This is a genomic window from Mycobacterium vicinigordonae, from assembly GCF_013466425.1.
Taxonomy (GTDB): Bacteria; Actinomycetota; Actinomycetes; order Mycobacteriales; family Mycobacteriaceae; genus Mycobacterium; species Mycobacterium vicinigordonae.
On the sequence record NZ_CP059165.1, the window covers coordinates 2,868,005 to 3,098,690 of the forward strand.

Genomic DNA, 230,686 nt, shown 5'->3' on the forward strand with positions numbered 1-230,686 from the left:
CAGTTCCTCACAGTCGATGTCATTGGGCAGGTGATGGGTGGCGACCACCACGGTCCGGGTGGCAGGCATCAGGGCGGTGTCGGCGGCTAACAATTCGCGCAGTATTCGCTCGGCGTCGCTGCGGTCGAGATGCTCGGTGGGTTCGTCGAGCAGCACGATCCGCGTGGGGGAGAGCAACACCCGCGCCAGCAGCAGCCGCCTGCGCTGGCCCGCCGAAATGGCTTGCGCGCCGGCAACCAACACCGTTGACAGCCCGTCCGGCAGACCGGCCAGCCAATCGCCGAGGCCGACGGCCGTTACGGCTGCGGTTAGCTCGTCGTCTGTGCAGTCACCGCGCGCCACCAGAAGGTTGTCCCGGACCGTGGTAGCGAAAAGGTGCGCATCCTCGGCGAAAAACCCTACTGCACTACGCAGTTCGGGTTCGTGGATGTGCTCTACATCGACGCCGTCGAGAGTCACTGATCCCTGCAGCGGCGGCAGCAGACCGGCCAGCGTCATCAGCAGCGTGGTCTTGCCCGAGCCGCTGGCGCCGGTGACCGCTAGCCGTGCCCCGCGCTCCAGGTCAACCGCGGACCAAATTCCCGGCGTTCCCGGGTGACCGGAGCGCACGTCCGCTGAGAGCCGGCCCGGCGATTGCGGCAGCACGACCATCGACGTCTCGAGCGTGTTGTCGCGGCTGGGCGCCAAATCCAGCAGCCGACGCGCCGCGATCCGCGAACGGGTCAGCTGCACCGCGGCCGCCGGCAAGGCGGTGGTCGCTTCGAACGCCGACAGCGGCAACAGCATCAAGACCGCCAAGGTCGTCGGGGCCAAACTCGGCGCCATTCCGATCGCGGCCAGCACCGCGCCGAGCACGCTGACCCCGACTGCCGCGGTCGGCAGCGCCTCGGCGATCGCCGCCGGGCGGGCTGCCGCATCCAAAGCCTCACCCCAGCGCTGTTGGCGCTCTTGCGATTCGGCGATCAGCACCGGCAGCGCACCGGCAACCCGGAGTTCAGGCGCATGTTCCAGCGCGAGCATGGCCGAAGTATCGCGCTCGGAATGATGCTCGCGGGCAACGGCTTCCTGTCGCCGCGCGGCCCGGCCCGCCAGCGCGGGCGCGACTACCCCCGCTATCAGCAGACAGAGGGCCAGTACGAGCGCCGCCGACAGTGAAATCAAGGCGACGACGGCGACCGCCGTCACCGACAGCACCGCTGCGACCCCGATCGGGACCAGCGCACGCACCAACACCTCGGCCAGCACGTCGACGTCCGCGCCGACCCGGGCCACCAGTTCGCCGCTGTGCAACCTGACTGCCAGGGCGGCAGGCCCGGTCGCCAACCGGTGGTAGAGCTCAACGCGAGCGGTACCGGCAGCACGCAGGGCGGCGTCGTGGCTGGCAAGACGCTCGCAATAACGCAGCACACCACGCGAAATCGCAAAGGTCCTTACCAGTACCACCGCTATCGACAGATCGAGCACCGGCGGCATCTGGGAGGCTCGGGTGATCAGCCACGCCGACACCCCAGCCAGCGCCAGCGCACTGCCCAGCGCCAGCACCCCGAGCGTCACGGCCCCCAAAACCCTCGGCAGCCGCGGCTGCAACAGCCGCAGCGCGTCCACGAGAGGATCAGACCGGCGCATAACGCGCCTTACTTGCGGCGACCACCTCGATGACCCGATCACCGATCGCAAGGACCCGCTCGCGATGCCCGACCACCACCACGGTCGCACCGGCGCGGGCGCACGCGGTGACGGCGCGCAATACCCGCTCCTCGGTGGACGCGTCCAAATGGGCCGTGGGTTCATCCAGCAACAGCACCGGGGCCGCAGATCCGAGCACACGGGTCAAGCCCAGCCGTTGCCGTTGTCCGAGGGACAAACCCACACCGTCGCGACCCAGCACGGTGTCCAGCCCGTCGGGCAACTCGCGTAGTACCGCGTCGAATCCCGACGCCGCATAGGCACCCACGGGGTCGGTCAGCGGGCCAAACAGCGCTAGGTTGTCGCCTACGGTCCCCGGCACCAACACCGGGCGTTGCGGTAACCAGGACAGCTGAGCCCACCACAGCTCGGCCGCCAGCTCGGTGATATCGGTTCCGTCGACCGTGACGCGGCCCGAGGTGGGCGCGGTGAGCCCGGCGATAACCTGCAGCGTGGTGCTTTTTCCCGCGCCGTTGAGGCCGGTGAACACCGTCACCGTGCCCGGCTCGATGACCGCGGTTAGGTCAGCCGGGGCGTCACCCGCCCGGGATGCAACACTGAGGTGCTCGAGGCGGATCTGCGCGCCGTGCGCGGTGACGGTTCGGTGGCCAGGGACCGCGACCGACACGGGGGCATCGATGAGAGTAAACGCCTTGTCGGCCGCGGCTTTTCCGTCTTGCGCGGCGTGGAATTCGACCCCGATGCGGCGCAGCGGCCAATATACGTCCGGTGCCAGCAGCAGCACGGTCAGACCGACGGTGAGGCTCATCTCACCGAACACCAGCCGAAGGCCGATGCTGACCGCCACCAGCGCCACGCCCAGCGTGGCCAGCAATTCCAGGACGAGCGCCGACAGGAACGCGATCCGCAGCGTCGCTATTGTCGAACGGCGATGGGCCGCAGTGAGTTTCGCGATACGCTGTTCAGGTCCCGACGCCCTGCCCAGCGCTCTTAGGGTCGGAATACCGGCGATCAGATCGAGCAATCGCGCCTGCAAAGTGGTCACGGACTGCAGTGCGGCGGCAGCGCGGTCGGCGGTGGCCAATCCGATCAACACCATGAATACCGGTATCAGCGGCAGCGTGATCACCACTATCGCCATCGACTTCAGGTCGTAGCAGGCGATGACCGCCACGGTGGCCGGGGTGAGGATCGCGGCTAGCATCAACGTCGGGAGGTAGCCGGTGAAGTAGGGGCGCAGGCCGTCGAGGCCGCGGGTAACCACCGCCGCGGCGGAGTCCCGCTCTGCGGCAAGCTGATCGGGTTGCCGGGCCGTCACCGCCGTCAACACTTGCCCGCTCAGGTCGGCGATCACCGCGCTGGCCCCCCGCTGTCCCAGCCGGGACTGCAGCCAGTGCGTCAGCGTGCGGACACCCCACAGCGCCAACAGGATCGACAGCGATCTCCACCAATCGTGTAGCTCCCGCGCACTGGGGTCGGTCGCGACCCGCGCGACGACCCCGGCCAGCACGATGGCCGCGGCGATGGCGCAGCCCGAGATCACTACGCCGCAGGCCACACTGGCGATCAGGTAGCGGCGCAACGCGCCGGACGCGCGCCATAACCGGGGGTCCAGCGGACCCCGTGAACTCCGACCGCTCAGGATGCGTGCCTGGTCAGGCCGATCGACGGCGGTATCCGGTCAGCCGAGATGCGTTGCCGGAAAACCCAGTACGTCCAGGCTTGGTATACCACCGTCAGTGGCGTCATGATCGCGGTGACCCAGGTCATGATCTTGAGCGTGTAATCGGTGGACGACGCGTTGTAGATCGTCAGGTTCCATTGACTGTTCAGCGTGGACGGAACCAGGTTCGGGTACAGCGAGCCGAACAGCAGCACCACCACGCTGGCGACCACCAGCAGGGTGCACACGAACGCCCAACCGTCGGAGGCTCGTCGCCAAACCAGCAGCACCGCCGTCAACTGGGCGAGCACCGCGATTCCCAAGACCGCCCAGGTCCAGTCTTTGCCATGCGCCAACTGTGTCCAAAAACCAAATACCGCAACCAATACCGTCACCGGCAGCGCCAAGATCCGGCCGAATCGGTGCGCGTCATCACGGATGTCGTCAGCCGTCTTCAGGGAGACGAACACCGAACCGTAGAACAGGAACAACCCGGCAGTGGCCAGACCTCCCAGCAGGGTGTAGGCGTTGAGGACGTCACCGATCGACAGGTTCACCTGCCCGTCAGCGTTCACCGGAAGCCCGCGCACCAGAATGGAAAACGCTGTGCCCCAAAGGATTGCAGGCAGCCAGGAACCTGCGGCAATGCCGAAGTCGGCCCAGCCCCGCCATTTCGAGTCGTCGACCTTGCCGCGCCACTCGATGGACACCACGCGCACGATCATGCCGAATAAAATCGCCAGTAGCGGCAGGTAAAGCGTGGAGAACACGGTGGCGTACCAGCCGGGGAATGCCGCGAACATCGCTGCGCCGGCGGTGATCAGCCAAACCTCGTTGGCGTCCCATACCGGGCCGATGGTATTCAGTGCCGCGCGGCGGTGCGCCTCACGGTCGCCCTTGCTGACCCGCGCGAACGGTTCCATCAGCATGCCGACGCCGAAGTCGAAGCCCTCCAGGATGAAGAAACCGAGGAACAGCGTCGCGATGAGTCCGAACCACAACTCTTGAAGTTTCACGGTCAGTTCCTTCCAGCGTCTAGTAGGCGAACGACAGGGGTTCCACTTCGCCTTCCGCCGCGGCGGCAGGTGCGGCCGGTTCGGCGTCGTGGTCCTGTGGGCCTTCCACGATGTAGCGCTTGAGCAGCCAGAACCAGACCACGGCGAGCACGGCGTAGATCAGCGTGAACGTCACCAGTGAAGTCAGCACCACACCGGACCCGTGGTGGGAGACTCCCGCGGCGACGGTGAGGTGGACATTCGGGTCGCCGGTTGGGTTGGGCGCCACGATCCACGGCTGGCGGCCCATCTCGGTGAAGACCCAGCCGGCGCTGTTGGCCAGGAACGGTGCCGGGATCGTCAGCAGCGCGAACCAGGCGAACCAGCGCTGGTTCGGGATCCGTCCGCCGCGGGTCAGCCACAGCGCGGTCAAGGCGAACAACACCGGGATGGCCAGCAGCCCGATCATCGCGCGGAAGGACCAGTAGGTGACAAACAGGTTGGGGCGGTAGTCATTCGGGCCGAATCGCTGGTTGTAGTCCCGCTGGATGTCGCGCACCCCTTGCAACTTGACGCCGTCGAACTTGCCTTCGGCTAGGAACGGCAGCACGTAGGGCACCTCGATGACGCGGGTGAGTGCGTCGCAGTTGTTCTGTCGTCCGACGGTCAGGATGGAGAAGTCCGGGTCGATTTGGGTGTCGCACAACGACTCTGCCGAGGCCATCTTCATCGGCTGCTGCTGGAACATCAGCTTGCCCTGGTGGTCGCCGCTGAAGAACAGCCCGACCGTGGCCAGCAGCACCACCCAACAGCCCAGTGCGGTCGCCGGGCGGTACATCGCCCGGGTGCCTGGGTCGACGGTGCTGGTCTGCGACCGCACCAGCCACCAGGCGCTGACGGCGGCGACGAAGGTACCCGCGGTCAGCAGCGCGCCGGTGACCGTGTGGCTGAACGCCGTTAATCCGGTGTTGTTGGTGAGCAACGCCAGGATGTCGTTGAGCTCGGCGCGGCGGGTCTGCGGGTTGTAGTGCACACCGACCGGGTGTTGCATGAACGAGTTCGCGGTGATGATGAAGTACGCCGAGACGTTCACCGAGATCGCGACGACCCAGATGCACGCCAGGTGCACCAATTTCGGCAGTCGGCTCCAGCCGAAGATCCACAGTCCGATGAAGGTGGATTCGAAGAAGAAGGCGAGCAGGCCCTCCATTGCCAGCGGCGCACCAAACACGTCGCCGACGAATTTCGAATATTCACTCCAGTTCATGCCGAACTGGAACTCCTGCACGATCCCGGTGGCCACGCCGATGGCGAAGTTGATCAGGAACAGCTTCCCGAAGAACTTTGTCAGGCGGTACCAGGCAACGTTGTCGGTGACCACCCAGGCCGTCTGCATGATGGCGAGCAGGGGAGCCAGGCCGATGGTGAGTGGCACGAAAATGAAGTGGTAGACGGTGGTGATACCGAACTGCCAGCGCGATATGTCAACGACGTTCATCTGTCATTCTCCCGGGGCTGCGGGGACAATCACATAACTACTACGGACTGTAGTAGCCGGGTCTGGCCAGCGCCAGCGTCAATTATTCGGTTGTCAGCGGGTTAGCCGGTGAGGTTCTTGGATGCCTTGCGAATGCCGAACGACGACACGATCTCGAAGACACCAATCACGATGAGCCAGATACCGACGACATACGCCAGGGTGATGATCGATTCGAAGGGTGAAGCCATCACGACGATCCCCGCCAACAGGCTGATGACGCCGATGAAGATCGCCCAGCCGCGGCCCGGAAGCGCGGGATCGCTGATGGCCGAAACGGTGGTGGCCACACCGCGGAAGATGAATCCGATACCGATCCAGATGGCCAGCAGCAGCACGGCGTTGCCGAAGTGGCGGAACGCCAACACGGCGAGGATCAGCGATGCGGCACCGCTGATGAACAGCAGAATCCGGCTGCCCGCCGACACGTGCAGGCTGAACGCGAAGACGACCTGGGCCGCGCCGGTAACCAGCAGGTAGGCGCCGAAGAAGATGGCGGCCACCAGGACGGTCTGTCCCGGCCACGCCGCGACGGCGGCACCGAGAGCGAGCGAGAGGATCCCAGATACCAGGGTGGATTTCCAGAGGTGGGGGAGAAGACTAGGCGGCGACAGTGTTGCGGGACTAGATTCCATGTAGCCAGTGTGACGCATGTGATGGACCCGGGGTAGGGGTCTTTTGTCCTCAGACGTGCGCGGCGCGGCGGTCCTCGACAGACAGACCCTCAGGTTCATCGAGCGCCCTGCGGCTCACCAGGTACCAGGTGCGCATCACGCCCTTACCTTTGACGTCGATGTAGCCGCGTTCGCGCAGTTCAAAATCGTCTTTCAGGAGCTCGTAGACCTCGTCGGGCACCTGGATCTGGCCGACCGAGTCGGTGGACTCCATCCGGGACGCGACGTTGACCGCGTCGCCCCATACGTCGTAGAAGAACCGGCGGGAGCCCACCACGCCGGCCACAACGGGACCGGTGGCCAGGCCGACCCGGAGCGGAACCGCGCGTCCGTGCGGATCTTTGAGCGCAGCGGCGACGTCGGCCATGTCCAGCGCGAAGTCGGCCAGCGCGTGCACGTGGTCAGGACGCGGCCGCGGGACGCCGCTGACCACCATGTAGGAGTCGCCACTGACCTTGATCTTTTCCAGTTCGTACTTGTCCACCAGGGTGTCGAACGCACTGTAGAGGCGGTCGAGGAAGCGGACCAGGTCGGCGGGCGGGGTGCTGCTCGCCCGCTCGGTGAACCCGACGATGTCAGCGAACAGCACCGAGGCTTCGTCGTACTTATCGGCGATGACGTGGCGTTCGGGCTCCTTGAGGCGTTCGGCGATGCTGGCCGGCAGCATGTTGGCCAGCAGTGCCTCGGAGCGCTCGTACTGTTCCTCCATGACTGCCTCGGCCTGGGCGGTGTCGCGCAACGCGAAATAGACCGTCGCGACCACCATCACGCACGCCGAGACGGTGGTGACGACGAACCCGGTGGACTGCGCCCACTGCGGTTGCAGTCCGGTGTTGCGCGGGATCACGAACTCGGTCAGGATCACCAGGCCGGCGCCGACCGCCGCCAGGAAACTGGCGAGCACGATGTGCTCGATGCCCAGTAGCAATACGGCCAGACACGATCCGACGATGAAGAACAGCTGAGCGCCCGAACCGGTCCCGATGTCCCAACAGCTGGCCAGCACCGTGGCGTAGGCCGCACCGATGAAGGTCAGCGGTGCTACCAGTTCGCCGAACCGGTGCAGCATCGGGACGAACGCGAAGACCAGTGCCGAGACGATATTGATCGAGATGACCTGCCACAGCCACGACCCCGTGACCAGTTGCATCGCAACGAAGCTCGCACTGACCAGGACGGCCATCCACGCAGTGACGTCGAGTATGCGGGCCCGGCGAGCGGCCGCGTCGGCGTAGTGCTGACGCAAGTCTTTGGTTTGGGCCCGGACAGCGGCCACACAGTCCGGCCGGCGAGCTGGGTCGTCGTTGCCAGCTTTGAGGGCAGCGCACGTTTTTGCGCCCATAGGGAAAAGCCTAACCGTTGGCCGAGATTAGCGAGCGATGTTGCCGCATACCTCGGTCGTAACGATCAGGGGTGACGCCGGTATTCCACCGGGACGATGCACGGCCGCGGGGATCAGGCGAGGTACTTCTTCTCGCCGATGAACACCCACATGCCCCGATACAAGCACTAACGGCTTGATGTCGATAGCGGTGGAGGTTTGTGGTGCCCTCGGTGAGATTCGAACTCACACTGTACGGGTTTTGAATCCGTTTCCTCTGCCAGTTGGGATACGAGGGCGGGTCGCTGTCGCAGTCCGGAGTACACGATAGAGGAACCCCCCAGGTTCCCCGCCACAGGCGTCACGACAGAATGTCCGTCATGACGGGCCCCACCTCCGATGCCGCCGCCGCCCCGAGGCGGCGGGTCCTGATCGCCGAAGACGAAGCGCTGATCCGCATGGACTTGGCTGAGATGCTGCGAGAGGAGGGCTACGAGATCGTCGGCGAGGCCGGCGACGGGCAGGAAGCTGTCGAACTGGCCGAGCAGCACAAGCCCGACCTGGTGATCATGGACGTGAAGATGCCGCGCCGCGACGGGATCGACGCGGCCTCCGAGATCGCAAGTAAGCGCATCGCGCCGATCGTGGTGCTGACCGCCTTCAGCCAGCGCGACCTTGTCGAGCGGGCACGGGACGCCGGTGCAATGGCTTACCTGGTCAAGCCCTTCACGGCCAGCGATCTGATCCCTGCGATCGAGCTGGCGATGAGCCGGTTCAGTGAGCTTTCTGCGCTGGAAAAAGAAGTGGCGACGCTGTCCGACCGGCTGGAGACTCGCAAGCTGATCGAACGCGCCAAGGGCCTACTGCAGGTTAAGCAGGGCATGAGCGAGCCCGAGGCGTTCAAGTGGATTCAGCGCGCCGCGATGGACCGCCGGACCTCGATGAAGCGCGTGGCCGAGGTGGTGCTGGAAACCCTGGATACCCCGAAGGACGCTTGAGCCCCAGCAAGCGAGAGTACTAACTCGCGAGAGTCCTCGTATGTACGGTAATTCAGCCTTGCGACCGTACTTTTGGGGGCGCTCGCGGGCAGGGTGGCAGCTTGAGGGCCTCGCGGCCCGGGTGGCAGCTTCTTGGCCCGCGGGCAGAAGCTAAGCGGCCTTAGCGGGCGACGACTACCGACGACCCATGCCCGAACAGGCCCTGATTCGCGGTTACGCCCACCTTCGCGCCCTCTACCTGTCGACCGGTCGCCTGACCCCGCAGTTGCCAGGTCAACTCGCAGACCTGCGCGATCGCCTGTGCGGGTATCGCCTCGCCGAAGCACGCCAGCCCGCCCGACGGGTTCACCGGAACGCGGCCACCGATCGTCGTCGCCCCGGACCGCAGCAGCTGCTCGGCCTCGCCCCTACCGCACAGCCCGAGGTGCTCGTACCAGTCGAGTTCCAACGCGGTGGACAGGTCGTAGACCTCAGCCAGGTTGACGTCCTGGGGTCCGATGCCAGCTTCGGCGTAGGCGGCGTCGAGGATCTGGTCCTTGAAGACCCGCTCGGGTCCAGGCACCACCGCAGTGGAATCCGTTGCAATATCCGGCAATTCGGGCAGATGCTGCGGGTAGCGCGGTGTCACAGTGCTGACTGCCCGCACCGACGGAACACCGTCCAGCGAGCCGAGGTGCTTGCGGGCAAACTCGGCGCTGGCCACGATCAGGGCAGCCGCGCCATCGGAGGTGGCGCAGATGTCGAGCTGACGCAACGGGTCGGACACCACCGGGCTGGCCAGCACGTCCTCCACCGAGGACTCCTTGCGATAGCGGGCGTTGGGGTTCTGCAACCCGTGCCGGGAGTTTTTCACCTTCACCTGCGCGAAGTCCTCCGACGTCGCGCCGTAGAGGTCCATCCGGCGCCGTGCCAGCAGTGCGAAGTAGACCGGGTTCATCGCGCCGATGAGATGGAAGCGTTGCCAGTCGGGGTCATTCTTGCGCTCACCGCCGACCGGGGCGAACGCACCCTTTGGCGTGGTGTCGGCGCCGATCACCAGGGCGACGTCGCAGAAGCCGGCCAGGATCTGGGCCCGCGCGCTCTGCAAGGCCTGTGAGCCGCTGGCGCAGGCGGCGTACGACGACGACACCGGCACGCCGTTCCAGCCGAGCTTCTGCGCGAAGGTCGACCCGGCAATAAAGCCCGGGTAGCCGTTGCGGATCGTGTCGGCGCCGGCGACCAGCTGAATCTGCCGCCAGTCCAGCCCAGCTTCGGCCAGGGCGGCTCGCGCGGCCACCACACCGTATTCGGTAAAGTCGCGGCCCCATTTGCCCCACGGGTGCATGCCGGCGCCGAGGATGTAGAGCGGTTCGGGTGTGCTCATGATGCGATCCTCCAGGCGTGCACGATGCGCTTGACACCGTCGTCGCCGGTGAACAGCGGCATCGTCGTCAGCTCCATCTCCATGCCGACCTTTAGGTCGGCTGCCAGCGTGCCCTCCACCACCTTGCCGAGCACGATGATGCCCTCGTGGGCCAGTTCCACCGCGGCGATCGCGAACGGCTCGAAATCAGCCGGCGCTGGATAGGGGGCCGGCGGGGGGTATCGATTCTCGGTGTAGCTCCACAGCTTTCCGCGATTGGACAGGGCGACGGCTTCGAGCGTGTCGCTGTCGCAGGCCGGATTCGGGCAGTTGTTCTCCCGCGGCGGGAACACGTATGTGCCACACTGCGGGCATTTGCTGCCGATCAGGTGAGTGGTTCCGTTGTCGTCGGTGGCGAACCATCCGTCGATCGCAGGTTGCTGGCTGGTGACTTCGGGCACCGGGCAAGACTACCAAGCGCTTGTTTGGGTACACCAGGGCGCGTCGGACCCGATGCCTAGAGTGAATCTCGTGACTGCCACCTCCCAGGATCAAACCAAGCCGACCCTGATGCTCCTGGACGGCAATTCGCTGGCGTTCCGGGCCTTTTACGCTCTGCCTGCGGAGAACTTCAAGACGCGCGGCGGGCTGACCACCAACGCGGTCTACGGCTTCACCGCCATGTTGATCAACCTGCTGCGCGATGAGACTCCAACTCATATCGCCGCGGCCTTCGACGTCTCACGCCAGACATTCCGCTCCGAGCGCTACCCCGAATACAAGGCCAACCGGTCCTCGACGCCCGACGAGTTTCACGGCCAGATCGACATCACCAAGGAGGTGCTCAACGCACTGGGCATCACCGTGCTGGCCGAACCGGGGTTCGAGGCCGACGACATCATCGCCACGCTGGCCACCCAGGCCGAGGGCGAGGGCTACCGGGTGCTGGTGGTCACCGGCGACCGCGACTCCCTGCAATTGGTCAGCGACGACGTCACCGTGCTCTACCCACGCAAGGGCGTCAGCGAACTCACCCGCTTCACCCCCGACGCCGTCGTCGAGAAATACGGACTCACCCCGAAGCAGTACCCGGACTTCGCCGCACTGCGCGGCGACCCCAGCGACAACCTGCCCGGCATTCCGGGAGTGGGGGAGAAGACCGCCTCGAAGTGGATCATCGAATACGGCTCACTGCAGTCGCTGGTCGACAACGTCGACTCGGTGCGCGGCAAAGTCGGCGACGCTTTACGGGCGCACGTGGCCAACGTTGTCCTCAACAGGGACCTGACCGAACTCGTGAAGGACGTGCCGCTGGCGCAGACGCCCGACACGCTGCGGTTGCAACCGTGGGACCGCGACCACATCCACCGGCTCTTCGACGACCTCGAGTTCCGCGTCTTGCGGGACCGCCTGTTCGACACGCTCGCTGCCGTCGAGCCCGAGGTCGACGAAGGGTTCGATGTGCGCGGCGGTGCCCTCGAGCCCGGATCCGTGCGGCAGTGGCTGGACGCGCATGTCGGCGACGGGCGCCGCGCTGGCCTGACGGTGGTCGGCACCCACCTGCCGCACGGCGGTGACGCGACGGCGCTGGCCATTGCTGCCGCCGACGGTGACGGCGCCTACCTGGACACGGCCACGCTGACACCCGAGGATGACGCCGCACTGGCAGAGTGGCTGGCCGACACCGACAAGCCCAAGGCGCTGCACGAGGCGAAGTTGGCCATCCACGACCTTGCCGGCCGTGGCTGGACGCTGGCCGGCGTCACCTCCGATACCGCGCTGGCTGCCTACCTGGTGCGGCCGGGGCAGCGCAGCTTCACCCTCGACGATCTCTCGCTGCGCTATCTGCGCCGCGAGTTACGGGCGGAAACTGCTGAGCAACAACAACTTTCGTTGCTCGATGACGACGATGGCACCGACGAGCAGGCCGTCCAAACCGCAATCTTGCGGGCCCGCGCCGTCATCGACCTGGCCAACGCCCTGGACGCCGAACTGGACCGCATCGACTCCACGGCGCTGCTAGGGGAGATGGAGCTCCCGGTGCAGCAGGTGCTGGCCGACTTGGAAGCTGCCGGCATCGCCGTCGACCTCGGCCTGCTAACCGACCTGCAGAACCAGTTCGCCGACCAGATCCGCGACGCCGCTGAAGCCGCCTTTGCAGTGATCGGCAAGCAGATCAACCTGGGCTCGCCCAAGCAGCTGCAAGTGGTGCTGTTCGACGAGCTGGGCATGCCCAAGACCAAACGCACCAAGACCGGCTACACCACGGATGCGGACGCCCTGCAGTCGCTGTTCGACAAGACAGGCCACCCGTTCCTGCAGCATCTGCTCACCCACCGCGACGTCACCCGGCTCAAGGTCACCGTCGACGGGCTGCTGAACTCGGTGGCTAGTGACGGCCGCATCCACACCACGTTCAACCAGACCGTCGCCGCCACTGGACGGCTCTCATCCACCGAACCCAACCTGCAGAACATCCCGATCCGCACCGACGCCGGCCGCCAGATCCGTAATGCGTTCGTGGTGGGACGCGGCTACCACGAGCTGATGACAGCCGACTACAGCCAGATCGAGATGCGAATCATGGCCCACCTATCCCGCGATGAGGGGCTGATCGAAGCCTTCAACACCGGCGAGGACTTGCACTCGTTCGTGGCTGCACGGGCGTTCGGTGTGCCGATCGACGAGGTCACTGCCGAACTGCGGCGCCGGGTCAAGGCGATGTCGTACGGTCTGGCCTACGGACTGAGCGCCTACGGCTTATCGGCCCAGCTCAAGATCTCCACCGAAGAGGCCAAGGAACAGATGGACCAGTACTTCGCCCGGTTTGGCGGGGTACGCGACTACCTGATGGCCGTGGTGGAACAGGCCCGCAAGGACGGCTACACCTCGACCGTGCTGGGCCGGCGGCGCTACCTGCCAGAACTGGACAGCAGCAACCGCCAGGTCCGCGAGGCCGCCGAACGCGCCGCACTCAACGCGCCCATCCAGGGCAGCGCCGCGGACATCATCAAGGTGGCGATGATTGAGGTCGACAAGGCGATCAAGGACGCCAAGCTGGCGTCGCGCATGTTGCTGCAGGTGCACGACGAGTTGTTGCTGGAGATCGCCCCGGGCGAGCGCGAGCAAGTGGAAGCACTGGTACGCGACAAGATGGGCGGCGCGTACCCGCTGGACGTGCCGTTGGAGGTGTCGGTCGGCTACGGCCACAGCTGGGATTCGGCGGCGCACTGAGCTGTTCCGGGCCGCAGCAGTCACCTACGCACAGTGGGACCGGGTTTGGCCAGCATGTAGGCGGTCGAGTAGCCTCGACGGGTAAACCCAAATTGTCCCTGCGATCAATCCTGTCCGGAGCAACCCAACAATATGCCGAGTCCCACCGTCACCTCGCCGCAAGTAGCCATCAACGACATTGGCACCAGCGAGGATTTTCTTGCCGCAATAGACAAAACGATCAAGTACTTCAACGATGGCGACATCGTGGAGGGAACCATCGTCAAAGTGGACCGGGACGAGGTGCTCCTCGACATCGGCTACAAGACCGAAGGGGTAATCCCCGCCCGCGAGCTCTCCATCAAACACGACGTCGATCCCAATGAGGTCGTTTCCGTCGGTGACGAGGTCGAGGCCCTGGTTCTCACCAAAGAGGACAAAGAGGGCCGGCTGATCCTGTCCAAGAAGCGCGCCCAGTACGAGCGCGCCTGGGGCACCATCGAGGAGCTCAAGGAGAAGGACGAGGCCGTCAAGGGCACCGTCATTGAGGTCGTCAAGGGCGGCCTGATCCTCGACATCGGGCTGCGTGGCTTCCTGCCCGCCTCGCTTGTCGAGATGCGCCGGGTGCGTGACCTGCAGCCGTACATCGGCAAGGAGATCGAAGCCAAGATCATCGAGCTGGACAAGAACCGCAACAACGTGGTGCTGTCCCGCCGCGCCTGGCTGGAGCAGACCCAGTCCGAGGTACGTAGCGAATTCCTCAACCAGCTGCAGAAGGGCACCATCCGCAAGGGTGTGGTCTCTTCCATCGTCAACTTCGGCGCTTTCGTCGACCTCGGTGGGGTGGACGGCCTGGTACACGTCTCGGAGCTGTCCTGGAAGCACATCGACCACCCGTCCGAGGTGGTGACGGTGGGCGATGAGGTCACCGTCGAGGTTCTCGACGTCGACATGGACCGCGAGCGGGTTTCGTTGTCGCTGAAGGCGACTCAGGAAGACCCGTGGCGCCACTTCGCCCGCACCCACGCCATCGGCCAGATCGTGCCGGGCAAGGTCACCAAGCTGGTGCCGTTCGGTGCGTTCGTGCGCGTCGAGGAGGGCATCGAGGGCCTGGTGCACATCTCCGAGCTGGCCGAGCGCCACGTCGAGGTCCCCGACCAAGTGGTCGCCGTCGGCGACGACGCGATGGTCAAGGTCATCGACATCGACCTGGAACGGCGCCGAATTTCGTTGTCGCTCAAGCAGGCCAACGAGGACTACACCGATGAGTTCGACCCCGCCAAGTACGGCATGGCGGACAGCTACGACGAGCAGGGCAACTACATCTTCCCCGAAGGCTTCGATGCCGAAACCAACGAGTGGATCGAAGGTTTCGACGCGCAGCGCAACGAGTGGGAGGCCCGCTACGCCGAGGCCGAGCGTCGGCACAAGATGCACACCGCGCAGATGGAGAAGTTCGCTGCCGCTGAGGCCGCCGAACACAGCAGCGGTGGCAGCAGCTCGTCGAGCAGCAGCTCTTCGGAGAAGTCCGCGGGCGGGTCGCTGGCCAGCGACGCGCAGCTGGCTGCTCTGCGCGAAAAGCTCGCCGGCAACGCGTAATACGCACGGATGCTGCGCATCGGGCTGACCGGCGGAATCGGCGCCGGCAAGTCGGCGCTGTCCAAGACGTTCTCGGAGTGCGGCGGCATCATCGTCGACGGTGATGTCATCGCGCGCGAGGTCGTCGAGCGGGGCACCGAGGGGCTAGCGGCACTGGTCGACGCTTTCGGCGAGGAAATTCTGCTGCCTGACGGTGCGCTGGATCGACCGGCGTTGGCGGCCAAGGCTTTTGCCGATGACGATGAGCGCAAGAAGCTCAACGGCATTGTGCACCCCTTGGTCGCCAAGCGCCGCGCCGCGATCATCGCTGCGGTATCGCAGGATTCCGTTGTGGTGGAGGACATTCCGCTGCTGGTGGAATCGGGGATGGCGCCACTGTTCCCGCTGGTGGTCATTGTGCACGCGGACGTCGAACTGCGCGTGCGACGGCTGGTCGAGCAGCGGGGTATGACCGAAGACGACGCCCGGGCTCGTATCGCCGCGCAGGCAACCGACGAGCAGCGCCGCGCCGTCGCTGACATCTGGCTGGACAACTCGGGAAGTCAAGGGGAGTTAGTCGAGCGGGCGAAAGACGTATGGCACAACCGGATCCTGCCGTTTGCGCATAATCTCACGGAGCGCCAGCCTGCGTGGGCGCAGGCACGGCTGGTCCCTGCCGACCCGACCTGGCCGGACCAGGCCCGGCGCATCGTCAACCGGCTCAAGACCACGTGTGGGCACCGGGCGGTTCGCGTCGACCACATCGGCTCAACGGCAGTGCCCGACCTTGACGCCAAAGACGTCATCGACATTCAGGTGACGGTCGGATCGCTGGACGTGGCCGACGAACTCGTTGAACCGTTGCTGGCTGCGGGCTACCCTCGCCTCGAGCACATCACCCAAGACTCCGCCAAGTCCGATGCCCGCAGCACCGTCGCCAGCTTCGACCATAGTGACGACCCAGCATTGTGGCACAAACGTATTCACGCCTCCGCCGATCCCGGACGCCGGACCAACGTGCACATCCGGATAGACGGGCGGCCCAATCAGCAGTTCGCGCTGTTGTTCGTGGACTGGCTCAAGGCCAACCCCGGCGCCCGCAAGGACTACCTGGAAGTCAAGCGGGCAGCCGACGCGAGTGGCGGCGGTGACATCATCCGCTACGTCACCGCCAAGGAGCCCTGGTTCCTCGATGCCTACCGCCGCGCGTGGGAGTGGGCCGACACCACCGGCTGGAAGCCCTGAGGGGCCGAGTACCTTTTTTTCATGCCGTTCGTCACCGACATCCTTGGACCACGACGGCCCGTCACGGATTTGGCGCCGTCCCTTGACCCCGGTCGGCTGCGCCGCACCAGCACCATCGACACCCATCCGGGTGTGCCGGGTGAATCCATTGCCGACCTGCGGGGGCGCGATGCGGTAGGCACCGAGGATGGGATCGCGGTGCTCGGGGAAGTCCGGATTGGTGCGCGGCTGGTGGATTTCGTCGTCGACGAGATCGAGTCAACACCGCCGGACGATCGGCTGGACATGCTGCGCGGTCACCGGGTCAGCCGGGGTTTCCGGGCCAAACTGACCGAGTTGCTTCGCGACGAAGTGTGCAAATCCAGCCTGATTCACCTGCTGCTCGACGACTGGGTTGGTGCGGCGCTGGTGTCGGGCTATGCCCTTGCGCACGCGGCGATCGTCCTGGGTGTCGAGCAGACGATGCCGCCAGGTGTGGCTGATCGGATGGCCGGGATCTGTGCGGGTTTCGCGCCGGAGGCGTCCCTGGTCGACTATGCCCGCCGACACGATGTCATCCCGACCGGCCGCGGCCCGCTGGCTCCGCCGCTGGACGGACTGCACGCCGTCGCGCCGCTGCGACAGCGGGGAATGCGACGATTCCGCCGGCTCGACGCATGGCCGGTGGACGACGGGTTGGTGGAATTCGATGCGCACTTTCGCGATTCCCACCTGGACGACGACCTGGTGGAGACGATCTTGCACGAGTACACGGTGACCGGCAGGGTCGACGAGAGGACCCGCACCGTCACATCCGCGCACGCCGATGTGCGGGTGCTGCCGTGGCAGGAATGCCCGGGTGCCATCGGAAGCGCGGCGCGTATCGCGGGCATGACCCTGACCGAGCTGCGGGACCGCGTCCGGGGCGAATTCGTCGGAACCAGTACCTGCACGCATCTCAACGACACGCTTCGCACGATCGCCGACCTGGATGCGCTGCTGAATCTGTCCACCCGCTAGCAGCCGTCAGGGTCGCCGCGCTAGTGCTCGATGCGGTGCTGGTCGGGGGTTAATCCGTTCTTCGAACGCCCGCTCGCAGTCTGATCACCCGGCTGCGGGGCAGCGAGATATCCGGTCAGCATCAGGACGATCTCGTCCTCGGCGTCATCGAAGTCGACATCTTCCCCGGAAGCGACCAGCCTATGGACCAGTGACTCGATGGTGGCCACCACGATTTGGGCGGTGAGTTTGCCGGGCCGTATTCCGGGGAATCGCGCCAGCAGCTGGGCGGCCGCAGCCACGCTGAACCGCTCCAGCTCGCGCAACCGGTCGAGAAACTCTGGCGCCCGCGGAGCCTCCTCGAACAGCACGCGGTGCAGGCGCGGATTGTGCCGGTGGTTGTCGATGGTCGCGCGCACGAACAGCCGCACCGTCTCTTCCAGTCCCGCGGGCAGCCCCCCGGACAACCGCTCTGCCAGCAGCGCGGCCCCGGCCTCCACATGCTCGTCCATCAGAGCGCGCAGCACCGCGTCCTTGTTGGGGAAGTACTGGTACAACGAACCGATCGAAACTCCTGCCCGCTCGGCGATGCGGTTGGTGGTGCCGGCGGCGTACCCGTATTCGGCGAAAATCTGAGCCGAGGCCTCAAGGATGCGTTGCCGGGTCTGGGTGGCCCGCATCTGTTGAGGCTGCTTGCGCTGCCGAAACCGGTCAGTCGGGGTGATCCTGGGCCTCCCGGTGCTGGCGGGTCAAAAGCGAGTAGTCATTGGACGGTCCTACCAGGAAAATTAGGGTTACCTAACCATGCTTGAGGAGTCCGAAATGCGTACCGTCCACATTGAAACTATCCTGCCCAGCTGCGCCGAGCGGGTGTGGCCGGCGATGCTCTCCCCGGCCACCTTTCTCTACGTCTGCAAGGGGCTGTTCGGATTCCCGGCGCTGGCGGGCCGCACCGAGGAGTTGCGGCTGGGGGAAAAGGGCACTGGATGGCTGATGGCGTTTCACGTCGTCCCCGCCTACCGGCACACCATCGAAATCGTCGAGGTCGACGCGGCGACCGGAACGATTCGGACCCACGAACATGGCGGCGTCCTCAAAACCTGGAACCACACCCTGCATGTCGAACCCCTCGGCGCCAATTCATGCCGCTACAGCGACACCGTCGATATCGATGCCGGCGTCCTCACCGATGTCGTCGTTGCGGTGGCCAACGGGATCTACCGCTACCGGCAGCGGCGCTGGCGCAAGCTAGCCCGGCGGCACCTGAGCTAAGTGCCGAGCCAGCTGAGCTGGATGCCATCGGCCACCAGCCACGCCATCAGGTCGTACCCGTGACCGGCCAGCCCGTCAATGGCCGCCACGGCCCGGCGCACCGCCCGCTCGGCCACGTCGGGAGTCAACAGACCTTGGCGTAGGGCTTCGAGCAGTTCGTCCACGTCGGCCAGTTCCGCGCTGCGACCGGTGCGCACTTCGATGTCGAGGTAGTGGTCCTCCGAACGCCACACCGTGTCGCCTGGCGTGTACTCGCCGACATCGAGGTAGTAGTCGTGGTCGCGTTCGTGGCCGGGGTTGAAGTGAAACACCGTGGCGCGCAAGCCCATCGACGGCAATAGCCAGGACTCGAGGTAGTGGAACTGAGCGCGGCCGGGAGTGGGCCGGGCCAGATACAGCCCCCACGGATGCACCGCGTACTCGTCCACAGCCCGCACCATGCCCTTCGGGTCGGTGTTGGTGCGGGCGGTCAGGTCGAATGTCTCATGCTTGGGAGGATGGATGCGGTCAGCCTACCGGCGCAGCCGGATCTTCCATCGCACAAAGCAGGCGTAGAACACGGACAACGCGACGAGCATGCCCATATCGAGCAGCCAGATCTTCGATGTGTGCTGCCAGAACCGGTCCTTGGGGATCAGCGAACCCGGGACAAGATTCCGCACGTCCACCGTGGCGGCGGCAGCCGCGTACCCCCAGCGTGCTGGCACCACCGTGGAGACCTGCTCCAGCACTATCCGGTTGGTCACCGGGACCATGCCGCCGCACAGCACCAGCTGCGCCATGATCGACACCACGAACAAGGGCATGATCTGCTCGTTGGAGCGCACCAGCGCCGAGATCGCAAGACCCAGAATCGCCGATGCCACGCAGGTCGCCGCAACTGTGAGGAATAACTCGAAGGTGGCCGCCACGTTCCCGTGTCCCAGCACCAGCCCGCCGCGGGTCGGTCCGCCCTTACCCACGATGACGATGGTGGTGGCGACCGCCGCCTGCAGCACCGCGAACACGCAGAACACCGCGGTTTTAGCCAGCAGATAAGCCGTCGTCGACAAACCCACCGCCTGCTCGCGCTGGAAAATTGCCCGCTCGCCAACCAGGTCGCGGATGGTCAGCGCGGTGCCCATGAAAGCCGCCGCCAGCAGCAGCAGGTTGAGGATCTGCGCCGACTCGTCGGGTGTCCCGGCATGCTCGGCGACCGTGCGAAATCCGTTGGAGCCAGGCACGGTCAGGGACAACGTGCCCAACACGAACGGCAGCAGGGCAAGAAACACGAAGTAGGCGCGGTCGGAGACCACCAGGCGCACCTGGCGCCGCGCGATCGTCGAGATCTGCCGCCGCAAACTCGTGTGCACCGGCTTGCCCAACTCGGCGGGCTCGGCATCCTCGGCAGGACGCTTGACCGCCTGACTCTGTGCCAGGAAGCGGCGGTTGGCCTCGTCTGGATCGGCGCCCACCTGCGTAAAGATCTTGGCCCAGTTGGTGGTGCCCATCGCCGAGCCGATCTGGTCGGGTGGACCGCAGTACGCGGTCTTACCGCCTGGCGCCACCAGCAGCAACTGGTCGCAGATGTCCAGGTAAGACAGCATGTGCGTCACCACGATCACCACCCGGCCGGCGTCGGCGAGCGCCCGCAGCATGGTCATCACCTGGTGGTCCAGGGCGGGGTCCAGACCGGAGGTCGGCTCATCCAGGATCAGCAGCGACGGTCCGGTGAGCAGCTCGAGGGCCACGGAGGCCCGTTTGCGCTGGCCGCCGGAGAGCTTGTCCACCCGGGTGTCAGCGTGCTTGGTGAGATCGAGCTCTTTGAGTACCTGGTTCACCACGCGGGCACGGTCGGATTTGCTGGTGTCGGGCGGCAGCCGGAGTTCGGCAGCGTAGCCCAGGGCCTGATTGACGGTGAGCTGACGGTGCACCACGTCGTCCTGCGGGACCATCCCGATTCTGCTGCGCAGCGACGCATACTCGCCGTGGATGTCGTGGCCCTCGAACGTCACCGAGCCGGACGTCGGGCGGGCGTAGCCCGCGATGAGCCTGGCCAAGGTGCTCTTTCCGGCCCCGGACCCGCCGATTACGGCGGTCAGCGTGCCCGGCCGCGCGACCAGTGAGATGCCGTCCAGCAATTGCTTGCCGTTGTCCACGGTGTAGTCGACGTTGCGCACCTCCAGCCCGCCGGTACGAGTGGCGGTTTCGCTGCGGGGGACCAGCGTGCCGTCGCTGAACACCAGGTCGACGTTGCCGATGGTGACCACGTCGCCCTCGGCGAGGATCGCCGACCCTACCCGGGTGCCGTTGACGAACGTCCCGTTGACGCTGCGGTCTTGGACCTCGGTGCCCAGCGGGGTAAGCCGCAGGGTGGCGTGCTGGCGACTTGCCAGCACGTCGGAGACGACGATGTCGTTGTCGTTGGCGCGGCCGATGGAGATGACACCAGTGGATCTCGCCGGTTCCGAACCCCGCTGCGATCGCGGGGCCAGGATTTTCACCATCCGGGTGGCCAGGCCGGACATGTCCGCCGACTTGGCGTCGATGCGGGTGACCTCGGCGGCCGGCCGGTCCAGGTTCACGGTGGTGATCTGTTCCTGGGGCGGCGGGGCGGCGCGTGGCCGCGGTGGTGTGGGACGCCCGTTACGGCGGGCGGGGGGTGGGGCCGGTTGCGGCGGTCGCGGCGCCGGCGCGGCTGGCGGGGGCGGCGGGGTGACCGACCAGGACAGCGTGGGTGGCCCGCTGTCGTGCACCGGGCCGGCGCTGGCGAAGCCATTGCGCGGGCGCACGGGGTGGGTGCGTTGCGCCCCGAGCTCGAACGTCAGGCGTGGCCCGGCTGGATTGCCGATATTGATGCTCTGGCCGTCGTGCACGTCCACTACCGGCATCCGGTAGCCGTTGACGTAGGTTCCGTTCAGCGAGCCATTGTCGATCGCCAGCCAACGCCCCTGCTCGAAGCGCAGGATCAGATGTGCCCGGGAAATCCGCGGATCGGGGATGCGCAGGTCGGCGTGTAAGTCGCGGCCGACGACAATCTCGTAGCCCGGGGCGAAAGAGCGTTGGGAGCCGTCATATCGGATGGTCAGGGCTGGCGGGACGGGTCGGTTCACCACACCAGTATCGGCGCGCTAGCGGGGTTGCTCGATGAGAGTCAGCTGTGCGGTTGCTATGTCTGCGATTGCGCCTCTCATAGCAACTGCACAGCTCGGATCGGGCCCTGCGGCACCTTATCTCGGGCATCATTCGAAGGGGGAAGGAGGGACCAAACGGCATGGAAGATCGGTCTGGGGGCACGCGGCGCCTCAACGCCGGACGGCGAATTCTGGGCAACTCGCGTCAGGCATTACGCGCGGGTGTCCAGTCGCTGCCGGCCACCACCGTCAAGCTGCTGCGCCGCGTTCCGCCCCCCGTCCCGGCACCGAACCCGCCTCCCGCCGAGCACCTCACACCCGCTTCGCGGACGGCGATGGACCGCGGCGCGCAATTCGCCGGCTACACCATTCTGCGGCAGCTGGGCGCCGGCGGGATGGCCGAGGTCTACCTGGCGCTGCACCCCCGGCTGCCGCGTCGTGACGTGATCAAGGTGCTGGCCGAGGCGATCACCGCGGACAGCGAGTTCCGCGAAAGGTTCAACAGGGAAGCCGATCTGGCCGCCACATTGTGGCATCCGCATGTCGTCGGTGTACACGACCGCGGCGAGTTCAACGGGCAGCTCTGGATTTCGATGGACTACGTCGAAGGCACCGATGCCGCCCGACTGGTGCGAGAGTCCCACCCGGATGGCCTTGGAGCCCAAGACGTATGCGCCATCCTCACTGCCGTCGCGGGAGCACTCGACTACGCTCACGACCGCGGGCTGTTGCACCGCGACGTCAAACCCGCCAACATTTTGCTCACCCATCCCGAAGGCGATGAGCGTCGAATCCTGCTGGCGGACTTCGGCGTTGCCCGCCACCTCGCCGATATCAGCGGAATCACCCAGACCAACGTCGCGGTGGGCACAGTCGCGTACGCCGCTCCCGAGCAGTTGGCAGGCACCAACATCGACCGTCGGGCAGACCAATATGCATTGGCCGCCACGGCTTTTCACCTGCTCACCGGCACCCCGCCGTTCCGCAATCCCAACCCGGTCGCGGTGATCAGCCAGCACTTGCACGATGATCCACCCCGGATCAGCGACTACCGGCCCGACTTGGCTTGTCTAGACGACATATTCGACAAGGCGCTGGCCAAAGCACCGGAGGACCGGTTCGATCGGTGTCGGTCTTTCGCCGCAGCGGTGTCAACTGCGGTGGGCGACCCGGCTCCCGACGGCGCAGCCGGCGGCGACGACGCGCCCAAGCGTACCCACCGAATCTCGCCGCGCATCCGGATGACGGCCGCGCTGGTGTGCGCGGTGCTGATCGCCATCGCGGCCACCTGGTCGGCGCTGTACAGCTTCCAGCCCGACCTGATCGATCCCACGTTGGCGGCTCGGCCCGCCGCCCAAGCGCCCGCGCCCGTTGCCCCGGTGGCGGCGCCCTCCGGCAAAATCCTGGACGGCACCTACCGGCTGGATTTCGATCGCTCCAAGCGCACCACCAACGGCACGCCGATGCGCCACAACGGACTCACCACCACCTGGTGGGCCTTCCATTCCGTCTGCACTCCCAACGGGTGTGCGGCAACCGGCGTCCAGCTCGACCAGGCCACCCACCAGGTGGCGGACACCACCGACGGCGGCTCGAGCGACACGCTGCGGTTCGTCGCCGGCTACTGGCAGGGCGCCCCGGAGCAACAGCAGGTTCCCTGTCATGAGCCGAACGCACCGGCGCCGGCCACCCAGCAGGAGACCGTCGCGTTTTCTCTGGCACCACAGGCCGACGGGACGTTGCGCGGTGTGCAAACCGAGAGCGTCGGCAGCAACGAGTGCGGCGCGCAGGGGGCGGTGACTCGGGTGCCGGTGGTGGCCACCCGCGTGGGGGACGTGCCGCCGGAACTGACGCTGAGCGACCCCGCGCAGGCGGTCAGCGCGGCCCTCGCGCCGGCGTCCCGGCCGACGCCGCCCGTGCTCGGTGGCGCGTGCACTGACGCGGACAAGCTGGCCTACGACCAGACCAGCAACGAACAGGTTGTCTGCGAAGGCAACACCTGGGACAAGGCGCCGATCACCACCGGAGTGCACTCCGCGGGCAGCACCTGCGATAGGCCGGACATCCCAGTGTTCGCGATGTCGGCCTCCAACGACGGTTACCTGATCGAGTGCGATCCGGTGAGCCGGATGTGGACGCGGCATCGCTGACGCTTTCTCGCGTCAAACCTCGGTTCTCGCGTCAAACTCCGGCCGGGACTCGCCTGGTCTCGGTGCGCATCTCGTGGCGCAGCGCCGTGAACTCCGAAATGGTTCTGGTGGCCACCGATGCGACCGGGCGGTTGTTGCGGCCGGTGGCCTCGGTCTTGGACACCATCACCACGCTGTCAATGTAGGGCTGGATGGTGGTGGCGTTCTGCACCGTCGCGACGATCACCAGCTGGAAACCGAACTTGCGGAATGCCTGCAATGCCTGCTGAGCGAATTGCGGGTCGGACTTGGAGAACGCCTCGTCGAGCATCAGCTGGGCGAAAACCGGTCTGTTGTCGGTGCTTTCGGGACTGGCCAGGTTGAAGCTCAGCGCGCCGGCCAGGCAGAACGCCATCAGTTTTTCTTGCTCCCCGCCCGAGTTGTCGCCGGCGTTGCTGTGCGTGCGGATGAGTTCGTCGGTGCTGACGTCCCATTCGGCGCAGTCGAATGTGAACCGGTTCCGGACATCCAGTGCGTCGCGGGTCCATGCCCTGTCCTCGGGTGCGTTGGAGGCCAGCCGATTACGCAGCCGCAGAATGTCGGCGTACTGGTCGAGGATGGCCTGCTTGTCGCCGAGTCCGACCTCGGCGATGCGTCGCGATATGGCGCGCACGATTTCGGTGAGTTCATCGACGGCTTGCAGCTGTCGCGGCGTCGCCCGCAAAGTCAACCGGGTGCCGCGGTTGAACTCCACCGCGCCCAGACCGGTGTTTACCCGGTCGATCTGCTCGCTGATGCGCCGCGTCTCCTGCTGCGCGACCCGGTGCAGCGTCAGGATCGCATCTGGTGCCTGCTCGGTAACAAGTCGCAGCATCCGTTCGTAGGCTTCGGGCAGTTCGCGCTCGTCGATGTGCTGGCACAGCGCGACGTAGTCGAACACCCGCTCGTCGAAGTTCTCACTGTCATTCGGAATCGCGTCGGGGAACGAGGTGTCGAACGTGTTGAGGATGCGGGCCAATTCGTCGTAGGAGCGGCGCCGGCTCTCGCGCAGTTGTTCACGGTCCTTCTTGATTGCCGCGAACAAGGCTTCCCGGTGCGGCTCGGGGTCGAGCAATTCCAATACGACCGGAATCGACGCTGCGTAGCGGTGCAGCAATTCGGTCAGCGGTTCGGAGACGAACGGCGGCGCCAGCCGATCCTGCAGATCGAGCAGCCGGGTGCGCCGCTCATCCAGGCTGTCGCGCCGCGTCTGGATGGCACCGCGCCGCGTCATCAATTTCTGTATCTGCGACCAACATTCGTCGGCGCGGGCATTGAGGGCGTCGAGATCGGGGTGATCAGACAGCAGCAACTCGTATTGTTCGCGGAGGCGCTCGGCGTGCCCGTCGGCGGTGTCGGTGTCGATGTGGCTCCACTGCGGGAACTGCTCACAGATCGCCTTGCAGGCCACCGCGCGGTCCCGCCACCGCTGGCGTTGGGCGGCGATCGCGTCGGCGGTGTGGCGGGCCTGCCGGTAGACTTCCTCGGCAGCTGCGAGCTCCAGCGTCAGCGCATTGATCTTGGCCGAAACATCGCCCTGGTAAAGGTATTCGGACGGTTTGATCGGCCGCCGGTCGTCCTTGATCGCCAGCCGGTCGGAGTCCTTGTACAGGCCGGTATCGGTGACTGCGCGGCGGTAGCGGGCGAAAACGTCTGGGGTGTCCACGCAGACGTGGTCGCCGGCGGCGGCGATTACGTCGACGGCCTCTGCCGCGCAGGGGTGGTGGGGGTCGACGGTAAATAGCTTGCCCGCTAACGTCTTCGGATCCAGATCGGCCGGCGCGGCGCCTTGCAGCTTCGTTCGGACATGATGCAGTTGCAGTCGGCCACGCAGGTCGGTCTCGTTGACGAACCGCAGCACCGCTGCCCAATGCTGGTCGGGCACCAGCAGTCGAAGTCCGGTGCCGCGCAGCACCTTCTCGACCGCGAGTCGCCACCGAGTTTGCTCGGGCTGCAGGTCCAGCAGCTCGGCGATGTAGGGCAGGTCATTCGGGTCGGCTGCCACTGCGGCGCAAATCTGGTCGCGCATCGCCAGCGCGAACTCCGGTAGCGCGGAGACGACGTGTTCCACACGGCGCAGTTCCTTGGCGGCTTCGTCGCGGGCGATGCGAGCGGATTTCTGGGCGTATTCGGCGTCGGTGGACGCCTCCCGGTTCCGTTCCACCTTCGCCAGCATCTCGGTGGCCTCGGCCAGCAGCTCCTCGCGGAGGTTCCAGAATTCGTCGGCGGTTTCGGGGATTTCGACGTCTTGTGCGGTCAGCAGGTCTTCGTAGGCGGCGCGCCGGCGGGTAACCTGCTCGGCTTCGGTTTCAGCGGCGGTGACCTGCGACTGTAGTGGGGCGACGTTTGCGCTGGACCCACTGATCTGGGCGTTGAGCGAATCCGCTTCAGCTTTGGCCAGATTCAGCGACCGGGTGACATCCTCGTACTCGTTCTCCAACTGATCGATGGTGCTGTCCAGAGTGGCGATCTGCGCCGGGCACTGCGCGAGCCGGACGTGGTCAGTGAAGGCGCGCACCATCGGTGCATCGACAAGGTCGATGATCCCCAGATCCGAGGACTCTGAGGCGTAGCGCTGCTGGACCTGCTCGATGTCGCCCAGGATGCGCCGCTTGCGCTGGGCGACCGCGAGTAGCTCCCTGGCCTCCACCAGTGGATCGATCTGCTTGAGTGCCTCGGGAAGCCGGGCCAGGCTGTCGGGTTCGTCGAGCATGAAATCGCGGACAAATTGTTCAAGTCCACCGACGCTTTTGAGCGATTTCGCCTTGCCGAGCAGCTGCTGCGCCGCATCGGAGGCGCGAATGCCGATGGTGGCGTACAGCTGCGCTAGATACTGCGACTCGACTTTGGTGGAGAACCGCCAGGCCTGCTTGAACACGCCGGCGTCGAAGCGGCTGGCTGCCCAGCGGTTGCAGATGTCCTCGATGTCGAGGTCACCGTCGCCCAGCACGAATCGACTCGACGAGTCGTTGCGTGAGTCGCCGGTGAGCCACTTGAGCACCAGGCCGGTGACGGTGCGGCCAGAGTCGCCGGTGTAGGTGACCGCGACCGCCGACCATGCGGTTCCGTCGCCCCGCAGGTACATCACCCGGCTGGTGCCGCCGTCGCTGCGTTGCCCCCAGGCGCCGCGCACGTACTTGTCGACGGTTCGTCTTCCTGCGCTTGACCCGGCTGCGGTGTGGTCTCCCGAGGCGTTGAAGTTGCGGCGGTTGAATGGCAGGAAGGCGAGCGAAATCGCGTCCAGCAGTGAGGATTTCCCGCTTCCCGATGCTCCAGCAATCAGCGCACCACCACTGCTGAACGGGATGGTGTGATAACCGTCGAAGACGCCCCAATTGATGACCTGCAACCGGGACAGGTGAAACTGCTCAGTCACCGTCTTCCTCCCGTTGTTCGCCGCGGTCGAGGTCGGCCGCGCCGCCCCTGAGCAGCTGTTCGAACTGCTGCTGTAACTCGGTGATGACGGAGGCGGTCATGATGGCGGTGATGACGGGGCTGATCGTGTAACTGTCGTCGTCGTCGCGGCTTCGGCGCAGGATCTCCAGACCGGCCAATCGGGCGATGGCGCCGTCAATCCGGGCGCTGAACGTGACCGCATCGCGGTCGGTGTCGTTGAGCACTCCAGCGAACAAGCCGTGCATCTCGTCGCGGCTGATTAGGACGGCTTGCCCGCCGGCCGCGCGCATTATCTGGGCCAAATGCAGCGCCAGGATCGAGTCGTAGGTGCCCAGTGGTTCGCGGCGCAACAGCTTGATGCCCCGGGCGGATTCGTAGCGGGCCTGTTCGATGAACGCGATGTCAGTGCCGTCGATGATGCGCAGTTGGAGGTCGAGTTCGGACAGCCGGACCGACAGCTGGGCGCGATACTCGACGACCCAGCTGTAGATGTCGGCGTCGGCTTCCGCGCTGATGTAGCGGCGGGTCAGCAGGTGCTGCAGCGCCCAACATGCCCGGTCCGGGAGCTCGGAGATGTCGCCCTCGAACCGCGGCCTGCGCCCGACCGGCGGAGCTGCCGCCTGGTCGACCTGCGGCAGCGACGAGAAGTCGATATCGGAGTCAGCGCTCACGTGCGGGCTCCCGCGAGAGTGGTGATGGGTTCTGTGAAAGTCAAACGGGGAAGCGCGATTTCACGGTCAGGGCCGTCCAGGGAGCGAAACCGGACGGTGGTCGAACCGACCACGCCGTCCTGCGGTTGTTTTAGCGCCCAGGACCACAACACGATGACGTGACCGAGGTATGCGGTGTCGAGCATTGCGACCGCGTCCGGAAGGCTGACCGGGCCCTTGCGCAGAGTGTCGTTAAGGGCGTCAGCCATGGCGGGGGCGTCGACCTGCGTGGTGAGGGCGGCGAAGCTGCTCAGATCGACCTCTCCGTCGGCAGGCTGGGCGGGTTTCGGTGTGGACAGGTCACCGATCTTGAAGCTGAGCGCGCCGACGGAACTGATGTTGTGGCGGGCCAGCGGGACGTCGATGTCAAGGCGGGAATCGGTTAGCGAGTTCTTGAGGAGCGCGCGTGCCGCCCCGATGGCCTGATTGAGCTGGCGGGCCACGCCGCGTCGTTGTTCCATGGTGCCGAATGCGGTGAACCGTTTGACGCGCTGTGCGCAACGCTGCTGAATGCGTTCGACCTCGTCGATCTGGTGGCCGACAAGTTCGAAGAAGCCGGCCATGATCTTGCGCAGATCCGGGTCGAGGGCGGGCAGTGCGTCGGCAACGGCGGCGACGTCGGCCTCGAATTCGGCGCGTTGGTCGGGGTCGTTGACCATGCGTAGGAAGGCGCGGTGCGAGTCACGGCCTTGGGAGTCCCACGCGGTCTGGTAATCGGAGTACATCTGGCGCTGGCGGTCGCGGTATTCGAGGTTGCTGCCAATCGGTTCGTCGAGGGCGGCGGTCGCCTGCTCGATCATGCTGCCGTACTGGCCGATGTCGGTGATCAGGCGTTCCATCTGCAAAGCGATCGCACGGGCCTCGTCGTAACAGTCGGTGACGTCGGGTGGGGGTCGTTGGCCGGCGTCGAGCTGGTCGAGCTGCTGGTGCAGGGCGTCGATCTCGGCCTCGATCTGCTTGCGGATACGGGCGGGATCTGCGTCCACCCGCAGCGCGACCTGCTTGAGCCGGGCGGCTATGCCGGTAATCGAGCCCCCGGTGGCGATGGTGTCCTGACGCCGCATGCCGCGCAGGAAATCCAGCGCGCGGCGGGTGTCCTGGGTGAGATAGCAGAGGTTCTGCTCGTGGCCGGTGCGGCCGTCTACGACGCGGTGCAACCAGCCCTGGCTGGCCCAGGATTTGATCAGCGCTAGCCCGGACTGGACCTCGCCGATCTCGGCGAGATCGCGTTCGAGCCGCACCACCAGTTCGGTCTCGGGGACGGCGATGTCGCTGAGGTGCCGTTCCATCAGCGTCGCGTAGAGCCCCAGGTTGAGGGTGGCCAGGAGCCGGACTGCCCGTGATCCCTGCAGGTCGCAGTTGAGCGCCAGGAGGTCTGTCACCGGCAGGCCCGCTTTGTCGTCCACCGCCATCCTCTGCTCTCGTCGATGCCCTTGTTCGTCCGGACGCCCAACATAGGCCACCGGAGTGACAAGTCTGGAGCGCCACGAGGTCGTGTCGGATGAAAATGACGCTCTGCCAGCGCCTTTCCGTTACCTGGGAGGTGCATGTTGCTAGTGTGTCCGCAGGGGCCAATGGGGCGGCGCGACCGCGGGCGGCGCCGTTGCCCGCGCGTCCTAGGCGGGGTCGCGATGCTATTTCGACGGCATTTGGCAGACTTCGGTGCTGAGACTCCGCCCGGATGGCGCCTGCGTTACGGCGGCGTGTCGGTGGCGCCGACTACCCTGGCCGACATGGCTTTCGCCACCGAGCATCCAGTTGTCGCCCACTCCGAATATCGCGCCGTCGACGAGATTGTCCGTACCGGTTCCCGGTTCGAAGTGGTCAGCCCGCACGACCCGGCCGGCGACCAGCCGACCGCCATCGAAGATCTGGAACGGCGGATTAAGGCAGGGGAGCGCGACGTCGTCTTGCTGGGTGCCACCGGCACCGGCAAGTCGGCGACTACCGCCTGGCTGATCGAACGCCTGCAACGTCCCACCCTGGTGATGGCGCCGAACAAGACGCTGGCCGCACAGCTTGCCAATGAACTGCGGGAGATGTTGCCGCACAACGCGGTCGAGTACTTCGTCTCGTACTACGACTACTACCAGCCGGAGGCCTATATCGCGCAGACGGACACCTACATCGAGAAAGACAGCTCCATCAACGACGACGTGGAGCGGCTCCGGCATTCCGCGACTTCGTCGCTGTTGTCCCGGCGCGACGTGGTGGTGGTTGCATCGGTGTCGTGCATCTACGGCCTGGGCACGCCGCAGTCCTATCTGGACCGCTCGGTAGAACTGCAGGTCGGCAACGAAGTGCCACGGGACGCGCTGCTGCGGCTTTTGGTCGACGTGCAGTACACGCGCAACGACCTGTCGTTCACCCGCGGCTCCTTCCGGGTCCGCGGCGATACTGTGGAGATCATCCCGTCCTACGAAGAGCTGGCCGTGCGGATCGAGTTCTTCGGCGACGAGATCGAGGCTTTGTACTACCTGCACCCGCTCACCGGGGACGTGGTCCGGCAGGTCGACTCGCTGCGCATCTTCCCCGCCACCCACTACGTCGCCGGGCCAGAGCGGATGGCCCAGGCGATCTCCACGATCGAGCAGGAACTCGCCGAACGCTTAGCCGAACTGGAAGGTCAGGGCAAGTTACTGGAGGCGCAGCGGCTGCGGATGCGCACCAACTACGACATCGAGATGATGCGACAGGTCGGGTTCTGCTCAGGCATCGAGAACTATTCGCGCCACATCGACGGTCGGCCGGCGGGCTCGGCGCCGGCAACCCTGCTGGACTACTTCCCGGACGATTTTCTGCTGGTCATCGACGAGTCGCACGTCACCGTCCCGCAGATCGGCGGCATGTACGAGGGCGACATGTCGCGCAAGCGCAACCTGGTCGAATACGGGTTCCGGCTGCCGTCGGCGGTCGACAACCGGCCGCTGACCTGGGAGGAGTTCGCCGACCGGATCGGGCAGACGGTATATCTGTCTGCCACTCCGGGACCGTACGAACTCAGTCAGACCGGCGGCGAGTTCGTCGAGCAGGTCATCCGCCCGACCGGGCTGGTGGATCCGAAAGTGGTGGTCAAGCCCACCAAGGGGCAGATCGACGACCTGATCGGCGAGATCCGCAAACGCGCCGCAGCCGACGAGCGTGTCCTGGTGACCACACTGACCAAGAAAATGGCCGAAGACCTCACCGACTACCTCCTGGAGATGGGCATCCGGGTGCGTTACCTGCACTCCGAGGTCGACACGCTGCGCCGGGTCGAGCTGCTGCGACAGCTCCGGCTCGGGGACTACGACGTGCTGGTGGGTATCAACCTGCTGCGCGAGGGCCTCGACCTGCCCGAGGTGTCGTTGGTGGCCATACTCGACGCCGACAAGGAAGGCTTCCTAAGGTCCACCCGCAGCCTGATCCAGACCATCGGCCGGGCCGCGCGCAACGTCTCCGGCGAAGTCCACATGTATGCCGATAAGCTCACCGACTCGATGAACGAAGCGATCGACGAGACCGAGCGGCGGCGGGCCAAACAGATTGCCTACAACGAAGCGCACGGCATCGACCCGCAGCCGCTGCGCAAGAAGATCGCCGATATCCTCGACCAGGTTTACCGAGAGGCCGACGACACCGAAGCCGTCGGTGGGTCGGGCCGTAACGCGTCCCGCGGTCGACGCGCCCAGGGGGAGCCGGGCCGGGCAGTCAGTGCCGGGGTGTTCGAGGGCCGTGACACCTCCTCGATGCCGCGCGCCGAACTGGCCGACCTGATCAAGGACCTCACCGCGCAGATGATGGCGGCCGCGCGGGACCTGCAGTTCGAACTCGCTGCCCGGTTCCGTGACGAGATCGCGGACCTCAAAAAGGAGTTGCGGGGTATGGACGCCGCCGGCCTCAAGTGACTCAGACAGCGCGCGAGACCGGGAGCTGGCGTGAATTGCTGGGCCACCATCTGGGCACCTGCACCGTGCTGGCGGGTGGTGTCGGGATGTACGCCACCAACGAGTTCCTGACCGTCAGCCTGCTGCCCAGCGCGATTGCTGAAATCGGCGGTAGCCGCCTGTACGCCTGGGTGGTTACGTTGTATCTGGTTGGATCCGTGGTGGCCGCGACCACGGTCAATGCGACACTGCGGCAGTTCGGGGCCCGCGTGTCATTTCTGTTGGGACTCTCCGTGTTCGGGGTAGCTAGCCTGGTCTGCGCGATCGCCCCGACGATGCAGGTGCTGATCGCGGGCCGCACCTTGCAGGGCGTCGCGGGCGGCCTGCTGGCCGGGCTCGGTTACGCACTGATCAATGCCGAACTGCCGCGTGAGCTGTGGACGCGCGGGTCCGCGCTGGTATCGGCGATGTGGGGCGTCGCGACCGTGGTGGGACCCGCGATCGGGGGGATCTTCGCGCAGTTCGGTTTATGGAGATGGGCGTTCGGCACGATGGCGGTCTTAACGGCGTTGATGGCCGCTCTGGTGACCGGAGTCCTGGGCGCCGAGCGCGCCGTCGCAGCGGGGGAGAGCACCACGCGCAAGGTGCCGGTGCGGTCGCTGCTGGTGATCGGGGCCGCCGCGCTGGCGGTCAGCGTCGCGCAACTGCCGCACAACGCCGCTGCGATTGCCGGCCTGGTATTGCTCGGGTTGCTGCTGGTCGCGGCCTTTGTGGCGGTTGATCGCCGGAGCCGGGCAAAGGTGTTGCCGCCCAGCGTGTTCGGTTCCGGACCCTTGAAGTGGATCTATTTGACCATGGCCGTACTCATGATGGCCGTGATGGTCGACACCTACGTGCCGCTGTTCGGTCAGCGACTGGGACACCTGTCACCGGTGGGGGCCGGCTTCCTCGGCGCCTCGCTGGCTGTCGGCTGGACAGTCAGCGAGGTGGTCAGCGCATCGCTGCACAACCGGCGTGTCATCGGGTACGTCGTGCTGGCTGCGCCTCCGTTGATGGGAACCGGTCTGGGGGTGGGTGCCCTCACTCAGAGCGCCGACGCGTCGCCGAGCCTGGTCGGGCTGTGGGCGCTGGCGTTGGTGATTGCGGGAATCGGTATCGGGATGGCCTGGCCGCACATGTCGGTGCGTGCCATGGAGTCTGTCGACGACCCGGCCGAGAGCAGCGCGGCCGCCGCCGCGATCAACACCGTTCAGCTCATCTCTGGAGCATTCGGCGCCGGGATTGCCGGTGTCGTCGTGAACACCGCGCCGGGCGACGCAGTGATCCAGGCCCGTTGGCTATACGCGGTGTTCACCGCGTTGGCCGCGGTCGGTGTGCTGACCGCGTTCCAGGCGACTCGCCGCGATCGCCGACCACTTCCCTAACGTCGACACCTCTTACGGTGGGAGGGTGGTGAAGACGGTCGGCGAGACCGGCAGTTGGCGAGAGCTGTTCGGCCGACATCTCGGCATCTGCACAGTGCTGGCGGGAGGCGTCGGACTGTATGCCACCAACGAATTCCTCACCGTCAGCATGCTCCCCAGCATCGTCTCGGACATCGGCGGCGAACGTCTGTTCGCCTGGGCGACGACGCTCTACCTCGTCGGATCGGTGGTCGCGGCCACCACGGTGAATCCGATGTTGGTGCGCGTGGGAGCGCGATCGTCGTACCTGATGGGACTCACCGTATTCGGGCTGTCGAGCCTGGTGTCGGCATTGGCGCCGAACATGCAGACTTTGGTCGCCGGACGCATGCTGCAAGGAGCGGCCGGGGGACTGCTGGCCGGCCTTGGATATGCGCTGATCAACTCGGCGTTGCCGCGCCACTTGTGGACCCGCGGCTCGGCGCTGGTTTCGACGATGTGGGGGGTCGCGACGCTGATCGGGCCCACAACGGGAGGGATCTACGCCCAGCTGGACTTGTGGCAGTGGGCGTTCGTGTCGATCGCGGTCGTCGCGGCGTTGATGGCTCTGCTAGTGCGAAAGGTGCTGCCGCCCGGGCACATTGGCGAGGCGAACCCCCTCACCCACCCGGTGCCGGTTTGGTCGCTGCTGCTGATCGGTGCGGCCGCACTGGTCGTCAGCATCGCGGAACTGCCGGAATACCGAATCCAGACCTTCGGGTTGCTGGCTGCCGCGGCGGTGCTGGTCGTGGTCTTTCTAATCGTGGACTGGCGCATGCACGTCGCGGTGTTGCCGCGCAGCGTGTTCGGTTCGGGACCGCTCAAATGGATCTACCTGACCATGTCGGTCCAGATGGTGGCCGCGATGGCCAACACTTATGTGCCGATGTTCGGACAGAAGCTGGCCGACCTGAGTCCGGTGGAGTCTGGGTTCCTGGGGGCTGCACTTGCGACGGGGTGGACTTTGGCCGAGGTCGTCAGCGCTTCGCTCACGGATCGACAACTGATTGGACGGGTTGTGGCCGTGGCCCCGCTGGTGATGGCGTCCGGCCTCGCGCTAGGTGCGATAACGCAACGTCCGTACGCTTCGTTGTCCTATGTGATGCTGTGGGCGCTGGCGTTGCTGATCACCGGGGCGGGTATCGGGATAGCGTGGCCGCATCTGGCGGTGTGGGCCATGACCGCCGTCGACGACCCGGCCGAAAGCAGTGTGGCGGCCGCGGCGATCAACATCGTCCAGCTGAGTTCGGGGGCTTTCGGTGCCGGGCTGGCGGGTGTCGTCGTCAACACCGCGCCCGGTGGCGAGGTGACGTCAGCGCGCTGGCTGTTTGCCGTGTTCACCGCGCTGGCCGCCCTCGGATTCCTCAGCTCCTACCGGGCAACACACCTTTGACCGACGCTCAACGCGTCGACTTGACGACCTGTGAATAGTGGAACTGCCAACGCTCGACGATATGAAAACCCAGGTAGGCCGGAAACCGGTAGGCTGGTGAACGCCCAAACTTTCCAGGCGAAAGTGACTGTCCTGCTTGATGATCGGGCTGCGATGAGTCGCGGTTGGTGATCGTCCAGAGGACGGTGCATTTGTTGATCTTGGCGGTGGTGAGCCAGACCGCGACGTGACCGTCCCACAACGTGCCGACCTTAGGCCCGTAGGCACCCCGTTCGATGTCGATCAAGGAGTGGAATGCGGCCGGTCGAGTGGCGACCAGGGCGCGGATCGGCCCGGGCAGCCAGGGCACCGTGTTGTCCACCAGCAGACAATCACCGGGTGCGGCGTGGGCACTGATGACGTCGGCCACCTGGCTGTAATCCCACCCCTCCTTGGCGTATGGCCCACGCTGAATAAAGTAATAGCCCGGAAATGCCGCCACGGCCAGGGCCACCAGCAGGGCGACCACCTGCCACCGCGTACGGGCGATGGCGACGATGCAGATCGCCAGGATGACTGCTGCCGCCGGTGCGGTGAAGATCAGATAGCGCGGGTAATAGATCGGTTCGCTGACCGCCGAGTAGATCAGCACCGTGGCGGTCGGTATGACCACCCACAGAACGCTGATTAGCAATAACCTGCCGGTACCGACCTCTGCCCGGGCCCGCCCGGTAAACCTGGTGACGGCCGCGACGACCACCATCACACCGGACAGGATCGCGAACGCGATGCTGTGGTCGAAGAATTGCCGGTGCACGACATCGAGGAACAGGTTGCGGTGCAGCCCCGCGATCCAGCCGACCTGGAAGACCTGATTGTGGGCGAACAACAGGAACGGCGTCATCACCCCGAGCGCGACGGCCGATGTCACCCCTAACCAGATGGCTGGCCACTTCCGTGGCCTCTCCGGCGCCACGACGGGAAAAATCGCCGCGTACACCGGCACCAACAGCACTGTGTTGATGCTCACCAGGATCGTCACCATCAGCGCCAACGCGTAGGCAACCCATAGCCCGGTCCGATTACGCCGCACCGCGGTGACGAACAGCACCGTCAGCCAGACGGCCGCCGCCACCGACAGCGCGTAGGAGCGGGCTTCGATTCCCGCCCACGTCACTCGGGGCAGGATCGCGAATACGACACCCGCGCACAGCGCCGTGGTGCGCCCCGAGAACAACTTCGCGAACACCACCACACCGGCGGCGGCGGCGCCCACCGCCAAGGCGCTGGGGGCGCGCGACCAGAACTCGGTCGGGGGGAAAATCGCGAACCAGCCGTGCATCAGCAGGTAGTAGAAGCCGTGGACTGCGTCGATATGGGTTAGCAACTTCCACAACTCGGGCAGCGTGCGGCTGGCTGAGGCCGAAATCGTCGCGCCCTCGTCGAACCACAACGATGGCCGCGCGGCCCACGCGCCGCTGACGACAGCGGTCAGTGCGGCGATCGCCCACGGGTCCAGCAATCTGCCGCGCGAAGTTGCCGACGGCGCCGGTTGGGCGTCGTCGGCCAAGGGATCTTCGACTACGGAGGTGGACATGATCGCCTATCACCTTATGTGGAGGTTTGCCGAACAGCGCAGTTGAGCAGCCCGGCGACGTGACCTGCGCGATGCGGCGGCGCGACCGTGAGCGCTGCCACGCCGCAAATCTCTCCCATCTCAGTCCAGCAACGCGATACTGTCTTGGGTTGGCTGAGAAACCGACACCCTGGGAGGGTAAATGAGCGCCTATCAAACCGTTGTCGTAGGTACTGACGGCTCGGATTCGTCGCTGCGCGCGGTCGAAAGGGCGGCCAGGATCGCCGGAGGCGACGCCAAACTAATCATTGCCTCGGCGTTTTTGCCCCAGCAGGAGGACGCCCGCGCGGTTGACGCCCTGAAGGGCGAGAGCTACAAGGTGACGGGCACCGGTCCCATCTACGACATCCTGCACACGGCCAAGGAGCGGGCGCACATCGCCGGTGCGAAGAACGTCGAGGAGCGCGCCATCGAAGGCGCCCCGGTGGACGCCCTGGTGCAGCTGGCCGAGTCGGAGAAGGCGGACCTGCTGGTGGTCGGCAATGTCGGCTTGAGCACGATCGCAGGACGGCTGCTGGGCTCGGTGCCGGCCAACGTCTCGCGTAAGGCGAAGGTCGACGTTCTGATCGTGCACACCACGTAGGGCCGTAAGCGGCCTACCAGCCGCGGTCACGCCATTCGGCCAGGTGCGGGCGTTCGGCGCCGAGCACTGTGTCGTCGCCGTGGCCGGGGTAGATCACGGTGGCATCGTCGTATACGTCGAACACCCGCGTGGACACGTCGTCGAGCAGCTGCTCAAAGTCGCCGGGTTGCCAGGTCTTGCCCACCCCACCCGGGAACAGGCAGTCGCCGGTGAAGAGCTGGGTGACGCCACCGGTAGCGGGCCCGTCTAAAGCCAGCGCCACCGACCCGGGGGTGTGGCCGCGCAGGTGGATGACCTCGAAGGTAAGTCCTCCGATCTGCACCGTGTCGCCGTTGGCTAGCAAACGATCCGGTTTGACCGGTAGCGGCTCGGCATCGATCGCGTGCGCGGCCGTCGGCGCCGCGGTGGCCTCGGCAACGGCCTCCAGAGCCTGCCAGTGGTCGAAATGCTGGTGGCTGGTCACGATCAATGCCACCTTCGGCGCGTGCCGCCGAATCAGGTCGATTAACGCGTCGGCGTCGTTGGCGGCGTCGATGAGCAATGTTTCTCCAGTCGCGGAACAGGTCACCAGGTAGGCGTTGTTGTCCATGGGGCCGACCGAGGCCTTCAAGATCGTAGCCCCAGGCAGTGTGCGCTGGGCGGCCGTGCCTGGGTCTACGTGTCCGGTGTAGGTGTCGGAGACAGTGATCATGCTGGTCACGCTACTTGGTCCGCGGTGGGCGTTCAGTGGCTGGCCGCGGCTTGTCGGTGCCTGCACCTAGCATGGATTGCGGCCTGCGCTGTGGACTGTTCGTCATGGCAGGGCTCTACGAGTTTGAGCTGAAAGGGACAGCGTGGCCGACCGCCTCATCGTCAAGGGCGCGCGGGAGCACAACCTGCGCAGCGTCGACCTTGACCTACCCCGTGACGCCCTGATCGTGTTCACCGGGCTGTCCGGGTCGGGCAAGTCGTCGCTGGCCTTCGACACGATCTTCGCCGAGGGGCAGCGCCGCTATGTGGAATCGCTGTCGGCATATGCACGCCAGTTCCTCGGGCAGATGGACAAGCCGGACGTCGACTTCATCGAGGGCTTGTCGCCGGCGGTGTCGATCGACCAGAAGTCGACGAACCGCAATCCGCGTTCGACGGTCGGCACCATCACCGAGGTCTACGACTACCTCCGGCTGCTCTATGCCCGCGCGGGCACGCCGCACTGCCCGATGTGCGGTGAGCGGATCGCGCGCCAGACGCCCCAGCAAATCGTGGACCAGGTGCTCGCGATGGACGATGGCATCCGGTTCCTAGTCCTGGCCCCGGTGGTGCGTACCCGTAAAGGCGAGTTCGCCGATCTCTTCGACAAACTCAATGCGCAGGGCTACAGCCGGGTTCGCGTGGACGGCGTGGTGCACTCCCTAACCGATCCGCCCAAGCTCAAGAAACAGGAGAAGCACGACATCGAGGTGGTGGTGGACCGCCTCACTGTCAAAGCCAGCGCGAAGCAGCGGCTCACCGACTCGGTAGAAACGGCGCTTAACCTCGCCGACGGCATCGTCGTATTGGAGTTCCCGGACGACCGTGACGAGCATGACCACCCCCGTGAGCAGCGGTTCTCCGAAAAGCTCGCCTGCCCGAACGGGCACGCGCTAGCCGTCGACGACTTGGAGCCGCGGTCGTTCTCGTTCAACTCGCCCTACGGCGCCTGCCCCGAATGCGTAGGCCTAGGCATCCGCAAGGAAGTCGACCCCGACCTGGTGGTGCCCGACCCGGAGCTCACCCTGGCCGAGGGCGCGGTGGCGCCGTGGTCTTCCGGTCATACCGCCGAGTACTTCACCCGGATGATGGCCGGCCTCGGTGACGCGCTGGGCTTCGATGTCGATACTCCGTGGCGCAAGCTGCCGGCCAAGGCTCGCAAAGCGATCCTCGAAGGCGCCGACGAGCAGGTGCATGTGCGCTACCGCAACAGGTACGGGCGCACCCGGTCCTACTACGCCGAATTCGAGGGCGTGCTGGCGTTCCTGCAGCGCAAGATGGCCCAGACCGAGTCCGAGCAGATGAAAGAACGCTACGAGGGCTTTATGCGGGACATCCCGTGCCCGGTGTGTGAGGGCACCCGGCTCAAGCCCGAGATCCTCGCGGTGACGCTTGCGGCGGGGGAGTACGGCCCGAAGTCCATCGCCGAGGTCTGCGAGCTGTCCATCGCGGACTGCTCCGATTTCCTCAATGCGCTGACCCTGGGCCCCCGCGAGCGGGCCATCGCCGGGCAGGTGCTCAAGGAGATCCAGTCTCGGCTGGGCTTCCTGCTCGACGTCGGACTGGACTACCTGTCGCTGTCCCGCGCCGCGGCCACCTTGTCCGGCGGTGAAGCCCAACGCATCCGGCTGGCCACTCAGATCGGCTCCGGTCTGGTCGGTGTGCTCTACGTGCTTGACGAGCCGTCCATCGGGCTGCACCAGCGCGACAACCGTAGGCTGATCGAAACCCTCACGCGCCTAAGGGATTTAGGAAACACACTGATCGTCGTGGAGCACGACGAGGACACCATCGAGCACGCCGACTGGATTGTTGACATCGGGCCCGGGGCCGGCGAGCACGGCGGGCACATCGTGCACAGCGGACCGTACAGCGAGCTGCTGCGCAACAAGCAATCGATCACCGGCGCTTACCTTTCGGGCCGGGAGAGTATCGAGATGCCGGCGATGCGCCGACCTGTCGACCCTAAACGGCGACTGACCGTCGTCGGTGCCCGCGAACACAACCTGCGCGGCATCGACGTGGCATTTCCTTTGGGCGTGCTGACCTCGGTGACCGGGGTGTCGGGTTCGGGCAAGTCGACGCTGGTCAACGACATCCTGGCCGCCGTGCTGGCCAACCGGCTCAACGGCGCCCGCCAGGTTCCGGGACGGCATACCAGAGTCACCGGCCTGGATCACCTGGACAAGCTGGTGCGCGTGGACCAGTCGCCAATCGGGCGCACACCCCGGTCTAACCCGGCCACCTACACCGGTGTGTTCGACAAGATCCGCACCCTGTTCGCCGCCACCACCGAGGCCAAGGTCCGTGGCTACCAACCCGGCCGGTTCTCCTTCAATGTCAAGGGCGGCCGATGCGAGGCGTGCACCGGCGACGGCACCATCAAGATCGAGATGAACTTCCTGCCCGACGTGTACGTGCCGTGCGAGGTGTGCCAGGGCGCACGCTACAACCGGGAAACCCTCGAGGTGCACTACAAGGGCAAGACCATCTCCGAGGTCTTGGACATGTCGATCGAGGAGGCCGCCGGATTCTTCGAGCCGATCAGCGGCATTCATCGCTATCTGCGCACCCTGGTCGACGTCGGCCTGGGCTACGTGCGGCTCGGTCAGCCCGCGCCGACGCTGTCCGGCGGTGAGGCACAACGGGTCAAGCTGGCCTCCGAACTGCAGAAGCGATCCACTGGGCGCACCATCTACGTTCTCGACGAACCGACCACCGGACTGCACTTCGACGACATCCGCAAACTGCTCAACGTCATTAATGGCCTGGTCGACAAGGGCAACACCGTGATCGTCATCGAGCACAATCTGGACGTGATCAAAACCTCCGACTGGATTGTCGACATGGGTCCGGAGGGCGGTGCCGGCGGTGGAACCGTTGTCGCGCAAGGCACTCCGGAAGATATCGCGGCGGTGACGGAAAGTTACACCGGGAAGTTCCTCGCCGAGGTTCTCGGCCCGGCTACCGCGACCCCCAAGCGTTCAGCTAGCAAGCGGCGCAAAGTCAGTGCGTAACCACGTTGCTGCTCAAAATTATTGGGCGTGTAGCCGGGCGGCTTCCTCAGTCTGTGCGCCTTCTCCACGGCCCATTGCGACGGTCGCAGCTGCCATCGCGCCAATAGCGGCCGGCAGGAGCAGCGCTCCCACACCATGGGCCGTCAGGTGCTCGCCGAGGACCACAATGCCGAGCGCAACCGCCACGACTGGTTCGCCCACCAGCATGACTGGCACCGACGCCTGCAGGGCTCCCGCCTGAAAAGCCCACTGCTGCAGACCGGTGACGCCAATAGCGAGCAATACCACCAGGTATGGGGCGGGAACGGAGAGCAGAGCGTGCCAGCCGCCGACCCCGAACAAGCGCGTACACGTCTTGGTCAACAGGGCGATCATTCCGAGTCCGATGGCTACCGCCACCCCCAGTGACGTCGCACGCACTCTGCCGGTGGTACGACGTGCCAGCCCCACGCAGATCACCAGCACCGGTACCGTCGCGGCGCAGGCAAACAACAAAGCCGGAGCCGTCAAGTGGTAATGCCCTTCCTTCGGTCGTCCAACCAGCACGAAGACCGCCAGCGCGGCGGTTAGCAGTGTCGCCCAAGCCCATTCGGATCCAGTCACCCGCTTACCGGTACGCCAAGCACTCAGCGGCAGCACGAACAGCAGTGAGGACACCAGCAGCGGTTGCACCAGCATCAGCGACCCATGGGCAAGTGCGAGAGCCTGAAACGCGTACCCAGCCACGGCTGACAACGTCCCCGCCCACCACAGTCCGTCGCGAAGCACGGCCACGACGGCCGCCGGCATGGGTTTGTCGCTGACGGCGGGACGCTGCAGAGCGGCCTGCCGTACCACAATTCCCAATGCCACGAACAACGATGCCGCTGTAGCAGCTCCGATCGCCGCGAGGTGCGAACCCAGCCAATGCATCCCCCGCACATACCCCTTGCTCTAGTAACTGACTCAGGCCAGGCCTGACGGCCCGCGATCGGATTTGGACAGGGGCGACGGAAAGCGGGGGCTGATCCGCACCCCGTCCAGCCATGCGGTGAGCTCATCGGCCCGCTGTTGCAGCGCTCGGCGCCCCTGCTCGCCTGGATCTTCCAGTAACTGCAGTCGGACACGGCCCTTTTGCCCGGTGCTCGTCTCCTGACACCAGCCGCCGACCACCCGCCCGTTCCACCACGCGGTCGGACCGGCGTTTCCGTTGCGGTCGAAGATTTGTTCGCGATGATCGCCGATGTACCAATCGCGTTGCAACCAGCCCATGACGGTGGGGTCCAGTGCCGGCAGCAGCGCAGCCCACGGCGCCACGTCGGGTTCGGTAGCCAGGTCTTCGGCCAGGGCGTAGCCGGGGTTGCCGTGCACGTCCACCTCCACCGCCCCGATCGCGGCCAGCGCGACCCGGGTCGCGGTGAGCGTGGTGCCGAACCACCATTTGATGTCGGCGACGGTGGCCGGCCCGAACGTCCGAAGCCAACGCCGGACCAGATCGGCGCGGGCCGCCGCCTCGGTCGCTTGCCCGCCGCTCTCGCTCAGCCAGTCGCGGGTAATGACCCACCGCGGCCGAGACGAGGTCCAAGAACCGTCATTGGGGCCGCGCACCACCTCGCCCCGCGCGGACAGCACTGTCAACACCCGCGGCGCCACCGGAGTCGAACCACCCCAACGCTTTCCCGGGGCCGGATCATAGGTTCCAGCCAGCTCGGGCAGTGCGGCTCGCAGCTCGGGCGTATTCGCCGGACCGTGCTGCGCGAGGTGACGCAGCACGGCCGCGCCGGCTTGGTCCAGCCATTCGTCACCGTCCTCGGCGACCCCGGCCTTGTGCAGGTCGGCGACAAGGCGGCGCCGCTCGTTGTCGGCGATGGCGGTGCTGGCTGCCGCCTGAACCAGCGGCAGGTCATCGGAGTTCACCAGCCACAACGTCCGTCGCATCGCCAGATGCTTGACTGCGGAACGTCTTTGATAGAGCAGCCGGTCCAGGCCGGCGACCGTGAAGTCGGGGCAACGGGCCCACAGCGACAGGTACGGCGTGGCGGGATCGGTGGCGTGCAAGCCGAGCAGCCCGGCCGTGACGCGCGTCGCTGAGCCCCGCGCCGCCAGAAAGTGCCTGCGCGCCAGGCGGTTTCGTCGTTCCACGACGCTGAATCGTCGCACGGCTCAATAATTCCCGCGGGTCACTTGGGTAGCTTGGCGGCCATTTGATTGGCGACCAGCCTGGCCTGGTTGACGGTCCCGGGTGCGCAGACGTTGACGTCGAACACCACATTCGAAACCGCACTCAGCACGTGCTGGCAGGCGACCGGGTTGTCGGCCAACGTTCGCGACAGCGCGATATTGGGCGGGTTGCCGCTGAGCGGACCGAATGTCCACTCGGAAGTCTTGCCGCTGTTGACCTGGGTCACCGACTTACCGGCGCAGTACTGCCAAGACTCCGACTGCGCTGTCACGAAGTCGGCGGCCTGCTGGGCTGACGCGAACACCACTGAGCCCTGGACCACCACGTAGCCGGGGTTACTGTTCGGCTTCTGCAACAGCTGTGCGGACATCCCGGTGTAGCCGCTGCTCTTGTAGGTCCGCGTCTGAAAACCGATGAGCGCCCCCAGACAACGCTCGTCGGACAACGTGTTCTCCGGACCCGGGTCCTTCATCTCCGAGACGTTGTGATCCACGACGATTCCGGTAGTGCCGACGATGGTGGCGATCTGCTGCTCGCTAAGTAGCAGTGAGTCCAATTGCGCCGCAGTCACCAACGGTGCCGCTGTAGGCGAAGCGGTTGTCACGGCTGCGCTGCTCGCTGTTGCCGAGGTAGTCGTGCCCGGCGCCGTTCGCTCAGCATCGCGGCTGCCGGTCATCAACCAGATGCCGACACCGGCCACGATCAGCACAACCACCAGCGCCGCGGCGGGCAACAGCCACCTGTTGCGGCGTGGTGGCGGCGCCGCCCGCCACTGTGGCGGCGGATGTGCCGGCCCCTGCGGTGGGGGTGCCGCATACGTCGGATGCGACACCGGCGGCGTCCAGTGCGGTTGGGTGACCGGGCCGCTGGGCGGCGGCGCGTGATGCTGGGTGTGCTCGATGATGGTGGCCGCCCGGTCCCGGTCGGGAGCGCTCAGGGCCTCTTTGGCCGCACGCGCCAGCTCGCCAGCCGTCGGGAATCGGTCTGCCGGATTCTTCGCCATGCCACGATCGATCACCCTGTCGAACGCCGTCGGGACGTCCTGGCGGCTATGGCTGGGCCGCGGGACGGGCTGCATCATGTGCGCCGCCATGAGCGCGCTGAGGTTCTGCGTCTGGTAGGGGGGCGCCCCGGTGAGGCACTCGTACAGCACGCACGCCAGCCCGTAAATGTCGGAGCGGTAGGTGGTCTCGTCGTCGGCGAACCGCTCGGGCGCCATGTATCGCCAGCTGCCCACCGCGGTGCCGGTCTTGGTGAGCTGCTGATCCGTTGCTGCCGCGGCAATGCCGAAGTCGACCAGATAGGCGAAGTCGTCGCCGGTGATCAGGATGTTCTCCGGCTTGATGTCGCGGTGGATGACGCCGGCACGGTGGGCGGCGTCCAGCGCGGCCGCCACCTGGGTGATGATCGCGACCGCGCGCGCCGGCGGCAGCGCACCGCTGCGCTCCAGCAGCGAGCTGAGGTCTTCGCCCTCAATGAAGCGCATGTCGATGTAGAGCTGACCGTCGATTTCCCCGAAGTCGTGAATCGGCACGATGTGGGGTTCCTGCAGACGCCCCGCGGTGTGGGCTTCCCGCTGCATGCGGCGCCGGAATGTGTCGTCGGAGTTGAGTTCCTGAGACATCAACTTCAGTGCGACGGTACGGTCCTTGACCGTGTCGTGGGCTTCGTAGACCTCACCCATCCCGCCACGGCCTAATAGGCGGCCCAGCTGGTACGGCCCGAACCGACGGCCGGTCCGCGAGGTCGGCAATGTGTCACTCATCGGCGTGCATTGACTCCCGGATCTGCGCCAGGCGCTCAGCGGCGGCCCGCTGACGCTCCTGGTAATCCTCCTCGATCGACTGGCCTTCGGCCGTCTCGCCCGCCAGCTCCTCGGCCCCCACTGCGGCACCGTAGCGCGATTCGATCTTCTCGCGCACTGATTCGAACGTGGGCACCCCCGCACTGTCGTAGCCGGGATCGGGAGCGGTCGGCTGCTCGGGCATGCCCGTCAGGTTACTTGGGCTGCCGACCGTCGAAATAACGCACCATCAGGTCCCAATACACCAGCGTCAGTACCATCTGGGCTGCTCGCCCAGCGCGTCCATGCGCTGCACGGATGGCAGTGCCACGCGAATATCGCCCGGCGGACCCGGGCGACTTACCCAGGCGGTGGAAGCGTCGAGGCGGACACCCGCGCCGGCTAGTGCGGCTTGGCCAACGGGAAGGGCAGCGTCTCGCGGATGCTACGTCCGGTGATCAGCATCACCACCCGGTCCACGCCCATGCCCAGCCCGCCTGTCGGCGGCATCGCATATTCCATCGCCTGCAGGAAGTCTTCGTCGAGTTCCATCGCCTCTGGGTCGCCGCCGGCGGCCAGCAGCGACTGCTCCTCGAGTCGGCGCCGCTGTTCCACCGGATCGGTGAGCTCGCTGTAGGCGGTACCCAGTTCGACGCCCCACGCGACCAGGTCCCAGCGCTCCGCGACACCGCGTTTGCTGCGGTGCGGCCTGGTCAGCGGCGAAACCGACGTCGGGAAGTCGATGTAGAAGGTGGGCTGCTCGGTGCGCGACTCGACCAGGTGCTCATAGAGCTCCAGCACCACCGCGCCCGCATCCCAGTAGGCGCGGTAGGGGATACGGGCGGCGTCGGCGAGCTTGCGCAGCCGGGCCAGCCCGGTGTCGGGGTCGATCTGCTCACCCAGAGCTTCCGACACCGCATCGTGGACGGTCTTCACCGGCCAGATGCCGGAGATGTCGACCGGTTCCAGCCGGCTGCCGGAATCGTCCTGAGCCCTGGGCCGCATCGCGGTCTGCGCGCCGTTGGCGGCCTGGGCGGCGTTCTGGATCAATTCGCGACAGCCCTCGATCCACACCTTGTAGTCGGCGTGCGCCTGATAGGCCTCCAGCAGGGTGAATTCGGGGTTGTGGCTGAAGTCGACGCCTTCATTGCGAAAGGCGCGACCGACCTCGAAAACCCGCTCCACGCCACCGACGCACAATCGCTTGAGGTAAAGCTCCGGGGCGATGCGCAGGAACAGGTCCATGGAGTAGGCGTTAATGTGGGTGATGAACGGCCGGGCGGTTGCGCCTCCGTGCACCTGCTGCAGCATCGGGGTCTCCACCTCGATGAATCCCTTGGCGGACAACGTTTCTCGGATAGAGCGCAATACGGCGCTGCGGGCAGTGATCAGTTCGCGGGACTCGACGTTGACGGCCAGGTCGACATAGCGGGTGCGTACCCGGGCCTCCGGGTCGGTGAGCCCCTTCCACTTGTTCGGCAGCGGCCGCAGGCACTTGCCGATCAGACGCCAGCGGCTCACGATCAGCGACCGGGTGCCCTTGTCGCTGAATCCCATGTGCCCGGTCATCTCGACCAGGTCGCCGAGGTCGATCGCGGCGTTAAAGTCAGCGGCCCGACCCTGCTGCAAACGCGAATTGTCCAGGAGCACTTGCATTTCGCCGGACCAATCCCGCAGATGGGCGAACAGTACGCCGCCGTAATTGCGCACGCGAAGAATGCGCCCCGACACCACGACGTCGGAGTCGTCGTCGGCGCCCAGCGCTTCGGTCACGGTGTGGGTGGGCGGCTGGCCCACCGGATAGGCGTCAATGCCGCTGTCGCGCAACTTCTTCAGCTTCGCCAGCCGCACGCGCACCTGCTCGGGCTGACGGCGGTGCGGCTCGTCGGATTCGGGGATCTCGGCCTCTTGCAGCCCGCTGATGTCCGGAGCCGTGCCGTCGTGATGCAACAGGCCGGTTGCCACCAGCGGCTCCGGCACTGCGGGATGGTGACCGGTGTGAACCTTGTCGCGCCTACTGAACGGCAGCACCAGGAAACCCTCGGCGATCACCGAGGCGACACCGACCCGCGGGATCATGCGGGCATCCTCATAGCAGGCGTAGCGGGGTACCCATTCGGGTTGGTACTTCGCGTTGGAGCGGTAGAGCGTCTCCAGCTGCCACCACCGGGAAAAGAACACGAGCAGCCCCCGCCACAACCGCGCGACCGGTCCCGCGCCGAGCTGCTCGCCCTGCTCGAACGCGGAGCGGAAGACCGCGAAGTTCAACGAGATTCGGCTGATGCCGAGACTTTCGGCATGCAGCGTCAATTCGCTGACCATCAGCTCGATGGTGCCGTTGGGCGATTCCCGGGCACGGCGCATCACGTCCAACGAGACCCCGGTGGTACCCCAGGGCACCAGGGACAGCATCGCGACCACCTCGCCGCCGCGATCTACCGCTTCCACCAGCAGACAGTCAGCGTCGGCCGGATCGCCCAACCGACCCAGCGCCATGGAGAATCCACGCTCGGTTTCGGTGTCGCGCCAGGCATCCGCACGCTCGACGGTTTTTGCCATCTCGTCGGGGGAGATGTCGCGGTGCCGTCGGATGCGCACCGTCAACCCGGCGCGCCGGGCCCGGGTGACCGCCTGGCGCACGCCCCGCATCTCCGGGCCGGACAACTTGTATTCGGCGGGCCGCAGGATGGCCTCGTCACCGAGTACCAGCGCGTTGAGGCCGGCCTCGCGGAACACCTGCGCGCCGTGGGAACTCGCCCCCATGACCCCCGGCGCCCAGCCGTACGTCTGGCACAGCTGCAACCACGCGTCGATGGCCTGGGGCCACGCCTTGGGGTCACCGACGGGGTCGCCGCTGGCCAAGCAGACGCCGACTTCGACTCGGTAGGTGATGGCGGCACGCCCGCTCGGCGCGAAGATCACCGACTTGTCGCGCCGCGTCGCGAAGTAGGCCAGCGAGTCGTTCTTGCCGAACAACTCGACCAGGCCGCGGATCGCAGATTCGTCCTCGCCGGTCAGCGCATTGTCCGCCCGCTGGGACAAAAACAGCACGATCGCGGCGGCGATCAGGGCAAACGCGCCGAAGAGGCCGAATATCGCGTTCAGGAAAACGTGCGGGCGCCCGGTGAACAGATCCGAATCGGCCAAGCCGAACCCGATCACCCGGTTGGCGACGTAGGGCAGCCGGTCGTGCGGCGCAAGCGTGCCGGGGAACATCTCGACCAGCGCCCACGACGCCAAAATCCCGATTGCGCCCCCAACCACCAGCACCGCGGCAGCCCTGAACAGAGCGCCGCGGCGCACCTTTGCCCAGAATTCTCGGTAGCCCAGCACCAGCAGGACGGTGGCCACGATGTGGAATGCAAAGCCGAGGTTCTCGCCGAACGCCTCGGCCGGCGTGTTGCCACCTGCGGCGATGTCGGCGGCGTTGATACTCGCGGATACCACCATGTTGCCCAGCAGCACCACCCACGCGATGCGCTTGCGCGCGGTGAGCGCGGCCGCCAGCAACGCCAGCACGAACGACCACGCGAAGCTGGTATCGGGGAAGTTGAACAGGTAGCGATTGATGAATTCCCGTGGTTCGTGGATGAGCCAGCGGATCAGCGGCGAGAGACTGGCCAGTAGCGACACGGTCGCGATGACGCCGACGGTCCAGCCGGCCACGGCGGGTAGCCAGTGGTACCGGGATGACGGCCGGCGCACTGAGCGAGGCTTGATGAGTGTCACAGACCGCGAGGATATGCCCTAAAACTTCGAAATACTTGCCGTTGCGGCCCGCCCGCTAACTGGCGCGTTGCCGACCCGGCGCGTTAGTGCTGTTAGACTGACCGCTGCGACCACCCCGGCGAAGGCCAGGGAACGTTAAGTGGAGTCCCACTCCCACCGGTAGCCGTCCAGGCTATTCGGTCCGGTCACAGGCATCCGAAAGGTGCCTGTTCTGCGCTTGGCGCAGGCGGCTGGCGTTGTGCAAGCCGTGATCGGTCGGCATTGGGCCCTGCTGCTGCGGGGCTTTTTTGCTGATGGTTTGGTGTGTCCCCACCGCTGTTTCCGACCGTCCAGGACTGGACCGCACCGGAATATAAGCCAACGAGGGAGGCCCCATCAGCACTGAGACCCGCGTCAACGAGCGCATTCGCGTACCTGAAGTTCGATTGATCGGCCCTGGGGGAGAGCAGGTAGGCATCGTGCGTATCGAAGACGCACTCCGCGTCGCCGCGGACGCCGATCTCGACCTTGTCGAAGTTGCTCCCAACGCCCGACCGCCAGTCTGCAAGATCATGGACTACGGCAAGTACAAGTACGAGGCGGCCCAGAAGGCGCGCGAATCCCGCAGGAACCAGCAGCAGACCGTCGTCAAGGAACAAAAGCTGCGCCCCAAGATCGACGACCACGATTACGAGACGAAGAAGGGCCACGTGGTCCGCTTCCTCGAAGCCGGGTCCAAGGTCAAGGTCACGATTATGTTCCGCGGACGCGAGCAGTCCCGGCCCGAGCTGGGCTACCGCCTTCTGCAGCGTCTGGGCGCCGACGTCGCGGAGTACGGCTTCGTCGAAACGTCGGCCAAGCAGGACGGGCGCAACATGACGATGGTGCTGGCACCGCACCGTGGCGCGAAGACTCGCGCCAAGGCGCGGCACGAGGGTGAACCCGGAGCCAAACCTGCCGACGAGGACTCCGCCGCGAACTGACAGCCAGCAACAACCACGAACCACGAACCTGAGGAAATTGAGGGAAGATGCCCAAGGCCAAGACTCACAGTGGGGCCTCGAAGCGGTTCCGACGCACCGGAACCGGCAAGATTGTCCGGCAGAAGGCCAATCGCCGGCACTTGCTCGAGCACAAGGCGACCAAGCGCACCCGGCGGCTGGACGGTCGTACGGTCGTCTCGGCCAACGACACCAAGCGGGTTAAGTCGCTGCTTGACGGCTGAGCGACGCACAGCACCCCAACCCCTTGACCAATTCCGGGCTGCCCCAGCCCCAACCCAAGTTTGAACGAGAGTAGGAACACCCATGGCACGCGTGAAGCGGGCGGTCAACGCCCACAAGAAGCGGCGCAGCGTCCTGAAGGCATCGAAGGGCTACCGCGGCCAGCGGTCCCGGCTTTACCGCAAAGCCAAAGAGCAGCAGCTGCATTCGCTGAACTACGCCTACCGCGACCGTCGCGCCCGCAAGGGAGAATTCCGCAAGTTGTGGATCTCGCGGATCAACGCCGCGGCGCGTGCCAACGACATCACCTACAACCGGCTGATCCAGGGCCTAAAGGCCGCAGGGGTCGAGGTGGACCGCAAGAACCTCGCCGACATCGCGATCAGCGATCCGGCGGCGTTCACCGCGCTCGTCGACGTGGCCCGCGCCGCGCTGCCAGAGGATGTCAACGCTCCTTCGGGAGAGGCGGCCTGACCGGCCGGTAGCTTGCCACGCAGGCTGTGCTCACCGAACGCTCGACCCGGGTGGCTGCGGCGGTAAAGCTGCACCGTCACGTAGGCCGTCGCCGCGCGGGTCAATTCCTGGCCGAAGGGCCCAACCTTGTCCAGGCAGCTGCCGGGCGCGGAATGGTCCGCGAGGTCTTCGCCACCGAGGACGCCGCCGGACGCCATGACGCGCTGCTGGCAGGGCAGCGCGCCCCGGTGTATTTGGTGACCGAACGCGCGGCCAAGGCATTGTCGGACACTGTCACCCCGTCGGGATTGGTGGCCGTCTGCGATCTCCCTAGAACCGGGCTCGGGGAGGTGCTCGAGGGCTCGCCGAGACTGGTCGCAGTTGCCGTCGGGATCGGTGAACCGGGCAATGCCGGCACCCTTATTCGGATCGCCGACGCCATGGGCGCCGCGGCGGTGGTGCTGGCCGGAAACAGCGTCGATCCCTACAACGGCAAGTGTCTGCGTGCCTCCGCCGGCAGCATCTTCGCGGTTCCGGTTGTCGTCGCGGCCGATGCTTCGGATGCGCTGGGCCGGTTGCGCGCGGCGGGGCTGCAGCTACTCGCCACCGCGGTGGACGGCGAGACGTCCCTGGATGACGCCGACGCGTTGCTGGGCGCTCCTACGGCATGGTTGTTCGGACCCGAATCCCACGGTCTGCCACCCGAAATCGCCAAGCAGGCCGACCGTCGCCTGCGCATCCCGATGGTCGGGGCAGCGGAAAGCCTCAATGTGGCCGCCGCCGCGGCGGTCTGCCTGTATCAGAGTTCGCGTGTCTTGCAACTCGGGCCGCGAGCCTGAGCGCGCAGCTCACTGACTCCTCACGCCGCCCGGCTACGTCCCCGCGCGGGCCGCAGGCCGGCGATCGACAACGTGCTGTGCACCAACGACCCTGCTCGTTCCATCAACGCCTTGGCCGGATCCAGAGGTGAGCGAGCGCGCGGCGGAAAATAGTGCATGGGCAGGCCGCGCCGATCGCGCGGCGGCGCCATGAACGGGGGCGCCTCCACCAGCGGTGCGTCGTTGCGGATCCGGCCCTCCGCGCGCCGGTAGGCGGCCAGCGCTCGGGGGTGCAGGCGGATCTCGTCGGGCACCGCCAAGAAGGCCACCTCGACCAGCTTGCCGAACACCCGCAGCAGGATCTCGTCGCCTGGCGTCCAGTGCATTCCGGCCTTCTCCCGAACGGCGGGCTCGAACAGACCGGCCGCAATCCAGCGTTGACCGGCGAGCAGCGGCTTGAAGATTTGGTCCCAGATTGGCGTGGGCATCAGCACAAACTTGGGTTTGGGGATGCGCATGTTGAAGATGTCCAGGGTCGCCTGGTTGATCTCTAGTTCGTCGCGGCCGACGCGCTCCCAGTACTCCTGGAACTCCTCCCACGACTTGGGTACCGGTCGCATGCTCATCCCGTACATCCGATACCACTGCACGTGTTCGTCGAACAATTGTCGCTTCTCGGCCTCGGTCAAGCCGCCACAGAAGTATTCGGCCACCTTGACGATGAGCATGAAGAACGTCGCGTGCGCCCAGTAGAACGTCTCGGGGTTGAGGGCGTGATAACGGCGGCCTGCGCCGTCCACCCCTTTGATCGTCGAGTGGTAACCCTTGATCTGCTGTCCGGTCTCGGCCGCGCGGTCGCCGTCGTAGACCACGCCCATGATCGGGTAGACCGAGCGGGCCACCCGCTGTAGGGGTTCGCGGAGCAGGATGGAGTGCTCCTCGACACCGGCACCTAGTTCCGGGTACATATTCTGGATCGCGCCGATCCAGACGCCCATCATTCCGGTGCGCAGATCTCCGAAGTATTTCCAGGTCAGCGAGTCGGGCCCGAGTGGGTCAGCCGGCGTCGTTGCCGATGTGACAGTCATGACGGCCTCCAAAGCGCCTCTACTGCGCTCACGATAAGCGGTGACAACACGCGTTGTCCACGATTTGGGAATGCGCGTCGCACCGGCGTTACCCACTCTCCATAGCGCCGCCGCAGCGACGTGATCAGCACGTTTGCAGCGCCGTGTGACATGGGTGGCGCAGGCCTCGTTGCCGGGGTCTGCAAGGACCAAATAACCTGACCGGGTGGAGGTTGTGCCAGACGCATCAGAGTCCGGCTCCGCCGACGAAACCGCAACAGTGGTGACCGAAGACGCCTCGCGGCGGCGATCCCCCACCAAGTGGCTGCGCAGCACCAACCACAGTCCAGGGGTGGTGGATTTCGTCAAGCGGGCGCGACGGCTGTTGCCCGGTGACCCCGAGTTCGGTGACCCGTTGTCTACCGCCGGTGAGGGTGGTCCCCGCGCCGCGGCCCGTGCCGCCGACCGGCTGCTGGGAGATCGCGATGCAGCATCGCGCGAGGTGAGCCTCGGTGTGTTGCAGGTGTGGCAAGCGATGACCGAAGCGGTTTCCCGCAAGCCGGCAAACCCCGAAGTCACGTTGGTGTTCACCGACCTGGTGGGTTACTCCACGTGGTCGCTGCAGGCCGGCGACGACGCGGCCCTGTCTCTGCTGCGGCAGGTGGCGCGCTCGGTCGAGTCGCCGCTCTTGGATGCCGGCGGTCATATCGTCAAGCGGATGGGCGACGGCATCATGGCGGTCTTCCGGCGCCCGGCCGTAGCGGTCAAGGCTGTCATCGCCGCCGAGGAAGCCATCAAATCTGTTGAGGTGGAAGGTTATACACCCCGAATGCGGGTTGGCATCCACACCGGGCGGCCGCAGCGCCTGGGTTCGGACTGGCTTGGCGTCGACGTCAACATTGCGGCTCGAGTGATGGAACGCGCCACCAAGGGCGGCGTCATGATCTCGAGTCCGACACTGGATCTGATCCCGCAGAGTGAGCTGGACGCGATGGGCGTCACTGCCCGGCGGGCGCGCCGGCCGATGTTCTCCAGCAAACTAACCGGCATCCCACCCGACTTAGCGATATATCGCCTCAAGGTTGGTAGGCAGTTGCCAGCTGGTGATAACACGGATGAGACAAATGTCCGTGCATAGTGGATGGTGATGCTTTCCGAGATTTTCACCCGGCTCTTTCGGGTTCGCTTCACCGTGGCCTACATGGCCACGTTATTCGGCGTCAGCACCACCATGCTCGTGCTGAGTCCCCAGGCACACGACCGGCTGATCCGGCACGCCAGCACGAATCTGCACAACCTGTCGCACGGCCGGCTGGGCACCCTGCTCGGTAGCGCATTTGTCGTCGAGGCGGGTCCGCTCTATTTCTGGATGCCGTTTCTGACTTGTCTGCTGGTGCTCGCCGAACTGCATCTGCACACCCTGCGACTGATCGTGGCGTTCCTGGTCGGCCATATCGGGGCGACGTTGGTGGTGGCAGCCGCACTGGCGATGTCGGTCGAGATGGGCTGGATGCCGTGGTCGATCACCCGCGCCAGCGACGTCGGGATGAGCTACGGGGCGCTGGCGGCGCTGGGAGCGTTAACAGCCACCATCCCGCGGGCGTGGCGGCCGACGTGGGTCGCCTGGTGGATCTCGCTGAGCGTGACTGCCGCGGTCGTTGGGGGTGACTTCACCAACGCCGGCCACGCGGTGGCTGTGCTTCTGGGGGTGCTGGTCTCAACTCGCTTCCGCGCGCAAATCCACTGGACACCGCTGCGCTGCTTCATGCTGCTGAACTCGGCGGGTTTCGGGTTCCTGATCCTGGCGCACAGCACCATCTCGATGGTGGCCGGAACGGTTGTCGCAGCGCTCGCGGGCCTGGCCGCCCATCTGGCGGCACGCCCGCTCGTGTCGGCACGAGACGCTGCCGAGACGACAGCGACGCGCCCGCTACCCGCGGTAAGCGCCAACGGATAACGCTCACGGCGAACGTCGGCAACAGCGACGTGCCTCCCCGCCGTCCGCGGCAACGCAACCTTGACTAGGATCGGCACTTGCGTCATACCGTGCCGTGAACCCGCCCGGCGACGATGCGGGCCCATCGAAGGCCCCTCGCGCGGGACCAGCCCCGTCAGCAAGGAGAGTGCCGCCGCGTGGGTGATCAACCCGTCGATCTGTCGCCGGAGGCGCTGGCGCAAGCGGTCCAGGCCGCCCAGCAGGCCATTGGCCGCGCTGACAGCCTGGACGCCCTCGCGCACGCCAAGACCGAGCATCTCGGCGACCGGTCACCGCTGGCACTTGCCCGGCAAGCGCTCGGCAGTCTGCCCAAGGATCAGCGCGCCGACGCCGGCAAGCGGGTCAACGTCGCACGCAGCGAGGCCCAGCGCAGCTACGACGATCGGTTGGTGACGCTGCGCGCCGAGCGCGACGCCGCGGTGCTGGTCGCCGAGCGTATCGATGTCACGCTGCCGTCGACGCGGCAGCCCACCGGTGCCCGACATCCGATCACCATCCTGGCCGAGCACGTCGCCGACACATTCGTGGCGATGGGCTGGGAGGTGGCCGAGGGGCCGGAGGTCGAGACCGAGCAGTTCAACTTCGACGCCCTTAACTTTCCGCCGGACCACCCGGCGCGCAGCGAGCAGGACACCTTCTACATCGCGCCGGACAATTCCCGGCAGGTGCTGCGCACCCACACCTCGCCCGTGCAAGTGCGGACCCTGCTCGAACGCGAATTACCGGTCTACATCATCTCGATCGGTCGTACGTTCCGCACTGACGAACTCGACGCCACCCACACACCGGTCTTCCACCAGGTCGAGGGGCTGGCCGTGGATCGCGGCCTCACCATGGCTCATCTGCGCGGCACCCTCGACGCGTTCGCGCGGTCGGAGTTCGGCGCGCAGGCCCGGACCCGGATGCGCCCGCACTTCTTTCCGTTTACTGAACCCTCGGCCGAGGTCGATGTCTGGTTTGAGGGCAAGAAGGGTGGCGCGGACTGGGTGGAGTGGGGCGGCTGCGGCATGGTGCACCCCAACGTCTTGCGGGCCGCGGGCATTGACGCGCAGGTGTACTCCGGCTTCGCCTTCGGCATGGGCTTAGAGCGAACCCTGCAGTTCCGCAACGGCATTCCCGATATGCGCGACATGGTGGAGGGCGATGTGCGGTTCTCGCTGCCGTTCGGGGTGGGCGCCTGATGCGCGTCCCGTATAGCTGGCTACGCGAAGTGGTCCGCGCCGGTGCCCCGGACTGGGATGTCAGCCCCGCCGACCTGGTGCAGGCGCTGGTCCGGATCGGTCACGAGATCGAAGAGGTGATCGAACTCGGTCCGGTCGACGGGCCGCTAGCCGTCGGGCGGGTGGCCGCCATTGAGGAACTCAGCGGCTTCAAGAAGCCCATCCGCGCTTGCCTGGTTGACGTCGGCGCTGAGCGTCCCCAGGAAATCGTCTGTGGCGCAACCAATTTTGCGGTCGGCGATCTGGTCGCCGTGGCCCTTCCGGGGGCCACGTTGCCCGGCGACTTCAAGATCGCCGCGCGCAAGACTTACGGTCGCCACTCCAATGGCATGATCTGTTCGGCGGCCGAACTGGGTTTGAGTACCGATCATTCCGGGATCTTGGTGCTGCCGCCCGGGACCGCCGAACCAGGAGCGGATGCAACCGTAATACTGGGTCTGGATGATGTCGTCCTCAACCTGGCCATCACGCCGGACCGGGGGTACGCGATGTCGGTGCGCGGCCTGGCCCGCGAAATCGCCTGTGCATTCGACGTGGACTTCGTCGACCCCGCCGAGGTCTCACCGCTGCCCGTAGCGGGCGAAGCCTGGCCGCTGGCCATCGACCCGGCAACTCAGGTGCGCCGATTCGCGCTGCGCCCGGTGGTTGGGATCGATCCGGCAGCGGTCTCGCCCTGGTGGCTGCAGCGACGGTTACTGCTGTCTGGCATCCGCCCCGCTTCGCCCGCCGTCGACGTCACCAACTACGTGATGATCGAGCTCGGCCATCCCATGCACGCGCATGACCGTGCCCGCATTACTGGGGGATTCGCGGTGCGCTTCGCCCGTCCCGGCGAGACCGTGGTCACCCTTGACGACGTCGAACGCAAACTCGAACCCGCTGATGTCCTGATCGTCGACGATGTCGCGACCGCCGCCATTGGTGGGGTGATGGGCGCAGCGAGCACCGAAGTGCGCATCGACTCCACCGACGTCTTACTCGAGGCCGCTGTCTGGGATCCGGCTGCGATCTCGCGCACCCAGCGCCGGCTTCACCTGCCCAGCGAAGCGGCCCGCCGGTACGAGCGCGCGGTCGACCCGGCCATCTCGGTGGCGGTCCTGGACCGGTGTGCACGGCTGCTCGTCGAGATCGCGGGCGGAAGCGCTGAGCCGACATTGACCGACTGGCGCGGCGACCCACCGCGCAGAGACTGGTCGCCGCCCCCGATCCGGATTGCTGCTGATCAGCCCGACCGCGTCGCCGGTGTCGACTACCCACCCGGCACCACCGCACGTCGGCTTGCTCAGATCGGTGCGCGGATAGCCCAGGACGGCGACACGGTTACCGCGACGCCGCCGAGTTGGCGCCCGGACCTGCTGCAGGTCGCTGACCTCGTCGAAGAGGTGTTACGGCTGGAGGGGCTGGAAGCCATCCCGTCGGTGCTGCCCGCAGCGCCCGCGGGTCGCGGTCTTACGCCCGAACAGCAGCGCCGCCGCGCGATAGGAAAGGCACTGGCCCTGTCGGGCTACGTCGAGGTCCTGCCGACCCCGTTCCTACCTGCCGGCGTGTTCGACCTGTGGGGGCTGCCGGCCGAGGACCCCCGTCGCACCACCACCAACGTAGTCAACCCGCTTGAGGCCGATCGCCCAGCACTGGCCACGACACTGCTTCCGGGGCTGCTGGAAGCGTTGGCGCGCAACGTGTCCCGAGGACTTGGCGATGTCGCACTGTTCGCCATGGCGCAGGTAGTCCAGCCGACCGAGCAGACCCGCGGCGTCGATTTGATCGCGGTCGACCGCCGGCCCACTAATACCGAGATCGCCACGCTGGACGCGTCGCTGCCGCGGCAGCCCCAGCATGTCGCCGCCGTGCTGGCCGGATTGCGTGAGCCCCGCGGGCCGTGGGGACCGGGGCGCGCCGTTGAGGCGGCCGACGCCTTCGAGGCGGTGCGGACCATTGCCCGCGCCAGCGGTGTCGACGTCACGTTGCGGGCGGCCCAATACCTGCCGTGGCATCCCGGCAGGTGCGCCGAAGTGTTGGTCGGAGACACGCTGGTCGGTCACGCTGGGCAGCTGCATCCGGCGGTGATCGAACGCGCGGGGCTGCCCAAAGGCACCTGCGCTGTCGAGCTGGATCTGGATGGAATCCCGATCGGTGGGCATCTGCCGGCGCCGCGGGTGTCGCCGTTTCCGGCTGTCTTTCAAGACGTCAGTTTGGTGGTGGGGACCGACGTGCCAGCACAGACGGTCCTGGACGCGGTTCGAGACGGGGCCGGAGAACTACTCGAACACATCCAGTTGTTCGATGTGTTCGTCGGACCGCAGATCGGTGCGGACCGTAAATCGCTGACGTTCGCTCTTCGTTTCCGCGCCCCGGATCGCACGTTGACCGAGGACGACGCTAGTGCGGCCCGTGATGCCGCTGTGCGGTGCGCGGCCGAGCGGGTCGGCGCTGTGCTACGCAGCTGACGACGCGTAATCGGTAGGTCATAGCGCGCTTTCCCGCGCGTGGCCTTTCCGGGGCAATTAGGCTCCGTTTCTCGACTGCCAACGCCAACCGTCGAGGCGGGACGTTGAGCCTAGTGCCGTATCAGGTCGTCGCGGACCGAGTGGGAAAGCCTTTCGGTGCACGCGGACGGGCAATTTAACGACCAACTGCTAAACCCGACTCCGCACTAGGACTGCTTAACCGACGCGGCACCGGGAGTTAATCCGGTTGTACTGGCGAGCCAGTTCGCCGAGAAAACTTCTGGTGCCGCGCCGCTGGGGGGTCCTTCTACTAGGTGCCGACCGAAATGCCGAGGCTGGCTTGCAGTGCCAGTTGCAGACTGAGCAAGGCGTTGCGGACCGATACAGCGAGATCGAGGGCGGTGTTGTTCAGCGCGGTCAGGATTGACCCACCGGTCTGGGTGAGTCCAAGAAGGGCTCCCTCGATGGTCGCTCCCAATGCCCCACCGGTTTGCCCGAGTCCCGACAGTCCTGCGCCGAAGCTTGCATTCAGGGCGCCGCCGACGACGTTGCCGATCTGCGTTGCGGCATTCGTCCAGATGTTCGCCAATGCCATCCCGGTTTCGCCGGTGCTACCCAGCGCCGCGAGCAGGTTGCCCGTCAGACCTGCACCGACCTGAGTCAGTCCGGTCAGCCCCGACCCGAAGGTCGCCGCCAGTGCGTCCCCAGCGCTCACGAGAGCCGAGACGGCACCGTTGATCGAGCCCGACAAGGCCGCACCAATGTTCGCGCTGATGTTGGCGCTCAGCGACGCGTTCAGGCCAGCGAGACTGGCGTTGAGCATTGCGCTGAAGTTCGACAGGCTGCCGGTGATCGCTGCGCTGAGGGCGGGTAGCCCGGCGCTAAAGGCCGCGTTGAGGGCGGCGTTCAGGCTGGTCAGCCCCGTCCCGAAGGCACCGTTCAGGGCTGCCGAGATCGCATTGAACCCGCTGAGGCCGACCGCCAGGCTACTCGACAGCGCACTGCTGAATGCTGCGTTTAGGGCCGGAAGTCCGGCGCTCAGCGTGCCAGCCAGGGTTTGTCCGGCGCTGATCAGAGCGTCCAGTCCGCCGCCGAAGACGCCGGAGAGGGCTGGCAACCCGCCGCTGATGGCGACGTTGAGTCCATTCAGTCCGGCGTTCAGGGCACCGCTGAAAGCTGCTGATAGCCCGTTGATGCTCAGACCCAGGCTCCCTGAGAGTGCTGCATTCAGGGCGGCGCCGAAGTCGGGCAGTACCAGGCCGGGGAAGCCGGGGACTTCGAAGCCGGGGAGCCCGAAGTTCAGCGGCGGGAAGGTGAAGCCGGGGAACCCGGGTAGCGGCGGCAGGCTCAGGTTGCCGGCCAGGTTCACCAGCGCGTTGAGGCCGCCGGTGAGGGCGGCGCCGAAGTCGGGCAGTACCAGGCCGGGGAAGCCGGGGACTTCGAAGCCGGGGAGCCCGAAGTTCAGCGGCGGGAAGGTGAAGCCGGGGAACCCGGGTAGCGGCGGCAGGCTCAGGTTGCCGGCCAGGTTCACCAGGGTGTTGAGGCCGCCGGTGAGGGCGGCGCCGAAGTCGGGCAGTACCAGGCCGGGGAAGCCGGGGACTTCGAAGCCGGGGAGCCCGAAGTTCAGCGGCGGGAAGGTGAAGCCGGGGAACCCGGGTAGCGGCGGCAGGCTCAGGTTGCCGGCCAGGTTCACCAGGGTGTTCAGCCCGCCGGTGAGGGCGGCGCCGAAGTCGGGCAGTACCAGGCCGGGGAAGCCGGGGACTTCGAAGCCGGGGAGCCCGAAGTTCAGCGGCGGGAAGGTGAAGCCGGGGAACCCGGGTAGCGGCGGCAGGCTCAGGTTGCCGGCCAGGTTCACCAGCGCGTTGAGGCCGCCGGTGAGGGCGGCGCCGAAGTCGGGCAGTACCAGGCCGGGGAAGCCGGGGACTTCGAAGCCGGGGAGCCCGAAGTTCAGCGGCGGGAAGGTGAAGCCGGGGAACCCGGGTAGCGGCGGCAGGCTCAGGTTGCCGGCCAGGTTCACCAGGGTGTTGAGGCCGCCGGTGAGGGCGGCGCCGAAGTCGGGCAGTACCAGGCCGGGGAAGCCGGGGACTTCGAAGCCGGGGAGCCCGAAGTTCAGCGGCGGGAAGGTGAAGCCGGGGAACCCGGGTAGCGGCGGCAGGCTCAGGTTGCCGGCCAGGTTCACCAGCGCGTTGAGGCCGCCGGTGAGGGCGGCGCCGAAGTCGGGCAGTACCAGGCCGGGGAAGCCGGGGACTTCGAAGCCGGGGAGCCCGAAGTTCAGCGGCGGGAAGGTGAAGCCGGGGAACCCGGGTAGCGGCGGCAGGCTCAGGTTGCCGGCCAGGTTCACCAGCGCGTTGAGGCCGCCGGTGAGGGCGGCGCCGAAGTCGGGCAGTACCAGGCCGGGGAAGCCGGGGACTTCGAAGCCGGGGAGCCCGAAGTTCAGCGGCGGGAAGGTGAAGCCGGGGAACCCGGGTAGCGGCGGCAGGCTCAGGTTGCCGGCCAGGTTCACCAGCGCGTTGAGCCCGCCGGTGAGGGCGGCGCCGAAGTCGGGCAGTACCAGGCCGGGGAAGCCGGGGACTTCGAAGCCGGGGAGCCCGAAGTTCAGCGGCGGGAAGGTGAAGCCGGGGAACCCGGGTAGCGGCGGCAGGCTCAGGTTGCCGGCCAGGTTCACCAGGGTGTTCAGCCCGCCGGTGAGGGCGGCGCCGAAGTCGGGCAGTACCAGGCCGGGGAAGCCGGGGACTTCGAAGCCGGGGAGCCCGAAGTTCAGCGGCGGGAAGGTGAAGCCGGGGAACCCGGGTAGCGGCGGCAGGCTCAGGTTGCCGGCCAGGTTCACCAGCGCGTTGAGGCCGCCGGTGAGGGCGGCGCCGAAGTCGGGCAGTACCAGGCCGGGGAAGCCGGGGACTTCGAAGCCGGGGAGCCCGAAGTTCAGCGGCGGGAAGGTGAAGCCGGGGAACCCGGGTAGCGGCGGCAGGCTCAGGTTGCCGGCCAGGTTCACCAGCGCGTTGAGGCCGCCGGTGAGGGCGGCGCCGAAGTCGGGCAGTACCAGGCCGGGGAAGCCGGGGACTTCGAAGCCGGGGAGCCCGAAGTTCAGCGGCGGGAAGGTGAAGCCGGGGAACCCGGGTAGCGGCGGCAGGCTCAGGTTGCCGGCCAGGTTCACCAGCGCGTTGAGCCCGCCGGTGAGGGCGGCGCCGAAGTCGGGCAGTACCAGGCCGGGGAAGCCGGGGACTTCGAAGCCGGGGAGCCCGAAGTTCAGCGGCGGGAAGGTGAAGCCGGGGAACCCGGGTAGCGGCGGCAGGCTCAGGTTGCCGGCCAGGTTCACCAGGGTGTTCAGCCCGCCGGTGAGGGCGGCGCCGAAGTCGGGCAGTACCAGGCCGGGGAAGCCGGGGACTTCGAAGCCGGGGAGCCCGAAGTTCAGCGGCGGGAAGGTGAAGCCGGGGAACCCGGGTAGCGGCGGCAGGCTCAGGTTGCCGGCCAGGTTCACCAGGGTGTTCAGCCCGCCGGTGAGGGCGGCGCCGAAGTCGGGCAGTACCAGGCCGGGGAAGCCGGGGACTTCGAAGCCGGGGAGCCCGAAGTTCAGCGGCGGGAAGGTGAAGCCGGGGAACCCGGGTAGCGGCGGCAGGCTCAGGTTGCCGGCCAGGTTCACCAGGGTGTTGAGGCCGCCGGTGAGGGCGGCGCCGAAGTCGGGCAGTACCAGGCCGGGGAAGCCGGGGACTTCGAAGCCGGGGAGCCCGAAGTTCAGCGGCGGGAAGGTGAAGCCGGGGAACCCGGGTAGCGGCGGCAGGCTCAGGTTGCCGGCCAGGTTCACCAGGGTGTTCAGCCCGCCGGTGAGGGCGGCGCCGAAGTCGGGCAGTACCAGGCCGGGGAAGCCGGGGACTTCGAAGCCGGGGAGCCCGAAGTTCAGCGGCGGGAAGGTGAAGCCGGGGAACCCGGGTAGCGGCGGCAGGCTCAGGTTGCCGGCCAGGTTCACCAGGGTGTTCAGCCCGCCGGTGAGGGCGGCGCCGAAGTCGGGCAGTACCAGGCCGGGGAAGCCGGGGACTTCGAAGCCGGGGAGCCCGAAGTTCAGCGGCGGGAAGGTGAAGCCGGGGAACCCGGGTAGCGGCGGCAGGCTCAGGTTGCCGGCCAGGTTCACCAGGGTGTTCAGCCCGCCGGTGAGGGCGGCGCCGAAGTCGGGCAGTACCAGGCCGGGGAAGCCGGGGACTTCGAAGCCGGGGAGCCCGAAGTTCAGCGGCGGGAAGGTGAAGCCGGGGAACCCGGGTAGCGGCGGCAGGCTCAGGTTGCCGGCCAGGTTCACCAGCGCGTTGAGCCCGCCGGTGAGGGCGGCGCCGAAGTCGGGCAGTACCAGGCCGGGGAAGCCGGGGACTTCGAAGCCGGGGAGCCCGAAGTTCAGCGGCGGGAAGGTGAAGCCGGGGAACCCGGGTAGCGGCGGCAGGCTCAGGTTGCCGGCCAGGTTCACCAGCGCGTTGAGCCCGCCGGTGAGGGCGGCGCCGAAGTCGGGCAGTACCAGGCCGGGGAAGCCGGGGACTTCGAAGCCGGGGAGCCCGAAGTTCAGCGGCGGGAAGGTGAAGCCGGGGAACCCGGGTAGCGGCGGCAGGCTCAGGTTGCCGGCCAGGTTCACCAGGGTGTTCAGCCCGCCGGTGAGGGCGGCGCCGAAGTCGGGCAGTACCAGGCCGGGGAAGCCGGGGACTTCGAAGCCGGGGAGCCCGAAGTTCAGCGGCGGGAAGGTGAAGCCGGGGAACCCGGGTAGCGGCGGCAGGCTCAGGTTGCCGGCCAGGTTCACCAGGGTGTTCAGCCCGCCGGAAACGGCGACGTTCAGTCCGTTCAGTCCGGCGCTGATGGCGCCGTTAAACGCGGCCGAGAGGCCTCCGAGTTCCAGCCCGAGGTTGCCGGAAAGGGCAGCATTGAGGGTGGCGCCGAAGTCGGGCAGTACCAGGCCGGGGAAGCCGGGGACTTCGAAGCCGGGGAGCCCGAAGTTCAGCGGCGGGAAGGTGAAGCCGGGGAACCCGGGTAGCGGCGGCAGTGAGAGGTTGCCGGCCAGGTTCACCAGCGCGTTGAGGCCGCCGGTGAGGGCGGCGCCGAAGTCGGGCAGTACCAGGCCGGGGAAGCCGGGGACTTCGAAGCCGGGGAGCCCGAAGTTCAGCGGCGGGAAGGTGAAGCCGGGGAACCCGGGTAGCGGCGGCAGGCTCAGGTTGCCGGCCAGGTTCACCAGGGTGTTCAGCCCGCCGGTGAGGGCGGCGCCGAAGTCGGGCAGTACCAGGCCGGGGAAGCCGGGGACTTCGAAGCCGGGGAGCCCGAAGTTCAGCGGCGGGAAGGTGAAGCCGGGGAACCCGGGTAGCGGCGGCAGGCTCAGGTTGCCGGCCAGGTTCACCAGGGTGTTCAGCCCGCCGGTGAGGGCGGCGCCGAAGTCGGGCAGTACCAGGCCGGGGAAGCCGGGGACTTCGAAGCCGGGGAGCCCGAAGTTCAGCGGCGGGAAGGTGAAGCCGGGGAACCCGGGTAGCGGCGGCAGTGAGAGGTTGCCGGCCAGGTTCACCAGGGTGTTCAGCCCGCCGGTGAGGGCGGCGCCGAAGTCGGGCAGTACCAGGCCGGGGAAGCCGGGGACTTCGAAGCCGGGGAGCCCGAAGTTCAGCGGCGGGAAGGTGAAGCCGGGGAACCCGGGTAGCGGCGGCAGGCTCAGGTTGCCGGCCAGGTTCACCAGGGTGTTGAGGCCGCCGGTGAGGGCGGCGCCGAAGTCGGGCAGTACCAGGCCGGGGAAGCCGGGGACTTCGAAGCCGGGGAGCCCGAAGTTCAGCGGCGGGAAGGTGAAGCCGGGGAACCCGGGTAGCGGTGGCAGGCTCAGGTTGCCGGCCAGGTTCACCAGCGCGTTGAAGCCCGCATTCAACGTCGCGCCAATGTTCGGCAACGTCGGAATGCTGAAATTCCCTACCAAACTCACGCCCGTTTGGACTAGCTGGTTGAGCCCGGCTGAGATGTTGCCGATCAGCGCGCCACCGGTTTGCGCGAGTTCGGTCAGGGATGGCAGCGAACCCGTGATGGCGGCGGTTAGGTTTGCAGACAGGTTGGCCCCGAGGGATCCCCCCAAGACAGCAGCGAGCGTAGCGTTGGCCTGCCCGGTGAGACCGGCGCCCAAGGCCGATAACGAAGTACCCGCACCACCCAGTCCGGCGCCGAGGCTCGTGATGATCTGCCCGGTCTGGGCGAGGCCGGTGCCCAAACCGGTGAACACTGCGCCGCCAGTCTGTAGAGCGAGACCTGCGCCGAGGCTGGGGAGGGCGGCGACGGCGCGCACAGCGTTGCTGAAATCTAGGGCAAGAGACCCTGAGCCGGCGATCGAGACGCCGAGGCCGGCGAGAGAAGCGCTCAGGGCGCCACTAACTTGCGCGGCAAGGTTTCCGACGCCGATCTCGATGGCAGTCGCGATGCGGCCAAAGTCGAACAGCGCAGACACGTTGAGTGCCTCCGCAGCGGCGTAGGCGGTAGCACCGCGCGTCAGTAAGGCGACGAAATCCTGGTGATACGCCGTGGCCTGCGCGCTAATGGCCTGATACTCGCCGCCCAACGTGCCGAACAGCTTGGCAATCGCGACCGAGACCTCGTCCGCGGCCGCGGGCGCTACTTCTGTCGTTGCACCCAGTACCGCGGTGCTGACCTCGACCAGGTTGGAGCGAATCCCGGCTAATTGCTCGGCTGCCGCCTCGACAAATTCAGGCACGATCAAAACAGACATGTCCATCTCCCCAGATGACCCAAATGAACGCACTTTTGACTCGGCGACGCCCGATCGTCCGCGAGGCAACATGTGCCCAATAGGTCCCCATAGAGGAGGGTGCCTAAACCAGATATCTCTAAGAAAATTCGACCGTAATCTTAGGGTCTGCACAGGTTCTGCCGTTTGGACCTTCAGGCCGAAACCCGGTGGGACAGAGAGCATCTGCTCCTGTCTTCTGTGCGTCCGAGTAAGCCCGATTTTCGCCCACACCGGCGTGTCCAGTTGACACGGTCGACAACGCGGTAGGGATGGCATCACCGGTTCGCGGAGACTTTAAACCTGAGAATTAAGTTGCATTGAGATGCATAACCATGCAGAATCGCCAGATGGTCGACGGAATGAGGGTGGCGGTTGCCGGTGCGACGGGTTACGCCGGCGGCGAGATCTTGCGCCTGCTTATCGGTCATCCGGCTCACGGCGAGCGCCGGATGACCATCGGCGCAGTAACGGCTGCGTCCAGCGCCGGCACCATGCTAGGTGAGCACCATCCTCACCTGATCCCCCTGGCACACCGCGTTGTCGAACCGACCGACTCAGCCGTGCTCGCCGGCCACGACGTCGTGTTCCTCGCTCTTCCGCACGGAAATTCCGCACAGCTTGCCGAACAGCTCGGCCCCGAGACCCTGATCATCGATTGTGGTGCGGATTTCCGACTCACCGACGCAGCCGCTTGGGAGCGCTTCTACGGCTCCCCGCACGCCGGCAGCTGGCCGTACGGTTTACCGGAGGTGCCCGGCGGACGGGACAAGCTTCGCGGTGCACGCCGCATAGCGGTTCCTGGCTGCTATCCGACCGCCGCGCTGCTGGCGCTACTGCCTGCCGTTGCCGCGGACCTGATCGAGCCGGCTGTCAGCGTTGTCGCGGTGAGTGGCACGTCCGGCGCCGGTCGGGCGGCTAAGACCGACTTACTCGGGTCTGAGATCCTCGGCTCGGCCCGCGCGTACAACATAGGTGGAGCGCACCGGCATACCCCTGAGATTGCCCAAGGTTTGCGCGCCGTCACCCAGCAGGAAGTCACGGTGTCGTTCACGCCGGTTCTGATCCCCACATCGCGGGGCATCCTGGCTACCTGCACAGCGCGCACTCGCGCACCGATCTCGCAGCTGAGAGCCGCGTACGAAAAAACATACGACGCGGAACCCTTCATCTATCTGATGCCGGAGGGGCAGCTGCCGCGCACCGGGAGCGTTATTGGTAGTAACGCGGCGCATATCGCGATAGCCGTTGACGAGGAGGCGTCGACGTTCGTCGCGATCGCAGCCATTGACAACCTGGTCAAGGGGACCGCCGGCGCAGCGGTGCAGTCGATGAATTTGGCACTCGGCTGGCCGGAGACCGACGGGCTGTCGGTGGTCGGAGTAGCGCCGTGAACGAAATCATCGACACCACAAAGTTGGTGCGCGCGCAGGGTGTCACCGCGCCGGCGGGCTTCCGCGCCGCGGGTATTGCCGCTGGTATCAAGGCATCTGGAGCTCCGGATCTCGCGCTGGTGTTCAACGAGGGGCCCGATTACGGGGCGGCCGGTATCGTCACCCGCAACAAGGTGAAGGCTGCGCCGGTGCTGTGGACACAGCAGGTGCTGACGACCGGCCGATTGCGCGCCGTGATCCTCAATTCCGGCGGTGCTAATGCCTGTACCGGACCGGGCGGTTTCCAAGACACCCACGCCACCGCTGAAGCAGTGGCTGCGGCATTATCGGATTGGGGAACCGAGACCGGGGCCATCGAGGTCGCTGTCTGCTCCACTGGCCTGATCGGGGACCGGCTCCCAATGGACAAGGTGTTGACCGGCGTCAGCGATATCGTGCACGAGATGCACGGCGGTCTCAGCGGAGGCGACGAGGCCGCACATGCCATCATGACCACCGACACCGTCCCGAAACAGGTTGCGCTGCATCATAAGGACAACTGGACGGTTGGCGGTATGGCAAAAGGTGCGGGGATGTTGGCGCCGTCTCTGGCCACTATGCTGTGCGTAATCACCACCGATGCGGTGGCCGAGCCGCCAGCGCTCGAGCAGGCGCTGCGGCAGGCTGCCGCGCGAACCTTCGATCGCCTCGACGTCGACGGCAGCTGCTCCACCAACGACACCGTATTATTGCTGGCCTCCGGTGCCAGTGAAATCGCACCGCAGCAAACAGATCTCGATGAGGCCTTGCTGCGGGTCTGCGACGATCTGTGCGCCCAGCTGCAGGCTGACGCCGAGGGTGTCACCAAGAGAGTCACGGTCACAGTGAAAGGTGCTGTTACCGAAGATGATGCGCTGACCGCGGCGCGGGTCATCGCCCGCGACAGCTTGGTCAAGACCGCCGTCTTCGGATCCGATCCGAACTGGGGTCGGGTGCTGGCGGCCGTCGGGATGGCCCCGATCGACATGAAGGTCGACCGAATCACCGTCTCGTTCAACGGGTTTGTCGTGTACTGCGACGGAGTCGGCGCTCCGGGCGCGCGCGAGGTGGACCTGTCTGGCGCCGACATTCATATCGTCGTAGATCTTGCCGTCGGGGATGGTGAGGCGTCCATTCGGACCACCGACCTCTCGCATGGTTACGTCGAAGAGAACTCGGCGTACAGCTCATGACCGGTACCACCGACTCGTTGTCCACCCAGGTCAAGGCGCAAGTACTGGCCGAAGCGCTGCCGTGGCTCAAGCAGCTGCACGGCAAGATTGTGGTCGTAAAGTATGGCGGCCATGCGATGACCGACGAGTCACTACGCCGGGCGTTCGCGGCGGACATGGCGTTTCTACGCAACTGCGGTATCCATCCAGTTGTCGTGCATGGGGGAGGGCCACAGATCACCGCCATGTTGCGCCGCCTGGGTATCGAGGGCGACTTCAAGGGCGGGTTCCGGGTGACCACCCCAGAAGTGCTTGACGTGGCCCGGATGGTTCTGTTCGGTCAAGTGGGTCGCGAACTGGTCAACTTGATCAACGCGCACGGACCTTACGCAGTCGGCATCACCGGTGAGGATGCTCAACTTTTCACCGCCGTGCGGCGCAGCGTGACCGTCGACGGCGTCGACACCGACATTGGTCTGGTTGGTGACGTCGAATTGGTCAACACCGCTGCTGTCTTGGATCTTATTGCCGCGCGCCGAATTCCGGTGGTGTCCACGCTGGCCCCGGACGCCGACGGAGTAGTACACAACATCAACGCCGATACCGCGGCGGCGGCGCTGGCGGAAGCTTTGGGCGCTGAAAAGCTGTTGATGCTCACCGATGTCGAAGGCCTTTACACCAGCTGGCCTGACCGTACATCGCTGGTCAGCGAAATCGATACGGCCACCTTGGCCCAACTGCTCCCCAGACTGGAGACGGGAATGATCCCCAAAGTTGAGGCGTGCCTGCGGGCCGTTTCCGCCGGAGTGCCCAGCGCGCACGTCATCGACGGACGGGTCGAACACTGCGTGCTCGTGGAGTTGTTTACCAACGCCGGTACCGGCACAAAGGTGGTGTCAGTGTGACACAACCAACGAAAACACAAGCAGTGCAACATCGTTGGCAGTCTGTCATGATGAATAATTACGGCACCCCCCCGGTGGCATTGGCCAGCGGCGACGGAGCGGTCCTGACCGACGTGGACGGCAACTCCTACGTCGACCTGCTCGGAGGTATCGCGGTCAACGTGCTCGGACACCGCCACCCCGCGGTGATCGAGGCCGTCACGCGGCAGATGTCGACGCTGGGCCACACCTCCAACCTGTATGCCACCGAACCCGGTATCGCATTGGCCGAACAACTGGTAGCTCTGCTCGGTACCGATACCCAAGCGCGAGTGTTCTTCTGCAACTCCGGAACTGAAGCGAACGAGGTAGCTTTCAAAATAACCCGCCTCACTGGACGAACGAAAATCGTTGCAGCGCAAGAAGCATTCCATGGTAGGACGATGGGCTCGCTCGCGCTGACCGGACAGCCGGCCAAGCAGGCGCCGTTCGAACCTCTACCTGGCTACGTCACCCACGTTCGCTATGGTGACGCCGTCGCACTCGACGAGGCGGTCGACGACGACACGGCCGCAGTGTTTCTCGAGCCGATTATGGGCGAGAGTGGAGTCGTCGTCCCACCGGAGGGTTACCTGGTTGCCGCCCGCGAGATCACCTCACGCCACGGTACCCTGCTGGTGCTCGACGAGGTGCAGACCGGAATGGGCCGTACTGGAACGTTTTACGCCCATCAACACGACGGCATCACACCCGATGTGGTGACGCTGGCCAAGGGCCTCGGCGGCGGACTGCCACTCGGCGCGGCCATCGCGATCGGGTCGGCCGCGGAACTGCTCACTCCCGGTTTGCACGGCAGTACCTTCGGCGGAAACCCGGTGTGCACCGCGGCAGCGTTGGCGGTACTCAAGGTGTTGTCCGACGACGACTTGGTGCGTGCTGCCGAAGTCAAGGGCAAATCAGTCAAACATGGGATCGAAGCGCTGGGTCATCCGCTGATCGACCACGTACGGGGCAGGGGACTACTGCAGGGAATCGTGCTGACCGCTCCGCAGGCCAAGGTTGTCGAGTCCGGTGCCCGCGATGCCGGCTATCTGGTGAATGCAGCCGCGCCCAACGTCATTCGGTTGGCCCCGCCGCTGATCATCTCCGAGTCACAACTCGACGGGTTCGTTGCTGCGTTGCCGGGGATCCTCGATGCGGCGGCCAAGTGAGGTGCCGACAACGATGCACAGTGAAGCGATGAGGAAAAGGTGCCGCACATGATTAGACATTTCCTGCGCGACGACGACCTCACCCCGGCGGAGCAGGCCGAGGTCCTCGAACTGGCCGCTGAACTCAAGAAATACCCCTTCAGCCGCCGACCGCTGGAGGGACCGAGAGGGGTCGCGGTCATCTTCGACAAGAACTCGACCCGCACCCGGTTTTCCTTCGAGATGGGTATCGCCCAACTCGGGGGGCACCCTGTGGTCGTCGACGCGCGCAACACGCAGCTCGGACGCGACGAAACCCTGGAAGACACTGCCAAGGTGTTGTCGCGCTTCGTCGATGCCATCGTGTGGCGCACGTTTGGGCAGGAGCGCCTGACCGCAATGGCTTCGGCCGGGTCGGTGCCCATCGTCAACGCCCTTTCTGACGAGTTTCACCCTTGCCAGGTGCTGGCAGACCTGCAGACGATTGCCGAACGCAAAGGTTCGCTCAAGGGCTTGAAGATGACCTACCTCGGGGACGGCGCCAACAACATGGCCCACTCCCTGATGCTGGGTGGGGTGACCGCGGGCATGCATGTCACTGTCGCTGCGCCCGCAGGCTTTGCGCCGGATTCGGGCGTGGTGGCCGCGGCCGAGCAGCGCGCGCAAGAGACCGGCGCCTCGGTCGTGACGACCACTGACCCGGACGCGTCCGCGGCCGGAGCCGACGTCTTGGTCACCGATACCTGGACGTCGATGGGGCAGGAGGGTGACGGCCTGGACCGGGTCAAACCGTTCCGGCCATTCCAGGTCAATCGTCGACTACTCGGGCTCGCCGACCCCGAAGCGATTGTGTTGCACTGTCTTCCAGCTCACCGCGGTGACGAGATCACCGATGATGTGATGGACGGGCCGGCCAGCGTGGTGTGGGACGAGGCCGAGAACCGGCTGCACGCCCAAAAAGCACTGTTGGTGTGGCTGTTGGAAAGATCGCGATGACACACGCGGACGGCGGGTCCAAGGCGGCGCCAGAGATCAGTGGCAACCGTGCCGGCCGGCAGGCTCGCATCGTCACCATCCTGTCCACCGCGGAAGTGCGCAGCCAGAGCGAGCTGGCGGCCCGACTGGCCACTGAAGGTATCGAGGTCACCCAGGCGACGTTGTCGCGTGATCTCGAGGAACTCGGCGCGGTCAAACTGCGCGGTGCCGACGGCGGCGCCGGCGTGTACGTGGTGCCCGAGGACGGTAGCCCGGTGCGTGGGGTGGCCGGTGGAACTGGCCGGTTGTCCCGGCTGCTGGGGGAGCTGCTGGTCTCCACCGACGCCAGTGCGAACCTCGCGGTGCTGCGTACCCCACCTGGAGGGGCGCACTATCTGGCCAGCGCGATCGACCGGGCCGCGTTACCGTACGTGGTCGGCACCATCGCTGGTGATGACACCGTATTTGTGGCCGCCCGCGAACCCATGACGGGCGCAGAGCTGGCCACGGCCCTGGAAGACCTGAAGTAAGTCCCGAATAATCTGCCCGAGCACAAGGAGAACTTTTCATGTCAGAGCGCGTCATCCTGGCCTATTCCGGCGGCCTGGACACCTCGGTGGCCATCAGCTGGATCGGCAAGGAGACCGGCCGTGAGGTCGTAGCGGTGGCGATCGACCTCGGCCAGGGCGGCGAGGACATGGAGGTCGTCCGGCAACGGGCGCTGGACTGCGGCGCCGTGGAGGCCGTCGTTGTCGATGCCCGGGACGAGTTCGCGGAAGGCTATTGCCTGCCCACCATCCTCAATAATGCGCTGTACATGGACCGCTACCCGCTGGTGTCGGCGATTAGCCGACCGCTGATCGTGAAGCATCTGGTGGCCGCCGCCCGTGAGCACGGCGGCAGCATCGTGTCGCACGGCTGCACGGGTAAAGGCAACGATCAGGTTCGATTCGAAGTCGGATTCGCTTCGCTGGCACCGGATCTCGAGGTCCTGGCTCCGGTGCGCGACTACGCCTGGACGCGCGAGAAGGCTATCGCGTTCGCCGAGGAGAACGGCATCCCAATCAATGTCACTAAGCGTTCGCCGTTCTCCATCGACCAGAACGTGTGGGGCCGCGCGGTAGAGACCGGCTTTCTCGAGCACCTGTGGAATGCCCCTACCAAGGACGTCTACGACTACACCGAGGACCCCACGGTCAACTGGAATACACCCGATGAGGTGATCGTCGGCTTCGAACGGGGTGTGCCGGTGTCCATCGACGGCAAGCCGGTGTCGGTTCTGCAGGCCATCACCGAGCTCAATCGCCGCGCGGGCGCGCAGGGTGTCGGGCGGCTGGATGTCGTCGAGGATCGGCTAGTCGGCATCAAGAGTCGCGAGATCTACGAGGCCCCGGGCGCGATGGTGCTCATCACCGCGCACACCGAGCTTGAGCACGTCACCCTCGAGCGCGAGTTGGGTCGGTTCAAGCGCCAGACCGATCAGCGGTGGGCGGAGTTGGTATACGACGGGCTCTGGTACTCGCCGCTGAAGGTCGCTTTGGAGAGCTTCGTCGCCAAGACTCAGGAGCATGTCACCGGCGAGATCCGGCTGGTCCTGCACGGCGGGCATATCGCAGTCAACGGCCGGCGCAGCGCCGAATCGCTGTACGACTTCAACCTGGCCACCTACGACGAGGGCGACACTTTCGACCAGTCGATGTCCAAGGGCTTCGTCTACGTGCACGGGTTGTCGTCCAAGCTGTCTGCTCGCCGGGACCTCCGGTGACCGTTTCCCGGCGAGCAGACGTAAAGGCACCCGACACGCCGGGCGCAGAGGTGCTTTTGCGTCTGCTCGCGGGGGGGAAATGAGCGGGGGCAAAGTGAGCGCGGAAAAGTGAGCACCAACGAGGGGTCGCTGTGGGGCGGCCGCTTCGCCGGCGGTCCCTCCGACGCATTGGCCGCGCTGAGCAAGTCCACCCACTTCGACTGGGTGCTGGCACCGTACGACATCACCGCGTCCCGGGCACACACCGTGGTCCTGTACGCGGCCGGGCTGCTCACCGACGAACAGCGTGACGGTTTGCTGACCGGGCTGGACAGCCTGGCCGAGGACGTTGCCGACGGTAGCTTCGGGCCTCTGGTCTCCGACGAGGACGTTCACGCCGCGCTGGAACGCGGGCTGATCGACCGAGTCGGGCCGGAGCTGGGCGGGCGGCTGCGGGCCGGACGCTCCCGTAACGACCAAGTAGCCACGCTGTTCCGGATGTGGCTGCGCGACGCGGTGCGCCGGGTCGCCGACGGCGTGCTCGACGTGGCCGCCGCGCTGGCCGATCAGGCGGCCGCTAACCCGAACGCGATCATGCCCGGCAAGACGCATCTGCAGTCCGCTCAGCCGATCCTGCTGGCGCATCACCTGCTCGCGCACGCGCAGCCGTTGCTGCGCGACGTGGACCGGATCATCGACTTCGACAAGCGTGCGGCGATCTCCCCGTACGGTTCGGGCGCCCTGGCAGGTTCGTCGCTGGGCCTGGACCCCGACGCGATAGCCGCTAGCCTGGGCTTTTCGGCGGCGACGGACAATTCTGTGGACGCCACCGCCGCCCGCGACTTCGCTGCCGAGGCGGCATTCGTGTTCGCGATGATCGCCGTCGACCTGTCCCGGCTGGCCGAGGACATCATCATCTGGAGTTCGACGGAGTTCGGTTATGTCACGTTGCACGACTCCTGGTCGACCGGCAGTTCAATCATGCCGCAGAAAAAGAACCCGGACATCGCCGAACTAGCTCGTGGCAAGTCCGGTCGCCTGATCGGAAACCTGGCCGGCCTGCTGGCCACGCTGAAGGCTCAACCCCTGGCCTACAACCGCGACCTGCAGGAAGACAAAGAGCCGGTGTTTGACTCGGTGGCGCAATTGGAGCTGCTGCTGCCGGCGATGGCCGGGTTGGTGGGCAGTCTGACATTTAACGTCGAACGGATGGCGGCGCTGGCGCCGGCCGGCTACACCTTGGCCACCGATATCGCTGAATGGCTTGTGCGGCAGGGCGTTCCGTTTCGATCTGCGCACGAGGCCGCCGGCGCCGCGGTGCGTGCCGCCGAACAGCGTGACGTCGGGTTGCAGGACTTGACCGATGACGAGCTGGCCGCGATCAGCCCAGAGCTCACCCCGCAGGTCCGGGAGGTGCTGACCATCGAGGGGTCGGTATTGTCGCGCGATGCCCGGGGTGGAACCGCCCCTGGTCAAGTGGCCAAGCAGCTGACCGCGCTGCGCTCTGCCGCCGACCGGTTGCGTGGGCAACTGCGGCGGTAAGGGTGGCCCGCTCTTTTGCCGGTCAATTTGGAACGACTAAACTTTGACGCTTGAGCGAGTCGGTTAATCGATCCTGGTGAACAATGTGGCCTTGATGTTCGTATCAAAGGGGTGGGACCAATGAGCGTCATCGCAGGTGTCTTCGGAGCCTTGCCGCCGCATCGGTACTCGCAGCATCAGCTGACCGACACGTTCGTCAACATCCCGGAATTCGAGGGCTACGAGGACATCGTCCGGCAATTGCACGCCAGCGCTAAGGTCAATAGCCGGCACCTGGTGTTGCCGTTGGAGAAGTACCCAAGCCTCAACGATTTCGGCGAGGCGAATTCAATTTTCATCGAAAAAGCTGTGGATCTGGGTGTCGAGGCCCTGATGGGTGCGCTCGAAGAGGGCGGGCTGGCACCTGAAGACCTCGATGTGCTGATCACCACCACGGTCACCGGGCTGGCAGTTCCGTCGCTCGACGCCCGGATAGCCGGGCGGGTGGGTCTGCGGCCCGATGTGCGACGGGTGCCGCTGTTCGGGTTGGGATGCGTGGCCGGGGCGGCTGGCGTGGCCCGGTTGCACGACTACCTCAAGGGTGCGCCAGACGATATCGCCGCGCTGGTTTCGGTGGAGCTTTGCTCGCTGACGTTCCCCGGCTATAAACCGTCGGTTGCGGGTCTAGTGGGTAGTGCGTTGTTTGCTGATGGCGCGGCGGCGGTCGTCGCGGTCGGCGACCGCCGCGCCGAACAGGTTGCGGTAAGCGGCCCGTTGATTCTCGATTCCCGCAGCACCCTCTATCCCGACTCGCTGCGCACCATGGGTTACGACGTCGGCTCAGCTGGGTTTGAACTCGTGCTGTCCAAGGATCTGGCCGCTGTCGTCGAGCAGTACCTGGGCAACGATGTCAACTCGTTCCTCGGCGAACACCGGTTGAAGACCACCGATATCGGTGCCTGGGTGACGCACCCGGGTGGGCCCAAGATCATCAACGCGATTACCGAGACGTTGGGTCTGCCGCCCGAGGCGCTGGAGCTGACGTGGCGCTCGCTGAGCGAAATCGGCAACCTGTCGTCGGCGTCGGTGCTGCACGTACTGCGGGACACCCTCGCCAAACCACCCCCCAGCGGCAGCCCCGGTCTGATGATTGCGATGGGCCCGGGTTTCTGCTCCGAACTGGTGCTGTTGCGGTGGCACTGAACGGGTGACCGCTTCGATGGCTAGTACGGTATGACCAGCACGCAAGAGGAACTCGTCGCGGCTTTGCGTCGATCGCTCAAAGAGAACGAGCGGCTCAAGCGTGAGAACCGTGCTTACCTTTCGCGTGCCACGGAACCAATCGCTTTGGTGGGCATTGGTTGTCGGTATCCGGGTGGGGTGGACTCGCCCGATCGGCTGTGGCAGATGGTGGCCGAGGGCCGCGACGTCGTCTCGGAATTTCCGACCGACCGGGGTTGGGATGTGGCGGAGCTTTTCGACGCCGACCCGGATGCGGTTGGCAAGTCCTACACCCGCCACGGTGGATTCCTGGAAGATGTCGCCGGATTCGACGCCGAATTCTTCGGGATCGCGCCTAGCGAGGTTCTCGCGATGGATCCGCAGCAGCGGCTGCTGCTGGAGGTTTGCTGGGAAGCGTTGGAACGGGCGGGAATTGACCCGCTGTCGCTGCGAGGTTCGTCGACCGCTGTCTTTGCCGGCGTGTTCCACGGCTCCTACGGTGGTCAGGGCCGGGTACCCGGTGATCTGGAACGCTACGGGCTGCGTGGGTCGACGCTGAGTGTGGCCTCTGGACGGGTGGCGTATGTGCTGGGTCTGGAAGGGCCAGCAGTATCGGTGGACACGGCATGTTCGTCGTCGCTGGTGGCGCTGCACCTGGCGGTGGGGTCGCTGCGTTCCGGGGAGTGCGATCTGGCGTTGGTCGGTGGGGTGACGGTGATGGCCACGCCGGCCATGTTCATCGAATTCAGTCGTCAGCGCGCCCTTTCGGCCGACGGCCGGTGCAAGGCGTACGCGGGGGCCGCGGACGGGACCGCGTTCGCCGAGGGAGCCGGGGCGTTGGTGGTCGAACGGTTAACCGACGCGCAGCGGTTGGGACATCCGGTGCTGGCGGTGGTGCGGGGTTCGGCGGTCAACCAGGACGGCGCGTCCAACGGGCTGGCCACCCCCAACGGTCCTTCCCAGCAACGGGTTATCCGGGCGGCACTGTCCAGTGCGCGTTTGGGTGTGGCCGATGTGGATGTCGTGGAGGGGCACGGGACGGGTACCACCCTGGGTGATCCGATTGAGGCACAGGCGATTTTGGCGACCTACGGCCAGGGCCGCAACGAGCCGCTCTGGTTGGGCTCGATCAAATCGAACATGGGTCACACCTCGGCCGCTGCAGGCGTGGCCGGCGTCATGAAGATGGCGCTGGCGATGCGGCACGGTGTGATGCCCGCAACCTTGCACGTAGATGTGCCGACACCGCATGTGGATTGGTCGACCGGCGCGGTGGCACTGCTGACTCAGGCGCGAGCGTGGCCGGAGCCGGGACGGCCGCGTCGCGCGGCGGTGTCGTCGTTCGGGATCAGTGGCACGAATGCGCATGTGATTCTGGAACAGCCACCGGCCGTCGAGGACATGGCCCCGACACACGTCGACGGCCCTGCGCCTTGGCTGCTCTCGGCGCGCTCATCAGCCGCGTTGACCAATCAGGCGCAGCGGCTGCACGATTGGGTGGCCGGCAACGACGACCTGAGCGCAGCGGACGTGGGCTGGTCGCTGGTCAGCACGCGGTCACTGTTCGCGCACCGCGCGGTGGTGGTGGGCGCCGACCGTCAGCAGTTGCTGGCCGAACTAGCCGGAATAGCTTGCGGCGAAATAGGTTCCGGGACGGTGATCGGACAGGCCCATGCTATCGGCAAGACAGCGTTCGTGTTCCCCGGCCAGGGGTCGCAGTGGGCGGGAATGGGCGCATCGTTGTTGGACAGGGCTCCGGTGTTCGCCGAACAGATGCGCCGGTGCGACGAGGCGCTGCGGGTCCACGTCGAGTGGTCCCTGATCGACGTCGTACACGGGATGCCGACGGCACCCGGCCTGGACCGGGTGGACGTGGTGCAGCCGGTGCTGTGGGCAGTCATGGTGTCGCTAGCCGAGATGTGGCGCTCGTTCGGCGTCAGACCCGACGCGGTGATCGGGCATTCGCAGGGCGAGATCGCCGCGGCCTATGTGGCCGGGGCCTTGTCGTTGTCCGACGCGGCTCGGGTGGTGGCGCTGCGGAGCCGGCTGCTGGCGCGGTTGTCCGGGCAGGGCGGCATGGCCTCGTTGGCCGTCGGGCAACGGGAAGCCGGGACCTTGCTGGCCCGGTGGGGTGGCCGGTTGAGTGTCGCTGCCGTCAACGGTGTTTCGGCTGTTGCGGTTTCCGGGGACGTGGCCGCGATCGACGAATTGCTACGGTACTGCGACGCCGACGGCATTCGCGCCCGTAGGATCGAGGTCGACTACGCTTCGCACTCCCGGCATGTGGATGCCATCCGCGCAGACCTCACTGAGGCGCTCGCCTCGATCCAGCCGCGCTCATCGAGTGTCGCGTTCTTTTCCACGGTGACCGGCGGACTCATCGACACCACCTGCCTCACCGCGGACTACTGGTATCAAAGCCTCAGGAACACCGTGCTTTTCGAGGCAGCAGTGGGCGCCGCCACCAAGGCGGGCTATCAGGTGTTCGTCGAATCCAGTCCGCACCCGGTACTGGCCGCCGCCGTGGAGGAAACGGTGCTTGCGCACGATCCGTCGAGCCGACCTGCAGTCGTCCAAACCCTGGGCCGTGACGGCGATGAGCTGCAACGGTTTTGGCTTTCCGTGGCGCAGGCGCAGGTGGCGGGGGTGGCCGTCGACTGGTCGTCGGTGTTCGAGGGAGCCCGGCGGGTGGCGCTGCCGACCTACGGGTTCGCGCGGCGCCGGTTCTGGCTTACCGAACCGGCCGCTCGAGACGTCCGCCGGGATGGGATTGTCGGCGCCGAGCATGGCCTGTTGGGAGCGGTAGTGGAGCGCCCGGACACCGGCGGTGTGGTGTTGACGGGCAGGCTCTCGCTCACCGCACAGCCATGGTTGGCCGATCACGCGGTGAACGGCATGGTGCTGTTCCCGGGCGCAGGACTCGTGGAGCTGGCCATCCGGGCCGGTGACGAGGTCGGCTGTCCGGTGGTCGAAGAGCTGACGTTGTCGACGCCGCTGAGGTTGGTCGATGAGACCCGGGTGCAGGTCGTGGTCAGCGCCGCGAACGCTTCCGGTAGCCATGACTTCACCGTGTACTCCCTGGGCGAACGATCGCAACTGCACGCCGAGGGTGTGCTCGCGGCTGGGAAACTGGAACCATCGGCCGACTTGTCATCGTGGCCGCCCGCGGGCGCGCAGCCGGTTGAAGTGAGCGGTGTCTACGAACGCTTGGCCGCGCTGGGATACGAGTATGGTCCGGCGTTTCAGGGGCTGTATGCGATGTGGCAGTCCGAGGCAGACATCTACGCCGAGGTTGCGCTCGCGGAGGACACCGGTTTGAGCGCAACGGGGTTCGGCATCCATCCCGCGCTACTGGATGCCGCGCTGCACGCGTGGGCAGCGGCTGAAGCACATTCGCAGACGGTGCTGCCATTCAGCTGGCAGGGCGTTTCACTGCATGCGACGGGCGCCACGCGGCTCCGCGTTCGGCTGAGCCGCTCCCGTTCCCGATCGGTGCGGGTGGAGTTGGCCGACGACTACGGTCTGCCGGTGTTGACGGTGCAGGAGCTAAGCCTTCGCCCGGTGTCCGGCCAGCTGGACGTCCTGACCGGCGGTGCCCGAGACGAAGATGCGGGTCTGTTCGAGATCGAGTGGTCTCTCGTCGGTGCGGCGCCCGGCGGTGATATGCCGGTGGTGTTGTGGCAGTTGCCAGCCGAGGATGGCGATCCGCGCAACGTGGTTCGGTCCGCCACGCACGCGGCGCTGTCGATGTTGCAGTCGTGGTTGGCGAGTGATCAGGAGGGCGTCCTCGTGGTCATGACTCGCGGTGCCGTCGCAATGTGTGACGACTACGTCACCGATCTCGCCGCGGCGGCGGTGTGGGGGCTGGTGCGTTCGGCGCAGTCTGAACACCCGGGCCGGATTGTGTTGCTGGATTCCGATGGCTCCCTGGACGTCAACGACGTGGTCGGCTGTGGTGAGCCCCAACTGGTGGTGCGTCGCGGTGCGGTATACAAGGCCCGGCTCAAAGCCAGCGGCTTGCAGCCGGAACTCGTTCTGCCCGAGTCGAATTCCGGCTGGCGCCTGGTCACGGGCGGTGGGGGCACGCTTGAGGACGTGCGGATCGGTCCTTGTGATACGAGCGACCTGGGCGCTGGGCAGCTGCGGGTCGCGGTAGCCGCAGTCGGAGTGAACTTCCGGGACGTGCTGGTGGCGCTGGGTATGTACCCCGGCGGCGGTGAGTTGGGGGTTGAGGGCGCCGGCGTGGTCGTCGAAGTGGGGCCAGAGGTTTCCGATATCGCCGTGGGCGATGCGGTGATGGGACTGTTGGGCGTGGCGGGTCCCCAGGCGGTGGTCGATCGCAGGCTGGTCACCCGCGTCCCGGCTGGCTGGTCGCTCGAGCAAGCAGCCGGTGTCCCGGTGGCATTCTTGACGGCTTGGTACGGGTTGTCGGTGTTGGGCAAGGCGCGAGCCGGCGAGCGGGTCTTGGTGCACGCCGCGACCGGTGGAGTCGGTATGGCGGCGGTGCAGTTGGCGCGGTTGTGGGGTTGCGAGGTATTCGCCACCGCAAGCCGTGGCAAGTGGGATTCGTTGCGCGCGATGGGTTTCGACGATGACCATATTGGCGATTCCCGCAGCCTGGAGTTCGAGACCAGCTTCCGCGCAGGCGCGGCCGGCGCCGGTATCGATCTGATACTCAATTCCCTGGCCGGCGAGTTCATCGACGCCTCGCTGCGCCTGCTGGCTCCCGGCGGACGCTTCATCGAGATGGGCAAGACCGACCTGCGCAACCCACACCTGCTGGCCGAGCAAGGGATTCACTACCGGGCGTTCGACCTCATCGAGGCCGGAGCGGACAAGATTGCGCAGATGCTGGCCGAGTTGATGACACTTATGCACAGCGATGCGTTGACACCATTACCGGTGCAGACGTTTGACCTGGGCGCCGCGCGGCAGGCGTATCGCTTTGTCAGCCAGGCCCGGCACACCGGCAAGGTGGTGTTGACGTTGCAGTCCAACACGGGCCTCGCCGATGGCACCGTCCTGATCACCGGTGGAACCGGAATGGCCGGCGCTGCACTGGCGCGGCACCTGGTCAGCCGGCATCGGGTGCCTCATGTGCTGTTGGTGAGCCGTGCAGGTGAGCATGCACAAGGTATTTCGGAGTTGACGCTGGAGTTGCGCAAAGCTGGCGCGCAAGTCTCGGTAGCGGCCGCAGATGTGGCCGATCGTGACACTGTCGCCGACGTGCTCACCCGGATCCCCAAGTCGTTTCCGCTGAAAGCGGTGATTCACGCGGCCGGCGTTCTCGACGACGGGCTGATCGAATCGCTGACGCCGGACCGGATGGATAAAGTGCTGCGGGCCAAAGTCGACGGCGCCTGGAATCTGCACGAGCTGACCCAGAAGCTCCAACTTTCGGCCTTTGTCGTGTTCTCTTCCATGGCTGGCATTCTCGGCACACCGGGTCAGGGCAATTACGCGGCGGCCAACGGTTTCTTGGACGCACTGGTGACACGTCGCCGTTCGGCGGGTCTGCCCGGCGTGTCCATCGCGTGGGGACTCTGGGCAGAGGCCAGCGCGATGACGCGCCACCTCAGCGAGCGCGACAAGGCCCGGATGGGCCGGGCCGGTCTTGCCGAGCTGGAAACTGAGCAGGCCATGGCGTTGTTCGACGCTGCCCTGGCCGCAGACCCCGGTGTCGTTATAGCCACCCGCTTCGATGCGGCGAGTCTCTCTGAGGACGTACCGCCGCTGTTGGGTGAACTGGTTCGCCGCCCCGCTCGGCGTGCCGTTTCCAGCGGTGAGTCTGGTTTTGCTACAACAGGGTTGGTGGCACGATTGCGTGCTCTGGATGCCGAACAGCGACACCGTGAATTAGTCGAAGTGGTCTGCAGTAACGCCGCAACAGTGCTGGGGCGATCGAGCATGGCCGACATAAATGCGCAAGGCGCTTTCCGCGATCTGGGGTTCGACTCTCTGACCGCAGTCGAACTGCGCAACCGGCTGAAGACAGCAACCGGACTGACGCTTTCGCCGACCCTCATCTTCGACTACCCCAGTCCAACCGCCTTGGCGGAGCATCTCGGTGTGCGGCTGAGCGCTTCTGCTGACCGAGCCGATCCGGTTGTCCAATTCAACGACATCGCCCGCCAATTGGAAACTTTGATCATTCGAGCGGATTGGACACCCGAGCAGAAGGCACAGCTGTCCAATCGACTGGCGGCAGTCCAGGCCGAGCTGGTCGGGGTGAGCGAGCGGCTCGTCGATGACGATCTCGCCGCCGCCAGTGAAAGTCAACTGTTCGCCATCCTCGACGAAGAACTCGGTTCGTAGCTCATGAACCAGGGTCCGGACACCGCGAAGCACCTCGACTACCTCAAACGCCTCACCGCGGATCTGCGGCGCACCCGACGCCGGGTGTCCGAGCTGGAGGGCCGGTTATCCGAACCGATCGCGGTGGTGGGTATGGCGTGCAGGTATCCGGGAGGGGTGGATTCGCCGGAAGCGTTGTGGGACATGTTGCTTGCCGGTCGCGATGCCGTGTCGGACTTCCCTGGGGATCGCGGTTGGGACATCGATGGCATGTACGACCCGGATCCCGACATGCCCGGAAAGACTTACACCCGACGCGGTAACTTCCTGCAGCATGCTGGCGATTTCGACGCCGGCTTCTTCGGTATCGGCCCCAGCGAAGCGCTGGCTATGGACCCTCAGCAGCGGGTGATGCTGGAAGTGTCTTGGGAAGCGTTGGAACGCACCGGAATCGACCCGAGCGCCTTGCGCGGCTCAGCGACCGGCGTGTTCGCCGGAGTGATCCACGCCGGGTACGGTGGCGAGGTCAAGGGCGAATTGGAAGGCTACGGACTGACCGGTTCGACGCCGAGCGTGACCTCGGGACGGGTGGCGTATGTCCTGGGGTTGGAGGGACCCGCCGTGTCGGTGGACACGGCGTGCTCGTCGTCCCTGGTGGCGCTGCATTTGGCGGTGCAGTCGCTGCGCCAGCATGAATGTGATTTGGCGCTGGTCGGCGGGGTCACCGTGATGGCCACCCCGGCGGCATTCGTGGAGTTCAGCCGCCAGCGGGCGCTGGCTGCCGACGGCCGATGCAAGGCCTATGCCGGAGCCGCTGACGGCACGTCGTGGTCCGAGGGCGCCGGTGTGCTCGTGGTGGAGCGACTGGCCGACGCGGAGCGGTTGGGGCATCCGGTGTTGGCGCTGGTGAGGGGTTCGGCGGTCAACCAAGACGGCGCATCCAATGGTCTGACGGCGCCTAATGGTCCGGCACAGCAGCGGGTGATTCGGACAGCCCTGGCCAGTGCGGGTCTCGCTCCGACGGATGTGGATGTGGTCGAAGGCCACGGGACGGGCACCAGGCTGGGCGATCCGATCGAGGCGCAGGCAATCCTGGCGACATATGGGCAAGGTCGCGCCGAGCCGCTCTGGCTGGGTTCGATCAAATCGAATATCGGCCATACCTCGGCGGCGGCGGGTGCGGCCGGACTGATCAAGATGGTGCTCGCTATGCAGCACGGCGTAATGCCCAAGACTCTGCATGTCGATGTGCCGACACCGCATGTTGATTGGTCGATGGGGTCGGTGTCGGTGCTGACCGAACAGAGGTCTTGGCCCGAAGCCGGCCGCCCACGACGGGCCGGCGTGTCGGCGTTCGGTATCAGCGGCACCAACGCGCATGTGCTCTTGGAGCAGGGGCGCACCGCGGAATCAGAAAGCGTTGTGGCACAACCGTTCGATGGCGCCGTCCCATGGGTCTTGTCTGCGCGCTCGGCCGAGGCCCTGGCGAATCAGGCGGAGCGCCTGCTGGCGCGGGTGACTGCGGACCAGGGTGTGCGGCCATTGGATGTCGGTTGGTCGCTGGCGAGCACTCGGTCGGTATTCGAGCACCGCGCGGTCGTGGTGGCCGCCGACCATCGGCACTTTCAGGATGGGCTGGCTCGGCTGGCGTCGGGAGAACCGGCAGCGAGTGTAGCGGTCGGCCGCGCTCGCTCGCTCGGCAAGACAGTGTTCGTGTTTCCCGGCCAAGGCGCCCAATACCTGGGTATGGGGCGGGATCTATACCAGCGTTTCCCGGTGTTCACCAAAGCTTTTGACGAGGCCACCACGGCACTGGACAAGCATCTGCGCGTGCCGCTGCGCCACGTTATCTGGGGGAGCGACGAAGAGCTATTGGAGAGCACCGAGTATGCGCAGCCGGCGCTGTTCGCCGTCGAGGTGGCGTTGGCCGCGTTGTTGCAGTCTTGGGGCGTAGTTCCCGACCTGGTGCTCGGCCACTCGGTGGGGGAGATTGCCGCGGCCCAGGTCGCCGGCGTGCTTTCGCTGGATGATGCGGCTGCACTGGTCGCTGCCCGCGGCCGGTTGATGGCGGGGCTACCGGCCGGCGGGGTGATGGTCGCGGTAACCGCCGGCGAGGATGAGGTGGTGGCGCTGCTCAATGAAGGGGTGAGCATCGCTGCCGTGAATGCGCCGGAATCGGTGGTGCTTTCGGGTGAGCAGACGGCGGTCGCCGCGGTGCTGGATCAGCTGGAGGGTCGGCGAGTGCACCGGCTGGCCGTGTCGCATGCGTTCCATTCGGTGTTGATGGAGCCGATGATCCCCGATTTTCGGCCATCACTGGCCGGGTTGACCGCGGATGAACCGCGAATCAGGCTGGTGTCGAACGTCACTGGTGAGCTCGCCGGTGCCGGCTATGGTTCGCCGTCGTACTGGGTTGAACATGTGCGCAAGCCGGTGCGCTTTGCCGATAGTGTGAAGTCGGCCGAGTCGATCGGGGCCGGTGTCTTCGTCGAGGTTGGCCCTGGCGGCGGACTGGCCGCGCTGATCGAGCAGTGCGCTGCGGCACAATCGGTTTCGACCGCGCTGTTGGCGAAGGGCCGCCCCGAAGTCGAATCCCTCTACACAGCGGTCGCGGGCTTGTTCACCGCGGGCCTGCGGTTGAATTGGCGTGAAGCATTCGCGGGCCCGGACCCTCAGATCGTGGCATTGCCAACATATGCCTTTGACCGGAAGCATTTTTGGCTGACGGACCTCGGTGTCGGACCTACTTCGTTGCGGGCGGTGGGCCTGTCCGGGCTCGGACATCCACTGCTTGGTGCGGCCGTGCAGCGACCCGATTCCGGCGGGTTGGCTTTGACGGGTTGGTTGTCGCCGGCCATACAGAGTTGGCTCGCGGACCATGCTGTCACTGCCGTGACGCTGTTTCCCGGAGCGGGTTTCGCGGAACTGGTGTTGCGCGCCGGTGACGAGGTGGGCGCTCCGATGATCGAGGAACTGACGCTGCTTGCGCCGTTGGCTTTGCCGGCAACGGGCGGGGTGCGCATACAGGTACTCGTCAGCGCCGCTGACGATTCCGGGCGGCACGGTGCCGCGGTGTATTCCGCGGCGGGCGAATGTGATTCGTGGGTATTACACGCCGAGGGGATGCTGCGGCCTGGCGGCGTCCGGGGTGGGGCCGACTTGTCGACGTGGCCGCCTGTCGGGTCGTCGGCGGTGGATGTCTCCGCGGTATACGAGCAATTGGCCGGCCGGGGCTACCGATACGGGCCAGCGTTTCAGGGCCTCCGGTTGGCGTGGCGGCGCGGCCGCGAGGTGTATGCCGAGTTGACCGCGCCCAAGGGTGTGAGCGTGGCAGGCTTCGGGATTCATCCAGCACTGCTGGACGCTGCGCTGCATGCGTGGGCTGTGGTGGCGGGTGAGGATCAGTTGGCGCTGCCGTTCTCGTGGCAGGGGGTGTCGTTGCACGCCACCGGGGCGACCCGGCTACGCGTCCGGATCGCTCCGACCGGTGCCGGCTCGGTCTCGGTCGAGTTGGCGGATTCGTCGGGATTGCCGGTGCTGTCGGTGCGGGAGCTGGTGGTGCGCCAGATATCCGCGCAGGCGCTGTCGGCGGCGGTCTCGTCGGGTACCGCCCCGGGGAGCGGATTGCTCAGCGTGGTGTGGGCGCCGCTGGAACGCGACCAGGGCGACCCACCCGGAGAACTGGCGATGTGGGAGTCAAAGCCGGGAACCGTCTCGGCGACCAGCCACCAGGTGTTGGACGTGTTGCAACAGCACCTGGGCGGCGATGGTTCTGGTCGGCTCGCCGTGGTGACGCGCGGGGCGGTCTCAGTGGGCGGTGAGGACATCGTTGATCTGGCCGGCGCCGCAGTGTGGGGATTGGTGCGGTCGGCGCAGGCCGAGCATCCGGGCCGGGTAACGCTGCTGGATACCGACGGCTCGGTGGCGGTCGAGGACGTGCTCCGTTGCGCGGAGCCACAATTGGCGGTGCGGTCGGGCGTGGTCTACGGGCCTCGGCTGGTCCGGGCTGATAGTGCCGCGATACTGACCTTGCCGGATGGCTTGTGGCGGTTAGCCGTTGGTGACGGCGGGACGCTGCAGGATGTCTCGGCCCGACGCAGCGAGCCGGTTGAGTTGTCGCCCGGGCAGGTGCGCGTCGCGGTCGGTGCGGTGGGCGTCAATTTTCGGGACGTATTGGTGGCATTGGGCATGTATCCTGGCGGCGGCGAGCTGGGTGCCGAAGGCGCCGGCGTCGTTGTGGAGGTTGGTCCGGGGGTGACCAAACTGTCCGAGGGCGAGACGGTGATGGGCCTGTTGGGCGTGGTGTCACCCGAATCCGTCGTGGACCAGCGCCTGGTGATCGCAGCTCCGGACGGCTGGTCGCTGGACAGGGCCGCCGGCATCCCGGTGGTTTTCCTGACTGCGCTGTACGGCTTGCGAGATCTGGCCGGGCTCAAGGCCGGTGAGCGCGTGCTGGTGCACGCCGCCACCGGCGGTGTGGGCATGGCTGCCGTGCAGTTGGCGCGGTATTGGGGCTGCGAGGTTTTCGCCACAGCCAGTCGCGGCAAGTGGGAAACGTTGCGCGAGATGGGTTTCGACGACGCCCACATCGGCGATTCCCGCACCTTAGAGTTCGAGGTACGTTTCGCTGCGGCCACCGGTGGTGCTGGTGTAGACGTGGTGCTCAACTCGCTGGCCGGCGAGTTCACCGACGCCTCACTGCGGCTGTTGGGCCCTGGGGGGCGTTTCGTCGAAATGGGCAAGACCGATATCCGCGATCCAGCCGCTGTCGCCGATCGATATGACGGTGTCAGCTACCAGGCGTTCGACCTGATGGAGGCAGGGCCGGATCGAATCGCGACGATGTTGGCCGACGTTCGCGAGATGCTGCAAGCCGATGCGGTGAAATCCCTGCCCGTCAGGGTGTTTGACGTGCGCAGTGCCAGGCAGGCATACCGCTTCGTCAGCCAGGCCCGTCATCTGGGGAAGGTAGTGCTCACCATTCCCGCCGGCCCGGACGGTCCTGCCGGGCAGCAGTCGCCATTGGCGGGCGGCACCGTGCTCATCACCGGCGGCACCGGCATGGCGGGATCCGCCGTGGCGCGCCATCTGGTTGCCCACTACGGCGTCGCGAACCTGGTGCTGGTGAGCCGCTCTGGTGGACAGGCCGACGGCGCAGGTGAGCTGGGTGCTGCGCTCGAACAAGCCGGAGCTCGAGTAACTTTCGCGCAGTGCGATATCGCCGACCGTGCGGAAACGGCCCGGTTGCTTGCGCAGATACCGGTGCAGTTCCCACTCAAAGGTGTGTTTCATGCTGCCGGAGTGCTCGACGACACGGTGATCACGTCCTTGACCCCGCGGCGGTTGGACACCGTGCTGCGGGTCAAGGTTGACGGGGCGTGGAACCTACATGAGCTGACTCGCGGCGCGGATCTGGCTGTTTTCACAATGTTTTCGTCACTGGCGGGGATCGCGGGCAGTCCGGGCCAGGGCAACTATGCCGCAGCCAACGCCTTCTTGGACGCTCTTGCCGGCTACCGCCGCCAGCGGGGCCTGAGCGGCCTGTCGATCGCGTGGGGCTTGTGGGAGGAGGGCAGCTCGATGACCCGTCACCTGGGTGATCGAGATCTCGCTCGGATGAAGCAGGTCGGGCTGTCGGCACTCCCCACCGAGCAGGCACTTCAACTTCTGGATGCGGCCCTCATCGGCGATCAAGCGGTAGCCGTCGCGGCTCGGCTGGATACCAGCGTGCTGACCGCCGATACCGGCCTGCCGCCGCTCTGGCGCGAGTTGGTCACCCGTCGTACCCGCCGCGTCATCGAGTCTGCCGATAGCGGGGCGGCAGCAATAGGTTTGACGGCACGGTTGCATGCCCTGGAGCCCCAGCAGCGCCAGCGCGAACTTACCGAGCTGATCTCGACCAATGCTGCAATCGTGTTGGGTCACTCCAGCACCGTTGATATCGACCCGCACAGGGCTTTCCAGGAACTTGGGTTCGACTCGCTCACCGCGGTCGAACTGCGCAACCGGCTTAAAACGGCTACTGGGCTGACACTTTCACCGACCCTGATCTTCGACTACCCGACACCGGCTGCGCTTGGGGAGCATCTCTCCAACGAACTGGGCGCCGTCGCACCGCCGGTGGATGAGCAACCCCGACCGTTGGGCCGCGTTGACAACCTCACCCGCGAACTGGATGCGCTGATCCACCAATCCGACTGGACCGCGGAAGAAAAGGGCCAGCTCACCAGCCGGTTGCGCGCGTTGATCGCGGACTTGACCGCCGAGCCGGGCAATCAGGCGGCCCTTGACAGCGAGATCTACGCCTTGCTGGATGACGAACTCGGCCCATGAGGGCGACGTGAACGCAGTGCGGCAGAGTGACATCGCGGTCATCGGCTTGGCTTGCCGGTTTCCCGCCGCAGCCGATCCACGCGCTTTTTGGCGTTTGCTGCAGGACGGACATGAGATGGTCGGTTCTCTGCAGAGCGCTGCCGACTTCGACGCGGGCTTTTTCAACGTGTCGCCGCGCGAGGCGGCGGCGATGGACCCGCGCCAGCGGCTGGCTCTGGAACTGACATGGGAACTGTTCGAAGATGCGTTCCTGCTACCAAGAGGTCTCCGTGGCGAGCCAATCTCGGTGTACGTCGGGGCGATGACCGATGATTACGCGCTGGTGGCGTTACGCCAAGGTTTCCATGTCGACCACCACGCATTCGGCGGTCTGAGCCGAGGCATGATCGCCAACCGGATGTCCTATTTCTACGACCTGCGCGGTCCTAGCCTGACCGTCGATTCCGGACAGTCGTCCTCCCTGCTGGCGGTGCACATGGCGGTTGAGGCACTGCGTGCCGGCACGGCGTCGATGGCAATCGCCGGTGGTATACACCTCAACTTGGACACCGAAAGCGAACTCCTGGAAAGGGAGTTCGGTGCAACCTCGCCGTCGGGCCACACCTATGCGTTCGACGAACGCGCGGATGGATATGTGCGAAGTGACGGCGGCGCCCTGGTATTGCTGAAGCCCCTGCGCGCTGCGCTGGACGACGGAAACCGGATTCACGCAATCGTTTCCGGCAGTGCAGTCGGCAATGCGGGCGGCGATACGTCGGGACTGACGGTCCCGTCGTCCGCCGCGCAGGTCCACGTGATCCGGCGGGCATTGACCGATGCCGGTCTGGTTCACACGCAGGTCGACTATGTCGAGGCGCATGGAACCGGCACGCAGGTCGGCGATCCCGTCGAGGCCACATCCCTGGGTGAGGTATTCGGTGCGGCCCGGCGGCGGCCGCTGCTGATCGGATCTGTCAAGACCAACATCGGGCACACCGGTGCCGCGTCTGGGATCGCGGGGTTGATTAAGACGGTGCTGGCGGTTGAGAACAGGGCGCTGCCGGCGAGCCTCAATTTCGCCGTGCCGGCAACCGATCTGGTCGGGCTCGGTTTATGTGTTAACACTGTTCTGACGCCCTGGACCGATGATGTGCGCCGGGCTGGGGTTTCGTCGTTCGGTATGGGCGGGACCAACGTGCACGTGGTTGTCGAACAGGCGCCAGGGGTCGAAATGGTTGCCGCCGAACCGGTTCACGATGTTGCGGTGCCTTGGGTATTGTCCGCCCGGTCGGCGGAGGCTTTGACCGGCCAGGCCCGCCGGTTGTCCGAGCGGGTGGCGGCGCTTGGAATGGCAGACACGGGTTGGTCATTGGCGACTACTCGGACGGTGTTCGACTACCGGGCGGTGGTGGTCGGCGCGGACCGCGGACGCATGACCGAGGGACTGGGGGGGCTGGCAGCCGGGGTTCCGGGGCCGGCAGTGCAGACCGGCCGGGCCCGGCCGTTAGGCAAGAAGGTGTTCGTGTTTCCCGGCCAGGGGTCGCAGTACCTGGGTATGGGACGTGGTCTTTACCACCGTTTCCCGGTGTTCGCGGCAGCCTTCGACCAGACCGTTGCGGTGCTCGAACCATATCTGAGATTGCCGCTCCGACAGGTGATCTGGGGACATGACGTGGCGTTGCAGGAGAGCACCGAGTTCGCTCAGCCTGGGTTATTCGCCGTGCAGGTGGCGCTGGCGGCACTGCTGCGCAGCTGCGGCGTGAGAGCCGACTTCGTGGTTGGCCACTCGGTGGGGGAGATCGCGGCGGCCTATGAAGCGGGAGTGCTCTCGCTCCCAGAAGCGGCTCAGCTGGTGGCCGAACGGGGCCGTCTGATGGCAACGCTGCCGCCCGGTGGGGTGATGGTCGCGGTCGCCGTGAGCGAATCTGAGGTGGCCCCACTGCTGAGCTCGCAGGTGAGCCTGGCGGCGGTGAACGCACCCGATTCCGTGGTTCTGTCCGGGCCGTCGGACCAGGTGGCTGCGGTAACGCAGGAGTTGTCGAAACGAGGCCGTCGGGTGCACCGACTGAACGTGTCTCACGCATTCCACTCGGCCTTGATGGAGCCGATTGTCGATGATTTCGCGGAGCGGCTCGCCGATCTTGCGCCGCAGCAGCCGCGTATCCCGTTGGTGTCCAACGTCACGGGGCGGTTGGCCGGGCCCGGCTACGGGTCGAGCGAATACTGGACCGAGCACGTCCGTAGGCCGGTAAGGTTCGGCGAGGCGATATCAACGGTGGTGAGCCTTGGCGCCGAGGTGTTCATCGAGGTGGGTCCCGGCGCCGGTTTGACTGCGGAACAAGAGATTTCGATTGTGACGCTGAGTCAGGACGCCCCGGAGGCCGATGCCGTGCTGTCCGCGATGGCACGACTATTCAGCGAGGGTGCTGATATCGACTGGGCGGCTACATTTACCGGGCTGGATTGCCGATACGAAGAATTGCCAACGTATGCCTTCGTCCGGCAACGCTTTTGGGGATTGTCTGGTGACGAGGTGTCCGCCGAGCCGGAGCCACCCGCCGCCGTAGGGTTGCAACACCTGGGCCCCGTCGAGCGTCGTCGCCGTCTGATCGACCTGGTGTGTTTTCATGCCGCCGCCGTCCTCGGGCACACCAGGCGCCGGGACGTGAGTGCGGATCGTGCTTTCCAGGATTCCGGATTCACCTCGATGAGCGGAGTCGAACTGCGCAACCGGCTGCGGTCTGAGGCAGCGCTGGCCGGATTGTCGCTACCGCGCACGCTCATTTTCGACTATCCCACTCCTGCGGATCTGGCCGACCACCTCGCGGAGCTACTGAGCTGCATTGACAGCGAATATCCGGAAAACGAAGATATCTGGCTGGCACTACGAAATATCCCCATCGCCGAACTGCGTAGGACCGGATTGCTCGAGAAACTTCAACTACTAGCCGGGCAATCGGAAAAAGCCTCGTCAGAGGTCTCGAATAGCGATGATGTGATCGACTCTCTCAGTCCCGAAGCGTTAATTGCAATGACCCTCGATTCCGATGAAGAAATTGGCTGACCACTGGAATCCGGGATGAAATAAGACAGACGTCGAATAGTGCGTTTCTTTGCGACGCCTTCTACCGCCAACTAAACTCTGAGTTTTGGGGAGTCAGAGCGGGCGGACTTGACTCGGTATCCAACTGATTGAGGCAGGTGCATGAGCGTCGTCGCAGGTGTATTCGGTGCATTGCCACCACACCGATACAGCCAGAGTGAGGTCACCGATTTATTCGTTGAGTTCCCCGGTTTGAAGGAGCACGAAGAAATCGTCCGGAAGCTGCATAAGTCGGCCAAGGTGAACGGGCGCCACTTCGTCATGCCGTTGGAGCAGTATCCGGCGCTCACCGACTTCGGGGACGCCAACGAGATTTTCATCGACAAGGCGGTCGACCTCGGCATCGAGGCGCTCATGGGCGCGCTCAACGAAGCGGGCCTGCAACCAGAGGACATTGACCTCATAATGACCACGACGGTGACCGGTGTCGCGGTTCCGTCGCTGGACGCCAGAATCGCCGGCCGCTTGGGGCTGCGTCCCGACGTGCGGCGGATGCCGATATTCGGCCTGGGCTGCGTAGCTGGGGCGGCCGGTGTCGGTCGCCTGCACGACTATTTGCGCGGTGCCCCCGATGATGTGGCTGTCTTGATATCGGTCGAGCTCTGCTCGCTCACTTACCCGGCGATCAAACCGACGGTGTCGGGGCTGATCGGCACCGCGCTGTTCGGTGACGGCGCTGCAGCGGTGGTCGCGGTCGGTGATCGGCGGGCCGAGAAGATCCAGGCCAGCGGACCCGAGATCGTAGACTCCCGCAGTCGCTTCTACCCCGAATCGCTGCACATCATGGGATGGGACGTCAGCTCGGCTGGTCTGCAGTTGCGGCTCTCGCCCGATTTGACGGAGCTGATCGAGCAATACCTGGCGGCAGACGTGGACGGCTTCCTCGACGCGCACGACCTGAGCAGGGATGACATTGCGGCCTGGGTGAGTCATCCGGGTGGTCCGAAGGTGATCAACGCGATCACGGACACTCTGCAGCTGCCTCCCGAGGCTCTGGAGTTGACGTGGCGTTCCCTGGGCGATATCGGCAACCTGTCGTCGTCGTCGGTGCTGCACATCCTGCGAGACACCATCGAGAAGCGCCCGCCCAGCGGCACCCCCGGTTTGATGCTGGCAATGGGTCCGGGTTTTTGTGCCGAACTCGTGCTATTGCGCTGGCGTTAGCCCTTTCACCCGGATTGTCAAGCCTGGCCGGGGACTCAGCGCAGCGAAGTTCGCCGCCCGGATCCGTTGGGCCGGCAACTGCAACCTCGTTCGGGCGACCAATCTCGCCAGCATCACTGTCATCTCGGTGATGGCCATGACCGACCCAATGCAGCGGTGCAGGCCGCCGCTGAACGGAATGAACTCGTGCGGTGCGGGTCTGCGATACCCGACAGCGCCAGCATCCCACCGCTGCGGCTGAAATTCCGTTGGCTCGGGCCATGATTCGGCAATCCGATGGGTCACGTAGGGGCTGAACACGATCAGCCGTCCTGTCTGGATACGGTGGCTATCGAACCATAAGTCCTGTATCACTCGGCGCGCCGAGATTACTCCGGGCGAGTAGAGCCGAAGTGTCTCGTGCACAACGCCGTTGAGGTAGGTCAGAGCGGTCAGATCCGAGGCGGTGGGCGTTCGGCCGCCAAGCACCCGGTCCACCTCGTCGGCAGCGGACTCCCATGCACCGGGCACGGTGAGCAACATGTAGGCCGCCCACGCCAGCGCAGCACTGGTGGTTTCGAAGCCGGCGGTGATCATCGAGACGATCTGGTCGCGAATCTCGTTGTCGGACAGCGGCTGTTCGTCCTCAGACCGGCCATTCAGCAGAATCGTCAACATGTGATCGTCGGGTCTGGGGTTGCTGCGGGCGTCGGCGATCTCGCCGTCGATCAGGGCGTCGATGTGCCGGCGGGCGGTCATCGCCCGTCTCCAGCCGGGTGAGTTGAACCGTCGTTGCAGCCGCATCACCTGCGGTGGGCGATGGGTCAGGTCCAGTAGCGGTTGCAGCTGCACGCCGAGGAAATCCGAATGTGCGGCCATGCGGGACCCGAATAGGCTCTCGGCCGTGCTGCGGCGCACCGCGCTGCGGAACTCGGAGTAGAGGTCCAGCACCTGCCCCGGGCGCCAACTTTCGATGGTGTCGTCGATGACGGATGCCATGGTGTGGACGTAGTCCTGAATCTGCTTGTGGCGCAGTCCGGGTGCCACCACACTCCGTCGTCGGCGGTGGTCTTCGCCGTCGCTGACGATCAGTGCAGTAGGTCCGTCCACGGGCGCCAGATTCTCGAATGTCTCGCGCCAACTGAATGCGGCGGCGTTCGCGAACACGAACTTATTCGCTTCTGGGCCAAGCATATACACGATGCCATGCCGGCCAATTCCGGTGTTGACAATCGGACCGCAGCGGTTGTACAGCGCGAGCAGCGCTTCGCCGGGAGGGTACGTGACGAGTTTCATTCCAGCATCTCCGACAACTCCAGCCATCGAGACTCGGCGACGGCGACTTCGTCTTCGAGGGCTCGCAATTCATGAGTCAGTCGGGTAACGCCGACATGGTCGGATTGGTCGTGCTCGGCCAGCTCGGTGTGCTTGGCGGCGATCCGGTCGGAGAGGCGGGCCAACTGGCGGTCGGCGCCCGCCAACTCCTTTTCGGCGGCCCGCCGTTGTGCTCCCGACAATGTCTGGGCGGCCGGCGCGGCCGCGGGCTGGCCTGCGGGCTTGGCGGAGGTGGCGGCCGCCAGTCGCAGGTATTCGTCGATACCGCCGGGTAGGTGGCGCAGTCGACCTCCGAGGATCGCGTACTGCTGATCGGTGACGCGTTCAAGTAGGTAGCGGTCGTGGGAGACGACGATCAGGGTGCCCGCCCAGGAGTCCAGCAGATCCTCGGTGGCGGTCAGCATGTCGGTGTCGACGTCGTTGGTGGGCTCGTCGAGCAGGAGCACGTTCGGTTCGGACAGCAGCGTCAGCATGAGTTGCAGCCGCCTGCGCTGCCCGCCGGACAGCTCGCCGATCCGTGCCGAGAGTTGTCCGCGAGCAAACCCGAGCCGCTCGAGAAGCTGGGCGGGTGTCATCTCGCGGCCTTCGACCTCATAGCCGGTCTGCAGCCGGCTAAGCACGTCGGCAATCCGTTCGCCAGCCAATGTTTTGAGTTCGTCACCTTGCTGGTCGAGTACCGCGAGCTGAACCGTTTTGCCGCGCTTGACCTTTCCGGTGTCCGGCCGGACCGTCCCAGCCAGCAATCCCAGCAGGGTGGACTTCCCGGCGCCGTTGGCCCCGACGATTCCGGTCCGCTCGCCGGGCGCGATGCGCCACTCGATGTTCCGCAGCACCGGACGTCCGTCGTACGACACCGAGACGTCCAGCAAATCAATGACATCCTTGCCCAACCGGGCGGTAGCCAACTTGGCAAGCTCCACGGTGTTGCGCAACGGCGGTACGTCGGCGATCAGCTGGTTGGCGGCCTCGATGCGGAATCTAGGCTTCGAGGTGCGTGCCGGGGCGCCGCGGCGCAACCAGGCCAGTTCCTTGCGCATTAGGTTCTGCCGTTTGGCCTCCGAAGCTGCAGCTTGGCGGTCCCGTTCGACCCGCTGCAGGACGTACGCCGCGTACCCGCCTTCGAACGGTTCGACGATGCCGTCGTGCACTTCCCATGTAGTGGTGGCGACTTCGTCGAGAAACCAGCGGTCGTGCGTGACCAGGAGCAGGCCGCCACCGTTGCGTGCCCAGCGTTGTTTGAGGTGATCGGCCAGCCAGGTGATGCCCTCGATATCGAGGTGGTTGGTGGGCTCGTCGAGCGCGATGACATCCCACTCGCCGATGAGCAATTGTGCTAGCTGCACACGCCGGCGCTGCCCACCACTGAGGGTGGAGACCCTCGCGTCCCAATCGATATCGGACACCAGCCCACCGACCACGTCACGGATGCGTGCGTTGCCGGCCCACTGATGTTCGGGTTGATCGCCGACCAGCTGCTCGCCGACCGTGCTTGAAGAATCCAAGGTGTCGGCCTGGCTGAGCGCACTGACCCGAAGCCCGGTTCGCCGCGTGACCCGGCCGGAGTCGGGTTGCACCAGGCCGGTCAGCAAGCCGAGCAGGCTGGACTTACCGTCGCCGTTGCGACCTACGATGCCGATGCGGGCACCGTCGTTCACCCCGAGGGTGATCGATTCGAAGATCACCTGGTTCGGATACGCCAGATGCACAGCCTCGGCTCCGAGTAGGTGCGCCACCCGGTCGACGGTAATAGGTCGAGCGGGTGCGCGGATCCGCGGATCGTGGTCTCGCCGACCCCCACAGCGTTAACACCCTGGTGACGCTCAAACCGCGGGTACGGCCGATGTGCCATGATGACCACGCTGGTCAAGGCCAACTCAGCGAGCAGTCAGGAGTAGGGGTGGATCTCAATTTGTCGATGGTCACCCGACCGGTCGAGCGTCTGGTGGCCACAGCGCAGAACGGTCTGGAAGTGCTGCGGTTGGGCGGCCTGGAGACGGGCAGTGTCCCGTCGCCGTCCCAGACCGTCGAGAGCGTGCCGATGTACAAGCTCCGGCGGTACTTTCCACCGGACAATCGGCCGGGTCAGCCGAAGGTAGGCCCGCCGGTGCTAATGGTGCACCCAATGATGATGTCGGCCGACATGTGGGACGTCACGCGCGAGGACGGCGCGGTGGGCATCTTGCACGCCAGCGGGATGGATCCGTGGGTCATCGACTTCGGCTCGCCCGACAAGGTCGAGGGCGGCATGCAGCGCACCCTGGCCGACCACATCGTCGCGCTGAGCCAGGCGATCGACACAGTCAGAGACGCTGCCGGGCAGGACGTGCATCTGGTCGGCTACTCGCAGGGCGGGATGTGGTGCTATCAGGTCGCCGCGTATCGACGGTCGAAGCACCTGGCTAGCATCGTGACGTTTGGCTCCCCGGTCGACACCCTGGCCGCGCTCCCGATGGGTTTGCCGGCGAATATGGCACCGGCCATGGCCGACTTCATGGCCGACCACGTCTTCAACCGGTTGAATATTCCGAGCTGGATGGCGCGCACCGGTTTTCAGATGATGGATCCGCTCAAGACAGCAAAGGCGCGCGTCGACTTTTTGCGGCAGCTGCACGACCGGGAGGCCCTGCTGCCGCGCGAACAGCAAAGGCGATTCCTCGAGCGCGAAGGCTGGATCGCCTGGTCTGGTCCGGCGATCTCGGAGCTGCTCAAGCAGTTCATCGCCCACAACCGGATGATGACCGGTGGTTTCGCGATCAACGGTCAGCTGGTCACGCTCACCGACATCACCTGTCCGGTCCTGGCGTTCGTCGGTGAGGTGGACGACATCGGCCAGCCGGCATCGGTACGCGGTATTCGGCGCGCCGCACCCAACACTGAAGTCTACGAAAGCCTCATCCGCACAGGGCATTTCGGTCTTGTGGTGGGATCGCGAGCCGCTCTGCAGAGCTGGCCGACCGTTGCCGAGTGGGTGCGGTGGATCTCCGGCGGAGGCGACAAGCCGGCGAACATCAACCTGATGGTCGAGCAACCGGCCGAGCACACCGACAGCGGTGTTGCCTTTAGTACCCGGCTCGCGCACGGTATGGGCGAGGTATCTGAGGCGGCACTCGCGGTGGCGCGGGGCGCGGCGGATGCGGTCGTCGCGGCCAACCGTTCGATGCGCACCCTTGCGGTGGAGACGGTGCGCACGCTGCCCAGGTTGGCTCGGCTCGGGCAGCTCAATGACCACACCCGAATCTCGTTGGGCCGCATCATCGACGAGCAGGCGCACGACGCCCCGCAGGGCGAGTTCCTGCTTTTCGACGGCCGCGTTCACACCTATGAGGCCGTCAATCGGCGCATCAACAACGTCGTGCGGGGCCTCATCGAGGTCGGGGTCCGCCAAGGTGACCGGGTCGGGATCCTGATGGAGACCCGGCCCAGCGCGTTGGTCGCGATAGCCGCCTTGTCCCGGCTCGGCGGGGTGGCCGTGCTGATGCGTCAAGACGTCGATCTGGCTGCCCAGGTCCGGCTTGGGGGCGTGAGCGAAATCCTGACCGACCCGATCAACCTGGACGCCGCCCGCGAATTGCCTGGTCAGATCCTAGTACTGGGCGGTGGTGAGACCCGCGATTTGCATTTACCCGACGACGCCGACGTGATCGACATGGAGCAGATCGACCCCGACGTCGTACAACTGCCGGCTTGGTACCGGCGCAATCCGGGGTTCGCGCGCGACCTGGCATTCATCGCGTTCAGTTCGGCGGGCGGCGAGCTGGTCGCCAAGCAGATCACCAATTTCCGGTGGGCCCTGTCGGCGTTCGGAACCGCTTCGACCGCGTCGCTGGATCGCAAGGACACCGTGTACTGCCTGACGCCGCTGCACCACGAGTCGGCGCTGCTGGTCAGCCTTGGCGGCGCGGTGGTCGGTGGCACCCGCATCGCGCTATCCCGCGGTTTGAATCCAGAGCGGTTCGTCGCCGAAGTTCGTCAATACGGTGTCACCGTGGTGTCCTACACCTGGGCCATGTTGAGAGACGTGGTCGACGATCCGGAGTTCGCGTTGCATGGCAACCATCCGGTGCGGCTGTTCATCGGCTCCGGTATGCCGACCGGGTTGTGGGGCCGGGTCGTCGACGCGTTCGCGCCCGCGCATGTTGTCGAGTTCTTCGCCACCACCGACGGGCAGGCGGTGCTGGCCAATGTCTCGGGCGCCAAGATCGGGAGCAAGGGCCGTCCGCTGCCCGGTGCCGGTCGGGTGGAACTCGCTGCCTACGACGCCGAGCACGATCTGATCCTGGAGAACGACAACGGGTTCGTGCAGGTTGCCGAAACGAACCAGGTCGGGGTACTGCTTGCGCAGTCTCGCGGACCGATCGACCCAAGTGCCTCGGTCAAGCGCGGGGTCTTTGCGCCGGCCGACACCTGGATCTCCACCGAGTACCTCTTCTACCGCGACGAGGACGGCGATTTCTGGCTGGCCGGCAGGCGCGGGTCGGTGGTCCGCACCGTGCGCGGCATGGTGTACGCCGAACTGGTCACCGACGCGCTCGGCCTAATCAGCGCGGTCGACCTCGCGGTGACTTACGGCGTACCGGTGGGGGACAGGCAGCTGGCGGTGTCCGCGGTGACGCTGCGACCAGGCGCCACCATCACCGCCGCGGACCTGACCGAGGCCGTCGCTAACATGCCGGTGGGATTGGGTCCAGACATTGTGCAGGTGGTGCCGAAGCTGACGCTCAGCGCGACCTATCGGCCAACGGTGAGCACGCTGCGGGCTGCCGGGATCCCCAAGTCGGGTCGCCAGGCCTGGTATTTCGACGCCACCAGCAAGGAGTTTCGCCGGTTGACGCCGGCGGCGCGCACCGAGATCAGCGGCAAGGCGGTGAAAGCCGATGCTTGACGACACCCTGTTGCAAATCTTGGTGTGTCCGGCCGACCGGGGCCCGCTGCTGCTCGTTGAGGACGGGACTACGCTCTACAACCCGAGGTTGCGCCGCGCGTACCGGATCGACGATGGGATCCCGGTGCTGCTGGTCGAGGAGGCCCGGGATGTCGACGACGACGAGCATGCCCGCTTCACGGCGCAAAAACCGCCGGCAGATCTCCGGTGAGATAGCGCTGCAGGTTCGGCGCGATCGTTTGGGCGATCTGCTCGGTCGGTAGCGACGCGAACGGCTCCAGCTTGATGATGTAGCGCGCCATCACCACACCCATTAACTGCGACACGACGAACTGGGTGCGAATCTTGCCCGTGCCGGGCGGATTGTCCACTCGCGTGCCGACCGCGCCGCCGACGATCTCCTGCAAGAACGACCGCGCCAGACCTACGTCGTCGCCGGAGACCAGCGATCGCAAGGTCGCGATAAGTCCCGCGCCCAGTTCAGAATCCCACAGCGGCAACAACAACGACGGTAGCTTCAGCCCGATCTCGTCGACCGGTACTTCCGACAACGGACCGATCACCTGCATCGGGTCGATCGGAATGTCGACTGCCGCGGCGAAAAGCCGCTCCTTGGTGCCGAAGTAATGGTGCACCAACGCCGAATCCACTCCGGCCGCGGCGGCCACCGCGCGTATCGAAGTCTTGTCAATACCCTTGTCGGCGAACATCTCTCGCGCAGATTCCAGGATCCGCTGCCTGGTGTCGGAATTGCCGGCCGGGCGACCGCGCCGCTTCTTGCCGGTGGTGACCGCCACGCTACGGTGTCCTGCGCCGCAGTGTGGCGGCGGCCAGGCACAAGGATGCGACGGCGAAGCCCAGAACGACGACCATGTCCCGAACGGTAGTCGCGGTCAGGCCCGGGTGTGCACCCACCTGCTGGAGCGCCTCGAGTGCATAGCTGGCCGGCATCAGGTTGCTGATCCAGTGCAGCCAGCCCGGCATCGCCGAGCGCGGCACGATCACCCCGGCCAGAAGCAGCTGCGGCACCATCACCAGCGGAATGAATTGGACGGCCTGGAACTCCGTCCGAGCGAAGGCGCTGAACAGCAGTCCAAGGCCGACACCGAGCACCGCGTTGGCGACCGCGATGGCAAACACCCACACCGGGCTACCAGTGGTGGTGAAACCTAGGAACCAGAACGACACGATGCACGCGACGACGGCCTGTACCGCGGCGGCGATCGAGAAGGCCGTGCCGTAGGCCAGCAGCAGGTCGAGGCGGCGCAGCGGTGTGGTCAGGATGCGCTCCAGCGTTCCGGACGCGCGTTCGCGCTGCATGGTGATCGAGGTGATGATGAACATCACGAACAGCGGGAACAAACCAAGCAGGATCAGGCAGGCGCTGTTGAACGGCGTTGGCATTCCCGGCCGGTGCGGGGCGTTCTGAAACATGAAGTACATCAACGTGATCACCAGCACGGGAACCACCAAGATCATCGCCATACTGCGGTGGTCGGCGGCCAGCTGCCGTAGGATCCGCGCGGTGGTCGCGGTGTACCCGGTCAGGTTCAGCCGGCCTGTTGCTCGGTGCTGTGCTGGATGATGGACAGAAACGCTTCCTCCAGTGACGTGCATGAGGTGTCCTCTCGTAGTTGAGCCGGAGTGGTGTGCGCGACCAGACGCCCCTCGCGCATCAACAGCAGATCGCCGCAATGGTCGGCTTCGTCCATCACATGGCTGGATACCAGCAGGGTGGTACCCGTGTCGGCCAACTCGCGGAACTGCCGCCAAAGATCAACCCGCAGAACTGGATCCAGACCCACAGTAGGCTCGTCGAGCACCAGCAGGTCGGGTCGGCAGACCAGCGCGCAGGCTAGCGACACCCGGGTGCGCTGGCCGCCGGACAGGTTGGTGCAGTAGTCGGTGCGGTGGTCGGTCAGCCCGACGCGCTCGATCGCCTGGTCTGCGGCCGCACCGTCAAAACCGTACAGCGAGGCGAAGTAGCGGACGTTATCGACGACCCGCAGGTCCTGGTAGATGGTCGGGTCCTGCGGCACGTACCCCACCCGGCGGCGCAACACCGCGGAACCGGCGGGCCGGCCGAGCACGGTAACTGAACCGGACGCGACAATCTGAGTGCCGACGATGCTGCGGATCAGGGTGGTCTTGCCGCAGCCAGACGGGCCCAGCAATCCGGTGATGGTCCCGCGCCCGATCCGCACCGAGAAGTCTTGCAGTGCAGCATGTTTGCCGCGGACCACTCGTAAACGCTCGATGACCACGGCCGGTTCGCCCGAACCAGGAATTAATTCATCATGTGATGAAGTCATCATGTGATGAATATTTGGCCGCTGAACGGCGATTGTCAAGAGCCAGGCACAATCGGTGCGGTGAGCTCCTCTGAAGCAGCCCCCGCAACAGCGTTGGCACTGCTGGTCGACCCGCTCGCGGCTGCCCACCGGTTACTCGGCGCCACCATCGAGGGCAGGGGAGCGAGCGGCCTCGTCGTCGAAGTCGAGGCCTACGGCGGGGTACCGGACGGACCCTGGCCGGACGCGGCCGCGCACTCCTACCGCGGACGCAGCGCCCGCAACGCGGTCATGTTCGGGCCGCCGGGCAGGCTGTACACCTACCGCAGTCACGGCATCCACGTCTGCGCCAACGTCGCGTGCGGACCCGACGGCACCGCGGCCGCCGTGCTGCTTCGAGCGTGCGCCATCGACGACGGCGTCGAGGCGGCGTCGGCCCGGCGCGGCCCCGCGATTCGTACCGTCGCCCTGGCCCGCGGTCCGGGCAACCTGTGTGCGGCGCTGGGAATCACCATGGCCGACAACGGCATTGATCTGTTCGACCCGGCAAGCCCGATTACCCTGCGTCTGGGTGATCCGCGTGGCGCGGTGTCGGGTCCGCGGGTCGGGGTCAGTAAGGCCGCCGACCGACCCTGGCGATTATGGCTGGGGGGAAGGCCCGAGGTGTCGGCGTACCGGCGCAGTCCGCGCGCCCCTGCGCCCGGACACAGCGACTAAGCGGGCTGACCCCAAATCTCCCGTCTAGCTAGCCGTTGTGTCAGCGCTTGGCGTTGTCGTAGAAGACTTTGAGGAGCGCGCCGATCCGGTCGGCCGTCATCTCCTGTCCGGAGGCGGTGATTTCGATCAGCCCGCCTTGCACGGCCACCGCGCCGAATCCACGTGTCACCCCCATGTCATCGACGCCGGCTACCACCTGCGCGCCGGGCAGGTCAGCCACGGGTGTGACCTGGATGTTGTGTGCTTTAGCTTGCAACTGCTCTTGGTTCTTCGCGGTGACGCTCTGCACCGATTCGGTGGTCGTGAGGATGATTCCGCCGGCGCCGACAGTCGGATACAGCCCCTTCAGGTGAGCATCATTGAACCTGCACATGGTGCTTCCGCCGCCAGGTCCACCGGGGTTGATATCGACCTTGTCGGTGCCCAGAACCTGCTGCAGTGCGGGCGCGGCATTGCGTTTGAGCGCCGGACACAACTCGGCTGGTGCGAGCACCGCCGGCAGGGACAAGACACCGGAATTTGATGCAGACGACGTCTCGGACCCGGACGCGCCCGCGGTCCCGGAGGCCACAGTGGTGTGTGCAGGCAACGCTGTGCCGGTTTTCGCGCTCGAACAAGCCATCAGTGTGGCCAAAACGCTCATGGTCATCGTGGCCAGCGCCAGATGCTGTCGCAATGTCGGCATGATCCCCCGGTGTCGGCTGTTGGCGTACGAGAAGACGGTAGCAATGCACATCTCGCGAACCGGGTCGACTGAAGTACTGCAGAGGGTCGCAAGGACTCTACGGACGAGACCGCGGGACACGCATGGCTGGATTCATCCTGAGCCAATCGCGGGCAGCTCGTGGTCGCGGAGACGGCCCTGCAAGACTCTTCGCCATGGGTAGCGAGTCCTCCGGAATCCTCGGCGAGCTGAGCTGGCGCGAGCTGATCGCCCAGTCCACCGACCTCGAGGCGCTGGCCGCCGAGGCACAGCGCGGGCCGATGACGGTTTACGCCGGCTTCGATCCCACCGCGGCCAGCCTGCATGCGGGGCACCTGGTGCCGTTGCTGTCGCTGCGCCGCTTTCAGCGGGCCGGACACCGCCCGATCGTGCTCGCAGGCGGGGCAACCGGCCTGATCGGTGACCCGCGTGAGGTCGGCGAGCGCAGCCTGCACCAGGCCGACACCGTCGCGGAATGGACCGAACGCATCCGCGGCCAGCTGGAGCGGTTCGTCGACTTCGACAGTTCATCCACCGGCGCCATCGTCGAGGACAACCTCGACTGGACTCGGCCGTTGTCCGCGATCGAATTTCTGCGCGACATCGGCAAGCATTTCTCGGTCAACGTGATGCTGGACCGCGACACCGTCCGCCGCCGCCTGGAGGGCGAGGGCATCTCCTACACCGAGTTCAGCTACATGCTGTTGCAGGCCAACGACTATGTGGAATTGCACCGGCGGTATGGCTGCACGCTGCAGATCGGTGGATCCGACCAGTGGGGCAACATCATCGCGGGGGTACGGCTGGTGCGCCAGAAACTCGGTGCCTCGGTGCATGCGCTCACCGTCCCACTGGTGACCTCGGCGGACGGCAAGAAGTTCGGCAAATCCACCGGCGGCGGCAGCCTGTGGCTGGATCCGCAGCTGACCAGTCCCTACGCCTGGTACCAGTACTTCGTCAACACCGCCGATGCCGACGTGATTCGCTACCTGCGATGGTTCACTTTCCTGACGGCCGACGAACTCGCCGAGTTGGACGAGGCCACCGCGCAGCGCCCGCAGCAGCGCGCCGCCCAGCGCAGGCTGGCCCGGGAACTGACGGTTCTGGTGCACGGTGAGGCGGCCACCGAGGCCGTCGAACACGCCAGCCGGGCGTTGTTCGGGCAGGGCGAGCTGGACCGGCTCGACCTGGCGACGCTGTCCGCGGCCCTCGGTGAGACTAACGTCGCGGAGCTCAAACCCGGTGAACCCGAGGGGATTGTCGACCTGCTGGTGGCCACTGGCTTATCCGAGAGTCGTAAGGCCGCTCGCCGCACCGTCGGCGAAGGCGGCGTGTCGGTCAACAACATCCGCATCGAAAGCGACGAATGGTCGCCGCAGCCAATGGATTTCCTGTATGGACAGTGGCTGGTGCTGCGCCGCGGCAGGCGCAATATCGCTGGCGTGCGACGGGTCTAGCCGGGTTGGCCGGTGCCGAGCCGGCCAGATCCAACGTGCCGTGAGGTAGAGCCCAAAAAAATCCAGCGGGGTCTCATCGCGGAGGGGGAGGGGGTTGCGATGAGACCCCGCTAGAGGTCTGTGTCGGTCTTGCTTCGAGATCTATTCTTGGCGTTCGTGCGAATCGCTGGTATCCCATTACCAGCTACGCATCGGGGGGAAAGCGCGTTCCGCCGCCGACCTGAACGCGCTGTCCACCGATCGGGGGACATGCATGCCCGCGCGGTACGGCACCGGCGCAAAACGCTTTAGTGCGCAAACAGTGATCTCACTGTGTTGCGGTTGTGATCATCGTTGAGCACTGTTGTGACGATGACCGCACCCGTGACGGCGTTCAGGTTCCTGTCGTTGGCCGCCGGCGTCTTCGGGGTCTCGGCCGCGGTGGCGGCGCCGATACACGCCGACATGATGGGCAACGCGTTTCTGAACTCGTTGAATATCGCGGGGATTCAGTACGGCCAGCCCGCAACGGCTATCGCGATGGGGCGGTCGGTGTGTCCCAAGGCTCTGGCGCCCGGTGGCACATTCGAGTCCGTCGTCGCCGAAATCGCCGAACTCAACGGTATGTCGCGCGAGCGAGCTGCGACGTTCACCGTCGTCGCGGTCGCGACCTACTGTCCGTCGTTGTTGTCGCCGCTGCTACCAAACAAGCTGCAGGCCTGACAACTTCGAACCGGCCGGTCGTGCGGTCGCAAATTGTGAGTCTGTCCGGTGTGCCCGTAACCTCTAGCGCGTGGCCAACGACAGGCAGGCGCGCAGCGACGGACTACGTCCGCGCCCTGCATCCAACAGCGCGCCACGCCGTTCGGGTCCGGGCCGGGCGCGACCGGTCCAACCGCAGTCGGCGCAGGCTGACGCTAGTGGCCCGGCCATCCCCCCCGAGATCGACGCCCGGCAACTGGCCCCTGACGTGCGGCGCGAGCTGACCACGTTGGACAAGGCGACCGCCGACGCCGTCGCACGCCACTTGGTCACCGCCGGCGGTCTGCTCGACGACGACCCGCAAGCGGCCTTGAATCACGCCCGCGCGGCACGGGCGCGGGCCAGCCGCATCGCCGCGGTCCGCGAGGCCGTCGGGATCGCTGCGTACCACTGTGGTGACTGGGCTCAGGCGCTGGCGGAGTTTCGTGCCGCCCGCCGGATGGGTAGCAAGTCCGCGCTGCTGGCGTTGATCGCCGACTGCGAGCGCGGTCTCGGCCGCCCGCAGCGAGCCATCGACCTGGCCCGCGGACCGGAGGCGGCCCAGCTCACGGGTGACGACGCCGACGAGCTGCGCATCGTCGCCGCCGGCGCCCGCGCCGACTTGGGGCAGCTCGAGCAGGCGCTGACCGTGCTGTCCACCCCGCAGCTGGATCCCAACCGCACCGGCTCGACGGCCGCCCGGTTGTTCTACGCCTACGCCGAAACTCTGCTGGCGCTCGGGCGTGACGACGAGGCGATGCAGTGGTTCCTGCGATCGGCCGCCGCCGACGTTGAGGGTGTCACCGACGCCGAAGACCGAGTCGGCGAACTTGGCTAGCACCGAAACGATCGGCCGGCGACACGACTGTCTGTTGCTCGATCTTGACGGCACGGTGTTCCGTGGTCATCAGCCCACAAAAGGTGCGGTGGAGTCGCTGGACGAGATAGCCTCCCGCAAGTTGTTCGTCACCAACAACGCCTCGCGCAGCGCCGACGAAGTCGCCGCGCACCTGCGTGAACTCGGCTTCACCGCCGCCGTGGACGACGTCGTCACCAGCGCCCAAAGTGCAGCCCACCTGCTGGCCGCTCAGCTGCCGCACGGGGCGAAGGTGTTGGTCGTCGGGACCGACGCATTAGCCGACGAGATCACGAAGGCCGGCCTGCGGCCCGTCCGGCGCTTCGAGGACGAACCGGACGCCGTCGTCCAAGGCCTGTCGATGACTATCGGATGGGCCGAGCTCGCGGAGGCCGCATTGGCGATCCGGGCGGGTGCGGTCTGGGTGGCGGCCAATGTCGACGCCACCCTGCCCACCGAGCGGGGCCTGCTACCGGGCAACGGTTCACTGGTCGCCGCGTTGCGGGCCGCCACCGGCGGGGAGCCGCAGGTGGCGGGCAAGCCGGGGCCGCAACTGATGAAGGACGCGGTGGGGCGGGGGGATTTCCAATCCCCACTGGTGGTCGGCGACCGGCTGGACACTGACATCGAGGGCGCAAACACCGCCGGACTACCCAGCCTGATGGTGCTCACCGGAGTGAACTGCGCGCGCGACGCCGTGTACGCCCAGCCCGCCTGCCGGCCCACCTACATTGGCCGTGACCTGCGATCGCTGCACCAGACGCCGGAGGAACTTGCGGTGGGTCCTCAACCGGGTTGGCGCGTCGAGGCCGGCGAGGACACAGTGACCGTCACCGCCGATGGCGAGTCCGGTGACGAGCTGTCGATCGTGCGCGCGGTAGCCGCCGCCGTCTGGTACACCGACGCGGCGCCGCGCATCGAGGCCGGCGACGAGCGGGCCCGCGAGGCGCTGGACAGCTGGTCTTTGGTACCCGCGGAATGACCGGTGACTAGCGTAGGAGCGCAATGACTATCGATCCCGACCAGATTCGCGCCGAAATCGAGGGGCTGGTGGCTCAGCTGCCGGACTCGGCCGACGCCGAGGGCGGGCCGTCGCTCGAGGAGCTCGAGGACATCGCCCGCCGTCTGTCCGAAGCACACGATGTGTTGTTGCGGGCCCTGGAGTCCGCGGAGAAGGGCTAAGTGCAACCATGCCGCGGCGTGCCCGCGTTGACGCCGAGCTGGTCCGGCGGGGCCTGGCCCGCTCGCGGCAGCAGGCCGCCGAGTTGATCGGTGCGGGCAGGGTGCGCATCGACGGCCTGCTGGCGGTCAAGCCGGCTACCGCGGTCTCTGTTGCCGCCGCACTGGTCGTCACCGACGATGCGGACCGCACCTGGGTATCGCGCGGGGCGCACAAGCTGATCGGCGCGCTGGACGCTTTCGGAATCGACGTGCAGGGCCGTCGCTGCCTGGACGCCGGCGCCTCGACTGGGGGATTCACCGAGGTGCTGCTGGATCGCGGTGCCCGCGAAGTCGTCGCGGCCGACGTCGGTTACGGTCAGCTGGCCTGGTCGTTGCGCAGCGATCCGCGGGTGACGGTGGTGGAACGGACCAACGCTCGCGACCTTACGGCGGAGGCCACCGGCGGCCCGGTCGATCTGGTGGTCGCCGACCTGTCCTTCATCTCGTTGGCGACGGTGTTGCCCGCGCTGGTTGGTTGCGCTTCGCCCGCCGCGGATATCGTTCCCATGGTGAAACCGCAATTCGAGGTGGGGAAGGGCCGCGTGGGGCCCGGCGGGGTGGTCCGGGACCCCCGATTGCGCGAGGATTCGGTGCTGTCCGTCTCGCGCTGTGCCGACGCGCTGGGCTGGCACACGCTGGGAGTGACGGCCAGCCCGCTACCGGGACCATCGGGCAACGTCGAATACTTCCTGTGGTTGTGCGCCGAGACCGACCGCGGGCTGGATGACGAAGCGCTGCTGGCCGCTGTAGAACGCGCCGTGAGCGAGGGGCCCCAGTGAGCACCGAACGCGTCGTGCTTCTGGTCGTCCACTCCGGGCGCGACGAGGCCACCGAGACCGCGCGGCGAGTGGAAAAAGTTCTGCGCGACAACAATATCGAACTGCGCGCGCTATCGGCCGAGGCGGTCGATCGGGGATCTTTGCGAATGTCTCCGAGCGACGTACGGGCCGTGGGCATCGATATCGAGGTCGTCGACGCCGACCCCATGGCCGCCGAAGGCTGTGAGCTGGTACTGGTCCTGGGCGGCGACGGTACGTTCCTGCGGGCGGCCGAACTAGCCCGCAACGCCGGTATCCCGGTGCTGGGCGTCAATCTGGGCCGGATCGGCTTCCTAGCCGAAGCCGAGGCCGAGGCTATTGACTCCGTCTTGGAGCACATCGTCGCCAAGGATTACCGGATCGAGGACCGTCTGACACTGGATGTCGTTGTGCGCCAAGGTGGCAAGGTGATCGATCAAGGATGGGCCCTCAACGAGGCGAGCCTGGAGAAGGGCCCGAGGCTCGGAGTGCTCGGCGTGGTGGTCGAGATCGACGGGCGGCCGGTGTCCACCTTCGGCTGCGACGGCGTGCTCGTGTCGACACCCACCGGGTCCACCGCCTACGCTTTCTCCGCCGGTGGTCCGGTGCTTTGGCCTGACCTGGAGGCAATCCTGGTGTTGCCCAACAACGCTCACGCATTATTCGGCCGGCCGATGGTCACCAGCCCGGATGCTGCGATCGCGGTCGAGATCGAGGCTGACGGCCACGACGCTCTAGTGTTCTGCGACGGGCGCCGCGAGATGTTGGTTCCGGCCGGCAGCCGACTCGAGGTGAGTCGCGCTGTGACGCCGGTGAAATGGGCGCGGTTGGACAGTGCGCCATTCACCGACCGCTTGGTGACCAAGTTCCGGTTGCCCGTAACAGGTTGGCGCGGGCAGTAACTGGTGCTAACCGAGTTGAGAATCGAGTCGCTGGGCGCTATCAGCGTCGCGACCGCGGAGTTTGGTGACGGACTGACCGTACTTACCGGCGAGACCGGTACCGGCAAGACCATGGTGGTGACCGGCCTGCATCTGCTCGGCGGTGCCCGCGCCGACCCGACCCGCATCCGGTCTGGGTCCGACCGTGCGGTCGTTGAAGGTCGTTTCACCACAACCGATTTGGATCAGACGGTGTCCGTCGGACTGGACGGGATCCTGGACGCGTCCGGTGCCGAGCGGGATGAGGACGGCAGTGTGATCGCGATGCGCACAATGAACCGGGACGGCCCTTCGCGTGCTTATCTCGGTGGCCGCAGCGTGCCGGCGAAGTCGCTCAGCGGGTTCACCACCCAGTTGCTGGCCTTGCACGGACAGAATGACCAGCTGCGGTTGATGCGGCCCGACGAACAGCGTGCTGCCCTGGACCGGTTTGCGGCCGTCGGTCCCGCAGCAGAGCGATATCGCACGCTGCGCGATGCGTGGCTGTCGGCCCGGCGCGACCTCGCCGACCGCCGCGAGCGGGCCCGCGAACTCGCCCAGGAAGCTGACCGATTGAAGTTTGCCCTCGAAGAGATCGACGTCGTCGAACCGCAGCCCGGTGAGGACGACCTGCTGGTGGCCGACATCGTTCGTCTGTCAGAGCTGGACTCCCTGCGCGAAGCCGCGGCAGTCGCCCGTGAGGCGCTGTCCAGTTCCTCCGAGGATGCAATGGCGGCCACTGACACGCTTGGGCGGGCCCGCGCCGCACTGGAGGCAACCGGCGACGCCCGGCTGCGGGAGCTGGCCGATCAGATCGGTTCGGCGCTCACCGTGGTCCTGGACGCCGCCGGTGAACTGGGCGACTACCTGGAAGGGCTGCCCGTCGACGCCAGTGCGCTGGACGCCAAGCTGGCCAGGCAGGCCCAGCTGCGCACACTGACACGTAAATATGCCGCCGATATCGACGGGGTATTGCAGTGGGCGGTGGAGTCGCGAGAGCGGTTGGCCCAGCTTGACGTCTCCGAGGAAGGCCTGGCGGCGCTAGAGGCCCGGGTCGGGCAACTAGGGCGCGAATTAGCCCAGGCCGCAACCGAACTCGGCAAGGCCAGACAGAAGGCGGCCAAGAAATTGGCCAAGGAGGTTACCGCCGAGCTCTCCGGCCTGGCGATGGACAGGGCGGTCTTCACCATCGACGTCGCCACCGATTCATGCCAACCGGATGACCCCGCCGCCCTGACGTTGCCCTCCGGGGAGTTGGTCCGCGCCGGCGCCGACGGCATCGACGTTGTCGAGTTCGGCTTCGCGGCGCACCGCGGGATGTCGGTGCTACCGCTGGCCAAGAGCGCCTCTGGGGGTGAGCTGTCTCGGGTGATGCTGGCGCTGGAGGTGGTGCTCTCGGCTTCGGCTACCGGCACCACGATGGTGTTCGACGAGGTCGATGCTGGCGTAGGCGGCTGGGCGGCAGTCCAGATCGGCCGCCGGCTGGCCCGGCTGGCCCGTACCCACCAGGTGATCGTCGTGACCCATCTGCCGCAGGTAGCGGCCTACGCCGATGTGCATCTTGTGGTGCACAGCCAGGGTCCCAAGGGGGCCAGTGGAGTGCGGCGGCTAGATCATGACGATCGGGTGGCCGAGCTGGCCCGGATGCTCGCAGGCCTCGGTGAGTCCGACAGCGGCCGCGCGCATGCCCGCGAGCTGCTGGACACCGCGCAGGGCGAGCTGTAACTCAGCGCCTGAACGCAGAGAACTCGCCATCTGACGGCACACAACGCTCCACCCGACCGCCGCAGGGGCACTGGCGCTGCTGCCCGTTGCTGTCCGCGGTCCGTTGCTGTGCGCCGTCCGTTGCTGTCCGCGAGCGTCCCCTTAGGTGCGCTGATTTGCTGTTCAGACCGTACATTCGGGGCCTCTCGCGCCTAGGCGTCGCGACCGATCGGCAACCCACCTGTTACAGATGTGACGCTTTTAAACTTAAGTGACAGATGTTACGGCGCGCCTCCGCGGTCAGACCGCGCTTCGCCGACAGAATCTGCTCCCATGAAGATGTCAGCGCTGCTATCTCGCAACAGCGACCGGCCGGGTCTGATCGGCACCGCCCGCGTCGACCGGAACATTGACCGACTGCTGCGCCGGGTGTGCCCCGGCGACATCGTGGTCCTTGACATCCTCGATCTAGATCGCATCACCGCCGACGCATTGGTCGAAGCCGACATCGCCGCCGTGGTCAACGCCTCTCCGTCCGTCTCAGGCCGCTACCCCAACCTGGGTCCGGAGGTGCTGGTCAACAACGGGGTCACCCTGATCGACGAGACCGGGCCCGAGATCTTCAAGAAGGTCAAGGACGGCGCCAAAATCCGCCTGCACGAAGGGGGCGTGTACTCCGGTGACCGCCGGCTCATCCGCGGCACCGAACGTACCGACCACGACATCGCCGACCTGATGCGCGAGGCCAAGAGTGGCCTGGCCGCTCACCTGGAGGCCTTCGCCGGGAACACGATTGAATTCATTCGCAGTGAGAGCCCGCTGCTGATCGACGGAATCGGCATCCCCGACATCGACGTCGACATGCGCCGCCGGCACGTGGTGATCGTCTCCGAGGAGCCCAGTGCCGCTGAGGATCTCAAAGCCCTCAAGCCTTTCATCAAGGAGTACCAGCCGGTGCTCGTCGGGGTCGGTCAGGGCGCCGACGTCCTGCGCAAGGCAGGCTATCGGCCGCAGCTGATCGTCGGCGATCCCGACCAGATCAGCACTGAAGTGCTCAAGTGTGGCGCCCAGGTGGTTTTGCCCGCCGACGCCGACGGGCACGCGCCCGGCCTGGAACGCATCCAGGACCTCGGAGTGGGAGCGATGACATTCCCCGCGGCCGGGTCCGCGACCGATTTGGCACTGTTGCTCGCCGACCACCACGGAGCGGCCCTGCTGGTCACTGTCGGCCACACCGCCAACATCGAGACATTCTTCGACCGCACCCGCTCGCAGAGCAACCCGTCGACCTTCCTTACCCGGCTGCGGGTGGGGGAGAAGCTGGTCGACGCCAAGGCGGTCGCGACCTTGTATCGCAACCACATTTCGGCAGGCGCCATCGCGCTGCTGGCGCTGACCATGCTGATCGCTATCGTCGTGGTGCTGTGGGTGTCGCGAACCGACGGCGTGGTGGTGCACTGGATCGTCGACTACTGGAACCAATTCACTTTGTGGATCCAGCATTTGGTGTCGTAACCCTCGCTAGAACGGTGTGCTCATGATCTCGTTACGCCAACATGCGATCTCCTTGGCTGCGGTATTTCTTGCCCTTGCCATCGGGGTAGTGCTGGGTTCGGGCTTCTTCTCCGACACCGTGCTGTCCAGCCTGCGCAATGAAAAGCGGGATTTGGCATCACAAATCAGCGGGCTCACCGACCAGCGCAACGCTTTGAACGAGAAGCTCAGTGCGGCTAACAATTTTGATGCTCAGGTGCTTGGCCGGATCGTTCACGAAGCGTTGGCGGGTAAGACCGTGGTCATTTTCCGCACTCCCGACGCCCACGACGACGACGTCGCAGCGGTGTCGAAAATCGTTGGACAGGCAGGTGGTTCGGTCACCGCAACCGTGGTGCTGACCCACGAATTCGTCGAAGCCAACTCCGGGGAGAAACTACGCACGGTGGTCAACTCGACTGTCCTGCCCGCGGGTGCCCAACTGAGCACCAAGCTGGTAGACCAGGGTTCACAGGCCGGTGACCTGCTCGGGATTGCGCTGTTGACCACCGGCAAGCCCGAGGCGCCACAGGTCGACGACGCCCAGCGCGACACGGTGCTGGGCGCGCTGCGCGAGACCGGCTTCATCACCTACCAGCCCAACGAGCACATCGGAACGGCAAACGCCGCGATCGTCGTCACGGGCGGCGGGTTGCCCGCTGATGGTGGCAACCAGGGCGTCACTGTGGCACGGTTCACCGCGGCGCTGGCGCCGCGCGGCTCGGGCGCGGTGTTGGCCGGCCGCGACGGTTCGGCCTCCGGCAGCGCGGCGGTGGCTGTGGCCCGCGCGGATAGCGCCATGGCGGGTGCGATCAGCACGGTCGACGACGTGAACGCCGAGTCCGGCCGCATCACCGCCATTCTGGCCCTGCACGAGCTGGTCGGCGGTGCGCATCCCGGCCATTACGGCACCGGACACGGTGCGACGGCAGTGACCGTTCCCCAGTAGGGCGTGTTCGCCGCGGCGAGAGCCGGTGGATGTTAGGGTGGGTTTCCGTGGGTCGGCAGGCCCAGCTCGTTGATTTTCCTGCAAAATGCCCTGCCCGTCTTCACGGAGGTCGCCCAGTTGCGCAAGCATCCGCAAACCGCCACCAAGCACCTCTTCGTCAGCGGTGGTGTCGCCTCCTCGCTGGGCAAGGGCCTGACCGCTAGTAGCCTCGGCCAATTGCTGACCGCACGCGGTTTGTACGTCACGATGCAAAAGCTGGACCCGTACCTCAATGTCGACCCAGGCACCATGAACCCGTTCCAGCACGGCGAGGTTTTCGTCACCGAGGACGGCGCCGAAACCGACCTCGACGTCGGTCATTACGAGCGGTTCCTGGATCGCGACCTGTCCGGGTCGGCGAATGTCACGACCGGTCAGGTGTATTCGACGGTGATCGCCAAGGAGCGTCGCGGCGAATACCTCGGCGACACCGTGCAGGTGATCCCGCACATCACCGACGAAATCAAGCGCCGCATTCTGGCGATGGCCGAGCCCGACGCCGAGGGCAATCGTCCCGACGTCGTCATCACCGAGATCGGCGGCACGGTCGGCGATATCGAGTCGCAACCGTTCTTGGAGGCGGCACGCCAGGTCCGTCACTATCTGGGTCGCGACGATGTGTTCTTCCTGCACGTGTCGTTGGTACCGTACCTGGCGCCGTCCGGCGAGCTTAAGACCAAGCCGACGCAGCACTCGGTGGCGGCGCTGCGCAGCATCGGTATCAGCCCGGACGCGCTGATACTACGGTGTGACCGCGACGTCCCCGAAGCATTGAAAAACAAAATCGCCCTGATGTGTGACGTCGACATCGACGGCGTCATCTCAACCCCGGACGCACCCTCGATCTACGACATTCCCAAGGTGCTGCACCGTGAGGAACTGGACGCATTCGTCGTCCGCCGACTCAACTTGCCATTCCGGGACGTCGACTGGACGGAGTGGGACGACCTGCTGCGCCGTGTGCACGAGCCGCACGAGACGGTGCGAATCGCGTTGGTGGGCAAGTATGTGGAACTTTCCGACGCCTACCTGTCAGTCAGCGAAGCCCTGCGGGCGGGCGGGTTCAGGCACCGGTCGAAGGTCGAAATCCGTTGGGTGGCTTCGGATGACTGCGAGACGCCCAGTGGTGCGGCTGCCGCGCTCGGCGACGTGCACGGGGTGCTGATCCCCGGCGGCTTCGGGATCCGCGGCATTGAGGGGAAAATCGGCGCCATCCGGCACGCGCGGGCGCGCGGTATCCCGGTGCTTGGCTTGTGTCTCGGCCTGCAGTGCATCGTGATCGAGGCGGCGCGATCGGTTGGCCTGACCGAGGCCAATTCCGCCGAATTCGAACCGGACACACCGGATCCGGTGATCTCCACCATGGCCGACCAAGAGCATATCGTGGCCGGGCAGGCTGACCTGGGCGGCACCATGCGACTGGGCGCCTACCCCGCGGTGCTGGAGCCGGATTCCATTGTGGCCCAGGCGTATGGGACAACCGAGGTATCCGAACGACACCGGCACCGCTATGAAGTGAACAACAGTTACCGGGAGCAGATCGCGCAAAGTGGCCTGCGGTTCTCCGGTACCTCACCTGACGGCCATCTGGTCGAATTCGTCGAATACCCGGCCGATCAGCACCCGTTCGTTGTCGGCACCCAGGCCCACCCGGAGTTGAAAAGCCGCCCCACCCGGCCGCATCCGTTGTTCGTCGCATTCGTCAAGGCGGCAATCGACTACCAGGCGGGTGAACTGCTGCCCGTCGAGATACCGGAAGTCCCCGATCAACCTCCACCCAACGGCACCGAGCATAGAGGCGGTGCCGGTTCGGTGGTCGCGCAGTCGCTGCCCGAGCCCGTCACCCGTGGCTGAGCACGACTTCGAGACGGTATCGTCCGAAACCCTTTATCAGGGAGCAATTTTCGCGCTGCGCCGAGACCAGGTGCGGATGCCCGGCGGCAATATCGCCAAGCGGGAGGTTCTCGAACACTACGGTGCGGTCGCCGTAGTCGCGATGGACGACGACCACAACATCGCCATGGTCTACCAGTACCGCCACACTGCCCAGCGGCGGCTGTGGGAGCTGCCCGCCGGCTTGCTCGATGCAGCTGGCGAGCCCGCCCCCGTGACTGCCGCCAGGGAGTTGAAAGAGGAGGTCGGCCTGCAGGCCGGTACCTGGCAGATGCTGGTGGACATCCAGACCGCCCCCGGCTACAGCGACGAATCGGTGCGCATCTATCTGGCTACCGATCTCACCGACGTCGGTCGGCCAGAAGCGCACGACGAGGAAGCCGACATGACGATGCGGTGGTTCGCCCTCGACGATGCGGTGCAGCGAGTGCTCAGTGGTGAGTTCGTCAATTCCATTGCGGTTGCTGGGATTCTGGCTACCTATGCGGTGACCAGCGGATTGGCGCCGGCACGCGCGGTGGACAGCCCGTGGATCGACAAGCCGTCGGCGTTCGCGAAGCGCAAGGCTGGGCAGTGACGACGGCGCTGACGCTCGACGCGCAGCTGCAGGGCTATCTCGATCATCTGACGATCGAGCGCGGCGTCGCGGCCAACACGTTGAGCTCTTACCGCCGAGACCTGCGCCGCTACTCAAAACACTTGGAGGAGCGTGGTATTCACGATCTGGCACAGGTCGGCGAGCAGGATGTCAGCGAGTTCCTGGTGGCGCTGCGACGTGGCGATCCTGAGGCTGGGGCGGCGGCGCTGTCGGCTGTTTCGGCTGCGCGCGCGCTGATCGCGGTGCGCGGCCTGCACCGCTTCGCCGCCGCCGAAGGTCTTGCTGAGGTCGACGTGGCGCGCTCGGTGCGTCCGCCGACCCCGGGCCGGCGGTTACCGAAGAGCTTGACCATCGACCAGGTGCTGGCCCTGCTGGAGGCTGCCGGTGGCGAGGACGCCGCCGATGGCCCGTTGACTCTGCGGAATCGGGCGTTGCTGGAACTGCTGTACTCCACCGGGTCGCGGATCTCCGAAGCCGTGGGTTTGGACGTCGACGACATTGACACGCAGGCCCGCTCGGTGTTGTTGCGCGGCAAGGGTGGTAAACAACGGCTGGTTCCGATCGGACGCCCGGCGGTGCAGGCGCTGGACGCGTACCTGGTCCGCGGTCGCCCGGATCTGGCGCGGCGCGGCCGCGGAACCCCGGCGATCTTCCTCAATGCCAGGGGGGGTCGATTGTCCCGGCAGAGCGCGTGGCAGGTGCTGCAGGACGCCGCTGAACGTGCCGGCATCACTTCAGGTGTGTCGCCGCACATGCTGCGGCATTCGTTCGCCACCCATCTGCTCGAAGGCGGCGCCGACGTCCGCGTGGTGCAGGAGTTACTGGGCCATGCGTCGGTGACTACTACGCAGATCTACACGCTGGTCACTGTGCACGCGCTGCGCGAAGTGTGGGCGGGGGCGCACCCTCGCGCGCATTAGCGTGTGGGGATCTAACCCAGGTAGTCCGATTCCAGCACCAAATCGGACATCAGCGACTGGTATTCGAGGTGGGTCTTGTGCTCCACGGTCTGCCAGGTCTTGCCTTGCTGCTCATGCATGTAGGCGCGGTACTTGGGTGCGCCCGGCACCTTAATGTTGTCGGCCACCACGATCGAACCCGGGTGCAGCCAGCCGCGCTCCATGATGCTTAGCAGATCATCGAGGTAAGCGGCCTTGTCGTGATCGATGAATACGAAATCCAGGCTGGCGGAATCAAATCCGTGCTCATTGGCCAGCGTGTCCAGTGTGCGTCCGCCGTCGCCGATGGTGCCGACCACGCAGGTGATGCGCTCGCTTAGGCCGGCATGCACCCAGATCCGGCGGGCGTTGGCCGCGTTGGCTTCGGAGAACTCAACGGAGTACACCTTCGCCTTCGGAGCGGCGCGGGCGATCCGCATGGCGCCGTATCCGACATATGTGCCCAATTCGAGCGCCAGCGCCGGATCAGCCCGACGTACCGCCGTGTCGAGCAGTTCCCCTTTCTCGTCACCAACGTTGATCAGCATCGACTTCTCGTAGGCGAACTTGTCGATGGTGGCCAGCACGTCGTCGACATCGCCCGCCTTGGCGTTCTTGAGCACATAGTCGACGGCGGCGGCTTCGCGTCCATCGCCCCACTGGCCGGTGTTCTTGAACGATCTGGCGCCGAGCCCCATCCGCAGGAGAGACCATCCCAGGGTTGGTAGGCGCGATATGAGACCCATCGGTGCCACCTTACGCAGCGCGGGAAAAACCGGGTCTGGCAGTTGCCTGCGGGTCGCCATACGCAGGCGGGCGCAGCCGTTACACTTTCCTGCGATGTCCCAGCAGACGCCCTTCACCAGCCGTCGCGACCGGGCATGACCGACGCACCGGACAGTGGCCCGGAGCTCGGCCTCACCGGCCGGCCGGCGCGGGCGATTCCCGAGCCTGCGCCGCTGACCGGCCATGGCCCGGCCAAGGTCGTCGCCATGTGTAACCAGAAGGGCGGCGTCGGCAAGACCACCTCGACGATCAACCTGGGTGCGGCCCTGGCCGAATACGGTCGGCGCGTGCTGCTGGTGGACATGGACCCGCAGGGCGCGCTGTCTGCCGGGTTGGGCGTTCCGCACTACGAGCTGGAAAAGACCATCCACAACGTGCTGGTCGAACCGCGGGTGTCGATCGATGACGTGCTGCTCCACACCAGGGTCAAGAACCTGGACTTGGTCCCGAGCAATATCGATCTGTCCGCCGCCGAAATTCAGCTGGTGAACGAGGTGGGTCGCGAACAGACTCTGGGCCGGGCACTGTATCCGTTGCTGGACCGCTACGACTACGTGCTGATTGACTGCCAACCGTCGCTAGGCCTGCTCACGGTCAACGGGCTGGCCTGCGCCGAAGGTGTGGTCATTCCGACGGAGTGCGAGTTCTTCTCGCTGCGCGGGCTGGCGCTGCTGACCGACACCGTCGACAAGGTGCGCGACCGGCTCAACCCGAAACTGGACATCAGCGGGATTCTGATCACCCGCTACGACCCGCGGACCGTCAATTCGCGCGAAGTGATGGCCCGCGTCGTCGAGCGGTTCGGTGATCTAGTGTTCGACACCGTGATCACCCGCACCGTGCGCTTCCCGGAGACCAGCGTCGCCGGAGAACCAATCACCACCTGGGCGCCCCGATCCACCGGCGCCATCGCGTATCGGGCGCTGGCGCGCGAGTTCATCGACCGATTCGGCGTGTGAACGCCGCACCCGAGAGTGGCTTCCAGGTCCGGCTGACCAATTTCGAGGGTCCGTTCGACCTGCTGCTGCAACTCATCTTCGCGCATCGGCTCGACGTGACCGAGGTGGCATTGCACCAGGTCACCGATGATTTCATTGCGTACACCAAGGCGATCGGCGCGCAATTGGACCTCGATGAAACCACGGCGTTCCTGGTGGTGGCGGCCACGCTGCTGGACTTGAAGGCCGCCCGGCTGCTGCCCGCCGGCCAGGTTGACGACGAGGACGACCTGGCTCTGCTGGAGGTGCGCGACCTGCTGTTCGCCCGGCTGCTGCAGTATCGGGCGTTCAAGCACGTTGCGGAGATGTTCGCGGAATTGGAGGCGACCGCGCTGCGCAGCTATCCGCGCTCGGTGTCGCTGGAGGAGCGCTTTGACGGCCTGCTGCCCGAGGTGATGATCGGGGTCGACGCCGCGCGCTTCGCCGAGATCGCCGCGATCGCATTCACCCCGCGCCCGGTACCCACGGTGGGCGTCGGGCACCTGCACGCCCAGTCGGTGTCGGTGCCCGAGCAGGCCAGGCACATTTTGGCGTTGTTGGAGACTCGCGGCAGCGGCCAGTGGGCTTCGTTTTCCGAGCTGGTGGCCGACTGTACGGTGCCGGTCGAGATCGTCGGGCGCTTCCTGGCGCTGCTCGAACTGTATCGGTCCCGGACGGTAGCATTCGACCAGTCCGAGCCCCTTGGCATGCTCCAGGTGTCGTGGACCGGGGAACGACCAACCAGCCAATCGCTGCTAGAAGTGCGAGACGAGTAAGTGACCGAAGACATGCCAGATGGGCTAGATGCTGGCATCGCCGATATCGCCGAGCCCGCGGAGCTGGATCCCGAAGAATTGGGCCGGGTCCTTGAGTCGCTGCTGCTGGTGGTGGACTCCCCGGTGACCGCCGAGGTGCTGGCCACTGTGATCGAGCGACCGGTTCGCCGGGTCGCGGAGAAGCTGCAGCAGATGTCCGAGGAACTCGCCGCTCGCGATAGCGGCATCGACCTGCGGCAGAACGGCGAGGGATGGCGGCTTTACACCCGGGCCCGGTTCGCGCCCTACGTGGAGAAGCTGCTGCTGGACGGCGCCCGGACCAAGCTGACTCGCGCGGCGCTGGAAACGCTGGCAGTGGTGGCCTATCGTCAGCCGGTGACGCGTGCGCGGGTCAGCGCCGTGCGTGGTGTCAACGTCGATGCGGTGATGCGGACCTTGCTGGCGCGCGGCCTGATCACCGAGGTCGGCAACGACGAAGACAGCGGGGCGGTGACGTTCGCCACCACCGAATTGTTTCTGGAGCGGCTGGGCCTGGACTCTTTGTCGTCATTGCCCGACATTGCGCCGCTGCTCCCCGACGTCGACACGATCGACGATCTCAGCGAATCCCTGGACAGCGAGCCACGCTTCATCAAGCTGGCCGGAGGTCAGCTGGCCGATTCGGCGGCGACGTTCGACGTGGACCATGACTGATGGTCGAATTCGATGAGCCGCAGGGAACCCGGCTGCAAAAGGTGTTGTCCCAGGCCGGAATTGCGTCGCGTCGGGCGGCGGAGAAGTTGATCGTCGAGGGTCGCGTCGAGGTGGACGGGCAGGTGGTGACCGAGCTGGGTACCCGGGTCGATCCCGACGCATCGGTGATCCGGGTCGACGGTGCCAGGGTGGTACTCGACGACTCGCTGGTCTACCTGGCGCTGAACAAACCGCGCGGCATGCACTCAACCATGTCGGACGATCGCGGCCGGCCGTGCATCGGCGACCTGATAGAGCGAAAAGTCCGGGGCAACAAGAAACTTTTTCACGTCGGCCGGTTGGACGCCGACACCGAGGGGCTGATCCTGCTGACCAACGACGGTGAGCTGGCGCACCGGTTGATGCATCCGTCCCACGAGGTGCCGAAGACCTATCTCGCGACGGTGACGGGTTCGGTACCGCGCGGGTTGGGTAAGCAACTGCGCGCCGGTATCGAATTGGAAGACGGGCCGGTGCGGGTCGACGACTTCGCGTTGGTGGACTCGATTCCCGGCAAGACGTTGGTGCGAGTGACACTGCACGAGGGACGCAACCGGATCGTGCGCCGGATGTTGGCCGCGGTGGGATTTCCGGTGGAAGCGTTGGTGCGCACCGATATTGGGGCGGTGACGCTGGGCAAGCAACGGCCGGGTTCGGTGCGTGCACTGCGCCACGACGAGATCGGGAAGCTGTACCAGGCGGTTGGGCTGTGACCGGCATGGTGATAGCGATCGACGGTCCGGCTGGAACCGGAAAATCTTCGGTGTCAAGGGGATTGGCCCGCATTCTGGGAGCACGCTTCCTTGACACCGGGGCGATGTACAGGATGGTGACGCTCGCCGCGCTGCGGGCCGGTGTCGACCCGTCCGATGCCGAGGCCGTCTCGGCATGTGCCGCTGACGTGCAGATCTCGATGGGATACGACCCCGATGTCAGCAGCTTTCAGCTTGGCGGAGAGGATGTTTCGGCACAGATCCGCGGTGACGAGGTCACCCAGGCGGTGTCCGCGGTGTCGGCGGTGCCTACGGTGCGAACGCGGTTGGTCGACATCCAACGGGAGTTGTCACAGGGTGCCGCGCCGATTGTCGTGGAGGGCCGCGACATCGGTACCGTGGTGTTTCCCGATGCGCCGGTGAAGATTTACCTCACCGCATCGGCGGAGACACGTGCGCAACGCCGTAACGCCCAGAATGTCAGGGCCGGATTCCCCGACGACTACGAGGCGGTGCTGGCCGACGTGCGCCGCCGCGACTATCTGGACTCGACTCGGGCAGTGTCGCCGTTGCGGGCAGCCGCGGATGCAATCGTCGTCGACACTGGCGACATGACCGAAGCGCAAGTGATCGCCCACTTGCAGAAGTTGGTCACCCAGAGAAGTGAGGCGGTACGGTGACCGAAGATGGCACATGGTCTGACGAAAGCGACTGGGAATTAACTGATTCCGGGCTGGATGATTCGGGGGAGGCGGGTCCGGCGCCGGTCGTGGCCATCGTCGGACGACCCAACGTCGGCAAGTCGACTCTGGTCAACCGGATCATCGGCCGGCGAGAGGCCGTTGTGCAGGACGTGCCCGGCGTCACCCGCGACCGAGTTTCCTACGACGCGCTGTGGACCGGCCGCCGATTCGTCGTGCAAGACACTGGGGGGTGGGAACCCGACGCCAAGGGCCTGCAGCAACTGGTGGCCGAACAGGCGTCGGTGGCGATGCGTACCGCCGACGCGGTGATCCTGGTGGTCGATGCCACCGTGGGCGCCACCACGGCTGACGAGGCCGCAGCCCGGATCCTGCTGCGTTCTGGCAAGCCAGTGTTCTTGGCCGCCAACAAGGTTGACAGTGAGCGGGTGGAAGCGGATGCGGCCGAGCTGTGGTCGCTGGGGCTGGGGGAGCCGTACGCGATTAGTGCCATGCATGGGCGTGGAGTGGCCGATTTGCTCGATGCGGTGCTCGACGCGCTGCCCGAAGTGGGGGAGTCGGCGTCGGGACCGGGCGGTCCGCGGCGGGTGGCGCTGGTCGGTAAACCTAATGTCGGCAAGAGTTCGCTGCTGAACAAGCTGGCCGGCGACCAGCGGTCGGTGGTGCACGACGCCGCCGGCACCACCGTGGACCCGGTGGACTCGCTCATCGAGCTGGACGGCAAGGTGTGGCGCTTCGTGGACACCGCGGGGCTGCGCCGCAAAGTCGGCCAGGCTAGCGGGCATGAGTTCTATGCCTCCGTGCGCACCCACGGTGCCATTGACGCTGCCGAAGTGGTGATCGTGCTGATCGATGCGTCCCAGCCGCTTACGGAGCAGGATCTGCGGGTGCTGTCGATGGTGATCGAGGCTGGACGGGCGCTAGTGCTGGCCTACAACAAATGGGACCTGGTCGACGAGGACCGCCGCGATTTGCTGGACCGTGAAATCGACCGCGAGCTGGTTCAGGTGCGCTGGGCGCAGCGGGTCAACATCTCGGCCAAGACGGGCCGGGCGGTGCAGAAGCTCGTGCCGGCGATGGAGAATGCCCTGGCCTCCTGGGATACCCGGATCGCGACCGGGCCGCTCAACACATGGATCAAAGAAGTGGTCGCCGCAACGCCGCCCCCGGTGCGTGGTGGCAAGCAGCCCCGCATCCTGTTTGCGACGCAGGCTACCGCGCGGCCGCCGACATTCGTGTTGTTCACCTCCGGTTTCCTGGAGGCCGGATATCGGCGCTTCTTGGAGCGGCGGCTACGCGAGACGTTTGGATTCGAGGGCAGCCCGATCCGGATCAATGTGCGGGTTCGGGAGAAGCGGGGCGCGCGGCGCCGCTGACGGGCCCATTCTTGAAGCGGTTGGGTTCGACTAGCGCGCACGGGCGTGGGGTGGATCTTTCACAAGTTTGTTTTCGTGCGAGCTCGGCGCACTCGCCGACGAAGTGAATGCCTGGTTCGGGAGGAGGGTCTCGCTACGGTAGGCTTTCGGACTGCTGCCGTTATCCGCGGTGGCATCGGGCTGTGGCGCAGTTTGGTAGCGCACTTGACTGGGGGTCAAGTGGTCGCAGGTTCAAATCCTGTCAGCCCGACGCAGGCCAGAACATGTTTTTGCACTACAACCTTTTCTGCAGGCCAATCATCGGGAGCGGATGTGAGCGTCCCGCTGCCTAGCTGCGTGGAGGTGAGTCCTTCTCCAACTGATGGATTGCCCCGACTCCTGCGTTGACCCACGTTCGGTAGCCGAGGGGGATCTTCCAGCCGCCGCGCCGGGCGATGCGGTTCACTAGGGGGTCAGACAGGCTGCGCGTCAGCGGTTTCCATGCGTCGATGACGGTGGCAGACAGCGTGTCGCCGACCTTGCCGGTGACACCGTCCGAGGTCACCTCCCGCATATCGATGGATACCGTGTGCAGTGGAACCCGCCTGCCCTGTGAGTGCGAACCCGCTGAGATCTGCACATGAAGCACAACCTGGCGGCTTGACCCCGACAGTGTGAAGACATAGCCGCTCAGGGGTTCGGGGTCGCCGAAGGTGCCAAGCGCTACATGGCCTCTCACAATGGCGGCCAGGTCTTCCGGTGATCCTTCCCACTGTTGATACTCCGGTGTTTCCAGTCTTGTATTCCTAGGGCTGACCCTAAAGTTGTCAGCAGCGCGCCGGATCCACTCGGGGGACTCTCCCGCAGCTACCCAGATCCCACTCAGCGACGCATCGGCAGCCCAGGCAGGCCGCAGTCGTGGGATGGATGTCACGGCTTCGGAGAGTAGATGTCCCCGGGTGCTCTAGGGAGAGAACTCTTTCAGGAAGTGCGCATTACCGGATTTGTAGGAGTAACGATCAGCAAACTGCCGGGATCGAATGCTCGTCGTGCGCGCAGTTCCATTGACTTTGCCGATTCCGGCTCGAAAGCGACGCGTTCGTCGTAATCTGCCTGACGCACAGGAAGGAAAGTTTATGGCTGTTCGCATCCTGCTGGCCGCACTGGCCGCTATCGGTGTGTTTGGTGTCGGAGTGATGGCTGCACCTGCACAGGCAGATCCGCCCTACGCCAATTGCAAGGCGGCGGCGAAAGAGGGGCGTTACAACATACCCAGGGGCGACCCCGCGTACGGGGCGTGGCTAGACCGAGACAATGATGGAATCGCCTGCGAATCCCGGTGAATTCTCACTGCTGACCCCAAATGGCAGGTTGGCAATGATCCTTTATTGACGGACTAGAATTAACCCCTCTGGCCGGTTATTGAAGTTTTTTCGACGGTGCTGGCGGGTGCACATTAAGTTAGGGCACCCTAAGGTAGGGTCGCAGTGTGGGTATGTCAATCGAGCTGGGTGAGATCCAAGAAACGCTACTGATTCCGTTGTACGGACGGGCCCTGGACGCCCAGAACAGACGCAGTGTGCTCGGTGACCGGCGGGCGGCTGAGTTTGTTGAGGCGATCGATTACGACTTCGCGAAATTCTCCGGTCCGTCGTTGGCCGGTTCGGTGCTGCGGGCCTCGATCTTCGACGGCTACGTCGAGGCGTTCCTGCAGCAACACCCATCCGCCACGGTGGTCGATGTGGGGTGCGGGTTGTCGACGCGTTTCGATCGTCTCGACAACGGCGTGGTGCGTTGGTTTGACATCGATCTCGAGGACACCATGGCTTTACGTCATCGGTTCTTCGAAGAACACGATCGCTACACCATGATCACCGCGTCAATCTTCGGTACCGACTGGTATGACGTCGTCCGTCCAGAACCGGATATCCCTGTGTTGCTGCTGAGTGAAGCGGTCCTGCTGTACTTTCCCGAGTCTGAAGTCAGAGCCGTCCTGGCCCGGCTGGCCGACGCTTTCCGTGGTTGTCGCATCGCCTTCGACACCGCCGGTCCGGTCATGATGAACAACCAGGACCGCAATCCCGTGTTCAAAGCCGTCACCGCGCGGATGCAGTGGACCTGTGCGGACCCGGCTCAGTTGCAGACACTGGGGCTGCGGCTGCGTGAGTCGCGGACGTTCGCCTCTCCGCCGCCGCATGTCGGGCGGCGCTGGCCGGCCAAATACCGTTATGGGCTCAAGCTGTTGGGCTGGGCGCCACCGGTCTCGACGTACAAGATGAACCTCTTCGACACCCAGGGTGCCCTACCGCCGCAATGGTGACGACGTCAGGCTTCTCGCACGGTCAGCAGTCCCTTTCCTTCCCTCTGGGAGGGAGTCCAGCAGCCTGTGCGCCTCTGCTGCATTGGTAATCGGGATTTTGGCTTCGACGGCTGACACTACGGCGCACTCAGCGATGGCCTCCGGCAGCGCAGCTTTCCTCGGGGCTCGATTGGGTAAGACTACAAGCGTGATGAACGCACACGAGCTTGCCGCCGAGCTCGGCCAACCCGGCGCCCAGGACCTGCTCTCCGGGTCCATGGCCCGGCTCGCCTACAACGGAGCCGACGGCTTCCCCCGAGTCGTGCCCGTGGGGTTTCACTGGACCGGCGACCGAGTCGTCGTCTCCACCGCACCGACCTCCCCGAAGGCCCGCGCGCTTGCGTCCCGCCCTCAGGTTGCCCTGACCATCGACGGCGGCTCCACACCGGAGGAGGCGAAGGCACTCTTGATGCGTGGTATCGCGTCACTCGACACCGTTGACGGCGTCACCGAGGAATACCTGACGGCGGCGAGAGCCTCGATGGAGGAACCGGAACTCGCCGAGTTCGAACGCAACGTCAAGGCGACGTACCCGCAGATGACACGGATCTGCATCGAACCGATCTGGGCGCGGTTTTACGACTTCGGTGCCGGCCGGTTGCCCGCCTTCCTAAAGAAGCTGGTCGACGAGCCATAGTGGGCCGCCGCCGACACACCGGCACGGCGATCCTGAGGATTTCTTGCCTCAGACGTACGTTCGACACCTAAAATTTTGCGGGTGTTCACCGACGAACTACGACGAGTGCCGGCGCGGATGCCACTGAGCCGCACCTGGCCGGCGATCGCCGTCGCGGCCATTGTCGTAGTACTCGTCGTGTTACAGCTTGCCGCGAACAGGCTCGCGTTTCAGGGACCGTTGCACAGCTTGGTTAGCGACTACGTCGCCACCCCAAAGTCGGCCACGGTGCCGTGGGTCGGCTTGGGTCTGGCGATGGCCGGACTATCCACCAGGCCGCGGATCGTCGCCCTGTCAGCGGCAGCCTGCCTGGACCTCCTCTTCGCCGCGACCAGAATCGCTCGGGGCGAACTGTTGACTGTAGGTAATGGACCGCTGATCGTGCTCACCGTGCTGGCTTTCGTCGGAGCACGGCGGTGGCTCAAGGGTGGATCCACTACCGCCTATCGGGGCGTCGCGTTCGGCCTGCTGCTCGTTATTGCGACTAAAGTCGGCGACGCCTGGTTGCGGATCACCGCGCTTACCCGCCCGAAGGTCTTCGACGAATACGCATTGCTCGCCGATCACGCACTGGCGCAACCATCTTGGCTATTTGGCCGCCTTATCAGCGCCGGCGGCCCGGTGCTGGGCGGTGGGCTGCACTGGGTGTACATCGAATTGCCGCTCGCGGCGCTGGTGGTCGCCATCTATCAGCTGCGCAACGTGTCCGCGGCCGGCTGGCCGCGCCACTTCCTCGTGCCAACCTTTCTGCTGCTCGGGCTGCTCGGACCGGTGATTTACGTGCTGTTCCCATTGGTCGGCCCAGAGTTCGCGTTTGGCGGTGCTGGCGGAGGCTTTCAGGTAGGCAATTACTGGCCACACGCGCTGCCGCCGATTGACCTGTCGCCCAGACCCGTTGGCTTCGACGGCCAAACTCCGCGTAACTGCATGCCGTCGATGCACACGGCGTGGGCGCTGGCGGTCTTCCTCCATTCTCGCGGCGGGCCACGGTGGCTACGGGCGGGCGGCACGGTCTGGCTGGTCTGCACTATCGCGGCAACCCTCGGTTTCGGCTACCACTACGGCGTCGATCTGGTGGCGGGGGCGCTGTTGTGCTTGACGGCGGAGGCGGTGCTGCGCGAACCGTTGCGCGGCCGGATCTGGTCGCGGACGGCAGTGATCCTTGCCGGCGGGGTGCTCTTGGCGGTGCTGTTGCTGAGCTGTCGCTATTTTGCGGAGGCCATGGCACGCAACGCCCTGCTCACCGGCCCGCTGATAGTCGGCACGATGGCCGCCTTCATCGCCGCCTTCTACGCGACCTATTTCGCCCGACCGGCTGCGCGGTCAGCAGCCACGACGTTGTCCGTGCGTGACACCATCGCGGCGGCCATGATGCCCGCGGAGGGCACCTTCGGACCCGAGACGGAGCCGAGTCGCGCGTAAGGGTCTTAGGGGATGGGGAACGAATTCGGTTTCGGAATGCAGGCACCTCGAATACAGCCCAACACCCCGCGTTCATGATTGGGATCCCATGTCGGGCGCGGTTGCTGACATGCACCTCCCTGGCAGGGAACGCCAGGACCGGGGGGATCGGCGTGGGCCACTGGTGCGAACAGCAGCGCCAGCGCACCCAGCAGTCCTGCCAGCCTTACCTTGAGTGCGATGATGACCGCCTCCTCGACGTGCGACACTGCGTGATTTCCATTACGACGATAGCGCTGCGCAGCTCATCGTGCTGGCTGGGTTGATGAAGCAGTTGCAATGCAACGCAATTGGAACAGGCTCACGGCGCGGCCGTGGGCCAACTCGAGCGCGCCCAAAAGAGCCCAGGTAGACACTCAGATCAGGCTGTCGGCCACACCGCCGGTTGTCGCCAGGCGAGCCGCCCTATTCTGTTACTGCTAGCCGCGAAGGGCGTTCCGATAGGGAAAGCGGCGCCGACTGGCAGGCGGAGACCCCGGGGAGCCGGTGCCGCCGAGCGAAAGGTTTTGAGGACGGTTGTCGGTACTGATTTCGTTTCCCCGTCAGGTTCGCATCGGACCGGGCGCGATCAAGGAACTAGGCGAGGTATTGCGCGGCCTGCGGTTGCGCCGCCCGATGCTGGTGACAGATGCGTTCCTGGTCAGCACCGGCTTGGCAGCACGAGTCGTCACGTTGCTCGGCGAATCGGACTTGACCCCCGCCGTGTTCGACCGCACCGTAGCCGATCCCACCACCGCCTCGCTTGCGGACGGGGTCGCGGCAGTACACGCACACCAGGCCGATTGCCTGATCGGCTTGGGTGGCGGCAGCCCCATGGACTCGGCGAAAGCGCTTGCGGTGCTTGCCCATCAGGGCGGGCCGATGCGCAAGTTCAAGGCGCCCAACAGCTACTCGGGGCCGGCGCTGCCGGTGATTGCAGTGCCTACTACGGCGGGAAGTGGCTCGGAGGCAACGCAATTCACGGTGATCAGCGACAGCGACACCAGCGAGAAGATGCTCTGCACCGGTCTGTCGTTCCTGCCGGTGGCCGCGATCGTCGACTTCGAACTAACCATATCGATGCCGCCGCGGTTGACCGCCGACACCGGGGTTGACGCCCTGACCCACGCGGTGGAGGCGTACGTGAGTCGCAAAGCGAACCCGGTCAGCGACAGCCTCGCTCTCTCCGCAATCCGGCTTATCGCCGGCAACCTCAAGCGGGCTTACCGCGACGGCTCGGATGCCGCGGCGCGGGAGGCGATGATGCTTGCCTCGACGCAGGCCGGGATGGCCTTCTCGAACTCCAGCGTCGCGCTGGTGCACGGGATGAGCCGTCCAATTGGCGCACATTTCCAGGTAGCACACGGGTTGTCGAACGCCATGCTGTTCCCGGCCGTCACGCAGTTTTCGGTGTCCGGAGCGCCGAAACGGTATGCCGAGTGCGGACGCGCTTTCGGAGTGGCCGGTGCCGATACAAGCGACTCGGTGGCCGCCGAGGTACTGGTGGAAGCGCTGATTGAGTTGTGTGCCGAACTCGAAGTTCCCACCCCTCGGTCCTACGGCATCGACCCGCACGACTGGGAGTCGCTGACGCCATTAATGGCTCAGCAGGCGATGGCTTCCGGGTCGCCGGCCAACAACCCCGTTGTCCCGACCGCGCAGCAAATCGAAGCGATCTACGCGGGCGTGTACGGGTGATGTATAAGACGAGTGAGCTCGGCGAGTTTACGTAGTCGCTGTGGTGGGCATTTCGTCGCCATCGGGCGGCCAGTAGGGTCGCTGGAGCCATCGATAGCCGAAGGGAATGGTTCATGGGTGACGTTGATGCCGCGACGATTCGCGCAGAACGCAGCGACTGGATGAAAGAGCATCTGGCGATGTACCTCGATTCCGGCGGTGCGAAGGGACACATCGTCGACCTCAGCGCGATCGGCGGTCGCGAGATGACCACGCACTGTCTGATCCGGTACCGAGGGCGAAAGTCCGGCAGTACCTACATCAAGCCGCTCATCTACGGCAATGTCGGCGGCGAGATCGTGATCGTAGCGTCCAAGGGCGGCGCCGACACGCACCCGGAGTGGTATCTGAACATCGTCGCCAGCAAGACCATCGACGTACAGATCGCGACTCAGGCGTTCGAGGCCACCTGGCGCGAACCGGAAGCCACTGAGCGCCACGATGTGTGGGAGTACATGTGCCACCTGTATCCGCCGTACGTGTCCTATCAGCGGTCGACGAGCCGACACATCCCGCTGGTGATGCTGAAGGCGGTGCGACCGCTCGCAGTCTTCACGCAGACACCCGACTAATGCACCGGATTGGCTTACCAGCCAGGTGCGCCGCCGACCAATCCGGCAAAGCCCTGATATCCTAATTCTCTGAATCATCTCTATTCATTATCGGTCGAGCTTGGATGCGAGGGGGGAGCGTATGGCTGGACGGGAACCGTTCGTTCTGGCCGCCTCGCACGAGCGTGTTCGTCCGATGAAAATGTCGGATCAGGTTGCCGCACAGATAAGGCGGATGATCGCCCGCGGTGAGTTGGTCGACGGCGATTGGCTACCGACCGAGGCCGAATTGATAGCGCGGTTCGGAGTTTCACGGCCAACGCTGCGAGAAGCATTCCGATTGCTCGAAGGTGATTCCCTGGTCACCATCCGGCGGGGCCCGCCCGGCGGCGCGAGGGTGACGGTGCCGGGTCCCGACGCGGTTGCCGATCTGTTCGGGATGGTGCTGACGCTGTCGGGCACCACCGTCGGTGACGTGTGGGATGCCAGGCTCACTATCGAGCCAGCTGCCGTCCGCCGCTTGGCGGAGTCCGCAACAAAAGACATTCTGGCGCAACTCGACGTCGAGCTGGGGGCGGTGCGGGCGGCGATCGATGATCCCCCCGCGTTCAGCAAAGCCGGGGTTCGCTACCACGTCAAACTCGTAGAGCTGTCGGGCAATCACACGTTGACCGCCGTCATCGGCATGCTCTCGGAGATCGTCGAGCGTGAGCTTGCCAAGTCACTGGCCGAAATCGGTCCCGACACCGAAGAGATTCGGCGTGCCAACCGTCGTGCGCTCCGTGGGTACGAGAAGATCGCCGAACTGATCCGCGCCGGCGACGGAGAAGCGGCTGAGCGTGCATGGCGTGACCACATGAAGAGTGTCCGCCGCTACGTGGCGAAGACGCAGAACCAAGATCGGGTCATCGACCTGCTCTACTAGCCCGCGGTAACACAGTAGCTCCGGTTGACCAAGCGCCGGTGCGCTCTGGTAGATCGCACCGGCGTGCGCCCGTCCTATCGGTGTCATCGTGCGTCAACGGGCACCCACCGGCCAAGTCGCTTGGCAGCCATCGGTCTTCACGTCCCGTCGGTAGCAATGGAATGCTAAAGAATATATAGAATTAGTATTTTCTATTGACATCGCGCGATCGCGACGCTTACCGTCACCTACAAAGAAGCGATGGTCGCCAACAGCGAGCGCGACGATGCCAGCGTAGGACTCTCGTGAGATGACAGAACCGATCCGAGTGGTGCAGTGGGGTACGGGCAACACCGGTTCTGTTGCGCTGCAGGCCATCCTGAATTCACCAGCACTCGAACTCGCCGGAGTGTGGGCGCGCAATCCGGCCTATGCCGCGGGCGCCCTGGCAGGTTGCGCCACACCTGCACCCGTCTGGAATGACATCGAGTCGGTCGTCGCCGCAGCACCGGACTGCGTGTGCTACATGGCTACCGATCGCGGCCGCCACCAAGACGTTGTAGCCGAGTTCTGTCGGCTGCTGTCGGCGGGTATCAACGTCGTGACCACCAGCTACCCGATGCTGGTCCACCCAGCCGGTGCCGGGCCCGACACTCAACGACGCATCGAGGATGCCTGCGCCGCCGGAGGGACCTCATTCCTGTGTACGGGGGTGGAACCGGGCTTCATGGCGGATGCCTTGGTGCTGCACCTGACCAGCCTGTCGCGCGAGATCACCGCTATCCGGGTACAGGAAGCGATGAACGTCGGAACCTACCGGGGCCGACGGTGGCGATCAGGCTTAGGGAACGACGTCGCCACCGACGCCCAGCACTACGTTGCGGGTTCGATAGCCCAGAACTGGATGGGGCCGATGACGATGCTTGCCGAGGGTCTGGGCGCGACCCTCGACCGTGTCTATGAAGTACGTGAAATCGAGCCCGCGGGAAGGGACTTCACCGTACCGGCTGGCACCTATAGGGCGAACCAAGTTGCCGCGCTGCATTTCGAGGTGATCGGCGAGGTCGATGGTGCGCCGATGTTCGTGATCGAGCACGTGTACCGGTTGATCGACGACATCGCGCCGCATTGGCCGCAGCCGGCCGACCCCGGCCGACGCACCACCCGGATCCGAATCGCAGGCAGCCCGGACATCGACGTGGATGTCGCGCTCGGGGGCGCCGGTCTGGATGCGACACAGCAAGGTGTGCTGGCCACGGTCATGCGCGCCGTGAATGCGATCCCAATCCTCGTTGCCGCCACACCTGGTATGCACAGTCCGCTGGAGCTACCGCTGATCACCGGGCGCGCAGCGATCGAGCGCAGTATGCGGCGCACGAATGTGGGCGTGGGATGAGCGATTTGCGAATCGCCCTGTGTGGCGTGGGCGACGTCGGACACTATGCGATCCGCGGAATCCTGAGCCGGTCCGACATGACGCTGTGCGGTGTCCAGACTTTCACGCCGGACAAAGCGGGCAAGGACGCGGCGGAACTGATCGGCTGGGAGCTGTGCGGGACGATCGTGACCACCTCACCGGACGACGTACTGGCGCAGCGGCCCGACGCGCTGTTGTACTGCGGAAAGAGCCGCAGCTACGAGCCGGTGCTGCCGTACCTAAGGGCCGGAGTCGACGTCGCATACCTGGGAATTCCGGAGCTCTTGCATCCGCCGTCATGCCCGCCCGAAATCCTTGGGCCCATTGAGGAGGCGGCCCTGACCGGCGGTGCATCGATCGTCTACGGGGGCATCGACCCGGGCTTTACTACCCAACTTCTCCCGTTAGTGCTCTCGGCGGTGACCGAACGGATCGACCACCTGACTCTCTACGAAGTGCGGGACTACGACCCATTGCCGTTATGGCGCCTCAACGATCTGGGTCTGGGTGTCATGGACACATCATCGAGTCGCTTTCACCGGGCCGGCGTGCTGGAGCGGACTTGGGGGTCGTCCCTACGGGGACTGGCCGACGTGTTCGGCTGTCCTGACCTCCACGTCGAGGAATTCCGCGAAACACTACGCTGCACAGAGACATTCGACGTGCCCGCCAAGCGGGTCGAAGCCGGGGCAATCGCGGCAATCCGATTCGGCGTTACCGGCACTGTAGGTGGAACAGAACGCTTACGAATAGAACACGTCAACCGGTTGCGACGCGACATCGGTGAGCAGTGGCGTCACGAACAAGGCTATGGTGTCGAAATCCGGGGCATCCCGGACTATGACCTGCACCTTAGCCTGCGTGACCCGGCAGGCAAACAGGATCGTCCAGCGCTGTTCGGCACCGCGATGTACAACGTGAACCTGCTGCCCGCGCTGATTGCGGCTGAACCGGGCATCCGGACGCCATTCGAGTTGGCTGTCGCCGGGTGTCGCAATGTCGGCGGCGCCCATCAGGACGACAACTGGACTATTTCACCGCACCTACACGCCCGGCAAGCGGGCGGCTGACACCTGGATCGAATGAGGTAACGACATTGTCGATTTCACTGATAAAACAACGCCGCGGCGATTTCAACCATCAGGCGGTTCTTTCCGCTGTCGCGATCGACTTCGTGGATATGCTGCCCACCTTCCGCTACCACAATCTCGTGCAGGACGGCACGTACCTCTACGGCGGCTTCGCCGACCGGGCAGGTCGCCGATATACGGTGCTGCGCAAGATCAGTGGCGAACTCAGCGCCGGCTTGGTCTGCAATGCCTCAGACGGAGAAACTTTGGCGTCACATCCGCGTGCAACTGACTCCATGCGCGGCGGCACTTTGCGGTATCAGGCCGACGACAACGGATTTCGTATCCGGCCGTCGTCTGTGAAGGGCAGCGTTGGCGAGCCGTTCAGCCTTGAGATGACGCGCAATGTCACCGTGTGGGACGAAGGGGCCCTCATGCACCTCGAGGGCAAGGTCGTTGGTGACTGCGGACTGCAGTGGTACGACCCGTGCCGCGAGGGCGGCGACCTTTATGTGTCACATATCCTGCGTGCCAGCGGCACTCTGCTCGGCGAGCAGGTCGAAGGCTTCTTCGCCGTCGATCAGCAACACCTGGTTTCGGGAACCGTGTGGCGGCAGACACCGTACTTCCAGCGCCTCGAGGTGGCTTGGTTCACTATGGGCGTCGAATACGAAGACGGCACAATCGAAGTCGGTCAACTGTGCCACGGCGGCGATGACTGGGGCTTTGCCGTGATGGCCAATAACGGCGGCCCGTTCAAACTGACCCGCGACATCTCCGGCAAACCCAGTTTCGGCGCCGACGAGTTCCCGACCAGTGTCGACTATGTCATCGACGGGGAGGACTGGCGGTGGCGGGCACATCCCGACGGCGTGATGCCCGGCTATGCGGCGGATCCGCACTATCGTCCCGCCGATGGGTGGTGCACACGTACTGGTGAAACACGTTCTGTTGTTGCATCGTTCGGTTGGATCGACGCGTTCAACGACGGACGCAGTTGACTCATGACGCACCCGCCGCTCAGCGGCCGTCGTGTGCTGGTCACCGGTGCATCCGGTGGAATCGGTGCGGCAGTTGCACGGCGAGTGATCACGGCGGGTGGTCAGGTCACGCTGCTGGCACGCCGCATCGACCGACTGCGCCGATTGACCGCCGAACTCGGGACGGACGCCATCGCAATACCCTGCGACGTAACCGACCCTGCGCGGCTGTCGGATTCAATTGCTGAGGCAGCGCGTGCCATGGGCGGGATCGACGCGATCGTCGCCAACGCAGGTGCGGCTCATATGGGCCATATTGGCACCGGTGAGCCGAGAATCTGGCGAGAGTTTTTCGACCTGAACGTGATCGCTTGCCTGAGCACCGTTAGATACGGCCTTGACCATATGATTGCGCCCGCCGATGTTGTGCTCATCGGTTCGACTGCCGCCCATCGTCCAACGGGGGCGACGGGGATCTATGCCGCATCCAAGACAGCGGTTACGGCTGCGGCCGAATCACTTCGCCTGGAGCTCGGACCCGCCGGCATCCGCGTTTGCCTGCTGCAACCGGGCCGCGTCGACACTGAGATCGGGCAGCACGCCCGGCTGGAAGCCGGAGGTCGGCACGGAACCATGGGAACGGCATTCACGCTGTTAGCAACCGACGAGGTCGCTGAGGTCGTGGCCTTCGTGTTGAGTAGGCCAGCCAATCTCGCGCTGAACACAGTGGTGCTGCGCCCCGTCGGTCAGGAATTCCCATAAAGGGGAAAATCCCAGCTGTAGAAGGAGACTGGTAATGCCGGACGCCACAGCGCCGCTGCCGGCACTGGACCCGGGCAACACGCCGTTCTGGACGGGTGGTTCTCAAGGGAAACTGTTCATCTGCCGCTGCGGTTCGTGTCGTCGCTGGTTGCATCCGCCGGTGCCAGTGTGCAGGTTTTGCCTGAGCACCGATGTGACCCCCGAGCAGGCGTGTGGTCGGGGCACGGTCTTGACCCACACCATTAACCGGCAACAATGGCTCCCGAGCCTGCCGCTGCCGTATGTCATCGCGGTCATCGGACTCGACGACGATCCAGACCTCCGCCTAACTTCACGCTTGATCGACGTTGAGCCTGAACGCGTTTCGATCGGCGTGCGGGTGGAGGTGTGCTTCGAGGCGGCGGGCGATGTGTGGCTCCCGCTGTTCAGGCCTATCGGAGACGACCAATGAGCACCGGGGCGGTGATCAGTGGGATCGGGCAGTCTGAGATCGGAAGGAGGCTGGGCCGGTCGGGACTGTCCCTGACCGTCCAGGCGGCACTCGAAGCATTGGCAGACGCCGGGCTCGACCGCCGCGACATCGACGGACTCTCGACATGGCCCGGAGGATCAGGACCGGCACCCGGCTTCACCGGCGCAGGCGTGTGGGACACCAAAGACGCGCTCGGCCTGAACCTGGAATGGTTTTCGGGCGGTAGCGAAACCGCCGGCCAACTCGGCGCGGTCATCAACGCGGTCGCAGCGGTTCGCGCGGGTCTGGCCACCCACGTGCTGTGCTTCCGCACCGTGTGGGAGAGCACAGCGCAGACCACGGATCGACGTGCCTCGGTGATCGGATCCGGTGGCGGGCGCGTCGAAGGATCCCACCAGTGGATGGTTCCCTTCGGTGCCGTCTCGGCTGCCAACTGGGCGGGTCTGCTGGCCACGCGTTACTTTCACCAATTCGGTACGACGCGCGAGCAGGTCGCCGGATTGGCCATCACACTGCGGGCCAACGCGAAGCTCAATCCCAAAGCGGTGCTGCGGGATCCGATGAGTGTCGATGACTATCTGAACGCCCGCATGATCTCCGATCCGCTATGTCTGTTCGACTGCGACATCCCGATAGACGGTTCGACTGCGGTGATCGTCTCGCGCGCCGACACCGCCGCTGACCTTGCGGGCCAAGTCATTCAGATTGAGGCTGTGGGTGCTGCTCTGCACGGCCGGCCGTATTGGGACCAGTATGAGGACCTGGCCTCGATGGCCGCCCACGACGCCGCAGCGGCCTTATGGCGTAATACCAGTCTGACATCAGGCGACGTCGACATCGCGCAACTCTACGACGGCTTCTCGATCCTGACCCTGATCTGGCTCGAGGCGCTTGGACTGTGCGGCAAAGGGGAAGCGGGTTCGTTCGTCTCAGGTGGCGACCACATTAGCCGTAGCGGTGACCTGCCGCTGAACACCGGGGGAGGGCAGCTCTCGGCGGGACGGTTACACGGTTTCGGGCATTTGTATGAGGCCTGCGTACAGCTGCGCGGTAGGGGAGCCGACCGTCAGGTACCCGGCGACCCCGAAGTGGCCGCGGTCGCCGCTGGTGGCGGATATCTAGGTGGTGCGCTGTTGCTCACCCGATGATGCGAGAACGCAGACGAACGAGAAAGGCGTGCGGTGAAAGTCAGTGTTGATTCTTCGCGTTGCGAGGCGCATGGAATGTGCGAAGCGTCCGACCCAGAGTTCTTCACCCTGGACGAGGACGGCTACAGCTCGATCGGGCTGGACAAGGAGGTGCTTGCCGCCCAGGAGAACCAAGTGCGGCTGGGCGTCCAGTCCTGCCCAATGGGCGCCTTGTCGATCAGCGATGACTGATTAAGCGATAAAGCGTCCCGGCCTTGCTGCGAGCCGCGCACCAACCCTATAGTTGAATAATAACGGACGAAAATCGTCGGTAAATTCTAACGAATCGAGTTGCGAGTGAAAACGCCAATCTGCGAGATGCTCGGAATCGAGTTTCCATTGCTGGCGTTCAGCCACTGCCGGGACGTAGTTGCGTCGGTGACCAATGCCGGCGGGTTCGGTGTGCTCGGCGCGTCGTCGCACAGTCCCGAAGATCTTGAGCGCGAACTGTCCTGGATCGACGAGAGGGTCGACGGCAAGCCCTATGGAGTGGACATCGTCTGCCCCGAGAAGTTCGAGGGTAAAGGACTGGATCTCAAGCCCGAACAGCTCGTCGCGATGGTGCCCGCCCAGTACCGGGACTACGTCGCCAAGATTCTTTCCGAGCATGGGGTTCACTTTGAGGAGATCGGCGAGGAGCCCTTCCGGATGTTCGCGACACTTTCCGACACGATCGGGCAGGAGTTGCTCGATGTGTCCTTCCGTCATCCCATCAAACTGATCGCCAACGCACTGGGGGTGCCGCCGCAGTTCATGATTGACCGCGCCAAGGCCGAGGGTGTTCCGGTCGCTGCTTTGGTCGGCGCTAAGGAACATGCGATCAAACAGGTGCAGGCCGGCGTCGACGTGCTGGTCGTGCAGGGGACCGAGGCTGGCGGGCATTGCGGCGAGGTGACCACCATGGTTCTCGTACCGGAGGTCATCGAGGCAATTCGGCCGGTCCGGTCGGTGCCAGTGTTGGCCGCGGGCGGGATTGTCACGGGACGCCAGATCGCTGCGTCAATCGCGCTGGGTGCCGCGGGCGCCTGGACTGGATCGGTGTGGTTGACCACCGAGGAAGCCGAAACAGCGCCCTACACGGTGCAGAAGATGCTCACCGCCTCGTCGCGGGACACCGTGCGATCGAAGGGTCGTACCGGCAAATTCTCCCGTCAGTTGAGGTCGGCGTGGACGGACGCCTGGATGCCCGAAGCGAAAGGCCCTGGTGCGCTGCCTTTGCCGCTGCAATCAATCGTCGCCGAAAACGTGCTGCGCAGGCTGGATACCCTTGCCGAGAATGGAAACAAGGGTGCGCAGGAACTGGCCACCTATTGGGTGGGTCAAGGTGTCGGACTGATGAACAAGGTCAAGCCCGCCCGCGAGGTGGTGCGCGAGATGATCGAGGATTACCTGGATGCGGTCGAGCGTGTCGGCGGCTCGGTGGCGGACTGACATGACGGAGGCGATCGATCCGCGTACCCCGGTCCTGATCGGGGTGGGGCAGGTAGCCGAGCTCGTCGACGCGCCCGACTATCAAGGCTTTTCGCCCATCGACCTGGCTGTCGTCGCCGCACAGAGGGCAGTCACCGACACCGGGGCCGACCCGCAAACAGTGATCGCGGCCATCGACACGGTTGCTTGCACCCGCCAGTTCGAGGACTCCACCCCCGGTGCGCCGGCACCACTCGGTAAGTCGACGAAATACCCGGTTTCGGTAGCGAATCGGTTAGGAGCGGCTCCCAAGCGCGCGGTACTCGAGGTCGCCGGCGGACAGTCACCCCAGCATCTGGTCTCTGAGTTCGCCCGCGAGATCGCCTCCGGGAACGCCGATGTCGTGCTGTTAGGTGGTGCCGAAGCGATATCCACCATCCGCCACCTCGCGAAATTGGAGAACAAACCGGATTTCTCCGACGACCCAGCCGATCCGGACCGTAGTTATGAGGACCGCGGCTTTGGTCTAATCGGCCTGTTCAGCATGGAGCAGGCGGCACACGGACTGACGACTGCACCCGCCCAGTACGGGCTGCTGGAGAACGCGCGCCGGGCGGCACGGGGAGACAGTCGCCAGGAGTACGCCGCTGCCATGGGGGAGCTGTTCGCGCCGTTTACCAAAGTTGCAGCAAAAAATTCACTTTCAGCCGCACCAGAGGAACACAGCGCCGAGGAGCTGGCCACCGTTACCGAGCGCAACCGGATGATCTCGGATCCATACCCGCGCTTCCTCGTTGCTCGCGATCAGGTGAATCAGGGTGCCGTTGTGTTACTCACCTCCGTCCAGAGCGCCCGTCGGCTGGGCGTCGACGAGTCCAAATTCGTCTTCCTGCATGGCCAGGCCGATCTGAGAGACCGAAGCGTCCTCGAGCGCCAGAACCTGGGTGAGGGGCCGGCCGCGGTGACAGCGGTCAGGCACGCTCTGGAAGTTGCCGGTTTGGGCCTCGACGACATCGACTTCTTCGACTTCTACTCCTGCTTTCCGATTGCAGTTTCGAATATCACTGAGAGCTTGGGTCTTTCGCCCAATGATCCGCGAGGTCTGACCCTAACCGGAGGTCTGCCCTACTTCGGCGGTGCCGGAAACAACTATTCGATGCATGCCATTGCCGAGGCAGTCCAACGAGTTCGCGCCGAGCCGGGCAGTTATGCCCTGGTGTCTGCCAACGGCGGCGTCGTGTCCAAAACGTCGGTGGGCGTCTACGGCACTATGTCTACCGAGCTGAAGGCCGACAACAGCGAGCAATTGCAGCGCGATATCGACGCCCTCGATTGCCCCCCGCACATCGCGCACCCTAATGGCTGGGCCACCCTGGAAACCTACACCGTGAGCTACGGCCGTGCCGGACAGAAGTCCGGCATCGTGATCGGCCGTCTAGACGACGGTGGTGGGCGGTTCTTGGCCCAAGTCGCGTCCGGCGACGATGAGTTGATGACCGTGTTGGAGAGTGCCGAACAGCCTGTCGGAGAACGTATCTACGTCACTGCGTTCGGTTGGGGGAATCGGGTCACCCGTTCCGCGGCGGCGGCAGCGGCCTTACTGCCCAAGTCCGCGCCAGCGCTCCGGAACGACTACGAGTTCATCAAGGTCCGCCGCGACGGACACCTGCTCGAGGTGACCATCAACCGGCCCGACGTCCGCAATTGTTTGCACCCACCGGCACACGAAGAACTCGACGGCGTCTTCAATGCCTTCTACCACGATCGCGACCTGTGGGTCGCGATCATCACCGGCGAGGGCACGAAGGCGTTCTGTGCGGGCAACGACCTCATCTACAGCGCCAGCGGCAAGCCGATGTATGTGCCACTCAATGGGTTTGCCGGTCTGACGAGTCGCCGAGACATGCACAAGCCGGTGATTGCGGCGGTCAATGGCTTCGCCATGGGCGGCGGATTCGAGATCGCGCTCGCATGTCACCTGGTGGTGGCTGATGCGTCGGCCAAATTCGCCCTGAGTGAGGTCAGAGTGGGCCTGTTCGCGGGCGCGGGGGGATTGGTCCGACTGCCGCGGATGATCCCGCAGAAGGTCGCCACCGAGATGATCCTGACCGGCCGGCGCATCGGCGCCGACGAAGCCCAACAGCTCGGTGTCGTCAATCGTGTTGCGCCCGAAGGACAGGCGCTCTCGATCGCGCGCGAACTGGCTGCCGAGACCCTACAGGGCTCCCCGACATCGGTGCGGCTGTCCCTCAAGGTGATGGAGCAGACGCAGGCCATCGCCGACACGGTGGAAGCGGTTAGCGCGCCCAGCGATGTCGTAGACGAACTGATGGTGAGCTCTGATGCGATCGAAGGCATGACGGCTTTTGCGCTCAAGCGTCCACCGGAGTGGAAGAACAGATGACAACGCAGGCCGCCGCGGAACTGGAAGCATTCGATGACTCCGTGACCCGGGTCATCGAAAAGCTCTGGGGCGACAGCACTGCGTCCGAACGCGCCGACATTGGCGAATTGTGGGCAGCTGCTGCTCGGCTGGGCTGGTTCGACCTCGGTGGCGAGGGTTCGCTAAATCTCGCCATCGCCGCGGCGCGACGCCTTGGGCGGGCAGCATGCCCGCTACCGATCCTGGACGGCTACGCCGCCGCCGAGCTGTTCGACGAGGCGGGCATCACCGATGGTGATGTACGTCTGGTGGTCACAGCTGATCCCACCCAACCGGTCGACGCGGGTGGCGCGGCCAGCCACGTGCTGGTCATCCCCAAACAGGGTGGCCTCGCGCGTGTGCGCGCAATTGCCGAGCAGGTGCCGCTGCCCGGCCTTGCCGTACCGACCTGGAATCGAGTCCGGCTTGGCCAGACGGTTGCCGAGTGTGACGTCGACCGCAATGCAGCCGACCGTGCGTTGGTGCTGGTCCGGCTCGGCAAGGCAGCAAGTGCGCTGGCGGCGGCGGAGTTCGCCCACGAGATGGCGATCGAGCACGCCAAGACGCGTAAACAGTTCGGCAAGGTGATCGGCAGCTTCGGTGCGGTGCAACAGCGCACCGCGCAGTGCCAAATCGAGATCCGATCCGCCAACCTACTGTTGGCGGAGGCTGTTTCGGCGCTGCAGAACGGGCGGGACAGCGCATTGTTGGCCGCCGAGATCGCGGTCACCCACATCGCGGCCATTGCACCGAAAGTGCAACTCGGCGCACACCATACGCTGGCGGCGATCGGATATTTCAACGAACATCCTGCCCCGTGGCTGTTCCGGCGGGTGCACAGCGACGTCATCCTGCTTAGCACGCTCGAACTGGCCCGGGGTTCTGTCGGAGATGTGCTGGTGGAGACCGAATCATGTTTGCCTGCAGCAGATCTCGGAGACAAGGGTGAGTGCTTCCGCGCGGAATTTCTACGATTCATTGCCGACCGCGGTGCAGCCGGCACCGCACCTACCCCGATGCATGTCGACACTGCGGCTGTGAATGCGTTGGCGGCCGAAGGCTGGTTGGGCTTCGGCTGGCCCGCCGAGTACGGCGGCCGAAACGCTTCTTTGGCCGAGCAGGTGGTGCTCAACGAAGAGACCACCTACAACCGGGTAGGAGCGATCAAGGCGTTGGGATCGGTGATGCTGCTCGGTTCGTCGATCTTGCGACACGGCACCGAAGAACAAAAGCAGAAGTTCCTGCCGATCATCCGCGCCGGTGAGATGAATTTCTGCCTGGGCTACTCGGAGCCAGAAGCTGGCTCCGACCTGGCGTCACTGCGCACCCGGGCGGACCGCGACGGCGACGAATGGGTGATCAACGGCCAGAAGATGTGGACGACCGGCGCGCACATCTCCGACTGGGTGTGGCTGGCCGCGCGCAGCGATCCCCAAGCCCAGCCCCGGCACGCAGGTATCACCGTCTTCCTATTCCGCATGGACACACCCGGCGTGACGATCCAGCAGCACACCGCCCTATCCGGTGAGGTGTCCTGCACGGTCTTCTACGACAATGTGCGTGTTCCCGACACCGCGCGGGTGGGTGAGGTCAACGGTGGCTGGTCGGTCATCGTCGATGCCCTTGCCGGTGAACGCATCACGATGGGAAACGTCGCGGCCTCGCTGCACCGGCAACTTGACGACCTTCTCGAGTTCGTCCGTCCCCACCCGCACCGACTGGTGGGTATTCGCGGTTCGGCCAAGCGTGCGAAAATCACTGACCTCGCGGTACGTGTGCAAGCCACCCGGGCACTCGTCAACGCGGCCGTGCAAGCCAGCTCTACCGATATCGGAGCCATGTTCGACGCCGCTATGGCGGGGGTTATGGGCGGTGACCTCGCCGAAGATTTCGGCGAGGCGACACTATCGATCATCGGGCCGGGCGCCGCGTTGAGCGGCGACGGCGACAATGACATTCCCGGCGGCGGGGCATTCGAATACGGGTTGCGCCAGTCGATCATGTATGTCGTCGGCGGCGGGACCAATGATATCCAACGTGGCCTCATTGCCCGGGGCATGGGATTGCCCCGATAGCACCACAAGACCGAAATGGAAAGGGACGGCGCCGATGCCTGACAATTCACTCCCGCTGACCGGTGTGCGCGTCATCGACTTCACCGATGGTGCAGCGGGTTTCGCGGGCCGGTTCCTAGCTGATCTCGGTGCAGACGTGGTGCTGGTGGAACCCCCCGAAGGTGCCGCTTCACGCCGTGAACAACCCCAGCACGACGGACACGGGCTGCGCTTTGCTACAGCACACGCCAACAAACGCGGAGTGGTGGCCGACGTAACCATCGCCGAGGGGCGGGAAACGCTGCTGTGCTTGACCGACTCTGCCGACATCTTCCTGGAGTCGCACCCCGCTGGGCATCTCGCCGCACTCGGGGTCGGGCAGGAGATCATGCGCTCGCGTAATCCCCGACTTGTCGTGGCGTCGATCACCGATTTCGGACAGACCGGTCCTTACCGCGACTACCGGGCCAGCGAGGCGGTATTTGCGGCACTGTCATCGCTGCTGACCCGCTCGGGTGCGCCGGGGCGCGAACCCCTGTTACCGCCAGGACATTTGGCCACTCAGACCGCTGCCGTAGACGTCGCCTACGCAGCGTTGTTGGCCTGCTTCAAGGCACAACGCGGAGGTTTGGGCGATTACCTCGACTGTTCGCTGTTCGACCTGGTGGTCCAGGATCTCGACCCCGGCTTCGGGATGGCCGGCACCGCGACCATGGGACAACCGTTGTATAACGCGCCACTCGGCCGGCCCGACGTGCGGATGATGTACCCGATCGTGCCGTGCGCCGACGGGCACGTACGCATGTTCATCGCTTCGGCCAAACAATGGCGAGCGATGTTCAGCTGGATCGGCGAGCCCGAGGAACTGTCCGATCCGATGTTCGAGCACATTTTCGGTCGCTTCATGAACTGGTCCAAGATTCAGCCGGTGATCCTCGACTTCTTCGCCGACAAGACCCGCGCCGAAATCGTCTCGCGTAGTTCAGAACTGGGCATCGCGATCGGTCCGCTCAATACCGCCCACGAAATCCTGGCCAGCGACCACGTCCGCGAACGAAACTCGTTCGCGCATGCGGAGATCGCTCCACGCCTGCACGCCGCTATCCCCAACGGCTATCTGGAATTCGGTGGCCAACGCGCGGGATTCAGGCACCGCGCCCCCGAATTAGGCGAACACACTGCGGAACTACACGGTGAGCCGCCTCGCCCCGAGCACCGCGCGGACGGCGACGGCCCCGCCCGGCCGCTGGCCGGACTGAGGGTGCTGGACTTGGGTGTCATCGTGGTCGGCGCGGAGACGGGACGATCATTGGCCGATCAGGGCGCCGAGGTGATCAAGGTCGAAAACCGCGAGTTCCTCGACGGTGCGCGGCAGACCGACGGACCCGGCAAGGTCGGATATTCCTTCGCGCTAGGAAATCGCAACAAGCGCAGCCTGGGTCTGAACCTGCGCACCGCAGCCGGCCAGGAACTGTTCGCCCGCTTGGTGATCGAAGCCGACATTGTTCTCACGAACTTCAAACCCGGCACGCTGGAAGCCCTTGGCCTGGGCTATGAGAGGCTCCGGGAGATCAATCCACGCGTGGTCCTGGTCGAGAGCAGTGCGTTGGGTAACACCGGGCCGTGGTCCAAGCGAATGGGTTATGGCCCGCTGGTGCGGGCTACGGTCGGATTGACAACACTGTGGCGTCATCCCGACACCCCCGACGGGTTCGGCGACGATCAGACCGTTTACCCAGACCACGCGGCGGCCAGAGTGGGCGCGGCGGCCGTGGTTGCGGCGCTGATCGAACGGGAGCGCACCGGGCGGGGCCAACGCATCGGCCTTGCGCAGATGGAGACCGTGTTCAGTCAGCTGGCCACCGAGTACGTCAGGGAATCGCTGCAGCCGGGAACCTTGGTCGCCAAGGGCAACAGCGGTGAATTTGATGCCCCTTCAGGTATTTACACGTGTACCGGCGAGGACGCTTACTGCGCGGTGACTGTTGATGGTGACGAGGACTGGGCCAATCTGGCCAAGACAATCGCGCGGCCCGACCTGGCCGAAAAACCGGAATACGCCACGGCCGCCGGCCGGGTCGCTCACCGCGATGACCTTGACGCGGTCCTGCAGGAGTGGATCGCGCCACTGTCTCCTCGCGAAGCGCAGCAGCGCCTGCAGGCCGGGAAAGTTGCGGCCGGCGCGGCCGTCCACGTCAAAGACCTGCTTACTGACCCACATCTGGCGGCGCGCCACCAACTGGGTGAGCTGCGTCAACCCGGCCACGAGCAACCACTAGAGGCGCTCATGGGTCCGGCGTTGTTCGAGCGCATTCCGGCTCCCGAACTGAGGCCAGCACCAGCCCTGGGATCCGACACCGTCGAACTCTGCGGAGAACTCTTGAGCCTCTCGGAGGCCGACATCGACGAACTCATCTGCGCTGGCGTCCTCGAGATTGTGGAAGCCAAGAGCGGCTAGGGGTTTCCGCAGCTTGGCTGCTACCAGTTCCGCTGACAGCGGAGACTCTCCCATCGAGGAGGCAGCGAAGGCACTCGCGCCCACACCGCTGGTGCCGACCGTGGTCGCGCTTGGTTTCGCCGTTGCTGCCGGGGCCAACGCCATCGCCGCGCGCATTGCCGCCGGGACCCGAGCGGCTATAGTCATTCCCCTCGACGATGCGGGCTGGGTCACCTCCGGCGTAGCGCTACCAGAGTGGGATGGCAGGTCTCTCAACGGCCACGTTCCGCTGGTGCCCGGCGCGCCGGACGCCGAGCTGCTACTGGTATTGGCCAGCACAACCGATGGCGTTGTGCTGGTTGAGGTGCAGCCCGGTAGTGCGGGGATCACCGCGGAGGCCGAACAGCCACAAGACCTCACCGCGGTCGTGGGATCGGTGGCATTCACCTGCGCGCCAGGGGAAGTAGTTGCCGACGGTGAGCAGCTGCGCCGCGCATTGACCGAGGCCCGGTGCCGGGCACTGCTGGCGGTGGCGGCCGATTCGGTCGGCGTGAGTGCCCGGTGTCTGGCCATGGCGGTGCAGTGGGCCGGCGAACGTGAGCAGTTCGGGCGGCCGATCGGCAGTTTCCAGGCCGTCGCTCATCCTTGCGCCGACATGCTTGTCACGCTGGAGGCGGCGCGCAGTCAGGTGCTCGCCGCGTCCGAAGCCGACGAACTTCGCGAGGCCGACTGCATGATGGCGGCGGCCGCTGCGCTGGACGCGGCGGTGTTCGCCGCCGAGCGATCGATCCAGATTCATGGTGGAATCGGCTTTACTTGGGAGCATCCGGCACATTTGCTACTGCGCAGGGCACGGGTCAACGCGGTGATGGTCGGCCGGCCCGAGGCGCTGCGGGACCAGGCGGTCCTTAAACTGATGGACGAGCGGTCCCTCACCCACCAATACTAAAGCGGGACAACTCATGTGTAATCATGCCGTCCAGATCTGCGGCGGGTGGCACAGGCAGGGTCACTGGGTGGTCGCGGGTAGGTAGCAGCACAACCGCAGTGCCGGGAGTGCTGGTCTCACCGCGTTGGTTTTCGCACCAAACCTTCAGGTGAACTTCGTTGCGTTCGTTAGCTTGTCGTTTGTCGACGACCTTGCCGCGCACCCAGGTGACGTCACCGATGTAGTTGAATTTGCGATGCTCGCAACGCAGTTTCCACAACCAGCCGTCATCTCCCATCCAATCGGTGATGAGGTGGGTCAACCAGGTTTCGCGCATTCCGCCGTAGTCGTAGGAGTTCGGCAGCCCAAGTTCGCGCGCACGTTCGGGTTCCCAGTGCAATCGCTGCACCGTGTCGGGGATATTCAGATGGTTGCGGGGATAGAGTCCGGGTGCCTTGTGGCGAATGCGTGCGGCAATCCCGAAGGCGCCCGGGGGAGTAAGTTGCATGCCCCAACCTAGGTGCCATACAACAACATCCGTAGTGGTCAGTGGTCCCTTCACCCGCGGTTGCAGGTGGTCGCCCACTCGTACATCCTCGAAGTAGCGCGGCTCGGCGCCCCGACGAGTCTCGGCAGCGTACGCAGTATCGATCTCGGCGATCTGCTCGTCGGTATAGGGGTTTTGTTTCAGCTTTTCCTTCGCGCGGTCGCGAGAAGTGTGGCGCTCGGCGTTGATCCAGGTACCTCGTCGGACCGCATGCATCTGCCCACGTCCATCCGTGTAGAGGTAGTCGTGGGTGATGTGCACCGTGCGGCCGCCGAAGCGGCTGGGCTTGGGTTGGACACCAACTTGGGCCTGCAGGACCTTGCATCGATCGTTGAGTCGCAGCGGACGCCACCATTCGAACTCCATCGCCGCTTGATAAGAGCCGAGCCCGGCAAAGGGGTCGCCCTTGAGCAAGGCTTTGGTCTCGAGATCCGGCTTCGGCGCGGCGTCTTCACCCATCGTGTACAAAAAGTTCGGCGGTGCGATTAACGACCCCCAATGGGTCCCGGCTGCATACCCGGGATCGCAATACAGTGGATTGTCATCGCCGTACCCGTAGGCGAAATGGCGTACCCCGTCAGCCGTCACTTCGTAGTTGTGGGGCGGGTTGAGTTGTGGTTGAGGTACTCCGAGTCGTAACCGCGATCGGTCGATCGCTTCGTCGGTAAGTACGCCGTACTGTTCGGTCTGCGGCTTGTCGATGTCTGCCATGGGGGCTTCTCCTCATTTGGCAAGTGAAATTGGCAAGGAATGGTGCGCGCATGCTCGGACAGGTCAACCTCTTGTAAAGCAAGGTGCCCATCGTAGGAAGTCGATGGATCCGAGTCTAGTCATAGTAAGTTGACCTAGTAAACTATGTGGACTAGTTTGAGAAGCCCTATCCCACGGTCCGCACATTTCAGGAAGTTGGCATGGCGAGCATCCACGATGCGTTGGGCCGATTATGGGGGGCTGACGACACCGCGGACATGCTGCAACGCGATGGCAAATGGATTACCTGGGGCCAGATTCGCGAGCTCGCAGAATGGCTCGATCGGGAACTCAGCGCCGCGGGTTGTGGTCCCGGGAGCCGAGTCGCGGTTGTGCTCGGTAATCGCATGGAGTCCGTTGCGGCACTGATCGCGATTCTGCGCGGGCAACGCACCCTGGTCACGATCAGCCCGCTGCAGCCGGTGGATCGCCTCAGCGCCGACCTCCTAACCGCAGGTGCCCCATTCGTACTTGCGCCCGTTGCCTTGTGGTCGCAGCCTGCATTCACCTCCGCTGTCGCCGAACTGGGCGCCACATCCTGGAATCTTGACGAGGACGCAGTCGTTAAACGCTCCGAGTCCACCGAGACTGTGCCGCCGCAGGATTCGGGAGTAGCGGTGGAAATGTTGACTTCGGGCACCACGGGCACGCCAAAGCGAATTCCGCTGAGCCGGGTCCAACTGGAGTCCTCGTTGTCGGCTGCGCTGCGTCATAACGAACGTCCGGACAGCAGTCGGCGCATGCCGCTGACCGGAAAGGCCGGTCTGGTGGTGCTGCCGATCGTGCATATCGGTGGCTTGTGGGGTCTGCTGCAGTTCCTGGTGACCGCGCGACCGTTCGTCCTTCTCGAGCGCTTTACCCTCGCGGCATGGCGAGCCGCCGTCGCCGAGCACCGGCCGGTCCTGGTATCGCTGCCACCGGCGGCCCTGCGCACAGTCCTCGACTCCGATATCACCGCTGATGAGCTTGCCAGCGTGCGCGCGGTCAATGCCGGGACCAGTCCGGTGGAGCCGGCGTTGGTCGACGACTTCTACGAGAAATTCGGCATCGCGGTGTTGATCGTGTACGGCGCCACCGAGTTCTCCGGGGCAGTTGCCGGTTGGACCCTCAAAGACTTTCGCGCGCACTGGGCGCAAAAGAAGGGCAGCGTTGGCCGTCCGTTTCCTGGCGTGCGACTGCGGGTGATTGGCGATGACGAGACGGTGTTGGCAGCGGGCGAGACAGGCCGATTGCAGGTGGCCTCGTTGCAGGCAGGTGATTCGAAGGATCGTTGGGTGACCTCCAGCGATCTCGCGCACCTCGACGATGATGGTTACCTCTTCATAGATGGCCGAGCGGACGACGTCATCCTGCGCGGAGGATTCAAGGTGGCTCCCGACACAGTGGTTCGCACTTTGCGCGCGCACGCTGCAGTCCATGACGCGGCTGTCGTCGGCGTCGCCGACTCACGGCTGGGTCAGATCCCGGTTGCTGCCGTCGAACTGCGTCGCGGGATGGCGGTGACTCCGCAGGAGCTGCGGACGCACTGCCGGTCCTCGCTGACGCCCTACGAAGTGCCTGCGGAGGTCTACGTCGTCGACGAGCTGCCGCGCGGTGCGGCACTGAAGGTGGATCGGCGCCGCTTGATGGCAATGCTCGAACAGCTGCGGGCCGGATAATCCGGCTTCGACTGGTTTACTCGATGGCAGACGGACCAGACCCCTGCAGCGCCTCTAGCCCGCCGTGGGTGATCTGTTGCAAGGCTTCGGCGGCAGAGGTGATCTCGTCGGGCTGAACGTGCGCTCCGCCCACCGCCAGCAGGCCTTCCACGACGGCACGCAGACCTAGGGCCAGCCCCGGTATTGGCGCCACGTCGTCGGTGACGTGCTGCCAGAGGCTATCGAAACGTGTCTGATAGATGAGCAATTCGTCCAGATCGGGATGACGTGCTACGTCCTGTTGAATGACATTGAGGTACTTGGCGATGTTCGGGTGTTCACGGCGTAGCTGTGTCGCGGCTTCCAATAGCGCAGCCACTCGGTCGGCGATCGTCACCTTGTCCGCTATCGCGGACGTGAGGGTGTCTAGCACGTGCTCCTGACCCGTAGCCGCGACAGCGATGTAAAGACCGGTCTTGTTGCCGAAGTGATGATACAGCGCCGGAGCGGTCGCCTCGGCGTCGGCCAGGATGGAGCGAGTGCTCGCGCCGGCATAGCCGTATTGACTGAAATGCGTTGCACCGGAACGTAACAGTGCATCGCGGACCGAAGTAGTGCCGGTAGGTGGCCGGCCGGAACCGCGCTTGGTCCCGCCGCTCTTCGCAGTCACGCAGAGGTGAGCCCATCCGCGGTGATCCGGCCAGGGAAGAACTCGAGCCAGCTGTAGCCCAGAGCGAGTTCACGCTCATCGTCGTCGCGGCGGGTAACTCCACCTTGCGAGGTGTAGTTACCCCAGCGCGCCTCGCCGAAGTGGCGCATTTTGCCTGTCTGGCTGCCGGTGAAAGTGTAGCCGCGCCCATCAATGTCGAAGTTCGCGGTGTTGACGAAGCCCTCGTCGTCGAGATCGTAAGTGGCACCGAGCTGATCGGTCTTCGCGATCAACTTTCCCGACTCGAATGTAGCGGCGCCAGACCAACCCCGCCGCCCCTTGACGATGACGCCGTATTCGATGGCACCGTCGGTGAACTTGTTACCGAACACCTCCCAGGAGATCTCCAGGTCATTGAAGTAGCGGTATTCTTTCCACTCGCGGCCGTGGGTCCAGTAACCGTTGTCGAGTCCGATAAATCCTTCGGCGGGCTTGCCGCCAATTGTTCCGGTGACCCAGTACACCTGCGTGGTGTAGAAGAGTGGTTCCTCGCGTGCCGGGGCATAGAACTGAAATCCTGGTCCTTGTAGCGCCCCGCCGATATCGAGCAGGCTGCCCTCGGACCAGTGGATGCCGTCGTCGTCGATTGCCAGGTCCAACGGTTCACTGGCCACGCCGAACTTCTCGGACATGTTGTGCATCAAGTGATTTCGCCAGATCCGCTTGGAGGGCTCGTTGATTCTGATGGACTCGCCACGTGAGGAGGTGAACGCCCCGGGATGCAGATTGAGGTCGCCGCTGGAGTCATTCATCAACCACAGCCCGCCGGTCATCGGGCCGATGAACTTTCGCTCGACTGCCCACATCGTTCCGTCGGCATCCTGGAGGGCCCCGTAAAAATACTGCACCTGCAGATTCAACCCATGGCGATGGTGATGCGGCTGAAGATCGGCAAGTTTGGGGTCATACGCATCTACGACCGTCTGGAAGTCGAAGTCGCCATAGCAAGAAATCGACATCGATTCTCCTTAATATATCGATCGCTATATTCATTTGAAACCGTATCGGATACTTTGTCGAGTTGCAAGAGCCAGACGCAAAAGGTGCAGGCCGATAAGCTATTTGAACCGAGCGGAAAAATGGCGTACTTCAGTAGAATTCGTGATATCACCGCTGGCCGCTATAGCTGCGGTCCAACCCATTGAGTGGAAATGTTTCTATCCAAGCTACCGACGTCGCCGGCACCCGTTCGTCGCCAACGCGTCGTACCGAACCGGCCTGCCCATGGTATGCGTCGCCGCGTGCGGCAGCCAGCGAACGCATCTGGCCGCGCTTGGCCGCGGTGAATCGCCACTCGGTGTTACCGGCCGCATAGTGGGCGGTGTCGACGTACCTGTCGCCGTCCAACTGTACGTCCGCGTTGATCTCAGTGGTCTCGATTATCGGGCCATTCTGGTCGGCAACCACGGCGAAACCCCAATGCTCCTTGCCCAAACACAAGGCGCCGAACTCGTGTGTCCCATCGGCGTAGATGTTGGCGAACGTCACCCAGGCCAGCTCCAGCACGTTGAAGATCGGGCCGTTGTTGTAGACCTGACCGGTAGGGCCGTAGAAGTTGTCCATCGAGACGATCCCGCGGACCTTGCGACCCCGAATTGCCCCGGCTACCCGAAAAGGCTGCGATACATAGAGGTTCCCGCCCCGCTCGTCGCTATTCGGGGTATACCACTGGTACCCGAGGCCAAGCCGTGGACCGCGCAAGGTCAGCAAATCACCCTCAGTCCAGGCGAATTCGCTGTCGCTAACCGTGATCTCGAATGGCTGTGTCGACGCAGTTGCCGGCGCGGCCACCCGGAACGATGTTTGGTTCTGACTCAGCGTCCAGCGGACTCCGGCGCCACGCATCGAAGCTTCGAAAGCGTCCGGCGCGATCTCGAGATTGTCCTCGTCCACGTTGGAGGACAACTGCAGTCCTCCGGACAGCTCGGTGTTCACCTTGCGCATCGGGGCCAAAAAATTACCCTCGGCGTCGGTGAGGCAGCTCCACCAGTAGGTGGCCATCGGGTGTAGCCCGAAGAATTCCCGCTCACACCAAGCATCCCGGGCGGCGAATTCGCAAGTGCTGACTAGGCTTCGGAAGTCGAAATTGCCCCGGCGCCGCGACGGCCACTTCCATCCGCTGAGACCATGAGCATTCACTGCGGCACTTTCTCGCGCAGCGCACCGGTGTCCAGCAACCGTCCGTTGTAGGTCTCCATCAGCGCTTCGGTGGTCCTCGGTCGCCGTGTCTCGTCCGCGTGGTGCGCCCAGCCCTGCCGCCACCGGTGTCCCTGCGGAAGCTCCGTTCGCACTGGGCAACGACCGCCATCGGCGGCTTCCCACACCCAAGTCTCGCCGCCACCGGTGTAACTGACCTTGACGGGAAATGCAGTGTGCGAGTCTGCGTCACCGTCGAGCTCGGCTTCCACTACTACGTCGCGGGCTATCAGCGGCGGCTCGTCGCTGCGGTGCACGATCATCAGGTTGAAGCCCTCGGTGCCGTGTACCAAGTGGCCTGAGTGGATGGTGCCGTCTTCGAACTCGGTGGCAAACGCAACCCATGCAGCCTCTAGTTTCGTGATGACTGGCCCGGTGATGAACTTCCGGCCCGGCTTGGCGTGCATGCTGTCATGGAAGACCAGGCCGGTGACGGGAATGCCCTTGATCATCCCGGCAGCCTTGAACAACCGCGAGGTGTACACCAACGGGTCGTCTTCGTCGGGGTTGAAGAACTGCAGTCCCGGCCCGACCAACTCACCGGTGATGCTGAGCTCGGTCCCGTCGTTCCATTCCATCGAGGTGTCGTTGACCGACATCAACGTCACGCCGTCCGGTGTCACCACTTCATATCGGCCGTTGCGTTGCACATGTTCCACCGGACCGCCATACGAACTGGTTTCGTCTGTGGCGTAGGTGAAGTCGCCGCCGATCTTGGATTCGCACAGGTGCAGGAAACGGGCCGAATCGGCATAGCACCCGCGGATCGGCCACCAGTAGTCGCCGGCCTCGGAACGCACTGAACCGTAGAAATACTGCATGTCCATCTTCAGCCCGACTACGTCGTTCCAGTGCGCGCTCGCGCTCGGCTCGATGAATGACCCCACGGCCTGGAATCCGTAGTGTCCGCTGGTGTGCAGCCGTTCGAGTGGCATGAATGCCCTCCTATGTCTGTTCTCAGGACTAGCTGTTGTCAGGACTAGCTGCGTGTGACCAGCTCTGCGGCCGATTCCAAGAGCCGTATCTCGCCGGTCGATCCGTCAACTTCGACCCATGCGCCGGGGGGTAGTCGGCGGGTGGCGTTGCGGGCGTCGACCACACAGCTGATGCCGAACTCTCTGGCCACGATGGCCGCATGTGACATGGGACCGCCAAGATTGGTCACCACCGCGGCCGCGTAGGCGAAGGCGGGCGTATAACCCACGTCGGTCACCTCCGCCACCAGTACTTCGCCGGGTTCCAGCTCGCCGATGGTGTGTTGGCTGACGATGCGTACCCGCCCGCGGATACGCCCGCCGCTGACGCCCAAACCCTGCAACAGTTGTCCTGGCTGCAGCATCGAAACGTCGACTATCGGCTGCCACGACCCGCTGAACACCCCCGGCGGACACGCCTCGGCGAGGCGGGACATCTCCGCGCGTCGCCGCACGACGACGGTCCGGGCATCGGGCGGCAACGCTTCCAGTTCGTCGACTAGGAAGAAAAAGACGTCTTCAACCCGGTCGAGAATGTCGCGATCGACCAGCCGACGTCCGAACTCGCGCATGAGTCGACGCAAGATCGCGGTCGCCCGTACCACCTTGTCGCGCCTGACTTCTCGTTCCCGCAGCTGCCGCGCCGCTAGCCGGGCTGCGAGGTGTCCGCGCTTGGCCACCGGTCCCGAGACCGCGACACTAGCCCGTGTCTCTATCTGGTGCACAAGCGACTTTGCGATCATGCGGGTGAACTGCTCGGGATCATCGGCGTAGGTGGAGGACAGTAATTCGCATTCGGCGGGCCCGCGGTGCCCGATCCGGGCAAGCTCCGCAGCGATCTCCCGATACAGCTCGGGTACCTGCCGCTGCACTGCGCCGAGCACATCGTCGTCGGCCGAAAGCGCCTCGACTGCTTTGGGATTAGCGCGGGCTAACTCGACGAGTCGCTCCAGACTGGTCAGTACTCGGGCGCTGGCCACCTCCCGGCCCGGATTGGGTACGTCGCCACCGCCCAATCGCCCCGCGAAGGTGGCGGTCGCCGTGCACAACAAAGCTGCCCAGGCCGATAATGTCCATCCGTGCACGACCAAATCGCGGGCCAGCAAGATAAAGCTTTCTAATCGACTGTCATCGAGGTCGGTCGTTTCGGTGGGCAGCAGGGCCTCGAGACGGTCGATATCGCGCACGTAATCGGCTGACTCAGCGGCGGATCGGATTACCAACCCGATGCCGCTCAGCCCGACGCCTAGCAGATCTCGCACCCGTGCTCCGACGCTGAGTTGGTGCTGCGGGGGGCGTTCGGGGCCGAATACCGGGGTCCCGCCGAGTTCGCGTCCGAAGAACTGGTCGGTCAAGCTGTCGGGGTCGGTGCCTGGCATTGATGTGGCGATATAGTAAACCGACGTCACCCCGCCGTAGACCCTGTGTCCGAACGTGCCGACTGACCTGGCCGCCATCTCCCGTCCGACCACGCCCGGCACTCGCAGCCGTTCGGCAATGGAGACACCGCCCGCGCGCAGGCCACGTACGGTCGCCGATGCGGACGCGGGGGAGAACGGTCCCGGCAGCGCCTCCGACAGGTTGGTGGCAACGTAAGTGGGGAACCGGGGGTCGATGAGGCTGTCGAATTCGCCGTTGAGGCCGTCGGGCCCGGCGGGCTGCAGGGGCACACCGTCGGTGGCCGGCTCATCGACGGCGGGCATATCGTGCACCAACGGGATACGCCAGGGTAGTGTTAACACTTTCTTGCCCAACACTATTCGGCCACGAACGGCAAGTGCGAAGTCGCCGAGACACTCGTCGGAATTCCAGGCCGGCCGGTAACCCCACTCGTTTACCAGCTTGCTGGTGTCCATGATGGGGAAGTGCAACAACAGCTCGAATTCCGCTGGCGACGCCTCCACAATTTCGCGACGATAGAGCGCGCCGAGCCCGGCGTCGATGTACCGCTTGCGCGCCGGGATCAACCGCCGGCCGAGTTTGGCGGTGATGGCGCGCACGGTGGGTTCGCCTGGGGCAGCAAGGTTTATCGCCCCAGTCTGGTCGCCCAACACTGCCCGGACGAAAAGCCGGTGCACATCGTCGGTGTGCACGATTTGCAGCGGCCGGTCCGCGGACCCTTCGACATTCGGGAAGGCGGGCGACCCCAGCAGGCGCATGACGGTGTTGTCGACGCCGCGCCCGACCACGATGCCCGGGCGTACGGCCACCCACTCCTTGCCGCGCTTGGCCAGCAGGCGCTCGACCTGCGCCTTATGGAAGGCATAGAAGTGATCGGGGGAAGGCGCCAGGGCGTCTTCCTCGTTGAGGCGGGGCCCTCCCTCGGGCCGCGCCCCGTAGGCGAGTACCGAGGATGCGAAGACGATCCGCCGCGATCCCGCTCGATCCATGGCCTCGAGCACGTTCTGGGTGCCGCCGATGTTGATCTCGTGGGTGAGCTGCTCATCGGGGTTGGAACTGACCATCCATGCGCAGTGTGCCACGACGTCGGCGCCTGCTACCGCGCGCCTCACACTGTCGGCGTCGCGGATATCACCATGCACGAAATCACTGTCGGAGAACCAGTTTCGGGGCCGGTGCCGGGCCAGGCCGACAACCTGGTGGCCCTCGGCGCGCAGTCTCGCGGCGATACCTCGACCGAAGACTCCGCTGGCTCCGGTGACCGCGATCCTCATGATGGTTGCTGCCAGGGGACCACCGGGGCGACGCCTTCCAGAGTGGTGGATCCCCCTTCGGCGCGGCGTAACACCAGGAAGTCGGCGCCCTTGTAGGCGCGGTGGTCGGATGGCCCGAGGGTGATGATCGTGCCCGGTCCGCCGGTGCACGCCGGGATCCGGCGCAGCGTGTCCAACGCGTCACGCAGCGCCGTCGGGGTGGCGTAACGCATCCTGCCCAGTGCCAGGGCGAAGGCGTGGCCGATGTCGTAGCCGGTGGATAAGCCCGAGGTTGCGTAGTCATAGCCAAAGCGGTCGCGGAATCTTTCCCGCACCGCGGCGAACACCTCGTTGCGCTCGTCGTACTGGTCGACGCCGACCCAGCCGTCGAGGCGGTTCGCACGTTCTTCGCTGTAGGTCGCGCTGACGAATGCGGTGGTCTGGATGCGCGGCGGATCCCAGCCGATCTGTTCGAGCGCCGGGCGTATCCACTGGTTGACCCCTCCGAGCCCGAGGTAGACCAACGCGTCGGGCTTGGAGTCGCGGCACACGTGTAGGGCTTCGGTCAATTCCTCGACGCTGGTGGCCGGGTAGACCGGCGGCTCGGCCGTGATGACCAGGTTGTGTGGCTGCAATTCGTAGCGGAAGAACTCTGCGTACTCTTCGCCGATCTGGGTGCGCTCGCGCAGCACCGCGACCCTGCGGTATCCGTTGGCCTCGAGCCAGGCTGCCATCACCGCTGGCTCGTCGGCCAGCCCTCCGTTGGCGAAGGCATAGGCGTAGTCACCGCGGAATCGGGTGGATCCGCAGATGGTGGCGGTGGGCACCTTGAGGCGCTCGATCTCGGGCAACAGCGCCAGACAGTTGTCCGAGGTGAACGGCCCGACTACACCGAGTACGCCGTCGTCGTCGACAAGTGCGCGGTACGCCTTGATCAGCCCGTGCGCCGTGGACCACGGCTGTGCATACACCTCACGGACTATCACCTCGATGCCGCGTTCGAGCAGTCCGCGGGCATTCACCTCTTCGCTGGCCAAGCGCACCGCATCTGGCCAGCAGTCGCTGAGACCCGGATGGCCCGGTAGGTCGATCAGCATCCCGAGCCGATACGGCTCAATCGGTCGACCGTGGTAGACGGTGGCCACGCCTCAGCCTTCCCCGCCGGCCGGACTCGTGGCGGACGAAGGCATTGCGGTCTCCTCGTGATACGTGGCAGCGATCGTTGACCTCGTTGCGACTGTAGGACCGGTCAGGCCCGAAAGTCAATCGATTTGGGTCAGTATTATCTATATTCTTCATACGCGTCCGTTAGTGCCGAGACGCGATGCGTCGGGCACACTCTCGATTCCGGGGATCCTTTCGCTCATCAGCCCGCGGCACCGCAATCGCCTTGTGCCGGTGCATATTTAATGCCGTCGTTCGCGTTGAGCGTTCGCGCACTGTACGTCCATCCGCGTCTCACATCTGTGCTATTAGGCGTCTGCTGCATTTCGGTGTCGCGACTAATATTTCGGCGGCGTCCAACCGCCGAACGCCTTTTCCAGCGCCAGAGCGACCGCGATCGTGCGGTGGTCCTGACCGCGCCCTGCGACGACCTGCAACCCGAGTGGCAGACCCGCCGTGCCAAGTCCGAGTGGAACCTGTGTGGCGGGCATCTCGAGCGCGTTGAACAGTAGCGCGAAGCGGAAGTGCAGGGCCCCGCCGCGGCCGTGAGCCGGTGCCACGCCGGTCGCGCTGGGATAGAACAGCACACCGTCGTCACCGAGGGCACTGTCGATTTCGGCTTCAAGCGACTGTGCCGTCATGGTCAATCGGTGAATTGCTGCGGGAAACCGGAGCAACGGCGGAGTCAGTATATTCACCGCGGCGACCGGAAGAATGTGCTCCTTCAGCGGTGACGCCCACCGCAGTGTGCGGGGCCCGGTCTCGAGTGCGAATGGCCACTGACCGTCTTGCAGCAGTCTGCCGAAGTACCCGAACACGGCCTTCGACAGGCCCGAAATAGTCGGGTGTTCGACCCGGGCTCCTAGTGCTCTCAGGACGGCGGCCGCCCGACTGGCTGCGGTACGCAATTCGTTAGATACCTTGGGGCGGTTCCCATCGGTATCGATGACCAGTATCCGAAGGTCCTTGACGTCCACGGCCGACGGGTCACCGAGCTCGAAGTGGCGGCTTTGCGGATCGGTGGGGTGGGGTCCGGCGATCACCCGCAGCAGCGGCATCAGGTCTTCGGCTCTGCGAGCCAACGGGCCGGTGGTGTTGATTCGTGCTTGTGCACCTTGGCAATTGGGGAACTGGCCCGAGGACGGCACTAAACCCCCGGTGGGTTTGTGTCCAAATACCCCATTGCAGAAGGCGGGAATTCGGATTGATCCGCCGATGTCGGTCCCGAGGCCGAAGGGCGATGCGCCCGAACCGACGGCCGCCCCTTCACCGCCACTGCTGCCTCCGGCGGTGCGTGCGGGGTGGTAGGCGTTGTTGGTACGACCGTAGATGCGGTTGTCGGTTGCGGTCCACGCCGTCCATTCCGCAATGTTGGTGACGCCGAGCGGAATCGCCCCCGCCGCCCGTAACCGCGCGACCGAAGGAGCGTCTCTGTCGGCGATCACGGTCTTGCGCGCGACGACACCACATGTGTTCGGCATGCCGGTCAGGGCGATGTTCTCCTTGATGGTGCAGGGGACACCATGAAACGGTGGCAGACTGTCGGGGTCTTCTGTGTGCACTCGTTCGTCGGCCGCGTCAGCCTCTTGTCTGGCTTCCGAAAAGCGCTCACACACCACGGCGTTGAGGGTCGGGTTGACTTGCTCGATGTGGGCGATGTGGGTCTCTACGACCTCTCTGGAGGTCGCCGCTCCGGTGCGAATCCGCCGAGCCAGCTCCGTCGCTGACAGGGTCAACAGCTCATCGATCAGCGCGATGACAGCCCTCCTATCCGCGTGCGCGAGGTGGCGCGAGCAGACGCAAAAGCACCCTGGAACGCACGTTCCCAGGGGCTTTTGCGTCTGCTCGCGCTAATCATGCGCCGCTCATGTGCTGGTCACATACCTCGCTGGATCGTGGCACCGCCGTCAACGCGCATCTGCATGCCGGTGACATAGCGTGACTCGTCGGAAGCCAGATATACCACCGCATAAGAGATGTCGGACGGGTCGACCCAGGCAACAGGCATCGCCTGCATCGAACGGAAGCCTGCCTCGGCCTCTTCGACCGTGGGATTGGCCAGATCAGGACGGAATGCCCGGTACATCGGTTCACTCTGCAGCATGTCGGTGTCGCAGTTGGTGGGATGCACGGCATTGACTCGAATAGACCGGGGAGCAAGCTTCACTGCGAGCGTCGTGGTGTAGTCGACCAGCATCCGCTTGGCCAGACTGTAGCCAGCACCGCCCATGCCCTTCGGACCGCTGCCCCCGGACGCCGAACTGGAGAGCAAGGCGGCGACCGACCCGGTCGCAATGATCGACCCGCCCGCCCCGAGAAGGGGAAGCGCCACGTGGACGGTGTTGATCACACCGATCAGGTCGACGTCGACGGCGTCGATGAAGGCCCCGACGCCGAGACGGTCACCAAGCGGGGCGATGCCCGCATTCGCCACCACCACATCGACTTTTCCCAATTCGGCGACGCCAGTGCCGAGTGCGGCCGCGAGCGCGCTGCGATCTCGCACATCCGCCTGGATCGGAACAATTCGCCGACCGGTCTTCTCTACCAGTCGCGCGGTTTCGTCGAGGTCCTCGGGGCGCGCCAACGGATATTCGTTGCTGTCGATGTCCTCGCAGATGTCGACCGCGATGATGTCGGCGCCTTCCGCGGCGAGGTGCACGGCGTGACTGCGGCCCTGGCCGCGTGCCGCACCGGTGATGAACGCGACCTTATCCTGGACGCGACCCATATTCTCCTCCTGCGTTGGCTCTAGTCCTGAGTTATCGTGCCGTACATCCGTATTGCGGTCAGCATGGCAACCAGCGGATGGGCCGAGACGACATGTGTGAGTCCAGCGTCCATCGCTGCCCGTACGCTGGCTTCGGTGTCGTCATCCAGAGCCGGGTAGTCGCCCGACATGTAAGCGGACAGCGGGCTGTGCCGGCGCGCGATCTCACCCAGCTCCGCAAGGTATGGCGAATTACGTTCGGACCAAGCAGACAGCGGCAGGATGCCCTCCCGCACTTCACCTTCCGTGCCGTCAATGGTAATTAGCCTGCCGGCCAGGGTTGCCGCGACTCCGACTCCGCATCCCACGATCGACGGTCGGTGCAATTCGCGCGATACCACTGCCGCGTGGCTGGTGGCCCCGCCGATCTCGGTGACGATGCCGGTCGCCGCCATCATCCCCTGAATGTCATCGGGGCTGGTGCTGGGCCGGACTAGGATCACATCCTCTCCGTCTTCGGCAGCGTCGATGGCTTCGTCGACATCGATGTACGCCGTGCCCGATGCGATACCAGGGGAGGCCGGCAGCCCTCTGGCTAAAAGATCTGCAGCAAAACGTGTTTCGGGTTGTAGCGACGGCTGAAGCAGAATGTTCAGGTGGGTCGGATCTACGCGGCGCAGTACCTCGGCATCGCCGATCAGGCCCTCGTTGCGTAGGGCCAGTGCGAACCGTACGCCCGCCTGAGCCGACCGCTTGGCCGTTCGAGTCTGCAGCAACCAGAGTTTGCCCTGCTCAACGGTGAATTCGATGTCCTGGACGTCCCTGGCGATTCGTTCGAGCGTCTCCGCAGCGTTGATCAGTTCGTCGTAGACCTCGGGTTGCTCATCGCGAAGCGCAGCCACCGGCTCCACGTCGAAGGTTCCAGATACGACGTCCTCGCCCTGGCCGCCCGGCAGCCATTCGCCGAATGGTTGGTCGGCGCCGGTCATCGGGTTACGGGAGAACAACACGCCCGTGCCGGATTTGTTGTCCATGTTTCCGAACACCATGGCCTGCACCACCACGGCGGTTCCGCCCGTGTCGCTGAGTCGGTGGTGCTTTCGGTATGCGATGGCGCGTGGCGAGTTCCACGACCTGAATACCGCGCCGATTGCTCCACGCAGTTGCTGGAACGGATCGTCAGGGACCACGCCGCACTCGTCGTCGAGCACGATGCGCCGGTACATGTGGCGAAACCGTTGTCGAGTGTCAGCGGCAAACTCGGGGCTGTGCAATTCGGCCAGCGCCGCTTCGACAGTGTCGTCGACACCTAGATCGAGGACGGTGTCCAGCATCCCGGGCATAGACAGGGCGCCGCCGCTGCGGACACTGACCAGCAGGGGACGTGGTCCCCTCCCGAAAGTCCGGGAGGTTTCGGATTCCAGCCAGCGTAGTTTCGCGCGTACCTCATCGCGGATCGAGTCCGAAGCGGCCTCGGGTTCCGTGAAGTACCGAGTGCAGACCTCGGTGGTGATGCAGAATGCCGGCGGTACCGGTAGGCCCTCGCGGCGCATTGCATTGATGCCATAACCTTTGTTGCCCAGTAACTCTCGCGGCTGCTGTGCCGTGCCGTCGAGTAGGACCACATTCATCGCTTCGACACCTCGACGTCGGAGTCGGTGATGTCCCATGTCGCGGCGGTAACTCCTTCGTCGCGCAGTTGGTGCTTGAGCACCTTGCCGGTGGCGTTTCTGGGCAGTTCGGAACGGAATTCGATGTAGCGAGGGACCGCGAAATACGGCAGCTTGTCCAGACACCATCGGCATAGCTGCTCCGCGGTGAGTTGGGTGCCGTCGCGGCGCACCACCGTCACCTTGACATCGTCCTCGGTGAGATCTGACGGCACTGCATGAACTGCGACGTCGGCGATGTCGGGATGGCTGCGGAAGGTCCGTTCGAGTTCGTAGCTCGAAATGTTCTCGCCGCGGCGGCGCAGGTAGTCCTTCTTGCGGTCGACGAACCAGAACCAACCCTCGGCGTCGAATCGGCCTATGTCACCCGTGTGGAACCAAAGATTGCGCAGCACCGCGATGGTTGCTTCGGGGCGACGCCAGTACCCCTCGAACATGACGTGCGGCTTGCGCGGGCGAACGATGATTTCGCCAGGCTGTCCGTCGGGAACCTCGGCGTCGTTGTCGTCGACGATCCGTACGTCGAAGTCGTCGTTTCGCCGTCCGGAGGCGCCCAACGGTGCCGTCAGACTGCGCGGGTTGCTCGTGACGAACGACGCTTCGGTAAGTCCGAAGACCGAGTTGCCCGCACTTCTCACCCCGAACCGTCGCGTCCAGGTGTCGATCAACTCCGGCGTCCACGGCGCGCCTCCAACGTGTTGGATCTGGCCAAAACATTCGGTCATCTCTGCGGTTTCGGGCATCGATGCAATTAGGGTGATCATTGTGCCCAGTATGGAAACCTGCTGTGCTCCACAGCGTTTGATATCCGGCCAGAAGCCCGACAACGAAAAGCGTTCTGCAATACACACCGTCGTGCAATTCACCGCGGTGGCCAGCACCGAGGTACCGGCGGCATTCAGATGAAACAGCGGCAGCGGCGTCCACAGGGTGAAGCCCGGGTTTCGCATCGCCGCGGTGTTTTTCGCGACGTTGCAGATGTAGTTATGGCTGATCATGCAGCCCTTGGAGGGGCCGGTCGTTCCCGAGGTGTAGACGAGCATCGCGAGGTCTTGCGCAGCGACCGCGACGGGTGCTTGCAGTCCGGTCTCCGGTGTGATGACCTCCATCTGAACCAGTAAGCTACTCTCCGCATCAGGCGGCGCGCTGCGCACCACCAGGTGACGCAGGCCCGGAAGTTCGGGTGCGATGTCTAGAATCCTTTGCGCATAGTCGGATTCGGCCAGCACCACCGCGGCCGCGGCATCGGCGATCTGATGACGCAGGTACTCGCCCTTGAGGGCGGTGTTCACCGGCACCCACACCGCGCCGAGGAAATTGGCGGCGAACCAGGAAACGATCGCGTCGGCGTTGTTGTCGAGGATGCACACGACGGTGTGCCCGGCGGCCACCCCAAGTTGCGCCAGGCCAGCGGCGCGGCGTAGTGACAGGTCCCACACCTGGGAGTAGGTGTGGCGCTCACCGCCGAAGTCGACGAACACCTTGTCGGGGGAGTGTTCACGTGCACGCGACAACACCGCGGTTACCGTGTCGAAGTCTCCCACCGACCACACGGCGCATGCCGGCGCCGAGACATGGCTGGTGTCCGCGATCGTCATTGAGTTGGTGGTCCTTTCCTGGCCGCTAGGGGAACTGCTCGTCAATGGGTACAAAGTCGGGCATCGCGAGCCCACGCCGCAACCAGTTGGCGCCGTCGAGCACCATGGTGTGCCCGGTCAGGTAGGCGGCGTAGGGGGAGCAGAGATATGTCGCAGCCCAACCTAGTTCGTGTGGCTGACCGACCCGTCCGCCAGGTATCCGTTTGCAGTCTGCCTCGGGGTTCTGCCGGGCCAGCAACACCGGCGGCAGATCGTCGTGCGGAAACAATCCGGGTGCAAGGCAGTTGACGCGGATGCCGTTGGGCGCCCACTCGACAGCCAGGGATTGCGTCAGGTTCATGACACCGGCTTTGGCTGCCGCGGAGTGTGCGGTGCCTGGGCCGCCCGTCCAGGAGTAGGTGGCTCCGATGTTCAGGATAGCTCCGGGTGCCGTTCTGGCGATCGCGCGTCGGGCGAATTCCGCGCTACACAGAAAGGTTCCGTTGAGCACGATGTCGACGACGCTGCGCCAGGCGTTGGCGGACATCTTGACGGCCTGCGACGGAAAGTTCCCGGCCGCGTTGTTGATCAGCACATCGGCTGGCCCCAGCTCTTCTTCGATCCGGTCGAATGTGCTGGCCACGGCGTCATCGTTGCGAACGTCGAGTTCGACACCTATTGCCCTGGCGCCCAGTGCAGCCACTGCCTGCACCCCGTTCTCGCGGTGCTCGGCCTTGCGGCTGGCGACGGCTATTCCCGCGCCGAGCCGGGCGAATTCAACGGCCATCGCCTTGCCCAACCCGGTTCCGCCGCCCGTGACAATGACGACCTTTCCGGCATAGGTACGCGGCGGCAGCATCGCCGTGCCGACCGGGGGAGGTGTCGGCAATGGCATCTCAGGACTTCTCCCGCTTCGTGTCGGCCGCCGTGTTCTCATTGTCACGCAGCGCGTTTTCCTTGATGCGGAGATAGTCGTCGGATCTGAACAGGGCGGTCTGGGCGAGCAATTCTTGGACCATCCCGCTGCGGATGTCACCGCTAGCTGCCTGGTTAATCAGCAACTTGCCCATCGACACCGCCAGTCTCGGCTTGGCCGCGAACTCGCGACACAGTTGCATGGCTCGATCGTGCAGTTGCTCGACCGGAACGACTTCTTCGGCAAGGCCCCACGTGTACGCGGTCTGGGCATTGATGCGAGAACCGCTGAGTATCAAGTATTTCGCACGCGCCGGACCGACGAGCGCGGGCAGCAGCTGTGTTCCGCCGGTGTCGGGGACCAAGCCCAACTCGACCTCGGGCAGTCCGAAGACAGCGTCCTCGGCGATGATTCGTATGTCGGCGGACAGGGCGATCTCGAAGCCGCCACCCAGAGCGGCGCCCTGCACGGCCGCCACGACCGGTTTGGTCGATTCCAGGACATCCAACCGGATTCGTTGGTGCTCTAGGACGAAGGTGAAGTCGTCCTCCCCGTCGGACCGCTGGCCCAGCTCGGCTGTGTCACGCCCGGAGCAGAACGAGCGGCCTTCGCCGCGGATCAGGATGCACCGTACCGACTGGTCGGCCAGCTGCCCACGCAACGCCCTACACATCTCGTCGAAGAGTGAGTCGGTGATGGCATTGTGCCGGTGTGGTCGATTGAGCGACACGACTCCGACACCGTCGACGACCTCGGTCTTCAGCTCCGCCACGTTAATGCCTCGCCTCCCGCTCGTTCCGGACTTCGCACGTTGCTTGCTGCGTTCCTCGCTTGCGTTGGTTTCGGGGGCTCATTGCTCGCCTGCTTCCACGTTCATCTGCGCGCTGGCCAACCCACCCAACTGTGCTGCAGCCCGACCGAAAGACTCTGTGTTGCAGAGGGTATGGCTTCGCTTGACAAAGCGATGAGCGGTGTCCTCGACGGTAAACCCCATTGCTCCACGGATGTGGATATTTGCCCTGGCGTTGCCGAACGCCGCTCGGCGGCAGAACGCGGCGGCGGCCAGGGCATAGTAATCGGGACTCAAGTCATCCGGCGCGGAACTCATATCGGCCAATGCGGCGAAGTAGGTGACGTTATCGGCGGCCAGCGCGTTGGTAGCCATGTCCGCGCATTGGTGCTTGATGGCCTGGAAGGCACCGATCGGTTTGCCGAATTGGATCCGGTTCTTTGCGTAGTCCACGGCGAGATCGCTTGTAGCTACTGCTATTCCGGCCAGTTGGGCGCAGGTGAGGATGGAAAGAACTCGGCGCAGGCGGCGTACCGATGTGGCGTCATCGAGAAGAAGGCAAGCGCGCCCGAACTCGGCACGATTGCAATAGGACACCGACGTGCCGTCTTCGAGGCCGGGGCTGGATTCCGAGCGCCGCGGTGTCGGATACACGGCGGCCCGCTCGTCGTCTACCAGCAGCGTGAGCGCGCAGTCGTCGGCATTGGTTAGCATCAGGTCATGATTGTTTCCGGGTAGCGCGACAGCGCGTGCGACGCGAGTGTGGCCGCCGATCAGGTTCGCCGAGAGTGCCGTGTCGCCAGTCCACGCCGCCAACCTGGCCGCCGCCAGCGTCGCCAAGATCGGGCCAGGCACCAAAGCGCGGCCAATCTCCCGGAATACGAAGACCTCGTCGAGCAGGGTTGCTCCGGAGCCGCCCGAGCCCTTGGCAATGGCCAGGCCCAGCCAACCCAGTTCGGTGATCTCCTTCCACCGGACATCGTCGAGCTGTGCTGTCGAATTAGCCAGTGCCATGCGCGATTCAATGTACTGACGCGTCGCGTCGATGAGCGCATCCTGATCAGAGTCGGGCAGGAAATCCATAGTGCTATCGGTGCCTAACGGTTTCTAGGTAAACCGAGGATGCGTTCGCCGACGATGTCGCGCTGAACCTCCGATGTGCCGCCACCCACCGTGGTCGCGTATGAGTAGAGGTACTCGCCGATGTCACGGCCGTACCTGCCGCCCCGATCGAGACCGTACACACCGATGACGTCCATGCGGGCACGGTGGATGCGCTGGGCCAGGTCGCCGTAGAAGATCTTGATCATCGAACCCTCCGGCCCCGGCACGTCCGCTCGTGCCGCGGAGGACACCGTCGCGTACGTCATCGCCCGCATCGCCACTACGTCAGCGTGCAGGTCACCCAGCATTGCCCGCAGCCCGGAATCCTCGAGTAGCCCTAGGCTTGCAGCGTCCTCGTTGAGACGTTCCAACGCCACCGCTAGCTCGGTCTGTAGCTTTATGAACCCGGTACCGCGTTCGAAGCCGAGGGTGGACATAGCTACCGACCAGCCGTCGCCAATCTCGCCGACCACATTGTCCAGCGGTAGGCGAACATCGTCGTAGAACACCTCGCAGAACTCAGCCAATCCGTCCATCGAGATGATGGGCCGGACGGTGATCCCAGGGCTATGCATGTCACAGATCACCCAGGTCAGGCCGCGGTGGCGGGCTGAATCCGGGTCGGTTCGAACCAGGAGCTCCTGGTAGTCGGCTACGTGGGCGTAACTGGTCCAGATCTTCTGGCCGTTGACCACCAGTTCGTTGCCCTCGATAAATGCCCTAGCCGAGATGGCTGCAAGATCCGAACCGGCGCCTGGCTCAGAAAACCCTTGGCACCATACTTCCTCCCCAGCAAGAATTTTGGGGAGGTGGCGGCGCTTTTGCTCCTCGCTGCCGCGGGCGATCAAGGTCGGGCCGCCGTGATTGATACCGACGAAACCGCAGCCGATGTCGGGACCGTCGGCCCTCGCATACTCTTCGAACCAGATCAGTTGGCGGACAAGGGGCAGGCCCTGTCCGCCGTATTCGCGTGGCCACGCAATTCCCCCGTAGCCACCGTCGAATTGTCTGCGCTGCCACGCCATGTCCCAGGCCCGCGCGCCCGCGGCGTCCGCCGGTCGCTCGGTTGCCGGAATGTTGTACCGCAGCCAGGCGCGCACCGCGGACCGGAATGCCCGGTCCTCATCGGTGAAAGACAGATCCACGCTGTGCTCCTGGCTGTGGGTGCGGTATCGAGAAGATAGTTTATATAGATAAACTGGACTAAAGCAAGCGCGGCTGCATGCGGACTAGACACCGTAAATGCGTCGTAACGCCGTGACGGTGTTGGCGCTGTGTTCGTGGTGGATGGCGGTCATCCCCAGCCTTCTGGCCGGGATTAGATTGATTTCCAGATCGTCGACGAATACGCATTCGGCCGGTGCGCGGCCAAGTTTCGCTGCAGCTAATAGGTAGATCGCGGGATCGGGCTTGCGAATCCCTACCTCCGCGGACACCACGACTTCGGAGAACGGCGGCAACCGGTCCCACGGATACGTTTCGCGGGGGCCCCAGGAGTTGCTGACCAGCGCTGTCTGCACGCCATGGTCCATCAGTGCCCCCACCTCTTGCACCATGCGCGGATCGATTGGCTGCGTCGACTGCTGAACGTCCCGCAGCCATGCTGCCCCGTCCACATCGATTGAAGAATGCCTTCGAAGGACCGGGGTGACTCGGTCGACAAACTCTCGAATGGAGATTTGTCCGAGTTCGACCAAGGCAAACGGGCTGTCCGCCAAGTGGTCCGCCGAAAACGCCTCGGCGAGAAACGCCGCTGGCTCCACGCCGTGAGCCACACAGCTGCGCTCGAATGCACCCAATACCGACTCGGTGAGCACACCGCCGAAGTCGATCAGCAGTGCCGGGGCTCGGTGCGGATCACTATGCATAGCTACAGATTATCTACATGCAAAACCGAATACGACCGGCAAGGCGGCGGCCAATCGCCCACGTTCGCCACGGTTCCAAGAATCTAGAGAATCTCTACTCGACGCGTTGACATCGAAGTGTGCCGAAGCCTACATTTCGAGGTAACGGAAACAATTGACGACAGGCGACTTCGTATGCGTGTGATGGTCACGGGGGCATCCGGGGACTTCGGGTCCTGCATCATCCCTGAGATCCTCGGCCGGGGCCATGAAGTCGTGGGCCTGTCTCGACGTGAACATCGGCTGCCGTCCCCCCGCTACCGGCATGTCAGCGCCGACATCCGCGACACGGAAGCGCTCACGAAGGCCCTGGCAGACATCGATGCCGTGGTGCACCTGGCGTGGACCACCCACCCAATGCACGATGCGGCAGCCACCCATGCGATCGATGTGGGTGGAACGCAGGCGGTGGTGACGGCCATGGGCCGTACCGGCGTCTCTCGGCTGGTCACCGCATCGTCGGTGATGTCCTACGGGGCGAACGCCGACAACCCTGCGGCGCTGCGGGAAGGTGATCCGCTGCGGCCGTCCGCCAAGCACCTCTACTCGAAGCACAAGGTTGAGGCCGAGGAGTTGATCTCCGCATCGTCCCTCGACGCCGTCCTGGTGCGTGCGACCAACATCATGGGCCGCGCGACGACGGGTGTCACCCAGGAGGGGTTCGCCACGCCGGCAATTCTCGGTATGAAAGGTGGCAAGAACGAGTTTCAGTTCGTTCACCCCGACGATCTGGCCCGCTTCTTTGCCGACGCGCTGGAGCACCCGCAGTGGTCTGGGCCGATCAACCTGGCGGCGCCGGACACCATCACGATGCCTGAAGTGGCCGAGATCCTCGGCAAGCGATACGTGGAACTCGCACCCCAACGCGTCGAAACGGTGCTCACCTTCTTGTGGGAGCGGGGCTGGTTTTCCCTCGATCCCGGCGCGGTCGAGGCGTTCCTCAACTTCCCGTTGGTCGACACCACCCGTCTCACTGCGGAGTTCGGGTTCCACTGCGCATACTCGTCGCGGGAATGCGTGAAAGATTTCGCACGCACCAATCGCGGCCATGTATTCCTCGGCGTGCGGAAGGTACCGATTCCGTGGCGCTGGCCGTGGGGATGGGTGCCCGACGGACCCAGCGGGGTCGAGCGGCAAGTGGGTGCGCCCGAGGGTGTCTCGGGCGAATTCGATACTTCGGTGCATCCGAACTGGCAAGTGTTTACTGCCGCGAATACGTCGGAGGCATTCCCGGGGCCGATGACGCCGCTCTCGCTCGAGTTGGCGATCGAAGCACTGCGCGCCGCAGGCGCGCAAGCGGCCGAAGTGTTGCGGATCGGCGGCGAACTCGGGCGGGCCCTCCGGGAAGAGCCGGTCGGTGCCTTCGGTCACGGCATCTATGCCAACTTGTCAATCGTCTACGCGATGGGGACCGTAATGCCGGGTGGCGGTGCGTCCGCATGGCAGGACATGCTGTTCGGTACCAGCGGGGGCGCGGAAGTCCCGACGTTCGAAGCGCCCGGCGCAATGGACATGCTCAAGCGGCTACCGTTGGCTGCCCTGCAGCTCAGCGGCTTCGGTAGGGAGATCCGGGATATCCAATCCCATGCTCGGCGGTCGGCGCACGACGGCGTCTTCTACGCGCAACTCTCCGACGCCCAACTGCACGCGCGATTGCGCCGAATCCGCGACGAAGTTGCCAACGCCTGGGCGGCCTCCGCCCAGGCTTCGTCGTTCGTTGTGCCGTTGATGGGGCTGATCGAGAAGCAAGGCGGGAAAGGATTCGCCACCCGGATCCGTGGCGGCACCGACGGTCTCGTCAGCGCCGGGGTTACCCGCGGTACGTACGCGTTGGCCGCAATGGCGAAGACGGACCCGCTGATCGGACAAACCCTGCAGGACAATTCGGCTGCTGTGGCGTTGGTGATCCTCCGGCGGGAACGACCCAAGTTCGTCGCCAAACTCGACGAGGTGGTGGCCGAATACGGACACCGCGGGCCGCGGGAGACCGAGCTATCCAACGCAGTCTTCGCCGACGCCCCGGAGAGATTGCTCGACGTGGTCGCCAAATTGCTTGTGGCGCAGCGGCGTGTCACCGAGACGCCGCCGGAGTTTGGATTGCGGCTGAAGGTGTTGGCGTCGTTGGGTGCACGGTTCCAACGGTTACGGGAGACGGCCCGCGACGCGACCATTCGTCAAACTCACCAGTACCGCTTGGTCGCGCGCGAAATCGGAACCCGGTTGGCGGCGCGTGGGGTTATCGATAGCCCCAACGACGTGTTCTATCTGGTCCGCGACGAGCTGAAGAACCCACCGGTCGACGTCAAGGCCGTGATCGCGCGGCGGCGGGCCGAACGGGAGCGATTGGAGATTCAGCGGCCCCCATTGCATTTCGCGGGGGAATGGGCGCCAGACGTAGCCGAGCAGCATGAGCTGATGCCCGGCGAATCATTGCAGGGCAGTGCCGTGTCGGCCGGCCTCGCCAAGGGCCCGGTGCGTGTACTCACCGTCGATTCCATGGACGACCTCGAGCCGGGCGAGGTTTTGGTCACCGCCTTTACCGACACCGGATGGACACCGTTCTTCGCCTACGCGGCCGCGGTGATCGTCGACACCGGAGGAGAGATGTCGCACGCTGCGGTAGTAGCACGCGAATTCGGAATCCCCTGTGTCGTAGGCACGCTCACAGGAAGTAAGGTGCTCAAGACCGGGCATGTAGTGGAGGTCGACGGCGCCTCGGGCGTGGTGACCAGGGTCGAATGAGTACCTCTAGCGCCGCCGCACCAGCCAGAGCACACTACCCGGGCGTGTTCGTCAACGGCGATTGGCGCGCCACCGAACAAGCCGCGCCTGTGTTGAATCCGGCCACCGAGGAAACCGTCGTTGCCGCGCCGTGGGGCGCACCGGCCGACGCCGATGCCGCAGTTTCGGCCGCCCGGCAGGCCTTCGACGACGGACCTTGGCCGGCCATGACACCTGCGCAACGTGCCGATGCGTTGGCGCGGTTGCGCGATGTGCTTTCCAACTGGGCGGACGACATCGTCGCACTGGTGGTAGCCGAAGCCGGCATCCCGATATCGGTCGCGAGGCCCAGTCAATTCGACGCGCCCATGCGGCTTTTCGACTTCTTCATCGAGCGGTGCGCCGTATTCCAGACGATGCGAACTTTGCCGGTCACCACTTTGTCAAATCGTCAGGGCTCCACCGTGCTGGGCGCCGGGGTGGTGCAGCGCTCCCCGCGCGGAGTAGTATCCGCGATCACGCCGTTCAACGCACCGTTCTTCGTCAACCTGCTCAAGGTGGTTCCGGCGCTAGCGTCCGGATGCACGGTCGTGCTCAAGCCGTCGGATTTCACGCCGCTAGAGGCCTTGCTATTAGGGGCTGCGGCCCAGGAAGCCGGTCTACCGCCCGGCGTGCTCAACATCGTCACCGGCGGCGTGGACGTAGGGGAGTACCTGAGCACCGATCCGCGGGTGGACATGGTGACGTTCACCGGTTCCGACGCCGTCGGAGCCAAGGTGATGGCGCAGGCGTCCGCGACGCTAAAGCACGTCACGCTCGAACTCGGCGGCAAGTCGGCGATGATCGTGCGCGCCGACGCCGACCTGGACCAGGCGGCGGCAAGAGGCGCGCAGGAACTGACCTTGTTCAGCGGCCAAGGCTGCGCGTTGTGGACTCGGCACCTGGTGCACCGCAACGTGTATGACGCCTACATCGAGCGTGTCGCGGCGATACTGGAACAACTGCCGGTCGGTGATCCCGCGGATGTGAAAACTGTTGTGGGACCGCTGATTCGTGACAACGCTTGCATGCGGGCCGCGAATTACGTGGCGGGTGCCCGCGATCAGGGCGCCCGGCTGGTGCGCGGCGGCCGTCGTCCCCCGCACTTGAGCCGCGGGTTCTACTACGAGCCGACTCTGCTGGCTGACGTGCGCAGCGACATGACCGTCGCCCAAGAGGAGGTTTTCGGGCCGGTGGGCGTGGTGATCCGCTTCGACGATGACGACGAAGCCGTCCGCATCGCCAACCATTCGGCATACGGTCTATCCGGTTCTATCTGGACCGCAGACCCGGGTACGGCCTTTGCAATGGCGCAGCGGATCCAGTCCGGAAACGTCACCATCAACGGCGGCACGGGGGGCATGAGTCCGTGGGCGCCGTTCGGTGGCTACAAGCGATCGGGTGTGGGCCGTGAGCTCGGAGCCGACGTGCTCGACGACTTTACCGAGACGAAAGCTATCCAATTCCATGCAGGTTGACCGATGACCCTCCGTACCGGATCAGAGCTGCGTGACTTTATCCGCAGCGCCAACGACAGCGCGTATGTGACGTCGGCTGCGGCCGAGACCCCCCGTTCGGCGATCGTGGAGTTGTACGGACCCTTGGGGCAAGCGCGACGGCAGGCACCCGTGCACGCACGCAAGCAGGCGGAATTGATCGGCGCCGAGGACTATCGCAAGCAGGCAGCGTTCACCAAGATGTCATTCAACTGCGTCCTGAGTTACGAACACTGCCAGCAGGCGCTCGCCGACGAACGCCTGTCGTCGAAGTTCTGGCTGGACACCATCGGTCACGTGTGGGGGCGCAACATCATCGGGATGGACGGCGCCGAGCACCGTCGCCACCGCGGACTTATCTCGCAGGCGTTTACCCGCCGCTCGCTGGACCGCTGGCAGGAGACGGCGATACAGCCGGCGATCCACGGTCTCATTGACCGTTTCGCGCAGCACGGATCCTCCGACCTCTACCGAGAATTCACCCTGCTTTTCCCGGTGTACATCATCACCGAGATGATGGGACTGCCCTATGCGGACATCCAGCGATTCAACACCTGGGCGGGCGAGACGATCGCGGTGTTCTACGACCACGATCGTGCGATGGAGGCCTCCCGCAATCTCGAAAGCTATCTGTCTCCGCTGATCGAGGAACGTCGCGGCGGGTCCGGGGAGGATTTGATCACCCTGTTGGCCAACGCCGAACTCGACGGCAGCCGGCTGGAGACGATAGAAATCGTTTCCTTCATTCGGCTGCTGCTGCCGGCGGGTGGCGAGACCACCGCGCGTTCCACCGCCAGCATGGTGCTGGGACTGTTGCAGAATAAGGACCAACTCGACGCCGTCGTCGGCGACCGCAGGCTGCTACCCCAGGCGATCGAAGAAGGTTTGCGCTGGGAGCCGCCGTTGATGTCGATCAATCGGATTGCGTTGGAAGACGTTGAACTTGGCGGGGTGCATATTGCTCGGGACAGCGTCCTGGAGGTGTCGATCGGTGCGGCCAATCGCGACGATACCCGCTGGCCGCACGCCGACGCCTTCGACATATTCCGGGAGAAAAAGCCGCACATTGCTTTTGCCTGGGGGCCACACGCTTGCCTCGGTGCGCATCTGGCGCGGGCGGAGATGTCGGCGGCCCTGACTGCACTGTTCGACCGGCTGCCCGGCCTGCGACTGGATCCCGACACCGGACCCGAAGCGCGCGTCCAGGGCATCGGTTTGCGGGCGCCCAACAAGGTGCCGGTCGTCTTCGAAACATGATGGGTGACATGACCGTTCGTGTCGTCATCGTGGGAGCCGGTCCGGCCGGATTCGCGGTGGCCTCGGCGCTATTGACGGCGGCCGAGTCCGATATACGGATCGAGCTTGTCGAGCGTACCGCCAGGCCCGATGGGTTGCTGCGGCACGGACCGGCGGCGGGAACCCAGCGGCTACGTGAGGTGGCGAGCGAAGTCGACGCCGTTCTTGCGGATTCACGTGTCAGCTTCCGGGGGAACGTCGTGGTTGGTGCCGCGCTGACGCTCGACGAGGTGCGGACTGCCGCGCACGCAGTGGTATTGGCGACCGGCGCGCCTGCAGACCTGCCCATGGAAATCGCCGGGGACGATTCGGTGGGGATCGGCACGATCAGTCATGTCGAAGCTTGGCTGGCTGACAGCGCCGACGTGGCGACGGATGAGCTCGATCTCGACATGGACACCGCTGTCCTGATCGGAATCTCGGATGAGACCGTGCGGGTCGCCGAAGCCCTGTGTGGCAGGCTGCGCCACGTTCAACTCGTTGACGCCAGACCGCAGGCTGAGATCGACCTGCCCGAGGATGCTCCCGCAAATCTGGTGATTCGGACCGCGCTCACACCCGTGGGAGTGGTCGGGCGCAGCCGCGCCCGGGCGCTGCGCTGCATCCACGCGCCGGACCGTTACGGCCGAGTTGTCAGCGAGGACCTCCGAGCCCAACTGCTGTTGCGGCCGCGCGCGAACTCGTTGTGTTGGCCAGGAATCGACGAGGACGACGGCCACATTGCCAGCCATAAAGGGCGCGTCCTATCCGGCGGTACGCCGGTAGTGGGTCTCTACGCAGCCGGGTGGGCGGCTCGAGCGCCGGATGCCAAGGGATCGCATGCCGACGACGCGGCCACCGTGGTCGCAGCTTTGCGCGCCGACCACGTCGCCCTCCCGGAACCGTCAGTGGGCCTGGCTGACCTGTTGAGGCGGTGCGGCATCGTGGCATCGACCGTGCACGGCTGGTCGGCCCTCGCGGCAACCAATGCCCTGCTGGCACGGTTCACGGGGGAGGGAACAGCGCCATTGGCCGACTACAGCGCGCTGATTGCGCAGGTGGATGAGGACTGAGTGGGGTATGACCCGTTGGTGAGAGGAATTGCGTAATGCCGCTGCAGGATTGGATGAAATTAGTATCGGTGGACGATCACGCGATCGAGCCGCCCGACGTGTGGACTAAGCGGATGCCGGCGAAGTATGACCCGGCCTTGATCCCACACGTGGAGGAGGTCGAGGTCGACGCGGCCCGGCTGCAACTCGGGGCAACGGCGCACGGCCGGGTGCAGTCCTGGGTATACGCCGGCAAGCAGTACCCGCAGATCGGGTTGAATGCCGTGGCAGGTAAGGATCCTCGGACCTGGGACGTGGAGCCGGCGCGCTACGCCGACATGCGACCGGGGTGCTACGACCCGGTGGAGCGACTCAAGGACATGGATGAGGACGGCGTCTGGGCGCATCTGTGCTTCCCCAGCTTCGCTCGGTTCGCCGGCACCAGGTTTCTGGAGGGCTCGGACCGCGAGATGGCGCTGGACTGCGTGCGGGCCTGGAACGACTGGATGCTGCTGGAGTGGTGTGCTACTGCCCCGGATCGCTATGTGCCGCTGTGCATTCTGCCGCTCTGGGATATCGACTTGTGCGTCATCGAGCTGTATCGGGTGATTGGGCTCGGGGCGAGGGCGATCTGTTTTCCGGAGAATCCGTCGCCGCTGGGGTTGCCGTCGTTCCATACCGAGCATTGGGATCCGATGCTGGCGATCGCGCAGGAAAACGGTATGCCATTGATGCTGCATTTCGGGACCTCCACCCGCACCCCGTACACCAGCCCCGACGCTCCGACGCCGGTCGTGGTATCGCAAATGGGGCTCAACTCCATGGGTACGCTGGCCGACTTGGTGTATTCGCGGACGTTCCATGCATTTCCGGACTTGAAAGTGGCGCTGGCCGAGGGCGGGACCGGCTGGTTGCCCTACATGCTGGAACGCATCGATCAGGTATGGGAGAAGCACCGCTGGTATGCGCACGTGGACACCCAGACGCGGCCGTCGACGCTATTTGCGAAGAACGTGTGGGGGTGCTTCATCGTCGACCAGGCCGGGGTCGATTTCAGGCATCGCATCGGAGTGGATCGGCTGACCTGGGAGAGCGACTACCCGCATTCGGATTCGCAATGGCCGCATTCCCGCAAGGCCCTAGCGGAGATGCTTGCCCAGGTGCCGGACGACGAAGCCCATCGCATTGCCGAACTCAATGCCTGCGAACTTCTCGGGTGGCGGCCCTGGGCTTAGGGCCCTGTCGGCGTCAAACCCTTCGTCGAACGTAGGCCTTCCGTACGTTCTGTCGTGGTGGAGCGACCAAATCCCCACGTTCGGCGCGTTCGCCGGCGCCGTTTGCGGTCAGCGGGTACGCGGAGCGCGCTTGTTGGTCCGTGAGTCGCCGTCTGCGCCGGCGTTGCCGAGATGGGTGTAGGACATCCCATGCCGCTCGGCGACGCTCGGCGGCAGATCGCGGGCCTCCCACATGGCGCGCACCGTGCCCTGGATCGCCTGCGGCCGCCGTGCGGCGATCTCGTCCGCTAATTCTGCTGCACGGGAATGCAATTGATCATCCGGCACGACTTCGGTGACCAACCCGAGACGCAGCGCGGTGTGCGCGGTGATGCGTTCTTCGCTGCCCAGCAACGCCCACCGCATGACGTCGCCGTAGGGCACGCCGCGGGCCAGCATGCCCATCGGCTCGAGCGCGGAGACGATGCCGGCGTTGGCGTGCGGATCGAAGAACACCGTCGATTCGGAGCAGATCGAGAAGTCCGCCTCATTGACGAAATACATTGCGCCGCCTGCCACCATGCCGTGTAGCGCGGCGATCACCGGCTTCCATACCCGGTGTGCCTTCGGGCCCAGCAGCACGCCGGGGTCCTCCTGGTTGAAGATCGGCTCGTGGTCCCACCACTTGCCTTCTCCGACATCGATTCCGGTGCAGAAGGCCCGATCGCCGTTGGCCTGGACGATGGCCACCCGAATCTCTTCGTCGTCGCGGGTTCGGCGCCACACTTCGGCGACCTCGTTGGCCATGCGCTGGTTGAAGGAGTTCAGCTTGTCGGGCCGGTCGAGTGTCAGCGTCGCAACATGGTCCCTGACGAGGAACTCGATGGTCTCAAAGGCCGTCGGGTCTGTCATGCCGGCTCCTTGCGTATCGGTATCTACCACGACGCGCTGCCCAACATAGTAAACCTAGTAAATCACGTCGGTGAGCGTGCCGTAAACTACTGGGCGTGGCCGGCCTGTGCTTCGCTTTCCCGGGTCAGCCCCGCGGCCAGGATCAGCTCCTCGTGCAGCTCGAACCACACGGTGTGATACGAGTCGATGATTGGCCGGGTCAGCCAGGTCGTCTCTCCCGCCCGCACCTTGGCCAACGCGGCCGCCAACTTGTCTGAATAGGTTGCCAGACGGGGAAGTTCGGCGGTGATGGCCGCGACGATCGGTGTCACCCGGGCATGCACGTCGCCGAGTCGGACCAACACCGCCGAGTCGTAGTCGGCGTCGTCGTGTGCGTTCGGCTCGCCGTCCTTGAGCTGCCAATCCGACACCAACTGCTTGAAATCGGCGTTCACGCCGCGGAATTCGTCGTAGGCAGCGGTGATGACGGCCGTATCGGTGTTCTCCCTTTCGGCGGCGAGCAGTTCGGTGAGTCGGGTCCGGCCCTCCGGGGAGAGGCGGATCGTCTTGCTCTCGATCAGCATTCCCGCATCCACCCCGGCCTTGACGGCCTCGGCCACCGCGGTGGGATCCTCGCCGACCGTGGCCGCGATGTCGGCGGGATTGACCCGGCCCTTGAGGCGAATCGCCTGCAGCACCTTCAGTTCGATCATCACCGTTCCTCCCGATGGTCAGTTAGGCGGCTGGCCAATCGCTGACCCCGAATGTATATCCTTCAGATGTACCGCAGGTCTCGATCATAGTCGCTCGCAAAGGAGACGACGGATGGCCACCAGAGTTGCCGTGGTCACGGGTGCCGCCAGCGGCATGGGCAGACTGGCCGCCGAGCGGCTCACGAAGGCAGGATGGGCGGTGGCCGCCGTCGACCTCCCTGGACCGCAATTGGACTCCGCCGCAGCTGAGACCGGTGCACACGCATTTCGGTGCGACGTCCGCGACGACGACCAGGTGGCCGCCGCAGCGCGGGGCGTCGTTGCCGCATTCGGCGGCATCGACCGGTTGGTCAACGCCGCCGGAATCGCCGTCGCGGGTCACGTCGAGGATCTGCCGCAGGATGCCTTCGAACGGTCGATCAGCGTGAACTACCTCGGTACGGTGCGCTGGGTGAAAGCCGTGTTGCCGGCCATGCGGAGCCGCGGTGCCGGCGAGTTGATCCTGTTTGCGTCCCTGGCGGGATGGATGCCCACGCCCGCCATGGGTGCCTACACCGCAACCAAGTTCGCCGTGGTCGGCTTCGCGGAGACCCTGGCCATGGAACTGGACGGCAGCGGCATCCGAGTGCGTTGCGTGTGCCCGGGAGCCGTCCAGACACCGATGCTCGACGACATCATGTCCCGTGGGATGCCGGAGCGGCTCAAGCGACTCTCCCAAGTCGCCGCGCCCGGGGAGATCATCGACGCCATCGAGGTGTCGCTGGTCCGCCGCAACGCCGGAATCTACGTCTTTCCCGGCCTTCCGGTCAAAGTGCTGTGGCGTGCGCGGCGTCTGTCACCGCAGCTGCTCGGCCGGGTGATCCGACGACTGTCCGCCGTCAATTCAGATGGTTAACCACGCTGCGCTGCGGATGCGCTGGTATGCGGAGGGCTTCTACTCGGCGGGCACCTGCCTGGACGCAGTTAACACCGCCGCACGCGAACATGCCCAGCTTGCAGTGACTTTCGTTGCGGGGGGATCCGAGACGAGCGTGACGGTCGGCGAGATCCACAGCGCCGCAATGCAAATTGCTGCCGGCATGCAGCGGTTGGGGATCCGCTCCGGCGACGCGGTGGCGGTCCAGCTGACCAACCGGCTGGAGTGCGCGGTCACCTATCAGGCGGTGCTGTTGTGCGGTGCGGTGCTGGTTCCGATCGTGCACAGTTACGGTCCGAGCGAGGTGCGGTTCATCCTTTCCGATTCGCGGGCAAGGTTGTTCGTCATGCCCGCCAGGTTCCGATCGACCTCATTCGTGGAACGAGTGCCCAGTTATGCGGACCTGGCTGAGCTGGGCCACATCGTCGTCGTGGATGCGGCACCCGGGCCCGGTTACCTCTCCTGGGAGAGCATCGGTGCCGATCGGGCCGGTTACGTCGCTCCGACGGTGCGCTCGGATGACGTGTGCGCGCTGCTCTATACCTCTGGCACGGTGTCGGCGCCCAAAGGTGTACGACACAGCCATAATTCGTTGCTGTCCGAGCTGGCCAGCCTGCCGGAGCTGCTGGCGGGTGACACCGGTGCGGTGCAGCTGGTGACCTTCCCGCCGGGCCACGTGGCCGGGTTGACGTCCATGCTGCGGCCGCTGGTGTCGGGGACTCGATCGGTGTTCCTCGATCATTGGGACCCCGCCGTCGCGGCCGACTTGATCGCAAGGTTCTCCGTGACGTCGACTTCGGGTAGCCCGTTTCACCTCGAAGGCCTTCTCGAAGTGAGCGACGTCAGGTTGAAGCTCGCGACGTTGCGGGAATTTCTGACCGGTGCCGCCACCGTGAGCGAGGAGTTGGGTCGTCGCGCTGCCGCGGCGGGCATCACCGCGTTTCGTTGCTATGGCATGACCGAACATCCGACCGTGACCGGCGCGCGTGCACGCGATCCGCTGCGGGTGCGGATGGCTACCGATGGAATGCCGATGCGGGGCTGTGCGGTGCGTGTACTCGGGCCGGACGGCGCGGATCAGCCGGTTGGCGTCGATGGCGAAGTGGTGGTCCAAGGCCCCGACCAGTTCATCGGCTATCGCAACCAGGCCCTTGATGCCGACGCGTTCACCGCAGACGGGTGGTTCCGGACCGGTGACCTCGGCCATCTGGATGCCCAGCAGCGGCTTACCATCACCGACCGGATCAAGGACGTGATCATCCGTGGCGGCGAGACCATGTCCTCGGGACAGATCGAGGACGTTCTGCACAGTCACCCTGCCGTCGCCGAAGCTGCCGCGGTGGCGGCGCCCGATTCGCGCTACGGCGAGGTGGTTGCCGCCGTTGTGGTGCTCCAGCCGGGTGCCCGGCTGGACCTCGCCGAGCTGGCTCGGCACTTCGCGGCGGCCGGACTGGCCAGGCACAAGACGCCCGAGCGTCTGGTGATCGTCGATGCCCTACCCCGTACGGCGCTGGGCAAGGTGCGCAAAGCCGATTTGCGCAACGCCCACTTTCCCCGCCCCTAACAAGCACCAACTCGTGCAACGTTATTCAGCGCTGCCCGGAGTGCTCAGGTCTTGGTGACCGCCGCCAGCAGCATGTCGACCAGTGCTTCGGTGTACTCGTTGACGTCCCTGGCCATGCGGCGCATGCGGGTGGGCGGAGTGGCCATGAAGTGCATCAGCAGGCCGCCGAACAGGGCGTCGAGCATCACCGTGACCGGCGTGCTCTCCGGCAGGTCTCCGCGTGCGATCCCACGCTGGGTGATCGCACGCATCGCCGTTGCCTGGGCACTGATGAATTCTGCCCAGCGCGGCGCGAGTTCCGGGACCGAGCGCGCTTCGGCACTGAGCCGCACCACGGTGTCACCCACATCGCTGGCCAGCAGCGCAAAGGTGCTGCGACTCAACACAAGCAGATCGGTGCGCAGGCTGCCCGTGTCGGTGTCCAACGGCAGGCCGATCCGCGCTTGCAGCGCGTCGAGAAGCAACGCCGTCTGGTCAGCCCAGCGTAGGTAGATTGACGACTTGCCAACGCGGGCCTCCCTGGCCACCGCGTCAATGCTGAATCCGGCCCATCCGACTCGTCCATACAGATCGCAAGCGGCTTGGCGAACCCGTTCTTCCATCGTCGGGTCACGGGGTCGGCCGGTTCCTGTAGGCGCCGAAGGTGTCATGACCCGTCCTAGGCTGTCAGATGTTTAGAGCGTCATTATCGCCGTGGGTCGCGAATCTGCCGCACCTGACCGTGCCAACGGGAAGCGTGTCGGTCAACCGTCGAGAAGACTGCGGGCGATCCGCTCGCGATGCTGCGACGGCGTTTCGTAGGTCAACTCCAGTGCCTTCGCCCGGCGCAGGTACAGGTGCAGGTCGCATTCCCAGGTGACGCCGATGCCGCCGTGCAGTTGGACGGCGTCGCTGACCACGGTGATCGCATTGCCGGTCGCCACGGCCTGAGCCAACGACACCGCACGGGCGGTGCCGTCACCCTCTTCCAGCGCCCAGGCCGCTCCGTAGACCGCCGACCGTGCGTTCTCCACGGCCACCAGCATGTCTGCGAGTCGATGCTTGACGGCCTGAAACGTTCCAATGGGCAGGCCGAACTGCTGTCGCTCGACGGAGTATGCCGACGTGGTCTGCAGGACGGCGGCGGCCGCGCCGGATGCCTCGGCGGCGGCCAGCGTCATCAGCAGTTCGTCGGGCCGCAGGGTGACGTCGGTGCCGGGTAGCAAATCGGCGTCCGCATCCGCAAACTCTGCGGTGGACGCTGGGCGGGTGCGATCCACGGTGGGCAGCGCGGTGATGTGCGCCGCCTCGGTCACGAACCACCGTGGCTGCCCGTCGACCTGCGCCGGCACCACGAGCAGGGTTGCCGCAGCGGCGTTGGGTATCAGCGGAATTCGACCGTTGAGGCGCCAGCCGGCTCCGTCGCGTCGCGCCTCGATCGCACTGAGGTTCGCCGCGGTCGGCAGTGCCAGTCCCGCGACCGATTCGCCCCGAGCCAGGGGGATCAGCAGCCGCTTGCGCTGCTCGTCGGAACCGAGCTGGGCGATGGTCTCGGTGGCCGACGCATGCTCGCTGAACGGCACCGCGGCCACCGAGCGACCGAGTTCCTCGGCGATGATGACCTGCTCCACCGGCCCGGCGCCGCCGCCTTCGTAGGCCTCCGGGACGCCTACTCCTACCGCGCCCGCGGAACACAGCGCACCCCACAGTCGGGTGTCGAGCACCGACTCGCCGTCGTAGCAGGCGCGTGCGTTGGCTTCCCGGTTGCACACGTCGGCAACGAGGTCGCGTAACGCCTCGTGTTCCTCGCTGAATTCGAACCTCATGCGTCCGCCCAGGGGTCTCGAGGCTGTCCGAGGATGCGCTCGGCCAGCACGTTGCGCTGGATCTCCGATGTGCCGCCGCCGATGGTGGATGCCCGCGTCCGCAACCAGCCCAATGCCCACTTGCCGCGATTGGGCGCGTCGTCGGCCCCGCGGTCCAGGATGGCGAGTTCGCCACCCAGATCGAGCGCCAGTTCGTGCAGGTGTTGTTCGACGTGCTGACCGAACAACTTCGACATCGAGCCCTCTGGGCCCGGTTCCTTGCCGGCCAGAACCTTCGCCAGGTTGCGCATCCCGTTGAGCCGGACCAGTTCGACGTCGATCCAGGCCTGCGCGATCCGGTCCCGCAAGTGCGGGTCGTCGGCAGCGCGAAATCCCTGTGCGTCAGTGGTTTTCGCCATAGTTACGGCTTTGCGCAATGTCGAGGTCAAGGCCATCTGTTGGCCCATGAACAGGATCGCGCGTTCGTTGGCCAGCGTGGTGCGGGTGACGTTCCAGCCGTCGTTGAGTTTCCCGACAACGTTGCTCAACGGCACCTGCACCGAGTCGAGGAACACCTCGTTGAACTCCGCGTCCCCGGAGATTTGGCGGATCGGCCGGACGTCGACGCCGTCGGCGGTCATCGGGATGAGGACGAAACTGATGCCGTGACGTTTGGGGGCATCGGGGTCGGTGCGCACCAGCGCGAACATCCAGTCGGCCAGATGGGCGCTCGATGTCCAGATCTTCTGCCCGGTGATCACCATGCTGTCGCCGTCGATTACGCCGCGGGTGCGCAGCGACGCGAGGTCGGATCCCGCCCCGGGTTCCGAAAAGCCTTGGCACCACACATGTCTGCCGTCGAGCATCGGTGGCAGGAAACGCTGCCGCTGTTCTTCGGTGCCGTGCGCGATCAGTGTCGGACCACACAGGTTGAGGCCGATGCGGCCGGCCAACGGTGGAACGCGGCGTTCGGCTGAGCTGAGGTAGAAGATCAGCTGTTGTCGCGCCGTGGCCTTGCGGCCACCGAATTCGGCCGGCCAGGTGATGGCCGCCCATCCGCCGGCGGCCATCTGCGATTGCCATTCCCGGGCTAACGCCAGCTTTTCCGTGCCGCTTTCGGCCCGGGCGAGTCGTTCGTGCATCGCTGGCAGATGGTCATCCAGCCAGGCCGACCACTCCTCGGCGAAGGCCGTATCCTCCTCGGACAGGTCGAGGCCCAGATCGTCGAGTCCAGACGTTGTCCGTGACTTGGTCTCCCGCTCCACATTGAATACTATAACCTGGTTGTCGATTTGCTGATTGAGTGGTCTGGGTGATCGATGTTCGACGAGCGCTGGCCGCAGGAGGCCGAAGAACTGGCCGATGCACTCGCTGCTGTCCTGGCCAAGCACTGCTCGCCGGAGACGTTGCGGGCGTGGGACAACACCGATGACCGCGCTATCGAGCAACTCGACAACGCGGTGCGCGACTTCGGGCTCTGGGACCTTCCCCCTAACCCGTACTTGTTGACGCGGGCGGCCGTCACGCTCGGCGCGCACCTGGCGCCGGTCCCGTTCGTCTCGTCCATGCCCGCCTATGTGCTGCTCGGCGAAGCCGATGTGGCCAACGGTGTCGATCGTCCGGTGGTGCCGGCGGCACTGTCCCGGGTGGCGGTGGCGCTGGGGCCCGGGCTCGGCATTTCCCCGATGCCGGACACGGTGCGGCGCAGCGCATCGGGGGAGTGGGTGGTGCACGTCGACCGGCTCAGCCCGTGGGCCCACGAGGGTGATGCGGACGCGATGCGCGCCTGGGGCTTCCTGCTGGAATCGGCCCAATTAGTAGGCGCCGCACAATCACTCATTCGGTACGGCGTCGAGTATGTCGCCGAACGGCGGCAGTTCGGTGTGCCGGTCGGCAGCTTTCAGGGCGTCGCCCACCCGCTGGCCGATGCGGCGACCGCTGTGCAGGCGGCCGACCTGCTCACGCGGCACGCCGCCTATCTCGCCGCGACCGACGGGCCGGTGCCGCTGTTCGCCGCGGCCATGGCGGCGGCGAAAGTGCGTGCGGCGTCGCGGCAGGCGGCGTCCACCGTGCATCAGGCACTGGGCGGCTATGGATTCACGGTAGAGGCGGATTGTCAGCTCTACTCCCGCCGTATCCGCGCCTGGAGCGCCGCCATGCCGGATCCCGCTGGGTGGCTGGCGCGGCTGGCGCAGACGCTGGCCGACCCGTCGACCCGCGAACAGGTCACCGATCTCTGGCAGTTCGACCGCGGTTTCACCCTGCCCAACTGGGCGCGCGAACACGGCGGCTAAGGGGTGTAATACCGACTCTCCCTGGCTATTCCCTGCGTCACCTGCCCCTCGCCAAGTGTTAACAGGCCGGCCAGTGCGGTGGACTAACCTATTTGAACTTGTTGTCGTAGGAGGTGTCATGGGTGTCGCTGTCGGGCGCAGCATCGTGAGATGTTTCGTGGCCGCCGCCGTGCTGGCATTTGTCGTCACGACGTTGCCGCCGGCACGGGCAGCGGGCGCGCGCATCATCACGCTGACATTGGTCCGGCACGCCCAGTCGGAGGGCAACGCGACGGGTCTAATCGACACGTCGACGCCCGGTCCGAACCTGACACCCAGAGGGTGGTGTCAGGCGACGGTGGCTGCGGCACAGTTGAGCCCCAACCACTATGACGGCATCTACGCGTCGGAAATGGTGCGTACCCAACAGACTGCGGAACCATTGGCCCAAACGCTCAATGAACCAGTGACCGCGTTGCCCGGGCTCGGGGAAATCGAGGCCGGCCAGTATGAAGGCCAGCCGGAGGCCGATCGAAACGGCTATTTCAGCGTCCTGCAACGGTGGGCGCGCGGAGACCGCAGCGCGCGCATCCCAGGGTCGTTGGACGGCAACCAGTTCGACGCGCGGTTCGAGGGCGCCGTCCAACAGATATATGACAGCGGCGAACAGAATCCGGTCGCGTTCTCCCACGGTGCGGCGATATCGATGTGGGTGTTGATGAACGTGCACAACCCCGACCTAGCACAGATCTTCGGTAAGCCGATCCCGAACACGGGCCGCGCGGTGATCACTGGAAACCCCTCTGACGGTTGGACCCTCACCGAATGGGACGCCGATCCCGCGCCGTGCTGACCGCACCACGCCGAACGTGGGGCCCGCCGCGCGAGCGTGCGGCCCGGCGCACGTTCGACGCCAAGAGCGGCGCTCAGAAGTACTCCGACCCGCCGTCGACGTTGAGCAGCACACCATTGATGTAGCTCGCACGTTCCGACACCAGGAACGTGATCGCATCGGCGATGTCGTCGGGCTGGCCCAACCGGGTACCCCACGTCGCGTTGTGCCAGCGACTGTTGGCATCGGCGAAGTAATCGTCCTCGGAGCCGCCGGTACTCGCCATCCACTGTCGCCGCTTCTCGGCGATCTGTTCATTGACGACCATGCCGGGCAGAACAGCGTTGGCGCGGATGCCCTTCGGCCCGAATTCCCGGGCCACATTCTTGGTGAAGTGCGCCAGTGCCGCCTTCTGCGACGAATAGTGCGCCAGGCGTCCGATGAAGTGCCGCATCGACATTGCCGAGGTGGTGACGATCGCCCCACCGCCAGATTGCAGCATGAGCGGCACCGCGGCACGGCAGGCCCGCACCGAGGTCATCAGCACCGACTGATGCGAGCGGTCCCACCAGTCGTCGGGCTCGAAGACGGATTCTCCGATTTCGCACAGCCCCACCGTGTTCACCAGGACGTCGAGGCGGCCATATTCCTGCTCGACCGCCGTTACCACCCGCTCTGCCTGACCCGCTTCGGTGAGATCCGCGGCAACCGCGAGGGCGGACGCGGCGCCGGCGGCGCGAGCATCGGCCGCCACCGCCGCCAAAGCCGGCTTGGCCGTGTAGCGGTAGCTGACGTCGCCCGCGTCGTGGCCGCGCGAACAGACGACCACGTGAGCGCCCTCAGCGGCCAATCGCATTGCCGTGGCACGGCCCATTCCCTGCGTGGCGCCCAGCACGATGGCGACCTTGTCTTTGAGTCCGAGATCCATGGATCCTCCGCTCAGCCCCGGGGTAGGCCCAGCCAGCGTTGGGCGATGATATTGCGCTGAATCTCGCTGGTACCGCCGATGATTGACAGCACCGTGGCCGCTCGGAGGAAGTGTTCGGCGTCGGCGGCGAGAGTGTCGCCGCTGTCGCGTGTCCAAGCCTCGGGGCCCAGGGCATCGACGAGCCACTGCGCGAAGCGCTGCGCGACCGCGGGTCCATGCAGCTTGCTCATCGACGCCTCGCCGCTGGCGGACTCGTCCCGCTCGCCCATGGCAACGACCTGCTGGCCGAGTAGCCGCTCGGCCTGCAGTTCCATGATGAACTCGCCGATGTCCCGCCAGGTTTCGTCCTCAAGCTCGACACCGCTGGCGCCGATCCGGTCCAGATAGCGCGCCAGCAGCAGGCGCGCCTCCCGGCCGCCGAAGCTCATCGACCGCTCCATGTCGAGCGCCTTCGACATCATCGCCCACGCTTGGCCGGGCTGGCCGATCAGCGCCCGCGCCGGCACGGTCACATTGTCGAAAAAGCAGGCGTTGACCCGCCATCCGCCCATGACCCGGATCGGCTGGATCGTCACACCGGAGGCGTGCGCGTCGATCATCAACAGCGACAGGCCCCGATGCCGGGTGCTGTCGGGCTCGGTGCGCACCAGGGTGAAGATCCAGTCGGCCAGATGCGCACCCGAGGTCCACATCTTCTGCCCACTGACCACGAAGTCGCCGTCGGCGGTGCGGGTGGCTTTGGTGCGCAGCGCCAACATATCGCTGCCCGCCTCGGGTTCACTGTAGCCTCCCGCGTAGCTCCACGACGCGTCCAGGATATGCGGAATATGTTCTTCCGCAAGGTCATCGGGTCCAAACGTGGCCAGCATCCAGCCGACCGCTTCGGCCTGCTCTAGCCCGTAGGTCGGCAGCCCGGCCGAATCGAGTTCTTCGTGGGCGACGAACCGATCGGTTTGGGTGGCGGGCCGCCCCAGCGGCTCCGGCCAACCCAACCCAATGACGTTCTGCCGCACCAACCACGGGTGGAACAGCGTCGGCGCCTGACGGTCGCTCGCCAGTTCCGCCATCTCGGCCCGCATCGCCGTCATGTCCGAGGCGCCGAACTCGTCGATGGCGGCGCGCAGGTCGTCGCGCAGCTGCGCTTCATCGTCGTCGAGCCGAAATTGCATGACTAGCCGTGCCTTTCAGGCGAGCAAGCTGTAGCCGCCATCGACCGGAATGGTGAGGCCGGTGACGAATTGGAAGTCGCTGGACAGCATTGCGACGATGACCGAGGCCAGCTCGTCGGGATGCCCCAGCCTGCGCAACGGTGTCTTTTGGGCGACCGCGGCCTGCATCTCCTTGACGCCGGCGATGATGTCCTCGCCGCCATGTCCGGGGTTGTCGACCAGCGAGGGGGCGATGCCGTTGACCCGCACGCCGCGTGGCCCCAGCTCGGCACCGTAGTAGCGGACCAGATTCTCCATCGCCGCCTTGGCCGGTCCGATGGCGCCGTAGTAGCGCGCATAGTGGTTGGCGCCCAGGCTGCTGACGGCAACCACGGCGCCGCCGACCTTTTCCAGCTCGGGTAACGCGGTGCGGACCGCCTCCCACAAACCCCACACCTGCACGTCGAACACGCGGTCGTACTCCTCGCGGGTGACGCTCAGCGTGCGGCCGGCCAGAATCGGTACGGCCGTCGTCACCAGGCCGCCCAGGCCGCCGAGTCCCTCAATGGCGGCGGTCACCAATCCAGGTGCGTCGGCGCCGAGGTCACCGCGCACCAGCAGCGGTTCCGGGCCGCCGGTTGCCGCGGCCAACTCCTGGGTTTCCTTTGCGGCGGCGTCGTTTTCGACGTAGCCGATAGCGCAGCGAGTACCCGCCGCGGTCAGTTGAACCACAGTCGCGCGACCGATGCCGCGGCTACCGCCGATGACCAGAACCCGATCGGGCAGGGTTCGGGTGTAGGTCTGTGTCGTCACTGTGCGGTCCCTGCCCCATAGTGTTCGTCGCGCTTGCGGAACGCGTCGCTGGTGCCGCTCTTGGCGCGCTCCTTGACGAAGTTGAACTCGTCGGGCTCGAACCGCAGGTTGGTGCCGTAGCTGTGGAAGAGGTAGGCGGTCGACTCTTCCAGGCCGAGCGCCGAGCTGGCCTCGACCAACCGGTATGCCTCCTTGGCGATGGCGATGCCGTCGGCGGGCATCTTTGCGACTTGCACTGCCAGGGCTTCGGTTTCGGCCGCGACGTCTTCCTCGTCGACGAAACGGGTGAACAGTTTCGCCGATTCGAATTCGGCGCCGGTGGCCATCCGGCCGGTGAGCATCAGATCACGCGCGACGACCGGACCGAGCCGATGCATGAACAGCGCGACGTTGCCCAGCACCGGGCCCAGGAACCGGGCGGCCGGCATACCCAGCTTGGCTTGGCGGGACACCACCGCCAGGTCGGCGGAGAGCGCGAGCTCGAGGCCGAGCCCGAGCGCGTAGCTCTCCACCTGGACGATGGTGGCCTTCGGAAAACCGATGAAGTCGTGGAACATTCGCTGGCCCTTGCGGTCCACGGCCAACCGCCGGCGCTGGCTGGGACGCCGCTCGTCGCCGGGTGTGGCGTACCAGCCGTAGGCGCGGTTGAGGTCGACGCCGGTGGTGAACACCCCGCCCTCGCCGCGCACGATGACCACCTTGATGGTGTCGTCGTCGGCGATGTCATCGAGATAACGCCCCATCAACTCGCAATCCTCGGGCGCCATCGCGTTCTTCTTGGCAGGGTTGGAGATGGTGATCCGCGCGATGTGGCTGTCGGGGTCCTTGGTCAGGATCACCCGCTCGGCCTGGTCGGGTGGGTCGGACGGCGATGTGGCGGTGTCCGCAGCGGTCATGTCACTCCTAGGTGTGGTGAAACTCAGCGGGTAAAGAAGGATTTGGCGACGACATCGCGGGCCAGTACCCGAAGCATCACCTCGTCGGCTCCGCCGCCGATGGACAGCAGCCGGGAGTCCCGGAAGAACCGGGAGGTCCAGGTTTCGGCCATGTAGCCCATGCCCCCGTGATACTGCAGGCAGGTGTCGGCTACCCGGCGAATCAGCTTGCCGGCCAATAGCTTTGCACTGCTGGTACGACGGGTGACGTCGGCGCCGGCGACGATCAGTTCGGCGCAGGAGTACGCGTAGCGCTTCAGCGCGTCCACCTCGCAGGCCAGTTCGGCCAGGTTGTACTGCAGGTACTGATTGTCAATCAGCTTGCCGCCGAACGCCGGACGCTCGGACAGGTAGTCCACGGTGAGCTCGATGGCGGTCTCCATCTGCCCGACTGCCTGATAGACCGCGCAGATCCGCTCGTTCTGGAATTGCTCCATCTGTTGCTGGAAACCACGCCCGATCTCGCCGATGGTGTTGCTGACCGGAACACGGACCCGGTCGAACGTCAGCTCGGCGGTGTCCGAGCACCAGTTGCCCAGCTTCTTCAGCGACCGGCCCACGGTCAATCCTGGTGTGTCGTTTGGCACGATGACCTGGCTCATGCCTCGGTAGCCGCCCTCGTCGGAGGTGCGCACCAGCAGGCACAACCAGTCGCCCTGCACGCCGTTGGTGATGTAGGTCTTGGCCCCGCTGATCAGCCAGTCACCGCCGGCGCGCACAGCTCTGGTGCGAATGCCGGCGACGTCGGAGCCCGCGTCGGGTTCGGTGACGGCGATCGAGCAGATCTGCTCCCCGGCGATCGCCGGCGCCAGGAACTCGCGCTTGAGAGCGTCGCTGCCGTGCTTGTGCAGGGCCGGGGTGGCCATGTTGGCCTGCACGTTGTAGGCCATCGGAACTCCGTTGCCGGGCAGCCGGCCGAACTCCTCGCAGGCGATCACGGTGAACCAATGATCGGCGCCCTCACCGCCGTAGGCCGGGTCGTATTCCAGACCCAGCAATCCGAGTTTGGCGAATTCGGGGAACAGGTCGTGGCCGGGGAAACGGCCCTGCTCCTCCCATTCGTCGACGTGTGGCTGCACGACCTTGGCGAGCATGTGCCGCACGCTGTCGCGGAACAGCTCGTGATCGTCGGTGAACTGCATGTCAGTCCCCAGCCTCCAAATCTATTAACCTGGTTATATAAAAGAAGTGAGCCGATGGCAAGCCGCCGATCATGGCTTGAGCGCGAACGCCGCAACGGCGTTGTCGTGCATGAACAACCGCTGCACCTCCGGTTTGAGGTCAAGCTCGGCCAGGCCGTCCAGTGCCGCCTCGAAGGTCAGGATCGGCCAGTCGCTAGCCCAAATGCACTTGCGCCGCCCGTACGTGCGCAGGAAATGCTTGAACTGCGGCGGGTAGTACTTGGGCAGGTGGGCGCTGGTGTCGATCCACACGTTGGGGTGTTTGGCCGCAACGGCAATCATCTCGTCGGTCCACGGCCAACCGATGTGGCCGGCGACGAGGCGCAACCCGGGGAAATCGATGGCGAGCCGGTCGATATGGCCCGGCCGTCCGGTCTCCGATGTGTAGGTGGAAGGGCCGGTCCCGCCCACCTGGATCTGCACGGTGATGTCGAGATCGTCGCAGGCGGCATACAGCGGATACCACTGGGCCTCGGTGGGCACCTTGTCCAAGATGAAGGGTTCGAGTTTGAGGCCCTTGAAGCCGTATTCGCCGACCAGTGCGCGCAACGTGTGCACCGCCGGCATCACCCCGTCCGGCGACCATGGGCTGACTGCGGCCATCCCGATCAAGCGGTCAGGGTAGCGCTGAATCGCTTCGACGACGGCCTCATTGGGGATCAATGGTCCGGCCGAACAGATGGCCTTGTCGATGCCGGCCGCATCCATTTCCTCGATCATCGTCTGAAGCGGAATGCCGGCGCGCATCCGGGCCCCGTGCTCCATCCGGTCGGCGAGCGTGAAGTTGCGCGCCGGCATCTTGGCCACCGCATCGGCGGGCCAGGGCTGGACCCAGCCGTCGATAATCGGAAAGTCCTGCGAGGTCACGGGCATCAGCCTTTCGGCAGGCCGAGCACTCGCTCGGCGATCATCGTCTTGACGATCTCATCCGTTCCGCCCGCGATATGGAAGGCCGGCGCTGACAACAGTACGAGTCGCCAGTCGTCGAGGCCTGCCTCGCGTCGCGACAGCCGGGTACCCAACGTTTCGGCGACGGCGTCCGCCAGCTTCGTGACCACGGTGCCGGTGGCAAGTTTGGCCAACGCTGTCTCAGGCCCGGGGGGCACGCCGGCCAGGATTCGTTGATGCGTTGCGGCTTCGAAGGCGGCCAGTGCGCGCTGTTCGATGACGGCGTCCAGGAACGTCTCGCGTGCGATGCCATTGGACCACCCCAGCACGCTGGCCTGACGTACCAGCCGTCCCAGCGAGCGCCCAAAGCTGGAGAAGCGCTCGAACCCCAGTGTGGTCATGGCCACCGCCCAGCCGCCACCTACCTCGCCGAGAATGGCCTCGGGCGGCAGGTCCACGTCATCGAAGAAGACCTCGGAAAAGGATGCGCCGCCCGTCATCTGCCGCAACGGGCGCACATCGATACCGGGACTGTTCATGTCCACGACGAACGCGGTGAGCCCACGGTGCCGTGGTTGTTCGGGATCGCTACGAGCCAGCAGATAGCCGAACTGGGCATGCCGGGCCTCGGACGTCCAGACCTTCTGGCCGGTCACCCGCCACCCGTTCGCGGTGCGGGTCGCCCGGGTGGACACCCCGGCCAGGTCGCTGCCGGCACCGGGCTCGCTGAACAGCTGGCACCAAACTTCCTCGCCGCGCAGGATGGCCTCGCAGTGCCGTTTCTGCTCCGGTGTGCCGACGCTGAGCAATGTGGGTCCGACCATCTCGAGGGTGACGCCGAACAGGCCGCGTGGCAGGTCGTACTCCGATTCGAGGTCGGACCAGGCCAGGGCGTACGCCGATGGCAGCGCCCGTCCACCGACCTCGCGCGGCCAGGTCAGGCCGGCAAATCCGTGGTCGTAGAGCAGACGCTGCCAGGCGACACAACGCTGCTGCCATGCCTCGGGGTCGGCAATGGGACGGAACTGGGCGAACATCGCGTCGGGAAAGCCGTCGGGTCGATGCTCGGCGTGAGTGTCGAGAAACTCCTTGGCAAGTTTGACGAAATTGTCGAGCTGCTGCATCACACTCTCTTTCGCGCCTGCGTCGCTCGGAGCGGCTTGGTAGTCTAAATACTAACCTGGTTATATGTTAGGGACATCATCCCGTATCAGGGTCCGTCGTGAGGAGGATCGGGTGGCATCATCGACATCCGCCGTCCGGGCCGAGACGTCCGACTCCGGACATCCCGCGGAACAGCTCGTCGTTCGCATCGACGGCGACAGCGTCCACCCCCGGATGTTGGTAGGCGGCAAGGCACATGGCCTCTCCAAGATTCGTCGCGCGGGGCTGCCCACCCCACCGGCATTCACTGTGACGGTCGACGCGTGCCGGCAGTACTTCGAGGCGCCCGACGACCTTATGGACCGCCTCTGGCCGCAGATCCGCGATGGTCTGGCGTGGCTGGAAAGCGAATCGGGGCACACCTTCGGGCGGGGTCCGGTGCCTCTGCTTGTTTCGGTGCGCAGCGGCGCGCCGGCCAGCATGCCGGGAATGATGGACACCGTCTTGAACCTGGGCATCAACGACGAGGTCGAACGGGTCCTCGCCGACAGATGTGGCGCCGAATTCGCCCGCGATACCCACCGCCGGTTCCGGGACTTGTTCCGGCAGGTAGTTGCCCCGCCCGGCGGAATCGTCCCCGTCGATCCCTACGCGCAACTGCGCGCCGCGGTCACGGCGGTGTTCGACTCCTGGAACTCGCCGCGCGCGGTCTCCTACCGGCGCCACCACAACCTCGAGGGCAAGATGGCTGGCACCGCCGTGACGGTGCAGGCCATGGTATTCGGCAATCTCGACGAACAGTCCGGCACCGGTGTGCTGTTCAGCCGCAATCCCCTTACCGGGCAGGCCAAACCGTTTGGCGAATGGCTGGCCCGCGGCCAGGGCGAGGACGTGGTCAGCGGCAAGTTCGATCCGCTGCCGCTGAGCGCTCTCGGCGAGCAACACCCCGAGATTCATGGGCAGCTGCTGCAGGCCGCGTCCTGGTTAGAAATTGAGGGCGCCGACGTGCAGGACATCGAGTTCACCGTAGAGTCCGGGCGCCTCTACTTGTTACAGACCCGAGCGGCGAAACGGTCGGCACGCGCCGCCGTGACCATCGCTGTCGCGTTGCAACAGGAGGGTCTGATCAGCATCAACGAGGCCCTCAGCCGCGTCACGGCCGCCCAGCTCGATGTCTTGCTCACGCCGGTGATCGAACCTGCGGCGCGGGCAGGGGCGACAGTGGTCGCCTCGGGGTTGGCCGCCTGCCCCGGTGTGGGCGCTGGACGAGTGGTTGCCGACAGCGACAGCGCCGAAGACGCTGCCGACGACGACGAGGACGTGGTGCTGGCCCGCGAAACTACCAGCCCAGACGACGTGGGAGGCATGATCGCGGCCCGCGCGATCATCACTGAACAGGGCGGCGCCACCTCGCACGCCGCCGTGGTCAGCCGCGAACTGCAGACTCCGTGCGTTGTCGGATGCGGCCGAGGCAGCCTGCGTGCATTGGTCGGGACGGACGTCACCGTCGACGGCGCCGAGGGGTTGGTGTATTCCGGCCTGCTGCCGTTGACCCAGCCCTCGGAGGACAGCGATCCCGAGATGGCGATGCTGCTGAGTTGGGCGCGATCACGCAGTCCTGTCCGGGTGGTACAGCGTGACGCCGCCAACTCCGCCGTCCCGCGGGTTGATCACCGGGATGCGGCGACCGTGTGGCAGGCGCTCGAAGCCGGGGAAAGCATGGTGGCCGCTGAGCATCCGCTCCCGGTACTGCTGATGATTCTTGAGCGGACACGAAACGCGGCGGGCGCTTTAGGCTAACCAGGATCGCTAATTAGATGAGACGATGATCAAGTGTATCCCCAGCACGACGCCGTAACGCACCCTACCGCCGGCCAGCAAGTAGCCGACAACATCCGCCGCAAGATCATCCTCGGCGAGTTCCGTGACGGCGATTTCCTGCCCAACGAGGCGCAACTTCTCGCGCAGTACGGTGTCTCGCGCCCCGTTTTACGGGAAGCTATCCGGATTCTGCAGTCCGAGTCGTTGCTAACCATCCGCCGCGGTAGCAAGGGTGGTGCTCGAGTCAACGCCCCCCGGCCCGAACCGGTCGCGCGCCAGGCTGGCGGGTTGCTGCAGTACGGTCACACCACCGTCTTCGACGTGTTCCGCGCCCGCGCGATCATCGAGCCTCCCGCGGTGCGGTTGCTGGCCGAGAACTCGACGCCGCTGACAGTGCAGCGGTTGCGGGAAGCGCTCGAGCAGGAGGCCAATGCCGTCAACGACCCGCGTCGATGGGGCAAGGCGCACGCCGAATTCCACACGTTGGTGGTCGAACTGTCCGGCAGCAATACCCTCGCGTTGTTCGCCCACATCATGAGTGAGATCACGACGGCGCACACGCAGGCCGTTTGGAAGCACGCGACCGACGATGCGCAGAAACGCGCTGACGCTGAACTGGCGCACCGCGTGCACCGGAAGCTGGTGCGCCTGGTCGAAGATGGCAAGGCCGCCGATGCCGAGCTGCTGTGGCGCCGGCACCTGGAGGAGACCACCGAGAAGATGCTCGACAGCCAGGGCCAGCGAGAGCTGCTCGACCTCATCGGCTGACCCGCGCCCCAATCGCGATAACCTAACCTGGTTATACTATTCTCCAGTCGGGTGGAGGAGAGTGATTTGAGTTCCGAGTTGCTGGCGGACCTGCGGACGACTACTCGTCAGGCGCTGAGCGCCGGTACCGGTGACGTTGTCGACGAACTGGATCTGGCTGGGCTGCTGGTGGATTCCGGCCGCGGTGGCCTTGGTCTGGGAGATCGGGAAATGGTACTCGTGGGCACGGAGCTGGGCCGAGCGCTGTCGCCATCGGCCTTTCTGTCGACGGCGGTCTTGGCGGTCGCTCTGCTTGCACCGGGCGACACCGCCGCAGCCGACGAGACGCTGGCCGGGGTGGTGGCCGGCGACATTCGCTGCGCCGTAGCGCTGTTCGACTCTGAATCATGCTGGGCCGCAACGCCTGCCGTGGACGCAACCGAAGCCGACGGCGGAGGCTGGCTGCTCAGCGGAACAATGTGGGGAATCTCAACGCCGTCGCGCCCACACGTGATTCTGATCCATGACGGCGCCGCACTGTTCGCGGTGGCCGCCGGTGACGTTCAGATCGAGGTGGAGGACCAGCTGGACCCGAGTCGTGGGCTGATCAAGCTCGAGCTGTCTCGAACGCCGGGAAGACTTCTCGCGACACCCGCAGTGGAGGCTATCGCTACGGCCTACCGGCGCGGGCTGCTGGCGGTGGGTGCCGAGCAACTCGGTGTGGCCCGCGCGTGCCTGGACATGTCCGTGGAACACGCAAAATCCCGCAACCAATTCGGCTCGCCGATCGGTTCATTCCAGGCGATCAAGCATCGTTGTGCCGAGGTGTTCCTCGATGTCGAACTCGCGCAGGCGGTTCTCGACCACGCTGTGCAGACTGGGGTGGCCGCCGACGCCGAGCTGGCGTTCGTCGTCGCCACCCGCGCGGCACTCTCGTCTACCGACGCATGCATCCACATTCATGGCGGCATCGGTTTCACCTGGGAACATCCCGCGCACCGGTACCTGCGACGCGCCAGGGTCAACGCCACGGTGATGGGTGCCTCGGCGACGCATCGGGATGCCATTGCGGCGTCGCTCGGGATCGATACGGAACTTTGACGCAGACAAGGACTTTGGGACTCTGAAGCCGCGTTCGGCCGGCTCGGCGAGCTGGCAGCCGAAAGAATCGATGCAACCTCAGCCCGGAGGCATCGTTGGCGGCGCACCCGGCGAGTACGCGGGAGGCGGGTAGACGCCTCTGAGGATCCAGCTGAACGCCTTGATGCCGAACTCAAGTTCGTCGCTGGCGTCGTAATCGAGACTCGGGTCCATCTGCTAGCCCTTCGACGCTACTGAGCACTCATCTGAAGAAGTCGATTAGATTATTGCACCTGCACAACCAAGTTGAAAGAGATGGTGCACTTATTTAACTAAGTTAGGGCGCTCCGCACGGGCCCACCAGCACAGGGACCAGTTTGGTATCGATGAGTTTCTCTGGCCCACAGGGCTTTCAGGGTTAGCATGCCACTTTGACGGTGAAGTCGTTCGTGGTTCGGGTGTGCGGTTCCTTGGTGCCGAAGCCGACCGCGGAACCGGTGAACGTGTACGTCTGTGCGACCATGCCAAACTGCGCGCTACCCTCCAGATTCTGCCAGTAGCCGCCGGAGAATCCATCGAAATCATTGAAGGTCAATGATTTTGGCGTTTGCGTATCGGACCCCAACAGCACCGTGATCCCGGGGCCAGTGCCGATCTCTATTACTGTGAAGCCATTAGCGACGCTCTGGCATTCAACCTCATGGATGGGAATGGTTGTGGTGCCGTTCATGGTGACCTGAGCCGTGCCGGCCAGCAAGGTGCCAGTCGGCGGTTTGGCGGCGATCGGTTCGGATGAACACCCCGCCACGCTCATGAGCAACACCGAAACTGCGGCTAGGTTGTGACGCTGCATGGCTCACCTCGCTGTGGTTGCGGCCCAGTGGTCGCGGAAAGTCATGCTAGCCACCCCGGCGTCCGCATGCTAGCTGCTGCCTCGGCAAAAGCCTGGCTGACCGAAGGGCCGATTCTGGGTTCACCGCGCACTAGCGGTGCGATACCCATTGGAGTAGCGCAACGCTGGATATACGCTTGGACCCTCGTCGCCGGAGCCGCGCAATGCGGATCGCTCCGAGACTTGTCGATTTCGTTGCTGGCGCTGACGCGCGCGTTTGACTATTTGTTCCACTCATCATCGCTAGCTAACCATGCCTGGGTACCCTGGGCGCGCCAGCCTGACCGCTTCAGTCGGCCGCCTCGGCGATGCCAGGCGCCGGCGCGAAAACGCTGCTCGCGGCTGTCCCCGCTGATTTGCCTTTGACCAGTTGATACCGCGGAAAATGAACTGCTGCGGGCGGTATTCCAACGATGCCTTCCGGCCACCTGCCCGGTTGCCCGGAAATGCCCCGAGTCGTCCCCAGCAAAGGCTGTGTGCGGCCACGTACAGCAAAGAGCACTTGGGTTACTAGGTAGTCTTCGTTGCTGACGTGAAACGCGGTGTCGCAGTGTTGCCAGAGCTAGAGTAGGTGCGGTATCGTCGTGCGGCATCCTCCCGTGCTGTGCGTCAGATTTCATGCGGAGGCCGGTGTTTCGTTACTGGAGGGAACCATCGCGATGCCAGCCGCCAACGGATTTGGGTAGCCACTAGTGGTCTCATCGCACTCAGCGCTCAAGCCCCTTCGGGAGATCGGCGGATTCACCGCCATGTCGCTGGACACCCTCGTCCAGTTCGCGCGACCGCCGTTCGCGTGGCGCGAGTTCGTTTACCAAAGTTGGTTCGCCGCCCGAGTCTCGCTGGTTCCGGCCATCCTGCTGGCGATCGTGTTCAACGCGTTTGTCATATTTTTGCTGGACGTCCTCATCTTCGAGATCGGTGCCGCTGACAACTCGGGAACTGGGGCGGCCCTTGCGGTGGTCGCTCAGATCGGACCGGCGATCACCGTGTTGGTAATCGGGGGTGCGGCGGCCACCGCCATGTGCGCCGATCTCGGCGCGCGCACGATCCGCGAAGAGATCGACGCCATGAAAGTGATGGGTATCAACCCAATTCAGCGACTGGTAGTACCTCGGGTCGCGGCACTGACCCTGAACAGTTTCTTGCTCAGCGGACTCGGGACAGCTGTCGGGTTGGCTGCCGACTACATGTTCGCGGTCTACGTCACCAACGTGAACCCCGGTGCCTACGCGGCCAGTTTGACCTTGCTCATCGGACTTCCGGATGTGGTCATAGCGGTCATCAAGGCGACCCTGTTCGGGCTCGCGGCCGGATTGATTGCTTGTTACAAGGGACTCACCGTGGGCGGCGGACCGCAAGGCGTCGGTAACGCTGTAAACGAGACGGTCGTGTACACATTCATGGCCCTGTACGTGATCAATACTCTGCTCAGCGCGGTACTCGCGCAGGTCCAAACCAAATGAGCGCTCCGAGCGCGCCGCACACGTCATGGCTTACCCGCCAGGTGAATGCGGGAGTCGGCGGCTGGATCCGCATCGGCGAACAAACCGCGTTTTACCTACGTGGCATGGGTGCCGTGAAAGATGCAGTCCTGCACTACCCGAAAGAAATAGTCCGTGTTATAGCCCAGATGAGTATGGGCGTCGGAGCCCTCGCCTTGATCGGTGGCACCGTCGCGATCGTGGGCTTCCTCTTGCTGAACGTGGGCTTCCTGATCGCCATCGTGGGTTACAGCCAAACGGCCAACCTGGGCGTAGAGGCACTGGTCGGTTTCTTCTCCGCCTATGTCAACCCGCGTCTGGCCGCGCCGTTGATCACCGCCATCGGACTGGCCGCGACGGTAGGGGCAGGGGCCACGGCCCAACTCGGTGCGATGCGGATCAGTGAGGAGATCGACGCCCTCGAGGTAATTGGTGTTCGCACCATGGCATATCTGGTGGCCACCCGCCTGGTAGGCAGCGTCGTACTTTCGATTCCGTTGTGTTGCATTTCGTTACTTGTCGGATTCTTGTCGACCCAGTTCCTCGTCCAATTCACCTACGGCCAGTCCAGCGGCATCTACGACCATTACTTCAACACCTTTCTCCGACCGACCGACGTGTTATGGGCCATGGTCCAAGTCGTCCTGCAGGGGATCGTCGTCATGCTGATCCACACCTATTACGGGTTCAACGCCTCCGGCGGTCCGGCGGGTGTGGGGGAGGCCGTCGGGCGTGCGGTACGGGCCTCGCTGGTTGTGTTGACGATCGTGACAGCCGCGGTGGGTCTCGCGCTCTACGGGCGCACCGGCAACTTCCATCTCTCGGGATAGCGGGAATGGCGATGGCGAAATCCAAACGACGCGAGGCCGGATTGCATCCCGGCTTATGGACATTGATCCTCGTCGTCTTGATCATCGGGGGCGGTGTACTGACGCTCCTCGCCTTCAACCGCGACCTGCAGACATACACCCGGGTCACCCTGATCTCCGACCGGGCGGGACTGGTCATGGACCCCGGGGCCAAGGTCAAGCTGCGCGGCGTCGAGGTCGGTCGGGTTGCCTCCATCCAACCGAACGAGCACGTGAAATTGCAGCTTGAGCTCTTCCCCGACCAGCTGAAGTACATCCCGGCCAATGTCGAGGCTCAAATCACCGCGCCGACGGCGTTCGGCGCGAAATACGTCGAACTGATCACGCCTGAGCACCCCAGTTCCAAGACTCTGACAGCCGGGGCGGTACTCAGGTCGCGCAACGTCAGCGTCGAGGTGAACACCACCTTCCAGAACCTAGTCGGAGTGCTCAACCAGATCGATCCGGCGAAACTGAACGCGATCCTGTCGGCGCTTGGTGAAGGTTTCCGCGGCAAAGGGGAGGCTCTGGGACGGGCCACCACCGACCTGAATCAGGTGTTGCTGCAACTGAACCCGCGTAACGAGACGGTTCGCGCCGATTGGCGTGCATTCGCGGGTTTCAATGAGACCTACAGTGCCGCAGCGCATGACATCCTCAATGTGCTCGACGGTGCCAGCACGACGAGCGCCACGATCACCAAGAACGAGCAGGAACTCAATTCGCTGCTGGTGAGTGTGGTCGGGCTCTCCGACAGCGGTATCAACCTGCTGGGCCCAGCCAAAGGCAACCTGATCCACGCCATCAACGTGCTCGAGCCGACGACGCGCCTACTGATGAAGTACAACCCGGAACTCACCTGTCTCTTGGTCGGCGGAAAGCTCGGTCTGGATGATCTGATGCAGGCTGTCGCGGGCCACAACGGAAAGTCGTTGATCGGCGATGCCGGCATCTTGCTCGGTGACGACATGTACCGGTATCCGGACAATCTGCCCATCAACGGGGCTAAAGGCGGACCGGGCGGTGCACCAGGCTGCGGCTCGCTGCCTGATGTCGGAAAGAACTTCCCGGTGCGCTATGTGGTGACAAACACCGGATGGGGCACCGGGATGGACGTCCGGCCAAATCCCGGTATCGGTTTCCCCGGATTTGCCAACTACGGCGCGGCGACCCGCGGGACACCCAAGCCGCCAAGCATTTACACACTTAACGGGGGACCGGCTCCCGGCCCGATTCCATACCCGGGTGCCCCGCCGTTCGGTGCGCCGTGGTACTTGCCGGACGGAACACCTTTATACCCGGGCCTGCCGCCGGCGCCGCCACCGGGTCGACCGCGCGAAATCGGCCCGCCGCCACCGGGTTCCGAGCCGTTCACGATCGCGCACCCCGCCGAGATGCAGCCGACACCGGTGCCGACGATGCCGCCACCGCCCCCGCCACTCCCGCCGCTGTATGCGCCCGAGCCATGACCACCAGACGCGCTAGAGAAAGGCAGACATGAAGGAGGATTTGCGCGGCGCGCTGTGGCGCTTCGCGATCTATGCCGCGGTGTGTCTCGTAGCGGTGGCCCTCGTGTTCGCAATTTTCGGCCAGTTCCGTTTTACCTCCGGCAATACATACCACGCCTATTTCACTAACGTCTCCGGACTGCGCGACGGCAACTTCGTCCGGATCGCCGGGGTCGAGGTGGGCAAGGTCGAGAAGATCTCCATTCAGCCCGACATGACCGTCCATGTTGAGTTCTCCGTGAACCGCTCTGCGGTGCTCACCGAAGGCACCCGCGCGGCAATCCGTTACGACGATCTCATCGGTGGCCGGTACATGTCACTGGAGGAAGGGGCTGGCGGGGTCAAGCGACTAGCACCCGGTGGGGCGATCCCGATCGGTCAGACCGAGCCGGCACTGGACCTAGACGCATTGATCGGCGGTTTCCGTCCGCTCTTTCGGGCTTTGAATCCAGACCAGGTCAACGCCTTGACCGGCCAACTGATCGCTGCCTTCCAAGGGCAGGGCCCCACGATCAGTTCGTTCCTCAACCAAGCTGCCGCGTTGACCAACACGCTGGGCGACCGCGACAAGCTGATCGGTCAGGTCATCGTCAACCTCAACACCGTGCTCGGGTCGCTGGGCGGCCAGAGTAAACAGTTTGCCAAAGCGGTTGACTCGCTCTCCGAACTCGTCGCCGGCCTTTCGCAGCGCAAAGAAGACATCAGCAACGCGGTGGCCTACGGAAACGCGGCTGCCGGCTCTATCGCCGACCTGCTGGTGCAGGGCCGTAAACCCCTCACGAAGGTAGTCAGCGAGACGGATCGAGTCGCCGGAATCGTCGACGCCGACCACGACTACGTCGACAACCTGCTCAATACGTTGCCCGACGCGTACCAGATGCTGGGCAGATTGGGCATCTACGGTGACTTCTTCACCTTCTACCTGTGCGATCTCCTCATCAAGGTCAACGGCAAGGGCGGCCAACCCGTGTACGTCAAGCTGGCTGGCCAGGATACCGGGAGGTGCACGCCGAAGTGAAAACCTTTTCGGAACATAACCCCCTCAAGGTAGGTGGCATCGGCGTTGTGCTGACGCTGGCCTTGATGTGGCTTTCGCTGAACTACCAGAAGTTGCCCCTAATCAACCAGGACAGGGAATACGAGGCCTACTTCGCCGAGGCGGGCGGCCTCGCCGCCGGCAACGCCGTGCAGGTGTCGGGTTACCGCGTCGGCGACGTGACATCGGTGGATCTGCGCCGGAATCGGGTGGTGGTCAAGTTCAAGGTTGACCACAGCATTCGACTGGGCAACCGCACCGAGGCCGCTATCAAGTTGAAGACGGTGCTCGGATCCAAATTGCTCGAGGTCACCCCACGGGGCGACGGGCTACTCAATGGGCCCATACCGCTCGATCGAACGACCTCGCCATATCAGCTTCCCGACGCACTCGCAGATCTGTCCAACACCATCAGCGGATTGGACACCGACCAACTTTCGCGGTCGTTAGCCGTGCTCTCGGACACCTTTTCCAAGACCCCGCCCGACCTGCAGGCCGCGGTCCGCGGTGTCGCACGCTTCTCCGAAACACTGAGCAGCCGGGACGCTCAGCTGCGCACACTGCTGGAAAACGCGAACAAGGTTTCGGGCGTGCTGGCCGAACGGACCAACCAGGTCGTCAGCCTGGTAACAAACACCAACGCCCTGCTCGCACAGCTGCGCACTCAGAGCGCCGCCCTGGACCAGATCGCCGGCAACCTCTCGGCGGTAGCCCAACAGGTCAAAGGATTCATTGCGGAGAACCGCGCGGCGCTAAAGCCTGCACTCGACAAGCTCAACAACGTATTGACGCTGGTCGACAAGCGGAAAGACCGTATACAGAAGGCGATCAAGGGACTCAACGGGTACGCGCTGTCACTCGGTGAGTCGGTTGCGTCGGGACCGTACTTCAAGGCGTACCTAGCCAACCTGCTGCCTGGGCAGTTCGTCCAGCCCTTCATCGACGCGGCCTTCTCTGACCTTGGGCTGGACCCCAACGTCCTGCTGCCGTCGCAGCTGAACACCCCGCAGACCGGGCAGCCGGCGACACCGCCGTTGCCGGTGCCGTTCCCGCGTACCGGGCAGGGAGGCGAGCCGCGACTTACCATTCCGGATGCCATCACCGGCAACCCCGACGACCATCCGTGTGGGCCGTCCGGTGCGGCTTTGCCAGGCCCCGGCTGCTACCCGTTGCGGCCGCCGGAGCCCGCGCCACCGCCAGGTGGTCCGCCGCCGGGGCCACCGGCGCTGACTCCGCCAGGCCCACAATCCTCCGTTCCCACGCCGCCGGGACCGATAACGCAGTTCGCGCCGGGCGAGAACATTCCGGCACCGCAGCCTGGAGGTGTTGGACGATGACGCATTCGACGCCGGTACCTAAACCTGGCAGGTTGCGTTCCAAAGGCGGTCAGATCAGCCTGGCGGTGCTGCTTGCGGTGGTGCTGGTTGGCGGCGTAGTCGTGATGGTGCGGGTCGTGACCGGCGCGGGCCGCATCCACATGACCGCCTACTTCGACAACAGCAACGGGATCTTCGCCGGGGACAGTGTGGTGGTCCTCGGGGTACCGGTCGGCAAGATTGACAGGATTGAGCCGGAGCCGGACCGAGTGAAGATCAGCTTCTGGGTCCGGGACAGCTACCAGATTCCCGCAGACGCGAAAGCTGTGATCCTGTCCCCGTCGCTGGTGACGGTCCGGGCGCTACAACTCACCCCCGCCTACAACGGTGGGCCGACGATGGGGGATCATGCGTTGATCCCCCGGGAACGCACCGCAGTCCCGGTCGAGTGGGACGATTTCCGGCAGCAACTCGAGCGTCTCACCGATACGCTGCAGCCCACCCAACCCGGTGGCGTCAGTACGTTAGGTCAGTTCGTAAATACAGTGGCCGATAACCTGCGCGGTCAGGGCCCGGACATCCGCAACACGATCATCAAGCTCTCGCAGGCTATTTCGGCGCTCGGCGACCACAGCGGCGACTTGTTCACGACCATCAAGAACTTGTCGGTTCTGGTCTCGGCGCTGCACGACAGCAGCGACCTACTGCGTCATCTGAACCAGAACCTGGCCCAGGTGACGGGGTTGCTTGCCAACGATCCGAACGAGGTCGGAAATGCGCTGCGAGATCTCAACGAGGTGGCCGATGACGTCACGAACTTCGTCGCGGAGAACCGTGAGGCGCTCGGCACGACGTCGGACAGGCTGGCGTCGGTATCCAACGCGGTTGTGGAGAGCCTCGACGACATCAAGCAGACCCTGCACATCGGTACACCGGCGTTTCAGAATTTCGCCAACATCTACCAACCCGCAAACGTCGCGCTGACCGGTGCGATCGCCGTTACCAACTTCGCCAACCCGGTTCAGTTCCTGTGTTCGGCTGTCCAGGCGGCGTCGCGGTTGGGCGCCGAGCAGTCGGCGAAACTGTGTGTGCAGTATCTGGCGCCGATCATCAAGAACCGCCAGTACAGCTTCCCGCCGCTGGGCTTCAACCCGTTCTCCGGCGTAATGGCCCGGCCTAACGAAATCACCTACAGCGAAGATTGGCTGCGACCGGACTACATCCCGCCGCCTGCTCCGAGAAACGGCGAACCGGCACCGCCTAGCGCGCCACTGCCGGCGCCGAACAGCATCTACAACTACTTCGGCAACGGCATGGTCGATCCCAACCATGCCAATCCGCCGTTTGTACCCGCCAGGCTCCCGGATCCGATACCGACCAATCCGGCCAGTGGACTTGAAGGCATGATGGTGCCGCCAGGAGGTGGGCAGTGAGCGCGTCCGGGTATTGGCGGCGCCTCGGCGCCGGGGCAATGGGCGCCTTGCTGGTGGTCACCCTCTCCGGCTGCGGCTTCCTCCAAAACTGGCACGGGGCAAACTCGCTGCCGCTGCCCGGCACAGTCGGGGGTGGTAGAGGCTCGTACACGATTCAGGCGCAATTGCCCGATGTCCAGAACCTGAAAGAGAATTCCCGAGTTCAGGTGAACGACGTGACGGTCGGCAATGTCACCAGGATCGAGATTCAAGGCTGGCACGCTTTGGTGACCATGACGCTGCAAGGCGGCGTGGACCTGCCGGCCAACGCAACGGCGACGATCGGCCAGACCAGCCTGCTCGGTTCGGTACATGTGGAGCTGGCGCCGCCCAAAGACATTCCGCCGTCGGGCAAGCTCAAGAACGGATCGTTGATCCCACTGTCCTCCGGCGCCGCATACCCATCGACGGAACAGACCTTGGCGGCCGTCTCGATGGTTCTCAACGGAGGTGGTCTGGCCAACATCCAGGACATCACCACGGCGTTGACTACGGCGTTCTCCGGTCGTGAACAAGATTTGCGAAGCCTGATCGGTCAACTGGATAAGTTCGTGGGTTACCTCAACGATCAGAAAGACGACATCCTTAACGCCACCGAGAGCCTGAACAACCTGGTCGGCCAGTTCGCGGACCAACGGCCGGTCGTCGACAGGGCGCTCAAGACCATTCCCGACGCGCTGGCTGTGCTAAACCGGCAGCGGGAAAACCTCACTCAAGCGCTAGCTCAGGTGGGCAAACTCAGTGCGCTAGCCGCTGATTCGGTGATCCAGACCAAAGAGAATTTGGTCAAGGAACTCAAGGACCTCGGCCCGGTGCTCCAGTCGCTGGGCGACGCCGGACCGGCCCTGACCCGTTCGCTGGACTTCTTCGCAACCTACCCGTTCCCGAAGCCTACGATTAGCAAATGGATTCGCGGTGACTACGGAAACATCAGCGCCATCATGGATTTGACATTGAGCCGGATTGACAACTCGTTCTTCACCGGCACCCGGTGGGAAGGCACGCTGACCGAACTCGAGTTGCAATGGGGACGAACCATCGGCCAGATGCCGAGCCCGTACACAGCGCGTAATCCGTTGATCGCTCCCTACCATTTCGACCAGGGGCCGTAACATGCTGACCAGGCGAATAAGAATCCAATTTGCGGTGTTCGCGGTAATCGCCTTAACCGCGATCTCGGCGGTGCTGTTCGGCTACCTGAAGATCCAGAGCACGATTTTCGGCTTCAACCGATATACCGTAACGGTTCAGTTACCCCAAGCGGGCGGGCTATACGCCGGCGGAAACGTGACCTACCGTGGTGTCACGGTAGGTCGGGTGCGCGAGATCCGGCTCAACAACACCGGTGCCGAGGCAGTACTCCAAATGAATTCCGACGTCGAGATTCCCGCGACTGGCGTTACCGCCGAGGTGCACAGCGTTTCGGCCGTGGGTGAACAGTACGTCGCATTGACGCCGCGCGGCCGCGGCGGGCCCAAGTTGAAAGACGGCGACGTTATCCCGGTGTCGCAAACGAAGGTTCCCACCGACATCAACTCGTTGGTGGCGGCGGCCAACCGCGGGTTACAGGCCATCCCGCGGGAGAACCTGAAAACAGTCGTGGACGAGAGCTATATCGCGTTCGGCGGCCTCGGCCCGGAACTGTCCCGGCTGATCAACGGAACTACTAACCTGGCGATCGATGCACGCAAGAACCTGGAAGCACTGACGGTTCTGATCGACCAGTCCAAACCTGTGCTTGACAGCCAGGTCGAGTCCAGGGATTCGGTACAGGCTTGGGCCGCCAACCTCGCCGATGTCACCAAACAACTGCAAGCCAATGACTCTGCTCTTCAGGGCGTGATCAACAAGGGCGCTGCTTCGGCGGAGGAGACACGTCAGCTGTTCGACAGACTGCAGCCGACGCTACCGATCGTGTTGGCCAACCTGGTCAGTGTCGGCGACGTCGGGGTTGCCTACCGTGCTGACCTCGAGCAACTCTTGGTGGTGTTGCCGGCGGCAACGGCGCAGGGCCAGGCGACCTTGTTACCTGGGCGCAATATCAAGGGCAGCTATCCCGGCCTGAACCTGAGCTTCAACCTGAACCTCAATCTTCCGCCGGCGTGCACCACCGGCTATCTGCCACCGCAGCAGATGCGGTCCCCGACTTTCGAGGACCACCCGGACCGCCCCGCAGGGGATTTGTACTGCCGGATACCGCAAGACTCACCGCTGAACGTGCGCGGGGCGCGCAACTACCCGTGTGAGACTCGTCCGGGTAAGCGTGCGCCTACGGTAAAGATGTGCGAAAGCAACGAGGAATACGTGCCGCTCAACGACGGGTACAACTGGAAGGGCGATCCCAACGGAACATACTCGGGACAGGACATTCCACAGCTGCCACCGGGGGTCCTGCCCCCCGTGGCAGCGGGGGCGCCTGCTCCGGCGGCACCACCACAGGCCCCGATTGCGATAGCCGAGTACGATCCGGCGACCGGCACCTACCTAGGACCCGATGGGCAGATTTATCGACAAACCGATCTTGCCCAACCTCATAATCAGGAGCGAACATGGCAGCAGATGCTGATGCCGCCGGCGACGAACTGACATTGGCCAAATCCGCTAAACACCTTGGGCCCGATGCAATGCCGGAGACGGACAAGGTGTCGGCCGAAGCGACCGCCTCGACGGAAGAAGTCGAAAAGGCTGCCGCCACCGAGGAAGTCGAGGCAGTGGCCGACCACGACGAAGCTGCCGAAGATGGAGACCAGGCCGAAGACGCCGACGACGGTGCACAGGCCGAAGCCGCCGACGTTGCAGAGGAAGGTGCCGCTGACGACGACGCCAGGCGCGCGAAGTCCGTGCGAAGCTGGTTCACGCCGCTGCGGTTGGCCGCGGCTGTCGGCCTGGTCGTGGTGCTCAGTCTGGGTGGTTTGGTCGGATGGCTGGGTGTCAGGACCTACGAGATGCGCCAGGATCAGGAATTGCGCGAGCTTTTTCTACGGGTTGGGCGACAAGGAGCGGTAAATCTGACGACCATCGACTGGCAGAACGTCAACAACGACATTCAGCGCATTCTGGACTCAGCCACCGGAGCGTTCTATGAAGACTTCTCCAAGCGTTCCCAACCCTTCATCGACATCGTTAAGAAGGTGCAGTCGAAATCAGTGGGAACCGTGACTGAAGCAGGCCTGGAGTCTGTGTCGCACAACGAAGCTCGGGTCCTTGTCGCGATTTCTGTCAAGACTTCCAACCTCGGTGCGGAAGACCAGCCGCTGCGATCCTGGCGAATGCGGCTCGATGTCCAGCGGGTTGGTGACGGAGCGAAGATCTCGAATGTTTTGTTCGTGCCAGCATGACGCGGCGGCGAGATGTGGTCGGTAACGAATCCAAAGAGCCGGAAAAGGAAACAGACGCTGTGAGCGTTGATATCGACACTGCGACCGGCGAACCCGACGCGGTCGCCGCCAAGACGACAGCGAAGGTCAAACTATCGAAAGGCCGAACTGAGAACATCAGCAGTGACGACGACACAGGCCGGGCGGCTCTCGAGACCACAAATGCTTCGGCCGATGATCCTTCCGGAGATGCAGCGGTAACCGGCCCGGACGACTCGACAGACGAGGCCCCGGCTGGCGTCGACAATGCGAAGAACTCTGGCGATAGCGCAAAGACCAAAACCAAACGCGCAATCGACTATTCGCGCGTATTGGTATTCGGAGTCATACCCACCGTAGCGTTGCTGCTCGGCGGCACGGCTGGCTACCTGAAGTGGCAGGACTCATCGATGCGGGCGGCGCGTATCAGCAGTGTCGAATCGCTTGCGGCCGCCAAAGACGGCACAATCGCTATCCTTTCCTATCAGCCTGATACGGCTGACAAGGACCTCGAGGCCGCTCGAGATCGACTCACCGGTACCTTCAAGGACTCCTACACCCAGTTGACGCACGATGTGGTGATTCCCGGCGCCAAGCAACGACACATTTCCGCAGTTGCGACCGTACCCGGCGTGGCCGGGGTGTCGGCAACCGCGAACCATGCGGTCGCACTGGTTTTCGTTAATCAGACCGTCGTTGTCGGCAACGATCCCCCCAGTTCTACCGCTTCGACGGTTCGGGTGACGCTGGATAAGGTTCGCGACCGTTGGCTAATCAGCGGTTTCGATCCGATCTGACCCCACGGCCTTCGAAATCACAATTGTATTTGCCGGATTCGATCTTCGGCCTCGGTGCGCTACAACGTGAATGAATTGGGACCGAGGGACTGGCAGATGGTCTTGACCGGGCCGACGTTCTGATAGACAGGATCGTAGAAGCTGTCCGCGCATCCGCGTCCCGTGACGACATATATAGCGCCCGCTCGATACGGCAAGTAGACATTCGCCGGTTCGGGACCGACCTTTTCGCTGCAATCCCCGTTGCCCTGTCCCTGGATGGACAAACATACGGTCGATCCATTGGGGATGGCATCCATGGTGCAGGGTCCGGGTTTCACCGAGGCCATCACCATGGTTGCGGTGGACACCTGAACGACTGCCGGCGGTACGAGCACGAAGGAACACGACCCGTCGCCCGCGTCACCCAATGGGGACGCATGCGCGAAACCCGCACCCCACGCGCCTGCTGATGACGTTGCCGCCACTGCCATCATTGCCTTCGCTGCCTGAAAAGCTAAGCGCGACGGAAACATATCGATATCCTGCTCTCACTCGGCAGGCGGCCGATAATGCGCGGCCGAATTGCGCAGCTGCCAGATCTGGCCAGGGCACAGCAAGTTGACTGCATACGAAACCAGGTAGTTCGCCGCAAATTCGTCACTGGGGGTGACATCATTTTTCACATCTCCTAGGACCTGCGCGTAGCCCTCGCCCCCGCTGACTTTGTCGCAGATTTGGTAGCCGTAGCCCAGGGCGTCGTTGCCGGGAAAGTTGTACTGCCGCCGGACCGTAACGTCATACATGTATTCAGTTCGTGGATCCGGTGCGGCGTGTGCCGGCGGCGCTAAGGTTTGCGCGGTCAGCCCGAATATCGCGGCGGCGAGGATCAATGTGGCGAACGGCTTGCAACGCGTCACAGGTGTCGTCCTTTGGTGTTGTCATAGAGATCTCGAGTTGAAATCCGGACTCTCGCCATTTGCCGTTCAAGCTCAAGACCGGCTAGTAGCAGTGTAGACCCAGGACGCCCGAAATATTAAGATTCTTTAGAGTCAACGACGATGAAGCAGCGTTGATTGATGACCCGGGCAAGAGGTGGGGCGGAAGGTGCGTATGACACATTTGAGGAATTATCCGACAGGCCGAAGCCGTTCCGCCCTACGCCATTCGGGGATACTGCTGCTCGTCGCGGCGGCCACGTCGTTGGCCCCTCCGGCTTTTGCCGATAACGGCAACACCGTCGTACCCAACAATGCGCGCTTGAACAACGCCGTGTACGTCAACATCAATACCTCGCAGCGGCAAAACGGGTGCCCCGTCGACTCCAAGATGGACAACAGGCTGACGGAAGCTGCCCGCCGGCATACTCTCGACGTCCTGAACAACCCGGACATCAACGGTGATATCGGCTCAGACGGTTCAACTCCGCAGGACCGCGCCAGAGACGCAGGGTTCCCCGGCAGGGCTACTGAGACCGTCGCGATCGTCCCGGCTCTGGCGATCAACGGAATCGACGTCTTGGGCCAGTGGTGGTGGGACCCGCCGTCGCGGGCCATCATGCAGGACTGCGCCAACACTGCCATCGGTGTCTGGTCGGAAAATAGCCTGAATCGATCGGTCCTGGTTGCAACGTACGGCCAGCCGACCTAGGGGTGATTGACCCGCTCACGAACGCGGGGGCGAATCGCCAGCCGCACGAACACTATTGAGCCCCGCGATGAATCGTCGCATGACTCAGTCGATGTTGACGGTTGCATCGATCTAGCTTAGCGTTTCTTCAACATAGTAAACCTGGTTGTAATTGTGACTTAGGCCGGACGACTGTTCGCCGGGGGATGTCAGTTGCGGGGGGAGGTTCGGCATGACTTCACGAGCTCTCCGGCAGAAGCGAATTCGTGGTGTCACAGCGGCGAATTGGCTACTCGGCTGCGCGACCTGTTGGGGGTTTGTGAGTGCTGCGGCGCGTTCGAAACATCCCGACCGCCTGCTGCGGCGACCGCTGCCAGGCATCAGTTCGGCAATCGTTGTGGTTCCGCTGGCAGTGGTGAGCTTGTTGGTGAGTGAATTCCCCCTACACATATTGATTGCGGAGGCTGGGGTTGGGACGGCGCTGGCGCGCCGCGGTGCGCTGCGCAACCGTCGGGGAATCGTCGGTCTGATCCTGGCACTGATCGCGTGGCTCGGTCTGCTCGGCGCCCGCCGCGACGCGACCCGATCGCCGCAGCAACTCGACGATAGCCTCCGGCTCGCGCTGGGCGATGCATATCAAGCTCGCCCGCCCGCGGGCGACGGTAGCGACGACAAGCTCAGCCTCCGAGAGTTGTGGTTTCCCCGGTTCACCGAGCGCAAGCGATACCTATTGCACGAAGACTTGTCCTACGGAGACGGGGGGATACGCAACAACCTGGACATCTGGCGGCGCAAGGATCTCCCGCGGGACGCACGTGCCCCGGTATTGCTGCAGATCCATGGCAGCGCATGGGTGAAGGGAAGCAAACGGGGACAAGGGTATCCACTCCTGGCGCACATGGCCGAGAAGGGTTGGGTCTGCGTCGCGATCAATTACTCGCTGGCACCCGCTGCTCGCTGGCCGGCTCACATCATCGACGTCAAACGGGCGATTGCGTGGGTCAAACGCGAAATCGCTTACTATGGCGGTGATCCCGACTTCATCGCGGTGACCGGCGGATCGGCCGGTGGCCACTTGACCGCATTGGCCGCGCTGAGCGGAAACGATCCGGTCTTCCAGCCGGGATTTGAGACCGCGGATACCTCGGTGCAGGCCGGTATCCCGCTGTACGGGGTCTACGACCTGCTGGACCGGGCCGGCGATTCGCCCGCCGAGCAGGAGGAGTTCTTGCGGCGAATCGTTATTGGCGCCTCCCTGCAGGACGCTTACGATGTGTGGGACAAGGGCTCTCCGCTGTCGTGGGTCAACGAGGATGCGCCGCCGCTATTCGTCATCCACGGCGGTATCGACACCTTCACCAACCCCGAGCAGGCTCGGGCGTTCGTTGCCGCGTTACGCCGTGTCTCTCGCAATCCGGTTGCCTACGCTGAGCTTTCGGGAGCCCAACATGCGTTCGATTGGCTGCCGTCGATACGGACCCGGGCGACGGTCGTGGCGATCGACCACTTTCTGACCCATGTGCGTCAGGTGCCGAGCGCATCCCGGGCGCCGATGTACTAAGCAGCTCAATCCATCACATCTCGGACTTTGATTGTCGGCAAGGCCTTCAGCACCGCTTTACTTGAATTGTCCATGTGGATGCGCCAATGGGCTTCGGCAGCTTCTCCGTCGTGGGCCCGCAGCAGATTGATGAGATGGCGGTAGGAGCGAACCACCTTTTCGTAGTCCGCCTTCGGGACACTGCGCTTGCGGGAAAGAGCGACCGCGGTGTGGCGTTCGGTGATCTCGTGGAGCATGCCCGCAATCATGCTGAGCGTCGCGTTGCCCGACAGTTCGACCAGCCGACGGTGGAAGTGCGTGGTCGCTGCAGCAAATTGTGGAGCCTCGACGGAGGTGGGGATGTCGTCGACCAGAATCTGTTCGAGCTCGTCGTAGGCCTTCGCCTTGCCGTTGTTTGCCAGCAAGCGTGCGGCCACCGGCTCGATGGCAGAACGCGCAACCAGCACATCGGCGATCGTCGCTCCCGACAACTCCAGCAGCAGGCCGGCGGGCCGCGCCACGATTTCGGGTCCGGGTACCCGCACCCGTGGCCCAGTGCGGGAGCCGCGGCGAACCTCGACGAGCCGTTGCGACTCGAGGACGCGGACCGCTTCGCGCAGCGTCGGGCGGCTCACACCGAAGTGGGCCATCAGCTCAGGTTCGTTGGGAAGAAAGTCCCCATCCTTCAACTTTCCGTCGACGATCATCTGGCGCAACGTCCGCGCGACCAGCTCCGCGGTCTTCGGGGAGCGGACCGGCGCCGTCGCGCTCACGGTCGTCATTGGGGCAAGCGGCGGAAGCGATGACACCGGGCCGAAACCTCTCAACAAGTAATACTGCGAAGCAACCGCCGGCTGGATTCACAGACAGCAGCCCGCCGCGGTGCGGCTAGTCAGCAAGTCTACCGAGGCCACGGCCCGACGGTCGCTAAGACTCGATAAACCAGCTCATCTAAGTTAACTGGGTAATACATAAAATTGCTAGCCGAAAAGTTGCGGAAAAATGCCGCTCAGCTAACCCGTCTAGCTAGCAGCACCCAGTAGGCTACGCGGCCGATTTTTCCAGAATGTGAATGCCGCACGCCGACCCCAGACCGATCACGTGGGCCAGGCCGACCTTCGCGTTCTCGATTTGGCGATCACCGGCCTCGCCGCGTAGGTGGTGGCAGATCTCCCAGATGTTAGCGATGCCGGTGGCCGCGATTGGGTGACCCTTGGACTGCAGCCCACCGGAGACATTCACTGGTGTCGAGCCGTCGCGCCAGGTGGCGCCTGAGTTGAAGAAGTCGGCGGCGCCACCCTGTTCGCACAGCATCAGATTGTCGTAGTGCACTAGCTCGGCGGTAGCGAAGCAGTCGTGCAGCTCAATAAGGTCCAGATCGCCCGGACCGATACCGGCGTGGCCGTAGGCGGTCGCGGCCGCATTCCGGGTCAGCGTGTTGACGTTCGGCAGAACCTGGCAGCCCGCTTCGTACGGGTCGGTGGTCAGGACCGACGCCGAGACCTTGACTGCGCGCCGACGCTGCTCGAGTGACAGCGTTTTCAGTGTCTCGCCGTTGCAGACGATCGCGGCCGCGGCACCGTCGCAGTTTGCCGAGCACATTGGCCGAGTATTGGGGTAAGCGATCATGACTTCGTTCATGATCTGCTCCAGTGTGAACTTCTTCTGATAGGCGGCAAGGGGGTTCAGCGTAGAGTGCGCATGGTTCTTTTCGCTAATCCTGGCGAACAGCTCGAAGCTGGTGCCGCCGTACTTGTGGCCGTACTCGGTGCCGATCTGAGCGAACACCCCGGGCATGGCTTCGGTGCCTATCCGCCCGTCGACCGGGGCCACCGCACCGTAGCGGCCCGTGGGCGCCCAGATCGCCGGTTCCTTCTTCGCCTGGCCTCCCGCGCCCAGTAGCCCTGCGCCGGATAGCTTCTCCACGCCGACGGCCATGCCATAGCTGACCTCGCCAGCTTTGACGGCCATGATGGCCGTTCGCAGCGCGGTGGCACCAGTGGCGCAGGCGTTGGCGACGTTGTACACCGGGATGCCGGTTTGCCCGATCTGCTTCTGAAGTTGTTGGCCGATACCGGCATTGGCGGCCATCAGGTTACCCGCTGCGAGGATTCCGATGTCGCCCATGGTCACGCCGGCATCGGCCAGGGCGCCGGTTGCCGCTTCGGCGGCGAGGTCAACGGTGTCCTTATCGGCGTGCTTACCGAACTTGGTCATCCGGATGCCCAGGATCCAAATGTCTTCGCTGGCGCTCATTGTCGCTGCTCCTTCGTGATTCGTTCGGCCTCAGGATTGACTAGTTGATGGGTTCGAAGCCGAAGCCGATTGCCTCGGTGCCTTCGGAATCGGTGCCCATCGGGTGGGTGGTCAGCCGCACCTTCATTCCGTCGCGGATGTGCTCGGGATCCGGTTCGACTTTGACGAGGTTGGCGCGCACCTGGGTGCCGTCGCAGTCGACGACCGAGGCGACGAACGGGGTGGGTATTCCCGGTGCGGCGAATGTGACGATCGTGAAGGCCCGGACGGTGCCCTCCGTCGCCACCGGGACCGTCGTGAAGTCGGTCGCAAAGCACCCGGCACACGCGTTGCGCCGATCGAAGAACCGGGCGCCACAGTTCCCGCACTGCTGGGCGACCAGGTGTGGTTCGCCGTCGTCGAGCACAAGATAGTCGACCAGGGGGATCCGGGCAGCCATAAAAACCTCCATTGGGTGTCATCGCAGTTATCGAACGCCGGAAACCGGCGGGTGTCAGGCCGATTCGGGGCCCCGGCGGCCCAAGCGTCGAGCCGCGGCTCGACGTTCCCAACCGATGTAGGCCTGCAGACCTCGCGTCATCATCCTGGAGTGGGGCGGCGTGATCAGGGTGGCGAAGCTGAACGGCAACCTGGTCGCGGTCACCGTACGGTGGTGGGTGAAGGTGTCAAAGCCTGTCTTACCGTGGTATGCGCCGCTGCCGCTATGCCCTACCCCGCCGAACGGCGCGGCCATCATGGCGCACTGGATGGCGAAATCGTTGATTCCGACCCCGCCGCTCAGCGTTTTCTGACGGAATTCGTCGAGGCGAGATCCGTTGGGGCCGTACCAATATACCGCCAATGGTGAGGGCCGGGCGGCGATATAGTCGTACACCTCGCTGAGCGCCTCGTAGGGCAATACCGTCAGCACCGGCCCGAAGATCTCTTCCCGGCAGATGCGCATGTCATCGTTCACGTCGAGTACTACGGTCGGAGCGAGTCGCCGCCGGGCCGCATCGGAGCCGGTACCGCTGTCCCGCACCGTGGCTCCGCGTGAGCGCGCGTCGTCGATGAGGGCGCACACTCGGTCGTAGTTCTTCGTATCGACGATGCTGACTAGACCCGCTTCGCCGTCCCCAGATGCTGCTACCTTGCCGTGTGCCAAGGCGGCCGCGGCAAATGTCTCGACCTGCGCGCGCGGGACGAACGCGTAATCGGGGCACAGGCAGACTTGCCCGCCGTTTGCCAACCGGGCGGCCATCACCCGACGCGCCGTCGCGGGCACATCGGCGTCGGGGGCGATGACGGCTGGATTCTTACCGCCCAGCTCGAGGGTGACTGGCACCAGGTTTTTGGCCGCTGCGCTGGCGACGATAGCCCCCACCCTGGGTGATCCGGTGAAAAACAAGTGGTTGAAAGGTAATTCGCTGAACGCTGCGCCCACCTCGGCTCCGCCGGTAACCACGACTAGCTCAGTCGGATCAAAATACTGGGCCACCTTTGCCGCAAATACCTCGGCGGTGCGGTGGGTAACCTCCGAGAACTTGATCATCACCCGGTTGCCCGCGGCCAGCGCGGAGGCGGCCGGCTGAGCCACCAAGCCGACCGGAAAGTTCCACGGTCCAATGATGCCGACGACGCCCAGCGGCTTCTTCTCGACCACGGTGGGCATACCCATCAGTGTCGCCGACTTGATTCGGTCGGGCCGCATCCACTTGTCCAAATGGCGCCGGGACGCGGTGATGTCCGGCATGATTCCCGCGATCTCAGAGAGCAGGTTCACCGGGTACGACCGATTGCCGAAGTCCGCGTTCAGTGCGTCGGAGAACTCCTCAGCGCCTTCGGTGAGCAGCAGAATCAGCCGGTCGATCCGGTCGCGCCGCAGCGCCACCGACGGGGACCCGGCGCGCAAGAAATCGGACCGCTGGGCATCAAGTGTCGCCTTGAGTCCATCGGCCGATTCATCGGCGATTGGCGATGGCGGTCGCATGAACTCAGTGGACATCCCGCTCCGATCACGATGGGACTCTGTGGCTTTCGAGCTTCCTGACTAAGGGCAGGGTCACAACGGCGCATGTGACGAGCATGAGAACGCCACCCAGACGTTGATCCGTATCCGGCGTCAGTCCGAGCGGACTGCCGTGCTGCAGGTGCGGCGATGGCCACAGTAGTGCGGCCAAGCCAAGGATGGCCGCGACCTCTTGACCAATGACCAGAGCGCCGCGCCGCACTGCGGATCCCACCCGGCCGGTAGTGAGAAGTATTGCACCCCAATAGCTCATGCCGACCAAAACGACCAGCAACGCAAGCCAGAGCGGGACCGCCGCCAGGTGAGCGCCGTGCGCGTGAATGGCGGGCAAGTGTATCGCCAACAGCAGCGCCGAATTGAGCGCAACGGCCACGATCACCCATGCCGTCCACGGCTTGCTCTGTGCCGCCAAGCTTCTCAGTTGGCCCCGCCGCACCGCGTGGATGAGCAACAGCGGCGCGGCCACCAACAGGGCCTCGAGTGCTGCCATCGCGGCCAGGTGGGACTGCAGGGCCAGGGTTCGGATCGTTTCGGAGCTGGCCAGGGCAGCCAGTCCGGCCGCGGCAAGGACCGCGGGGACGCGGCTCCGGGTCGCCAGCCACCAGATCAGCGTTGCCACCGTCACGCTGCCGATGACTAACAGCATTGTATTCCAGTGTAATTCATGATGATGTGAATGCATGGCCTGGTGTGGTGTCGCAGTCTGCCGTGCATGCAGCATGACTGCGGCAACCGCGATGGCTGCCGCGATCTCTGCACCCGCTGCCAGCCACAACCGAGGCGACGAAAGCGGGTTCGGGTCGCCGGGCTCGACGTCGACCGTCGGCGACGACATCACGGATTCCTGAACAGCCTGGGCAGGTTCTTCTGTGACACCGCCCGGGACAGCACCGCGGCGAACATCGCACCCTTGCCCACCAGCGCTTGGCGCTTTCCGGCTGCCAAAGCGTCATATCCGCCGCGCGCAACCTCGGCTGGCGACCCGGCTTTGTTCTTCGCGAACATGTTATGCAGCAGCGACTTTCCGGAGAATTCGTCGATACCACCGGCCTGGGCGAATTTGGTCTGCGTTGCGCCGGGGGTGAGGCAGGTGACCGTGACGCCATACGGCTTCAGTTCGGCGGCCAGTGCGTAGCTGAACGTGTTGACGTAGGACTTGCTGGCCCCGTAAGAGGCGAAGCGCACTGTGGGCACCATGCCCGCTGTCGACCCAACGTTGAGAATCGCGCCGCGGCGCCGTTCCTTCATCTGCCTGCCGAAGAGCATTGATGCCAGCGTCAACGTGATCACGTTCAGTTCCAACATGTTCGCTACCCGCTCGGGTGACAGGTCGACGGCATCGCCGAAGCAGGCGAACCCAGCATTGTTGATCAGGATGTCGGGGAACCAGTCGTTGTCCTGACACCACTGCAGCAGGTTGGATGCCGCGTCGGCCTTGGACAGATCCATCTGCAAGGTCTGCAGCCGAGCAGAGCCGAAGCGGAAGTCTTCACTAAGCGCATCGAGTTCGGCTTGCACCAGACTTACCGCGAGGACCGTTGAGCCGTCCTCCAGGTACAACTTGGTGAACTCTTTGCCGATGCCCGACCCGGCTCCGGTGATGACGACTTTCTTCATCCGTTCAATGTCCTTCTGTTAGGCGGCTTCACGCATTAAGCAACGGGCGTCAGCGTGACCACGACGCGATCGGTTAGATCGACGGGGAAGGCAAGACGTCCGTCTTGGTCTGCTTGCAAGTCGGCCACCGCTTCGTCGTTCAGCGTTCCGCGTACCCGGTATCGACCGCGCGGGACGAGTCGCTCGACGGCCAGCTGTGCGCGCGTCGGGCCGTCGCCGGGCCGCAGCACCAGGCGAAGATCGGTGCCGTCGGTGCGTGCCGAGGCAACCAGTACTTGCGGATAACTCGCTCCGGTGAGCACCGGGCCGCCCAGCACGGCGGCACCCGGCCCGTCGGCGATCAACGCGCGATGTCCGCCAGGCGGATTGAACCGGGTCAGTGCCGCCATCGCGTTCATGTTTGTCGAGAGTTCGTCGTACCACAGGGTGCCGTCCGCCTCGGTGGGCGGTAGTTGGCGGTCAAGGGATTCCGCCAGTAGGGCATAGAGTTCGGTGTCGCCCATTTCGGCGGCCGCCCACATCACCGGCGCGACTGCGCCGAGGTGAGTTTTGTGGTAGTTACCGGTGTCAATGGCATCCCAGCCGCGCAGCGCGATCGTCGGTTCGGGCCCATTGGTGTCGACGAACTCCCGTCGCACGATGGTCCAACAGCGTTGTGCAAGTTCGGGATCGAAAGCGTGCAGCATGCTCGCCAGTCCGCAGTCAGCCACTGTCGAGGTCAGCATTGGGATGGTGATGCCCAGTCGTGCCGACCGGATCGCGGTTACCCGTCCGTCCGGGGTAATGAACTCCTCATGCAGCCGCCGACGGAACGCATCGCCGATCGACTCGACGAATCGGGTGCCGTGCAACCTGTCGGACATCATCAACGTGTTGATGCCCGTCATGTTGCATGCGCTGTAGATCCAGTTCGGCTCGCATGGGAACAGCGTGATGGCTGACCGTTGCATATTGTTGTAGATGGCGGCGGCGACCATGTCGTGGGTGTAGGGCCAGGTTCGCCGGCCGAGCCGGAAGGGGAGTGCGCCACTGCGGCGGTAGCGGTCGTCGCCGGTGTTCGACTCGTACACGCCCAGCATGGTTCCGAGGTATCCCGACAACATGATGTTGTCGCGCTTCATCGGATCCCAGTCCAGGCTGAGGTTTCCCCACGTCTGCTCGAATGCCCAGTACCGCCAGACCGCCGGTAGCGTCAACTTGTCGATCAGATTCCGCTGTGCGGCAGACAGGTAGCCGTGAAACGACGGTGTGTAGTGCAACTGGGCCATCGCAACCGCCCACTGCATGAAATTCAGCTGGTAGCGGATCGCCGACGTCTGGAATTGATCGATCTTAGTAAAGCCGTCGAAAAGGTCCAGCGGCTGCAGGGCTCGATCGAGTAGCGAGCGCAATGTGGCCAGATCACGGGGCGAAAGTTCCCCCGGCTCAATATCTTTAGGTCGCGGATCAATACGCGGCGCGGTCAAGAGGTACTGGGCCCGGGTCCGGCCACGGTCCTGTGCATCTCGGAATGCCCTGCGACGGGCCACGGTGCCCGCGACTGCGATGCCGAGTAGGGCGCCGGGAACGGCAACGCGGGCGCCGTTCCAGGTCCTACGCCCCCGGATGGCTTGCCTGCGCGCGTCGGCTGCGGCCGCGGCCCACAACAAGGGTGGCAGCGCAATGTTCCCGGTGCCGAACCACATCGCTAGTGACGTTGCGGAGCCGCCCAGTGCGGCAAGGAACCGTACTGGATTGCGGGTATAGACATACCCGGCGCCCGGCGCCAGTGCGCCCAGCGCAAGCGCCCGGGTGCCCGGCCGCCTGCTCAGAGTGGAACCGAGTATCGCGGTGGCGGCAAGGACTCCGGCCCCGATTCCGCTGCGGCGCAGCAGCGCTCGAACCGCAGGGCCGTTCGGCCGGTCCGGCACGCTCAATGGATAACCGATGTCGGTGCGGCGGTCTTCGTTGACCGTCGTGCTGCTCAATGTTGTGCTCCCTGCTGTTGCGCCGGCGGCGGCGACCACCGCGCCGGCGGTGCGGGCGATGCGCGCCCACCGCGGCGTGAGACCTTGCGTAACGCAGACCCGAAGATGGCTGCCACTAGTACGCAGCACGCCATCAGTGACGCCCGCCGCAATGTGCAGTAACTGAGGTGAAGATGCGATCCCCTAACACCGGCGTTGACACTAGGTCCTGACCAGAGTCTAATACCGACGCAAACCGTCGGCAATAGGTGGGTTGCGTCCATCAGTGCGGCACTGACCACTAAGCTGCTACGAAATGGGCTACGAAATGGGAAGGAAGTCGATGATTTCCGACAGTCTCGACGCGGCCCACAACCCTGCGGAGTCCATTGAGCCCCAACGCAAATCGTTGCCCGGACGACGGCGCGATCCGGCCATCGACGATAAGATACGGCAGGCCGCGCGAACTTTGTACGCGCGCGAGGGCTGGGCCGGGTTCCACTTCGACGGAGTCGCCAGGGCGGCCGGAGTCAGTAAGGATGCCGTGTACCGGCGCTATCCCGATGCTCAGGCGCTGTTGCTGGACGCATTGTCGGAATTGACTTTTCCAGTGCTGCAGGAGGGTAAACCGATCGAGGAGGCGTTGGTCGGCTACGCCTGCGGCGTCTTCTCGTACTTCGCCGGAGGCGACGGATATGCGAACCTGCGCGTGCATGTCGATGCTGTGCAATATCCGGAAGTGCTGCAGAAATACCGAGACCGGGTGGTGGAGCCGCAGCTTGCTCGAGCGGTGGCCGTGCTGGAACGTGCCCGTGCACAGGGCCAGCTGCACCCGGACACTTCCTGTGCGGCAGTGATCGAGGCGCTGGGTGGTGCGGTCATGATTTACGCGCTGGCGTGCGCGCCGTGGCCGGGCGCCGTCGACGACGAGGAGGCCGGTGTGATCGACACGGCAACCGAGCGCCAGCTGACCGGCTTCGTTCAGCAGATCCTGTACGGACATCTCCGCCTCGACGATCGGGTTAAATCTTCAACAGGGCCCCGCCGTCGACGGGCAACTGCAACCCGGTGACGTAGCGAGACTCGTCGGACGCGAGATACACGACCGCATGGGCGATGTCGTCGGGCTCGACGTAGGGAATCGGCATCGACTGCATGCGGGGCAGTGCCTGCTCGACGTCGGCACGGGTGGGCTCGGACAAATCCTTGCGGAATGCCTTATACATCGGCGGGCTGTGCAGCATGTCGGTGTTGCAGTTCGTCGGGTGCACCGCGTTCACCCGGATACCCTGGGCAGCAACCTGTCTCGCGAGTACTACGACATACTGGCTGAGGACCTGCTTGGCCAGACCGTAGCCGGCCCCGCCCGGTCCATTGCCCGGATTGTTGACCGCGTTGGGCAGCATCGCCGCCACCGATCCGGTGGCGATGATCGAGCCTCCCGCCGGCACCCAGGGGAGCGTGACGTGGATGGTGTTGAGGACACCCACGAGGTCGACGTCCACCGCGTCGCAGAACGCTGACACCGGGTAGTTCGACCCGATCGGGCAGATCCCGGCGTTGGCCACCACCACGTCGATGCGTCCGAACGTATCGACTGCCGCAGCCACCGCATCCTGCAGCGACACCCGATCACGCACGTCGACGATGGCGGAAACTGCTTGGCGGTTGAATTTCTTTACCAATCGCGCGGTTTCGTGTAGTTCCTCCGGCGTGGCCATCGGGTAGCCGACACCGGGAATGTCGGCGCAGATGTCGATTAGGACGACGTCGGCTCCCTCTTCGGCTAGACGTATCGCGTGGTGGCGCCCCTGCCCGCGAGCGGCGCCCGTGATCAATGCGACCTTGCCCTCGACCCGTCCCATCGGCAGACTCCCTCCTCTTTCCCGGCCCGCGACGGCTCACCTGGAGCACGAGACCAAATAGTATTACTTGGTTAGTCTATTGTCAGCATGCAGTCGCAGGAAGGAGTGGCCATCGAAATGCCTGGGGTACTGGACGGCATCCGCGTCGTCGAGCTGGCGACTTGGGGCTTCGTCCCCTCGGCCGGTGTCGTACTGGCGGACTGGGGCGCCGAGGTGATCAAGGTGGAGCACCCCCAACGCGGCGATCCGATGCGCGGGCTGGTGAGCGGGGCGTTGACCGCGTCGGGCCAGCACCCGGTCAGCTTTATGTTTCAGACCTTCAGCCGCAACAAGGCAAGCGTCGGAATCGATCTGAGCATTGACGCCGGGCGGGAGGCGCTGTATCGACTTGTCGCGGGAGCGGATGTGTTCCTCACCAATTACCTGACTCCGGTGCGGCGCAAACTACGCGTCGATGTGGACGACCTGACGCAGGTCAACCCTCGCCTGGTGTACGCCCGGGGAACCGGGCTGGGACCCGACGGCAAAGAGGCGGACACCGGCGGCTTCGATCTGGCCTCGTACTGGTCCCGCGGGGGGGTGGCGTACCTCAGCACAGCGGAAGGCGCGGACTACCCGCCGCCCATGCCGGGCGCGGCCTTTGGTGATCTGCAGGCAGGGATGTACGCGGCCGGCGGTGTGGCCGGAGCTCTGTTCGCCCGTGAACGAACCGGTGCCGCGCAGCTTGTGGATGTCAGCCTGCTGGGAGCCGCCGCCTGGGGTACCGCCCCGCACATCGCGGCGTCGTCGATGTTCGACATCGACGCGATGCCGCGCGGCGAACATCACTCGGCGCACAATCCGATCGCCAATACCTACCGCACCAGCGACGGCCGCTTCGTGGCGCTCGTGATGCTGGAATCGGACCGGTTCTGGGCTCCGCTGGTCGAACTCATCGGTCGCGGCGATCTGGCGCGCGATGCGCGTTTCGCCGATGCGGGGGCGCGTAGCGCCAACCGCGCGGCGTGCATCGCCGAACTGGATGCGATCTTTGCGACACGCACCGCCGCAGAATGGCGAGAGTTGCTCAACCGGCAGCGCGGAGTGTGGGCCATCGTTCAAACGCCAGCGGAAACCCGTTGTGATCCACAAGTTCTGGGCAACGGTTATGTCGCGTCGATGGATCTCGACGACGAGACGCTGACCGTGTCGATGCCGCCGGTGCAGTTCAACGGTGGCCGGCCCAGTCCGCGTCCAGCCCCGGAACTGGGCGCCGACACCGACCGGGTGCTGCTTGAGTTGGGCTACGACTGGGACCAGCTGGTGGAGCTGAAAGTCGAGGGTGCGATCACCTGACGGGACGCTCGGGACATGGTTCGTAGCCTACGCGTCTGTTAATATAACCTGGTTAGTTAATTCTGCGCCGATGTGGCGCGCCCGGCCTGTGAAGGGGATGTATGGGTCTCCCGGAGCAAATGCAGGCGAGAATTCAGGCTCGCGGCAAAGAGGCGCTGCTGTGTTACGGCGAGTCGTGGCACAGCAGCGGCGAATTCGGTGCTGTTGCCCGGCGGATCGACGAGGCATTGCAGGGCAACGAGATTGGAGCCGGCGTGCCGGTGGGCGTCTACATGCGCAACCGGCCCGGTCCAGTGGCCGCGTTGGCGGTTCTGCTCGCCACCCGCAGACCCGTGGTGGTCCTCAACCCGGCGATGCCCGATGCCACCGTCGGCGACGACGTCAGCGCGTTGCGGCCCGCCGCCGTGGTGGCCGACCCTGAGGAGTGGGGGCGTTCGGAGCTCACGGCGGCCGTCGGCGGAGGAGGGGCACTCGGGTTACAGGTCGATTTCGCCGCAGGCGCTGACCGGGCTGTGCAGGTGGTGGTGAACCCGATGGCGAGTGCCGAGCATACTGGGGTTGATTTCGGTGTCGCGATGCTCATGCCCACCAGCGGTACAACCGGGCCGCCTAAGCGAATCCCATTGAGCTACAAAGAGATCGAACATGCGTTGCGTGGCGCGCAGGAGCACTACATGAACGGTAGCGCGCGTGAAGGCAGCGTCCGCGGGGCCGGGATCCAGATCTGTGCACTACCGCCAACCAACATCAGCGGGGTGTGGGCGCTGGTCACCGCGCTCAGTGGCGGTGGCCGCATCCTGCTACTGGATAGGTTTGAACCACAGGCGTGGTCGCAGGCCGTTGCGCAGTACCGGCCACGCTCGGTGTCACTTCCACCGGCGGCCCTGCGGATGATCCTCGACGCCAGCATCCAGCCCGAGAAACTATCGAGCCTCAAGGCAGTCTGGGCCGGTGCAGCTCCGGTTGGTTCGGATCTGGCCGAGGCTTTCGAAAGGGTTTACGGCTGTCCGGTGCTGCTCAGCTACGGCGCCACCGAGTTCACCGGCGGGATCACCGGCTGGTCGCTGCGGGACTGGCAGGAGTGGAAAGACACCAAACGCGGCAGTGTGGGCCGCACCCACCCCGGAGTGCAGATCTCGGTCATCGACCCCGAGACCGGGGACTTACTCGAGCCGGGACGACACGGCATCCTGCAGGTGCGTTCGGCACAAGCCGCCGGCGGCGACTGCCAATGGGTGCGCACCAACGATCTGGGCACTATCGACGAAGACGGATTCGTCTGGATCCACGGACGCGCCGACGACGTGATCAATCGCGGCGGATTCAAGGTCTTCCCCGCCGAAATCGAGGATTGCCTGGAGGCCCACCCGCAGGTGCGTGAGGCGGTCGCCTTCGGCGTCCCCGACGAGCGGCTCGGCCAGGTTCCGGTCGCCATGGTGGTGGCTGAGCCGGACGTCAAGCCCGGCGACCTGATCGCCTGGGTGAAAACCCGGTTGCCCGCCTACAAGGCGCCGGTCACGGTGCGCACCACCGACTCCATCCCGCGCAACTCGGCCATGAAAGTGCTGCGTGAGCAGGTCCGCCAGCAATTCGAAAGCATTGCTGCCCAGCCGAACTAACGTAAGGAGGTTCGAATAATCGTGGGACAGAACTACTTCCAGGACCGGGTGGTCGTGGTGACTGGCGCCGGTAATGGGCTGGGCCGGGCGCACGCGCTGGCCTTCGCCGCTGCCGGTGCCGCCGTCGTCGTCAACGACCTCGGCGGAGGCCGCGACGGCAGCGGTGGCTCGGCGGGCCCGGCACAGCAGGTCGTGGACGAGATCACCGCCGCGGGCGGACGGGCGGCCGCCAACACCGACGACGTCAGCACCTGGGACGGCGCGAAGGCATTGATCGACCAGGCCGTCGAAGGCTTCGGTGGCCTGGACGTGCTGGTCAACAACGCCGGCATCCTGCGCGACCGGATGCTGACTTCGATGTCGGAGGCCGAATGGGACGCGGTCATCGCCGTCCATCTCAAGGGCACCTTCGGTCCAGCCCGCCACGCCGCGGACTACTGGCGCCAGCGCGCCAAGAGCGGGTTGCCCAATGACGCCAGCATCATCAACACCACCTCGCCGTCGGGTCTGTTCGGTAGCCCGGGACAAACCAACTACGGTGCCGCCAAGGCGGGAATCGCCGGCTTCACCGTGATCGCTGCGATGGAGTTGTGGCGCTACGGCGTCACCGTGAACGCGGTGGCACCTACCGCGCTGACGCGCCTGACCGACGACCTGCCGGTGGTGCACGAGATGGCTCAGACCGTGGACCTTGCGCCAGATGGCGTGTCGCCAGTGGTGCTGTGGCTGGCGGGGCCGACGGCGCGGGAGGTGACCGGTCGCGTGCTGGCGGTGATCGGCGGCACCATCGCGGTGGTGGAGGGTTGGGCATACGGCCCCGAGGTGCACAGCGACGGGCGCTGGACCCCGCAGCGCCTCGATGCGGTGTTGCCGGACTTGCTGGCCAACGCCGCACCCAATGCGGACGTGACCGGACATCGGCCAGCCCAGTGAGCTCCTCCACCACTCACCCCGCGCAGCGGCTGATCGGCCAGGTGTTATTCAGCTATGAAATGCCGATCGAGCGCGGCAAGGTTCGCGAGTTCGCCGCCGCAACTGGTTCGGCCGATGCGGTCTATCAGAGCCCGAATCCTCCCGTGCCACCTACGTTTCTCGCCACCGCCATGCACTGGGAGCCGCAGGATCCACCCCTGGCCGCCAGGCTGGGTCTGGATCTGAGCAGGGTGCTACAGGGCGGTCAGGAGTACGCCTTCATCGGGCCGCTGCCGCGAGGTGGCGACACGCTACGCGCCCAGACGTCGGTCGAGTCGGTGACCGCCAAGCAGAGCGGTCGGGGCGGTTCGATGATGCTGATCGTCGTGCTCACCCGATTCATGCGGACCGACGGCACGATGGCAGCCGAGGGCCGCGCCACTGTGATCGAGAGAGCACCCGCATGACCACCCGACTGCCGCGGGCCGCCTTGGTCGCTGGAGCTCTCTTGCCTGAACGGCGTTTCGGGCCGCAGACCCGCACCGACATCGTCCGTTACCAGGGTGCCAGCGGTGACTTCAACCCGATTCATCACGACGACGGACTCGCCCGATCAGCTGGAATGCCAGGGGTTTTGAGTGTCGGCATGCTGCAGGGCGGCTATCTGGGCACCTACTGCGTCGAGTTGTTCGGACCCGAAAGTGTGCGACGACTGTCGATGCGATTCGCCGAACCGGTATGGCCCGGGGATGAACTGGTGTGCCGTGGGGTCATCTCGTCGGTGGCGCCATCCAAGGACGGGCACCGCGCCGAGGTCGATCTGACCATCGGGCGCGTGGGTGGCGGCGTGGCCGTTTCAGCTTCGGCGACAGTCCTGATCGGACTCGCCGACTAAGGTAACGAACTAACCACGTTAGTGGGAAAGGAGTGGACGATGCCACTGCAGGACTTCATGCAGCTGATCTCCGTCGACGACCACCTCATCGAGCATCCGCGGGTGTGGGCGGACCGTCTGCCGGCCAAGTTCCGGGAGTTGGGTCCCCACATCGTCGAGGTTCCCCGGGCCAAGGGCGGTCCGCCGAGCCAGGTGTGGGAATACCAGGGCAAGACCTATCCGCAGATCGGACTCAACGCCGTTGCCGGAAAGAAGCCCGAGGAATATGGCATCGATCCGTCCCGCTTCGACGAGATGCTGCCGGGCTGCTACGACCCGGTGCAGCGGCTGGCCGATATGGATCTCGATGGCGTCGAAGCTGCTCTGTGCTTTCCGTCGTTTCCGCGGTTCGCCGGCACAGTGTTCCTGGAGGGCGACGACCGCGATGTCGCGCTCGCCAGCGTCACCGCCTTCAACGACTTCATGCTCGACGAGTGGTGTGCTGCCGCGCCGTATCGTTACATCCCGCTGGTGATCCTGCCGTTATGGGACATCGACCTTGCCGTTGCCGAGGTACACCGCACTGCCGCCAAAGGCGCAAAGACCCTCGCGTTCCCGGAAAACCCGTATCCACTCGGCCTGCCGTCGATTCACACGGATCATTGGGCGCCGCTGTTCAGCGTCGCCGAGGAGTACGACATGCCGCTGTCGTTGCACTTTGGTACCTCGGGCCAGTCGCCACGCCCCTCACCGGATGGCCCACTGGCGGTGAGTATCTCGCTGTTCAGCTGCAACTCCATGTACGCGCTCTCGGATCTGCTGTTCTCGCCGGTCTTTCACCGCCATCCCAGATTGAAAGTGGCGTTGTCCGAGGGCGGCATCGGCTGGGTGCCCTTCATGCTCGAACGCGCGGACTACGTCTGGGAACGTCATCGCTTCTATCAGAACGTCAACCAGGACCACCGGCCGTCGGAGTTGTACTACAAGCACATCTACTCGTGTTTCATCGAGGATCACCACGGATTGAGCAGCCGCGCCGAGGTCGGTCTGGACAACATTTTGTGGGAATGCGACTATCCGCACTCCGATTCCAACTGGCCCAACAGTCGCAAGGTTGCCGAAGAGGTGTTCACGAAGATTCCGGACGAGGACGTGCACAAGATCGTCGAGCTCAATGCCCGACGCGTTTTCAACTTTCCCCGCGCCGGCAAATGAGCGGTAACCCGGTCGAACCTATTCCGCCTGAAGCGTTTCGGGGAAAGTCGGACTGGGATGAGGAAGATCTGCTGACGGTGGCGGAGGCCTCGGAGCGCCTTGCCGACGAGATCCGTGCGTCGCGCCGCCGTATCCGGCAAGCCGAAGAGGTTCTGGCAGAAGGGGACTCAGCGGCCGGTTTGACCGCCGAACGTAGGCGTCTGGATGATCTGACCCGGGCGGCCGAACGCATCCGGATCGCACAGTCGAACGCCCCGAAGTAGCCGTGGCGCAGCGTAACGGACCGATCGAGGGGGTGGTGTTCGATATGGGGGGAGTGCTCACCGTCGACCCTTTCCAGGGTTGCCTGGACTATGCCGGCGAATTGAACCTTCCCGCAGGCACATTCGTCGATCAGTTGCGCGGGCCGGAGTTCGCCAAGGTTGAAACTGGTGAATTGTCGATGCGGGAGTACCTCAAGTTCGCCTGCCGCGACGTGGAGACTCGACTGGGAGTGGCCGTCGATATCCGGCGACTGGCCGACTGCCTGGCTGCCGGTCAGCGGGTGCGGCCGGAGATGGTCGCGTTAATCGGCGATCTGGCGAGCGACGGCGTGAAGGTGGGAGTGCTCACCAACAACGCCAAAGAAGCCCGGTCGTGGTGGAGTAGTGGCGTGCTGCCGATAAAGAGCTTCGCTGCTGTTGTCGATTCTTCCGAAGTAGGCGTGCGCAAACCGAATCCGGCGATCTTCTCGCTGTTGGTCGAGCGGATCGCGTGCCAGCCGGCCCGCTTGCTCTATTTCGACGACGTGCAGGAGAACGTCGACGGCGCGGCGATCTGCGGATTGACTGCCCGGCTGTTCACGCAACCTGATGCCTGTCGAGAGGAGTGTGTCCGGCATGGGCTGCTACGGCGCGTCCCTTGACGAGCAGACGCAGAAGCACTCACCGCCTGAAACCGCCCAGGGTTTTTGGGTGCCTTTGCGTCTGCTCGCCAGAGCGCCGGGCGTTTGTGCCCCACGCCACAATCAAATAGTATAACCAGGTTATAGTTACTTGTCGGCTTCGAGGCGGAGGTGAGATGGCGGGACGGGTTCTGGTCACCGGGGGCACCGGCGCCGCCGGTGCGGCAACAGTCAAGTGGTTACGCCGCATGGGCGCCGACGTCGTGGTGCTCGCGCGGCGCGCTCCGGCGGTGCCCGCACCCGGGGTGACCTACGTGGCTGCCGACATCCAAGACGCGGAGAGTGTCTCGCGTGCGGTGGCCGGCTGTGACGCGGTCGCCCATTTCGCTTGGAACCTCTCCGCGATGGAAAGTGCGGAGGTCGCCGATGGAATCGACATCGGCGGCACCACCAACCTGTTGCGCGCAATGGCCGACCATGACTGCCGCAGAATGGTGTTCGCGTCGTCGATCACCGTCTACGGGGGCCATCCCGACCACCCGCAGGCGTTCACCGAGGACGAGACACCACGGCCTGCGGCCTCATTTCACTACGAACGCAACAAAGTGCGCGCGGAGCAGATGATCGTCGAATCCGGCGTGGAGGCAGTCAATGTACGTCCCACCGTGATCGTGGGGCGTGCAGCGTGGAGTTCCCCCGCCAACATCTTCCGTCAACCCGTGGTGGTCACTCCCGGCCGCGACGTGCGCATGCAGTTGGTTCATGTCGACGATGTGGGACGGTTCTGCGCGCAGGCCGTGCTGGGTGGGCCGACGGGCACCGTCAACCTTAATGCCGATGACGTGCTGACGTTCACCGAGATGGCACACATCATCGGGCGGCCGGTGCTCAATTCCGGCAAGCGCTTCTCGCGGTTGTTGGCCGCTGGCATTGGCAAGGTTCGCGATTACGAATCCGTGCCCGACCTCGTCGAGTTGTTCCTGCACTACCCCCTAGGTGATACCCGCAGGCTGCGTGAAGAATTCGGTTTCAGCTGCGCTTACAGTTCGGCCGAGGCGGTGGCGGACATGACCGATTGGTCATCGAGCAAATGGACGGTGGGACCGCGCTCGATGCGCAAGCCAATCCGCCTCGCCGAGCCGGTCGCATTCCCGCGGGACACCTCGGCCGCCGACGGCAGCGCAGACCGTATCGTGCCGCCGGAGTACACAGGCGAATTCGATAGCGTCACCGGTGATCCGGCCTTGCCGGAATGGAGTGCAGCCAATCTGTCCGAGGCATTCCCGGGCCCAATGACGCCGTTCTCGGTCGGCCTCGCGACCCGCATCCTGTTCAGTTCGGCCAACCTTCTTGACTACCTCTTTCCGTTGGATCCCGAGCTGATGATGATGGTCAGCACCAAACAGGTTGGCATCATTGGGCACCGGCCCTACAACAACATGACGGTGATGAAGGAGCTGGCCAAAGCAATTCCGGGACAAACGGCCGAAAGCTTCGAGCACCAGATGAACGGGACGCCGTTGCCGCCAGGCTACCGGCCACCCCGGTTTTCGGGCGCCGACGCCCGCGCAGCGCTGCGCGCCGCGCTGAAAGGCGGACCACAGATCGCTGGCCTGGGCCACGAGGTCGCCGATATGGAGCGGCGGGCCCAGCAACTGGTGGCAGATCGTCCTGATTTGCAGAATCTCGGCGACCACAAGCTGCTGGCACGCATCGAGTTGCTCTGCGACATGGTGGTCCGGTCGTGGGACATCAACTGTATGAACACATTCGTGGTCGGGCTACCGATGAATCTGATCTCACAGCGATACGGGGAGGACGTCGCCATGAATGTGCGCGCCGGCACGCAGAATCTGCGCAGCGCCGCGCTGTTGACGGGCGTGCGTGAACTTGCCGACATCGTCGCGCTCGACGACGGCCTGCGCCGGCTGATCGAAGACAGCCCTCGCGAGGTGGTGCTGGACAAACTCCATAGTGATGCCGCGGCATTCGCGGCCAAGTTCGACCGGCTGGTAGCCGAATGCGGGCATCGCGGCCTTGGCGAAACTGAACTCAGCAACCCCGTCTACGCCGATGCCCCCGAGCTGTTGCTGCGGTCTGTGCTGGGCAGCGCCCGATCTTTCGAAGCCGCCCCGAAGGTGTCGGTGCGAACCCCGCTGGCGCGGGGACTGATTCGAGTCGCCGTGGGCGCAATGCAACGGCGAGAACGCGGCCGCGACGTGTGCATGCGGATCACCTACGAACTCCGGCTCGCTTTGCGGGAATGGGGCCAGCGACTCGCCGAGCGCGGTGTGCTGGAATCAGCCCAGGACGTGCACTACTTGGCCGTCGATGAAATCTACTATCCACCAGCTGATTCCGCAGAGCTGGTGATCAAGCGGCGCGCCGAACGCAAACGCTTGGCGAAGCTCAACTTCCCGATTCACTTCCGGCAGCCGTGGACTCCGTCGCGCGCAGCGGTCGCGGAGCGCAATGAAGTCATCAGTGGTCTCGCGGTCTCGCCGGGCGTGGCGCGCGGCAGAGTGCGCATCATGACCGAGGCCGACGATGATTTCGAGGCCGGTGAGGTGCTGGTCGCAAACGTCACTGATACCGGCTGGACGCCGTTCTTCGGGTGTGCCGCCGCGGTGGTGACCAACGTCGGCGGCCTGATGTCGCACGCCGCGATCGTGGCCCGCGAATTCGGGGTGCCCGCAGTGGTCAACACGCAGACCGCGACCCAGCTCCTCACGGACGGCCAACTGGTCGAAGTCGATGGCTACAAAGGCACGGTGCGCATCATCGACGAAATGCACGTGGGCTAGGAGGACGAAAGCCGTGCCGGGTAAGAGCGATAACGGGAATCGGGCGCTGGCCGGGACCATCGGGCCCAGCACGTCCGATTCGGAACCGACCCGACCCTACTGCGGTTCGTCGCCGGCTCGCGGCCGGTACTATCTGCGCCCACCGGCCATCGGCGCGTGGGAGAACACAGGGCAGGTCATCGGCCGGTGAGCAGCGACAAGGAAGTGCTTCGTCGTGTCGGACCGCTGTTGCGGCCCGCGCCTACACCCGACGAGGAGGATTTCTGGCGGTCCGGCGCCGATGGCAAGCTGCGGATGCAACGCTGCGCAAGTTGTCGTCACTGGCAGCATCCACCGAATCCCGTTTGCTTCCAGTGCCTTTCCCGAGACGTGGCCTTTGAACCGGTGAGCGGCCTGGGCAGGGTGTATACGTACACGATCAATTACCAGCCGTGGCTACCGCATCTGCACGACCCCTACGCGGTGATCGTCGTCGAACTTGACGAGCAAGCGGGACTGCGTTTCGTCAGCCGACTCGTGGACACCCTCGACGTTCGCATCGGTCTGCGTGTCAGAGTCGTGTTCGAACGGCTCGACGACAAGCTATTCGCCCCGTGGTTTACCCCATTAGGGGAGGGCGAATGACACGCCCTGAGCGGCAAGCGGTGATCCGCGGCTTCGGCTCTTCGCAGGTCGGACGACGACTACCGGTCAGCGAAATGGCGCTAACGGTCGATGCGTGTCTGGCCGCACTGGCCGACGCTGGCATCAGCCGAGACGAGATCGACGGGCTGGCAACATTTCCCGGTGGAGGTTTCGACACTCCGGGTCTTGCGGGCCCGGGAGCCGACGAAGTCCACGCCGCACTGGGGCTGCAGACGAACTGGAAGTACGGCGGTCCCGAAGGCGGACAACTAGGGGCGTTCTTCTCGGCGTGCCTCGCGGTCGCCACCGGCCTGGCGCGGCACGTGCTCGTCTATCGCACAGTCGGCGAAGCCTCCGCACAAGGTACCGCGGGGCGGGCCGGCGCGCTGGCCGGTGCCGCCGACGCAGCGGTCTCAGGTTTCCGGCGCTGGCTCGCGCCATTCGACGCACATTCACCGGTCAATTGGATCGCCCTGCACGCGCAGCGACACATGTACGAATTCGGGACTACTCGTGAGCATCTGGGCACGATCGCGGTCAACAATCGACTCAACGCCGGGGGCAATCCCAATGCGGTGTACCGCACCCCGCTGACCCTGGACGAATACTTCGCTGCCCGGATGATCAGCACACCCTTCGGGATGCTCGACTGCGACGTGCCGTGTGACGGGTCGGTGGCATTCGTCGTCTCACATCTCGACACCGCCGACGACGGGCCACATCCCTCTATCGGCATCGAATCGATCGGGTGGGCCATGCGGCACCGGCCGCTGTGGGATCAGTGGCCCGATATGACCGAGATGGCTGCCTGGGATGCGGCCGCGCACCTGTGGGAACGCAGCGACCTGCGCCCCGATGACGTCGACCAGATGCAACTCTACGACGGGTTCTCTTTCCTGCCGTTGATGTGGCTGGAGGCGTTACGATTCTGCGGCAAAGGGGAATCCGGCCCGTTCCTCGAATCGGGCAAGCGGATCGCGCTGGACGGTCCGCTGCCGTTGAACACCGGTGGAGGCCAACTATCCGCGGGCCGACTGCATGGCTGCGGTCTGCTTTACGAGGCTTGTGTCCAGCTGCGCGACCTCGGCGGTGAACGCCAGGCTGGGCGGCCGGACGCTGTGGCCGTAGGGGTGGGCGGCGGTCCCACGGCCGGGGCAACAATTCTGGTGCGTCGATGAGTGACACGGTGGAAGTGGCGTTGATCCGGCACGGGCTGCCGCACCGGGTGGAAGGCGTAGCCAAGCCTGACCCCGGACTCACCGGTAGGGGCTTCGAGCAGGCCCGCGCCGTCGCGGAAGTCTTGGTGCAGTTACCTGTTCGCACCGCCGCGAGCAGCTGCCTGCGGCGCGCCCGCGAAACCGCGGCGCCCGCCGTTGAGAAGCTTGGCCTCGACCTGGCCATCCACGACGACCTGGCCGAATTCGACAGCGGCGCTGACTTCTACATTCCGATTGAAGAGATGGTCGCCGAGTCCGACCCACGACTAGACCGGTGGCGGGAACTGGTGGCCCGCGACGACGTGGACGGGCCGCTAGCCGAGTTCCGGCGCACCGCCACCGCAGCGGTCGCGCAAGTGGCGGCCGGAATCTCCGGTGGGGTGGCGGCGGTCTTCTGCCACGGCGGGGTGATCGGTGCCTGCGTGGAGAAGGCACTCGGCGATGTTCGACTGAGCCTGACCGAACCGCACTACGGCTCGATCACCCGCATCACCATCGGCGCCGAGCAGCAATGGACGTTGCTCACCTACAACGAGTTTCACCATATCGAACGGCTCACGGCACGCCAAGAGGAGCGACATGAGTTTCCGGGATGAGGGCAAGGTATACCTCGAGGTCGGCGTCAACGAGGTCGTCGGCAAGGCCGACAACCCCAACGTGCCCTACGACGCTGACGAGACGGCACGCGACGTGACCGAGTGCATCGAGCACGGTGCCACTGTCGTGCACTTCCACGCGCGCTACGCTGACGGCAGGCAAGCCTGGGTCGATGACGAGGTGTCACGCGCTGTCCTCGCCACGGCGGCCCAGAAAGTCGACCCGCTGGCCTATCCCAGTTACCACGGCAGTTTGGAACATATCTGGGCCCTGGCGGAGCGCCCACCCTCCGGTACCCAACTACTGCTGACCCCGTTCGACCCGGTCCAACACGTCAAGCGCGTGCTGTGGCTGGAAGACGAAAACCGGTTCGACGTAGTGAGTTTCGGCACGGATGACCCCAATAACTCCAATCCGCCCTACCCACCGGAACTGGACAGGTTCGACGAGCTGGGACTGATACCCAACATCGCGGTGTTCAACGCTGCCGACATGCGTTGGGTGGCGTTAGCCGCGCGCATCGGAATACTGCGCCAGCCAGTGAACATCAAACTGTTCTTCTCCGACCGCTGGGTATCCAACAGCGAACCAGACCCGGACGTGATCGACTTCCTAATCTCGCGCATCCCGAAAGAAGTTGACCACGAGACCATTGTCGTCCCCTACGCGATGAGTTCAGCCGAGCGCTGTCATGAGCTGTGGGAGCGCGCCCTGGACCGTGGTCTGGGAATTCGGGTGGGAATCGGCGACTGCCCATGGGCGTTTCCCACCGCAACCAACGCCGAGATGGTCGATCTCGCCGTCGATTTGATCACCCGTCGAGGGCTGACTCCGGCCACCCAGGCTGATCTTCGTGCTCGCGTGAG

The 230,686-nt window shown here is 65.1% G+C and carries 183 protein-coding genes, 2 tRNA genes and 2 pseudogenes (2 of these 187 cut by a window edge); 115 read left to right on the top strand and 72 right to left on the bottom strand.

Annotated features, from left to right (window positions below):
* The 7 genes from cydC to H0P51_RS13120 form a co-directional block, all read right to left on the bottom strand.
* Positions 1-1,626, bottom strand: the 5' portion of a protein-coding gene (gene cydC, locus H0P51_RS13090) for a thiol reductant ABC exporter subunit CydC (RefSeq protein WP_180918456.1). Its footprint begins 30 nt before the window's first position; only the first 1,626 of its 1,656 coding nucleotides appear in the window; the start codon lies at positions 1,624-1,626; the stop codon falls past the left edge of the window.
* Positions 1,613-3,205, bottom strand: a complete 1,593-nt coding sequence (cydD, locus tag H0P51_RS13095) for a thiol reductant ABC exporter subunit CydD (protein WP_246398800.1) — start codon at positions 3,203-3,205, stop codon at positions 1,613-1,615. Before cydD ends, cydC begins: the two co-directional genes overlap by 14 nt.
* Before the next feature lie 80 nt (positions 3,206-3,285).
* Complete coding sequence (gene cydB, locus H0P51_RS13100) at positions 3,286-4,326, bottom strand: cytochrome d ubiquinol oxidase subunit II (protein ID WP_180918458.1); 1,041 nt, start codon at positions 4,324-4,326, stop codon at positions 3,286-3,288.
* Positions 4,327-4,345: 19 nt separating this feature from the next.
* The gene (locus tag H0P51_RS13105; protein WP_180918459.1) at positions 4,346-5,803 is read right to left on the bottom strand and encodes a cytochrome ubiquinol oxidase subunit I; all 1,458 of its coding nucleotides are present in this window, start codon (positions 5,801-5,803) and stop codon (positions 4,346-4,348) included.
* Positions 5,804-5,904: 101 nt separating this feature from the next.
* A complete protein-coding gene (locus tag H0P51_RS13110) occupies positions 5,905-6,495 on the bottom strand; it encodes an HdeD family acid-resistance protein (protein ID WP_180918460.1) in 591 nt (196 codons plus the stop codon).
* A 31-nt stretch (positions 6,496-6,526) separates the two neighbouring features.
* Positions 6,527-7,858 (bottom strand): adenylate/guanylate cyclase domain-containing protein, encoded by a 1,332-nt coding sequence (locus H0P51_RS13115; RefSeq protein ID WP_180918461.1) that lies wholly within the window; start codon positions 7,856-7,858, stop codon positions 6,527-6,529.
* Between the two features lie 201 nt (positions 7,859-8,059).
* Positions 8,060-8,136: transfer RNA gene (locus tag H0P51_RS13120), tRNA-Leu, on the bottom strand.
* Positions 8,137-8,217: 81 nt separating this feature from the next.
* On the opposite strand from H0P51_RS13120, the gene H0P51_RS13125 reads away from it, so the two are divergent.
* Positions 8,218-8,835: an ANTAR domain-containing response regulator gene (locus tag H0P51_RS13125; protein WP_180918462.1), complete on the top strand. Its 618-nt coding sequence runs from the start codon at positions 8,218-8,220 to the stop codon at positions 8,833-8,835.
* 160 nt (positions 8,836-8,995) lie between these two features.
* Here H0P51_RS13125 and H0P51_RS13130 read toward each other — a convergent pair whose 3' ends face one another.
* Entirely contained in the window at positions 8,996-10,198 is a 1,203-nt protein-coding gene (locus H0P51_RS13130) for a lipid-transfer protein (RefSeq protein ID WP_180918463.1), read from the bottom strand.
* The gene (locus H0P51_RS13135) at positions 10,195-10,638 is read right to left on the bottom strand and encodes a Zn-ribbon domain-containing OB-fold protein (RefSeq protein ID WP_180918464.1); all 444 of its coding nucleotides are present in this window, start codon (positions 10,636-10,638) and stop codon (positions 10,195-10,197) included. The genes H0P51_RS13130 and H0P51_RS13135 overlap by 4 nt, the downstream gene beginning before the upstream one ends.
* Positions 10,639-10,690: 52 nt before the next feature.
* On the opposite strand from H0P51_RS13135, the gene polA reads away from it, so the two are divergent.
* The 4 genes from polA to H0P51_RS13155 all read left to right on the top strand — a co-directional run bounded on the left by polA (position 10,691) and on the right by H0P51_RS13155 (position 17,212).
* Complete coding sequence (gene polA / locus H0P51_RS13140; RefSeq protein ID WP_180918465.1) at positions 10,691-13,411, top strand: DNA polymerase I; 2,721 nt, start codon at positions 10,691-10,693, stop codon at positions 13,409-13,411.
* A gap of 132 nt (positions 13,412-13,543) precedes the next feature.
* Positions 13,544-14,989 carry a 30S ribosomal protein S1 gene (gene rpsA, locus H0P51_RS13145; protein WP_180918466.1) on the top strand — a complete coding sequence of 482 codons (1,446 nt, stop codon included), beginning with the start codon at positions 13,544-13,546 and terminating at the stop codon, positions 14,987-14,989.
* A 9-nt stretch (positions 14,990-14,998) separates the two neighbouring features.
* Positions 14,999-16,213 (top strand): dephospho-CoA kinase, encoded by a 1,215-nt coding sequence (gene coaE / locus H0P51_RS13150; RefSeq protein ID WP_180918467.1) that lies wholly within the window; start codon positions 14,999-15,001, stop codon positions 16,211-16,213.
* A 21-nt stretch (positions 16,214-16,234) separates the two neighbouring features.
* Complete coding sequence (locus H0P51_RS13155) at positions 16,235-17,212, top strand: DUF2889 domain-containing protein (RefSeq protein WP_180918468.1); 978 nt, start codon at positions 16,235-16,237, stop codon at positions 17,210-17,212.
* Between the two features lie 20 nt (positions 17,213-17,232).
* On the opposite strand, the gene H0P51_RS13160 is transcribed toward H0P51_RS13155, so the two are convergent.
* Complete coding sequence (locus H0P51_RS13160; RefSeq protein ID WP_180918469.1) at positions 17,233-17,871, bottom strand: TetR/AcrR family transcriptional regulator; 639 nt, start codon at positions 17,869-17,871, stop codon at positions 17,233-17,235.
* Positions 17,872-18,013: 142 nt separating this feature from the next.
* On the opposite strand from H0P51_RS13160, the gene H0P51_RS13165 reads away from it, so the two are divergent.
* On the top strand, positions 18,014-18,463 hold the full coding sequence (locus tag H0P51_RS13165; RefSeq protein WP_180918470.1) for a hypothetical protein: 450 nt from the start codon (positions 18,014-18,016) through the stop codon (positions 18,461-18,463).
* Here H0P51_RS13165 and H0P51_RS13170 read toward each other — a convergent pair.
* Positions 18,460-18,900: a ribonuclease FAU-1 family protein gene (locus H0P51_RS13170; RefSeq protein WP_180918941.1), complete on the bottom strand. Its 441-nt coding sequence runs from the start codon at positions 18,898-18,900 to the stop codon at positions 18,460-18,462. The two genes, H0P51_RS13165 and H0P51_RS13170, sit on opposite strands and share 4 nt — an antisense overlap.
* A 75-nt stretch (positions 18,901-18,975) precedes the next feature.
* The gene (locus tag H0P51_RS13175) at positions 18,976-21,555 is read right to left on the bottom strand and encodes an FHA domain-containing protein (protein WP_246398611.1); all 2,580 of its coding nucleotides are present in this window, start codon (positions 21,553-21,555) and stop codon (positions 18,976-18,978) included.
* A 161-nt stretch (positions 21,556-21,716) separates the two neighbouring features.
* On the opposite strand from H0P51_RS13175, the gene H0P51_RS13180 reads away from it, so the two are divergent.
* Positions 21,717-23,726: a serine/threonine-protein kinase gene (locus H0P51_RS13180; protein WP_180918472.1), complete on the top strand. Its 2,010-nt coding sequence runs from the start codon at positions 21,717-21,719 to the stop codon at positions 23,724-23,726.
* Between the two features lie 31 nt (positions 23,727-23,757).
* Here the strand turns inward: H0P51_RS13180 and H0P51_RS13185 are convergent, their stop codons facing one another.
* Genes H0P51_RS13185 through H0P51_RS13195 form a run of 3 tightly spaced genes read right to left on the bottom strand, consistent with a single transcriptional unit; the run spans position 23,758 to position 29,262 of the window.
* Entirely contained in the window at positions 23,758-27,120 is a 3,363-nt protein-coding gene (locus H0P51_RS13185) for an ATP-binding protein (protein WP_180918473.1), read from the bottom strand.
* A complete protein-coding gene (locus H0P51_RS13190; protein WP_180918474.1) occupies positions 27,113-27,811 on the bottom strand; it encodes a DUF4194 domain-containing protein in 699 nt (232 codons plus the stop codon). Before H0P51_RS13190 ends, H0P51_RS13185 begins: the two co-directional genes overlap by 8 nt.
* A complete protein-coding gene (locus H0P51_RS13195) occupies positions 27,808-29,262 on the bottom strand; it encodes a DUF3375 domain-containing protein (RefSeq protein WP_180918475.1) in 1,455 nt (484 codons plus the stop codon). Before H0P51_RS13195 ends, H0P51_RS13190 begins: the two co-directional genes overlap by 4 nt.
* Positions 29,263-29,583: 321 nt before the next feature.
* On the opposite strand from H0P51_RS13195, the gene uvrB reads away from it, so the two are divergent.
* From uvrB to H0P51_RS13210, 3 genes are read left to right on the top strand one after another with little or no spacing between them, the layout of a single operon-like run.
* Positions 29,584-31,737: an excinuclease ABC subunit UvrB gene (uvrB, locus tag H0P51_RS13200; RefSeq protein WP_180918942.1), complete on the top strand. Its 2,154-nt coding sequence runs from the start codon at positions 29,584-29,586 to the stop codon at positions 31,735-31,737.
* Complete coding sequence (locus H0P51_RS13205; protein ID WP_246398613.1) at positions 31,734-33,140, top strand: MFS transporter; 1,407 nt, start codon at positions 31,734-31,736, stop codon at positions 33,138-33,140. The genes uvrB and H0P51_RS13205 overlap by 4 nt, the downstream gene beginning before the upstream one ends.
* Before the next feature lie 25 nt (positions 33,141-33,165).
* Entirely contained in the window at positions 33,166-34,551 is a 1,386-nt protein-coding gene (locus H0P51_RS13210) for an MFS transporter (protein ID WP_180918476.1), read from the top strand.
* 7 nt (positions 34,552-34,558) lie between these two features.
* Here H0P51_RS13210 and H0P51_RS13215 read toward each other — a convergent pair whose 3' ends face one another.
* Entirely contained in the window at positions 34,559-36,127 is a 1,569-nt protein-coding gene (locus tag H0P51_RS13215; RefSeq protein ID WP_180918477.1) for a mannosyltransferase, read from the bottom strand.
* 181 nt (positions 36,128-36,308) lie between these two features.
* On the opposite strand from H0P51_RS13215, the gene H0P51_RS13220 reads away from it, so the two are divergent.
* Positions 36,309-36,749, top strand: a complete 441-nt coding sequence (locus tag H0P51_RS13220) for a universal stress protein (RefSeq protein ID WP_180918478.1) — start codon at positions 36,309-36,311, stop codon at positions 36,747-36,749.
* A 13-nt stretch (positions 36,750-36,762) separates the two neighbouring features.
* Here H0P51_RS13220 and H0P51_RS13225 read toward each other — a convergent pair whose 3' ends face one another.
* Positions 36,763-37,440, bottom strand: coding sequence for an MBL fold metallo-hydrolase (locus tag H0P51_RS13225; protein WP_180918479.1), 678 nt, complete (start codon positions 37,438-37,440; stop codon positions 36,763-36,765).
* Between the two features lie 142 nt (positions 37,441-37,582).
* Here H0P51_RS13225 and uvrA point away from each other — a divergent pair, with 142 nt between their 5' ends.
* A complete protein-coding gene (gene uvrA, locus H0P51_RS13230; RefSeq protein ID WP_180918480.1) occupies positions 37,583-40,495 on the top strand; it encodes an excinuclease ABC subunit UvrA in 2,913 nt (970 codons plus the stop codon).
* 18 nt (positions 40,496-40,513) lie between these two features.
* On the opposite strand, the gene H0P51_RS13235 is transcribed toward uvrA, so the two are convergent.
* From H0P51_RS13235 to lysX, 5 genes are all read right to left on the bottom strand, one after another.
* On the bottom strand, positions 40,514-41,347 hold the full coding sequence (locus H0P51_RS13235) for a DMT family transporter (protein WP_246398616.1): 834 nt from the start codon (positions 41,345-41,347) through the stop codon (positions 40,514-40,516).
* Between the two features lie 93 nt (positions 41,348-41,440).
* Positions 41,441-42,634: a winged helix DNA-binding domain-containing protein gene (locus H0P51_RS13240; RefSeq protein ID WP_180918482.1), complete on the bottom strand. Its 1,194-nt coding sequence runs from the start codon at positions 42,632-42,634 to the stop codon at positions 41,441-41,443.
* A 20-nt stretch (positions 42,635-42,654) separates the two neighbouring features.
* Positions 42,655-44,421, bottom strand: coding sequence for a serine/threonine-protein kinase PknH/PknJ (locus tag H0P51_RS13245; protein WP_180918483.1), 1,767 nt, complete (start codon positions 44,419-44,421; stop codon positions 42,655-42,657).
* Entirely contained in the window at positions 44,414-44,644 is a 231-nt protein-coding gene (locus H0P51_RS13250; protein WP_180918484.1) for a hypothetical protein, read from the bottom strand. Before H0P51_RS13250 ends, H0P51_RS13245 begins: the two co-directional genes overlap by 8 nt.
* Positions 44,645-44,841: 197 nt before the next feature.
* Positions 44,842-48,168: a bifunctional lysylphosphatidylglycerol synthetase/lysine--tRNA ligase LysX gene (lysX, locus tag H0P51_RS13255; protein WP_180918485.1), complete on the bottom strand. Its 3,327-nt coding sequence runs from the start codon at positions 48,166-48,168 to the stop codon at positions 44,842-44,844.
* A gap of 374 nt (positions 48,169-48,542) precedes the next feature.
* Here lysX and infC point away from each other — a divergent pair, with 374 nt between their 5' ends.
* From infC to H0P51_RS13275, 4 genes are all read left to right on the top strand, one after another.
* Positions 48,543-49,130, top strand: coding sequence for a translation initiation factor IF-3 (gene infC / locus H0P51_RS13260; protein WP_180918944.1), 588 nt, complete (start codon positions 48,543-48,545; stop codon positions 49,128-49,130).
* Positions 49,131-49,177: 47 nt separating this feature from the next.
* Complete coding sequence (gene rpmI / locus H0P51_RS13265) at positions 49,178-49,372, top strand: 50S ribosomal protein L35 (RefSeq protein WP_180918486.1); 195 nt, start codon at positions 49,178-49,180, stop codon at positions 49,370-49,372.
* An 82-nt stretch (positions 49,373-49,454) separates the two neighbouring features.
* Positions 49,455-49,844: a 50S ribosomal protein L20 gene (rplT, locus tag H0P51_RS13270; protein WP_180918487.1), complete on the top strand. Its 390-nt coding sequence runs from the start codon at positions 49,455-49,457 to the stop codon at positions 49,842-49,844.
* Positions 49,845-49,870: 26 nt separating this feature from the next.
* Complete coding sequence (locus H0P51_RS13275; RefSeq protein WP_180918488.1) at positions 49,871-50,662, top strand: TrmH family RNA methyltransferase; 792 nt, start codon at positions 49,871-49,873, stop codon at positions 50,660-50,662.
* A 20-nt stretch (positions 50,663-50,682) separates the two neighbouring features.
* Here the strand turns inward: H0P51_RS13275 and H0P51_RS13280 are convergent, their stop codons facing one another.
* Positions 50,683-51,729 (bottom strand): oxygenase MpaB family protein, encoded by a 1,047-nt coding sequence (locus tag H0P51_RS13280; protein ID WP_180918489.1) that lies wholly within the window; start codon positions 51,727-51,729, stop codon positions 50,683-50,685.
* 205 nt (positions 51,730-51,934) lie between these two features.
* Here H0P51_RS13280 and H0P51_RS13285 point away from each other — a divergent pair, with 205 nt between their 5' ends.
* The 4 genes from H0P51_RS13285 to pheT all read left to right on the top strand — a co-directional run bounded on the left by H0P51_RS13285 (position 51,935) and on the right by pheT (position 57,371).
* A complete protein-coding gene (locus H0P51_RS13285) occupies positions 51,935-52,846 on the top strand; it encodes an adenylate/guanylate cyclase domain-containing protein (RefSeq protein ID WP_180918490.1) in 912 nt (303 codons plus the stop codon).
* 9 nt (positions 52,847-52,855) lie between these two features.
* Positions 52,856-53,665: a rhomboid-like protein gene (locus tag H0P51_RS13290; protein WP_246398619.1), complete on the top strand. Its 810-nt coding sequence runs from the start codon at positions 52,856-52,858 to the stop codon at positions 53,663-53,665.
* Positions 53,666-53,841: 176 nt separating this feature from the next.
* The gene (pheS, locus tag H0P51_RS13295; RefSeq protein WP_180918491.1) at positions 53,842-54,885 is read left to right on the top strand and encodes a phenylalanine--tRNA ligase subunit alpha; all 1,044 of its coding nucleotides are present in this window, start codon (positions 53,842-53,844) and stop codon (positions 54,883-54,885) included.
* Entirely contained in the window at positions 54,885-57,371 is a 2,487-nt protein-coding gene (gene pheT, locus H0P51_RS13300) for a phenylalanine--tRNA ligase subunit beta (RefSeq protein ID WP_180918492.1), read from the top strand. Before pheS ends, pheT begins: the two co-directional genes overlap by 1 nt.
* Positions 57,372-57,681: 310 nt before the next feature.
* Here pheT and H0P51_RS13305 read toward each other — a convergent pair whose 3' ends face one another.
* Positions 57,682-64,086 carry a PE domain-containing protein gene (locus tag H0P51_RS13305; RefSeq protein WP_180918493.1) on the bottom strand — a complete coding sequence of 2,135 codons (6,405 nt, stop codon included), beginning with the start codon at positions 64,084-64,086 and terminating at the stop codon, positions 57,682-57,684.
* A gap of 353 nt (positions 64,087-64,439) precedes the next feature.
* Between H0P51_RS13305 and argC the strand changes: the two genes are divergently transcribed.
* From argC to H0P51_RS13370, 13 genes are all read left to right on the top strand, one after another.
* Entirely contained in the window at positions 64,440-65,498 is a 1,059-nt protein-coding gene (argC, locus tag H0P51_RS13310; protein WP_180918494.1) for an N-acetyl-gamma-glutamyl-phosphate reductase, read from the top strand.
* Positions 65,495-66,709 carry a bifunctional glutamate N-acetyltransferase/amino-acid acetyltransferase ArgJ gene (gene argJ, locus H0P51_RS13315; protein ID WP_180918495.1) on the top strand — a complete coding sequence of 405 codons (1,215 nt, stop codon included), beginning with the start codon at positions 65,495-65,497 and terminating at the stop codon, positions 66,707-66,709. Before argC ends, argJ begins: the two co-directional genes overlap by 4 nt.
* Positions 66,706-67,593: an acetylglutamate kinase gene (gene argB, locus H0P51_RS13320; protein WP_180918496.1), complete on the top strand. Its 888-nt coding sequence runs from the start codon at positions 66,706-66,708 to the stop codon at positions 67,591-67,593. The genes argJ and argB overlap by 4 nt, the downstream gene beginning before the upstream one ends.
* Before the next feature lie 47 nt (positions 67,594-67,640).
* Positions 67,641-68,783 carry an acetylornithine transaminase gene (locus H0P51_RS13325; protein ID WP_246398622.1) on the top strand — a complete coding sequence of 381 codons (1,143 nt, stop codon included), beginning with the start codon at positions 67,641-67,643 and terminating at the stop codon, positions 68,781-68,783.
* 48 nt (positions 68,784-68,831) lie between these two features.
* A complete protein-coding gene (gene argF / locus H0P51_RS13330; RefSeq protein ID WP_180918497.1) occupies positions 68,832-69,758 on the top strand; it encodes an ornithine carbamoyltransferase in 927 nt (308 codons plus the stop codon).
* The gene (locus H0P51_RS13335) at positions 69,755-70,267 is read left to right on the top strand and encodes an arginine repressor (RefSeq protein ID WP_180918498.1); all 513 of its coding nucleotides are present in this window, start codon (positions 69,755-69,757) and stop codon (positions 70,265-70,267) included. The genes argF and H0P51_RS13335 overlap by 4 nt, the downstream gene beginning before the upstream one ends.
* Positions 70,268-70,305: 38 nt before the next feature.
* Positions 70,306-71,502 carry an argininosuccinate synthase gene (locus tag H0P51_RS13340; protein ID WP_180918499.1) on the top strand — a complete coding sequence of 399 codons (1,197 nt, stop codon included), beginning with the start codon at positions 70,306-70,308 and terminating at the stop codon, positions 71,500-71,502.
* Between the two features lie 108 nt (positions 71,503-71,610).
* Complete coding sequence (argH, locus tag H0P51_RS13345) at positions 71,611-73,023, top strand: argininosuccinate lyase (RefSeq protein WP_180918500.1); 1,413 nt, start codon at positions 71,611-71,613, stop codon at positions 73,021-73,023.
* A 120-nt stretch (positions 73,024-73,143) separates the two neighbouring features.
* Positions 73,144-74,205, top strand: a complete 1,062-nt coding sequence (locus H0P51_RS13350; protein WP_180918501.1) for a type III polyketide synthase — start codon at positions 73,144-73,146, stop codon at positions 74,203-74,205.
* A 30-nt stretch (positions 74,206-74,235) separates the two neighbouring features.
* A complete protein-coding gene (locus H0P51_RS13355) occupies positions 74,236-80,538 on the top strand; it encodes a type I polyketide synthase (protein WP_180918502.1) in 6,303 nt (2,100 codons plus the stop codon).
* 3 nt (positions 80,539-80,541) lie between these two features.
* Entirely contained in the window at positions 80,542-86,850 is a 6,309-nt protein-coding gene (locus H0P51_RS13360) for a type I polyketide synthase (protein ID WP_180918503.1), read from the top strand.
* 16 nt (positions 86,851-86,866) lie between these two features.
* The gene (locus tag H0P51_RS13365; RefSeq protein ID WP_180918946.1) at positions 86,867-89,893 is read left to right on the top strand and encodes a type I polyketide synthase; all 3,027 of its coding nucleotides are present in this window, start codon (positions 86,867-86,869) and stop codon (positions 89,891-89,893) included.
* A 141-nt stretch (positions 89,894-90,034) separates the two neighbouring features.
* Entirely contained in the window at positions 90,035-91,096 is a 1,062-nt protein-coding gene (locus H0P51_RS13370) for a type III polyketide synthase (protein ID WP_180918504.1), read from the top strand.
* Here the strand turns inward: H0P51_RS13370 and H0P51_RS13375 are convergent.
* Positions 91,079-92,371, bottom strand: a complete 1,293-nt coding sequence (locus tag H0P51_RS13375) for a cytochrome P450 (RefSeq protein ID WP_180918505.1) — start codon at positions 92,369-92,371, stop codon at positions 91,079-91,081. The two genes, H0P51_RS13370 and H0P51_RS13375, sit on opposite strands and share 18 nt — an antisense overlap.
* Positions 92,368-94,143 carry an ABC-F family ATP-binding cassette domain-containing protein gene (locus H0P51_RS13380; RefSeq protein ID WP_180918506.1) on the bottom strand — a complete coding sequence of 592 codons (1,776 nt, stop codon included), beginning with the start codon at positions 94,141-94,143 and terminating at the stop codon, positions 92,368-92,370. Before H0P51_RS13380 ends, H0P51_RS13375 begins: the two co-directional genes overlap by 4 nt.
* 107 nt (positions 94,144-94,250) lie before the next feature.
* Here H0P51_RS13380 and H0P51_RS13385 point away from each other — a divergent pair, with 107 nt between their 5' ends.
* Together H0P51_RS13385 and H0P51_RS13390 are read left to right on the top strand one after the other, a co-directional pair.
* Entirely contained in the window at positions 94,251-97,292 is a 3,042-nt protein-coding gene (locus H0P51_RS13385; protein WP_180918947.1) for an acyl-CoA synthetase, read from the top strand.
* Positions 97,285-97,503, top strand: coding sequence for a Trm112 family protein (locus H0P51_RS13390; protein ID WP_180918507.1), 219 nt, complete (start codon positions 97,285-97,287; stop codon positions 97,501-97,503). The genes H0P51_RS13385 and H0P51_RS13390 overlap by 8 nt, the downstream gene beginning before the upstream one ends.
* Here the strand turns inward: H0P51_RS13390 and H0P51_RS13395 are convergent.
* The 3 genes from H0P51_RS13395 to H0P51_RS13405 are packed head-to-tail and all read right to left on the bottom strand — an operon-like array spanning position 97,469 to position 99,607.
* Positions 97,469-98,089, bottom strand: a complete 621-nt coding sequence (locus H0P51_RS13395) for a TetR/AcrR family transcriptional regulator (protein WP_246398625.1) — start codon at positions 98,087-98,089, stop codon at positions 97,469-97,471. The two genes, H0P51_RS13390 and H0P51_RS13395, sit on opposite strands and share 35 nt — an antisense overlap.
* A 1-nt stretch (position 98,090) precedes the next feature.
* Entirely contained in the window at positions 98,091-98,909 is an 819-nt protein-coding gene (locus tag H0P51_RS13400; protein ID WP_180918508.1) for an ABC transporter permease, read from the bottom strand.
* Positions 98,843-99,607 (bottom strand): ABC transporter ATP-binding protein, encoded by a 765-nt coding sequence (locus H0P51_RS13405; RefSeq protein WP_180918509.1) that lies wholly within the window; start codon positions 99,605-99,607, stop codon positions 98,843-98,845. Before H0P51_RS13405 ends, H0P51_RS13400 begins: the two co-directional genes overlap by 67 nt.
* Before the next feature lie 90 nt (positions 99,608-99,697).
* Between H0P51_RS13405 and H0P51_RS13410 the strand changes: the two genes are divergently transcribed.
* Positions 99,698-100,300 (top strand): DNA-3-methyladenine glycosylase, encoded by a 603-nt coding sequence (locus H0P51_RS13410; RefSeq protein ID WP_246398801.1) that lies wholly within the window; start codon positions 99,698-99,700, stop codon positions 100,298-100,300.
* Positions 100,301-100,340: 40 nt separating this feature from the next.
* On the opposite strand, the gene H0P51_RS13415 is transcribed toward H0P51_RS13410, so the two are convergent.
* Entirely contained in the window at positions 100,341-100,985 is a 645-nt protein-coding gene (locus tag H0P51_RS13415; protein WP_180918511.1) for a hypothetical protein, read from the bottom strand.
* A 194-nt stretch (positions 100,986-101,179) separates the two neighbouring features.
* Here H0P51_RS13415 and tyrS point away from each other — a divergent pair, with 194 nt between their 5' ends.
* From tyrS to xerD, 13 genes are all read left to right on the top strand, one after another.
* Positions 101,180-102,460, top strand: a complete 1,281-nt coding sequence (gene tyrS / locus H0P51_RS13420; protein WP_180918512.1) for a tyrosine--tRNA ligase — start codon at positions 101,180-101,182, stop codon at positions 102,458-102,460.
* 351 nt (positions 102,461-102,811) lie between these two features.
* On the top strand, positions 102,812-103,162 hold the full coding sequence (locus tag H0P51_RS13425) for a DUF732 domain-containing protein (RefSeq protein WP_180918513.1): 351 nt from the start codon (positions 102,812-102,814) through the stop codon (positions 103,160-103,162).
* Between the two features lie 70 nt (positions 103,163-103,232).
* Entirely contained in the window at positions 103,233-104,018 is a 786-nt protein-coding gene (locus H0P51_RS13430; RefSeq protein ID WP_180918514.1) for a tetratricopeptide repeat protein, read from the top strand.
* A gap of 10 nt (positions 104,019-104,028) precedes the next feature.
* The gene (locus H0P51_RS13435; protein WP_425489049.1) at positions 104,029-105,018 is read left to right on the top strand and encodes an HAD-IIA family hydrolase; all 990 of its coding nucleotides are present in this window, start codon (positions 104,029-104,031) and stop codon (positions 105,016-105,018) included.
* Between the two features lie 23 nt (positions 105,019-105,041).
* Positions 105,042-105,218: a hypothetical protein gene (locus H0P51_RS13440; RefSeq protein WP_180918516.1), complete on the top strand. Its 177-nt coding sequence runs from the start codon at positions 105,042-105,044 to the stop codon at positions 105,216-105,218.
* An 8-nt stretch (positions 105,219-105,226) separates the two neighbouring features.
* Complete coding sequence (locus H0P51_RS13445; RefSeq protein ID WP_180918517.1) at positions 105,227-106,036, top strand: TlyA family RNA methyltransferase; 810 nt, start codon at positions 105,227-105,229, stop codon at positions 106,034-106,036.
* Positions 106,033-106,956, top strand: a complete 924-nt coding sequence (locus H0P51_RS13450) for an NAD kinase (RefSeq protein ID WP_180918518.1) — start codon at positions 106,033-106,035, stop codon at positions 106,954-106,956. The genes H0P51_RS13445 and H0P51_RS13450 overlap by 4 nt, the downstream gene beginning before the upstream one ends.
* A 3-nt stretch (positions 106,957-106,959) precedes the next feature.
* Positions 106,960-108,699 carry a DNA repair protein RecN gene (gene recN / locus H0P51_RS13455; RefSeq protein ID WP_180918519.1) on the top strand — a complete coding sequence of 580 codons (1,740 nt, stop codon included), beginning with the start codon at positions 106,960-106,962 and terminating at the stop codon, positions 108,697-108,699.
* A gap of 312 nt (positions 108,700-109,011) precedes the next feature.
* Positions 109,012-110,193, top strand: a complete 1,182-nt coding sequence (gene steA, locus H0P51_RS13460) for a putative cytokinetic ring protein SteA (protein ID WP_180918520.1) — start codon at positions 109,012-109,014, stop codon at positions 110,191-110,193.
* Positions 110,194-110,215: 22 nt separating this feature from the next.
* A complete protein-coding gene (locus H0P51_RS13465) occupies positions 110,216-111,160 on the top strand; it encodes a copper transporter (RefSeq protein WP_180918521.1) in 945 nt (314 codons plus the stop codon).
* A 117-nt stretch (positions 111,161-111,277) separates the two neighbouring features.
* Positions 111,278-113,053, top strand: a complete 1,776-nt coding sequence (pyrG, locus tag H0P51_RS13470) for a CTP synthase (RefSeq protein WP_180918949.1) — start codon at positions 111,278-111,280, stop codon at positions 113,051-113,053.
* Positions 113,046-113,669 (top strand): NUDIX domain-containing protein, encoded by a 624-nt coding sequence (locus H0P51_RS13475; RefSeq protein WP_180918522.1) that lies wholly within the window; start codon positions 113,046-113,048, stop codon positions 113,667-113,669. Before pyrG ends, H0P51_RS13475 begins: the two co-directional genes overlap by 8 nt.
* An 8-nt stretch (positions 113,670-113,677) precedes the next feature.
* Positions 113,678-114,610 (top strand): site-specific tyrosine recombinase XerD, encoded by a 933-nt coding sequence (gene xerD / locus H0P51_RS13480; RefSeq protein ID WP_180918950.1) that lies wholly within the window; start codon positions 113,678-113,680, stop codon positions 114,608-114,610.
* An 11-nt stretch (positions 114,611-114,621) separates the two neighbouring features.
* Here the strand turns inward: xerD and H0P51_RS13485 are convergent, their stop codons facing one another.
* The gene (locus tag H0P51_RS13485) at positions 114,622-115,374 is read right to left on the bottom strand and encodes an O-methyltransferase (RefSeq protein WP_180918523.1); all 753 of its coding nucleotides are present in this window, start codon (positions 115,372-115,374) and stop codon (positions 114,622-114,624) included.
* A 135-nt stretch (positions 115,375-115,509) separates the two neighbouring features.
* On the opposite strand from H0P51_RS13485, the gene H0P51_RS13490 reads away from it, so the two are divergent.
* From H0P51_RS13490 to H0P51_RS13520, 7 genes are all read left to right on the top strand, one after another.
* The gene (locus tag H0P51_RS13490; protein WP_180918524.1) at positions 115,510-116,373 is read left to right on the top strand and encodes a ParA family protein; all 864 of its coding nucleotides are present in this window, start codon (positions 115,510-115,512) and stop codon (positions 116,371-116,373) included.
* Positions 116,370-117,167 carry a segregation/condensation protein A gene (locus H0P51_RS13495; protein WP_246398628.1) on the top strand — a complete coding sequence of 266 codons (798 nt, stop codon included), beginning with the start codon at positions 116,370-116,372 and terminating at the stop codon, positions 117,165-117,167. The genes H0P51_RS13490 and H0P51_RS13495 overlap by 4 nt, the downstream gene beginning before the upstream one ends.
* Positions 117,168-117,860 (top strand): SMC-Scp complex subunit ScpB, encoded by a 693-nt coding sequence (gene scpB, locus H0P51_RS13500; protein ID WP_180918525.1) that lies wholly within the window; start codon positions 117,168-117,170, stop codon positions 117,858-117,860.
* Positions 117,860-118,612, top strand: a complete 753-nt coding sequence (locus H0P51_RS13505) for a pseudouridine synthase (RefSeq protein WP_180918526.1) — start codon at positions 117,860-117,862, stop codon at positions 118,610-118,612. Before scpB ends, H0P51_RS13505 begins: the two co-directional genes overlap by 1 nt.
* 5 nt (positions 118,613-118,617) lie before the next feature.
* On the top strand, positions 118,618-119,292 hold the full coding sequence (cmk, locus tag H0P51_RS13510) for a (d)CMP kinase (protein ID WP_180918952.1): 675 nt from the start codon (positions 118,618-118,620) through the stop codon (positions 119,290-119,292).
* A complete protein-coding gene (gene der / locus H0P51_RS13515; RefSeq protein WP_180918527.1) occupies positions 119,289-120,689 on the top strand; it encodes a ribosome biogenesis GTPase Der in 1,401 nt (466 codons plus the stop codon). The genes cmk and der overlap by 4 nt, the downstream gene beginning before the upstream one ends.
* Positions 120,690-120,865: 176 nt before the next feature.
* Positions 120,866-120,939, top strand: a tRNA-Pro gene (locus H0P51_RS13520).
* 78 nt (positions 120,940-121,017) lie between these two features.
* Here H0P51_RS13520 and H0P51_RS13525 read toward each other — a convergent pair.
* Positions 121,018-121,308, bottom strand: coding sequence for a hypothetical protein (locus H0P51_RS13525; RefSeq protein ID WP_246398631.1), 291 nt, complete (start codon positions 121,306-121,308; stop codon positions 121,018-121,020).
* A 556-nt stretch (positions 121,309-121,864) separates the two neighbouring features.
* On the opposite strand from H0P51_RS13525, the gene H0P51_RS13530 reads away from it, so the two are divergent.
* Complete coding sequence (locus H0P51_RS13530; protein WP_246398802.1) at positions 121,865-122,011, top strand: excalibur calcium-binding domain-containing protein; 147 nt, start codon at positions 121,865-121,867, stop codon at positions 122,009-122,011.
* A 152-nt stretch (positions 122,012-122,163) separates the two neighbouring features.
* Positions 122,164-122,988 carry a class I SAM-dependent methyltransferase gene (locus tag H0P51_RS13535; RefSeq protein ID WP_246398633.1) on the top strand — a complete coding sequence of 275 codons (825 nt, stop codon included), beginning with the start codon at positions 122,164-122,166 and terminating at the stop codon, positions 122,986-122,988.
* 5 nt (positions 122,989-122,993) lie between these two features.
* On the opposite strand, the pseudogene H0P51_RS29235 reads toward H0P51_RS13535, so the two are convergent.
* Positions 122,994-123,123, bottom strand: a pseudogene (locus H0P51_RS29235) (NAD(P)H-quinone oxidoreductase); the annotation flags it as partial.
* A 55-nt stretch (positions 123,124-123,178) separates the two neighbouring features.
* On the opposite strand from H0P51_RS29235, the gene H0P51_RS13540 reads away from it, so the two are divergent.
* The 17 genes from H0P51_RS13540 (at position 123,179) to H0P51_RS13615 (ending at position 143,495) form a co-directional block, all read left to right on the top strand.
* The gene (locus tag H0P51_RS13540; protein WP_180918953.1) at positions 123,179-123,664 is read left to right on the top strand and encodes a pyridoxamine 5'-phosphate oxidase family protein; all 486 of its coding nucleotides are present in this window, start codon (positions 123,179-123,181) and stop codon (positions 123,662-123,664) included.
* Positions 123,665-123,781: 117 nt separating this feature from the next.
* Positions 123,782-125,125: a phosphatase PAP2 family protein gene (locus H0P51_RS13545; protein ID WP_180918954.1), complete on the top strand. Its 1,344-nt coding sequence runs from the start codon at positions 123,782-123,784 to the stop codon at positions 125,123-125,125.
* A 555-nt stretch (positions 125,126-125,680) separates the two neighbouring features.
* Positions 125,681-126,841, top strand: coding sequence for an iron-containing alcohol dehydrogenase (locus tag H0P51_RS13550; protein WP_180918530.1), 1,161 nt, complete (start codon positions 125,681-125,683; stop codon positions 126,839-126,841).
* A gap of 113 nt (positions 126,842-126,954) precedes the next feature.
* On the top strand, positions 126,955-127,452 hold the full coding sequence (locus H0P51_RS13555; protein WP_180918531.1) for a nitroreductase/quinone reductase family protein: 498 nt from the start codon (positions 126,955-126,957) through the stop codon (positions 127,450-127,452).
* Positions 127,453-127,573: 121 nt separating this feature from the next.
* On the top strand, positions 127,574-128,356 hold the full coding sequence (locus H0P51_RS13560) for a FadR/GntR family transcriptional regulator (RefSeq protein WP_180918532.1): 783 nt from the start codon (positions 127,574-127,576) through the stop codon (positions 128,354-128,356).
* A 289-nt stretch (positions 128,357-128,645) separates the two neighbouring features.
* Positions 128,646-129,731: an NAD(P)H-dependent amine dehydrogenase family protein gene (locus H0P51_RS13565; protein ID WP_180918533.1), complete on the top strand. Its 1,086-nt coding sequence runs from the start codon at positions 128,646-128,648 to the stop codon at positions 129,729-129,731.
* Positions 129,728-130,822, top strand: coding sequence for a hypothetical protein (locus H0P51_RS13570; RefSeq protein ID WP_180918534.1), 1,095 nt, complete (start codon positions 129,728-129,730; stop codon positions 130,820-130,822). The genes H0P51_RS13565 and H0P51_RS13570 overlap by 4 nt, the downstream gene beginning before the upstream one ends.
* Before the next feature lie 26 nt (positions 130,823-130,848).
* Positions 130,849-131,823, top strand: a complete 975-nt coding sequence (locus tag H0P51_RS13575) for a hypothetical protein (protein ID WP_180918955.1) — start codon at positions 130,849-130,851, stop codon at positions 131,821-131,823.
* Positions 131,824-131,826: 3 nt separating this feature from the next.
* Positions 131,827-132,564 (top strand): SDR family oxidoreductase, encoded by a 738-nt coding sequence (locus tag H0P51_RS13580; RefSeq protein ID WP_180918535.1) that lies wholly within the window; start codon positions 131,827-131,829, stop codon positions 132,562-132,564.
* Positions 132,565-132,598: 34 nt separating this feature from the next.
* Positions 132,599-133,015, top strand: a complete 417-nt coding sequence (locus tag H0P51_RS28525) for a Zn-ribbon domain-containing OB-fold protein (protein WP_246398636.1) — start codon at positions 132,599-132,601, stop codon at positions 133,013-133,015.
* On the top strand, positions 133,012-134,184 hold the full coding sequence (locus H0P51_RS13585) for a thiolase family protein (protein ID WP_246398638.1): 1,173 nt from the start codon (positions 133,012-133,014) through the stop codon (positions 134,182-134,184). The genes H0P51_RS28525 and H0P51_RS13585 overlap by 4 nt, the downstream gene beginning before the upstream one ends.
* 75 nt (positions 134,185-134,259) lie before the next feature.
* Positions 134,260-134,415 (top strand): ferredoxin, encoded by a 156-nt coding sequence (locus H0P51_RS13590; protein WP_246398641.1) that lies wholly within the window; start codon positions 134,260-134,262, stop codon positions 134,413-134,415.
* Between the two features lie 105 nt (positions 134,416-134,520).
* Positions 134,521-135,654: an NAD(P)H-dependent flavin oxidoreductase gene (locus tag H0P51_RS13595; protein WP_180918537.1), complete on the top strand. Its 1,134-nt coding sequence runs from the start codon at positions 134,521-134,523 to the stop codon at positions 135,652-135,654.
* A gap of 1 nt (position 135,655) precedes the next feature.
* A complete protein-coding gene (locus H0P51_RS13600) occupies positions 135,656-138,037 on the top strand; it encodes an acetyl-CoA acetyltransferase (protein ID WP_180918538.1) in 2,382 nt (793 codons plus the stop codon).
* A complete protein-coding gene (locus tag H0P51_RS13605; protein WP_180918539.1) occupies positions 138,034-140,130 on the top strand; it encodes an acyl-CoA dehydrogenase family protein in 2,097 nt (698 codons plus the stop codon). The genes H0P51_RS13600 and H0P51_RS13605 overlap by 4 nt, the downstream gene beginning before the upstream one ends.
* 34 nt (positions 140,131-140,164) lie before the next feature.
* A complete protein-coding gene (locus tag H0P51_RS13610; protein WP_180918540.1) occupies positions 140,165-142,567 on the top strand; it encodes a CaiB/BaiF CoA transferase family protein in 2,403 nt (800 codons plus the stop codon).
* 13 nt (positions 142,568-142,580) lie between these two features.
* A complete protein-coding gene (locus tag H0P51_RS13615) occupies positions 142,581-143,495 on the top strand; it encodes an acyl-CoA dehydrogenase family protein (protein WP_343061789.1) in 915 nt (304 codons plus the stop codon).
* On the opposite strand, the gene H0P51_RS13620 is transcribed toward H0P51_RS13615, so the two are convergent.
* Entirely contained in the window at positions 143,479-144,732 is a 1,254-nt protein-coding gene (locus tag H0P51_RS13620; protein ID WP_180918541.1) for an FAS1-like dehydratase domain-containing protein, read from the bottom strand. The genes H0P51_RS13615 and H0P51_RS13620 overlap by 17 nt on opposite strands.
* A gap of 200 nt (positions 144,733-144,932) precedes the next feature.
* Here H0P51_RS13620 and H0P51_RS13625 point away from each other — a divergent pair, with 200 nt between their 5' ends.
* Positions 144,933-146,429 (top strand): class I adenylate-forming enzyme family protein, encoded by a 1,497-nt coding sequence (locus H0P51_RS13625; RefSeq protein ID WP_180918542.1) that lies wholly within the window; start codon positions 144,933-144,935, stop codon positions 146,427-146,429.
* A gap of 16 nt (positions 146,430-146,445) precedes the next feature.
* Here the strand turns inward: H0P51_RS13625 and H0P51_RS13630 are convergent, their stop codons facing one another.
* The 15 genes from H0P51_RS13630 to H0P51_RS13700 form a co-directional block, all read right to left on the bottom strand.
* Positions 146,446-147,078: a TetR/AcrR family transcriptional regulator gene (locus H0P51_RS13630; protein WP_180918543.1), complete on the bottom strand. Its 633-nt coding sequence runs from the start codon at positions 147,076-147,078 to the stop codon at positions 146,446-146,448.
* The gene (locus tag H0P51_RS13635; protein ID WP_180918544.1) at positions 147,075-148,076 is read right to left on the bottom strand and encodes a hypothetical protein; all 1,002 of its coding nucleotides are present in this window, start codon (positions 148,074-148,076) and stop codon (positions 147,075-147,077) included. Before H0P51_RS13635 ends, H0P51_RS13630 begins: the two co-directional genes overlap by 4 nt.
* 148 nt (positions 148,077-148,224) lie before the next feature.
* Entirely contained in the window at positions 148,225-149,256 is a 1,032-nt protein-coding gene (locus H0P51_RS13640; RefSeq protein ID WP_180918545.1) for a hypothetical protein, read from the bottom strand.
* Positions 149,253-150,248 carry a hypothetical protein gene (locus tag H0P51_RS13645; protein WP_180918546.1) on the bottom strand — a complete coding sequence of 332 codons (996 nt, stop codon included), beginning with the start codon at positions 150,246-150,248 and terminating at the stop codon, positions 149,253-149,255. Before H0P51_RS13645 ends, H0P51_RS13640 begins: the two co-directional genes overlap by 4 nt.
* 44 nt (positions 150,249-150,292) lie before the next feature.
* The gene (locus H0P51_RS13650; protein ID WP_180918547.1) at positions 150,293-152,962 is read right to left on the bottom strand and encodes an NAD-dependent epimerase/dehydratase family protein; all 2,670 of its coding nucleotides are present in this window, start codon (positions 152,960-152,962) and stop codon (positions 150,293-150,295) included.
* Positions 152,959-154,086, bottom strand: a complete 1,128-nt coding sequence (locus tag H0P51_RS13655; RefSeq protein WP_180918548.1) for an ABC transporter substrate-binding protein — start codon at positions 154,084-154,086, stop codon at positions 152,959-152,961. The genes H0P51_RS13650 and H0P51_RS13655 overlap by 4 nt, the downstream gene beginning before the upstream one ends.
* Before the next feature lie 357 nt (positions 154,087-154,443).
* On the bottom strand, positions 154,444-155,841 hold the full coding sequence (locus H0P51_RS13660; protein WP_213016739.1) for an amidase: 1,398 nt from the start codon (positions 155,839-155,841) through the stop codon (positions 154,444-154,446).
* Between the two features lie 140 nt (positions 155,842-155,981).
* Positions 155,982-156,836, bottom strand: coding sequence for a mycofactocin-coupled SDR family oxidoreductase (locus H0P51_RS13665; RefSeq protein ID WP_180918549.1), 855 nt, complete (start codon positions 156,834-156,836; stop codon positions 155,982-155,984).
* 20 nt (positions 156,837-156,856) lie between these two features.
* On the bottom strand, positions 156,857-158,440 hold the full coding sequence (locus H0P51_RS13670) for a pyruvate, phosphate dikinase (RefSeq protein WP_180918958.1): 1,584 nt from the start codon (positions 158,438-158,440) through the stop codon (positions 156,857-156,859).
* Positions 158,441-158,442: 2 nt separating this feature from the next.
* Entirely contained in the window at positions 158,443-160,083 is a 1,641-nt protein-coding gene (locus tag H0P51_RS13675) for an AMP-binding protein (RefSeq protein WP_180918550.1), read from the bottom strand.
* Between the two features lie 25 nt (positions 160,084-160,108).
* Positions 160,109-160,957, bottom strand: a complete 849-nt coding sequence (locus H0P51_RS13680; protein WP_180918551.1) for an SDR family oxidoreductase — start codon at positions 160,955-160,957, stop codon at positions 160,109-160,111.
* 1 nt (position 160,958) lies between these two features.
* Positions 160,959-161,750, bottom strand: coding sequence for an enoyl-CoA hydratase/isomerase family protein (locus tag H0P51_RS13685; RefSeq protein WP_246398644.1), 792 nt, complete (start codon positions 161,748-161,750; stop codon positions 160,959-160,961).
* Positions 161,751-161,828: 78 nt separating this feature from the next.
* Complete coding sequence (locus tag H0P51_RS13690) at positions 161,829-162,851, bottom strand: acyl-CoA dehydrogenase family protein (RefSeq protein ID WP_180918552.1); 1,023 nt, start codon at positions 162,849-162,851, stop codon at positions 161,829-161,831.
* Between the two features lie 14 nt (positions 162,852-162,865).
* Positions 162,866-164,017: an acyl-CoA dehydrogenase family protein gene (locus tag H0P51_RS13695; protein WP_180918553.1), complete on the bottom strand. Its 1,152-nt coding sequence runs from the start codon at positions 164,015-164,017 to the stop codon at positions 162,866-162,868.
* 84 nt (positions 164,018-164,101) lie between these two features.
* Positions 164,102-164,740, bottom strand: coding sequence for an HAD family hydrolase (locus H0P51_RS13700; protein WP_180918554.1), 639 nt, complete (start codon positions 164,738-164,740; stop codon positions 164,102-164,104).
* Between the two features lie 174 nt (positions 164,741-164,914).
* Between H0P51_RS13700 and H0P51_RS13705 the strand changes: the two genes are divergently transcribed.
* The 5 genes from H0P51_RS13705 to H0P51_RS13725 are packed head-to-tail and all read left to right on the top strand — an operon-like array spanning position 164,915 to position 172,597.
* The gene (locus tag H0P51_RS13705; RefSeq protein WP_180918555.1) at positions 164,915-167,521 is read left to right on the top strand and encodes an NAD-dependent epimerase/dehydratase family protein; all 2,607 of its coding nucleotides are present in this window, start codon (positions 164,915-164,917) and stop codon (positions 167,519-167,521) included.
* Positions 167,518-169,017 (top strand): aldehyde dehydrogenase family protein, encoded by a 1,500-nt coding sequence (locus H0P51_RS13710; protein ID WP_180918556.1) that lies wholly within the window; start codon positions 167,518-167,520, stop codon positions 169,015-169,017. The genes H0P51_RS13705 and H0P51_RS13710 overlap by 4 nt, the downstream gene beginning before the upstream one ends.
* A gap of 3 nt (positions 169,018-169,020) precedes the next feature.
* Positions 169,021-170,292, top strand: coding sequence for a cytochrome P450 (locus H0P51_RS13715; protein WP_180918557.1), 1,272 nt, complete (start codon positions 169,021-169,023; stop codon positions 170,290-170,292).
* Between the two features lie 8 nt (positions 170,293-170,300).
* On the top strand, positions 170,301-171,383 hold the full coding sequence (locus H0P51_RS13720) for an FAD-dependent oxidoreductase (protein ID WP_180918558.1): 1,083 nt from the start codon (positions 170,301-170,303) through the stop codon (positions 171,381-171,383).
* A 35-nt stretch (positions 171,384-171,418) separates the two neighbouring features.
* The gene (locus H0P51_RS13725; protein ID WP_180918559.1) at positions 171,419-172,597 is read left to right on the top strand and encodes an amidohydrolase family protein; all 1,179 of its coding nucleotides are present in this window, start codon (positions 171,419-171,421) and stop codon (positions 172,595-172,597) included.
* 108 nt (positions 172,598-172,705) lie between these two features.
* Here H0P51_RS13725 and H0P51_RS13730 read toward each other — a convergent pair whose 3' ends face one another.
* Entirely contained in the window at positions 172,706-173,488 is a 783-nt protein-coding gene (locus tag H0P51_RS13730; protein ID WP_180918560.1) for an enoyl-CoA hydratase/isomerase family protein, read from the bottom strand.
* Positions 173,489-173,574: 86 nt separating this feature from the next.
* Positions 173,575-174,180, bottom strand: coding sequence for a MarR family transcriptional regulator (locus tag H0P51_RS13735; protein WP_180918561.1), 606 nt, complete (start codon positions 174,178-174,180; stop codon positions 173,575-173,577).
* Positions 174,181-174,292: 112 nt separating this feature from the next.
* Between H0P51_RS13735 and H0P51_RS13740 the strand changes: the two genes are divergently transcribed.
* A complete protein-coding gene (locus H0P51_RS13740) occupies positions 174,293-175,075 on the top strand; it encodes an SDR family NAD(P)-dependent oxidoreductase (RefSeq protein ID WP_180918562.1) in 783 nt (260 codons plus the stop codon).
* Positions 175,068-176,660, top strand: coding sequence for an AMP-binding protein (locus H0P51_RS13745; protein WP_180918563.1), 1,593 nt, complete (start codon positions 175,068-175,070; stop codon positions 176,658-176,660). The genes H0P51_RS13740 and H0P51_RS13745 overlap by 8 nt, the downstream gene beginning before the upstream one ends.
* Before the next feature lie 44 nt (positions 176,661-176,704).
* Here the strand turns inward: H0P51_RS13745 and H0P51_RS13750 are convergent, their stop codons facing one another.
* The 3 genes from H0P51_RS13750 to H0P51_RS13760 all read right to left on the bottom strand — a co-directional run bounded on the left by H0P51_RS13750 (position 176,705) and on the right by H0P51_RS13760 (position 179,709).
* A complete protein-coding gene (locus H0P51_RS13750) occupies positions 176,705-177,310 on the bottom strand; it encodes a TetR-like C-terminal domain-containing protein (protein ID WP_180918564.1) in 606 nt (201 codons plus the stop codon).
* Between the two features lie 93 nt (positions 177,311-177,403).
* The gene (locus tag H0P51_RS13755; protein WP_180918565.1) at positions 177,404-178,465 is read right to left on the bottom strand and encodes an acyl-CoA dehydrogenase family protein; all 1,062 of its coding nucleotides are present in this window, start codon (positions 178,463-178,465) and stop codon (positions 177,404-177,406) included.
* Positions 178,462-179,709 carry an acyl-CoA dehydrogenase family protein gene (locus H0P51_RS13760; protein ID WP_180918566.1) on the bottom strand — a complete coding sequence of 416 codons (1,248 nt, stop codon included), beginning with the start codon at positions 179,707-179,709 and terminating at the stop codon, positions 178,462-178,464. The genes H0P51_RS13755 and H0P51_RS13760 overlap by 4 nt, the downstream gene beginning before the upstream one ends.
* Positions 179,710-179,763: 54 nt before the next feature.
* Here H0P51_RS13760 and H0P51_RS13765 point away from each other — a divergent pair, with 54 nt between their 5' ends.
* Positions 179,764-180,738 (top strand): acyl-CoA dehydrogenase family protein, encoded by a 975-nt coding sequence (locus H0P51_RS13765; protein ID WP_180918567.1) that lies wholly within the window; start codon positions 179,764-179,766, stop codon positions 180,736-180,738.
* Positions 180,739-180,856: 118 nt separating this feature from the next.
* Positions 180,857-181,570 (top strand): histidine phosphatase family protein, encoded by a 714-nt coding sequence (locus H0P51_RS13770; RefSeq protein WP_180918568.1) that lies wholly within the window; start codon positions 180,857-180,859, stop codon positions 181,568-181,570.
* 73 nt (positions 181,571-181,643) lie between these two features.
* On the opposite strand, the gene H0P51_RS13775 is transcribed toward H0P51_RS13770, so the two are convergent.
* The 7 genes from H0P51_RS13775 to H0P51_RS13805 all read right to left on the bottom strand — a co-directional run bounded on the left by H0P51_RS13775 (position 181,644) and on the right by H0P51_RS13805 (position 188,566).
* Positions 181,644-182,477, bottom strand: coding sequence for an SDR family NAD(P)-dependent oxidoreductase (locus H0P51_RS13775; RefSeq protein WP_180918569.1), 834 nt, complete (start codon positions 182,475-182,477; stop codon positions 181,644-181,646).
* Between the two features lie 11 nt (positions 182,478-182,488).
* Positions 182,489-183,646 carry an acyl-CoA dehydrogenase family protein gene (locus H0P51_RS13780; RefSeq protein WP_246398647.1) on the bottom strand — a complete coding sequence of 386 codons (1,158 nt, stop codon included), beginning with the start codon at positions 183,644-183,646 and terminating at the stop codon, positions 182,489-182,491.
* A 15-nt stretch (positions 183,647-183,661) separates the two neighbouring features.
* Positions 183,662-184,438 (bottom strand): SDR family oxidoreductase, encoded by a 777-nt coding sequence (locus tag H0P51_RS13785; protein ID WP_180918570.1) that lies wholly within the window; start codon positions 184,436-184,438, stop codon positions 183,662-183,664.
* Positions 184,435-185,334: an enoyl-CoA hydratase/isomerase family protein gene (locus H0P51_RS13790; RefSeq protein ID WP_180918571.1), complete on the bottom strand. Its 900-nt coding sequence runs from the start codon at positions 185,332-185,334 to the stop codon at positions 184,435-184,437. Before H0P51_RS13790 ends, H0P51_RS13785 begins: the two co-directional genes overlap by 4 nt.
* A gap of 23 nt (positions 185,335-185,357) precedes the next feature.
* A complete protein-coding gene (locus tag H0P51_RS13795) occupies positions 185,358-186,515 on the bottom strand; it encodes an acyl-CoA dehydrogenase family protein (RefSeq protein WP_180918572.1) in 1,158 nt (385 codons plus the stop codon).
* 69 nt (positions 186,516-186,584) lie between these two features.
* Positions 186,585-187,421 carry an amidohydrolase family protein gene (locus H0P51_RS13800; RefSeq protein ID WP_246398649.1) on the bottom strand — a complete coding sequence of 279 codons (837 nt, stop codon included), beginning with the start codon at positions 187,419-187,421 and terminating at the stop codon, positions 186,585-186,587.
* A gap of 5 nt (positions 187,422-187,426) precedes the next feature.
* Entirely contained in the window at positions 187,427-188,566 is a 1,140-nt protein-coding gene (locus H0P51_RS13805) for an acyl-CoA dehydrogenase family protein (RefSeq protein WP_180918574.1), read from the bottom strand.
* 214 nt (positions 188,567-188,780) lie between these two features.
* Here H0P51_RS13805 and H0P51_RS13810 point away from each other — a divergent pair, with 214 nt between their 5' ends.
* The 3 genes from H0P51_RS13810 to H0P51_RS13820 all read left to right on the top strand — a co-directional run bounded on the left by H0P51_RS13810 (position 188,781) and on the right by H0P51_RS13820 (position 192,215).
* Positions 188,781-190,346, top strand: coding sequence for a pyruvate, phosphate dikinase (locus H0P51_RS13810; RefSeq protein ID WP_246398805.1), 1,566 nt, complete (start codon positions 188,781-188,783; stop codon positions 190,344-190,346).
* Between the two features lie 33 nt (positions 190,347-190,379).
* Positions 190,380-191,135, top strand: coding sequence for a FadR/GntR family transcriptional regulator (locus H0P51_RS13815; protein ID WP_180918576.1), 756 nt, complete (start codon positions 190,380-190,382; stop codon positions 191,133-191,135).
* Positions 191,136-191,201: 66 nt separating this feature from the next.
* Positions 191,202-192,215: an acyl-CoA dehydrogenase family protein gene (locus H0P51_RS13820; protein ID WP_180918577.1), complete on the top strand. Its 1,014-nt coding sequence runs from the start codon at positions 191,202-191,204 to the stop codon at positions 192,213-192,215.
* Between the two features lie 78 nt (positions 192,216-192,293).
* On the opposite strand, the pseudogene H0P51_RS28530 reads toward H0P51_RS13820, so the two are convergent.
* A pseudogene (locus H0P51_RS28530) lies at positions 192,294-192,428 on the bottom strand (hypothetical protein); the annotation flags it as partial.
* Positions 192,429-192,612: 184 nt separating this feature from the next.
* Entirely contained in the window at positions 192,613-193,047 is a 435-nt protein-coding gene (locus H0P51_RS13825; protein WP_180918578.1) for a lipoprotein LpqH, read from the bottom strand.
* A gap of 731 nt (positions 193,048-193,778) precedes the next feature.
* Between H0P51_RS13825 and H0P51_RS13830 the strand changes: the two genes are divergently transcribed.
* The 10 genes from H0P51_RS13830 (at position 193,779) to H0P51_RS13875 (ending at position 204,900) form a co-directional block, all read left to right on the top strand.
* Positions 193,779-194,549 (top strand): MlaE family ABC transporter permease, encoded by a 771-nt coding sequence (locus H0P51_RS13830; RefSeq protein WP_246398652.1) that lies wholly within the window; start codon positions 193,779-193,781, stop codon positions 194,547-194,549.
* On the top strand, positions 194,546-195,397 hold the full coding sequence (locus H0P51_RS13835; protein ID WP_180918579.1) for an ABC transporter permease: 852 nt from the start codon (positions 194,546-194,548) through the stop codon (positions 195,395-195,397). The genes H0P51_RS13830 and H0P51_RS13835 overlap by 4 nt, the downstream gene beginning before the upstream one ends.
* 11 nt (positions 195,398-195,408) lie before the next feature.
* On the top strand, positions 195,409-196,884 hold the full coding sequence (locus tag H0P51_RS13840) for an MCE family protein (RefSeq protein WP_180918580.1): 1,476 nt from the start codon (positions 195,409-195,411) through the stop codon (positions 196,882-196,884).
* 28 nt (positions 196,885-196,912) lie between these two features.
* Positions 196,913-197,941 (top strand): virulence factor Mce family protein, encoded by a 1,029-nt coding sequence (locus tag H0P51_RS13845; protein ID WP_180918581.1) that lies wholly within the window; start codon positions 196,913-196,915, stop codon positions 197,939-197,941.
* Complete coding sequence (locus tag H0P51_RS13850; RefSeq protein WP_180918582.1) at positions 197,938-199,296, top strand: MCE family protein; 1,359 nt, start codon at positions 197,938-197,940, stop codon at positions 199,294-199,296. Before H0P51_RS13845 ends, H0P51_RS13850 begins: the two co-directional genes overlap by 4 nt.
* A 104-nt stretch (positions 199,297-199,400) precedes the next feature.
* A complete protein-coding gene (locus H0P51_RS13855) occupies positions 199,401-200,708 on the top strand; it encodes an MCE family protein (RefSeq protein WP_425489050.1) in 1,308 nt (435 codons plus the stop codon).
* A 38-nt stretch (positions 200,709-200,746) separates the two neighbouring features.
* A complete protein-coding gene (locus H0P51_RS13860; RefSeq protein ID WP_180918962.1) occupies positions 200,747-201,859 on the top strand; it encodes a virulence factor Mce family protein in 1,113 nt (370 codons plus the stop codon).
* A gap of 1 nt (position 201,860) precedes the next feature.
* A complete protein-coding gene (locus tag H0P51_RS13865; RefSeq protein ID WP_180918584.1) occupies positions 201,861-203,333 on the top strand; it encodes an MCE family protein in 1,473 nt (490 codons plus the stop codon).
* Positions 203,297-204,085 carry an Mce protein gene (locus tag H0P51_RS13870; protein WP_180918585.1) on the top strand — a complete coding sequence of 263 codons (789 nt, stop codon included), beginning with the start codon at positions 203,297-203,299 and terminating at the stop codon, positions 204,083-204,085. The genes H0P51_RS13865 and H0P51_RS13870 overlap by 37 nt, the downstream gene beginning before the upstream one ends.
* A gap of 155 nt (positions 204,086-204,240) precedes the next feature.
* Positions 204,241-204,900, top strand: a complete 660-nt coding sequence (locus tag H0P51_RS13875) for a hypothetical protein (RefSeq protein WP_180918963.1) — start codon at positions 204,241-204,243, stop codon at positions 204,898-204,900.
* Between the two features lie 530 nt (positions 204,901-205,430).
* On the opposite strand, the gene H0P51_RS13880 is transcribed toward H0P51_RS13875, so the two are convergent.
* Positions 205,431-205,772 carry a DUF732 domain-containing protein gene (locus H0P51_RS13880; protein ID WP_425489051.1) on the bottom strand — a complete coding sequence of 114 codons (342 nt, stop codon included), beginning with the start codon at positions 205,770-205,772 and terminating at the stop codon, positions 205,431-205,433.
* 367 nt (positions 205,773-206,139) lie between these two features.
* On the opposite strand from H0P51_RS13880, the gene H0P51_RS13885 reads away from it, so the two are divergent.
* Together H0P51_RS13885 and H0P51_RS13890 are read left to right on the top strand one after the other, a co-directional pair.
* Positions 206,140-206,529, top strand: a complete 390-nt coding sequence (locus H0P51_RS13885) for a CAP domain-containing protein (protein ID WP_343061790.1) — start codon at positions 206,140-206,142, stop codon at positions 206,527-206,529.
* A 406-nt stretch (positions 206,530-206,935) separates the two neighbouring features.
* Positions 206,936-208,069, top strand: coding sequence for an alpha/beta hydrolase (locus H0P51_RS13890; RefSeq protein ID WP_180918587.1), 1,134 nt, complete (start codon positions 206,936-206,938; stop codon positions 208,067-208,069).
* A 5-nt stretch (positions 208,070-208,074) separates the two neighbouring features.
* On the opposite strand, the gene H0P51_RS13895 is transcribed toward H0P51_RS13890, so the two are convergent.
* The 5 genes from H0P51_RS13895 to H0P51_RS13915 form a co-directional block, all read right to left on the bottom strand.
* Positions 208,075-208,857: a FadR/GntR family transcriptional regulator gene (locus H0P51_RS13895; RefSeq protein WP_425489003.1), complete on the bottom strand. Its 783-nt coding sequence runs from the start codon at positions 208,855-208,857 to the stop codon at positions 208,075-208,077.
* 235 nt (positions 208,858-209,092) lie between these two features.
* On the bottom strand, positions 209,093-210,304 hold the full coding sequence (locus H0P51_RS13900) for a thiolase family protein (protein ID WP_180918589.1): 1,212 nt from the start codon (positions 210,302-210,304) through the stop codon (positions 209,093-209,095).
* A 40-nt stretch (positions 210,305-210,344) separates the two neighbouring features.
* Positions 210,345-210,743, bottom strand: a complete 399-nt coding sequence (locus H0P51_RS13905; protein WP_180918590.1) for a Zn-ribbon domain-containing OB-fold protein — start codon at positions 210,741-210,743, stop codon at positions 210,345-210,347.
* A 54-nt stretch (positions 210,744-210,797) separates the two neighbouring features.
* Positions 210,798-212,288, bottom strand: coding sequence for an aldehyde dehydrogenase family protein (locus H0P51_RS13910; protein ID WP_180918591.1), 1,491 nt, complete (start codon positions 212,286-212,288; stop codon positions 210,798-210,800).
* A 10-nt stretch (positions 212,289-212,298) separates the two neighbouring features.
* Positions 212,299-212,958, bottom strand: a complete 660-nt coding sequence (locus H0P51_RS13915; protein ID WP_213016740.1) for a hypothetical protein — start codon at positions 212,956-212,958, stop codon at positions 212,299-212,301.
* Positions 212,959-213,031: 73 nt separating this feature from the next.
* Here H0P51_RS13915 and H0P51_RS28955 point away from each other — a divergent pair, with 73 nt between their 5' ends.
* Positions 213,032-213,160: a hypothetical protein gene (locus tag H0P51_RS28955; protein WP_281374032.1), complete on the top strand. Its 129-nt coding sequence runs from the start codon at positions 213,032-213,034 to the stop codon at positions 213,158-213,160.
* On the opposite strand, the gene H0P51_RS13920 is transcribed toward H0P51_RS28955, so the two are convergent.
* Positions 213,147-213,929 carry an SDR family NAD(P)-dependent oxidoreductase gene (locus tag H0P51_RS13920; protein ID WP_180918593.1) on the bottom strand — a complete coding sequence of 261 codons (783 nt, stop codon included), beginning with the start codon at positions 213,927-213,929 and terminating at the stop codon, positions 213,147-213,149. The two genes, H0P51_RS28955 and H0P51_RS13920, sit on opposite strands and share 14 nt — an antisense overlap.
* A gap of 35 nt (positions 213,930-213,964) precedes the next feature.
* Positions 213,965-215,896, bottom strand: a complete 1,932-nt coding sequence (locus tag H0P51_RS13925) for a linalool dehydratase/isomerase domain-containing protein (RefSeq protein WP_180918594.1) — start codon at positions 215,894-215,896, stop codon at positions 213,965-213,967.
* Between the two features lie 322 nt (positions 215,897-216,218).
* On the opposite strand from H0P51_RS13925, the gene H0P51_RS13930 reads away from it, so the two are divergent.
* On the top strand, positions 216,219-216,947 hold the full coding sequence (locus tag H0P51_RS13930) for a TetR/AcrR family transcriptional regulator (RefSeq protein ID WP_180918595.1): 729 nt from the start codon (positions 216,219-216,221) through the stop codon (positions 216,945-216,947).
* Here H0P51_RS13930 and H0P51_RS13935 read toward each other — a convergent pair.
* Complete coding sequence (locus H0P51_RS13935; RefSeq protein ID WP_180918596.1) at positions 216,898-217,740, bottom strand: mycofactocin-coupled SDR family oxidoreductase; 843 nt, start codon at positions 217,738-217,740, stop codon at positions 216,898-216,900. The genes H0P51_RS13930 and H0P51_RS13935 overlap by 50 nt on opposite strands.
* Before the next feature lie 87 nt (positions 217,741-217,827).
* Between H0P51_RS13935 and H0P51_RS13940 the strand changes: the two genes are divergently transcribed.
* The 13 genes from H0P51_RS13940 to H0P51_RS14000 all read left to right on the top strand — a co-directional run.
* On the top strand, positions 217,828-219,075 hold the full coding sequence (locus H0P51_RS13940; protein WP_246398661.1) for a CaiB/BaiF CoA transferase family protein: 1,248 nt from the start codon (positions 217,828-217,830) through the stop codon (positions 219,073-219,075).
* 101 nt (positions 219,076-219,176) lie between these two features.
* The gene (locus H0P51_RS13945) at positions 219,177-220,694 is read left to right on the top strand and encodes a class I adenylate-forming enzyme family protein (protein ID WP_180918597.1); all 1,518 of its coding nucleotides are present in this window, start codon (positions 219,177-219,179) and stop codon (positions 220,692-220,694) included.
* Positions 220,695-220,715: 21 nt separating this feature from the next.
* Positions 220,716-221,627 carry an SDR family oxidoreductase gene (locus tag H0P51_RS13950; protein ID WP_180918598.1) on the top strand — a complete coding sequence of 304 codons (912 nt, stop codon included), beginning with the start codon at positions 220,716-220,718 and terminating at the stop codon, positions 221,625-221,627.
* Positions 221,624-222,073, top strand: a complete 450-nt coding sequence (locus H0P51_RS13955; RefSeq protein ID WP_246398663.1) for an FAS1-like dehydratase domain-containing protein — start codon at positions 221,624-221,626, stop codon at positions 222,071-222,073. Before H0P51_RS13950 ends, H0P51_RS13955 begins: the two co-directional genes overlap by 4 nt.
* Positions 222,070-222,501 (top strand): MaoC/PaaZ C-terminal domain-containing protein, encoded by a 432-nt coding sequence (locus tag H0P51_RS13960; protein ID WP_180918599.1) that lies wholly within the window; start codon positions 222,070-222,072, stop codon positions 222,499-222,501. Before H0P51_RS13955 ends, H0P51_RS13960 begins: the two co-directional genes overlap by 4 nt.
* Before the next feature lie 39 nt (positions 222,502-222,540).
* Positions 222,541-223,695 (top strand): amidohydrolase family protein, encoded by a 1,155-nt coding sequence (locus tag H0P51_RS13965; protein ID WP_180918600.1) that lies wholly within the window; start codon positions 222,541-222,543, stop codon positions 223,693-223,695.
* The gene (locus H0P51_RS13970) at positions 223,692-223,958 is read left to right on the top strand and encodes a hypothetical protein (RefSeq protein WP_180918601.1); all 267 of its coding nucleotides are present in this window, start codon (positions 223,692-223,694) and stop codon (positions 223,956-223,958) included. The genes H0P51_RS13965 and H0P51_RS13970 overlap by 4 nt, the downstream gene beginning before the upstream one ends.
* A gap of 2 nt (positions 223,959-223,960) precedes the next feature.
* The gene (locus H0P51_RS13975) at positions 223,961-224,599 is read left to right on the top strand and encodes an HAD family hydrolase (RefSeq protein ID WP_180918602.1); all 639 of its coding nucleotides are present in this window, start codon (positions 223,961-223,963) and stop codon (positions 224,597-224,599) included.
* A gap of 155 nt (positions 224,600-224,754) precedes the next feature.
* Complete coding sequence (locus H0P51_RS28960) at positions 224,755-227,382, top strand: NAD-dependent epimerase/dehydratase family protein (RefSeq protein ID WP_180918603.1); 2,628 nt, start codon at positions 224,755-224,757, stop codon at positions 227,380-227,382.
* Positions 227,383-227,751: 369 nt separating this feature from the next.
* On the top strand, positions 227,752-228,006 hold the full coding sequence (locus H0P51_RS13985) for a Zn-ribbon domain-containing OB-fold protein (protein WP_246398807.1): 255 nt from the start codon (positions 227,752-227,754) through the stop codon (positions 228,004-228,006).
* Positions 228,003-229,184, top strand: coding sequence for a thiolase family protein (locus H0P51_RS13990; protein ID WP_180918604.1), 1,182 nt, complete (start codon positions 228,003-228,005; stop codon positions 229,182-229,184). The genes H0P51_RS13985 and H0P51_RS13990 overlap by 4 nt, the downstream gene beginning before the upstream one ends.
* Positions 229,181-229,819: a histidine phosphatase family protein gene (locus H0P51_RS13995; RefSeq protein WP_180918605.1), complete on the top strand. Its 639-nt coding sequence runs from the start codon at positions 229,181-229,183 to the stop codon at positions 229,817-229,819. The genes H0P51_RS13990 and H0P51_RS13995 overlap by 4 nt, the downstream gene beginning before the upstream one ends.
* On the top strand, positions 229,803-230,686 hold the 5' portion of the coding sequence (locus tag H0P51_RS14000; protein ID WP_180918606.1) for a 3-keto-5-aminohexanoate cleavage protein. It continues 28 nt past the right edge of the window; only the first 884 of its 912 coding nucleotides appear in the window; it begins with the start codon at positions 229,803-229,805; the stop codon falls past the right edge of the window. The genes H0P51_RS13995 and H0P51_RS14000 overlap by 17 nt, the downstream gene beginning before the upstream one ends.

Bases quoted from the DNA above. Each gene is read 5' to 3' on its own strand.
- H0P51_RS13930 (WP_180918595.1), top strand. From the start codon at position 216,219: ATGATTTCCGACAGTCTCGACGCGGCCCACAACCCTGCGGAGTCCATT.
- cmk (WP_180918952.1), top strand. From the start codon at position 118,618: ATGGTGATAGCGATCGACGGTCCGGCTGGAACCGGAAAATCTTCGGTG.
- H0P51_RS13360 (WP_180918503.1), top strand. From the start codon at position 80,542: ATGAACCAGGGTCCGGACACCGCGAAGCACCTCGACTACCTCAAACGC.
- H0P51_RS13530 (WP_246398802.1), top strand. From the start codon at position 121,865: ATGGCTGCACCTGCACAGGCAGATCCGCCCTACGCCAATTGCAAGGCG.
- H0P51_RS28525 (WP_246398636.1), top strand. From the start codon at position 132,599: ATGCCGGACGCCACAGCGCCGCTGCCGGCACTGGACCCGGGCAACACG.
- H0P51_RS13590 (WP_246398641.1), top strand. From the start codon at position 134,260: ATGTGCGAAGCGTCCGACCCAGAGTTCTTCACCCTGGACGAGGACGGC.
- argF (WP_180918497.1), top strand. From the start codon at position 68,832: ATGATTAGACATTTCCTGCGCGACGACGACCTCACCCCGGCGGAGCAG.
- H0P51_RS13340 (WP_180918499.1), top strand. From the start codon at position 70,306: ATGTCAGAGCGCGTCATCCTGGCCTATTCCGGCGGCCTGGACACCTCG.
- H0P51_RS13810 (WP_246398805.1), top strand. From the start codon at position 188,781: ATGTTGGTAGGCGGCAAGGCACATGGCCTCTCCAAGATTCGTCGCGCG.
- H0P51_RS13440 (WP_180918516.1), top strand. From the start codon at position 105,042: ATGACTATCGATCCCGACCAGATTCGCGCCGAAATCGAGGGGCTGGTG.
- H0P51_RS13790 (WP_180918571.1), bottom strand. From the start codon at position 185,334: ATGACCGCTGCGGACACCGCCACATCGCCGTCCGACCCACCCGACCAG.
- H0P51_RS13105 (WP_180918459.1), bottom strand. From the start codon at position 5,803: ATGAACGTCGTTGACATATCGCGCTGGCAGTTCGGTATCACCACCGTC.
- pheT (WP_180918492.1), top strand. From the start codon at position 54,885: ATGCGCGTCCCGTATAGCTGGCTACGCGAAGTGGTCCGCGCCGGTGCC.
- H0P51_RS13775 (WP_180918569.1), bottom strand. From the start codon at position 182,477: ATGGATCTCGGACTCAAAGACAAGGTCGCCATCGTGCTGGGCGCCACG.
- H0P51_RS13505 (WP_180918526.1), top strand. From the start codon at position 117,860: ATGGTCGAATTCGATGAGCCGCAGGGAACCCGGCTGCAAAAGGTGTTG.
- H0P51_RS13855 (WP_425489050.1), top strand. From the start codon at position 199,401: ATGGTGCGGGTCGTGACCGGCGCGGGCCGCATCCACATGACCGCCTAC.
- H0P51_RS13970 (WP_180918601.1), top strand. From the start codon at position 223,692: ATGAGCGGTAACCCGGTCGAACCTATTCCGCCTGAAGCGTTTCGGGGA.
- H0P51_RS13755 (WP_180918565.1), bottom strand. From the start codon at position 178,465: ATGAGGTTCGAATTCAGCGAGGAACACGAGGCGTTACGCGACCTCGTT.
- H0P51_RS13445 (WP_180918517.1), top strand. From the start codon at position 105,227: ATGCCGCGGCGTGCCCGCGTTGACGCCGAGCTGGTCCGGCGGGGCCTG.
- H0P51_RS13765 (WP_180918567.1), top strand. From the start codon at position 179,764: ATGTTCGACGAGCGCTGGCCGCAGGAGGCCGAAGAACTGGCCGATGCA.
- H0P51_RS13690 (WP_180918552.1), bottom strand. From the start codon at position 162,851: ATGGATTTCCTGCCCGACTCTGATCAGGATGCGCTCATCGACGCGACG.
- H0P51_RS13385 (WP_180918947.1), top strand. From the start codon at position 94,251: ATGTGCCATGATGACCACGCTGGTCAAGGCCAACTCAGCGAGCAGTCA.
- H0P51_RS13915 (WP_213016740.1), bottom strand. From the start codon at position 212,958: ATGCTGTTAGTCATCGGCAGCGTGACGGTGGCAACGCTGATCTGGTGG.
- argB (WP_180918496.1), top strand. From the start codon at position 66,706: ATGACCGGTACCACCGACTCGTTGTCCACCCAGGTCAAGGCGCAAGTA.
- H0P51_RS13400 (WP_180918508.1), bottom strand. From the start codon at position 98,909: ATGCACGTCACTGGAGGAAGCGTTTCTGTCCATCATCCAGCACAGCAC.
- H0P51_RS13780 (WP_246398647.1), bottom strand. From the start codon at position 183,646: ATGCAATTTCGGCTCGACGACGATGAAGCGCAGCTGCGCGACGACCTG.
- H0P51_RS13675 (WP_180918550.1), bottom strand. From the start codon at position 160,083: ATGACGATCGCGGACACCAGCCATGTCTCGGCGCCGGCATGCGCCGTG.
- H0P51_RS13705 (WP_180918555.1), top strand. From the start codon at position 164,915: ATGCGTGTGATGGTCACGGGGGCATCCGGGGACTTCGGGTCCTGCATC.
- H0P51_RS13180 (WP_180918472.1), top strand. From the start codon at position 21,717: ATGGAAGATCGGTCTGGGGGCACGCGGCGCCTCAACGCCGGACGGCGA.
- rpmI (WP_180918486.1), top strand. From the start codon at position 49,178: ATGCCCAAGGCCAAGACTCACAGTGGGGCCTCGAAGCGGTTCCGACGC.
- H0P51_RS13735 (WP_180918561.1), bottom strand. From the start codon at position 174,180: ATGATCGAACTGAAGGTGCTGCAGGCGATTCGCCTCAAGGGCCGGGTC.
- coaE (WP_180918467.1), top strand. From the start codon at position 14,999: ATGCTGCGCATCGGGCTGACCGGCGGAATCGGCGCCGGCAAGTCGGCG.
- H0P51_RS13940 (WP_246398661.1), top strand. From the start codon at position 217,828: ATGCAGTCGCAGGAAGGAGTGGCCATCGAAATGCCTGGGGTACTGGAC.
- H0P51_RS13305 (WP_180918493.1), bottom strand. From the start codon at position 64,086: ATGTCTGTTTTGATCGTGCCTGAATTTGTCGAGGCGGCAGCCGAGCAA.
- H0P51_RS13905 (WP_180918590.1), bottom strand. From the start codon at position 210,743: ATGGCTGCCCGGATCCCCCTGGTCGACTATCTTGTGCTCGACGACGGC.
- H0P51_RS13570 (WP_180918534.1), top strand. From the start codon at position 129,728: ATGAGCGATTTGCGAATCGCCCTGTGTGGCGTGGGCGACGTCGGACAC.
- H0P51_RS13325 (WP_246398622.1), top strand. From the start codon at position 67,641: ATGATGAATAATTACGGCACCCCCCCGGTGGCATTGGCCAGCGGCGAC.
- argC (WP_180918494.1), top strand. From the start codon at position 64,440: ATGCAGAATCGCCAGATGGTCGACGGAATGAGGGTGGCGGTTGCCGGT.
- H0P51_RS13350 (WP_180918501.1), top strand. From the start codon at position 73,144: ATGAGCGTCATCGCAGGTGTCTTCGGAGCCTTGCCGCCGCATCGGTAC.
- H0P51_RS13625 (WP_180918542.1), top strand. From the start codon at position 144,933: ATGGCGAGCATCCACGATGCGTTGGGCCGATTATGGGGGGCTGACGAC.
- H0P51_RS13745 (WP_180918563.1), top strand. From the start codon at position 175,068: ATGGTTAACCACGCTGCGCTGCGGATGCGCTGGTATGCGGAGGGCTTC.
- H0P51_RS13825 (WP_180918578.1), bottom strand. From the start codon at position 193,047: ATGCAGCGTCACAACCTAGCCGCAGTTTCGGTGTTGCTCATGAGCGTG.
- H0P51_RS13425 (WP_180918513.1), top strand. From the start codon at position 102,812: ATGACCGCACCCGTGACGGCGTTCAGGTTCCTGTCGTTGGCCGCCGGC.
- H0P51_RS13870 (WP_180918585.1), top strand. From the start codon at position 203,297: ATGGCAGCAGATGCTGATGCCGCCGGCGACGAACTGACATTGGCCAAA.
- H0P51_RS13195 (WP_180918475.1), bottom strand. From the start codon at position 29,262: ATGGCGGTGGACGACAAAGCGGGCCTGCCGGTGACAGACCTCCTGGCG.
- H0P51_RS13485 (WP_180918523.1), bottom strand. From the start codon at position 115,374: ATGGGTCTCATATCGCGCCTACCAACCCTGGGATGGTCTCTCCTGCGG.
- H0P51_RS13910 (WP_180918591.1), bottom strand. From the start codon at position 212,288: ATGTCCACTGAGTTCATGCGACCGCCATCGCCAATCGCCGATGAATCG.
- H0P51_RS13130 (WP_180918463.1), bottom strand. From the start codon at position 10,198: ATGAGCACACCCGAACCGCTCTACATCCTCGGCGCCGGCATGCACCCG.
- H0P51_RS13605 (WP_180918539.1), top strand. From the start codon at position 138,034: ATGACAACGCAGGCCGCCGCGGAACTGGAAGCATTCGATGACTCCGTG.
- H0P51_RS13860 (WP_180918962.1), top strand. From the start codon at position 200,747: ATGGGCGCCTTGCTGGTGGTCACCCTCTCCGGCTGCGGCTTCCTCCAA.
- H0P51_RS13960 (WP_180918599.1), top strand. From the start codon at position 222,070: ATGACCACCCGACTGCCGCGGGCCGCCTTGGTCGCTGGAGCTCTCTTG.
- H0P51_RS13865 (WP_180918584.1), top strand. From the start codon at position 201,861: ATGCTGACCAGGCGAATAAGAATCCAATTTGCGGTGTTCGCGGTAATC.
- H0P51_RS13740 (WP_180918562.1), top strand. From the start codon at position 174,293: ATGGCCACCAGAGTTGCCGTGGTCACGGGTGCCGCCAGCGGCATGGGC.
- H0P51_RS13220 (WP_180918478.1), top strand. From the start codon at position 36,309: ATGAGCGCCTATCAAACCGTTGTCGTAGGTACTGACGGCTCGGATTCG.
- H0P51_RS13280 (WP_180918489.1), bottom strand. From the start codon at position 51,729: ATGACTGTCACATCGGCAACGACGCCGGCTGACCCACTCGGGCCCGAC.
- H0P51_RS13835 (WP_180918579.1), top strand. From the start codon at position 194,546: ATGAGCGCTCCGAGCGCGCCGCACACGTCATGGCTTACCCGCCAGGTG.
- H0P51_RS13990 (WP_180918604.1), top strand. From the start codon at position 228,003: ATGACACGCCCTGAGCGGCAAGCGGTGATCCGCGGCTTCGGCTCTTCG.
- H0P51_RS13945 (WP_180918597.1), top strand. From the start codon at position 219,177: ATGGGTCTCCCGGAGCAAATGCAGGCGAGAATTCAGGCTCGCGGCAAA.
- H0P51_RS13110 (WP_180918460.1), bottom strand. From the start codon at position 6,495: ATGCGTCACACTGGCTACATGGAATCTAGTCCCGCAACACTGTCGCCG.
- H0P51_RS13390 (WP_180918507.1), top strand. From the start codon at position 97,285: ATGCTTGACGACACCCTGTTGCAAATCTTGGTGTGTCCGGCCGACCGG.
- rpsA (WP_180918466.1), top strand. From the start codon at position 13,544: ATGCCGAGTCCCACCGTCACCTCGCCGCAAGTAGCCATCAACGACATT.
- H0P51_RS13225 (WP_180918479.1), bottom strand. From the start codon at position 37,440: ATGATCACTGTCTCCGACACCTACACCGGACACGTAGACCCAGGCACG.
- H0P51_RS13750 (WP_180918564.1), bottom strand. From the start codon at position 177,310: ATGACACCTTCGGCGCCTACAGGAACCGGCCGACCCCGTGACCCGACG.
- H0P51_RS13125 (WP_180918462.1), top strand. From the start codon at position 8,218: ATGACGGGCCCCACCTCCGATGCCGCCGCCGCCCCGAGGCGGCGGGTC.
- H0P51_RS13935 (WP_180918596.1), bottom strand. From the start codon at position 217,740: ATGGGACGGGTCGAGGGCAAGGTCGCATTGATCACGGGCGCCGCTCGC.
- H0P51_RS13115 (WP_180918461.1), bottom strand. From the start codon at position 7,858: ATGGGCGCAAAAACGTGCGCTGCCCTCAAAGCTGGCAACGACGACCCA.
- H0P51_RS13245 (WP_180918483.1), bottom strand. From the start codon at position 44,421: ATGAGTGACACATTGCCGACCTCGCGGACCGGCCGTCGGTTCGGGCCG.
- H0P51_RS13920 (WP_180918593.1), bottom strand. From the start codon at position 213,929: ATGAAGAAAGTCGTCATCACCGGAGCCGGGTCGGGCATCGGCAAAGAG.
- H0P51_RS13250 (WP_180918484.1), bottom strand. From the start codon at position 44,644: ATGCCCGAGCAGCCGACCGCTCCCGATCCCGGCTACGACAGTGCGGGG.
- uvrB (WP_180918942.1), top strand. From the start codon at position 29,584: ATGGCTTTCGCCACCGAGCATCCAGTTGTCGCCCACTCCGAATATCGC.
- H0P51_RS13580 (WP_180918535.1), top strand. From the start codon at position 131,827: ATGACGCACCCGCCGCTCAGCGGCCGTCGTGTGCTGGTCACCGGTGCA.
- H0P51_RS13635 (WP_180918544.1), bottom strand. From the start codon at position 148,076: ATGTCGATTTCTTGCTATGGCGACTTCGACTTCCAGACGGTCGTAGAT.
- H0P51_RS13560 (WP_180918532.1), top strand. From the start codon at position 127,574: ATGGCTGGACGGGAACCGTTCGTTCTGGCCGCCTCGCACGAGCGTGTT.
- H0P51_RS13770 (WP_180918568.1), top strand. From the start codon at position 180,857: ATGGGTGTCGCTGTCGGGCGCAGCATCGTGAGATGTTTCGTGGCCGCC.
- H0P51_RS13620 (WP_180918541.1), bottom strand. From the start codon at position 144,732: ATGGCAGACATCGACAAGCCGCAGACCGAACAGTACGGCGTACTTACC.
- H0P51_RS13600 (WP_180918538.1), top strand. From the start codon at position 135,656: ATGACGGAGGCGATCGATCCGCGTACCCCGGTCCTGATCGGGGTGGGG.
- H0P51_RS13845 (WP_180918581.1), top strand. From the start codon at position 196,913: ATGAAGGAGGATTTGCGCGGCGCGCTGTGGCGCTTCGCGATCTATGCC.
- H0P51_RS13840 (WP_180918580.1), top strand. From the start codon at position 195,409: ATGGCGAAATCCAAACGACGCGAGGCCGGATTGCATCCCGGCTTATGG.
- H0P51_RS13645 (WP_180918546.1), bottom strand. From the start codon at position 150,248: ATGCCACTCGAACGGCTGCACACCAGCGGACACTACGGATTCCAGGCC.
- H0P51_RS13965 (WP_180918600.1), top strand. From the start codon at position 222,541: ATGCCACTGCAGGACTTCATGCAGCTGATCTCCGTCGACGACCACCTC.
- H0P51_RS13610 (WP_180918540.1), top strand. From the start codon at position 140,165: ATGCCTGACAATTCACTCCCGCTGACCGGTGTGCGCGTCATCGACTTC.
- H0P51_RS13415 (WP_180918511.1), bottom strand. From the start codon at position 100,985: ATGCCGACATTGCGACAGCATCTGGCGCTGGCCACGATGACCATGAGC.
- H0P51_RS28960 (WP_180918603.1), top strand. From the start codon at position 224,755: ATGGCGGGACGGGTTCTGGTCACCGGGGGCACCGGCGCCGCCGGTGCG.
- H0P51_RS13555 (WP_180918531.1), top strand. From the start codon at position 126,955: ATGGGTGACGTTGATGCCGCGACGATTCGCGCAGAACGCAGCGACTGG.
- H0P51_RS13545 (WP_180918954.1), top strand. From the start codon at position 123,782: ATGCCACTGAGCCGCACCTGGCCGGCGATCGCCGTCGCGGCCATTGTC.
- H0P51_RS13465 (WP_180918521.1), top strand. From the start codon at position 110,216: ATGATCTCGTTACGCCAACATGCGATCTCCTTGGCTGCGGTATTTCTT.
- H0P51_RS13215 (WP_180918477.1), bottom strand. From the start codon at position 36,127: ATGTCCACCTCCGTAGTCGAAGATCCCTTGGCCGACGACGCCCAACCG.
- rplT (WP_180918487.1), top strand. From the start codon at position 49,455: ATGGCACGCGTGAAGCGGGCGGTCAACGCCCACAAGAAGCGGCGCAGC.
- H0P51_RS13715 (WP_180918557.1), top strand. From the start codon at position 169,021: ATGACCCTCCGTACCGGATCAGAGCTGCGTGACTTTATCCGCAGCGCC.
- H0P51_RS13540 (WP_180918953.1), top strand. From the start codon at position 123,179: ATGAACGCACACGAGCTTGCCGCCGAGCTCGGCCAACCCGGCGCCCAG.
- H0P51_RS13795 (WP_180918572.1), bottom strand. From the start codon at position 186,515: ATGCAGTTCACCGACGATCACGAGCTGTTCCGCGACAGCGTGCGGCAC.
- H0P51_RS13665 (WP_180918549.1), bottom strand. From the start codon at position 156,836: ATGGGTCGCGTCCAGGATAAGGTCGCGTTCATCACCGGTGCGGCACGC.
- H0P51_RS13535 (WP_246398633.1), top strand. From the start codon at position 122,164: ATGTCAATCGAGCTGGGTGAGATCCAAGAAACGCTACTGATTCCGTTG.
- H0P51_RS13720 (WP_180918558.1), top strand. From the start codon at position 170,301: ATGACCGTTCGTGTCGTCATCGTGGGAGCCGGTCCGGCCGGATTCGCG.
- H0P51_RS13355 (WP_180918502.1), top strand. From the start codon at position 74,236: ATGACCAGCACGCAAGAGGAACTCGTCGCGGCTTTGCGTCGATCGCTC.
- H0P51_RS13335 (WP_180918498.1), top strand. From the start codon at position 69,755: ATGACACACGCGGACGGCGGGTCCAAGGCGGCGCCAGAGATCAGTGGC.
- H0P51_RS13995 (WP_180918605.1), top strand. From the start codon at position 229,181: ATGAGTGACACGGTGGAAGTGGCGTTGATCCGGCACGGGCTGCCGCAC.
- H0P51_RS13565 (WP_180918533.1), top strand. From the start codon at position 128,646: ATGACAGAACCGATCCGAGTGGTGCAGTGGGGTACGGGCAACACCGGT.
- H0P51_RS13585 (WP_246398638.1), top strand. From the start codon at position 133,012: ATGAGCACCGGGGCGGTGATCAGTGGGATCGGGCAGTCTGAGATCGGA.
- H0P51_RS13730 (WP_180918560.1), bottom strand. From the start codon at position 173,488: ATGACAGACCCGACGGCCTTTGAGACCATCGAGTTCCTCGTCAGGGAC.
- H0P51_RS13165 (WP_180918470.1), top strand. From the start codon at position 18,014: ATGCGTACCGTCCACATTGAAACTATCCTGCCCAGCTGCGCCGAGCGG.
- H0P51_RS13700 (WP_180918554.1), bottom strand. From the start codon at position 164,740: ATGCATAGTGATCCGCACCGAGCCCCGGCACTGCTGATCGACTTCGGC.
- H0P51_RS13680 (WP_180918551.1), bottom strand. From the start codon at position 160,957: ATGCCATTGCCGACACCTCCCCCGGTCGGCACGGCGATGCTGCCGCCG.
- H0P51_RS13900 (WP_180918589.1), bottom strand. From the start codon at position 210,304: ATGAGCGCCAGCGAAGACATTTGGATCCTGGGCATCCGGATGACCAAG.
- tyrS (WP_180918512.1), top strand. From the start codon at position 101,180: ATGGGTAGCGAGTCCTCCGGAATCCTCGGCGAGCTGAGCTGGCGCGAG.
- H0P51_RS13650 (WP_180918547.1), bottom strand. From the start codon at position 152,962: ATGAGGATCGCGGTCACCGGAGCCAGCGGAGTCTTCGGTCGAGGTATC.
- H0P51_RS13805 (WP_180918574.1), bottom strand. From the start codon at position 188,566: ATGCAGCAGCTCGACAATTTCGTCAAACTTGCCAAGGAGTTTCTCGAC.
- H0P51_RS13370 (WP_180918504.1), top strand. From the start codon at position 90,035: ATGAGCGTCGTCGCAGGTGTATTCGGTGCATTGCCACCACACCGATAC.
- H0P51_RS13375 (WP_180918505.1), bottom strand. From the start codon at position 92,371: ATGAAACTCGTCACGTACCCTCCCGGCGAAGCGCTGCTCGCGCTGTAC.
- H0P51_RS28955 (WP_281374032.1), top strand. From the start codon at position 213,032: ATGACTGCGGCAACCGCGATGGCTGCCGCGATCTCTGCACCCGCTGCC.
- steA (WP_180918520.1), top strand. From the start codon at position 109,012: ATGAAGATGTCAGCGCTGCTATCTCGCAACAGCGACCGGCCGGGTCTG.
- H0P51_RS13290 (WP_246398619.1), top strand. From the start codon at position 52,856: ATGCTTTCCGAGATTTTCACCCGGCTCTTTCGGGTTCGCTTCACCGTG.
- H0P51_RS13160 (WP_180918469.1), bottom strand. From the start codon at position 17,871: ATGCGGGCCACCCAGACCCGGCAACGCATCCTTGAGGCCTCGGCTCAG.
- polA (WP_180918465.1), top strand. From the start codon at position 10,691: ATGCCTAGAGTGAATCTCGTGACTGCCACCTCCCAGGATCAAACCAAG.
- H0P51_RS13725 (WP_180918559.1), top strand. From the start codon at position 171,419: ATGCCGCTGCAGGATTGGATGAAATTAGTATCGGTGGACGATCACGCG.
- H0P51_RS13155 (WP_180918468.1), top strand. From the start codon at position 16,235: ATGCCGTTCGTCACCGACATCCTTGGACCACGACGGCCCGTCACGGAT.
- H0P51_RS13490 (WP_180918524.1), top strand. From the start codon at position 115,510: ATGACCGACGCACCGGACAGTGGCCCGGAGCTCGGCCTCACCGGCCGG.
- H0P51_RS13405 (WP_180918509.1), bottom strand. From the start codon at position 99,607: ATGATGACTTCATCACATGATGAATTAATTCCTGGTTCGGGCGAACCG.
- H0P51_RS13710 (WP_180918556.1), top strand. From the start codon at position 167,518: ATGAGTACCTCTAGCGCCGCCGCACCAGCCAGAGCACACTACCCGGGC.